Source organism: Novosphingobium decolorationis (assembly GCF_018417475.1).
Taxonomy (GTDB): domain Bacteria; phylum Pseudomonadota; class Alphaproteobacteria; order Sphingomonadales; family Sphingomonadaceae; genus Novosphingobium; species Novosphingobium decolorationis.
Genome location: NZ_CP054856.1, coordinates 680,675 through 903,970, shown reverse-complemented (window position 1 = coordinate 903,970; position 223,296 = coordinate 680,675). Strand labels below are relative to the sequence as shown.

At 65.3% G+C, this 223,296-nt stretch carries 215 protein-coding genes, 5 tRNA genes, 3 pseudogenes and 2 riboswitches (2 of these 225 only partly in view); of the genes and pseudogenes, 112 read left to right on the top strand and 111 right to left on the bottom strand.

What is annotated here, in order from left to right; translation table 11 throughout:
* Positions 1–831, top strand: the final stretch of a protein-coding gene (gene secA, locus HT578_RS04185) for a preprotein translocase subunit SecA (RefSeq protein WP_213502291.1). It extends 1,917 nt beyond the left edge of the window; only the last 831 of its 2,748 coding nucleotides appear in the window; its start codon lies beyond the left edge, outside the window; the stop codon is at positions 829–831.
* Between the two features lie 102 nt (positions 832–933).
* Here secA and HT578_RS04180 read toward each other — a convergent pair whose 3' ends face one another.
* The 3 genes from HT578_RS04180 to HT578_RS04170 form a co-directional block, all read right to left on the bottom strand.
* Positions 934–1,341: a hypothetical protein gene (locus tag HT578_RS04180; protein WP_213502290.1), complete on the bottom strand. Its 408-nt coding sequence runs from the start codon at positions 1,339–1,341 to the stop codon at positions 934–936.
* 95 nt (positions 1,342–1,436) lie between these two features.
* A complete protein-coding gene (locus HT578_RS04175) occupies positions 1,437–1,883 on the bottom strand; it encodes a GFA family protein (RefSeq protein ID WP_213502289.1) in 447 nt (148 codons plus the stop codon).
* Between the two features lie 85 nt (positions 1,884–1,968).
* Entirely contained in the window at positions 1,969–4,566 is a 2,598-nt protein-coding gene (locus HT578_RS04170) for a TonB-dependent receptor (protein ID WP_213502288.1), read from the bottom strand.
* 124 nt (positions 4,567–4,690) lie between these two features.
* Here HT578_RS04170 and HT578_RS04165 point away from each other — a divergent pair, with 124 nt between their 5' ends.
* Positions 4,691–5,227 (top strand): RNA polymerase sigma factor, encoded by a 537-nt coding sequence (locus tag HT578_RS04165; protein WP_213502287.1) that lies wholly within the window; start codon positions 4,691–4,693, stop codon positions 5,225–5,227.
* 6 nt (positions 5,228–5,233) lie between these two features.
* Positions 5,234–6,298 (top strand): FecR family protein, encoded by a 1,065-nt coding sequence (locus HT578_RS04160; protein ID WP_213502286.1) that lies wholly within the window; start codon positions 5,234–5,236, stop codon positions 6,296–6,298.
* A gap of 125 nt (positions 6,299–6,423) precedes the next feature.
* On the opposite strand, the gene HT578_RS04155 is transcribed toward HT578_RS04160, so the two are convergent.
* The 4 genes from HT578_RS04155 to HT578_RS04140 form a co-directional block, all read right to left on the bottom strand.
* Positions 6,424–7,917 (bottom strand): amidohydrolase, encoded by a 1,494-nt coding sequence (locus HT578_RS04155; protein ID WP_422394371.1) that lies wholly within the window; start codon positions 7,915–7,917, stop codon positions 6,424–6,426.
* 101 nt (positions 7,918–8,018) lie between these two features.
* Positions 8,019–11,015, bottom strand: a complete 2,997-nt coding sequence (locus tag HT578_RS04150) for a TonB-dependent receptor domain-containing protein (RefSeq protein ID WP_213502285.1) — start codon at positions 11,013–11,015, stop codon at positions 8,019–8,021.
* A gap of 149 nt (positions 11,016–11,164) precedes the next feature.
* A complete protein-coding gene (locus tag HT578_RS04145) occupies positions 11,165–13,945 on the bottom strand; it encodes a M14 family metallopeptidase (protein ID WP_213502284.1) in 2,781 nt (926 codons plus the stop codon).
* Between the two features lie 116 nt (positions 13,946–14,061).
* On the bottom strand, positions 14,062–15,513 hold the full coding sequence (locus tag HT578_RS04140) for a 2OG-Fe(II) oxygenase family protein (RefSeq protein ID WP_213502283.1): 1,452 nt from the start codon (positions 15,511–15,513) through the stop codon (positions 14,062–14,064).
* Between the two features lie 385 nt (positions 15,514–15,898).
* Here HT578_RS04140 and HT578_RS04135 point away from each other — a divergent pair, with 385 nt between their 5' ends.
* The gene (locus tag HT578_RS04135; RefSeq protein WP_213502282.1) at positions 15,899–17,389 is read left to right on the top strand and encodes a glycosyl hydrolase family 18 protein; all 1,491 of its coding nucleotides are present in this window, start codon (positions 15,899–15,901) and stop codon (positions 17,387–17,389) included.
* Between the two features lie 83 nt (positions 17,390–17,472).
* Here the strand turns inward: HT578_RS04135 and istB are convergent.
* Both istB and istA read right to left on the bottom strand, forming a co-directional pair.
* Positions 17,473–18,239: pseudogene (istB, locus tag HT578_RS04130) on the bottom strand (IS21-like element ISSsp5 family helper ATPase IstB).
* Positions 18,236–19,710: pseudogene (gene istA / locus HT578_RS04125) on the bottom strand (IS21 family transposase). Before istA ends, istB begins: the two co-directional pseudogenes overlap by 4 nt.
* A gap of 92 nt (positions 19,711–19,802) precedes the next feature.
* Between istA and HT578_RS04120 the strand changes: the two are divergent.
* The 3 genes from HT578_RS04120 to HT578_RS04110 are packed head-to-tail and all read left to right on the top strand — an operon-like array spanning position 19,803 to position 21,138.
* Positions 19,803–20,393 (top strand): hypothetical protein, encoded by a 591-nt coding sequence (locus tag HT578_RS04120; protein ID WP_213502281.1) that lies wholly within the window; start codon positions 19,803–19,805, stop codon positions 20,391–20,393.
* Positions 20,393–20,752, top strand: a complete 360-nt coding sequence (locus HT578_RS04115) for a hypothetical protein (RefSeq protein WP_213502280.1) — start codon at positions 20,393–20,395, stop codon at positions 20,750–20,752. The genes HT578_RS04120 and HT578_RS04115 overlap by 1 nt, the downstream gene beginning before the upstream one ends.
* Entirely contained in the window at positions 20,752–21,138 is a 387-nt protein-coding gene (locus tag HT578_RS04110; protein ID WP_213502279.1) for an HK97-gp10 family putative phage morphogenesis protein, read from the top strand. The genes HT578_RS04115 and HT578_RS04110 overlap by 1 nt, the downstream gene beginning before the upstream one ends.
* A 123-nt stretch (positions 21,139–21,261) precedes the next feature.
* Here the strand turns inward: HT578_RS04110 and HT578_RS04105 are convergent.
* Both HT578_RS04105 and HT578_RS04100 read right to left on the bottom strand, forming a co-directional pair.
* Positions 21,262–21,336 (bottom strand) — tRNA-Asn (locus HT578_RS04105).
* 121 nt (positions 21,337–21,457) lie between these two features.
* Positions 21,458–22,267, bottom strand: a complete 810-nt coding sequence (locus tag HT578_RS04100) for an NAD kinase (RefSeq protein WP_039392863.1) — start codon at positions 22,265–22,267, stop codon at positions 21,458–21,460.
* 110 nt (positions 22,268–22,377) lie between these two features.
* Between HT578_RS04100 and HT578_RS04095 the strand changes: the two genes are divergently transcribed.
* Positions 22,378–23,715 carry an EAL domain-containing protein gene (locus tag HT578_RS04095; RefSeq protein WP_213502278.1) on the top strand — a complete coding sequence of 446 codons (1,338 nt, stop codon included), beginning with the start codon at positions 22,378–22,380 and terminating at the stop codon, positions 23,713–23,715.
* 36 nt (positions 23,716–23,751) lie between these two features.
* Here the strand turns inward: HT578_RS04095 and HT578_RS04090 are convergent, their stop codons facing one another.
* The 4 genes from HT578_RS04090 to HT578_RS04075 form a co-directional block, all read right to left on the bottom strand.
* Entirely contained in the window at positions 23,752–25,308 is a 1,557-nt protein-coding gene (locus tag HT578_RS04090; RefSeq protein ID WP_213502277.1) for a S10 family peptidase, read from the bottom strand.
* Between the two features lie 110 nt (positions 25,309–25,418).
* Positions 25,419–28,892, bottom strand: a complete 3,474-nt coding sequence (gene mfd, locus HT578_RS04085; RefSeq protein ID WP_213502276.1) for a transcription-repair coupling factor — start codon at positions 28,890–28,892, stop codon at positions 25,419–25,421.
* Positions 28,893–28,959: 67 nt separating this feature from the next.
* Positions 28,960–29,229 (bottom strand): FAD assembly factor SdhE, encoded by a 270-nt coding sequence (locus tag HT578_RS04080; protein ID WP_213502275.1) that lies wholly within the window; start codon positions 29,227–29,229, stop codon positions 28,960–28,962.
* A gap of 65 nt (positions 29,230–29,294) precedes the next feature.
* Complete coding sequence (locus HT578_RS04075; RefSeq protein WP_213502274.1) at positions 29,295–29,714, bottom strand: baeRF12 domain-containing protein; 420 nt, start codon at positions 29,712–29,714, stop codon at positions 29,295–29,297.
* A gap of 107 nt (positions 29,715–29,821) precedes the next feature.
* On the opposite strand from HT578_RS04075, the gene recG reads away from it, so the two are divergent.
* On the top strand, positions 29,822–31,879 hold the full coding sequence (recG, locus tag HT578_RS04070; RefSeq protein WP_213502273.1) for an ATP-dependent DNA helicase RecG: 2,058 nt from the start codon (positions 29,822–29,824) through the stop codon (positions 31,877–31,879).
* Positions 31,880–31,890: 11 nt separating this feature from the next.
* Here recG and HT578_RS04065 read toward each other — a convergent pair whose 3' ends face one another.
* The 3 genes from HT578_RS04065 to HT578_RS04055 are packed head-to-tail and all read right to left on the bottom strand — an operon-like array spanning position 31,891 to position 33,499.
* On the bottom strand, positions 31,891–32,460 hold the full coding sequence (locus HT578_RS04065; protein ID WP_213502272.1) for a hypothetical protein: 570 nt from the start codon (positions 32,458–32,460) through the stop codon (positions 31,891–31,893).
* Positions 32,457–32,732: a hypothetical protein gene (locus HT578_RS04060; protein ID WP_039392870.1), complete on the bottom strand. Its 276-nt coding sequence runs from the start codon at positions 32,730–32,732 to the stop codon at positions 32,457–32,459. The genes HT578_RS04065 and HT578_RS04060 overlap by 4 nt, the downstream gene beginning before the upstream one ends.
* Complete coding sequence (locus tag HT578_RS04055; RefSeq protein ID WP_213502271.1) at positions 32,729–33,499, bottom strand: N-acetylmuramoyl-L-alanine amidase; 771 nt, start codon at positions 33,497–33,499, stop codon at positions 32,729–32,731. The genes HT578_RS04060 and HT578_RS04055 overlap by 4 nt, the downstream gene beginning before the upstream one ends.
* 334 nt (positions 33,500–33,833) lie before the next feature.
* Between HT578_RS04055 and HT578_RS04050 the strand changes: the two genes are divergently transcribed.
* Complete coding sequence (locus tag HT578_RS04050; RefSeq protein ID WP_213502270.1) at positions 33,834–35,372, top strand: tetratricopeptide repeat protein; 1,539 nt, start codon at positions 33,834–33,836, stop codon at positions 35,370–35,372.
* Positions 35,373–35,448: 76 nt separating this feature from the next.
* Here HT578_RS04050 and HT578_RS04045 read toward each other — a convergent pair whose 3' ends face one another.
* From HT578_RS04045 to HT578_RS04035, 3 genes are all read right to left on the bottom strand, one after another.
* On the bottom strand, positions 35,449–36,162 hold the full coding sequence (locus HT578_RS04045) for a cistern family PEP-CTERM protein (RefSeq protein ID WP_213502269.1): 714 nt from the start codon (positions 36,160–36,162) through the stop codon (positions 35,449–35,451).
* Positions 36,163–36,417: 255 nt separating this feature from the next.
* On the bottom strand, positions 36,418–37,884 hold the full coding sequence (locus HT578_RS04040; protein WP_213502268.1) for an alginate export family protein: 1,467 nt from the start codon (positions 37,882–37,884) through the stop codon (positions 36,418–36,420).
* A gap of 134 nt (positions 37,885–38,018) precedes the next feature.
* On the bottom strand, positions 38,019–39,362 hold the full coding sequence (locus tag HT578_RS04035) for a dicarboxylate/amino acid:cation symporter (protein ID WP_213502267.1): 1,344 nt from the start codon (positions 39,360–39,362) through the stop codon (positions 38,019–38,021).
* 232 nt (positions 39,363–39,594) lie between these two features.
* On the opposite strand from HT578_RS04035, the gene HT578_RS04030 reads away from it, so the two are divergent.
* Both HT578_RS04030 and HT578_RS04025 read left to right on the top strand, forming a co-directional pair.
* Positions 39,595–41,355, top strand: coding sequence for a sensor histidine kinase (locus HT578_RS04030; RefSeq protein WP_213502266.1), 1,761 nt, complete (start codon positions 39,595–39,597; stop codon positions 41,353–41,355).
* A complete protein-coding gene (locus HT578_RS04025) occupies positions 41,352–42,680 on the top strand; it encodes a sigma-54-dependent transcriptional regulator (protein ID WP_213502265.1) in 1,329 nt (442 codons plus the stop codon). Before HT578_RS04030 ends, HT578_RS04025 begins: the two co-directional genes overlap by 4 nt.
* A 112-nt stretch (positions 42,681–42,792) precedes the next feature.
* Here the strand turns inward: HT578_RS04025 and HT578_RS04020 are convergent.
* The 3 genes from HT578_RS04020 to HT578_RS04010 form a co-directional block, all read right to left on the bottom strand.
* Positions 42,793–42,869 (bottom strand) — tRNA-Pro (locus HT578_RS04020).
* A 98-nt stretch (positions 42,870–42,967) separates the two neighbouring features.
* On the bottom strand, positions 42,968–44,503 hold the full coding sequence (locus tag HT578_RS04015) for a methyl-accepting chemotaxis protein (RefSeq protein WP_213502264.1): 1,536 nt from the start codon (positions 44,501–44,503) through the stop codon (positions 42,968–42,970).
* Positions 44,500–44,844 (bottom strand): hypothetical protein, encoded by a 345-nt coding sequence (locus tag HT578_RS04010; RefSeq protein WP_213502263.1) that lies wholly within the window; start codon positions 44,842–44,844, stop codon positions 44,500–44,502. Before HT578_RS04010 ends, HT578_RS04015 begins: the two co-directional genes overlap by 4 nt.
* A 125-nt stretch (positions 44,845–44,969) precedes the next feature.
* Here HT578_RS04010 and thyA point away from each other — a divergent pair, with 125 nt between their 5' ends.
* The 7 genes from thyA (at position 44,970) to HT578_RS03975 (ending at position 51,813) form a co-directional block, all read left to right on the top strand.
* Positions 44,970–45,953 (top strand): thymidylate synthase, encoded by a 984-nt coding sequence (gene thyA / locus HT578_RS04005; protein ID WP_213502262.1) that lies wholly within the window; start codon positions 44,970–44,972, stop codon positions 45,951–45,953.
* Between the two features lie 135 nt (positions 45,954–46,088).
* Positions 46,089–47,417, top strand: a complete 1,329-nt coding sequence (locus HT578_RS04000) for a thiamine pyrophosphate-dependent enzyme (protein ID WP_213502261.1) — start codon at positions 46,089–46,091, stop codon at positions 47,415–47,417.
* 44 nt (positions 47,418–47,461) lie between these two features.
* Complete coding sequence (locus tag HT578_RS03995) at positions 47,462–48,466, top strand: alpha-ketoacid dehydrogenase subunit beta (protein ID WP_039395221.1); 1,005 nt, start codon at positions 47,462–47,464, stop codon at positions 48,464–48,466.
* Between the two features lie 4 nt (positions 48,467–48,470).
* The gene (locus tag HT578_RS03990) at positions 48,471–49,790 is read left to right on the top strand and encodes a dihydrolipoamide acetyltransferase family protein (protein WP_213502260.1); all 1,320 of its coding nucleotides are present in this window, start codon (positions 48,471–48,473) and stop codon (positions 49,788–49,790) included.
* 357 nt (positions 49,791–50,147) lie between these two features.
* A tRNA-Asp gene (locus HT578_RS03985) sits at positions 50,148–50,224 on the top strand.
* A 100-nt stretch (positions 50,225–50,324) separates the two neighbouring features.
* Positions 50,325–50,401 (top strand) — tRNA-Asp (locus tag HT578_RS03980).
* Positions 50,402–50,502: 101 nt separating this feature from the next.
* Positions 50,503–51,813, top strand: a complete 1,311-nt coding sequence (locus tag HT578_RS03975) for an Hsp70 family protein (RefSeq protein WP_213502259.1) — start codon at positions 50,503–50,505, stop codon at positions 51,811–51,813.
* 13 nt (positions 51,814–51,826) lie between these two features.
* On the opposite strand, the gene HT578_RS03970 is transcribed toward HT578_RS03975, so the two are convergent.
* The 3 genes from HT578_RS03970 to HT578_RS03960 all read right to left on the bottom strand — a co-directional run bounded on the left by HT578_RS03970 (position 51,827) and on the right by HT578_RS03960 (position 53,115).
* On the bottom strand, positions 51,827–52,042 hold the full coding sequence (locus HT578_RS03970; protein WP_039392953.1) for a DUF2842 domain-containing protein: 216 nt from the start codon (positions 52,040–52,042) through the stop codon (positions 51,827–51,829).
* 4 nt (positions 52,043–52,046) lie between these two features.
* A complete protein-coding gene (locus HT578_RS03965) occupies positions 52,047–52,643 on the bottom strand; it encodes a 5-formyltetrahydrofolate cyclo-ligase (RefSeq protein WP_213502258.1) in 597 nt (198 codons plus the stop codon).
* A 232-nt stretch (positions 52,644–52,875) separates the two neighbouring features.
* Positions 52,876–53,115 (bottom strand): hypothetical protein, encoded by a 240-nt coding sequence (locus HT578_RS03960; protein ID WP_213502257.1) that lies wholly within the window; start codon positions 53,113–53,115, stop codon positions 52,876–52,878.
* 607 nt (positions 53,116–53,722) lie between these two features.
* On the opposite strand from HT578_RS03960, the gene HT578_RS03955 reads away from it, so the two are divergent.
* The gene (locus HT578_RS03955) at positions 53,723–54,121 is read left to right on the top strand and encodes a hypothetical protein (protein WP_213502256.1); all 399 of its coding nucleotides are present in this window, start codon (positions 53,723–53,725) and stop codon (positions 54,119–54,121) included.
* Between the two features lie 22 nt (positions 54,122–54,143).
* On the opposite strand, the gene HT578_RS03950 is transcribed toward HT578_RS03955, so the two are convergent.
* The 4 genes from HT578_RS03950 to HT578_RS03935 form a co-directional block, all read right to left on the bottom strand.
* The gene (locus tag HT578_RS03950; RefSeq protein WP_213502255.1) at positions 54,144–55,430 is read right to left on the bottom strand and encodes a tyrosine-type recombinase/integrase; all 1,287 of its coding nucleotides are present in this window, start codon (positions 55,428–55,430) and stop codon (positions 54,144–54,146) included.
* 3 nt (positions 55,431–55,433) lie between these two features.
* Complete coding sequence (locus HT578_RS03945) at positions 55,434–55,745, bottom strand: hypothetical protein (protein WP_213502254.1); 312 nt, start codon at positions 55,743–55,745, stop codon at positions 55,434–55,436.
* 94 nt (positions 55,746–55,839) lie between these two features.
* Complete coding sequence (locus tag HT578_RS03940) at positions 55,840–56,055, bottom strand: hypothetical protein (protein WP_213502253.1); 216 nt, start codon at positions 56,053–56,055, stop codon at positions 55,840–55,842.
* A complete protein-coding gene (locus HT578_RS03935; protein WP_213502252.1) occupies positions 56,052–56,777 on the bottom strand; it encodes a BRO family protein in 726 nt (241 codons plus the stop codon). Before HT578_RS03935 ends, HT578_RS03940 begins: the two co-directional genes overlap by 4 nt.
* Positions 56,778–57,038: 261 nt before the next feature.
* On the opposite strand from HT578_RS03935, the gene HT578_RS03930 reads away from it, so the two are divergent.
* Complete coding sequence (locus tag HT578_RS03930) at positions 57,039–57,311, top strand: hypothetical protein (RefSeq protein WP_213502251.1); 273 nt, start codon at positions 57,039–57,041, stop codon at positions 57,309–57,311.
* A gap of 20 nt (positions 57,312–57,331) precedes the next feature.
* Here the strand turns inward: HT578_RS03930 and HT578_RS03925 are convergent, their stop codons facing one another.
* From HT578_RS03925 to HT578_RS03875, 11 genes are all read right to left on the bottom strand, one after another.
* On the bottom strand, positions 57,332–58,285 hold the full coding sequence (locus HT578_RS03925) for a hypothetical protein (protein WP_213502250.1): 954 nt from the start codon (positions 58,283–58,285) through the stop codon (positions 57,332–57,334).
* Positions 58,282–58,833 carry a hypothetical protein gene (locus HT578_RS03920; protein ID WP_213502249.1) on the bottom strand — a complete coding sequence of 184 codons (552 nt, stop codon included), beginning with the start codon at positions 58,831–58,833 and terminating at the stop codon, positions 58,282–58,284. The genes HT578_RS03925 and HT578_RS03920 overlap by 4 nt, the downstream gene beginning before the upstream one ends.
* Positions 58,833–59,039: a hypothetical protein gene (locus tag HT578_RS03915; RefSeq protein WP_213502248.1), complete on the bottom strand. Its 207-nt coding sequence runs from the start codon at positions 59,037–59,039 to the stop codon at positions 58,833–58,835. The genes HT578_RS03920 and HT578_RS03915 overlap by 1 nt, the downstream gene beginning before the upstream one ends.
* A complete protein-coding gene (locus tag HT578_RS03910; RefSeq protein WP_213502247.1) occupies positions 59,039–59,305 on the bottom strand; it encodes a DUF2312 domain-containing protein in 267 nt (88 codons plus the stop codon). Before HT578_RS03910 ends, HT578_RS03915 begins: the two co-directional genes overlap by 1 nt.
* Positions 59,305–59,661 (bottom strand): hypothetical protein, encoded by a 357-nt coding sequence (locus tag HT578_RS03905; protein ID WP_213502246.1) that lies wholly within the window; start codon positions 59,659–59,661, stop codon positions 59,305–59,307. Before HT578_RS03905 ends, HT578_RS03910 begins: the two co-directional genes overlap by 1 nt.
* Positions 59,662–59,673: 12 nt before the next feature.
* A complete protein-coding gene (locus tag HT578_RS03900) occupies positions 59,674–59,952 on the bottom strand; it encodes a hypothetical protein (protein ID WP_213502245.1) in 279 nt (92 codons plus the stop codon).
* Between the two features lie 365 nt (positions 59,953–60,317).
* Positions 60,318–60,506 (bottom strand): hypothetical protein, encoded by a 189-nt coding sequence (locus HT578_RS03895; RefSeq protein ID WP_213502244.1) that lies wholly within the window; start codon positions 60,504–60,506, stop codon positions 60,318–60,320.
* Positions 60,503–60,856 carry a hypothetical protein gene (locus HT578_RS03890; protein WP_213502243.1) on the bottom strand — a complete coding sequence of 118 codons (354 nt, stop codon included), beginning with the start codon at positions 60,854–60,856 and terminating at the stop codon, positions 60,503–60,505. The genes HT578_RS03895 and HT578_RS03890 overlap by 4 nt, the downstream gene beginning before the upstream one ends.
* Positions 60,853–61,203, bottom strand: a complete 351-nt coding sequence (locus tag HT578_RS03885; RefSeq protein WP_213502242.1) for a hypothetical protein — start codon at positions 61,201–61,203, stop codon at positions 60,853–60,855. The genes HT578_RS03890 and HT578_RS03885 overlap by 4 nt, the downstream gene beginning before the upstream one ends.
* Positions 61,204–61,299: 96 nt before the next feature.
* Entirely contained in the window at positions 61,300–61,572 is a 273-nt protein-coding gene (locus tag HT578_RS03880) for a hypothetical protein (protein WP_213502241.1), read from the bottom strand.
* Positions 61,569–61,922: a helix-turn-helix domain-containing protein gene (locus HT578_RS03875; protein WP_213502240.1), complete on the bottom strand. Its 354-nt coding sequence runs from the start codon at positions 61,920–61,922 to the stop codon at positions 61,569–61,571. The genes HT578_RS03880 and HT578_RS03875 overlap by 4 nt, the downstream gene beginning before the upstream one ends.
* Before the next feature lie 95 nt (positions 61,923–62,017).
* Here HT578_RS03875 and HT578_RS22540 point away from each other — a divergent pair, with 95 nt between their 5' ends.
* The 6 genes from HT578_RS22540 to HT578_RS03845 all read left to right on the top strand — a co-directional run bounded on the left by HT578_RS22540 (position 62,018) and on the right by HT578_RS03845 (position 66,509).
* Positions 62,018–62,242, top strand: coding sequence for a helix-turn-helix domain-containing protein (locus HT578_RS22540; protein ID WP_213502239.1), 225 nt, complete (start codon positions 62,018–62,020; stop codon positions 62,240–62,242).
* A gap of 128 nt (positions 62,243–62,370) precedes the next feature.
* Complete coding sequence (locus HT578_RS03865; protein WP_213502238.1) at positions 62,371–62,637, top strand: hypothetical protein; 267 nt, start codon at positions 62,371–62,373, stop codon at positions 62,635–62,637.
* Entirely contained in the window at positions 62,637–63,782 is a 1,146-nt protein-coding gene (locus tag HT578_RS03860; protein ID WP_213502237.1) for a DUF7146 domain-containing protein, read from the top strand. Before HT578_RS03865 ends, HT578_RS03860 begins: the two co-directional genes overlap by 1 nt.
* Complete coding sequence (locus tag HT578_RS03855) at positions 63,779–63,976, top strand: hypothetical protein (protein ID WP_213502236.1); 198 nt, start codon at positions 63,779–63,781, stop codon at positions 63,974–63,976. The genes HT578_RS03860 and HT578_RS03855 overlap by 4 nt, the downstream gene beginning before the upstream one ends.
* 344 nt (positions 63,977–64,320) lie before the next feature.
* Positions 64,321–64,524 (top strand): hypothetical protein, encoded by a 204-nt coding sequence (locus HT578_RS03850; protein WP_213502235.1) that lies wholly within the window; start codon positions 64,321–64,323, stop codon positions 64,522–64,524.
* On the top strand, positions 64,497–66,509 hold the full coding sequence (locus tag HT578_RS03845) for a hypothetical protein (RefSeq protein WP_213502234.1): 2,013 nt from the start codon (positions 64,497–64,499) through the stop codon (positions 66,507–66,509). Before HT578_RS03850 ends, HT578_RS03845 begins: the two co-directional genes overlap by 28 nt.
* 77 nt (positions 66,510–66,586) lie before the next feature.
* Here HT578_RS03845 and HT578_RS03840 read toward each other — a convergent pair whose 3' ends face one another.
* The gene (locus tag HT578_RS03840; protein WP_213502233.1) at positions 66,587–67,525 is read right to left on the bottom strand and encodes an ArdC family protein; all 939 of its coding nucleotides are present in this window, start codon (positions 67,523–67,525) and stop codon (positions 66,587–66,589) included.
* A 3-nt stretch (positions 67,526–67,528) separates the two neighbouring features.
* Positions 67,529–67,684 (bottom strand): hypothetical protein, encoded by a 156-nt coding sequence (locus tag HT578_RS03835; protein WP_213502232.1) that lies wholly within the window; start codon positions 67,682–67,684, stop codon positions 67,529–67,531.
* Positions 67,685–69,113: 1,429 nt separating this feature from the next.
* Between HT578_RS03835 and HT578_RS03830 the strand changes: the two genes are divergently transcribed.
* The 22 genes from HT578_RS03830 (at position 69,114) to HT578_RS03725 (ending at position 93,576) form a co-directional block, all read left to right on the top strand.
* Positions 69,114–69,686: a hypothetical protein gene (locus HT578_RS03830; protein WP_213502231.1), complete on the top strand. Its 573-nt coding sequence runs from the start codon at positions 69,114–69,116 to the stop codon at positions 69,684–69,686.
* 203 nt (positions 69,687–69,889) lie between these two features.
* Positions 69,890–71,224: a hypothetical protein gene (locus tag HT578_RS03825; protein WP_213502230.1), complete on the top strand. Its 1,335-nt coding sequence runs from the start codon at positions 69,890–69,892 to the stop codon at positions 71,222–71,224.
* Between the two features lie 15 nt (positions 71,225–71,239).
* Positions 71,240–71,938 (top strand): hypothetical protein, encoded by a 699-nt coding sequence (locus HT578_RS03820; protein ID WP_213502229.1) that lies wholly within the window; start codon positions 71,240–71,242, stop codon positions 71,936–71,938.
* A 14-nt stretch (positions 71,939–71,952) separates the two neighbouring features.
* Positions 71,953–72,705, top strand: a complete 753-nt coding sequence (locus HT578_RS03815; protein ID WP_213502228.1) for a hypothetical protein — start codon at positions 71,953–71,955, stop codon at positions 72,703–72,705.
* Positions 72,706–72,773: 68 nt separating this feature from the next.
* Positions 72,774–74,423, top strand: coding sequence for a portal protein (locus HT578_RS03810; protein WP_213502227.1), 1,650 nt, complete (start codon positions 72,774–72,776; stop codon positions 74,421–74,423).
* Positions 74,424–74,762, top strand: coding sequence for a Bbp19 family protein (locus HT578_RS03805; RefSeq protein WP_213502226.1), 339 nt, complete (start codon positions 74,424–74,426; stop codon positions 74,760–74,762).
* Positions 74,752–75,753: a hypothetical protein gene (locus tag HT578_RS03800; protein ID WP_213502225.1), complete on the top strand. Its 1,002-nt coding sequence runs from the start codon at positions 74,752–74,754 to the stop codon at positions 75,751–75,753. The genes HT578_RS03805 and HT578_RS03800 overlap by 11 nt, the downstream gene beginning before the upstream one ends.
* A gap of 251 nt (positions 75,754–76,004) precedes the next feature.
* On the top strand, positions 76,005–76,922 hold the full coding sequence (locus HT578_RS03795) for a phage capsid protein (RefSeq protein ID WP_213502224.1): 918 nt from the start codon (positions 76,005–76,007) through the stop codon (positions 76,920–76,922).
* Between the two features lie 67 nt (positions 76,923–76,989).
* Positions 76,990–77,430 (top strand): hypothetical protein, encoded by a 441-nt coding sequence (locus HT578_RS03790; RefSeq protein ID WP_213502223.1) that lies wholly within the window; start codon positions 76,990–76,992, stop codon positions 77,428–77,430.
* A 109-nt stretch (positions 77,431–77,539) separates the two neighbouring features.
* The gene (locus tag HT578_RS03785) at positions 77,540–77,743 is read left to right on the top strand and encodes a hypothetical protein (protein ID WP_213502222.1); all 204 of its coding nucleotides are present in this window, start codon (positions 77,540–77,542) and stop codon (positions 77,741–77,743) included.
* A gap of 19 nt (positions 77,744–77,762) precedes the next feature.
* Positions 77,763–78,380, top strand: a complete 618-nt coding sequence (locus HT578_RS03780; protein WP_213502221.1) for a phage connector family protein — start codon at positions 77,763–77,765, stop codon at positions 78,378–78,380.
* A complete protein-coding gene (locus HT578_RS03775) occupies positions 78,380–80,644 on the top strand; it encodes a phage tail protein (RefSeq protein WP_213502220.1) in 2,265 nt (754 codons plus the stop codon). Before HT578_RS03780 ends, HT578_RS03775 begins: the two co-directional genes overlap by 1 nt.
* Positions 80,637–81,191 (top strand): hypothetical protein, encoded by a 555-nt coding sequence (locus HT578_RS03770; RefSeq protein ID WP_213502219.1) that lies wholly within the window; start codon positions 80,637–80,639, stop codon positions 81,189–81,191. The genes HT578_RS03775 and HT578_RS03770 overlap by 8 nt, the downstream gene beginning before the upstream one ends.
* Positions 81,178–81,627 carry a hypothetical protein gene (locus HT578_RS03765; RefSeq protein ID WP_213502218.1) on the top strand — a complete coding sequence of 150 codons (450 nt, stop codon included), beginning with the start codon at positions 81,178–81,180 and terminating at the stop codon, positions 81,625–81,627. The genes HT578_RS03770 and HT578_RS03765 overlap by 14 nt, the downstream gene beginning before the upstream one ends.
* Positions 81,627–83,582: a hypothetical protein gene (locus HT578_RS03760; RefSeq protein ID WP_213502217.1), complete on the top strand. Its 1,956-nt coding sequence runs from the start codon at positions 81,627–81,629 to the stop codon at positions 83,580–83,582. Before HT578_RS03765 ends, HT578_RS03760 begins: the two co-directional genes overlap by 1 nt.
* A complete protein-coding gene (locus tag HT578_RS03755) occupies positions 83,579–86,425 on the top strand; it encodes a lysozyme family protein (RefSeq protein ID WP_213502216.1) in 2,847 nt (948 codons plus the stop codon). The genes HT578_RS03760 and HT578_RS03755 overlap by 4 nt, the downstream gene beginning before the upstream one ends.
* Positions 86,422–88,869: a hypothetical protein gene (locus HT578_RS03750; RefSeq protein WP_213502215.1), complete on the top strand. Its 2,448-nt coding sequence runs from the start codon at positions 86,422–86,424 to the stop codon at positions 88,867–88,869. The genes HT578_RS03755 and HT578_RS03750 overlap by 4 nt, the downstream gene beginning before the upstream one ends.
* Entirely contained in the window at positions 88,866–91,748 is a 2,883-nt protein-coding gene (locus HT578_RS03745; protein WP_213502214.1) for a hypothetical protein, read from the top strand. Before HT578_RS03750 ends, HT578_RS03745 begins: the two co-directional genes overlap by 4 nt.
* Complete coding sequence (locus tag HT578_RS03740; RefSeq protein WP_213502213.1) at positions 91,726–92,172, top strand: hypothetical protein; 447 nt, start codon at positions 91,726–91,728, stop codon at positions 92,170–92,172. The genes HT578_RS03745 and HT578_RS03740 overlap by 23 nt, the downstream gene beginning before the upstream one ends.
* A complete protein-coding gene (locus HT578_RS03735; protein ID WP_213502212.1) occupies positions 92,169–92,948 on the top strand; it encodes an N-acetylmuramoyl-L-alanine amidase in 780 nt (259 codons plus the stop codon). Before HT578_RS03740 ends, HT578_RS03735 begins: the two co-directional genes overlap by 4 nt.
* Positions 92,945–93,172: a hypothetical protein gene (locus HT578_RS03730; RefSeq protein ID WP_213502211.1), complete on the top strand. Its 228-nt coding sequence runs from the start codon at positions 92,945–92,947 to the stop codon at positions 93,170–93,172. Before HT578_RS03735 ends, HT578_RS03730 begins: the two co-directional genes overlap by 4 nt.
* Positions 93,169–93,576, top strand: coding sequence for a hypothetical protein (locus HT578_RS03725; protein WP_239026473.1), 408 nt, complete (start codon positions 93,169–93,171; stop codon positions 93,574–93,576). Before HT578_RS03730 ends, HT578_RS03725 begins: the two co-directional genes overlap by 4 nt.
* Positions 93,577–93,917: 341 nt before the next feature.
* On the opposite strand, the gene HT578_RS03720 is transcribed toward HT578_RS03725, so the two are convergent.
* Positions 93,918–94,268, bottom strand: coding sequence for a cell division protein ZapA (locus HT578_RS03720; RefSeq protein ID WP_213502210.1), 351 nt, complete (start codon positions 94,266–94,268; stop codon positions 93,918–93,920).
* Complete coding sequence (locus tag HT578_RS03715) at positions 94,265–94,492, bottom strand: hypothetical protein (protein ID WP_039392964.1); 228 nt, start codon at positions 94,490–94,492, stop codon at positions 94,265–94,267. The genes HT578_RS03720 and HT578_RS03715 overlap by 4 nt, the downstream gene beginning before the upstream one ends.
* A gap of 213 nt (positions 94,493–94,705) precedes the next feature.
* On the opposite strand from HT578_RS03715, the gene tkt reads away from it, so the two are divergent.
* The 6 genes from tkt to thiE all read left to right on the top strand — a co-directional run bounded on the left by tkt (position 94,706) and on the right by thiE (position 101,366).
* Complete coding sequence (tkt, locus tag HT578_RS03710) at positions 94,706–96,694, top strand: transketolase (RefSeq protein ID WP_213502209.1); 1,989 nt, start codon at positions 94,706–94,708, stop codon at positions 96,692–96,694.
* A 15-nt stretch (positions 96,695–96,709) separates the two neighbouring features.
* Positions 96,710–97,717 (top strand): type I glyceraldehyde-3-phosphate dehydrogenase, encoded by a 1,008-nt coding sequence (gene gap / locus HT578_RS03705; protein ID WP_039392967.1) that lies wholly within the window; start codon positions 96,710–96,712, stop codon positions 97,715–97,717.
* Positions 97,718–97,722: 5 nt separating this feature from the next.
* A complete protein-coding gene (locus HT578_RS03700) occupies positions 97,723–98,199 on the top strand; it encodes an MOSC domain-containing protein (RefSeq protein WP_239026472.1) in 477 nt (158 codons plus the stop codon).
* Complete coding sequence (locus HT578_RS03695; protein ID WP_213502208.1) at positions 98,196–99,395, top strand: phosphoglycerate kinase; 1,200 nt, start codon at positions 98,196–98,198, stop codon at positions 99,393–99,395. Before HT578_RS03700 ends, HT578_RS03695 begins: the two co-directional genes overlap by 4 nt.
* Positions 99,396–99,661: 266 nt before the next feature.
* Positions 99,662–100,573 carry a fructose bisphosphate aldolase gene (locus HT578_RS03690; RefSeq protein ID WP_213502207.1) on the top strand — a complete coding sequence of 304 codons (912 nt, stop codon included), beginning with the start codon at positions 99,662–99,664 and terminating at the stop codon, positions 100,571–100,573.
* Between the two features lie 139 nt (positions 100,574–100,712).
* Positions 100,713–101,366: a thiamine phosphate synthase gene (gene thiE / locus HT578_RS03685; RefSeq protein ID WP_213502206.1), complete on the top strand. Its 654-nt coding sequence runs from the start codon at positions 100,713–100,715 to the stop codon at positions 101,364–101,366.
* A 26-nt stretch (positions 101,367–101,392) separates the two neighbouring features.
* Here the strand turns inward: thiE and HT578_RS03680 are convergent, their stop codons facing one another.
* A complete protein-coding gene (locus HT578_RS03680; RefSeq protein ID WP_213502205.1) occupies positions 101,393–102,499 on the bottom strand; it encodes a helix-turn-helix transcriptional regulator in 1,107 nt (368 codons plus the stop codon).
* A 10-nt stretch (positions 102,500–102,509) separates the two neighbouring features.
* On the opposite strand from HT578_RS03680, the gene cysD reads away from it, so the two are divergent.
* The 3 genes from cysD to HT578_RS03665 are packed head-to-tail and all read left to right on the top strand — an operon-like array spanning position 102,510 to position 106,194.
* The gene (cysD, locus tag HT578_RS03675) at positions 102,510–103,520 is read left to right on the top strand and encodes a sulfate adenylyltransferase subunit CysD (RefSeq protein ID WP_213502204.1); all 1,011 of its coding nucleotides are present in this window, start codon (positions 102,510–102,512) and stop codon (positions 103,518–103,520) included.
* The gene (gene cysN / locus HT578_RS03670) at positions 103,520–105,457 is read left to right on the top strand and encodes a sulfate adenylyltransferase subunit CysN (protein WP_213502203.1); all 1,938 of its coding nucleotides are present in this window, start codon (positions 103,520–103,522) and stop codon (positions 105,455–105,457) included. Before cysD ends, cysN begins: the two co-directional genes overlap by 1 nt.
* Before the next feature lie 5 nt (positions 105,458–105,462).
* Entirely contained in the window at positions 105,463–106,194 is a 732-nt protein-coding gene (locus HT578_RS03665; protein WP_039395224.1) for a 3'(2'),5'-bisphosphate nucleotidase CysQ, read from the top strand.
* Between the two features lie 101 nt (positions 106,195–106,295).
* Here HT578_RS03665 and HT578_RS03660 read toward each other — a convergent pair whose 3' ends face one another.
* The 9 genes from HT578_RS03660 to infA all read right to left on the bottom strand — a co-directional run bounded on the left by HT578_RS03660 (position 106,296) and on the right by infA (position 115,556).
* Positions 106,296–106,784, bottom strand: a complete 489-nt coding sequence (locus tag HT578_RS03660; RefSeq protein ID WP_338422162.1) for a MarR family winged helix-turn-helix transcriptional regulator — start codon at positions 106,782–106,784, stop codon at positions 106,296–106,298.
* Between the two features lie 152 nt (positions 106,785–106,936).
* Positions 106,937–108,379: an efflux transporter outer membrane subunit gene (locus HT578_RS03655; RefSeq protein WP_213502202.1), complete on the bottom strand. Its 1,443-nt coding sequence runs from the start codon at positions 108,377–108,379 to the stop codon at positions 106,937–106,939.
* Positions 108,376–111,588: a multidrug efflux RND transporter permease subunit gene (locus tag HT578_RS03650; RefSeq protein ID WP_213502201.1), complete on the bottom strand. Its 3,213-nt coding sequence runs from the start codon at positions 111,586–111,588 to the stop codon at positions 108,376–108,378. Before HT578_RS03650 ends, HT578_RS03655 begins: the two co-directional genes overlap by 4 nt.
* A 6-nt stretch (positions 111,589–111,594) precedes the next feature.
* Positions 111,595–112,677 (bottom strand): efflux RND transporter periplasmic adaptor subunit, encoded by a 1,083-nt coding sequence (locus HT578_RS03645; RefSeq protein WP_239026471.1) that lies wholly within the window; start codon positions 112,675–112,677, stop codon positions 111,595–111,597.
* Between the two features lie 668 nt (positions 112,678–113,345).
* Positions 113,346–113,421 (bottom strand) — tRNA-Phe (locus HT578_RS03640).
* Between the two features lie 98 nt (positions 113,422–113,519).
* On the bottom strand, positions 113,520–113,711 hold the full coding sequence (gene yacG / locus HT578_RS03635) for a DNA gyrase inhibitor YacG (protein WP_084592214.1): 192 nt from the start codon (positions 113,709–113,711) through the stop codon (positions 113,520–113,522).
* Complete coding sequence (locus HT578_RS03630) at positions 113,708–114,682, bottom strand: ribonuclease (protein WP_213502199.1); 975 nt, start codon at positions 114,680–114,682, stop codon at positions 113,708–113,710. The genes yacG and HT578_RS03630 overlap by 4 nt, the downstream gene beginning before the upstream one ends.
* Positions 114,683–114,689: 7 nt before the next feature.
* Positions 114,690–115,286 (bottom strand): Maf family protein, encoded by a 597-nt coding sequence (locus HT578_RS03625; RefSeq protein WP_213502198.1) that lies wholly within the window; start codon positions 115,284–115,286, stop codon positions 114,690–114,692.
* 18 nt (positions 115,287–115,304) lie between these two features.
* Complete coding sequence (gene infA, locus HT578_RS03620; protein ID WP_039392992.1) at positions 115,305–115,556, bottom strand: translation initiation factor IF-1; 252 nt, start codon at positions 115,554–115,556, stop codon at positions 115,305–115,307.
* 228 nt (positions 115,557–115,784) lie between these two features.
* Between infA and HT578_RS03615 the strand changes: the two genes are divergently transcribed.
* A complete protein-coding gene (locus HT578_RS03615) occupies positions 115,785–118,511 on the top strand; it encodes a TonB-dependent receptor (protein ID WP_239026470.1) in 2,727 nt (908 codons plus the stop codon).
* A 76-nt stretch (positions 118,512–118,587) separates the two neighbouring features.
* Entirely contained in the window at positions 118,588–120,531 is a 1,944-nt protein-coding gene (uvrC, locus tag HT578_RS03610) for an excinuclease ABC subunit UvrC (protein WP_213502197.1), read from the top strand.
* A 16-nt stretch (positions 120,532–120,547) separates the two neighbouring features.
* Here uvrC and HT578_RS03605 read toward each other — a convergent pair whose 3' ends face one another.
* From HT578_RS03605 to HT578_RS03580, 6 genes are all read right to left on the bottom strand, one after another.
* Positions 120,548–122,650, bottom strand: coding sequence for a sodium-translocating pyrophosphatase (locus HT578_RS03605; protein ID WP_213502196.1), 2,103 nt, complete (start codon positions 122,648–122,650; stop codon positions 120,548–120,550).
* Positions 122,651–122,766: 116 nt separating this feature from the next.
* Entirely contained in the window at positions 122,767–123,726 is a 960-nt protein-coding gene (thiL, locus tag HT578_RS03600) for a thiamine-phosphate kinase (RefSeq protein WP_213502195.1), read from the bottom strand.
* Positions 123,727–123,778: 52 nt separating this feature from the next.
* On the bottom strand, positions 123,779–124,222 hold the full coding sequence (gene nusB, locus HT578_RS03595; RefSeq protein WP_213502194.1) for a transcription antitermination factor NusB: 444 nt from the start codon (positions 124,220–124,222) through the stop codon (positions 123,779–123,781).
* A complete protein-coding gene (gene hisD / locus HT578_RS03590; RefSeq protein WP_213502193.1) occupies positions 124,222–125,511 on the bottom strand; it encodes a histidinol dehydrogenase in 1,290 nt (429 codons plus the stop codon). Before hisD ends, nusB begins: the two co-directional genes overlap by 1 nt.
* Entirely contained in the window at positions 125,511–126,167 is a 657-nt protein-coding gene (gene hisG / locus HT578_RS03585; protein ID WP_039393002.1) for an ATP phosphoribosyltransferase, read from the bottom strand. The genes hisD and hisG overlap by 1 nt, the downstream gene beginning before the upstream one ends.
* Before the next feature lie 107 nt (positions 126,168–126,274).
* Positions 126,275–126,547 (bottom strand): BolA family protein, encoded by a 273-nt coding sequence (locus tag HT578_RS03580; RefSeq protein ID WP_039393004.1) that lies wholly within the window; start codon positions 126,545–126,547, stop codon positions 126,275–126,277.
* A gap of 193 nt (positions 126,548–126,740) precedes the next feature.
* Here HT578_RS03580 and HT578_RS03575 point away from each other — a divergent pair, with 193 nt between their 5' ends.
* Complete coding sequence (locus HT578_RS03575; protein WP_338422161.1) at positions 126,741–127,187, top strand: J domain-containing protein; 447 nt, start codon at positions 126,741–126,743, stop codon at positions 127,185–127,187.
* A 179-nt stretch (positions 127,188–127,366) separates the two neighbouring features.
* On the opposite strand, the gene HT578_RS03570 is transcribed toward HT578_RS03575, so the two are convergent.
* Positions 127,367–127,849, bottom strand: a complete 483-nt coding sequence (locus HT578_RS03570) for a GFA family protein (RefSeq protein ID WP_239026469.1) — start codon at positions 127,847–127,849, stop codon at positions 127,367–127,369.
* 30 nt (positions 127,850–127,879) lie between these two features.
* Positions 127,880–128,512 (bottom strand): glutathione S-transferase family protein, encoded by a 633-nt coding sequence (locus HT578_RS03565; protein WP_039393025.1) that lies wholly within the window; start codon positions 128,510–128,512, stop codon positions 127,880–127,882.
* Between the two features lie 241 nt (positions 128,513–128,753).
* Here HT578_RS03565 and HT578_RS03560 point away from each other — a divergent pair, with 241 nt between their 5' ends.
* The 3 genes from HT578_RS03560 (at position 128,754) to HT578_RS03550 (ending at position 132,539) form a co-directional block, all read left to right on the top strand.
* Positions 128,754–129,455 (top strand): winged helix-turn-helix transcriptional regulator, encoded by a 702-nt coding sequence (locus HT578_RS03560; RefSeq protein ID WP_213502192.1) that lies wholly within the window; start codon positions 128,754–128,756, stop codon positions 129,453–129,455.
* Between the two features lie 120 nt (positions 129,456–129,575).
* On the top strand, positions 129,576–130,553 hold the full coding sequence (cobS, locus tag HT578_RS03555; RefSeq protein WP_413465125.1) for a cobaltochelatase subunit CobS: 978 nt from the start codon (positions 129,576–129,578) through the stop codon (positions 130,551–130,553).
* Between the two features lie 366 nt (positions 130,554–130,919).
* Complete coding sequence (locus HT578_RS03550) at positions 130,920–132,539, top strand: FAD-dependent oxidoreductase (protein ID WP_213502191.1); 1,620 nt, start codon at positions 130,920–130,922, stop codon at positions 132,537–132,539.
* Between the two features lie 64 nt (positions 132,540–132,603).
* Here HT578_RS03550 and HT578_RS03545 read toward each other — a convergent pair whose 3' ends face one another.
* From HT578_RS03545 to fmt, 3 genes are all read right to left on the bottom strand, one after another.
* Positions 132,604–133,419, bottom strand: coding sequence for an acyl-CoA thioesterase (locus tag HT578_RS03545; protein ID WP_213502190.1), 816 nt, complete (start codon positions 133,417–133,419; stop codon positions 132,604–132,606).
* Between the two features lie 276 nt (positions 133,420–133,695).
* A complete protein-coding gene (gene truA / locus HT578_RS03540; protein ID WP_213502189.1) occupies positions 133,696–134,442 on the bottom strand; it encodes a tRNA pseudouridine(38-40) synthase TruA in 747 nt (248 codons plus the stop codon).
* The gene (gene fmt, locus HT578_RS03535) at positions 134,439–135,347 is read right to left on the bottom strand and encodes a methionyl-tRNA formyltransferase (RefSeq protein WP_213502188.1); all 909 of its coding nucleotides are present in this window, start codon (positions 135,345–135,347) and stop codon (positions 134,439–134,441) included. The genes truA and fmt overlap by 4 nt, the downstream gene beginning before the upstream one ends.
* 73 nt (positions 135,348–135,420) lie before the next feature.
* Between fmt and recR the strand changes: the two genes are divergently transcribed.
* From recR to HT578_RS03520, 3 genes are all read left to right on the top strand, one after another.
* Positions 135,421–136,017 (top strand): recombination mediator RecR, encoded by a 597-nt coding sequence (recR, locus tag HT578_RS03530; protein WP_039395244.1) that lies wholly within the window; start codon positions 135,421–135,423, stop codon positions 136,015–136,017.
* A gap of 79 nt (positions 136,018–136,096) precedes the next feature.
* Positions 136,097–136,663, top strand: coding sequence for a peptide deformylase (def, locus tag HT578_RS03525; RefSeq protein WP_039393087.1), 567 nt, complete (start codon positions 136,097–136,099; stop codon positions 136,661–136,663).
* A 71-nt stretch (positions 136,664–136,734) separates the two neighbouring features.
* Positions 136,735–138,306, top strand: a complete 1,572-nt coding sequence (locus HT578_RS03520; RefSeq protein ID WP_213502187.1) for a DNA recombination protein RmuC — start codon at positions 136,735–136,737, stop codon at positions 138,304–138,306.
* Between the two features lie 7 nt (positions 138,307–138,313).
* Here HT578_RS03520 and HT578_RS03515 read toward each other — a convergent pair whose 3' ends face one another.
* The 8 genes from HT578_RS03515 to HT578_RS03480 form a co-directional block, all read right to left on the bottom strand.
* On the bottom strand, positions 138,314–138,727 hold the full coding sequence (locus HT578_RS03515) for an META domain-containing protein (protein WP_213502186.1): 414 nt from the start codon (positions 138,725–138,727) through the stop codon (positions 138,314–138,316).
* 91 nt (positions 138,728–138,818) lie between these two features.
* Positions 138,819–139,625, bottom strand: a complete 807-nt coding sequence (locus HT578_RS03510; RefSeq protein ID WP_213502185.1) for a TrmH family RNA methyltransferase — start codon at positions 139,623–139,625, stop codon at positions 138,819–138,821.
* 16 nt (positions 139,626–139,641) lie between these two features.
* Positions 139,642–139,926, bottom strand: coding sequence for an HPr family phosphocarrier protein (locus tag HT578_RS03505; protein ID WP_039393091.1), 285 nt, complete (start codon positions 139,924–139,926; stop codon positions 139,642–139,644).
* Positions 139,923–140,327 carry a PTS sugar transporter subunit IIA gene (locus tag HT578_RS03500; RefSeq protein WP_213502184.1) on the bottom strand — a complete coding sequence of 135 codons (405 nt, stop codon included), beginning with the start codon at positions 140,325–140,327 and terminating at the stop codon, positions 139,923–139,925. Before HT578_RS03500 ends, HT578_RS03505 begins: the two co-directional genes overlap by 4 nt.
* A 42-nt stretch (positions 140,328–140,369) precedes the next feature.
* Positions 140,370–141,362, bottom strand: a complete 993-nt coding sequence (rapZ, locus tag HT578_RS03495) for an RNase adapter RapZ (RefSeq protein ID WP_213502183.1) — start codon at positions 141,360–141,362, stop codon at positions 140,370–140,372.
* An 89-nt stretch (positions 141,363–141,451) separates the two neighbouring features.
* Positions 141,452–141,901: an HPr kinase/phosphorylase gene (locus HT578_RS03490; RefSeq protein ID WP_213502182.1), complete on the bottom strand. Its 450-nt coding sequence runs from the start codon at positions 141,899–141,901 to the stop codon at positions 141,452–141,454.
* Positions 141,898–143,484: a sensor histidine kinase gene (locus HT578_RS03485; RefSeq protein WP_213502181.1), complete on the bottom strand. Its 1,587-nt coding sequence runs from the start codon at positions 143,482–143,484 to the stop codon at positions 141,898–141,900. The genes HT578_RS03490 and HT578_RS03485 overlap by 4 nt, the downstream gene beginning before the upstream one ends.
* A 27-nt stretch (positions 143,485–143,511) precedes the next feature.
* Positions 143,512–144,303 carry a response regulator transcription factor gene (locus tag HT578_RS03480; protein WP_084592218.1) on the bottom strand — a complete coding sequence of 264 codons (792 nt, stop codon included), beginning with the start codon at positions 144,301–144,303 and terminating at the stop codon, positions 143,512–143,514.
* Positions 144,304–144,572: 269 nt separating this feature from the next.
* Here HT578_RS03480 and HT578_RS03475 point away from each other — a divergent pair, with 269 nt between their 5' ends.
* Complete coding sequence (locus HT578_RS03475) at positions 144,573–146,180, top strand: phosphoenolpyruvate carboxykinase (RefSeq protein WP_039393097.1); 1,608 nt, start codon at positions 144,573–144,575, stop codon at positions 146,178–146,180.
* A gap of 112 nt (positions 146,181–146,292) precedes the next feature.
* Positions 146,293–146,643 carry a hypothetical protein gene (locus tag HT578_RS03470; protein ID WP_039393099.1) on the top strand — a complete coding sequence of 117 codons (351 nt, stop codon included), beginning with the start codon at positions 146,293–146,295 and terminating at the stop codon, positions 146,641–146,643.
* 76 nt (positions 146,644–146,719) lie between these two features.
* Here HT578_RS03470 and HT578_RS03465 read toward each other — a convergent pair whose 3' ends face one another.
* Complete coding sequence (locus tag HT578_RS03465) at positions 146,720–148,582, bottom strand: DUF885 domain-containing protein (protein ID WP_213502180.1); 1,863 nt, start codon at positions 148,580–148,582, stop codon at positions 146,720–146,722.
* Between the two features lie 117 nt (positions 148,583–148,699).
* Here HT578_RS03465 and HT578_RS03460 point away from each other — a divergent pair, with 117 nt between their 5' ends.
* Positions 148,700–148,912: a hypothetical protein gene (locus HT578_RS03460; RefSeq protein ID WP_039393103.1), complete on the top strand. Its 213-nt coding sequence runs from the start codon at positions 148,700–148,702 to the stop codon at positions 148,910–148,912.
* A gap of 43 nt (positions 148,913–148,955) precedes the next feature.
* Here the strand turns inward: HT578_RS03460 and HT578_RS03455 are convergent, their stop codons facing one another.
* Positions 148,956–149,612 (bottom strand): alpha/beta hydrolase, encoded by a 657-nt coding sequence (locus HT578_RS03455; protein ID WP_039393106.1) that lies wholly within the window; start codon positions 149,610–149,612, stop codon positions 148,956–148,958.
* A 187-nt stretch (positions 149,613–149,799) separates the two neighbouring features.
* Here HT578_RS03455 and HT578_RS03450 point away from each other — a divergent pair, with 187 nt between their 5' ends.
* Genes HT578_RS03450 through HT578_RS03440 form a run of 3 tightly spaced genes read left to right on the top strand, consistent with a single transcriptional unit; the run spans position 149,800 to position 152,221 of the window.
* Positions 149,800–150,810 carry a cysteine desulfurase family protein gene (locus HT578_RS03450; RefSeq protein WP_239026468.1) on the top strand — a complete coding sequence of 337 codons (1,011 nt, stop codon included), beginning with the start codon at positions 149,800–149,802 and terminating at the stop codon, positions 150,808–150,810.
* A complete protein-coding gene (locus HT578_RS03445; protein WP_213502178.1) occupies positions 150,807–151,886 on the top strand; it encodes a cysteine desulfurase family protein in 1,080 nt (359 codons plus the stop codon). Before HT578_RS03450 ends, HT578_RS03445 begins: the two co-directional genes overlap by 4 nt.
* Positions 151,887–151,888: 2 nt before the next feature.
* Positions 151,889–152,221 carry a 2Fe-2S iron-sulfur cluster-binding protein gene (locus HT578_RS03440; RefSeq protein ID WP_039393110.1) on the top strand — a complete coding sequence of 111 codons (333 nt, stop codon included), beginning with the start codon at positions 151,889–151,891 and terminating at the stop codon, positions 152,219–152,221.
* Positions 152,222–152,300: 79 nt separating this feature from the next.
* Here HT578_RS03440 and HT578_RS03435 read toward each other — a convergent pair whose 3' ends face one another.
* Together HT578_RS03435 and HT578_RS03430 are read right to left on the bottom strand one after the other, a co-directional pair.
* Positions 152,301–152,840: a type 1 glutamine amidotransferase domain-containing protein gene (locus HT578_RS03435; protein WP_213502177.1), complete on the bottom strand. Its 540-nt coding sequence runs from the start codon at positions 152,838–152,840 to the stop codon at positions 152,301–152,303.
* A gap of 122 nt (positions 152,841–152,962) precedes the next feature.
* Positions 152,963–153,832, bottom strand: coding sequence for a DUF4349 domain-containing protein (locus HT578_RS03430; RefSeq protein ID WP_213502176.1), 870 nt, complete (start codon positions 153,830–153,832; stop codon positions 152,963–152,965).
* A 108-nt stretch (positions 153,833–153,940) separates the two neighbouring features.
* On the opposite strand from HT578_RS03430, the gene parC reads away from it, so the two are divergent.
* Positions 153,941–156,229, top strand: a complete 2,289-nt coding sequence (parC, locus tag HT578_RS03425; protein WP_213502175.1) for a DNA topoisomerase IV subunit A — start codon at positions 153,941–153,943, stop codon at positions 156,227–156,229.
* A gap of 145 nt (positions 156,230–156,374) precedes the next feature.
* On the opposite strand, the pseudogene HT578_RS03420 reads toward parC, so the two are convergent.
* From HT578_RS03420 to HT578_RS03385, 8 genes and pseudogenes are all read right to left on the bottom strand, one after another.
* Positions 156,375–157,120: pseudogene (locus tag HT578_RS03420) on the bottom strand (IS5 family transposase).
* Between the two features lie 104 nt (positions 157,121–157,224).
* Positions 157,225–157,890 carry a retropepsin-like aspartic protease family protein gene (locus HT578_RS03415; RefSeq protein ID WP_213502174.1) on the bottom strand — a complete coding sequence of 222 codons (666 nt, stop codon included), beginning with the start codon at positions 157,888–157,890 and terminating at the stop codon, positions 157,225–157,227.
* Between the two features lie 55 nt (positions 157,891–157,945).
* The gene (locus HT578_RS03410) at positions 157,946–158,569 is read right to left on the bottom strand and encodes a retropepsin-like aspartic protease family protein (RefSeq protein ID WP_239026467.1); all 624 of its coding nucleotides are present in this window, start codon (positions 158,567–158,569) and stop codon (positions 157,946–157,948) included.
* Complete coding sequence (locus HT578_RS03405; RefSeq protein WP_213502173.1) at positions 158,566–159,741, bottom strand: CCA tRNA nucleotidyltransferase; 1,176 nt, start codon at positions 159,739–159,741, stop codon at positions 158,566–158,568. Before HT578_RS03405 ends, HT578_RS03410 begins: the two co-directional genes overlap by 4 nt.
* Entirely contained in the window at positions 159,734–160,327 is a 594-nt protein-coding gene (locus HT578_RS03400) for a CoA pyrophosphatase (RefSeq protein ID WP_213502172.1), read from the bottom strand. Before HT578_RS03400 ends, HT578_RS03405 begins: the two co-directional genes overlap by 8 nt.
* Positions 160,324–160,869, bottom strand: coding sequence for a DUF1285 domain-containing protein (locus tag HT578_RS03395; protein ID WP_213502171.1), 546 nt, complete (start codon positions 160,867–160,869; stop codon positions 160,324–160,326). Before HT578_RS03395 ends, HT578_RS03400 begins: the two co-directional genes overlap by 4 nt.
* Before the next feature lie 103 nt (positions 160,870–160,972).
* Complete coding sequence (locus HT578_RS03390) at positions 160,973–161,500, bottom strand: GNAT family N-acetyltransferase (protein ID WP_039393130.1); 528 nt, start codon at positions 161,498–161,500, stop codon at positions 160,973–160,975.
* 38 nt (positions 161,501–161,538) lie between these two features.
* Positions 161,539–162,726 (bottom strand): PQQ-dependent sugar dehydrogenase, encoded by a 1,188-nt coding sequence (locus tag HT578_RS03385; protein WP_239026466.1) that lies wholly within the window; start codon positions 162,724–162,726, stop codon positions 161,539–161,541.
* A 16-nt stretch (positions 162,727–162,742) separates the two neighbouring features.
* Here HT578_RS03385 and HT578_RS03380 point away from each other — a divergent pair, with 16 nt between their 5' ends.
* The 5 genes from HT578_RS03380 to HT578_RS03360 all read left to right on the top strand — a co-directional run bounded on the left by HT578_RS03380 (position 162,743) and on the right by HT578_RS03360 (position 167,848).
* Complete coding sequence (locus HT578_RS03380) at positions 162,743–163,381, top strand: ribonuclease HII (RefSeq protein ID WP_213502169.1); 639 nt, start codon at positions 162,743–162,745, stop codon at positions 163,379–163,381.
* Positions 163,382–163,644: 263 nt separating this feature from the next.
* Entirely contained in the window at positions 163,645–164,778 is a 1,134-nt protein-coding gene (locus HT578_RS03375) for a site-specific DNA-methyltransferase (protein ID WP_039393134.1), read from the top strand.
* Between the two features lie 58 nt (positions 164,779–164,836).
* Positions 164,837–165,949, top strand: coding sequence for a dihydropteroate synthase (gene folP, locus HT578_RS03370; protein ID WP_213502168.1), 1,113 nt, complete (start codon positions 164,837–164,839; stop codon positions 165,947–165,949).
* Between the two features lie 236 nt (positions 165,950–166,185).
* Positions 166,186–166,560 carry a hypothetical protein gene (locus HT578_RS03365; protein ID WP_039393139.1) on the top strand — a complete coding sequence of 125 codons (375 nt, stop codon included), beginning with the start codon at positions 166,186–166,188 and terminating at the stop codon, positions 166,558–166,560.
* A gap of 130 nt (positions 166,561–166,690) precedes the next feature.
* Complete coding sequence (locus HT578_RS03360; RefSeq protein WP_213502167.1) at positions 166,691–167,848, top strand: alkaline phosphatase D family protein; 1,158 nt, start codon at positions 166,691–166,693, stop codon at positions 167,846–167,848.
* Between the two features lie 87 nt (positions 167,849–167,935).
* Here HT578_RS03360 and HT578_RS03355 read toward each other — a convergent pair whose 3' ends face one another.
* On the bottom strand, positions 167,936–169,192 hold the full coding sequence (locus HT578_RS03355; RefSeq protein WP_213499689.1) for an IS701 family transposase: 1,257 nt from the start codon (positions 169,190–169,192) through the stop codon (positions 167,936–167,938).
* Between the two features lie 87 nt (positions 169,193–169,279).
* On the bottom strand, positions 169,280–170,704 hold the full coding sequence (locus HT578_RS03350; protein ID WP_039393142.1) for a sigma-54-dependent transcriptional regulator: 1,425 nt from the start codon (positions 170,702–170,704) through the stop codon (positions 169,280–169,282).
* A 284-nt stretch (positions 170,705–170,988) separates the two neighbouring features.
* Between HT578_RS03350 and HT578_RS03345 the strand changes: the two genes are divergently transcribed.
* From HT578_RS03345 to gcvPB, 11 genes are all read left to right on the top strand, one after another.
* Positions 170,989–171,114, top strand: a complete 126-nt coding sequence (locus HT578_RS03345; RefSeq protein WP_084592220.1) for an aa3-type cytochrome c oxidase subunit IV — start codon at positions 170,989–170,991, stop codon at positions 171,112–171,114.
* A gap of 44 nt (positions 171,115–171,158) precedes the next feature.
* Positions 171,159–172,292 (top strand): NAD(P) transhydrogenase subunit alpha, encoded by a 1,134-nt coding sequence (locus tag HT578_RS03340; RefSeq protein WP_213502166.1) that lies wholly within the window; start codon positions 171,159–171,161, stop codon positions 172,290–172,292.
* Positions 172,293–172,312: 20 nt separating this feature from the next.
* On the top strand, positions 172,313–172,597 hold the full coding sequence (locus tag HT578_RS03335) for an NAD(P) transhydrogenase subunit alpha part 2 (protein WP_039393145.1): 285 nt from the start codon (positions 172,313–172,315) through the stop codon (positions 172,595–172,597).
* Between the two features lie 32 nt (positions 172,598–172,629).
* Positions 172,630–174,096: an NAD(P)(+) transhydrogenase (Re/Si-specific) subunit beta gene (locus HT578_RS03330; protein WP_213504015.1), complete on the top strand. Its 1,467-nt coding sequence runs from the start codon at positions 172,630–172,632 to the stop codon at positions 174,094–174,096.
* Between the two features lie 39 nt (positions 174,097–174,135).
* Positions 174,136–174,453, top strand: a complete 318-nt coding sequence (locus tag HT578_RS03325; RefSeq protein WP_213502165.1) for a hypothetical protein — start codon at positions 174,136–174,138, stop codon at positions 174,451–174,453.
* 48 nt (positions 174,454–174,501) lie between these two features.
* Positions 174,502–175,662, top strand: a complete 1,161-nt coding sequence (locus HT578_RS03320) for a deoxyguanosinetriphosphate triphosphohydrolase (RefSeq protein ID WP_213504013.1) — start codon at positions 174,502–174,504, stop codon at positions 175,660–175,662.
* Positions 175,655–176,356 carry an NAD(P)H-binding protein gene (locus HT578_RS03315; protein WP_213502164.1) on the top strand — a complete coding sequence of 234 codons (702 nt, stop codon included), beginning with the start codon at positions 175,655–175,657 and terminating at the stop codon, positions 176,354–176,356. Before HT578_RS03320 ends, HT578_RS03315 begins: the two co-directional genes overlap by 8 nt.
* Before the next feature lie 62 nt (positions 176,357–176,418).
* Positions 176,419–176,539: riboswitch (glycine riboswitch) on the top strand.
* Positions 176,540–176,667: riboswitch (glycine riboswitch) on the top strand. It begins immediately after the preceding riboswitch.
* A gap of 35 nt (positions 176,668–176,702) precedes the next feature.
* A complete protein-coding gene (gene gcvT, locus HT578_RS03310) occupies positions 176,703–177,860 on the top strand; it encodes a glycine cleavage system aminomethyltransferase GcvT (protein ID WP_422394368.1) in 1,158 nt (385 codons plus the stop codon).
* 13 nt (positions 177,861–177,873) lie between these two features.
* Positions 177,874–178,245, top strand: a complete 372-nt coding sequence (gcvH, locus tag HT578_RS03305) for a glycine cleavage system protein GcvH (RefSeq protein ID WP_039393152.1) — start codon at positions 177,874–177,876, stop codon at positions 178,243–178,245.
* A 133-nt stretch (positions 178,246–178,378) separates the two neighbouring features.
* Complete coding sequence (gene gcvPA, locus HT578_RS03300; RefSeq protein ID WP_213502163.1) at positions 178,379–179,749, top strand: aminomethyl-transferring glycine dehydrogenase subunit GcvPA; 1,371 nt, start codon at positions 178,379–178,381, stop codon at positions 179,747–179,749.
* Positions 179,746–181,314 carry an aminomethyl-transferring glycine dehydrogenase subunit GcvPB gene (gene gcvPB, locus HT578_RS03295; protein WP_213502162.1) on the top strand — a complete coding sequence of 523 codons (1,569 nt, stop codon included), beginning with the start codon at positions 179,746–179,748 and terminating at the stop codon, positions 181,312–181,314. The genes gcvPA and gcvPB overlap by 4 nt, the downstream gene beginning before the upstream one ends.
* A 107-nt stretch (positions 181,315–181,421) precedes the next feature.
* Here gcvPB and HT578_RS03290 read toward each other — a convergent pair whose 3' ends face one another.
* The 3 genes from HT578_RS03290 to HT578_RS03280 all read right to left on the bottom strand — a co-directional run bounded on the left by HT578_RS03290 (position 181,422) and on the right by HT578_RS03280 (position 182,930).
* The gene (locus HT578_RS03290; protein ID WP_084592221.1) at positions 181,422–181,553 is read right to left on the bottom strand and encodes an entericidin A/B family lipoprotein; all 132 of its coding nucleotides are present in this window, start codon (positions 181,551–181,553) and stop codon (positions 181,422–181,424) included.
* Between the two features lie 164 nt (positions 181,554–181,717).
* Entirely contained in the window at positions 181,718–181,849 is a 132-nt protein-coding gene (locus HT578_RS03285) for an entericidin A/B family lipoprotein (RefSeq protein ID WP_039393160.1), read from the bottom strand.
* Between the two features lie 70 nt (positions 181,850–181,919).
* On the bottom strand, positions 181,920–182,930 hold the full coding sequence (locus HT578_RS03280; RefSeq protein ID WP_239026465.1) for a DMT family transporter: 1,011 nt from the start codon (positions 182,928–182,930) through the stop codon (positions 181,920–181,922).
* Between the two features lie 44 nt (positions 182,931–182,974).
* On the opposite strand from HT578_RS03280, the gene HT578_RS03275 reads away from it, so the two are divergent.
* Both HT578_RS03275 and HT578_RS03270 read left to right on the top strand, forming a co-directional pair.
* Positions 182,975–183,181 carry a hypothetical protein gene (locus tag HT578_RS03275; RefSeq protein WP_213502161.1) on the top strand — a complete coding sequence of 69 codons (207 nt, stop codon included), beginning with the start codon at positions 182,975–182,977 and terminating at the stop codon, positions 183,179–183,181.
* A gap of 76 nt (positions 183,182–183,257) precedes the next feature.
* Positions 183,258–184,571 (top strand): phospholipase A, encoded by a 1,314-nt coding sequence (locus HT578_RS03270; protein WP_239026464.1) that lies wholly within the window; start codon positions 183,258–183,260, stop codon positions 184,569–184,571.
* 74 nt (positions 184,572–184,645) lie between these two features.
* On the opposite strand, the gene HT578_RS03265 is transcribed toward HT578_RS03270, so the two are convergent.
* Positions 184,646–186,166: a TadA family conjugal transfer-associated ATPase gene (locus tag HT578_RS03265; protein ID WP_213504004.1), complete on the bottom strand. Its 1,521-nt coding sequence runs from the start codon at positions 186,164–186,166 to the stop codon at positions 184,646–184,648.
* Between the two features lie 154 nt (positions 186,167–186,320).
* Here HT578_RS03265 and HT578_RS03260 point away from each other — a divergent pair, with 154 nt between their 5' ends.
* Complete coding sequence (locus HT578_RS03260) at positions 186,321–186,599, top strand: HNH endonuclease (RefSeq protein WP_213502160.1); 279 nt, start codon at positions 186,321–186,323, stop codon at positions 186,597–186,599.
* Between the two features lie 241 nt (positions 186,600–186,840).
* On the opposite strand, the gene HT578_RS03255 is transcribed toward HT578_RS03260, so the two are convergent.
* The 6 genes from HT578_RS03255 to HT578_RS03230 all read right to left on the bottom strand — a co-directional run bounded on the left by HT578_RS03255 (position 186,841) and on the right by HT578_RS03230 (position 194,510).
* A complete protein-coding gene (locus HT578_RS03255) occupies positions 186,841–187,098 on the bottom strand; it encodes an ATP synthase F1 subunit epsilon (RefSeq protein WP_039393165.1) in 258 nt (85 codons plus the stop codon).
* A 127-nt stretch (positions 187,099–187,225) separates the two neighbouring features.
* On the bottom strand, positions 187,226–188,683 hold the full coding sequence (gene atpD, locus HT578_RS03250) for a F0F1 ATP synthase subunit beta (protein WP_039393167.1): 1,458 nt from the start codon (positions 188,681–188,683) through the stop codon (positions 187,226–187,228).
* Positions 188,684–188,708: 25 nt separating this feature from the next.
* The gene (locus HT578_RS03245; protein WP_039393169.1) at positions 188,709–189,590 is read right to left on the bottom strand and encodes a F0F1 ATP synthase subunit gamma; all 882 of its coding nucleotides are present in this window, start codon (positions 189,588–189,590) and stop codon (positions 188,709–188,711) included.
* A 103-nt stretch (positions 189,591–189,693) separates the two neighbouring features.
* Positions 189,694–191,223, bottom strand: a complete 1,530-nt coding sequence (gene atpA, locus HT578_RS03240; RefSeq protein WP_213502159.1) for a F0F1 ATP synthase subunit alpha — start codon at positions 191,221–191,223, stop codon at positions 189,694–189,696.
* 14 nt (positions 191,224–191,237) lie between these two features.
* Positions 191,238–191,792, bottom strand: coding sequence for a F0F1 ATP synthase subunit delta (locus HT578_RS03235; protein WP_039393171.1), 555 nt, complete (start codon positions 191,790–191,792; stop codon positions 191,238–191,240).
* Between the two features lie 540 nt (positions 191,793–192,332).
* Entirely contained in the window at positions 192,333–194,510 is a 2,178-nt protein-coding gene (locus tag HT578_RS03230) for a primosomal protein N' (protein ID WP_213502158.1), read from the bottom strand.
* 48 nt (positions 194,511–194,558) lie between these two features.
* On the opposite strand from HT578_RS03230, the gene HT578_RS03225 reads away from it, so the two are divergent.
* Together HT578_RS03225 and fsa are read left to right on the top strand one after the other, a co-directional pair.
* Entirely contained in the window at positions 194,559–195,287 is a 729-nt protein-coding gene (locus HT578_RS03225; RefSeq protein ID WP_213502157.1) for a DUF4197 family protein, read from the top strand.
* A 182-nt stretch (positions 195,288–195,469) separates the two neighbouring features.
* On the top strand, positions 195,470–196,120 hold the full coding sequence (gene fsa / locus HT578_RS03220) for a fructose-6-phosphate aldolase (RefSeq protein WP_039393175.1): 651 nt from the start codon (positions 195,470–195,472) through the stop codon (positions 196,118–196,120).
* 16 nt (positions 196,121–196,136) lie between these two features.
* Here the strand turns inward: fsa and HT578_RS03215 are convergent, their stop codons facing one another.
* The gene (locus tag HT578_RS03215; protein WP_213502156.1) at positions 196,137–196,331 is read right to left on the bottom strand and encodes a hypothetical protein; all 195 of its coding nucleotides are present in this window, start codon (positions 196,329–196,331) and stop codon (positions 196,137–196,139) included.
* Between the two features lie 135 nt (positions 196,332–196,466).
* On the opposite strand from HT578_RS03215, the gene HT578_RS03210 reads away from it, so the two are divergent.
* The 9 genes from HT578_RS03210 to HT578_RS03170 all read left to right on the top strand — a co-directional run bounded on the left by HT578_RS03210 (position 196,467) and on the right by HT578_RS03170 (position 206,271).
* Positions 196,467–196,736 carry a hypothetical protein gene (locus tag HT578_RS03210; RefSeq protein WP_039393177.1) on the top strand — a complete coding sequence of 90 codons (270 nt, stop codon included), beginning with the start codon at positions 196,467–196,469 and terminating at the stop codon, positions 196,734–196,736.
* 231 nt (positions 196,737–196,967) lie between these two features.
* Positions 196,968–198,791 (top strand): cobaltochelatase subunit CobT, encoded by a 1,824-nt coding sequence (cobT, locus tag HT578_RS03205; protein WP_213502155.1) that lies wholly within the window; start codon positions 196,968–196,970, stop codon positions 198,789–198,791.
* Positions 198,788–199,450, top strand: a complete 663-nt coding sequence (locus HT578_RS03200; protein ID WP_213502154.1) for a nitroreductase — start codon at positions 198,788–198,790, stop codon at positions 199,448–199,450. The genes cobT and HT578_RS03200 overlap by 4 nt, the downstream gene beginning before the upstream one ends.
* A gap of 25 nt (positions 199,451–199,475) precedes the next feature.
* Positions 199,476–200,381, top strand: coding sequence for an EamA family transporter (locus HT578_RS03195; RefSeq protein ID WP_213502153.1), 906 nt, complete (start codon positions 199,476–199,478; stop codon positions 200,379–200,381).
* A gap of 217 nt (positions 200,382–200,598) precedes the next feature.
* Positions 200,599–201,141: a hypothetical protein gene (locus HT578_RS03190; RefSeq protein WP_213502152.1), complete on the top strand. Its 543-nt coding sequence runs from the start codon at positions 200,599–200,601 to the stop codon at positions 201,139–201,141.
* Positions 201,142–201,147: 6 nt separating this feature from the next.
* A complete protein-coding gene (locus tag HT578_RS03185; protein WP_213502151.1) occupies positions 201,148–201,720 on the top strand; it encodes a DUF2846 domain-containing protein in 573 nt (190 codons plus the stop codon).
* A 93-nt stretch (positions 201,721–201,813) separates the two neighbouring features.
* The gene (gene cysS / locus HT578_RS03180; protein WP_213502150.1) at positions 201,814–203,265 is read left to right on the top strand and encodes a cysteine--tRNA ligase; all 1,452 of its coding nucleotides are present in this window, start codon (positions 201,814–201,816) and stop codon (positions 203,263–203,265) included.
* 263 nt (positions 203,266–203,528) lie between these two features.
* Positions 203,529–204,479, top strand: coding sequence for a D-2-hydroxyacid dehydrogenase (locus HT578_RS03175; RefSeq protein ID WP_213502149.1), 951 nt, complete (start codon positions 203,529–203,531; stop codon positions 204,477–204,479).
* Positions 204,480–204,597: 118 nt separating this feature from the next.
* Positions 204,598–206,271 carry an acetolactate synthase large subunit gene (locus HT578_RS03170; RefSeq protein WP_213502148.1) on the top strand — a complete coding sequence of 558 codons (1,674 nt, stop codon included), beginning with the start codon at positions 204,598–204,600 and terminating at the stop codon, positions 206,269–206,271.
* Positions 206,272–206,283: 12 nt separating this feature from the next.
* Here the strand turns inward: HT578_RS03170 and HT578_RS03165 are convergent, their stop codons facing one another.
* Positions 206,284–206,667, bottom strand: a complete 384-nt coding sequence (locus HT578_RS03165; protein WP_239026463.1) for a hypothetical protein — start codon at positions 206,665–206,667, stop codon at positions 206,284–206,286.
* Positions 206,657–206,857 (bottom strand): hypothetical protein, encoded by a 201-nt coding sequence (locus HT578_RS03160; RefSeq protein WP_039393190.1) that lies wholly within the window; start codon positions 206,855–206,857, stop codon positions 206,657–206,659. The genes HT578_RS03165 and HT578_RS03160 overlap by 11 nt, the downstream gene beginning before the upstream one ends.
* 103 nt (positions 206,858–206,960) lie before the next feature.
* Between HT578_RS03160 and HT578_RS03155 the strand changes: the two genes are divergently transcribed.
* Together HT578_RS03155 and HT578_RS03150 are read left to right on the top strand one after the other, a co-directional pair.
* A complete protein-coding gene (locus HT578_RS03155) occupies positions 206,961–207,605 on the top strand; it encodes a S24 family peptidase (RefSeq protein WP_213502147.1) in 645 nt (214 codons plus the stop codon).
* Positions 207,606–207,673: 68 nt separating this feature from the next.
* Complete coding sequence (locus HT578_RS03150) at positions 207,674–208,354, top strand: MBL fold metallo-hydrolase (protein WP_277884190.1); 681 nt, start codon at positions 207,674–207,676, stop codon at positions 208,352–208,354.
* Positions 208,355–208,380: 26 nt separating this feature from the next.
* Here the strand turns inward: HT578_RS03150 and HT578_RS03145 are convergent, their stop codons facing one another.
* Complete coding sequence (locus HT578_RS03145; RefSeq protein ID WP_213502146.1) at positions 208,381–208,773, bottom strand: MAPEG family protein; 393 nt, start codon at positions 208,771–208,773, stop codon at positions 208,381–208,383.
* A gap of 163 nt (positions 208,774–208,936) precedes the next feature.
* On the opposite strand from HT578_RS03145, the gene rpmF reads away from it, so the two are divergent.
* From rpmF to HT578_RS03120, 5 genes are all read left to right on the top strand, one after another.
* On the top strand, positions 208,937–209,116 hold the full coding sequence (gene rpmF / locus HT578_RS03140) for a 50S ribosomal protein L32 (RefSeq protein WP_013833797.1): 180 nt from the start codon (positions 208,937–208,939) through the stop codon (positions 209,114–209,116).
* Between the two features lie 28 nt (positions 209,117–209,144).
* Positions 209,145–210,206 carry a phosphate acyltransferase PlsX gene (gene plsX / locus HT578_RS03135; protein ID WP_039393202.1) on the top strand — a complete coding sequence of 354 codons (1,062 nt, stop codon included), beginning with the start codon at positions 209,145–209,147 and terminating at the stop codon, positions 210,204–210,206.
* Entirely contained in the window at positions 210,203–211,177 is a 975-nt protein-coding gene (locus tag HT578_RS03130) for a beta-ketoacyl-ACP synthase III (protein ID WP_277884197.1), read from the top strand. The genes plsX and HT578_RS03130 overlap by 4 nt, the downstream gene beginning before the upstream one ends.
* Positions 211,178–211,287: 110 nt before the next feature.
* Positions 211,288–211,584: an integration host factor subunit alpha gene (locus HT578_RS03125; RefSeq protein ID WP_039393205.1), complete on the top strand. Its 297-nt coding sequence runs from the start codon at positions 211,288–211,290 to the stop codon at positions 211,582–211,584.
* 17 nt (positions 211,585–211,601) lie between these two features.
* Positions 211,602–212,018: a MerR family transcriptional regulator gene (locus HT578_RS03120; protein ID WP_422394387.1), complete on the top strand. Its 417-nt coding sequence runs from the start codon at positions 211,602–211,604 to the stop codon at positions 212,016–212,018.
* A gap of 981 nt (positions 212,019–212,999) precedes the next feature.
* Here HT578_RS03120 and HT578_RS03115 read toward each other — a convergent pair.
* The 4 genes from HT578_RS03115 to HT578_RS03100 all read right to left on the bottom strand — a co-directional run bounded on the left by HT578_RS03115 (position 213,000) and on the right by HT578_RS03100 (position 217,735).
* Entirely contained in the window at positions 213,000–213,545 is a 546-nt protein-coding gene (locus HT578_RS03115) for a SixA phosphatase family protein (RefSeq protein ID WP_213502144.1), read from the bottom strand.
* Positions 213,546–213,604: 59 nt separating this feature from the next.
* Positions 213,605–216,325: an ATP-dependent DNA helicase gene (locus HT578_RS03110; RefSeq protein WP_213502143.1), complete on the bottom strand. Its 2,721-nt coding sequence runs from the start codon at positions 216,323–216,325 to the stop codon at positions 213,605–213,607.
* Between the two features lie 90 nt (positions 216,326–216,415).
* Positions 216,416–216,769, bottom strand: a complete 354-nt coding sequence (locus HT578_RS03105) for a hypothetical protein (RefSeq protein WP_213502142.1) — start codon at positions 216,767–216,769, stop codon at positions 216,416–216,418.
* 90 nt (positions 216,770–216,859) lie between these two features.
* A complete protein-coding gene (locus HT578_RS03100) occupies positions 216,860–217,735 on the bottom strand; it encodes a mechanosensitive ion channel family protein (RefSeq protein ID WP_213502141.1) in 876 nt (291 codons plus the stop codon).
* A gap of 135 nt (positions 217,736–217,870) precedes the next feature.
* Here HT578_RS03100 and HT578_RS03095 point away from each other — a divergent pair, with 135 nt between their 5' ends.
* Positions 217,871–219,490: a lysine--tRNA ligase gene (locus HT578_RS03095; protein ID WP_039395312.1), complete on the top strand. Its 1,620-nt coding sequence runs from the start codon at positions 217,871–217,873 to the stop codon at positions 219,488–219,490.
* Positions 219,491–219,507: 17 nt separating this feature from the next.
* On the opposite strand, the gene HT578_RS03090 is transcribed toward HT578_RS03095, so the two are convergent.
* The 4 genes from HT578_RS03090 to ettA all read right to left on the bottom strand — a co-directional run.
* Complete coding sequence (locus tag HT578_RS03090; RefSeq protein ID WP_213502140.1) at positions 219,508–221,271, bottom strand: DUF885 domain-containing protein; 1,764 nt, start codon at positions 221,269–221,271, stop codon at positions 219,508–219,510.
* 140 nt (positions 221,272–221,411) lie between these two features.
* A complete protein-coding gene (locus tag HT578_RS03085) occupies positions 221,412–222,077 on the bottom strand; it encodes a 2OG-Fe(II) oxygenase (RefSeq protein WP_213502139.1) in 666 nt (221 codons plus the stop codon).
* Positions 222,078–222,190: 113 nt separating this feature from the next.
* Positions 222,191–223,027 carry an RcnB family protein gene (locus HT578_RS03080; RefSeq protein WP_213502138.1) on the bottom strand — a complete coding sequence of 279 codons (837 nt, stop codon included), beginning with the start codon at positions 223,025–223,027 and terminating at the stop codon, positions 222,191–222,193.
* Positions 223,028–223,279: 252 nt separating this feature from the next.
* Positions 223,280–223,296, bottom strand: the final stretch of a protein-coding gene (gene ettA, locus HT578_RS03075; RefSeq protein ID WP_039393215.1) for an energy-dependent translational throttle protein EttA. The gene runs 1,663 nt beyond the window's last position; 17 of the gene's 1,680 nt are visible here — the last part of the coding sequence; its start codon lies off the right edge, out of view; it ends in the stop codon at positions 223,280–223,282.

Genomic DNA, 223,296 nt, shown 5'->3' with positions numbered 1-223,296 from the left:
GAATACGACGACGTGATGAACGACCAGCGCAAGGTCATCTACGAGCAGCGCTCGGACATCATGGACGCCGAGGCGCTCGACGACGTCGTGCTCGACATGCGCCACGACACGGTCAACACGCTGGTGGCCGAGGCCTGCCCGCAAGGCTCCTACCCCGAGCACTGGAACATCGAGGGGCTCAAGGAACGCGCGAAGGAAATCCTGGGCGTCGAAGCCCCCATCGATGCGTGGGTCGAGGAAGATGGCATCGATCCTGAAGGCATCGAGGAGCGCCTTGCCGAACTCGCCGACGCGCACATGACCGCCAAGATGGAGAAGGACGATCCGGCGATCTGGCGCCAGGTCGAAAAGTCGATCCTGCTCGATCGTCTGGACCACCACTGGAAGGACCACCTCGCCACGCTCGACGCGCTGCGCCAGGTCGTGTTCCTGCGTGCCTACGCGCAGAAGACCCCGATCAACGAGTACAAGCAGGAAGCCTTTGGCCTGTTCGACTCGATGCTCTCGGCGATCCGCGAGGATGTGACCCGCATCCTGGCGATCAGCGAACTGCGCATGCCCGAACCGATCCAGGAGCCGAGCCTCCCTGAACTGCCCGACTTCCTGACCGGGCATATCGATCCGCTGACGGGCCTCGACAATTCGAACGACGGCGACGGTTCGGCGCTCAATCCGGCGCTGTTTGGCTCGCTTGCGGGCAGCCCGCAGGCGACCGCAAGCCCGGGCGGCACGGCCGAGAACCCTTACGCGCACATGGAGCTCAGCCGTAACGCGCTGTGTCCGTGCGGTTCGGGCAACAAGTACAAGCACTGCCACGGCGCGCTCGTCTAAAGGTCCGACCGACCGGCCGGATAGAACGAAGGCCCGGCTCCCGCAGATCGCGGGAGCCGGGCCTTCGTGCATTCGGTGGTACCCGTGTGTCCGGCCCGCGGGTCAGACCGGCATGTCGATGAAGGTCCCGTGCGCGATGGTGTGGAGGTAGCTGTCCGCGTCCTCCTGCCCATAGGCGCTGGCCACCAGGGGAATGGCGCGCGCGCTGCCGATGTCGTCGGGCGTGTCCTCCGGCGGGGCCTGTGATGGCGTGAAGGTGCGCACAAGAGCCTGCCGGATCGCGCGGGCGTCCTCGGCGCTCAGCTTTCCGGTCGCCACGTCGCTGTCGATGCGCCGTGCGAGCGCGGTGCGGAAGGCGTCGGCATCGAGCGTGCGCGTGGCGATGGCGGCCGCTTCCTGGGTGAGGTCGCGTATCTCGCTTTCGACATAAGCTACCCTTTGCGCGGCAAGTCCGCTTCCACGCAGCAGGTTGGTCACTTCGGCCCCGGATACGACAGCACTGATGCTCATGTCCCTCACCTCGCGTTTCCCGTCGTTCGCATGATGGCACCGCAAAAAGATTGCAAAGCTGCAAGCAGGGTAGTCCGCAGAGTTCCGGGTGACGCTCAGGTGGGCTCGCGGGTGACCGGGTCGAACGGGGGATAGAGTTCATAGATTTCGAGGGCCGGATCGAAATGGTCCCAGGGCAGGGCGTCCTTGCCGCAGATCACGTTCTCGGGGGTCACTTCGCCGGGCTCGTCGAGCGATCCGGCCTGGACCATCACGTTCTCACCGGGTAGCGCGCCCGAGGTGAAGATACGCCCACCGCAGGTGCCGCAAAAGTGGCGGGAAACCGCGCCGCCGCTCTCTCCGGCGCTGGTGTATATCGACGGCTCACCGTCGATGTGAAGCTGGTCGCGCGCGATCCCGACGATGGTCGTGTGCCCGGTTCCGGTCGCCTTCTGGCAGTCCCGGCAACAGCACTGCGTCTCGAACAGGCTGGGGCCCGTCACGCGGTACCGGATCGCACCGCACAGGCATCCCCCGCCGTATTCACGGTTCGCTTTCAGCATCCTCTTTCCTCTTCCATTTCGGTTCTTGTCGTTGGGGGCAAGGCTACCAGCGAGGCCCCGGCCTGCCTACCGGCAAGAAAGGCCCTCAGAATGTCACACCCAGTTCCAGGGCAAGAGTGCGCGGGCGCGGGGCGAAGACCTGACGCGCGCCCAGCGAGGTGGCGAGCACCTGCTCGGGACGGTGCGTGTCGAGCGCGTTGCGCAGGCTGAGCGACAGGTCCCAGCCGCCCCGTTCCACACCCGCCGCCAGATCGAGGCTCGCCCGCGCAAGGGTTCGGGCATAGCTCGATTGCAGGGTATTGAACTGCGAGGCAAAGCCGCTCGAGGCCACGGCGTCGAGGCGTCCCCACAGCGTCGTGCCCGAGGCAAGGCGGCGCTCGTAGGCAAGGCCGAGCGAGGCGGCGAGGCGCGGTATCATCGGCACCCGGTCGCCTGCGAAAAGCTGGCCCAGCGTGCCGGCCCGTTCCTGGTCGCGGGCGACACGGGCGTCGGTCCAGCTGGCGGAAAGCGCGAGCGCGAGTTCGTCGCTGGCCTGCCAGTGCGCGTTCACTTCCGCGCCGTCGATCGCGATTGAGCCGATGTTGGTGTTGTAGACAAAGGCGCTGTTGGGGCTCGAGGCGTTGTAGATCATGTCCGACCAGCCGATGTGGTAGAGCGCGCCTTGCAGCTCGATCCCGGCGCGGGGGAGGCCAAGGCGCAGACCCACTTCGTAGCTGCGCAGCGCATCGGCGGCGTAGCTGCGGTTCTCCTCGCTCAGCGACGGGGTGATATTGACCCCGCCCGGGCGGAAGCCATCGGCCATCTGCAGGTAGGCAACGAGATCGGGGGAGGGGCGCCAGGTCGCCTGAAGCTTGAGGTTCGAGCCGCTCTCACGCGTGCTGAAGCGGCCCGGGGCAATGTCCGCGGTGCCGGTGATGAGGTTGGGCGTGAAGATGTCGCCCCTTGCGGTCTTGCCATAGTGGAACAGGCGCAGACCCGCGGTCAGGCGAACGCGCGGGGAAAGGTCGTAGGAGGCTTCACCAAACAGCGCGGTCTGGTTGAGGGCGGTCCAGATGGCCCGTGCCCCGGTCACGTCGAGCGGGCGTACCAGCAGGCCCGAGGCCGCATCGGCGCGTGCGGTGATGCTGTCGACACGGTCGCGCCGGGTCTCGGCAAAAAGTCCCAGGGTCAGGGACGTGCGCGCAAGGGCCTCGGTGTGGAAACGGACTTCTCCGTTCGCACTGGTAACCCACATCGGCTGATAGAGGATTGCGGGAAGGCGCGTGGCCACGAAGGCGCGATAGGCCTCCCATTGCGTCTGCGTGCAGCTGGCGCCCTGGCCAAGCCCGGCATGGCGCAGGCAGCTGGCCGGGTTGTCGACAAGCCCTGCTATGACGTCGCTGAAGTCGCTCTGGCGTAGGACCTTCCAGCGGTAGAAGGTCGCAAGTGCGGTCAGCGTCCCCCAGTCGCTGCGCCAGTCGAGAGCGGCGTTGGCGAGGTTGAGCGTGTTTGCATTGGGGGTGCGAACGGCAAGGTCATTGGTTCGCGCGCCGCCACGGTCATCAAAGAACTGCGCACCATCGCTGCGCGTCTCCTGGTGGAAGAACGAGACCTTGAGGTCGAGATCGGGCCCGGGTGTCCAGGCGAGAGCGATGCGGCCGCCCTGGCGCTCGGCCCCGCCCTGGTCGGCGAGGGCGAAGCGCGGGTGGTCGATATAGCCACCCGTCGTGCGGTCATAGGCCACCGCGCGCAGCGCAAGCGTGTCGGAGGCAAGCGGAAGGTTGATCATGGCCGAGACGTGATGGCCGGGGCTCCCATGCCGGGTAATCGAGGCCCCGCCGCGAATCTCGCCGGAAGCTTCCGTCGCGTCGGGCGTGTTGAAAAGGAAGCGCAGGGTGCCCCCCATCGAGCTGGCCCCGTACAGCGTGCCTTGCGGGCCGCGCAGGACCTCTATGCGGGCAAGATCGACCAGTTCGAGGTCAAGCGCGATACCGCCCGGATCGAAAGTCGTGCCCGAGGGGCCGCTGACGGGAGAATCGCCGTAGTAGACGCCGACGGTTGGCTCGCCGCGCCCGTAGACCCCGCGCAGGGTGAGGCGGCTGGCCGCGCTGTTGTTCTGCGCGATGTTGAGCGAGGGCGTGGCCTGCGCGAGCGTGGCAAGACCGTCGATGCCGCGCTGGCGCTGGAGTTGGGCGCCGATCACTGTGAGATCGGCGGCGCTCTGGGCCAGCAGGGTCGGGTACTTGAAGGCGGTGACGAGGATGTCCGGGCGCGGGCTTTCAAGGCCTTGCGGAGGCGCGCCTTCCGGCCCCCGGTCGTGGGAGGACACCAGCGGGGGCGCGGCGGGCGAGGCAGGAACGATGAGGATGGCGCCGGAGTCCAGCTTGCGGGCGGAGAGGCCGCTTCCGGCAAGAAGCCGGGTCAGGGCCTCGTCGATGGTGTGGCGGCCCGTCAGGGGCGGGGCCTGCTTGCCGGCAACCAGCTCGGGGGCAAAAAGGATCTGTACGCCGCTCTGCCGGGCAAAGAGGACGAGGGCCAGCCGCAAGGGGCCGGCTGCGATCGTGTAGGCCGCGGCCGGAGTGCGCGCTGCGAGGGTCTGCGGCAGCGCAAAGAGCAGGCCGATCTGCAGCGCCAGGGCACAGCGCAGCAGCACGCGGCGCGCGCGTGTCCGGTCAGCGAAACCGGTCCTGGTCCTGTCCCTCATGTGCTGCGTGCCCTGTCGCGAGAGAGCCCGATTCCCCCCTGGTCGTGAATACTATCTTCTCTGCTTGACCCACCAATTTCAATATGTTGTTCTTCAATGCGAGAAGAGTATTCATTGGGGGAAGATGTCTGCCGGACAGGGGGTGGACATGGGGCTTCGTTTGAGTGTCATTCGCCCTCGTGAGGCGGAACACAGGGATACAGTCGTGGGTGCCGTGCGCGATTTTCTCGCGCGGCGCGTCGGTCTTCAGGAGGCTGAGGACATGGCTCAGGAGGTCGCCCTGCGCCTGCACCAGCGGCGTGGCGACAACCGCATCGAATCGCTGGAAAGCTATGCGTTTCAGGTGGCGCGCTCAGTGCTGACCGACCGTTGGCGGCGTGAAGCGGTTCGCCAGCGCGAGGCGCATATCTCGCTTGAGGATTACCACCATCCGGTCGAGGAAATCTCGCCTGCGCGCGTGCTCGAAGGCAAGCAGCGGCTCGCCAAGGTGATGGTCTCGCTGCGCGATCTGCCGGATCGGACACGGCAGGTCTTCGTCCTTCACCGCTTCGAAGAAATGAGTTATGCGGCCATCGCATCGCACTTCGGTATTTCGGTCAGCGCAGTTGAAAAGCATATCATGAAGGCTATTCGCCACCTCAGCGCCTGCGTGGGAGAGTAATTCCCCATGACAGGTACGTGCGTTAACGACGCAGCCGCCTCCTGGTATACGCGCCTCTCCAGCGACCACGTGGAGCCGTCCGAACGCGCGGCGTTCGAGGCGTGGTACGCGGCTGTTTCCGCGCACCGCATGGCCTGGGACCGGGTTGAGCGTGCCGCGCAGTTGGCGGACGAAGCGGCGCTGTCCGAGGAGGCCCGGCTTCTCGTTGCGGAGGCTCTGGCTGCTCCGGCGCGTGGGGAAGGGCAGGACGATGGCGAGGACGAAGCTGCGGACTGGATCGAAGCGGCTCGGACCTATGGCGAAGAGCCTCAGGCGCCGCCGGAACGGGGCGCGCGCCGGCTGGTTCTCGCCTCCTTGCTGGCGGCCGTGCTGGGAATCGGCACGCTGACGTTTCTTGCTTACCAGGGGGGCATCGGCGGCAGCGCAGGCGCACCCGAGGCGCGTATTCTTGCGACGAGCCGGGGCGAGGCTCCGCGGGCCTTCACACTCGAGGACGGGAGCGAAGTCACGCTCGATGCCGCCTCGAAGGTGCGTGTCCTGCCCGGAACTGCCGGCCGCACGCTGGAGCTGACGCAAGGGCAGGCGTATTTTCGGGTGGCCAAGGATGCGGAGCATCCCTTCACGGTGACTTCGGGCGGGTACCGGGTGACCGCGCTTGGCACCGAGTTCGACGTGGACCTGCGCGGGGATGGCCTTGATGTCGGCCTTGTCGAGGGGCGCGTGAAGGTGGATGCGCTCGGGCAGCGGGAACACAGCTGGACGCTGGAGCCGGGAATGGTGCTGTCGATCCGTGGCGAGGACGTGCAACTGATCGAGGGGCAGGCATCCGAAACACGCAGCTGGATGGACGGGCGCATCAGCTTCGACAACGCGCCGCTCGGCGATGTCGTCGCCCGGCTCAACCGTCATCTTGCGCATCACCTGGTGCTGGACCCGGCGCTGGAGGACCGGGTTTTCAGCGGCGTGGTGCGCACGGACGATCCGGCGGCGCTGATCGAGGCGCTGGAAGCCTACCAGATCGCGCGGCCTGACGTGGATGCTGACGGTGAGACGCGGCTCGTCCCGTATTGATTTTAGAAAAATGGTTCCGAGGGCCATCGCCCTCGGGCTCCCAAAACGGTCTAGCTCACCTCTGCAAAGCCGCCCAGGCTGAGAGTGGTGAGGTCGACCGTTTTGGGGTCAAGGGGCGATGGCCCCTATTCCGAAGCGGTCTTGCGATAGTCGAGCGGCGGCGGGCGGTCGCCGATCATGGCTTCGTACTTGAAATCGGCACCGCGGCGTTTCTCGAACTCGGTCGTGGCCTCGGCGATCTCGGCGGGGCTCACCAGCAGTTCGGCGGCGGTGAGGGCGAGGGTCTTGGCCGCCACCATCGCGCCCTTGAGGCCGATGGTGGAGCCTGCCGCAGCGGTGTTCTGCCAGCTGTGCCCGGCCGATCCCGGCACGAACGTCGCGGTCGAGAGGCCGACGGTCGGCTTGACCCAGCTGACATCGGCGACATCGGTGGAGCCCGACAGGGCCTTTTCCTCGATCACGGCGGGCTGGATCTGCCCCACGCTTTCAAGCGGCGCGGCGCGGTCCTTGAAGCTTTCCTGGAGCTTGCGGGCAAAGGCGGTTTCCTCGGCCGTCCAGGTGATCGCGCCGGCCTTGTGCAGCGAGCGGTCCATGACCTTCATCAGGGTTTCGTTGGGCAGCAGCGAATAGACGCCGCCGGTCTGTTCGAAGTCGACGCTGGTCTGGGTCCCCATGGCCGCGCCTTGCGAGGCTTCGCGCACCCAGCCCATGACATCGCGCACGACCTGCGGATCGACGTGGCGCACGTAGTAGTACACCTCGGCCTCGTCGGGTACGACGTTGGGGGCCTTGCCGCCATCGGTGATGACGTAGTGGATGCGCGTGCCGTCAGGAATGTGCTCGCGCATCATGTTGACCATGGCGTCCATCGCTTCCACGCCATCGAGTGCGGAGCGGCCTGCAGCAGGGGCCCCGGCGGCGTGCGACGAGCGGCCGTGGAAGCGGAACTTGCCCGAGATGTTGGCAAGGCTGGGGCCTTGCGCGGCCGAATTGGTGTTGCCCGGGTGCCAGTGGAGCGCGATGTCGATATCGTCGAACACCCCGTCGCGCACCATGTAGGCCTTGCCCGAGCCGCCTTCCTCGGCCGGGGTCCCGTAGACGCGCACCTCGCCCTTGATGCCGTTCGCCTCCATCCATTCCTTCACCGCGATCCCCGCGTAGGTCGAGGCGGTGCCGAAGAGGTTGTGGCCACATCCATGACCGCCTTCGGTTTCCAGCGGCTGGCGCATGGGAGAGGCGGCCTGCGAAAGGCCGGGCAGGGCGTCGTACTCGGCCAGGAGCGCGATCACCGGGCCCTCGCCGGTGCGGTAGCTGGCGACAAAGGCGGTGGGTTCGCCCGCGATGCCCGCTTTCACGGTGAAACCGGCCTCGGCCAGGCGCGACTGGAGGAGGCTGGAGCTTTGTGTCTCGAGGTAGCCCAGTTCGGCGTAGTCCCAGATCTTGAGTGCGGTTTCATCGAAGAGCGCCTTGTCGCTTTCCAGCGCGGCGAGGATCTGGTCCTGCTGCGCTTCGGGAATGGGGGCGGCCAGCGCGGGCGTGGTGAGGGCGGTGCTTGCCGCCAGCAGTGCGGCACGGGCCATGCGGCGCAGGCCGCGAAGGGGGATGGGAAGGAAGGTCATGTGCTGTCCTTGGTCTCAACTAAGATCGCAAAAGGACCTTCGGGGCCGAGGCCGCGTCCCGTGTGAGGGCGCAACGCCGGTCCCGAAGGCCAGGGCGGGTATCAGAAGCGCTTGGTGATCGAGGCGTTGAAGTAGCGCCCGATGACGTCGTAGTTCTGGGCGTCGTAGTTGCCCTCGCTGTCGCCCACCTGCGGGGGATGGCGGTTGAAAAGGTTGGTGATGCCGATGCGCAGTTCGGTCTCGGCGGGCAGCTGCGCACGCGCGTTGAGATCGAAGACGTCGTAGGCGCTCACCCCGCGCGTGGTGCTGGTGGGCGAGACGACGCGGTTGGAGGCGATCATCGAGGAAATGTGCCTCCAGCGCAGGCCCAGGCTGTAGCCGTCCTTGGACCAGGTGAACGCGCTCACCGACTTCCAGCGCGGGTGCGCGGTGCCCGCGCCCGATTCGATGCCGGTGCCGATGCTGCCCGCATAGTCGTAGGTCGGAGCGCCGGGCAGGGCCTGGATCGAGAAGGTGTCGAGGTAGCTGCCCGCGACGTTGATCGCGATCTCGCCCGGATCGCCGCCGAAGATGGTGTCGAGCCCGAAGTTCCAGTCGAACTGCACGTCGATGCCCTTCACGTTGAAGGTGCCCAGGTTCAGGAGCGGCTGGACCGGGTTGACCGGCACGCCGCTGTCCGAGCTGCGCTCGATCAGCGAGCAGTAGTAGTTCTGCGGATCGAAGTTCGGGTTGTTGCCGCCCGAGTTGAAGCAGAACTGGATGCCCTGTGCGATCGAGAGCGGGCCGATCGCCTCCTTCATCTTGATCTGGTACCAGTCGAACGAGAGCGACATGTTGGACAGCATCGGCGAGACGAAGGGCGAGGTCAGCACCGCGCCGAAGGACAGCGTGTCGGCCTTTTCTTCCTGCAGGTCCGGGTTGCCGCCGGTAAGGGCAAAGACCTGTGCGGTGCCGAGCTGGTAGCTGTCGATGATGCTCGCCGGGACACCTTGTGCGAGGCACAGGTCGCGCACGTCATCGCCCGCCGCGCCCTGCCGGTAGGAGGAGCGCACGTCGCACGGATCGCCGTTGGTGTTGCTGGGCGAGGGCGTGCCGATGCCCACGCTGCCGGTCGAGACGGGGGCGTAGAGCTCGCCCACGCTGGGCGCACGGATAGCGCGGTTGTACCCGCCGCGCAGGCGCACGTTGTCGATCACGCGCCAGTCGAAGTCGGCCTTGTAGGTGTGCACCCCGCCAACCGAACTGTAGTCCGAATAGCGGTAGCCAAGGTCGAGGTTGAATTCCTGGATCGCGGGCAGGTCACGCAGGATCGGCACGAACAGTTCGGCGAAGAATTCCTTGGTCGAGACCGAACCGGAGGCGGAACGCAGCACGCTGTAGCCCAGGATGTCGCTGGTGCCATCGGCCTGGCTGAGCTGGTTGTCGGGCTCGAACGTATAGGCGTTGTAGCGGTAGTCCGCGCCCACGGCGAAGCGCACCTGGCCTGCGGGCATCTCGAACAGGCCGCCCTGCATCGAGCCTTCGACCGTGCGCTGCTTGAGCGTATTGGTGTTGAGCGTGCGGCGCGAGATGAAGTCGATGCAGTCCTGCGAGGGCGTCAGGTTGCCGAAGGGGTTGAAGCCGCCTTCGCACAGGTCGCTGCCGCCACTCGGGCTGTAGAGCAGGTCGCGCAGGGCCGAGGCGCTGGCGCCGCCGGTCTGCTCGTTCTCGAACTTGGCCTTGCTCAGCGCGCCGTAGACTTCCCAGGTCCAGTCCTTGACGCCCACGTCACCCGCAAGGCCCGCCGTGCCCTGCCAGACGTTGTAGTGATAGCGCTGGTAGCGCGGGCCCAGGATGTTGAACGCCTTGTAGAAGGTGAAGTCGGCCTCGGGATCGGGGCGCGAGGCGAGGATCGAGGCGAATTCGCTGGAGATGAAGGGGTTGGAGACCGGGACGCTGAGACCATAGACATTGGAGGCCAGCGTCGGGTTGGCCCGGCCGACCGAGGTGTAGTCGGTCATCGAGAAGTCGGCGAAGGCGCGGATGCTATCGGTGAGCTCGTAATTGAGCTTGCCATAGAAGCTGTAGCGATCAAGGTCAGACTGGATCGAGCCGCCGGTATAGCCGAAGTTCAACTGCTGGTTGGTGGGCGAGGTGGTGACGAGGTACGCCTCGTCGGAATCGCCGTCCCGGAAGTTGTAGACCGGCACGCCGACATTGGTGAAGAGGCTCTGGTCGGTGTTGAAGCCCATCCAGCCGGTGTACTGCCCGGCGGCGTTTCCGGTCAGTGCGGGGGTGCCGTAGGTGCCCTGGAAGACGTCGTTGACGGCATCGATGCTGGGCAGGTTCGAGCCGAACAGGGCCGTGCCCTGGGGGATCGTGGCGAGCCCGGCGACCGTGGAACGGTAGCGGTAGTAGTCGCGGTTATACTGATAGGCGCGCGAGCGCTTGGTGTAGTCGAAGGACATGACCGCCGAACCGCGACCGTCCGCGAACTCCGAGCCTGCGACTGCGCCGATGCGGTAGCTCTCACCGTCCTTGTAGTCGCTCGTGCCGATCTGGCCGTGCATCTCGATGCCGTCGAAGCTGCGCTTGAGGCGGAAGTTGACGACGCCCGCGGTCGCGTCCGAGCCGTAGGTCGTCGAGGCGCCGCCGGTGATGACCTCGACGCTTTCGATAAGCGCTTCGGGGATGGTGTTGAGGTCGACCGAGCCGTCCGGGTTGGAGGGCTGGAGACGGCGCCCGTCGACCAGCAGCAGGGTTCGCTTGGCGCCAAGACCACGAAGGCTGGCGTAAGCCTGGCCGCCGTTGAGGCCGGTGCTGGTGGAGCCGCCATTCGATTCACCGAACGCGCCGGTGAACTGGGGCATCTGGGAGAGCGCCTTCTCGACCGTCAAACGTCCGCTGTCTTCCAGCGCTTCGTTGCCGATGGAGACGATCGGACTGTTCGCTTCGTAGTCGGGGCGGGCGATGCGCGAGCCGGTAACGACGATGCTGCCCACGTTCTCGGGCTCGGGAGGGGCTTCGGGCAGGCTCTGGGCAAGTGCGCCGGTGGCAAGCAGGGCGCAAGGTGCGCACGTACCGGTCAGGAACAGGCGAATGGGCGTTCTGGACTTCATCGTTACCCCTCATTTGGTGAAGTGATGTCACGTTCACCAACAAGAGACGCAGCGCGTTCAATGCCCCTCACTTCGGATACGAAATAATTTATAAAAAATGCCGGACGTGGATATTCCACGCCCGGCACGCTGTGTGTCTGAGTGTTTGGTTACTTCTTGCTGGAGGGGCCGTAGAGGATGCCATTGAACAGGAACTTGAAGGTCGGGTAGGGCTGAGCGCGCTGCGTGACTTCGGGGCCCATCACGAAGAGCTTGCCCTTGCCCAGGTCCACATCGGCAATCGCGGTCGTGCCCTGGAGCTTCTCCTGGCCCATCGCCCAGCCGCTCTTGAGCGGGGTCGGGCTTTCGTACCAGGAGACCTTGCGGGCCTTCGTGCCCCTTCCCGTGAAGGTGAAGGACTGGCTGCGGTCGAAGAACATGTCGACCGTTGGCGTGATGCCGTAGGCGAGCGGCTGCGAGGGATCGACGCGCGCTTCGACAAGGGCACCGGGGATGAAGAACTCGCTGGTGGTCAGGCCCTTGAGTTCGCCGTCTTCCTCCTTGGCAAGGGCGGGGACGAGCGGGGCCTTGAGCATCGTGGCCAGACGGGCGGCGTTGCCGATGGCGATGATCGTGCCGCCGTCCTGGGCGAACTCGGCCAGCGCGGGCGCGGTCTTCTCTTCGCTGACGAGCCCCAGCTGCGAGCGGTATTCGGCCGGGATCGTCTCGGGATCCGGCATCGAGGAGGGGCGTCCGCTCCAGGGACCGTCCTTCACCGGCGGCACGGTGCCGTTGGCAAAGACGAGGACGTCGAACTTGTCGGCAAGGTTGCCCTGGTCGAGCTCGCTGGGGAAGACGACCTCGAAGGGAAACTCGTACTGCTCGAAGAGCCAGCGCGTCCAGCCCGAGGGCATGACGCCGCCGTACTGGTCGACGAGCCCGACGCGCACGGGGGCGATGGCCATGGCCTCCTGCGAAGGCGCGGCGCCTTGCGCATAGGCGTTGATGCCCAGGTCCTTGACCGAGGCCTCGACGATGCGCCGGGCCTCACCCGAAGACGGGATCCAGACGGCACCGGGGGCAAATTCCACGTTTCCGGCGCGCGTCGCGCTCTTGATCCAGGAGACCGGCAGGCCTGCCTTCAGCAGACGGTTGGTGAGGATGAAGCTGTTGTTGGTCTCGTGGCGCACCAGCCAGCCCGCATCGCCCGATCCCACGACCTGGCCGGCGGGCACGTCGAGAAGGCCGGTGATGGGCGACGCTGCCGGATCGATGGTCTCGAACACGCGGTCATAGCCCACGCCCATCTGGTCGGAGAGCGTATAGCCGGTGATGTCGTAGGGCATCTTGGGCGGACCGCCGGGGTATTCGACGTCGTGCGGGTGATCCTGCGGCTCGAACATGTCGAGGACGTGGGGGCGATAGGCCTGCGAGGTCTTCACGATCCACGAGCCCGCCGGATAGCTGGTGCCCGCAGCCGAGAACGGGGCATCGGCTTCCAGCACTTCAACGCCGTTCTTGAGAAGTGCGTTGAGGAAGGCGACCGTGGTCGGCAGGTCACGCTGGCTGCGCGAGATGACATAGGCGCGCGGGTCGCGCTTCTCGTTTGCCTGGAGGACTTCGCCGTAGAGCGCCGGGTCGACGCGGTTGGCACGGAAGTAGCTGTTTTCGTCCTTGGGGGCCGGGCGGTCCTTGCCCGCTTCCTGAAGCTCCTCGATATCGGTGGGCGTCGTCGTCCAGCTGTCGGTCAGGCCCTCCTCGATGGAATTCTTGCCCATGCGGTAGTAGTTGAACAGCAGCCGGTCGCGGTTGCGCGAGGCATAGTCCAGCACCGCGCGGTCAAGGCTCCACTGGTATTCCAGGCTGTCGGCCAGATGCCATTCGCGCGGGGCGATGGGCATGGGCTTGTCGTTGTCGGGCAGCTGCACTTCGGGGACGAGCGGGATATTCATGGGCGTCGGCCCGCCGATGATCTCGGTGAGAAGCCCGATCGAGTTGTGGAAGTAGGAGACCGAGCGCTCCATGCCGTTGTGCCAGGTGGAGTACGATGCGGAACTGCGCATGCCCGAGCCCGGCTTGTTCTCCGCAATGAGGCGGCTGTGCATGGTCGAGCCCACTTCCTGCAGCTCGGTCATCAGCAGGGGATCGTAGTTGTAGTTGAAGGGATCGCGGAAGGGCGGCACGAACACCACCATGCCCTCGGGCCCGGTCTGGTGCTGGTTGAAGATGATCTGGGGGAACCACTCGCGGAACAGCACGCGGTTGACGTTCTCGGTCTCGGGCATCTGCGCCATGAAGCTGTCGCGGTTGTTATCGTGCCCGACGTACTTCTGGTAGAGGCGCGGGATCGTGCGGAATTCGCGCTTCTCCGGGTCCTCGTTGCGCATGTACCAGTCGGCGACAAGCTGGAGGCCGTCCGGGTTGTCATGGCCAAAGAGGATGATGACATCGTCGAGAATGCGCTTCGTCTCGGCGTCGTTCTTCGTCAGCATGCGGTAGAGGACGTGGATTTGCGACTGGGTGGTCACGGTCTCGGTCGCGTGCATGCCGGCATCGATCCAGACCACGGCCTTGCCTTCCTCGGCCAGCGCCTGTGCCTGTGCATCGTCGAGGCCCTTGGCCCTTGCGAGGCGGGCGTTGATGTCCTTGTAGTGATCGAGCTTGGCAAGGTTCTCGGGCGAGGAGACGATCGCCACCCACATCGTGCGGCCTTCCGCACTCTTGCCGATGTCGACCAGCTTCATGCGGTCCGACTGGCTGGCCAGCGTCTTGAGGTAAGCCTCGTACTGGTCGTAGTTGGCGAGGAAGTAGTCGCTGCCCGGTTCCTGCGGGAAGCTTTCGGCCGGCGTCGCGATGCCCATCGTGTTGGGCTGTGAGATCTGGGCCAGGCCCGGTGAGGTCAGCAGGAGCGCCATCGCCGTGAAGCTCGCCGCCCTAAGCCCAATTCGCATATCCGTATCTCCTCTTCGCGCATCGTGTGCCTTGCGTCGTAGGGTAGGACGCAGGTCCGGCGCGAACCCTCAGGCAAAAAACCGAAAAAGGGGAAACTTTTTTCGCAAGCGCGAATTCAGGCGCGGTTTTCCGGCACGATATCGAAGGCAACGGTGAGACGGTCGGCCTCGCCGTCGAAGGGCTCGGTGCCGTGCCACAGGTAGCTGGGGAAGAGCACGAGGTGCCCGGGTTTCGGGCGTATGTGCGCGAGCGGTGCCAAGGCTGGCGAGGTCGCGCAGCCCGGCCGCCCGAAGGCGAGCCAGCCCTGCTGGCCGGTGTCGGTCGCGGGTGGCGTCTCCACATGAAAGGCGCTTGAGAGCCAGCCCTCGGGATGGACGTGATCGACGTGGTGCCCCTCGCCCGCGCGCAGCAGGACCGACCAGGCTCCCGTCAGGCGCCAGCCCGGACGATCGGCGTTGGCAGGTTCGGGAATGCGCGCGCGGGTCGGGTCGGAGCCCGGGCCAAGCTCGGCAATGTAGCGGGCGATTGTCTCGCGCACGCTGGCAAAGAAGCCTGCGAGGACCGGATCGGGGCTGCGGGCGAGGTCTTCCTGGGTCTGACTGCCCCCACGCAGCGATTGGCCGGGCGGGTGCATGCTCCAGCCGTGCCGCGCGCGCAATGCGTCGCCAAGTGCGCTCAGCCAGGCGTCGCGCGAAGGCCAGCCCGGTGGGGTGGGCACCTCCATCTGTCGCACCAGTCCATTATCGCAATAGGGCGCACTGCCTTGCGAATCCCCGAGCAGGCGCTGGGCGGTGAGAAGCAGGGCGCGTACGCCCTGATCCTGGGGATGGTGGGCCAGGATGCGCGCGGCAAGGTCGCGCCCCTCTTCGGCGCGGCCAAGGCCCAGCAGCGCTTCGACGGCGGACTTGGCGGCCATCTGCGAGGACGGCGCCAGGCGCAGGGCCTGGACGGCATGGGCCAGATGCGCCTCGCAGGCATCGGCGGCCGCTGCGGCTTGCGCGGCGGCAAGGTGCAGGGCCGGGTCCTTGGCGTGGGACGAGAGGCGCCGCTCCAGCCGTGCCAGCGCGGCTTGCGCTTCGCCCGCGGCAATGTCGAGCCGGGCGCGCAGGATCGTCAGCGCGGACGTTGCCGGGGCCTGACGGGCAAGGGCGGCGTCGAGGTGCGCGGCGGCATGACCAAGATCGCCGGTGCGCATCCAGCGCAGCTGGGCGAGGTCCTGGTGGGCGTCGAGATAGTCGGGGCGCAGTTCCAGCGCGCGGCGAAAGGCATCCTCGGCCTCGTCGAGCTGGAGGAGGCCCTGGAGAGCGCGGGCCAGCACGAGCTGCGTTTCCGGTGCGGTGGAGCCTTTCGTCAACGCTCGGCGGGCCGCGTCGGCAGATTCGGCAAAGCGGGACAGGTCGCCCAGCGTCGAGGCCAGATTGTGTTCGGCAATGGCGCTGGAGGGGCGGGCCGCCACATCGCGCAGGTGTGCATCCAGAGCCTCGTCGAGACGCCCCTGCGCTTTCAAGTCGCGCGCCTCGCGCGCCGGATCGGATTCTGCTGCGGCGCGGGTCGGGACGGTGCTCATGAGGCCAGAGGTAACGGCCGCACCGGAGGCTTGTCCAGTGCGGCCGAAAGGGAGAGATCATCGCGTGGAAGGACAAGAGAACAAGGTGTTTGCGGTAAGCCCGCCTTGGGCGAAACTGCGAAGCGCCGTGCAAAAGGAAATGGCTGCCGGAATAGATTTCGAGGTCGCTCCGCGCTCTGGGCCTCGAAGGCTCGCTCCCTTGAGCTCCTGTCAGCCCATCATGCTTAATCGAACCTTCCGCCCGCACGACGTCTTTTGCCAAGACCCGGCCTAAGCTGGTCGCAGGCTCTCTGCCCTTAAGAGCGCGCCTCGATCCGGCAATGGGCAGGGCAGGCGTATGCATCGACAAGTGTTTCACGATCCTTCCGGCAAGCGTGGCCGCCGCATGCGCTGGCTCGTCGCCGGAGTGGGGCTGGTCTTGCTGTCCGGTCTGGCGATGCTTGCATGGGCTGTCGTGTCCATTGAAGCGCGTTCGGCCCCGCAATTGCGGTCTGCAGGCGGGGAGGGCGCGGTCAAGGCCGTCGCCATGCCGTTGGAGGAGCGTGCGCCTTCGCAGGAGGACTGGCTGCCCGCAGCTATGGGGGCCGCGGACCCGCTCGTTCACGCCGAAACACTTGGTTTCTACATGCCCTGGGACGAGGCAAGCCGCCAGTCGCTCAAGGCGAATCTGGACCAGCTCACCTGGGTCGCAGCGGGCATGGTTTCGGTGCGTGGGGTTCAGCACGACTGGATCGAGGCCGAGGACGCGGCTCTGGCCGCCACACTCGCGCGTAATCCCCGAAGCCAGCTCCTGATCATGATCCAGAACGACAGCGAAGAGGGCTGGGATGGTGCGAACATGGCGCGCCTCCTCGCCCATCCGGAGAAGCGCGCGGCCCTGCTCGACAGGATTGGCAAGGTGATCGCCCGGCACAATGCCGAGGGCGTGTTCTTCGACCTGGAGAACCTGCCGGTCTCCGCACATGCCGATTACCTGCAATTGCTGAAGGAAGCACGCGCCCGTCTCGCTCCGGCGCGAGGCGCGCGCGCGGCAACGGTCATGGTGGCGGCCCCGGTGGCCGACGACGCCTGGGATCTTGGTGCCTATGGCGCTGCGGCGGACCGCGTCGTGCTGATGGCCTATGACGAGCACTGGCAGTCCGGCTCGCCCGGAGCGATCGCCTCGCAGGCCTGGTTCGCAGGGGTGGTGGAGAGCGCGGTGGCGCGCACGGGCGCGGATCGGGCCATCGTGGCCATCGGCAGCTATGCGTACGACTGGGCGGAAGGGCAGCCTCTTGCCGATTCGATTACGGTCACGCAGGCTTGGAGCCGGGCGGATGCGGCCGGCACGCGTCCGCAATTCGATCCGGCAAGTGGCAATTCGGGATTTGCCTATGTCCGATCCGGCGTGCGCCATGAGGTGTGGATGCTGGATGCCGTGAGCGCGTGGAACCAGCTGCGTGCCGTTGAAGAGGTGCGTCCTGCTGGCGTCGCCTTGTGGCGTCTTGGCAGTGAGGATCCGGGCTTCTGGAGCGCCTTGAAAGCCGCGCGAACCGGAGTGCGTCCTCCCGAGGACGCCTTGAGCACGCTGCCGTTCGGGCAGGGCATCGAACTGCGCGGCAGCGGCGAAATACTGCGGATCGAGACACGTGCCGCAGACGGTCGGCGCACGCTCGATATCAAGAAGGATGGTCTCATCCATGGTGCGCGTTACGAGGCGCTGCCCCACGGCGATGTCGTGCAGCGTCGGGGCAACGCGGCAAAGCAGGTCGCCTTGACGTTCGATGATGGGCCGGACCCGCTGTGGACACCGCGCGTGCTTGACGTTCTGGCGTCCCATGGCGTGCCGGCAACGTTTGTCAACGGCGGAGCAAAAGTCGGCCATGGGGCGGCGTAAAACCAGGCCATCGTGTTACACGCCGGGGGGAGTGGCGTGAGGGCGTAGCCCGAGGGCCACTCCCCCCGGCATTGGCTTGCTTTTCAGGGTCTGATTTTGGCCTTGCGGGCCCGGCTGTGAGCGAGGCGATAGCTTTCGCCGTTCATCTCGAGGATGCTGACGTGATGGGTCAGGCGATCGAGGAGCGCGCCTGTGAGACGCTCGGATCCGAAGGTTTCGGTCCATTCGTCGAAGGGCAGGTTGCTGGTGATCAAGGTGGAGCCGCGTTCGTAACGCTGGGAGATCAGCTCGAACAGCAGTTCGGCGCCGGTCTTGGAGAGCGGTACGAAGCCCAGTTCGTCGATGATGAGCAGTTTGTATCCGACCATCTGCTTCTGGAAGCGCAGGAGACGCCGCTCGTCGCGCGCCTCCATCATTTCGCTGACCAGCGCCGCCGCAGTGGTGAAGCCCACCGACAGCCCTTTCTGGCATGCTGCCAGTCCGAGCCCCAACGCTACGTGCGTCTTTCCGGTGCCCGATGGCCCCAGAGCGATGGCGTTCTCACGCCGCTCGATCCACTCGCAGCGCGCCATCTCGAGCACCTGCATCTTGTTGAGCCTGGGGATGACGGTGAAGTCGAAGCTGTCGAGGCTTTTGACGGCGGGGAAGCGCGCGGCCTTGATGCGCCGCTCGACCATACGACGCTCCCTGTCGATCATCTCCATCTCGACAAGGCGGGCGAGGAAGCGGATATGATCGACGCCTTCAGCGGCACATTGCCGGGCGAGCTTGTGGTGCTCTCGCAGGCACGTAGGCAGCTTGAGTGCCTTGAGATTGTGAGCGAGAAGAAGCTCCGGGTCTGATCGCTCATGCGGCCTCCTGCTGGTCGGAGAGCAGGCTCAGATAGGCTCTGGCAAAGGTCTTCTCGACCGTTGTGCGTGGCGGATAGACGTCCGTGTCCAGCCCGGGCGGTACGCGTTCGACCCGGCACAGGGCGAGGTGCTTGACGGCATCGAAGCCGATGGCGCCAAGATCAATGGCCTGTTCCACCGCCGCCCGAGATCGGCGAGGGTGAACGTTTCCAACAGGCGCAGCACCTGTACATATTCACGCCTGCCATGCTTGTGCATGCGGCCTTCCATCAACCGCTGCAGTGTCGTGAACGCTTGGCAAATCCCAGCCCTGCAAAGGCGCGGCTCGTCGAATGCGTTGATCTTCTGCTCGATCAGCGGGAGATAGTGGAGCGGGTCGAAGATAACCTCCTCGGGCATAACAACGAGGATGACGGGCGATGACTTCGCTGCGGCAGCCGACCACCACCTCATCGACATAGGCCCTGATCCAGACCTCCTGATGGCCCCGTGCCACCGGAACCGAATAATCGTTGGTCCTAGCGCACCGGGATTGCGAGGAGACCCGCCCGCTCGTCTGATCGCAGGCCTCGAAGGGTGTAGCGGGCAGAGGCTGCATGGCTGCCAGATCGCGTTGCAAGCGCTCACCGATCGTCTCGCTCTGTCCGCGCACCTTGTCCCGCTGGCGCTTGCGGCATTGCTCCTCCAGCCATAGGTTGAAGGCCTCCCGTGTCGGGAACTTCGGGATCGGCACCATGAAATTGCGGCGGCAGTAACCAACCAGCCCTTCCACATTGCCTTCTCGTTCCCCTTGCCCGGGCGGGCATAGCGGTCGCGGATCACGTAATGCGACAGGAAAGCGCTGAACAGCGTGGCACGCTTACGCGTGCCGTCTGGCAGGATCTTCGCCACAAGGCAGCGATCGTTGTCATAGACGATCGAGCGCGGCACCGCGCCGAAGAACGCGAAGGCATGAACGTGTCCGTCCACCCGTGCCTCCGCCACCGCCGCCGGATAGGCCCGCACATAGCAGGCATCACTGTGCGGCAGATCGAGTGCGAAGAAGTAGGCCTTCTGCACCCCGCCGATCTCCACCAGCGCTTCCCCGAAATCGGCCTGCGCATCCCCCGCCGGGTGGGCCAGCGGCACGAACATCTCCCGGCTGCGTTGCTCACGCTCGCGGATGTAATCCTTGATGATCGTATAGCCGCCGGTGAAACCATGCTCGGCGCGCAAGCGGTCGAATACCCGCTTCGCCGTATGGCGCTGTTTGCGCGGGACGCAGCGGTCCCCTTCAAGCCATCCATCAATGATCGCCACAAACCCGTCCAGCTTCGGACGCTGCGGGACAGATTGACGCCGGTAACCCGGTGGCGATGAAAACGACAGCATCTTGCGCACCGTGTCGCGCGACACATTGAAACGCTTCGCCGCCGCCCGCTGGCTCATGCCATCCGCGCAAGCCAAACGGACCTGAAGATAAAGTTCCACGCTGTAGATCCCCACACCTCCCTGACTTGGCAGAAAGGCTTCAAGGTGGACGACTTTTACGCCGCCCGCAGCAGGACTATCCCGCCGCTAGCGTGGTCGAATATTGCTCCGCCGTTCTCACCCTGTCCGAGATTTACGAGAATGCCCCGCTGGGCAGTCAAGTGGTGCCGTTCCCGGAAAGCCCCGACGTGGACCTGGACAAGCTGGGCCATAGCTTCCGTGGCAGGCGTGGCCGGGTGATGCTCCGCGAATCGGTTAACGTCACGGCAGCGGGTGGACCAGCCCCGGCGCAGGACTGGCGCGCCCAAGGCGTCACGCCCGATATTCAGCCGTCGCAGGCCGTGCAGTCGCTTTCCGAGGCGCGCAGCTCGATCTTCGCGGCATTCGGCGTTCTGCCTGCCATGTTCGCGAGCAACGCGCAGGGACCGCTTGTGCGAGAGGCGCAGCGCCACCTTGCGCAGTGGATTTTGCAGCCGATCGCCAACGTGATGGCCGAGGAGGCCAGCGCCAAGCTCGCCAGCACGGTCCTAATCGACGTGGTGCGTCCCGCTCAGGCATTCGATGCCGGTGGCCGTGCTCGCGCATTCGGCGCTATGGTGCAGGCCCTCACGCAGGCCAAGGAATCGGGCCTCGACCCTCAAGCGGTGGAAGATGCGCTCTCGTTCATCGATTGGGCTGATTGATGGGATTGCTCGGCGGCGACCTTGCATTGGTTCTTCACACTGCGTTCTCCGGCTTGTTCCTCGACGGCACCCTTCATGGTGGAACGGGCGATCCGATCTATGGACCTGGGGGAACGATAATCGGGTATGAAGGCGGCGATACGCCTGTGAAGGTCCAGACAGACAGCGCCAGCGACCAGATGCGCGCTGGGGCCGGATTCTCCGAGGGCGACGTGAGGCTACTGGTTCTCGCCAAGGGCGTCCCTTCCATCACGTCGGATCATCAAATTACCGATGGAAATGGCGATCTTTACAGTATTCAGAGCGCGGAGCAGGATGCAGCCCGATCCCATTACGTTATTCGAGGGAGGTTACTTTAATGGCGAAATTTAAAGGGGCAGATGCGCACCTCAAACGGCTGAAACAGATGCGGGAGCAGGCGCGTAAGCAGGCGGGCGAAATGGTTGAAGATCTTGCGAAGCAGCACGCGGAGGAGGCGAAGGCATCTATCGTGAAACGCGAAACGCCATCGCGGCCCGGCAAGCCCCCGCGCGAAGTCACCGGCGAACTCAAAGATTCGATTCGCGCGGAGAAAACTGGACCCACCAGCGCCCGTTCGATAGCCGACGCTCCTCATGCCCTCTCTCTCGAATTTGGCACCGAGGAAATGAAAGGGCGCCCGTTCATGCGACCCGCTGCGAACACGGTCCGCAAGGATATTCGAGAGAAGGGGAAAGCCGCTGTGAAGCGCACGCAGACAGACTGATAGGCGCAAGGCATCAATCTCAAAGCGTAACAATCAACATCATTATGGATGGTGGGTGTTTTAGTAGTTTCATTCCGCAAGCGACCAAAAACGGCAATGTTTTCAGTGGCTTGCGGAAGGAAATGGCTCCCCGAGTAGGATTCGAACCTACGACAACTCGATTAACAGTCGAGGGCTCTACCGCTGAGCTATCGGGGAGCAGCCAGTCAGTGTTTCCACCGCCGCGGCAGGACTGGCCCTATACGCAGGGTGTTTTGGGTTGGCAACCCTGATCTTGGCAAAAATTTGATTTTTTTTGAGGGGCTCGCAGAAAACCGCCTCAGACTTGGAATTGTTCGGCGAAGATGCGTTCCTCGAGGGTGAACCCGGGATCGAAGAGCAGGGTCATTTCCCTTTCGGTCGAGGTGCTTATCCGAACGGTGCGGACGTCGCGCACTTCCTTCTGGTCGGCGACGGCCGCGACCGGGCGCTTGCCTGGCTCGCGGATGCGGAACTCCACTTCGGCGCTCTCGGGCAGGATCGCGCCCTTCCAGCGGCGCGGGCGGAAGGGGCTGATCGGGGTGAGGGCGAGCATGCGGCATCCCAGCGGCAGGATCGGCCCGTTGGCGGAGAGGTTGTAGGCGGTCGAACCGACCGGCGTCGCCACGAGAATGCCATCGCCCGCCATCTCGCCCATCCGCACGCGTCCGTTGATACGGATCTCCAACTTGGCGGTCTGGCGCGTCTCGCGCAGGAGCGAGACCTCGTTGATCGCGTAGTAGCTGAATTCCTCGCCCGACTGGGTGGTGGCGTGCATGCGCAGCGGGCTGACCGGAATGCGCCGCGCAGCGTGGATCCGTTCGAGGACGGTCGCATCGCCATGGAGGCTGTTCATGAGGAAGCCCACGGTTCCCAGGTTGATGCCGTAGCAGGGCTTGGAAATTCCCTTGTCGAGCATCTCGTGCAGCACATGCAGCATGAAGCCATCGCCGCCTACGACCACCAGGATTTCGGCCTCCTCGGGCTCCACCCAAGGATGGGCCTCGCGCAGCTCCTCCGCGCGGGTCTGAGCCTGTGCGCTGTCAGAGAGGATGAGGGCGAGCCGCAAGGGCGGGCTAACCGCTTCATCCGAAGGGGAAATCTGACTCATGGAAACTCCGCAGCAATGTGTTCCCGAACGGGACAGCTGTTCCCGGCCCGGGCCATGGGGCTGGTAAATTTTGAACGGTTTGGCAAGGCCTTTGCCATAAAGGAGAAAAGATGACGTCGTCGCACCCTGGCCAGGCCGAACGCCTTGCGCTGAGACTGGAAGATCGCCTGAGCGGCCTTCCCGGCGTGGAGCTCGTCCATGAACGCATGGCCGCATGGCAGGCCGAGGCGCAGGAAAACCTGGCCCCGGTGCACGTCCACGCGATGCTCATCAGCCTGCGCCGCCTTGATGCGATTAACATGGCCTATGGTGCGGCTGCCGGCGACGGCGCGCTCGAGGAAATTGCCGCCCGGGTCAGCCATTACGCTTCGGAAGAGCTCGACGCGCCCTGGGTGCTGACCCGTGCAGGCGGCGGCAATTTCCTGCTGGTCGCCAACATCTCGTGCAGTCGTGAGCGCTGGCAGCTCCTGGCCGACCAGCTTTCGCACCTGCTTTCGCGCCCCATCGCCGTACCATCGGGGGTGATCCGCCTCTCGCCGCGGTTCGCCCTGATCCGGACGCTGGCCGAGGAAGTGGTCGAATCGATGCTCGAGCGGCTCGGCGTTGCGCTCCAGGCGGTCAACGAGCAGCAGGGCGCGCGTCTGGTCTGGGCCGATGGCGAGGCAATCCCGCCCGGCATCTCGACCGCGCAGCTCGAAGCCGACCTTCTGGGCGCGATTGACCGTGATGAGATCGAGGTCCTCTTCCAGCCGCAGTTCAGCCTGGAGGACGACCACTTGACCGGAGCCGAGGCGCTGGCGCGCTGGGACCATCCCGAATTGGGGCGGATCGGGGCAGGGGCGCTGTTCAATCTGGCTGAGCGGACAGATCATGTCGGCCCGCTGTCGCAGCATATTGCGCGCAAGGCGCTGTGGGCCGCGCGCAACTGGCCCGAGAACCTGCGGCTTTCGATCAATGTGACGCCCGAGGACCTCGCCTTCGAGAGCTATACCTCCCAGATGCTCGATCTCGTGGGAGAGAGCGGCTTTCCGCTGCGCCAGCTGACGCTCGAGATTACCGAGCAGTCGCTGATCGCCGATGTGACGGCGGCCGCGCAGATCATGGCGGAATTCTCGGCGCAGGGTATCCGCATCGCGCTCGACGACTTCGGCGCGGGCTTCTGCAATTTCCGGTACCTGAAGGTGCTGCCGATCCACTACATCAAGCTCGACCGGGCGATGATCGAGGGAATTACCACCGACCCGCGCGACGTCGCGATCCTGCGCGCGATCGTGGCGATGGCCACGGCGCTCGATCTGGAGGTGATTGCCGAGGGGATCGAGCGGGCCGACCAGCGAGACGCCGTCGCGCGCGAGCATTGCGGATACTATCAGGGTTTCCTGCGCGCCCAGCCGATGAGCGTGGCCCTGTTCGAGAAGCTGGCGCGGACCGAGATGGAGAGGGCCTGAGCCTGATCCCGGTCCGCGCGCGCCTGTGGCCTGCGCTTACCTGCCTTGTGCGTAGAAGGCCTCGAGATCGAGGCGCATCTGGTGCAGCGCTTCGGGGTTCAGATAGATCATGTGTCCGGCCTCATAGTACTTGAACTGGAGGTTCCCGCGCAGCTTGGGTTCCAGCATCATGTGCTTGAGGTCCCGCTCGGTCGAGTGGAACGGCGTTGCCATGTCGTAGTAGCCGTTCAGCGATAGCACGCGCATGTACGGGTTGGTACGCATGGCGCGGCTGAGGTCCTGCGTCACGTCGACCTGGTTCTGGAAGCTCGAATAGCCGTAGCCCGGCGCCTTGTGGGACCAGTCCCAGTCAAAGTTGCCGGCTTCGCGCGCGCTGCGCCGGTACGTGAGGTCGGTGTCATACCCGAAGGTCGTGTGCAGCTGGTCCATGAAGCTGGAGATATAGAGCCCGGTGATCCCCGTGCTGGAGGGATCGTACTCGGGCCCTTCGCCCGCCGCATCCGCATCCGTGCCGGTGTAGCGCGAATCGAAGCGGCCCAGCGTCTCGCGCTCGGTGCGCAGCAGTTCCTTGCGGAAGCGGCTGAGATCGACGCGCAGGTTTGCGTCCTTCAGAAAGTCGACCGAGAGGCCGGTGTAGCGGCTCATCTGGCGCGCGACGGCATCTTCCTCCTCGGGCGTGATGTCCGAGCCCTTGCCCAGCGCGGTGGCGTAGGGGCCATTGGCGAACTGTCGGGCTTCCTCGACGAACTGGGCGAGCGAGGCGGGGCGGTCGGCGACGCGGTTGTGGTACCAGGCGGTCGCTGCGTAGCTCGGCAGATAGCCGATGTGGATGTTGTCGAAGCCCGACTGGCGCACGCCGTAGTTCATGATCGAGGAAAGCAGGACCACGCCGTTGAGCGCCATACCGCGCCCTTCCATTTCCTCGGCCAGCGCGCCCGAGCGGGTCGTGCCGTAACTTTCGCCGAAGATGTACTTGGGATCGCCCCAGCGCCCGTTCTTGGAGATGTAGCGCTGGATCGCGTCGGCAAAGGCGCCCACGTCCTGGTCCACGCCGTAGAACGAGGCCGGGTCGGTATCGCCCAGCGCGCGCGAGTAGCCCGAGCCCGGAGCATCGAGGAAGACCATGTCGGTCGAGCCGATCAGGCTGTCGGGATTGGGGCCGACATCATAGGGGGCAGGGGCCACCGCTATGGGGTCGCTCGTGCGCACGTGGGTCGGCGCGAAGCTGCCCATGCGCAGCCACAGGCTCGCCGAGCCGGGGCCACCGTTGTAGAAGAAGGTGACCGGGCGGTTCTTCCCCGGCGCGGTGTAGGCGGTGTAGAAGATGCTCTGGGTCGGCTTGCCCTTGGCATCGCGGATGGTGAGCGTGCCCGCCGTCGCGGTGTAGGCGATGGAGCGGCCATCGACGTTGACCGAGCCCTTGGCGGTCTTGCTGATTTCTTCCACCGGAGCGCTGGCCCAGCCAGCCGCCACTTCCTCGGCCACGGCCTTGTCGTGTTCGCGCGCGGCATCCGGTCCTTCGCCCTTCTGCGCCAGCGCGGGATGCGCGAGCACGAGGAGGGAGGCGGCGGCGAGCGACGTAAATCGTTTCATGGGTGTCCCTGTCTGTCTTTCGAGTGTGACCTCGCGGCCCAGACTGGTCGCCCGCCGGTTTCAAGGCAAGGATATATTGTATATCGTTTCTGAAACTTTCTGTCGCAGCCTCACTTGGCCTTGCGCGCCACCCCGGCCAGGCCCTTGGTCAGCTGGAACAGGCCGTTGAGGCGCGACTTGGGATCGCTCCAGGCGCGCTGGAGCACCAGCTTGTGGTCCGGGCGAAGCTTGATCGCGCCCTTGAGCCGCTCGGCATAGGCGATGAGGCCGGTGGGGTTGGGGAAGCTGTCGTTGTGGAAGCTGACCAGCGTACCGCGCGGGCCCACGTCGATCTTGGCGATGTGGGCGGCAATCGCCTGGCGCTTGATCTGGATGAGCTGGATGAGGTTGGCGGTCGGATCGGGAAGGGGCCCGAAGCGGTCGATCATCTCGGCCGAGAGCGATTCCACCTCCTCCTGGTTTTCCGCATCGTTGAGGCGTCGATAGAGCGCCATGCGCACGGCCAGATCGGGGACGTAATCGTCCGGGATCATGATCGGGGCATCGACGGTGATCTGGGGGGAGAGGCCCGTGGTGTCCTTCTCCAGCCCCACGCCACCCGCGCGTGCGGCCATGATCGCGTCCTCCAGCATCGACTGGTAGAGCTCGAAGCCGACCTCGCGGATGTGGCCGGACTGTTCATCGCCCAGGAGGTTGCCCGCGCCGCGAATGTCGAGGTCGTGGCTGGCGAGCTGGAAGCCTGCGCCCAGGCTGTCGAGATCGCCCAGCACCTTGAGGCGCTTTTCCGAGACTTCGGTGAGCGCCTGGTTGGCGGGCGTCGTCAGGTACGCATAGGCGCGCAGCTTGGAGCGGCCCACACGTCCGCGCAGCTGGTAAAGCTGGGCAAGGCCGAAGCGGTCGGCGCGGTGGATGATGATGGTGTTGGCGCGGGGAATGTCGATGCCGCTTTCAACGATGGTGGTCGAAAGCAGGACTTCGTACTTGCCGTCGTAGAAGGCGCTCATGCGCTCTTCCACTTCGCTGGCCGACATCTGGCCGTGGGCGGCGATGACCTTGACCTCGGGCACGTACTTGGCCAGCCACTGCTCGACCTCGGGCATGTCCGAGATGCGCGGCACGACGATGAAGCTCTGGCCGCCGCGGTGGTGTTCGCGCAGCAGCGCCTCGCGCATCACCATGTCGTCCCATTCCATCACGTAGGTGCGCACCGCAAGGCGGTCGACCGGCGGGGTCTGGATGGTGGAAAGCTCGCGCAGGCCCGACATCGCCATCTGCAGCGTGCGCGGGATCGGCGTGGCGGTGAGGGTCAGGACGTGGACGTCGGCGCGCAGCTGCTTGAGCTTCTCCTTGTGGGTCACACCGAAGCGCTGTTCCTCGTCGACGATGACAAGGCCCAGGTTCTTGAACTCGACGGTCTTGGAGAGGATCGCGTGGGTGCCGCACACGACATCGACATTGCCGCTCGCCAGCCCCTCGCGGGTGGTGCGCGCTTCCTTCTCGGGGACGAGACGCGAGAGGCGCCCCACGTTGAGGGGGAAGCCGTTGAAGCGCTCGGCAAAGCCGGAATAGTGCTGGCGCGCAAGGAGGGTCGTGGGTGCGACCACCGCGACCTGCTGGCCGGCCATGGCCGCAACGAAGGCGGCGCGAAGGGCCACTTCGGTCTTGCCGAAGCCGACATCGCCGCAGACGAGGCGGTCCATCGGCTTGCCGCTGCCCAGGTCCTCGAGGACGTCGGCGATGGCGTGCTCCTGGTCGTCGGTTTCCTGCCAGGGAAAGCGGTCGACGAACTGGTTGAAGCTCGATTCGTCGGGGAGCAGCGCGGGGGCCTTGCGCAGCGCACGCTCGGCGGCGGTCTTCATCAGCTCGCCCGCGATCTCGCGGATGCGCTCCTTGAGGCGGGCGCGGCGCTTTTGCCAGGCCTCGCCGCCCAACTTGTCGAGCTGGACGCCCTCGGATTCGCTGCCGTAGCGCGAGAGGACGTCGAGGTTCTCGACCGGGATATAGAGCTTGTCGCCGCCATGGTAGGTCAGCATCACGCAGTCGTGCGGGCTCTGGCCGACCGGGATCGACTGGAGCCCCTCGTAGCGGCCGATGCCGTGGTCCATGTGGACGATGAGATCGCCGGGCGTCAGCGCGGCGAGCTCGGCCATGAAGGCGTCGGCGTCCTTCTTGCGCTTCTTGCGCCGGACGAGGCGGTCACCCAGGATATCCTGCTCGGTGACGACTTCGAGCGCCTCGTTGGCAAAGCCGGTCTCGAGCGGGAGAACCAGCGCCGCGGCGCGGCCCTGGACCGCCATGCCCAGCGCCTCCTGCCAGGTTTCGGCAAGGCGCGGCTCAGTGCCTGAAGCCTCGCCCAGGATCGAGACGAGGCGCGCGCGGCTGCCCGTCGAATAGGCGGCGAGGATGGGTTTGCGGCCCTGCTTGCCGAGCGCGGCAAAGTGTTTGGCGGCGGCCTCGTAGGCGTTGTCGCCGCGCGCGCGTTCGGGCGCGAAATCGCGGGCGTTGGAGAAGCCGAAGTCGAGGACCCTGGCGCTCTCGGGCTGCGCGAAGGGATCGGCCTTGTGCGCGGGCTGGGCCTCTGTCAGTCCCGCCAGTTCTTCGGGCGCCAGATAGAGCGCATCGGTGGCCAGCGGACGGTAGGATCCCGCTTTCTGTCCAGAGGTTTCCTTGCGGTTCCTGAAGTAGTCCGCAATGTCGCCAAAGCGCTCTTCGGCCGCGCCTGCGACGGTGCTGTCGAGGACCATCACGTCCTCGGGCGCGAGGTGGTCGAAGAGGGTGACGAGGCGATCCTCGAAAAGCGGGAGCCAGTGCTCCATGCCCGCCAGGCGGCGCCCGTCGCTGACCGCCTGGTAGAGCGGGTCGGCGGTGGCATTCGCGCCGAACAGCTCGCGATAGCGGGTGCGGAAGCGCTTGACGCTGGCCTCGTCGATCAGCGCCTCGCTCGCGGGCACGAGGAGGTGCTCCTTGACCGTGCCGGTCGAGCGCTGGGTGTTGGTGTCGAAGAGGCGCAGTGTTTCCAGCTCATCGCCGAAGAAGTCGAGACGAAGCCCGGCATCGAGGCCCGAGGGCACGATGTCGAAGATCGAGCCGCGCACCGCGAATTCGCCCGCGTCGATGGCGGTGTCGGTGCGCTGGTAGCCCTGGCGGCGCAGGAGCGCGATCAGGCTTTCGTGGCCGATCTCGAGGCCCGGCTTCAGAAGCTTTACCGATTCGCGGATGCGGAACGGGGTAAGCACGCGCTGGGTCAGCGCGTTGGTCGTGGTGACAAGAAGCTGCGGCCCGGTGCGCTTGGCCTGGAGCTGGTGCAGTGCGGCGAGGCGCCGGGCGCTGACCGATAGCGCGGGGCTCGCACGGTCGTAGGGCAGGCAGTCCCACGAGGGAAACTCGATCACCTGCAATTCGGGCGCAAAGAAGCGCGCGGCCTCGGCCAGCGCGCTCATGCTCGCCTCGTTGTCGGCGACGAAGACCGCGCGGCCCTTGGCGGCGCGCGCGAGGTCGGCCATCACCAGCGGCTGGCTGCCGCGCGTGACGGAAGCCAGCGTGAGAGGCGAAGTGGCGGAAAGAATGCGGGAAAAGTCGGTCATGGCTTCTGCGTGTGGCGAACGGCCGTCGCCACGCTCAGGCCAGGAATACGGGTGGGAGCGGGAAAACTCAGTACGGAATTTCGACGTAGTCGAGCTTCATCATGCGGTCCATCAGCGGGCCCTGGAACTTTTCGGGGACCGGCTCGGTCTTGAGCGCCCAGGCCATGATCTCGACGTCCTCTTCCTCGATCAGGGTCTCGAACCAGTCCATGTCGGCCTCGGACCAGGTTTCGTGGAAACGGTCGAAGAAGCAGCCGATCATGTAGTCGGCCTCGCGCGTGCCACGGTGCCAGGCACGAAAGCGAAGTCGGGCGAGACGGGACGAGGTATCAGTCATGACCCGCGCCGTTACAATGCGGCGCGGGCCGGGGCAAGGTTTTCAGTGGTGCGAATGGTGCACCTTCAGGCCCGCAGTGCGGCGACGATCTCGGGGCCGGAACGTCCCGTGAGGGTCTTGGGCACTTCCTCCAGGATCGTGGCTTCCAGCGTCTTGTGGTAGTGGCGGCGCATCTCGCCCAGCGATTTCGGGTCCGCGATGACTACCAGCTTGTCCATGTGGTTTTCCATGGCCTGCTTGTTGAGCCAGTGCGTCACCGCCGCGACATGGGCGGCCTCATCAAGACGCGAGGTGCGGTCCTTGGGGTTGGCGGGATAGCGCGAGCCCGCGTCGTGGTCCTTCATCCCGGCGCTGTAGTTGGTGGGCGCAAGATCGGGCACGTCGACCGCGGTCAGCTCGGGCGAGGCTTCCTTCCCTGCGTTGCGGTAGAGTTCGAAGTTCTCCCCGTCGACCAGCGCAAACATCGTTCCATGGGGCAAGAGCATGCTCTCTCTCCTTTTTTCGTTGCCGTTTGCTCCCATCAACGGGGAAAGTTGTCGGTATGTTCCACGGGCTCTGGTGAAATGCCCGAGAGGCGCGCTAAGAGGCGGCCATGCGGCCCGAAGCGCTCAACTGCCTGTTTGTCGATTCCGAGTCCCTCGACGGGGTCGGCCCCCGAATCCGCCGTCCGCTGGAAAAGCTGGGCCTGACGCGGATCAAGGATCTTGCCTACCATCTGCCCGATCGTTTCGTGGAGCGGCGCATGGTGACCCGCCTCGATGAGGCGGGGATCGGTGAGAACGTGATCGTGCGCCTGACCGTGCGCGAACATCGCGCCTCCACGGGACGCGGGCCCTACCGCATCGTCACCGAGGACGATGCAGGTGATATCTGCACGATCGCCTACTTCGGGCGCGCGTCCTACACCGGCAAGAAGCAGCTCCCGGTGGGCGAGACTCGCTGGGTGGCAGGGCGCATCGACGAGTACGGCCAGACCCGTCAGATGGTGCACCCCGAACACGTCTCGGAAAGCGATACCGCGCCCATCGGCCAGCAGCGCGAGGCCGTCTACGGTCTCTCCGAAGGCATGACACAGGGGCGCATGGGCTCGCTTGTGAAACAGGCGTTGGAGCACCTTCCCGAACTGCCCGAATGGATCGAGAGCAGCCAGATGGCCAAGAGCGACTGGCCCGCCTGGCACGAGGCCCTGCGCGAGGCGCATCGTGGCCCCAACGAGCCCGCGCGCGATCGCCTCGCCTACGATGAACTCTTCGCCAACGCGCTGGCGCTCATGCTGGTGCGCGCAAGCAACCGTTCACAGCGCGGCACGCCGCTGCAGGGCGACGGGCGCCTGCGGGCAAAACTCAGCCTGCCCTTCGCGTTGACTGGGGCGCAGGCCCGTTCGATCCGCGAGATCGAGGGGGATCTGGCCCAGACCGCGCCGATGCTGCGTCTGCTGCAGGGCGATGTCGGCGCGGGCAAGACGGTGGTTGCGCTCTCGGCGCTGCTGATCGCGGTGGAGGCCGGAGCGCAAGGCGCGATGCTCGCCCCGACCGAGATCCTCGCGCGCCAGCACTACACTACGCTGCGCAAGATGCTGGAAGGAACAGGCGTCGAGATTGCGCTCCTGACCGGGCGCGACAAGGGCAAGGCGCGTGAGGCGATCCTGATGGGCCTGCTCGACGGGTCGATCCAGATCGTGGTGGGCACCCACGCGATCTTCCAGGACGCGGTCGCCTACCACAATCTGGCCCTCGTCGTGATCGACGAGCAGCACCGCTTCGGCGTCGGCCAGCGCCTGATGCTGGCGCGCAAGGGGCGGCGCACGCCGCACACGCTGGCGATGACGGCGACCCCGATCCCGCGCACGCTGACACTGGCGCAGTACGGCGAAATGGAAGTCTCGCGGCTCGACGAACTGCCGCCCGGACGCCAGGCCATCGACACGCGCGTCGTCTCGACCGATCGGATGGACGACGTGGTCGGCGCGCTTTCGCGTCACATCCAGTCCGGCCAGCAGGCCTACTGGGTCTGCCCGATGGTGACCGAGAGCGAGACCGACGACATTGCCGCTGCCGAGGCGCGCTACGAAGCGCTCAAGGAACGCTTCGGCAACCGCGTCGTCATGGTGCACGGCCAGCTCAAGGGCGAGGAAAAGGATGCCGGGATGGAGCGCTTTTCCTCGGGCGAGGCGAGCCTTCTGGTTGCAACGACCGTGATCGAGGTCGGCGTCGATGTGCCCAACGCCACGCTCATGGTGATCGAACAGGCCGAGCGTTTCGGCCTGGCCCAGCTGCACCAGCTGCGCGGGCGTGTCGGACGTGGCTCGGAGAAATCGACCTGTCTTCTGCTGCGCGGAAAGGCGCTCAGCCAGACCGGCCGCCAGCGCCTCGCGCTGATGCGCGAGACGCAGGACGGCTTTCGTCTGGCCGAGGAAGACCTGCAGCTGCGCGGGGGCGGCGAGCTTCTCGGCACGCGCCAGTCGGGCGACACGCCCTTTCGCCTTGCCAGCCTCGAGCAGATCACCAAGCTGCTTCCGCTTGCCCACGATGATGCGCGCCTGTTGATGGAGCGCGATGGTGGCCTGGAAGGCGCGCGGGGCGAGGCGGCGCGCATTCTTCTCTATCTTTTCGAGCGCGACTACGGCGTGCAACTCCTGCGTGGGGGCTGAGCGCCCTGGGTTCAGGGTGTTTCAGGGGGGAAGGCGAGCCCTTCCTCGACAAGCCGCTGGCCCCAGGCGTGGACGCGCAGAAGCCGCTCGGTGTTCGCGCTCAGGGTGTCGAAGTCGGCGCGGGAGAGAGTGACGGCAGGGCTACCGGGTCCGTCAGCGCGCGGGGCAGGGTGATCCGAGCCGGGGGCAGCGGCGTGGCCGGCCGGACGGCCAGCGGGGCCTGAACATGCGACGCGCATGCCGCCGTCATCGGCAAAACGGCCAGCGCGAGCGCGCCACAGATCGGCTTCGTGAAGGGCATCATCGGCTTCCTTTGCAAGACGGGAATGGGTGCGCTCGGTGGCAAGACGTTCTTCCTGCGCCCGCCTGGCAGCCTCTTTCTGCGCGGTCTGGTAGTTCGCCTTGGTCGCGGCGTGGCTGGTAGCTTCACTGCGGGCGCGTTCGCGCCAATGGCGCGCGCGGCCGTGCTGCAGCCAGGCGAAGGCGGCAAGGGCGAGCGCCAGCGCCGGCCACGGGTATGTGCGAAGCAGGCGCCAGGGCCAAGCGAAGGCGCGGAGCAGGCCGAGGGGGAGCGGGATCATCGCGCGGTCTCCTTCTCGATGGCGCGCGAGCGGGCGACCTGGCGGTCTTTCAGGGCCGCGACGCCGCCTGCGGTGCCGATCAGAAGGACAAGGCCGCCGGGAAAGGCCGTGCAGTAGGTGGCAAGGTCGAAGGGGCGGCCGCGTCCGATCGTTTCGAACAGCAGAAGGCCGTGGGCCCCCAGAGCATAGAGGAGCACGCCGAAGGTGCCGAGCACGCGGGTCGTCTCGAACTCGCCGCTCGCTGCGCGCAGGATCGCCGAGAGGCCGCTCATGCCACGTGCTCCGCAAAGACCCATTGGCCCGGCGCAATGGCGATCCAGTCGCGGTGGCGCTCGGTGACCTCGACGGGCGTGCCCCGCGGCAGCGCCCGCAGGACCGGGTGGTCAAGGCCGGGCCCGCTGCGCACCCTGAGCGAGGAGGCCGTGACCCGAGCGCGCAGGGATGCGCCCAGCACCTGCGTACGGAACGCGGGCATGTCGAACGCGGGGCCGGGGTCGAGCTTGCGGCCCGGCGCGATGTCGTCATGCCCGACGATCTCGTGGATCGGGTAGGTTTCGGCGAGGGCCCGGGTAACGGCGATGGCGGCCGTGATCTGGGCTTCGGGATAGACCTCCCATCCGCGGACCGGACCGCCATGGCGGTGGGCGGCCTCGACGGCGGGAATGGTCGTGCCACTCGCATCGCACCACCCCTGAGGCGACCAGATGAGGGGGCCGCGGTTGGCAAGCTCGATGCCGATGGCGTGGCTGTTGAGGTCGGACAGACCCTGCCAGGCCGAGCGCCCGGCATGCCAGGCGCGCCTTTCCAGGTTGACGCACTGGATGATCGCCCCGTCACGGCCGATCACGAGGTGGGCCGAGGCGCCTGCAGCCGGGTTGGCAAGCCAGCTTGCCGAGGACGCCGCACTGCCACCGGCTGTGTAGTGCATCACGATGAGGCGCGGGGGGCTGCGGAATGCGCCCGAATGGTTGGGGCTGGGAACCTGCGTGACGGCGGCGTCCTGGGAGTGGAGCACGCCCTTGCGGATCGAGAATGGCATGAGCCTCCTGTGCGCCCTGCGGGCGCGTGCGGGATGGGAGGGTGCGGACAGCATCGGCATGGCGCGGTGGCGCGAGGTGCGCCGCAGGCCAGACGTGTGTCCGGGATCATCGCTTTGGGGAGATGGCGCGCTGCCTTGGCAGGGGCACCGTTACGCAGGATTACATCGTGCGTGTGGGTGTAGGAAAGTTGTTTTTGCGAAGGCTGCGGCGCGGCGCGGAGTGTCAGCGTGGGACATGAGGCCCGTTTTGCTTGCTCAAATCCGTAAAAATCCGGAAGAACACACCATGAGAGCGGAGCGCCGTCGGGCGAGTCTGCGCCTGTGGAGGGGCTCAATGAAACGCGTATTGCCGTTGGCGCTGGTACCGGCTCTTGCCTTGGCTCTGGCCCTGAATCTGGCAGGGTGCGGTCTCGATCCCGCCGAGCAGATGGAGCGCGCGCGCGCCTCCTATGCCGCGCACGACTTCACCCGCGCCCGGCTCGATCTGGTCAGTCTGCTCCAGGAGGAGCCGCAGAACGAGGCGGCCCGCAAGCTTCTCGCCCGCACGCTTCTGGCCATGGGGGATGGGGAGGGCGCGCGTCAGGCGCTCGAACGGATCGCGCCCGGCCAGCGCAGCGCCGATCACGCCGTGCTGCTTGGCGAGGCGGCTCTCCTGCGCGCACGGCCCGATGAGGCGCTGGCCCTGGTGGACGGGGCCCGCGGCAGTGGGGCGCAGTGGGTGCGGGGCATGGCCCATCTGCTCAAGGGCGATCCCGCAAGGGCGCGCAGTGCCTTTGCCCTGGGGCTGGAGGAGGGGCCTGAGAATGCGCGCCTCCTTGCCGATTTTGCGCGGCTCGAATTGAAGGAAGGGCACGTTCGTAAAGCGCGTGGCCTTGTCGACCGGGCGCTCAAGGTCGATCCTTCCGCCCGCGAGGCGTTGCTTGCCGATGGCCAGGTGGCCACGGCACAGGGGGATCTGCTGCGCGCGCTCGAGGCCTATTCCGCCGCGCTCGAAGCCTATCCCGGAAACCTGGCCGCGCTGACCGGAAAGGCTGCGATCCTGGGCGATCTTGGCCGGACCAAGGAGATGGAAACCGTGCTGGCAGCGGTCCCGGAAGGTACAGGCGCGAGCCCGGAGCTTGTCTATCTGCGCGCCCGGCTGGCTGGAGCACAAGGCGATTGGGCGAAGGTGCGCGGGATCTTGCAGTCCAGTTCCGAACTCGTGCGCTCGCGCGACGAGGCGGCAATTCTCTATGCCCGCGCACTGGTGGAGCTCGGACAGGACGAGCAGGCGCGCGCAGCCTTGCAGCCCGTGCTGACCCGGGCGCCATCCAACGTCGCGGCGCGGCGCGAACTTGCCCGCATCCAGATCGCGCAGAAGGACTTTACCGCCGCGCTGGCAACCTTGGAGCCGCTGGTGGCCAAATCGACGGCATCGGGCAGCGACCGGCGCCTGTATGCTGCGGCGGCGAAAGGGGCCGGGCGGAGCGATGCGGCGCAGGCCGCGCAGAGGGCGCGCGCACCCTCGCCGCAGGCTCTTGCAGCCCAGCTGGCCGAGGCCGACACCGCGATGAAGGCGGGCAACTGGGCCAACGCGAGCGCGCTCTACAAGGGCCTGCTCGCCGTCACCGATGGTACCAATCCGCTTGTTCTCAACAATCTGGCGCTGGCGGAAAGCCGTCTTGGGCGTGAGCAGGAGGGGCTCGCCTTTGCGCTGCGTGCACTGGAGTCTGCACCGGAAAATGCCTCGGTGATGGATACGGCGGGGTGGCTTCTGGTGGAGACCGACACCGATCACGCGCGCGGTTTGCGCTTGCTCGAAGCGGCCGCGAAGAAGGCCCCCGGCAACACCACGATTGCGGGACATCTGGCGGCCGCCCGCAAGGGAACCTGATTACGCGACATGTGCCGGATACGAAAAGAGGGCCCGTCTTGCGACGAGCCCTCCTTGTCTGGTCCGGATCTGACCTTCAGGCCATGGCGTAGGCCGGACGCAGGCTGCCGCGGGCGACGACCGCACGTCGGCGGTTGATGGCGAGGCCGATGAGGGCAACGCCAAAGAGCGCCAGCATGCCCGGTTCGGGAACGTCCGAGCCGCCGCTCGTCGAGGAGACGGTGCCCGCGCCGCTCGCCGAGGTGACGCCCGATACGCCGGTGATCGACTGGTAGCGAACGTAGAAGTCGCTGAGCGAGAGTGTATCGGTGGGGCTCGCGAACGAGAGGGTCAGCGTTCCGTCACCGCTGCCGCCGAGTTCGATGCCGCCGCCGCCGCCGCCCGCGCAGCTGCCCGTCGAGGCATCCTTGAAGCAGACGTCGACCGTGCCGATGCCGTTCGGGTAGGTCGAATTCAGCGTTGTGTAGCTGAAGGCGCCCGTGCTCGAGGCTGCGGAGATCGTGGGGTCGGTGTTGAAGGCAAAACCGGAGATGCGCGATCCGGTGACTGGCGCCGAGGTGGTGTTCGAAACATTATAGGCGAACATGTAGTCGTTGCCCGAAATGCCCGTCAGCGTCAGTCGGATCCTAGCGGTTAGGCCATCGATTGTCGAGCCATCGGAAAACCCGTCGTACATGAGCGTGTATTCCGAGCCGACATCGGCATCCGAGAGGGTTATCTCGTCGGCAAGGGCAGGTTGCACCGCCAATCCCGTTACGAGCGCGGCAAGGCCGCATATGCTCTTCTTCATGACTTTCCCCTTTCTCCCGTTCTTCCGCAGAAGAACCGAAAGAGAAGAGGCAAAGATCGTGCCATCTACGGATTTGTTGCGTTAATTAGTTAACGCTCGTTCTATGTTGTAAACATTCCCGACATCATTCCGTCCAGAATCCAAGAGGACGTGTCCTGCAAAGGGCTCTGATGAATACGGGGCGAGGAAAACGTCCCGTATGCGCGTCTGCCAGAATAGTTGACGCGCATACGGAGCGAGTCCGCGAACTGGGGATCAGAAGCGCAGGCTGATCCAGGTTCCGAAGAAGTCGGAATCGCCGTAGCCGGCTTCGCGCAGGGCGGGTCCTGCAAAGACGTGTTCGTAGCGCGCCGTGATGCCCACGCGCGGCGAGATGTTCCACTGCACCTGCAGGCGCGGCATCTCGGCGGTCTTGTGGGACGTCGAGAGCTGCGTGCCTGCGAGCGGACGCGTGTTGGCGCGGTAGATCGCATCGTTGGTCGTTGCGCGCCAGGCGAAGCTGTAATCGGCGAGGATCTTGACCGATTTGACTGGGCTCAGCGACAGGGTCGGGGCGAGCTCGACCAGGTTGCTGGCGGTCAGGAACAGGTGGTGACTGAAGGGCGTATTGGCGCCGTGCGGCGAGATCGCGTTGCGCATCTTGCCTGCACCGGGGCCATCCTCGTTGCCGCCGCCGCCGCTGGCGTAATCGAAGTTGAAGCCGATGCGCGGCGCGCCCTTTTGCGCGCCCAGGGCTACCGTCTGGCTCGTAAAGACCTGCCAGGCGTCAATCGCGCGATCCTCGAAGCTGCCGGACTGGTGGTTGACGGTCCAGTCGATGTTGACCGGGCCGACATCACCCCAGGCATGGGCGCCGACATAGACACGCTCTTCGCGTCCGACGGTTCCGACCCACGCGGCCTCGCGGCGGCGCAGGCGCCATACGAAGGGATCGAACGAGAGCTTCGATCCGCCAAGCAGATCGCGCGGAAGCTGGGTGCCCACGGTCACGCCGCTGAAGCGGATCTCGTCGTTGATCCGGTCATCGCCGGTGCCCTGGCGGCCATAGGCGGTGGGCTTGAAGTCGAACAGGTCGACCCGAACGTCCCGGCCACGTGCCCACAGGCGCAGGCCGTTCTGGGTGTAGTGGATGGCGTTGTTGTCGCGCTGGCTGACAAGCATCTTCGAGCCATCGTAGAACATCTGACGTCCGTAACGTGCGCCGAGATCAAGGCCGCCGAGCGTGCCGGTAACTTCGACGAAGCTCTGCTCCACGACGAGATCGTTCTCCTGGTAGACCGAGGGCGTGCCGATGTTGTGGCCGCTGCTGTCGGCGTGCGAGAGCTCGCCGTAGAGGCGCACGTGTTCGCCCAGGTGGAGGTCGGCGCCGCCGGTCACGCGCAGGATGTCGTGGCGCTGGTGCTCGCCCTTCACAAGGCCCGGGTTGCTGGTGAAGTTGGTGCGCAGGCGCATTTCACCGGCCAACGTCAGGTAGATGTCGTCGTCGCTGTCGAGGCGGATGTGCTTGAGGCGGTCGAGCGGATCGTCGATTTTGCGAGCTTCGCCCGGCGCGCTCCAGTTCTCCGACCAGCGCGCGGTGGCGTAGGCGTTGGTGACGCGACCCTCGCCATTGGCCGCAGGCGGGTAGGCCGTGTGCTCGGTGGTGCTCTGGGCAAGGGCCGGGCTCGCGCACAGCGCGCAGCCGAGGGCAACGGCCATAAGCGGCCGGTTGTCGATGGTCATGGATTTCAGCTCTTGTGTGGTGCGACCCGAAGGGCTGTTGAGGGGAAGGGAGGGGCGCTTCGTGCGACGGCTTTGCCGTTCGCCTTGTGGCCCTCCAGCTATGTCAGGTTTGGAATGCGGTCATGTTCGTGGTCTCATTCCGCCGCAGTGAGGGCGGCCGCGGCGGCGTCCGGATCGGCCGGGGCGCGGCCGTTCTTGGCGATGGCGGCGCGGAAGGCTGCGGGATCAAGCGACTTTTCCCAGCGCGAGACGACGACGGTGGCCACCGCGTTGCCTACGAAGTTGGTGAGACTGCGGCACTCGGACATGAAGCGGTCGATACCCAGGATCAGCGCCATGCCGGCAACCGGCACGGAAGGCACGATCGAAAGCGTTGCGGCCAGCGTGATGAACCCGGCGCCGGTGACGCCCGCCGCGCCCTTGGAGGACAGCATGGCAACCGCAAGCAGCAGGATCTGCTGGCCAAGGGTCAGGTCCACGCCGCAAGCCTGAGCGATGAACAGCGCCGCCAGCGTCATGTAGATGTTGGTGCCATCGAGATTGAACGAGTAGCCGGTGGGAACGACAAGGCCGACGATGGTCTTGGGGCAGCCGGCCGCTTCCATCTTCGCGATCAGCGAGGGCAGCGCGCTTTCCGAGGAGGAGGTGCCCAGGACCAGCAGCAGCTCTTCCTTGAGGTAGCGGATGAGCGCGAAGATCGAGAAACCGGCAAAGCGGGCCACCGTGCCCAGCACGACGATCACGAACAGCAGCGACGTGATATAGAACAGCGCGACCAGTTCGGCGAGGTTGGCAAGGCTGCCCACGCCGTACTTGCCGATGGTGAAGGCCATCGCGCCGAACGCACCGATGGGCGCGGTCTTCATCACGATCGAGACAAGGCGGAAGAACACGCCCGACACGTCTTCGAGGATCGCGAGCAGCTTGTCGCCGCGCTCGCCCATGCCCGCCAGCGAAACGCCGAACAGGATGGCGATGACAAGAACCTGCAGGATGTTGCCCTGGGTCATCGAGGACAGGAACGTGTCCGGGATCATCGAGGTAAGGAAGCCGACGAGCGAGGTTTCGTGCGCCTTCTCGGAATAGGAGGCGACGGCAGCTGCGTCGAGCGAGGACGGGTCGATGTTGAGCCCGTCACCCGGACGCATCACGTTGGCAATGATCATGCCGATGATGAGCGCGAGCGTCGAAAAGGTCAGGAAGTAGGCGAAGGCCTTGGCCGCGACCCGGCCCACCGCGCGCAAGTCGCGCATCGAGGCGATGCCGGTCACGATGGTCAGGAAGATGACCGGGGCGATGACCATCTTCACCAGCTTGATGAAGGCATCGCCAAGCGGCTTGAAGGCTTCGCCGGTCTGGGGAGCGAAGTGGCCAAGAGCCACGCCCGCGGCGATGGCCACGATCACCTGGACATAGAGATGCGTGTACCAGCGGCGGCGCGACCCGGCCTGTGGCGTGGTGGGGGAGGGGCTATGCATGGTGTACCTTTTCGTCCTCTCGCAAGCGGGAGACTTCGCCTCCTCGCAACTTGGTGCAAGGAACTGCCCGCTGGGGGGATGCGGGGCCAGCGCAATCGTGCTTGCGTTAAACGGACGCATTTACAGGGGTTTGAGGACGTTTCCAGAATGTTTCTGTGGCGAAAATTGCATGCAATGCCTGCAAATGTGTCGGAAATTGCACATGACGCACGCGCCGCGTATTGAGGCAGGGATGATTCGGACCAACTCCCTCCTGCCCGTTCTGGGCTGCCTTGTGCTCGCGCTGCTGGTGGGGCTGGGGGCTGGCTATCTTGCCCGCGAGCGCGCTCTCGATGCCCTTCTGGTTTCCGGGGAGGCGGACGCCCGGATACGTCAGGCCCTGATCGAAAGCGAAGTGGCGCGCTATCGGCTGCTGCCGCTCGCGCTTGCCGATGACCGCGACGTGATCGCGGCCGAGCGGGGGGAGAGCGACGCGGCCGTGGCGGTTCTCAATGGCAAGCTGAAGGATCTTGCCCAGACCACCGGTGCCTCGGCCATCTATGTGGTGAACCGGGCCGGACGCGCGATCGCGGCCAGCAACTGGGACAAGCCCTATAGCTTCGTGGGCTCGAACTACAGCTTCCGCCGGTATATTCGCGAGGCGCAGAATTCGGGGGCAGGGCGGCAGTTCGCGCTGGGCACGGTCAGTCGCAAGCCGGGGCTCTACCTTGCCCAGCGCACGCGCGGGGGCGGTGCGGTCGTGGTCAAGCTCGAGTTCGATTGGATCGAGGATCAGTGGCGTCAGGCCGGAGGGATCACCTTCGTGACCAATCCCATGGGGGTCATCTTCGTGACCAGCCGTCCGGCCTGGCGTTTCGCGGCGACGCGCGAACTCAATGCGCAGGAGCGGGCACAGACCCAGCGCGACAGCGGCGCGAAGGCGATCCATCCGCGGCCTTGGGACCAGCGCCGCGATGGCCTGCTCGAGGTGCCGGGGCGGGAGGGGCCTTTCGTCCGCATCGATACGCCCGGAGGAAACGAGGGCTGGCAACTGTTCCTGCTGCTGCCTGCAAAGGGCGCGGTCGCCGGGCAGGCCCGCTTGGTGGGCGTGACCGCAGGGGGCGGGGCTCTGGTGGTGAGCCTGTTCGTACTCTGGCTTCTGCTGCGCAGCCGGCGCCGGCGCGCCCGCACGCTCGAACTGGAAAGCGCGGTTGTCGCGCGCACGGCCCAGTTGCGCGAGGAGATGGAGCAGCGCACCCAGGTCGAGAGCCGGGCCGCCCAGCTGCGCGAGGAACTCCGGCTCGCCAATCGGCTGGCCACGCTCGGCCAGGTCAGCGCCAGCGTCGCGCACGAGACCGCGCAGCCGGTTTCGGCGATCCGCAATTACGCCGCGAACGCGAAGGTCTTTCTGGAGCGCGGGGACAGCGAGCAGGTGGCCGAGAACCTGGGGGCGATTGACCGATTGGCCGAGCGTATCGGCGTCGTGACCGCGCAGCTGCGCGGATTTGCCCGCAAGAAGACTGTCGGAGGCACGCAGTGTGCTCTTGGTGAAGTGCTGGAGGGGGTCGAACTGCTCCTGCGTGACCGGCTTGTCGGCGTCGATGCGGTGATCCCCGATCTGTCCGCAGACCTGCTGGTGGTGGGGGACAAGGTTCGGGTCGAGCAGATTCTCGTGAACCTCCTGCAAAACGCGCTCGATGCTCTTGGCGGTCATTCGGCTCCGAGGGCCGATCCGAGGATCGTCATCGAGGTCGCGGTGGATCGTCCGCGCGGGCAGGTTGCTGTGGTTGTCCGTGACAACGGGCCGGGGATTTCGGACGAGGTGGCCGAGAAGCTCTTTACGCCGTTCGCGACGAGCCGCGAGGAGGGGCTGGGGCTCGGACTTGTCATCGCGCAGGACATCGCCGCCGAATTCGGTGGCTCGCTGCGCTGCCTGATGGCGCGCGGCGCCTTGCCCTCGGCGCAAGGGCAGGGCGGCGCGGCCTTTGAATTGATCTTGAGGATTGCCCGATGAGCGAAGCTGCCCCCATCAATCGCATCGCCCTGGTTGAGGACGATGAGGACCTCGCCCGTTCGACAGCTCAACTCCTGAAGCTTGCCGGCTTCGAGGTGACGCTGTTCGACCGCGCGCAATCCGCACTCGACGTGCTCGATGCCGATTGGCCGGGCGTGGTCGTGACCGATGTGCGCATGCCCGGAATATCCGGGATCGACCTGTTTCGCACCGTTCGCGAACGCGATGCCGAGCTTCCGGTCGTGCTCATCACCGGACACGGGGATGTCGACATGGCGGTCGATATGCTCAAGTCCGGGGCTTGGGATTTCCTCACCAAGCCTTTCGATCCCGATGGGCTGGTGACGGTCTGCGCGCGCGCGATACGGGCGCGCGAACTGGCACTGGAGAATCGGCAGCTGCGCGCGCTTGCCGGCGACGAGGCGGCCCCGGTCTTGCTGGGGCAGAGCCCCTCCATCCGGCGTCTGCGCGAAATGATACCGATGCTCGCCAATGCGGACATCGACATTCTCATCGAAGGGGAGACTGGCACGGGCAAGGATCTGCTTGCGCGGCTCATTCACCGCTCGGGCAAGCGTGCGCGGCGGCGGTTCCTGCCGCTGCCCTGTGCCGGAATGGACGAGGCGCTGGTGACGCGAACCTTCGGTCCGGCCAGTGATCCGGCGATTCTCGCGGTGGACCGGGGCACGCTCTATCTCGACGATGTCGACCGTGCGCCGTCGCGGCTCCAGGATCGCCTGATCTCCTTCGTCGAGAAGCGCAGTGTGGAATCGGGGCCCAACGAGGTTCCGCTCGACTTCCGGATCATCGCGACAAGCCTTCCGCTCGAGGAGGGCGAGGTGATGCCGGTGCAGCCGGCCCTGTTCTATCGCTTGGCCGCGATGCGACTGGTGCTGCCACCGCTGCGCGAGCGGCGTGAGGATGTCTCGCTCCTGTTCGCGCGCTTTGCCGCGGCTTGCGCGCAGCGTCTCGGGCGCAACGTGCCGCCCTTGTCCGACGCCGTGCGCACGCGCCTCGCCACGCACGACTGGCCCGGTAACGTGCGCGAACTGCGCAATTTTGCCGAGCTTTTCGTCATGGACCTCGTCGGAGACCCGTCGGGAGAAGATGCCGGGGGCGATGGTCGTGCGCCGGGCGGTGAACAGGCAAGCCTTGCTGAACGGGTCGATGCCTTCGAGCGGGGCGAGATCGTCCAGGCGGTGCGCGCCACAGGCGGCGAGATCGGGGCTGCCATCCGCGCACTCGGCCTGCCGCGCAAGACTTTCTATTACAAGGTCGCCAAGCACGGCATCGATCTGCCAAGCCTCAAGAAAGGGGGAGGCTGAAGGAGAGGGGAGCGCTCTGCGTCCTGTAGGTGCGCTTGTGATCGGACCCAAAGGGCGCCTGCGCGTATGCCAGACACTAAAAAAGCCCAACGTTTCCGCTGGGCTTTTTTAGTGGTCGGGGAGAGAGGATTCGAACCTCCGGCCCCTGCCTCCCGAAGACAGTGCTCTACCAGGCTGAGCTACTCCCCGACCGATGTCTGGAGCGCCGAAGCGCCCCGGGCAGGTGGGCGCCTATATAGGGGGTGTTTGGGGCTGGCAAGGGAAAAATTCAATTTTCGTTCCGCTTTTTACGCGGCTTGGCGCATTCCGCCCAGATTTCCGCCATGTCCTTCTGCGGAAACCTGAAAATGCTGAACCAGTCGCGCCATGGCTTCGGCTTCGCTGGAGAGGTGGCGGGCCGCGGCCGTACCTTCCTCGACCATGGCGGCATTCTGCTGTGTGGCGGAGTCGAGGCGGCCGACACGCTCGTTGATGCGGCCGATTTCGCCTGCCTGGTCCTGCGAGACCGACGCGATACGTTCAATGGCCTCGTTGATCTCGGCGATCCCGGAGACGATCGTCATCAGCGATTCGCCCGACTGGCCAACGAGCTTGACCCCGCGCGCGACCTGTTCGCCCGAGGTGTCGATCAGCGCCTTGATGTCGTTGGCCGCATCGGCCGAGCGCTGGGCAAGCGCGCGAACTTCCGTGGCGACGACCGCGAATCCCTTGCCCGCCTCGCCCGCGCGGGCGGCCTCGACGCCTGCGTTGAGCGCGAGGAGGTTGGTCTGGAAGGCGATGCCGTCGATGAGCGCGATGATCTTGCCGATCTCGTCGGCTGAGCGCTCGATCTCGCTCATGGCGAAGACCGCATTTTCAACCACTTCGCTGCCCCTCAGTGCGTCGTCGCGAGCCTTGCTGACATTTGCCTGGAGATTGTGCGCAGAGGTGGCGTTCTCCGAGACGGTGGTGTTGAGCTGGCGCAGCGTGTTGGCGATGTCCTCCAGCGTCGAGGCCTGCTGTTCGGTGCGCAGGGCCAGATCGTCGGTTGCCGAACGAATCTCGAGCGAGCCGGTCTCGATCTGTCCGGCCGAGCGGGTGACGTCGCGCACGATGCGGTCGAGATCGCTCGCCGCCCCATTGAAGTCGTTGCGCAGGGCCTCGTAACTCTTGGGAAAGGCGTTGGCGATCCGGCGCGACAGGTCGCCGCCGGCAAAGGCGCGCAGGCCCTCGCCGATCTCGTCAATCACCTGTTGCTGCTCGCGGGCGGCGCGGGCGCGTTCCTCTTCGGCGATTTCCTCGGCGCGGATGCGCGCGCTTTCAGCCGAGGCCTGCTCGACGACCAAGCGTTCAAAGTCGCGGGCGATGATCACGAGAACCGCCGTTTCCGCGACGACGATGACGGCGTGAAGCAGGACGCGCGCGAAATCCGGGCCGTCTGGGAAGACGAGCGAGGGGGCCAGGAAGTTGGCAAGCAGGTGGTGGGCCGCTGCAACGCCCGCGCCGAGCAGGACGGGGCGCCAGTCGGCAATCAGCATGAGCGTTGCGAGCGAGGCGAAGATCGTCATGTGCAGGTCGATCATCCAGTGGCTGCCGGTCCACTGCCACAGCAGGATCGCGGGATAGATCGGCGAGGTGAAGCCCAGGATCATGCGCATCTGCTGCCCTTCGGGGTGTTGCAGGGCGAGCATGGTGGGAACGATGGAAACCACAATGGCAAGCACCGGGGGAAGGAAGCCGGTCTCCGCAAAAAAGGCGCACCCGATCGTGATCAGGACGTAGACCCAGCCCAAGGCGACCAGGGACAGCGCGCCCTTGCGGCGCAGTTCGTTGAGTTCATTCATGGTTCTAGAGCCAGTTTGGTTTGGGCAGGGCTGCCGCAGAGAAATTCCGGGACGGCGAAGAGCAGCGCGCCGCTTTGCAGAGCCTCACCCGTGAGGTTGTCTGCAGGCACCCGGACGAAGAAGGAACCGCGATAGGGTCCGGGCGCAACGAGCGCGGCGCCGTGCGTGCGCGACCAGGCAACGGTGCGCGCCGGGCTCGTGGCGGTCAGGGGTAGGTAGAGCGCTGTCCCACGCGAGGCCGGGGACAGCGCGATGAGCAGGACGCCCAGTGCAAGAAGAGCCTGCACGGCCATGGGGCTGGGCAGGGCTTTGTGCGGGGAAACGGGCAGGCGGACGTGCATGTGCGTTTCATGCACCCAGGCGCTTTTCGGTCGCGCAAAGGCTTGCTTACGTAGAGATGCGGAAGGTTTAAGCAGGTCACTTTCGGCAATTGGCGGGGCTGGAATGTTGCTATAGAGCCAAGCGGATGACCGAGACTCTGTCCCCTGCCAAGCCGACCGCTCCCGCCTCCCTTCAGGGCGAGGCCCGTCCGCGCCACTGGGAGTGGCAGTATCTCGATCTCATGCGCCACATCTGGGAGCATGGGGATGAACGCGTAGACCGCACAGGCGTGGGCACGCGTTCGGTCTTCGGGGCGACGATCCGCTTCGACCTGGCGGGGGGCGCAATGCCGCTCCTCACCACCAAGCGGGTCTATTGGAAGACCGCCACGCGCGAACTGCTCTGGTTCCTGACCGGCGACACCAATATTCGCAAGCTGTGCGCCCAGAACGTGCAGATCTGGACCGACTGGCCGCTTGAGCGCTACCGCCGCGAGACCGGTGATGCCATTACCCGCGAAGCGTTCTCGCAGCGCATCGTCGAGGATGCGACATTCGCGTGGCTGTGGGGCGATCTCGGCCCGGTCTATGGCAAGCAGTGGGTTGACTGGCCCACCTACGAGCCGGTGGGTGAGGGCCTGTTCCGGAAAGGGGTAGGCATCAACCAGGTCGCGCAGGTCGTCGAAAGCCTGAAAAGCAATCCTGGCAGCCGCCGTCACATCATCGAGGGGTGGAACGTCGCCGAACTCGATTCGATGGCGCTGCCCCCGTGCCACAAGACCTACCAGTTCCATGTTGCGGACGGGAAGCTCTCGTGCCTGCTCTACCAGCGCAGCTGCGATCTGGGCCTGGGTTTTGCCTTCAACATGTGGTCGCTCGCCGCGCTGACGCGAATGATGGCCCAGCAATGCAACCTCGAGCCGGGTCATGCCGTTTGGACAGGAGGTGATGTCCATCTCTACCTCAACCACGGGGCGCTGGTGGAAGAGCAGCTTGCGCGTGAACCTGCCGGGGATGCAACGCTGACCTTCGCACGGCGCCCGGCTTCGATCTTCGACTATGCGATCGAGGATTTCGAGGTGACCGGCTACGCGCCCCAGGCCCATATCGCCGCGCCCGTCGCGGTCTAGATCGGGTTTCCGGAGCGATTGATTGACATTGCCACGGTTTGAAATATTCTGACTTAACCGTGGAATTTTGATGCACTGCAAAAGATAACCGCAGGCGCCTGTTCTCACGGTCCGTAAACGACGGGAGAGAACGTGATGGTCGACCAGACGGGACGAATCGGCATGCCGCGGGGCAACCTGCCGCCGCTTGAGCTGCATGTGCCCGAGCCGCGCTTTCGGCCGGGCGATCCGGTCGACTATTCCTGGCTCGATATTCCTGGTGCCGGGGAGCTTCCCCGCTTCGACGAGGCCTGCGAGGCGCGCGAGACGATGCCTGCGACGCTGGGCATGGTGCGGGTGCTCGACGGCAAGCACCGCGCGGTCGGCCCCTGGGACCCGCGCCTCGATCCCGAGACGCTGCGCCGCATCCTGCGCACCATGGCGCTGACCCGCGCTTTCGATGACCGGATGTACCGCGGGCAGCGGCAGGGCAAGACCAGCTTCTACATGAAGTGCACCGGCGAGGAGGCGGTCTCGGTCGCCCATGCCTATGCCCTGGCGGGCGATGACATGGTCTTTCCCAGCTACCGCCAGCAGGGCATTCTGATCGCGCGCGATTATCCCCTCGTCGAGATGGTGAACCAGATCTACTCGAACCGGGCCGACCGGCTGAAGGGGCGTCAGCTCCCCATCATGTATTCGGCGCGCGATTACGGCTTCTTCACCATCTCGGGCAACCTGGCGACGCAGTTCCCGCAAGCCGTCGGCTGGGCCATGGCAAGCGCGATCAAGGGGGACACGCGCATTGCGACCAGCTTCGTGGGCGAAGGTTCGAGCGCGGAAGGCGACTTTCACGCCGCGATGACCTTCGCGGCGGTCTACAACGCGCCGGTGATCCTGAACGTGGTCAACAACCAGTGGGCGATTTCCAGCTTCTCCGGCTTCGCCGGGGCGGAGCGTTCGACCTTCGCGGCGCGCGCGGTAGGCTATGGCATTGCAGGGCTTCGGGTGGACGGCAACGACGCGCTCGCTGTCTACGCGGCGACGCAGTGGGCGGCCAACCGCGCGCGGGCCAACAAGGGGCCGACGCTAATTGAGCACTTCACCTACCGCGCCGAAGGCCATTCCACCTCGGACGATCCCAGCGCCTATCGCTCTGCGCACGAGCGCGAGGAATGGCCGCTGGGCGATCCGGTCATGCGTCTTGCGCGCCATCTCATTGCCCTTGGCGAATGGGATGACGAGCGCCACGCAGCCATGGACCGGGAGGTGGCCGAAGAGGTGAAGGCGGCGGCCAAGGCGGCCGAGAAGAACGGCGTGCTGGGCCACGGCTTCCACCATCCGTTCCATACGATGTTCGAGGACGTCTTTGAGGACCTGCCGTGGAACCTGCGCGAGCAGGCCGAGCAGGCGATCCGCGAGCGCGAGGCCAAGTGGCCCGATGCCAGGAGTCCGGGCACGGGCGAGGAAGGAGAGGGCGCATGATCGAGGAAACCGCCGTCAGCCTGCAGGAGGGTGAGGCGCGGCCGATGAACATGATCGAGGCCATCAACGATGCGCTGCACGTCATGATGGGCCACGATCCCGACGTCGTCGTCTTCGGCGAGGATGTGGGCTATTTCGGCGGGGTGTTCCGCGCAACGGCGGGACTCCAGGCCAAGTTCGGCAAGATGCGCGTTTTCGACACCCCCATCAACGAATGTGGCATCATCGGCGCGGCGGTCGGCATGGCGGCCTATGGTCTGCGCCCCGTGCCCGAGATCCAGTTTGCCGACTACATATACCCCGGCCTCGACCAGCTGATCTCCGAGGCGGCGCGGCTGCGCTATCGCTCGGCCGGAGAGTTCACCGCGCCGATCACCGTGCGCTCGCCCTTTGGCGGGGGTATCTTTGGCGGGCAGACGCACAGCCAGAGCCCGGAAGCGCTCTTCACCCACGTCTCGGGCCTGAAGACGGTGATCCCGTCCACCCCGCACGATGCCAAGGGGCTTCTGATCGCGGCGATCGAGGACAACGATCCCGTCATCTTCTTCGAGCCCAAGCGCATCTACAACGGCCCGTTCGACGGCTACTATGACCACCCGAGCAAGACCTGGAAGAACTACCCGGGCGGGCAGGTGCCTGAAGGCTACTATTCCATTCCGCTGGGCAAGGCGCGCACCGTGCGCGAGGGCTCGGCGATGACCGTGCTGGTCTATGGCACCATGGTCCACGTTGCCGAAGCCGTGCTGGCCGAGAAGGGCGTCGATGCCGAGATCCTCGATCTGCGCACGCTCTGGCCGCTCGACATAGAGGCTGTGGAAAAGTCTGTTCAGAAGACGGGGAAATGTCTCGTCATCCATGAGGCCACGCGCACCTCGGGCTTTGGCGCCGAGCTCGTCAGCCTCGTCCAGGAGCGCTGCTTCTACCATCTCGAAGTCCCGATCGAGCGCGTGACCGGCTTCGACACCCCGTACCCGCACAGCCTGGAGTGGGCCTATTTCCCCGGCCCGGTCCGCATCGGCGATGCGGTCGACCGCCTGATGAAGGAGTGATCCCATGGGTCGTTACACGTTCCGTCTTCCCGACATCGGGGAAGGGATTGCCGAAGCCGAGATCGTCACCTGGCACGTCGCCGTGGGCGATCATGTCGAGGAGGACGCGCGGCTTGCCGACATGATGACCGACAAGGCCACGGTCGAGATGGAGAGCCCGGTCACGGGCACCGTCGTCGAGATCGCGGGCGAGGCGGGGGAGATGGTGGCCATCGGATCGCCGCTCGTCGTGCTGGAGGTTGAAGGCGCGGGCAACGCGCGCGAGGAGGCTCCGGCGAAATCCGAGAAGGTGCAGGCGCCAGTCGAAGAGCCGGAGCAGGATACGGTGTCAGAGCCTGCACCTGCGCCCTCTCCAGAGCCGGAGCAGACGGCTGCCGCTCCGAAGCCCGCTGCAAGCCCGCCAGCCACCTCGGCACCCGCCAAACCCAAAGCGGCCGTGCAGGGTGATGGCGCGCGCATCCTGGCAAGTCCGGCGGTGCGCAAGCGTGCCACCGATCTTGGCATCGATCTGGGCGAGGTCCGCCCGGCCGAGGATGGGCGCGTGCGCCATGGCGATCTCGATGCCTTTCTCTCCTACAATGCGAGCGGAGGCTTCCAGCCCGCCGGGCGCACGGGCGAGGATGAGCAGGTGCGCGTCATTGGCCTGCGCCGCCGCATCGCCGAGAACATGGCCGCCTCCAAGCGCCACATCCCCCACTTTGCCTATGTCGAGGAATACGACGTCACGGCGCTGGAGGAGACGCGCGCGCAATTGAACGCAGGGCGCGGCGAGCGCCCCAAGCTGACCATGCTGCCGTTCCTTGTCGCGGCGATCTGCAAGCTGATCCCCAGGTACCCGATGCTGAACGCGCACTATGACGACGAGGCGGGCGTGGTGACGCGCTATGGGGCGGTACACCTGGGCATGGCGGCACAGACCGCCTCCGGCCTGATGGTGCCGGTCATCCGTGATGCGCAAGGCCGCAACCTGTGGCAACTGGCCGCCGAGATATCGCGGCTGGCGGAGGCCGCGCGCGAGGGCAAGGCAACTTCGGGCGAACTGACCGGCTCGACGATCACCATTACCTCACTTGGCCCCAAGGGCGGCGTCGCGACGACGCCGGTCATCAACCGCCCCGAAGTCTGCATCATCGGGCCCAACCGCATTGTCGAGCGTCCGATGTTCGTGACCGATGCCAGCGGGACGGAGCGCATCGAAAAGCGCAAGACGATGAACATTTCGATGTCCTGCGACCACCGTGTCGTCGATGGTTGGGATGCAGCCAGCTTTGCGCAGGACCTCAAAACCCTGATCGAGGCTCCCGCACTCATCCTCGCCGGGTGAGGGCGCGAACACGAATCACGCGGAGTATGTGATTCGTGTTCGTGAAAAATTTTGCAGCGCCATGAAGGTCACGGAAATCTGCGGTTTATCGCGTCATTTGGGTTTGAAAACAGAAGTTTGGATGAATTTCCCAAGGCGTCCTCCATCCTCTTCGATGCGGGATGGAGGGCGCGATGAAACCGGCTTCGTCATTTTTTCGCGCAGCCTTTTACGTCCCCAACCACGCATTTCTGCGGGCCTCGCGGAGGGTGGCCGGGACAGGGCACAAAAAAATGCACCGGCTGGTGTAATTCCGTTGACAGGGGCGCCTCCCCGTCATAGATGCGCGGCTCCCAAGCGGACGCACCGCCCAAGTATGCGGGTGTAGCTCAGTTGGTTAGAGTGTCGGCCTGTCACGCCGAAGGTCGCGGGTTCGAGTCCCGTCACTCGCGCCACTTGGGAGTTGCTTCGTTCCAGCCTCGGCTGGACGGGGTCTTTCCGGGAAACCGGAGGAAAACATAGGAATGTACGGGTAACCGTTTGTTCCATCGCTGCGCGGGTGTAGCTCAGTTGGTTAGAGTGTCGGCCTGTCACGCCGAAGGTCGCGGGTTCGAGTCCCGTCACTCGCGCCACTTTCCTTACCGAAAGTGGCCATACAGCGCGCAAGAGGCCGGGGTAACACCCGGCCTTTTTCCTTTTCGGCATACTCTTTCGGCACAGGACCTTCCTCGCGATGGTGGACACCGCGCGCCCGACCTTGGGCATCGACTTCGGGACGACCAATTCGGTCATGGCGCTGGCTAGCAGCGAGACCGACGGGGAGATGATCCGCTTTGCCGCGCCGTCGGGCGCAAGCTCGGTCTTCCGCTCGGCGCTGTGCTTTTGGCAGGAAGAGGGTGTGCGCGGTGGCCTCGCCCATGAGGCAGGCCCCTGGGCGATCGAAGAATTCCTCGAGTTTCCGCAAGGTTCGCGCTTCATCCAGTCTTTCAAGTCGGTCGCGGCCAACCCTGCGTTCGAGACTGCGGGCATCTTCGAGAAGCGCTACCGCTTCGAGGACATGGGCAAGGTCTTTCTCGATCACCTCCTGGCGCACGCGGGCGATGCTCTGCGGGATCTGCCCGAGCGCGTCGTGGTCGGGCGTCCGGTGCGCTATGTCGGCGCGCGCGCCGATGCGCAGCTGGCCCGCACGCGTTATGACGCGATGTTCGCAAGCATCGGGCGCGAGGTGCACTATGTCTACGAGCCCGTGGGGGCGGCCTTCAGCTTTGCCTCGCGCCTGAGCGAACCTGCAACGCTCATGGTGGCCGACTTCGGCGGCGGTACGAGCGACTTTTCCATCGTGCGGGTCGAGGCGCCAGGGGCGGCGCAGCGTTGCACGCCGCTTGCTGCGGCGGGTATCGGCCTGGCCGGGGACCGCTTCGACTATCGCATCATGGACAACCTTGTCCTGCCGCAGCTGGGCAAGGGCGGGACGTACCGCTCCTTCGACAAGGTTCTGGAGATCCCGCCGGGGCACTTCACCGACTTTGCCGACTGGTCGCGTCTGGCGATGATGCGCAACAAGCGTACGCTCGAGCAGCTGGGCAAGCTGCAGCAGAGCGCCACCGATCCGGCCTCGATTGCCCGTATGATCGCGGTGATCGAGAACGAACTTGGCTTCGGCCTCTACGAAGCGGTGGGCGCTCTGAAGCGCGCCCTGTCCGGAGAAGAGCACGCCGCGCTCGACTTCGAGAGCGACGACCTGCGTATCCACGCCGAAGTGACGCGCGCCGAATTCGAGAGCTGGATCGCGCCCGACCTTGCCCGTATTGGCGAGACGGTCGACGAGGCACTGGTCCGCGCCGACCTGGCGCCCGAGCAGATTGACCATGTCTTCCTGACAGGCGGGTCCTCGTTGATCCCGGCTGTGCGCCGCCTGTTCGCGCAGCGCTTCGGCGAGGCGCGGCTGGCAAGCGGGGACGAGTTGACCTCGATTGCGCATGGCCTCGCGATGATTGGGCAGTCGGGCGACCTTGCGCAGTGGGCGGCGCGCGACGAGGTCTGAGCGCGCGGGCGTTTCAGCCCCAGCGGCCGGTCTCCATCCAGGCGAGGTAGCGCTTCAGCGGAAAGATCCAGACAATGCCGAGCGCGATATAGACCGGCAGCTGGAGCAGCGCGTGCCAATCCGCGATCACCGGGTGCACGTAGCGCGCGATCAGGATCGCATAGACAAGGAGGGCGGCGCACAGCGCCAGTACGCCCACGGGAATGCGCCAGGTCGGGGTCTCGCGCATGTTCTCAGCCCACCCCGTGGTAGATGCGCGTCGGGGTAACCACGGCGCTGAGCGGCTGGTCGTGCGCTTCAACCGGCAGCTCGTCAGCCAGCTGGCAGTCCCAGGCAAGGCCAATGGCTTTTGTCCCGGGATTGGCGGCGAGCCAGCGGTCGTAGTGTCCGCCCCCCTGGCCCAGGCGGTGTCCGTCCTGGGTGAAGGCGATCAGCGGCACGACGACAATGTCCGGGGCGGCAAAAGCAGCCGTGCCGGTCGGCTGGTGCATGCGGTAGGGCCCTTCTTCCAGTGCGTCGTCGTCGAAGGGGTTGGCCCATTCGCGAAATTCCATGGCGGCGCTGCGCGCGGCAAAGCGGGGAAGTGCGACCCGGCGATCATTCTCGGCAAACCAGCGCGCCCACCCCAGCGAAGGCGCTTCGGGGCCAAGTGGGTAATAGAGGCCGACGCTCGCCCCTTCCGGGATCATGTCGCTGACCGGAGCCGGGGGGCGATTGAGAATCAGTGCGCGCAGGTTCTCGGGCAGGCTGGCCACGTGTTCGGCGCGCGCTGCTCGGAATTTCCTGCGCAGGAGGGCCTTCGCATCGGTCAGGCTGGGAGGGGGTACCATCAAACGTCTTCCTGCGCGCCGCTCGCGGGAGGCGAGGGTGTCCAGGGGGACTAGCGCAGGCTGGGCCTTGCAACAATGGTGGTGTGTCAGGGCAGGGTGCTCGTGCGTGCACGATGCTCCTGGCGAGCGTGCGGTCCGCGCCCGGCGGTCTTGTGCGACCGTCTCCAGGGTGCCTTCCAGGCTTTCCTCTCACTCAGAACTCATCCGGATTTCCGGATTGGATTAGTGTGACTTAGCAGCCGTTGGATCCATTGTCGTGAATGTGGCCCTTGCCGCGACCATTGCCATGGCCCTTGCCTTTGCCCTTCGTGTGGCCCTTGCCCTTGCCATTTCCTGGGCCGCCCTGTGCCTGGTTGGCGGCCCAATCCAGGGCCGCGCTCTTCATTGACGAAGGCGTGAACTTGGCGTCACCGGCGTGGGTGCCGGCCAGGGCGGGGGTTGCGACACCGATTGAACATGCTGCGACAAGCATGGCCGTAGTGGCTCTTTTCATCAAGTAGTCTCCGGTTTTAGGTTTAGCGACGAACCCAACTGATTTTATGTCTCGATATGCGTTGGGGTAATCGATTGCACCTCATGTTCCGGGCTCCGTCAATCGAAGTAACCTAATATTAACTAGGGGTATTATGTCCCTGTGAAGGACTTTCTAAGGTGCTTAACTAAACTTCGAGGTGCATTGCTCGAAAAGTTTACGACCTGTTAGGGTTTGTAGAGGCTGTGGGTGCTGCCATCGCGTGAAATTTCCCACCGATGTGCTCAGTTGGCCTTGTGTCCAGGAGGGCGCGGAGATTTTTTTCCGTTAATCACTTTTTATTCCGTCCCGGGCTGCGGATAGACAGCGCAGCGCAACCCAACGCCGAGGCGGCGAGGGAGGGTGTGCCTTCGGTTCCTGGGATGTTGCCGCGCACGGTCGCGGCCGTGCCCTCAGGCGAAGGACCAGATTGGGTCGGGGGAAAACGGTGACGGGTCCACCATGGGTCGTTTTCCTAGAACTACCGCATGGCAACGATTTTCTGCGGGTTTGCGATGTCACATCATTCCAACAAGTGCTGTTTTTTCCCCCCTTGTTGGAAAGAACTGTGAACAATCTGGAGGAGCGGTCGTGCTCTAAGTTTGATTTTCCCAACGCTCGCCTATTCTTCTCTGAATTGATTCAGGCAGAGAAAGGTTCTCAGATGCACCCGATTTCCCTCGAAGAGCTCAGTAGAACTGTCGATCGGCTAGTTGGCGATCTTGCAGGGACAAAGCAGCGAATTGATATATCCAATCAGCTTATCCAAGCTTTGTTTGAGCGGAGCCTTGTCGCTGAAGCCCTGCTTGGGGTGTTAGTTTCGTCTCAAGAAATTGATCTGGATGCTGTCGAAAAGCTGATGCTTGAGGAGCGTGGAGGCACTGAAAAGAAATCAAAGCAAATCTCGGAGCTCATCGATGGCCTGCGCAAAAGGTCAAAAGCTCCATGGGAGCCGCTGAAAGATTGAAGTATTAGGCGGCTCGCCGTGATCATGCCCGCTTTTCACTGAGTTCTTTGGTAGGTGAGCCTTGCAGAGGCTCGTCCAGGCTGCTGGCGATTGCGGCGGCGGTGATGGTGGGGTCGATCGGGCCGTAGACTTTCAGCATCATGTTGATGCTGGCGAGGCTGTGGCCGGTGATCGCGGCGATCATTTCCTTCGGCATGCCGCGGCGGCGCAGGCGGACGACGCGGGTGCGGCGCAGGTCATGCCAGTGCAGATCGAGCATCTGGGGGCGGCCTGTCATTTCGGACGCCTTCTTGAGGATGCGCTTCCAGGTGCGGATGAAGCGACGTTCGGCGAAAGGTAGGCCGTCTTCATCACTGACCAGGACGTGCACATGCCCCATGCGACCTGCGGCGCGATCGCGGGCGCGGTTGGTTCGGATCACGTCCTGGACGCGCGCGAGGAGGGTGGGCTCTAGCGGGATCTCCATCATCACGTCGAAATCCGTGGTGCTGGTTTTGCGCTGGCTGAACACCCAGCCCCAGACCTTGTCCTGCGCATCGGCGAGACGCTGACGCAGGACGAGCTCGTGGATCTCCATTTCCACCAGTTGCCCTTCGGTGAAGCGGATCAGGTCGCCCGCGCGCTGGGCGGTGTAGAGCGCGAGTTCGCGCGCCAGGGCCATCGAGGGGAGGCCAAGTTCGTAGGCGGCCATGTCGAAAGCCTTGTCATCCTCAGTTGACCAGACCGCCTTGCGTGACGGCGGCGCGCCCAGATCAAACGCGGTGGCCGGGTTGGAGCCGCGGGGAATGATATCGCAGCGTTCCGCGAAGCCCATGACGATCCGCAAGGTCTTTAGCAGGGCGTGGGCTGGCGCGTGGCCCAGGCCGCCTTTTGCCACGGGGCGGGCCACGGCATCCTTGAGCGCCTTCACGCGTGCCGGGGTGATGAAGGCAACGGGATGCTTGCCTGCCCATTCCTCGAGCCGTGTGAGGGCCGAGTTGTAGCTCTTGACCGTGGCGGGCGCGAGGCGGGGGCTGCCGTCAGGGTTCGTGCCTTCCAGAACTTCGCGCCGGTAGCGCTGGATCAGCGCCCCGAAGGTGCCGGCCGGGTCCTTGCGGCGGATGCCCGAGGGGCGCTTACCTCCCAGTTTCCATTCCTGGACTTCGGCGTTGCGCTGCTGTGCGCCGATCATGGCGCGCTGCAGGTCCTGGCCGAAGGCGATGGGGCGCCAGCCTGCGTCCTTCAGGGTCTTGCTGGGTTGCCAATACCAGCTGGTGAAGCCGCCCTTGTTGGTTTTGCCGACCAGGCCGGGGATCTTGATCTGGGCCATGGATCAATCCTCCCCCTCGGGCGCGTAGTCGCGGCGCCAGTTGTGGTCTTTGCCCCTGGCCTGCTGGGCGGTGAGGTTTCCGGAGAAGTCGGGGGAGAGTTTGCGTTCCATCGCGCGGCAGGCGCTGGCGTGCTGGAGGAGGGCGGCCGAGATGTCCTTCAGCCAGCCATCGTGGATCTGGCGTTCGCCCGAGCAGAGGGCGCGGATGGTGCGTTCGCTGCATTCCAAGAGGCGCGCCGTGGGGCGCTGGCCGCCGAGCAGCTGCACGGCCTGGTTCCAGAAATCGAGTTGGGTGGAGGGATCTTGGGCGGGCATGGCCTGCGGTCCTTTCGTGTGACCTGCCGCGCGGCCGGATGCCGACGCGGGTATGTGGGGCGGAAGGTTGCTCCCGCCCCCGCGGATTGTCAATTCAGGTGGCATCGTTGGCGGGTTCGCCAAGGTAGCCGCGGCAGACGGAGAGCTGCGCGTGGCGGACCATGTTCGCGGCAATGCCTTCCATGACGTCCACCGGCAGGCCCTTGGCCCAGGCGATGCGTTTGGCGGCGAGGATGAGCTGATCGCGACTGGGGCGCATATCGTCCCACATGTTGCCGGGGCCGCCGCCGGTGCGCTTGGTGGTCTTCATGCCAGGCCCTCCCGGCTTTCCGGGCGACGGAAGACGCGGGCGGTGCGGTGCTTTGCCACCTTTTCGTTCTTCGCGCTCCAGCCCCAGAGGTGAAGCAGGCGTCCGATGCGGTGGCGGGTTGTCCAGTCCAGATCGCGGATGCCCATGGCGTCTGCCGCTTCGGCGATGGTGATCTGCATCTTCCCCTGCAGGGCGGCCTGCAGGGGAGCGGCCAAAGGGTCGGTATCGAAGACCGCTTCGCTGTCCGCGATCACGGGCGGCAGGCCGACCTGCGCCCAGAGCGAGCGGGCGGCGGCAGGGCCATAGAGGCGGCGCGCCTCGCGCACCACGGACACACCCGCGAGCATGCGCGGGGGATCGAGGTCTGTCGCCTGGGGCGGTGCGGGCTCGAGCTCGGTGAGCTGATAGCGGCCGGTGCGGCGCAGGGCGGGTAGGACCTCGGCCGTCACCCATTTGCGGAAGCGGCGGGCCTCGTCGCGTCGGGACTTGAGAACAGCGGCATACATGCCGCTTTCGGAAACGATGAGCATTTGCTGTTCGCCACCAAGGGTACACACATTGTGTGTACCCTTTTCATCTTCATCGAGATTGCGTGCCATCGTTGGGGCATCGCGATAGCCCAGTGCTTGGGCAATATCGCTGGCGACGAACCAAGGTTCACCGTCGCGCACAATGATGCGGACGGGCTCTTCGTCGAACTGATAGGCGAGAAGTGCAGACATAGACGATCATCCTTTAGATATCGTCCGGGTCAGAGTTCCAATTCTGGTGGCCGGACGCGCTGCGATTGGAACTACCGCCTAAAGGCAAACGGCCAGCCCGAAGGCTGTCGCAACGCGCCCGACCATAAAAAGCCGCGCCAAAAGACGAGGCTTAGGCGCGGGCTGCGCCTCTAGTTGGAGGGGTTCCAATCCCTTGTGCGGGACATACCGCACGGGCTTGGTTATACATGGGCGTGACTCGATTGCAAATGGGGGTGTGATTTGGCTCTGTTGGTGCTGATGCTGTGGCTTGGTTCCGCCGTTGCGGGGTGGTTTCTTTTCTGGCCCTGGTTATCTGTTCCGGTAGTCGTCATCGGTATTCACATCATGCGGGTGATGGCGCGGATGAAGGCGGTGGCCCGGCGCAACGGCATGTCGTCTTCGGCCCTTGCGGGGAGTATGACGAGCGCCAATACTCGGCTGCTAGTGGGAACGCTGATACAGCATGCAGTGATATTCGGTGTCGTTGCTTTCGTTCACTACCTAGTCGGCTGAAGCGGCACGGATAAAAATGGTCATCGGAAAACGCGCTCTGCTTCCATCCTCTTGAGGGCTGCCTTTGGGCTTTCGTCAGGCCGGATATCGAAGCTGCATCCAACGCAGCCGCCTTTCCAGCTACCCGCACGCTCGCCGACTTCGTCGCTGAACTGAATATCGATATTGTCGAACATCTCCTTCGGCAGGGCATTGCGAATGGCGATCTGCATCCGAAGGGGGCCGATCCAGCGCTTGCCATAGAAGGCCCGGCGGCGGGTGATCGTTGCGTCGACGATCTGCACTTGTCCGTTCCTGAGGAGGTAGCGGTAGGGATGCGTTTCGCTCCACGGCGCGGGCCCGACCGGGCCGGTGTATCGATGGGCGGGGTTGGGATGGTTGCGCGCCCAGATTTTTTCCGGATGGGCGCGATCATCATGCCATTCGAAATCAGTTCCGAGATATTCGGTGCGAATATGTTCTCGTCCCCAGGGCCACCACATCAGGGTCGAACGCCTTCCCCAATATAGGTGCAGGCCTTCTTCGGACGAGGAGAATCCGAACTGGGGCTTGTCGAGTGAGCACAGCTCCGAAGGCCCATGCCGGAAGAACCAACGAGTCCACTTGGGGAGCGGCGCAAACCAGGTGAAGAGCCATACGCCGATCATCAAGGAGGGTCGATCGCTGTCGGTCATGTCTCCGTAAAAGACAGCTTTCAGCGCGATGACATGGTTCCGGGTGCTGATCTCGCCAATCTTGGTGTGCGTAGTACCATCGCCATGCCAGTATCGCGCGCCAAGGAGCTTAGCCCAGACGGGCATCTTGGGTGGAAGGCCGTGGGTCCTGAAGTCTTTGCTCATATCCATCTCAGTTTCGAATTGCCGGAAGGCGTCCGGTGCGCAGCGAGGGCATGGATCCATCGCCAGGTGGGAGTGGTCGGCCGTGCCGGTGCCCTGGCAGATCCCGCAATCGGGATCCGGTGTGGGCAAGGTCATGACGGCCGAGGCCCTGCGAGGGGGGTGCCGTCGCGGGCATCGATATCTTCCAGGATCGCCAGCCATTCGCGCCAGGTGCCGCCCGGGGCGCGGTCGTCAGGGAAGCTGGGGGCGTAATCGTACCCGTATTCGTAGAGGCCGCGCATCGCGGTGAGGCGGCGGGTGTAGAGATCGGCCTGGTCCTGCGTGAGGCGGCCCTTGCGGACCATTTCGGGGAAGAGGCGTTGGCGGTAGGCGAGCTCACGCGTGAGCGCGGCGCGGCGCTGGTGCCAGGTGTAGTCGTTCTGGCTGGAGCCCGGGGTGCGTTCGATCGTGCGCGGGTTGTGCATGGGCTTGCCCTGGTCGACCGGGGCAAGTGCCTTGCGGAAGCGTTCGGCGTCCTCGAGGATCGCGGCGATCACGTCTTGTTCGTAGGCCGCTTCTTCGCGCGTGATGCGGCCCTTGGCGACAAGGGCGGGCAGCGTGGTCTTGCGGTTGGCGCTTTCGCGGAGCAGCTCTGTGCGCAGGTCCGACCAGCTGACGTCGGGAAAGGCGTGGTGCGGGGACATCAGAACGGTACCTCGCTTTCTTCGATCGGCATGAGGCGGGTTTCGCGGCGGATGCGGACCGGGATATCCGTGTCTTCGGGGAAGCCGCAGGCGCTGCAGGTGTCCGGTTCGGGAAGATCCCGTTCGAGGGCATCGGCGCTGGCGATCAGTTCACCGCATCCCGGGCACCACAGCCCCCAGTTGGTGGCGTGCCAGGGGGCAGCCATCAATCGAGCCCCAGGGCGCTGCGGTAGGTTTCCAGGACCATGTCGCGTTCGCGGCGATCGTCGGGCTTCATTTTGCGAAGGCGCACGATCTCGCGCATCATCCTGACATCGTAGCCGACCGCCTTTGCTTCGTTGTAGACGTCGCGGATATCGTCGGCGATGCCCTTCTTTTCCTCCTCGAGCCGCTCAATGCGTTCGATGAGGAGGCGCAGGCGATCGTCGGCATTGCCGTTGCCGGCGCCGCTGTTATGGCCCGCGCCGCCCATCAGCCGGCGGCCCGCAGTTCAGGCACGGCGCTGACCGTGGCGCGGGCGGCGCACTGCGCGACCAGCCATTCGGCGGCTTCGGCCTGGTCGAACCCTGCGGCGAAATAGACCTGGACCGAATAGGCCGCGCTGGGCGCGCGTGCCGTGCGGTCCAGCGCGCGCTCGTGGCTGATCTGGGGGAAGTTCTGTTCGAGCCAGGTGGTGTTCCCGGCGAACAGAGCGATGATGCGCAGCTTGTGGAAGCCGTTGGTGGGGATGGAGACCAGGCGGCCGTCGGCCAAACGGAAATTGCAGTGCCCCAGATCGTGGGTGACGCCAAGCGGCGTGACGGGGCAGGTGGCGAGGGGATCGTACATCGAGGTTTCCTTTCAGGATTGGTCGCGCTCATCCTCGGCCAGTTCGGCATCGATCCGATCTATCGCGGCGAGGATGAGGGCGGCGGTTTTCACGAGTTTGCGGCGCACGACTTCCAGCTGGCCGCGCCCGAAGGCGGCGTGGTCGGTCGCGCCGCGCAGGTGGTGGGCGATCAGCCAGAGGAAGGAGCGTTCGCCGTCCGGCGTGAAGGGGCGTTCGCACCACAGTGGGGTGGCGCGGTCAGCCTCGGCCGTGTGGCCGAAGCGAAGGACCTGGTCGGCCCGGGCGGCCATGACATCTTCCATGGCGCGTACCGGGATCCCGGCGAAAGTGCGTGGCGCGTCCTGCAACCCGTCCCGGGGATTGGGAGGAGTGGACGGGGAGGACGCGCCAGCCTCGGCACTGCTCTTTGGCAGTGTGCGACCCGAGGGGGGATCGATGGGGGGCGACCCGCACGGCGCTGCGGCGCCGCCGTGGGGATCTGCCGCGCCCTGCCTCTCACGTGGCTCTTCCGATGAGCGATGTGCCGCAGATGCAGGGGGCGTGTGCGAATTCATGTGTCAGCCCTTCGCCTGGAGCGAGAGCTGGACCAGGGCGACGATGGCGCCCAGGGCCGCGCTGCCATAGAGGGCAAGGAAGAAGGCGAACAGGGCCCGCGTCATTGCCAGCCTGCGCCCAGGTGCGCGAAGAGCGTGGCAATCGCCGGTGCAATGATCATGGCAAGGGCCGCGCCGACTGCGGCGCCGGCGAGCCCGCCCGAAAGCGCATCGAGACGGCCGGCCTGCGCGCGGGCGCGGCGGTCACCGGCCTCGAGCCGGGCCAGCCACAGGATGCGGGGGCGGTTCACTGCGCGCCGCCGGACTTGAAGGCCTTGTTGATCGCGGCGTTGGCTTTGCTAGCGATCTTGCCTTCCACGGCTTCCGCGGCGCGGATCAAGCCTGCGGCCAGTATGCGAGCTTCGTCCGGATTGATCGGATGATGCAGGCCCATTGGGCCAAGGTCGAGCATGAGTGTGATGTAGGTCAGCTCGAGACCGTCCTCCCGTACGCTGGTGGTATCGGCGATCGAGCAGGAGCCGGTAGGCAGGTAGGTGATGCCGCGTTCCTTGAAGGCAGGGGCATTCGCCACCACGCCCGCATCGTCGGGGCTTCGCGTGACGCATCCGGGCGCCAATTTGAACTGCGACACCGGGATCATGGGCGGCCTCCGACGACGAGGCGCAGGCCCGCTGCGGCCTGGTCCATTTCGGCGGCGGCGGCGGTCTTTGCGGCCTGGTCGCAGGCCAGGGCGTTGTCGGGCGGCAGGAAATTGTCGAGCCAGGCGTCGACAGCGTCGCGCTGCCACTGGCTTTTCATGGTCACGCCATGTTCCAGGTGCTGGCCGACGAGGCAGGGAAGCGGCGGCGGAAAGCCGGCTTCGTGCACCAGCGCAGTCATGTACCGGACAAGGCGGCGGGACTTGTAATCGCCCCGGCCGAGGCGCTGGGCGATCGGGATGATGCCGATCGTGGCGGCATCGGAGAATATGGGGGAAAGGTAGGACAAAGCGGCCTCCGTTCGTGGGAACGGGGACCTTATGTTCGCTAATCGCTTACTTTGTCAATCGAAAATGTAAGCGCATCGCTTACATGGCGATATTGGCTACTCGTCCATGCAAAGTGCGTAGTCCTTCGCGTTGCGGCAAGAAAAGCTCTCAATGGCGTGGATCGCGGGGAAAAAGATGGCGCCGAGCGCCATGAAGCAAATTGCAGAAAAAATTGCCATGGCAATGCAGCCGCGCTCTTCCGAGTGCTTATGTCCTGGAAGTGCGATTTCGGATAGCTTCCAGCCAATCCAAGTGCTTGCTGCGAAGATTGCGAAATATGCAGCTGCAATAAGGATCTGCGCGCCGAACGTGGCGAGCGATTCCATCATGCGCGCTTGCGCTCTTCGGGAGACTTGGCTTCGTTGGGCGCGATAACGTCTGCGACACGTAAAAGTTGGTCGCGTTGTTCAGGCGTGGCAGAGCGTAGCCTTTCGATGAAACTCCGCTCGTCTACAGAAAGACCGCCTGGATTATCCGCTTGGTTCAGCAGATCGGCCGGAAGTACTCCCAGTGCTCGGGCAATGCGACGCATGTAGTCGACGGTTAGCATCATGTTCCCGCGTTCAAGGTCGCTGATGGTGACCTTGCTTACGCCGATGAGGTTTCCGAGTGCTTCTTGGGAAAGCTTGGGGGCTGCCTGCATGCGAAGTTCGCGGATACGGTTGGGTGCCTCGTCCATGGGCACGAAATGTAAGATTTGCGCTGACACGGCTAGATCGTCATTCCCTAACAAGCTCTTGTCAAGAGGTTAGCGTATCGCTTACTGGTTTCGGGATGACACAGTCTCCGAAACTCCATCCTCTGAGGAAGTGGCGGAAAGCCAAGGGCTGGACCCTTGAGCAGTGCGCGAACGCGGTCGGCACTTCCCGCCATGTCTGGTCAGACTGGGAGCGTGGGCGGCGTCGGCCGAACAACAATTTCATGCCCAAGGTGCGTGAACTGACGGGTGGGGAAGTCTCTGCTGACGATTTTTTCCCCAGCTTTGGGGCGGCCGCCTGAATGCCTGTGTCCGTTCATAAATGCCTTTGTCTCCCGGGCATCGCTATCGGGGGGATCGATGCCGCCAAGGCATTGGTGCGGCACAAAATTTTCGCCAAGGTTAAGAACTCCGGTGAAGGAATTTACCGATGAGTGGAACAGGTGGGCCCCACTTCGACCAGCGGCCGGGCGTATTCGAAGCCACACGGCGCGGCGGTGGGCGTTCTTCGCTGCCGCTTCTTGCGTTCGGGCGCCACGGTACTTCCGGGTGGGGCGTTTCGCTGTTCCAGGGTGGTGAGCTGGTGGCCGAGCTTTCGGCCGAGGACGCCATGGCGCTGGCGATCGACATTGCCCAGGCGGTGGGCGCGATCACGCTGGCGGAAAGCTATGCCCCGGATTGCGGGGAGGCCGGTTGATGGCGGTCTATTCCGTTGGCGAGATCGCCGAGAAGATCAACGCGCAGGCGCGGGAGATCGCGCCGGACCTGCTGCCCAACGGCCGCTTTTCGCCGTGCCGCACCAAATGGATGTTCTCCGGGATCCCGGACACTGGCAAGAGCGAAAGCGCCTGGGTGCATCTGAGCGGCGCCAAGATCGGCAAGTGGTTCGACATGGGCAACGCGGCGCCCGGCGAGGACAAGGGCGATATCCTGGACCTGCTGCAGCTGAAGCTGGGGCTGGCGGACAAGCGCGCGGCGATCGAGGAAGCGAAACAGCGCCTGGGCCTGGTGGACGACTGGAAGCCGGGCAAGCCGGCGAAGCTGCCACCCGAAGAGCTGCAGCGCCGGGCCGACGAGGCCCGCGCCCGCGCCGAGGCGCGCGAAGCCGAAGCGGAGAAGGAACGCGCGGCGAAGGCGCGGGGGGCCAAGGCCCTGTACCTTCGCGGCGACCCGATCGTCGGGAGCTGGGCCGAGCGGTACCTGATGGGGCGCGGCATCGAGGCCGGGGCGAAGTGGCCGGGCGTGCTGCGGTTTCATTCCGAAGTCTATCTGCGTGAGGAGGGCTGCAAGGTGCCGGCAATGCTGGCGGCGGTCTATCGCGCGGATGGGGTGCAGATCGGCACGCACCGCACGTTTCTGGCGAACGAGGGCGGGCGCATCGTGAAGGCGCGGGTGGACCGGCCCAAGCGTGTGCTGGGCAGCGTTTGGGGCGGCTTCATCCCGATTTCCAAGGGATCGAGCGGCAAGTCCATGCGCGACATGCCCGAGGGTGAGCCCGTCTACGTGACCGAAGGGATCGAGGACGCGCTGGTGGTGCGCATGATGATGCCGGGGGCGCGGATCGTGGCGGCCTATTCGCTGGGCAACGTGGGCGCGATCGTCCTGCCGGCGGCCGCGCGGCGCCTGGTGATCGTGTGCGACCGCGACAGCAACGCAAAGGCACAGGAGCAGCTGGAACGTTCCATCGCGCAGCAGCAGGCGCGCGGGTTGGACGTGCAGCTGGTGATGCCGCCCGACGAATGGGGCGGCGTGCCGATCAAGGACATCAACGACTGGTGGCTGGCGCTGAAGGCCCAGGGCGAACGCGCCCGCCAGTCCGGGGACACGAGGGGGGTGGCATGAAGCCCAGTGAGCATTTCGGTATGGCGGGGCCGCGCGAATATCGCGAACTCGTGCGCAATCGCCGCTTGTTCGAGCTGGCTCGTCACAACGGTTACGGCACTGAAACGGGCACGTGGCCGGAAGGTGTGTGGTGGGTTGTTCCCCACGAAATGGTGCCCATCGTCGGCGCTATGAAAGTGAGGCTCGAGCTATGAGCCGTCTGACACGATGGGGATTTGACCAGAAGGCCCGCGCATTCGTGCGCCCGGTGCCGCTGGTGCGACGTATTCTGCAGGTTGCGGCTGCCGCCGAGGACCTGACAGCCGCAAGCGCGCGGGGCGAGAGCCTCGGCTGCGAAGTTCGGGATCCGGAAGGATCGAGCGGGGGGGCGGTAGCCGTCGCTCAGGAGAGGGCAACTCCTGGGCGGATCATGAATGCCCCTGCGAAATCCCGATCAGCGCGCGCACAAGTTTGTGAGATCACGGGCGCAAATCCCCCCGCCCCCGTGACAGCACCGCAGCGGGTGGAGCCTGTCCCCCCGATCCCCCGGCCCGCTGCGGTGCGCACCCTTGACCTGGCGTCGGCGCCGAGCGCCATGGATGCGCGCTGGGCGCAGAATGCCGAGACGGTGGCCGCGCAAGCCCTGCGCGAGCGCGGCGATGGCATGGTGGCCTGCAAGTGCCATCCCGAGGGTTTTGTGCCTTCGTGGTTCGGCGGCGACTGCATAGAGGCGGCATGTCCGCTGCGCGGGGTGGCGGCGTGAGCTCCAACCCCATCGAGGAAGCGCTGGCCAATCCGCAGCCCGCGCCCGACTTTGCCCAGCCCGGCGACATCGGGCCGGAAACCGGGCGTAGTGGCGAGGACGATTACGATCGCTTTCCGCCGGGATGCCCGATCACGCCGCTGGGCAACATGCAGGATCTGACCGGTAAGCAGACCTGTTTCTATCTGAACTACAACGGGCAGCTCGTCGGCCTGGAGGCGGGAAACCGGCATGGCAAGAACGGGCTGATCGCGCTGTTCGGCCCGAAGCTGGGGTGGCTGGAGGCGAACTTTGGCCAGTATTCCAAGCCGGTGCGCGAGCAGATTGCCGGGAAGGGCTGGGTGGAAGTGGAGCCTTCGCGCCTGATCGGGTTCGACCAGGCGAAGTCCGCCCAGGCGCTGATCGTGGAGTGCGTGCGCAAGGGGGTGTTCGATCCGGCCGGGCGCCTGCGTGGGCGCGGGGCGCATCGGCCCGAAAAGGGCGCGGGCGGCCTGGTGCTGCATTGCGGGGACAAGATCCTGGCGAGCGTGCCCAGGGTGGACGGCACGCTGAAGGGCTGGCGCTGGGCCGACACGGGCCTGCACGAACGCTACGTCTATCAGTCGGCCGAACCGATCCCGCGCCCCTGGCACGAGGAAATCGACGCGCGGCCGGCCGAAAAGTTGCTGGCCCTGCTGCAGACCTGGAACTGGAAGCGCCCGTTGCTCGACCCGATCCTGTGCCTGGGCGCGATCGGCGCGGGGATGATCGGCGGCGCGCTGCCCTGGCGCCCGCACGTGTGGATCACGGGCGGTGCTGGCACCGGCAAATCGACGCTGAACGGCAAAGATGGGCTGGTGCACCGCTTGTTCGGCAACGGCGTGTTCCGGACCAGCGACACGACAGCAGCCGGGATCCGATCGAGCCTGAAGAATTCCACCGTCCCGGTGATGATCGACGAGCTCGAGGCGGCCAAGGACAGCCGGCACACCGATGCCATCGTGGGCCTGGCGCGCATCGCCTCGAGCGGGGATACGGCTTCACGCGGGAGCAGCGATCACGGCGCGGTGGAATTCACGCTGCAAAGTTCGTTCTGGTTCTCCTCCATCATTATCCCGCCGATGGAGCCTCAGGACCGATCGCGCCTGGCCATCCTGGAGCTGGGCCCGATCCCACAGGGGGCGAAGGAGCCGGAGGCGCTGCGAACAACGGATTTCGGCGTGATGGGGCGGCAGCTGCTGCGCCGCATGATCGATGGCTGGCCGCGCCTGGTGGCGACCAAGGCGAAGTTTCACGCGCAGCTGGCCGAGCTGGGGCACGTGAGCCGCGCCTGCGACCAGTTCGGGACGCTGCTGGCCTGTGCCGACGTGCTGATAAGCGACGACGTGCACGCGGTGCCGAGCGACGAGGATATTGCCCATTGGGTGGCCGAGTGCCGGCCACAGCGCATGGCCGAGATTGCCGAAAGCGATCCGGACCACGTCGCCTGCATCAAGTACATGCTGACCAGCCTGCAGCAGGCGCGCGGAGGCGATGAGCGCGAGCAGATCGGCACGTGGATCTGGCGCGCGGTGGAGCATTCGTGCGAGACGCTGATGCCCGGGGAAACCGAAAACGACCAGGCGCGGCGGGCGAACGAGCGGCTTTCGCAGATCGGCCTCAAGATCGTGCGTGCTGAGCGCAAGCCCCCGGCGGGTAAATCCCCGGCCCGTTGGGGCGTGGGCCCGTTCGATCAAAGTGTGCCCGGGTGGCTGGCGGTGGCGAATTCGCATCGCGGCCTGGACAAGGTTTTCGAGGACAGCAACTGGCGCAGTGCGGGCTGGAAACAGTCCCTGGCGCGCGTGCCGGGGGCCGAGACGGGCGTGGACATGAAGTTTGGCCACGTGAAGTCCCGCGCGGTCCTGGTGCCCCTGTGCGAGGTGTTCGACGAGGCGGACCTGCCGAAGGCCTGCGCGGCCGAGGCGGTGACCTCCTGGGTGGCCGAGCAGAAGCGCGAGGTGGGGTGATGAGCGCGCGCGCTCCCGACATACGGAAGGGCCGGAGCATCGCTGCCCCGGCCCTTCGTGGTGCGTGGTGTGCGCGTTCAGGCGAAGAGGACCAGCTGCTCCGGCTGTTCGATCGTTTCGGGTTCCTCCTCGAGCTCGAATGCCTCGAGCTCGCCCGCGTTGGCCAGGACCATATCAGCCGCGGCCTGGGCCATGGTGGCCGCCTTGAAGATCATGCGCTTGTCGTTGCGAAGGGCCTTGAGCCAGCTTTCCACGTAGGCGGCGTGGTTGTCGATGTGTTCGCCAAAGATGCCCAGGCGCGCGCCGACCATGGCCGCGCCGATTTCGGCGACCAGTTCCTCGAACGCGTAGTCCTTCGAGCCGAACTCATTGAGCTGGGCGCGATCGAGGCGGTTTGTGTGGCCCGTCCAGTGGCAAAGCTCATGTGCCAGGGTGGCGAGGAAGCCGCTGGTCGAGGTGAACAGTTCGAAGCGGGGCATGTTCACGAAATCGGCGCCAGGGGCGTAATAGGCCTGGGCGTGGTCGGTTTCGCGAATGTCGGCGCCGGAGCTGCGCAGGGCGGCCTCACACGCCTCGTCTCGGTCCTTGCCGCCAACGATCTGGACAGGGGCAGTGCGGAACTGATCGGGCAGGTTCTCGATCTGGTCGGCGTTGAAGACGGTATAGGTCTTGAGCATGGGGACCAAGCGCGAGACGTCCTCGCCGGCATCGTTCTGTTCCTTGATGTCGAGCTTCTTGAAGAAGACGATCTGCGTGCCCTTTTCGCCCTTGCGGACGTTGGCGCCAAGGTCGAGCGCCTGCTTGAATGTAAACCAGCTGCGGCCGGAAAAGCCGCGTTCGGCTGCGCTCATCCAGAGCAGGAGGACGTTGATCCCGCGATAGCGTTCGCCGTTGGAGCGGCGCGGATCCATGATGGCGCCGCCGTTGACCCACTGCTTTTGCCAGGGGCGCGTGCCCTCCTCGAGGGCGGCAACGATCCGGTCGGTGACCTGCTGGTATGTGTCGATCTTGGCCATGGTTCAGATCTCCTCGGCGTTGTCGATGAGCCAACCGTTGACGAGGATCGTCTCGCCGGTGTGCAGGTCCTTGGCGCGGAAACGTTCGTCCAGGTCGACGTCGTCGGCGACTTCAACTTCGAGGCTGTGACAGCCCATATCGAGGAGCATGTGCTTCATGGTGACAGGTCCTTTCTGACCATCGACGCGGCCCTGTGCCGCCGTCGTTGCTGTACCTATAAAGCGGCACAGAAATTTGTGTCAATAGAGAATTTCATCTTCGCGCGCGCGCTTAGGTTTGCGTCCGCGCCTCGCGGACATTCGGCGGGGCGTGAACTGGCGGTTTTGCGTGGGTTTGAATGCTGGATAACCGCTTTCGAGATTGCGCCGACGTACGGCCGCAGCGGCGCCGAAGGCGACGCGGTGCGCGGCCGTTCTCTCTTTGCGTTCCCCCGGCCCGCAGGGGCTCTGGAAATGGACTGCCTGGCGCTGCGCTCTTGCCTCGTCCTCTCGTCTCACTTGACCCCGGCCCGCTGGCAGTCCAAGACATTGGTTGTCCAGTCGCGGGGCCCAAACGGGGCAGGGGAGGTGGTTCCAATCGGAACCAAGCCGGAACCGCGCTGGAACTATCAACACATTGCAATCATTGCGTTTTCTGTCCGGTTCCGCTGGTTCCGGTCAACTCTCACGCGTGATGCGCGCGTGCGCGTATGCGCGAGCACGCGCGCGCACATACGCGAGGGGATTACTGGAACTTTGGAACCAGCCTTCATTATCAATGTAAATCAGATGTTTAGAGGTTCCATGTCGGTTCCAAGTTGGTTCCAGTCTGGAACCACCCTTGTCAGCATGGATGGAAACGGCGGATTTCTGCGGGAAACGAATAAACTAGGGGGCGGATATTCGGCCGCCTCGGCTCCTGGTGATCGCCTGGCCCCTGTCAGCACCGTAATTCGGGGGAGGGTGGCGAAAACTTTCGGGGCTGGAACGCGGGCTGGCGATCTGGGTGCGCCTGGTGAGGCTCGGCCGGTGGCGATGGTGCTTTGCCGGGGCGGGCTCGAGGCGGTCCAGGCGTGCGGATCCGGGCTTTCGACCTGGTCCAACCGGAATGGCGGAAATCTGCCGTTTTCGGGCGATGTGATCGGGCATGTTGGAAAGGTGATGTTGGAAGGGGTGGCAGAAAGGCGCAGGAATGCGTGTATTTCGGGCCATCGTCGTTGGCCTGTCAGGCTTACGCGCGGGGTGGCTGGGCACCTCGATCGGCGCGCCCTGGGCAGCGCCTGGGGGGGCTCCTCGGCCTCCGGCCGGCCCCCCCTTGCCCCCTTCGCGGCGGTGCCGCGTCCGAGCACCCAGGCGCACGAGCGTGGCCGGATTTCGATCGGAAATGAAAATCCCTGTCCCGGATCGACTGGGCGACCTGTGGAGGGGCACGAAACGGGTGGTCTGACGAACGGGTCGGGGTTGGGGTGCCGAGCTCAAACCCGGGCGCGCGAGGCGGGGCGGGGAGCTGGTGAGATGGTGGTTCGGGAGAACCGCATCGACGAGGCGCAGGTTAGACGGGGAGGTGCTTGTGTCAACTGAGCCCGGTGGAAAACTGGAAGCCGAGGGCATGGTGGCCGAGGCCAAGGCCTTGTTCGACCAAGCGCAGGCGGAGGAAGAGCAGTTGGAGCTGCTGGATCCCCTGACGCCCGAGGAGATGGCCGAGGCGCGTGAGAAGCTGGGGCCGAGTGCAGGGCGGCTTGCCGTGTTGCGCGCTGCACGCGAGGAACGCGGCCGAGGGCGGCCCAAGGGGGCCAAGAACAGGCGGACGGATGATTTTGCGCGCTACATCAGCCAGTTCGGGCAGGATCCGGCGATCACGCTGATGCAGATCCAGTCTACGGATCCCGAGGTGCTGATCCAGGCATCGGAACAGTCCAAGGTACACAGCTTCCGCAAGGACGGGACGCCGAATATCGTCACTGAACGAATGACCTACGCCGAGGCCCAGGCGCTGCGTGTGCGGTGTGCCGAGGGGCTCATGTCGTTCATCCATTCCAAGAAACCGGTGGCGGTGGATGCGACGATCCGCGGAGTGGTGGTGCACGAGGAAATCGGTGAAATCCGGCGTTCGACAGGTGCCGTAATCGATGGCGAGGTTCTTGGCGTGATCCCCAAGGATCCGACGGGAGGCGATGAATGAGCGCGGCCAACCTTGAGGTCCGGCGCCTCAATTCGCCCGGGCCGATTTCGGACGATTTCCTGCTTTCGCGGGCGTTTCTGAAAATCATCATCGGGCCTGTAGGGTCGGCCAAGACGATGACGGCGCTTCGGGCGTTGCGGCGGGTCGGAACGCGGCAGGGCGGGCGGTACGATGCGAATGGGGTGCTGCGGCGCAAAGCGCGCGTGGGCGTGATCCGCGAAACCTACCCGAATATCGAGAAGAATACGCTGCCATCGTGGTTCCGGATCCATCCCGAAACCGATGGGCATTTCACCTGGAAGGCACCGTTCACGCACAAGCTGACGTTGATCCTGGCGCAGGATGAACATGGTCGCGCGATCGACGTGTGCGATTTCGAGATCGAATTTCGCGCGATCGGTGACCGGTCGGTCGAGGAAGCGTGCCGTGGCTGGGAAGTTGTGGCGGTGATGATCGATGAGGCGGACCTTCAGTCGCCCGATCTGCTGGCGTTCCTGTCCGGCCGTGTCGGCCGTGCGTCCGATCTTGATCCGGCGCTGGTGGTCGACCAGCAGATCATCCTGTCGCTCAACGCCCCTTACATGGATAACTGGATCTACGGCCTGGCTATCGAGAAGAACCTGGGCGAGTTCATGGATCCGGCGCTGGTCGAGGCGCTGGGTGATCGCCCGCTGATGGAGGTGTTCATCCAACCCGGCGGCCGATCGCCTGGCGCCGAAAACCTGCACAACCTTCCCAAGGGTTATTATGCAATTCAGGCCGCGCTGAACAAGCATCGGCCCGACTACGTTGCGCGCATGATCGACAACAAGTTCGTGCCAATGCAGCACGGTCAGCCGGTCAATCCCCAGTTCGATTATGCACGCCATGTGCGCCCGATTACATTCGATCCGAACCGCATGCTGGTGGTGGGGTTCGACCAGGGGCTTTTCGCTTCGGCAGTAGCGACCCAGCGGACAATCGAGGGGCACTTCCGGTCCTTGCGTGAGGCGGTGAGCTTCCTCGAGCAGGGCAAGACCCTGCGCAAGATCGGGCCGACCGCCTTTGGGCAGATGGTTCGCGCGATGATGGCTGAGCATTTTCCCGATGTGGATCCCGATCGGGTGCGCTTCGTGGGTGATCCGGCGGCTTGGCGCGCCAAGGACAACGAGGATGATGAGCGCGACTGGATCCGGGCGTTCGAGAAGGCGCTGGGGCACCGTGCGCACAAGGCGAAGACGAACCGACAGGCGCTGCGCCATGAGGCGATCTGGAGCGTTCAGGCGCAGCACGATGGGTACGCGGTCGATCCCAGCTGCAAGCACCTCATTCGCGGGCATCTGGGCGGATACCGATACCGGGAGGCCGATATGGGGGCTGGTGAGACGCGCGGGCACCTTGAGGTTGCCGATACCATTTTCACGCACGTTTGCGACGGCGAGCAGTACGCAGCCGTCGAGGGTGAGCATGTGATTTCCGACATTCGCGGGAGGCCGAGGATCAACCCTGCGATGATGATCCAGAATGATGGTGATTTCGATGAATTTGCGGGCGTTTGAGAGGAGTTCCTTGAGATGAGTGGATTGAAGAAATTTGCGCTGCCAGCGCTGGGTATCGGGCTGGGCGTGCTGGCGGCCGGGCCGTTGGGACTGGCTGCCAGTGGTGCCATGGCTGGGAGTGGCGGTGCGGCAGCTGGCGCTGCCGGCGCGGCGGGGGCTGCCGGTGCTGGGGCGGCAGGTGCCGCGGGCGCAGCGGCGGCCGGTACGGCAGCGGCAGGAACTGCAGCTGCAGGGACCGCTGCTGCTGGTACGGCGGCCGCTGCAGGTGGTGCCGCCGCGGGGACGGCTGCGGCAGCTGGTGCTCCGATCGTGGTGACCGGAACGGCAGGCGCTGGCGCTGGTGCTGCGACAGGCGCTGCCGCGGGCGGAGCGGCCGGAGCGGCCGGGGCGGCCGGTGCAGAATTGGCTGCGGGTGGAGGGTCGGCGCCGGGGCCGTCCGCCGGTGGGAATGCTGCCCCCGGAAAGACTTCGATGCTGAAGACTGCCGGAACGGCGGCCGCGACCACGGCGGCAACCACGGGTGCGAGCATGCTCCTGGCGAACAACGATGGTTACGCAAGCCCCGGGCTCGCGACACGCGACGAGGCTGAGATCGCAGCCCGCCGCGCGCGCGAGCTGCGCGGCCGAAGGGGATCTGCCGCCGATATCGTGACAGGCGTTCGCGGGGCCGAGGCGGCCGCGTCCAGCCTTGGCAAGTTCGTCCTCGGGAACTGAAGGAGGTAGGAGATATGTCCGGTAATTCGGCACAGGCCGAACAGGCCAAAGAGGTAGATGCCGCGCAAACGCTGGAGTTGATCACGCTCCTGCTGGCGGAAACGCCTTTCAAGCTGGGCGAAGGCGACGACGTCCTGGGCAAGGTCAATGCAGCGCTTTCGAACTGCGAAGATATGGCGAAGGTAGCCGTCAAGCTCGAGGAGCTGGGATATGCGGTGCCCGAAGGCGCGGCGATCGGGGACGCTGCGTGCGTGGTGCTTGATCAGCTGGTGACGGTTTCGGCGCAGGTTGAGGAGCAACTGGCCGGCGTGAAGCGCCAGCTGGCGGCGCAGAAGGGCCAGGTGACCAGGGCGCGCAACGAGGCGGCGGAAACGCAGGAGGCGCTGGCCGCTGCGATCGCGCGTGATCCCGAGGCAAAGCTGCGCAAGCTTCCTAGCGATCCGCCTGTCTTCGACAGGAAAAGGCAGGATGAGCTGCGCAAGGTGATCGGGGATGCCGAGGACCTCGAACTGGTGGCCTTCCTGGGCGACGTGGAAGCGGGCGACGTTCCGGCGCTGGCACTGCGTAAGGGCATGTCCGGTTTCAAGGTGATCGGTTCGGGGCTGCTGCTGGCGATCGACAGCTGGCTGGTCACCGGGCTGGCGCGCCTGGATGGCTGGGCGCTTTACGCCGACGACGAGCTGGTCCTCTACCGCAAGCGATCGGCCGGGCAGCTGCAGATCGGGGCGGGCCAATCGTTCAACCTGGCGCATGACGTGCTGCTCTGACGCGCATCATCCCCGGCGCCGGGCGTGGTGCCGGGGAACACCTTTCCCCTGGGCGGAGTGAAAAGACGATGGACGATCGAATTCAGGACGAGGACCTGGTCAAGGCGGACCTGCGCGACCATGAGCGCCTCAAATCCCTGCGCGCGCCCTGGGAGAGCGTCTGGCGCGAGGTGGATGATCGCTTTCCGAGCGGGGCTGCGGGTGGGTTTTCCCATGGTTCGCCCGGATCGCTGCGCAATGAGCGCAATTACGATCCGACGCATATTACGGCGAACAAGCGTTTTGCCGCTGCCGGCGTTGCGATCACGACGCCCGAGGAGAAGGATTATATCCGGATTCGCTTCGTGGATGATGACCTGATGGCGCAGCGGGGCGTGAAGGTCTGGTGCGAACGTGCGAGCCGGCGCATGTACGGGATGCGCCATGCCGCGAGGACCGGCTTTGGCACTTCGGCAAACGAGGACTGGAAGCAGCTGGGCCGTTACGGGACCTCTCCCGTGTTCGTGGATGGAAAGCCTGGGCGTGGTTTCAGTTATCGCACGCTGCACCTGGCGCAGGTCTATATCGACGTCGACTATGCCGGGATCGTGAACCGGGTGCATCGCTGCTACAAGCGGACCGTTGCCCAGATCGCCGAGGAATTCGGGCGCGATGCCCTGACGCCCAAGATGCGCAAGGCGCTGGAGACGCCCGGTAACGAACATACCGAATTCGAGATCCTGCACATCGTTGCGCCCAATACCGAATGGGACACCGAGAAACTCGACTGGCGGCGCATGCCGATCGCATCTCGCTACCTGGTGGCGGACGAGAAGATCTACCTCAGGCGCAGCGGTTTTCATTCCATGCCGATCGCGGTTTCACGCCATCTGACCGAGGCCGAGGATATCTACGGCACTTCGCCCGCGATTGACGTCATGCCCACGATCAAGGGCGTGAACGCGATGAAGCGCACGACGTTGCGCGCGGGGCACAAGGCGGTGGATCCCGCGCTGCTGTTCAACAACGACAACGGCATCAACCGTCTGATTTCCAGAGCTGGGGGCATGAATCCGGGCATGGTCGACGACATGGGGCGCGCGATGGTGCAGCGCGTGCCGGGTGGCGAGAACGGCATCCCTTACGCCATGGAATTGATCGAGCAAGAGAGGGAGGTGATCCGAACCGAGTTCCTGGAGGAATTCTACAAGATCCTGACCGATCCCAATTCGCGCATGACCACGACCGAAGTGCTGGAGGTGATGAGCAAGCAGGGGATCCTGGTGCGTCCATTCGCCAGCCAGTACCAGACCGAAAAACAGTTTCCCGTTTCGCAGCGCGAGCTGGATCTGGCGATCCGGCACGGCCAGCTGGAGCCGTTCCCGCCCGAGGTGCTGGAGGCAGGTGCCTGGCCGATCGTGGAATACGAGAACATGCTGGCGAAGATGGCGCGTGCGGAAAGCACGGCTTCGACGCTGCGCTACGTCCAGGCCTTGCCGGTACTGGCCGAATTCGATCCGCGTGTGCGGCACCGCGTGGATGCGGACGCGATCGCGGTGGGCATGGCCGATGAGATGGGCGTGAAACCCAGCTATCTGCGCAGCGATGAGGACGTGGCGAAGCTGCTGGCGGCCGAGCAGGAACAGCAGGCAGGTGCGATGCAGCTGCAGCAGCTGAGCGAGGCGTCCGGCGCCACGCTGAACCTGGCGAAGGCCAACCAGATTACCGAGGCCGCGTAAATGCGCAGTCAGGTCAACCTTTTGCGGGCGCGCGCGGTCGCGCTTTCGCGGGTCTACAAGGACCTGTTCAAGGCCAGACTGGCGGCAGCGCTGCCGCTTGCATGGCTGTATCGCTGGCTGTTCGTGGAACGCGAAGGCGGAGTGAACGGTGTGGGCGAGCTGGTGCTCGCCGATCTGCGGGACTTTTGCCACGCGAACGAGCCCACGATTTTCGATACTGATCCGCTGATCATGGCGCGCCGCGAAGGCCGGCGCGAAGTGTTCGTGCGGATCCAGAATTTTCTCAACCTGGACGAACACAAGGTCCAGCAGCTGATGGAGCTAGACGATGGCGAATGAAGGCGGTGAGGGTGCAGGCGCTGAGGGCGGTGAAGGCGCAGGCGGGTTCGGCAGTTCGGCCGATCTGCTGGGCGGCGCCGGGGCTGGCGCGGCGGCGGCTGCTGGACAAGGTGAGGGCGGCGGGGCCGAGGCTGGTGCAGGTCTTGGCGAAGGCGGCGGTGCAGATCCGGAATGGTGGGGCGGTCTGTCTGACCAGGCTGAGGGCGAGAGCGCAGCGAACCGCGACTATGTGAAATCCAAGGGTTGGAGGACGCCCGACGACGCGATCAAGAGTTATCGCGAGGCCGAGCGTGCGCTTCGCGATGGAGGGCGCATCAAGGTGCCCGGAGAAGGTGCGACGGCCGAGGAAGTGGCCAGCTATCGTACAGCGATCGGTGTCCCTGAGACGGTGGAAGGTTACACGCTGCCCCAGTTGCAGGATGCGGACGGCAACGCGGTGCCACTGGACGATACGCTGCTGGGCAAGATGCTTCCCCGCGCGCTGGAGCATGGTGTGCCGGCCGAGGCGATGAACGGGCTGATCAACGACTTCGTGCAGGCCCAGCTGGATGACCAGGCCGCGTTCGACAAGGGCACGACGGATGCTGCGGCGGCCTGGGTGGCCAAGCAGGGGGCCGACGGCCATGCAAAGCTGGCCGCGATCGACAGCGCGGCGCGTGCGCTGGGCCTGTCTTCGCAGGAGTTGATCGCGATGCGCAACGCGATGGCGCAGGTGAGCGGGGCTGAGACGGGCGTTGCCAAGATGCTGGATACGTTCACGCGGCTTGGCCAGGGCATGGCCGAGGATACGTTGATCACCGGCGGTCAGGGGCGCTTTGGCGTGACCGGGCGCGAGGCGCAGGGCGAGCTGGACAAGATGAAGGCGAAGGCGAAGTCCGATCCGGCGTTCGGCAATGCAGTGCGCACTGAGGGCACCCCGGAGAACGCGCGTTGGAACCGGCTGCAGGACCAGGCCGCCAAGTGGCAGGAGCGGCAGGAGCAGGCGGCCTGATCATCCACAATCACGCCTGAATTTGGCTTGACACCGCGAGTCGCGTGGATCATTTTTCAGGCTCGCAAGGCCCCGGGGGGATTTCCTCCCGGGGCTTCGCTCCAAGACCTGGCCAAGCCTCGATACGCCCCGGGCCCTGTGTGGATGCACCGCCGATCCCGTGGCGTTAAACGGCAGAGAGGCCGGGCGTTTCGCCCCCAAGCCCTTCGCAGCAACTCCGATGGTTTTGTTTCGAACGAAGGGCATGGCGTATGTCTGTCGAAAATACACAGCAGCTGAAGTACCAGAACAACCTCGAGATGGAGCTGCAGCTGCAGACCTCTCCGCTCGAAGCGGCCGTCACGGTCCAGAGCGATGCAAGTGCCAGCAAGATCAAGATCAAGGATCTGGTCGGCAATGGCGAACCGCAGGAAGACGACGAGCGTGAAGGCACGACCAAGTGGCAGCGCACGACGTTCGACGGCGTCTGGATCCCCAAGCCGAACGAGCTTTACTACGCCGAGATCATCGAGAACGCCGATCAGCTGCAGACCGCGATCGGCCTGCAGGGCGCGGCGACGAAGAACGGCAGCGGTGTCGTCAACCGCGCCAAGACCCGCCGCATCCTGGAAGGTTTCTACGGGAACCGGATCAGCGGCAAGGAAGGCACCACGGTCAATGCCTTTCCGGCGGGCAGCTACATCGACGTGGACACCGGCGCGGCCGCAGCTGCGAAGATGAACACGGCCAAGCTGCGCGGCGCAAACAAGTTCCTGACGCAGAACTACGTGCCCGACGAGGCCGAGCGCTACATGGTACTGACGGCCGACGACAACGACGCACTGCTGACCGAGGTGCCCGCGACGAGCGCCGACTTCACGGCGGCGTACCAGGGCGTGTTCAACAAGGGCAAGATCATGTCCATGCTGGGCTGGAATTTCATCCACCTCGAGCTCGACAATCCGCTGCTCAAGACGGTCCCGGATCTGGCAACCGATGGCAATGGCTACCGCCTCAACCCGTTCTGGGTGAAGCCCGGGCTGGTGCTGAACTTCTGGCAGGCACTGCGTGCCGAGGTCGGCAAGCTGCCCGAACGCCGCTTCATGCCCGGTGTCCTTGCCGGCACGACCTGCGCGGCTTCGCGCACGCAGGAAGGCATGACGGGCATCATCCGCAACGTGAAGGGCTGATTTCAGCGCGGCGGGGTTAGCCCTGCCGCCTGATCTTCGGTGTTCGAATTTTCGGGAGTAACAACACATGGCAGACCATTATGTGGCACAGCAGGTTGGCGTGGCCGATGGTACCGAATTTCCCGCCCAGCGCGCCGATGCGCGCCAGGTGGGGGCCCACAGGCGCACTATCCTGGCGAGCAAGGTCCCCGGCACCGCCTGGGCTTCGGGCGATCGGGTGTATCTGGGCAAGAAGCGCGTGGGTGAGACGATCGTGGGGATCCGGCTGTGCACCGGGACCTCGCTGGGCACCTCCACCGTCGATGTGGGCAATGGCACCACGGCCGACAAGTACGTGGATGGCGCGACCCTTGCCGCGACCGACGTGCCGACCGCGATCGGCCCCAAGGCGTCCACCCTCGACGATGGCGGCGCGGCCGCCGATGAGGAAATCTGGGCGACGATCGGTGTGGCGGCGATTGCCGCGGCCACCGTTCTGACCTTCGAGATCGAGCTTTGCGGGGCCTGAGCGCTTCGTGACGATCTTGCGGCCGGGCGCGCAAGCCGGCCGCCCGGGGGCGCTGCCGCATCGACACCGATAGCGCCCCCGATCTTCCTTCTTCCAGGAGTACCAGGCGATGGCCTTTACCGCATCTTTCGAGATCAAGCTGGGCGCCGGCGACAAGGGCGATGTGACAATCGGCGCCGGCGCGGCCGAGGCGGCGACCGACCAGATGACGCTGAACATCGATGCGACCAAGATGAGCAAGGGCGAGGCGCTGCTGCTGGTCGAAAAGCTGGGCCACGCGATCAGTGCGGCCGACTGGCCGGTGAACGCCTGATAGACGGGAGCCTGGTCCCGTGTCGATCGAGACGGTCATTGCCAACAACGCACTGGTGCACATCGGATCGGAAAGCCGCATCCTGAGCTTGCAGGACGACGCGCACGTGGCGCGTGTTCTGCGCGAGGTGTGGCAGCTGCAGCGCCGTTCGACCATCCGGGACGGCGATTGGAATTTCGCTTCGCGCCGCATCGGGCTGCCTGCCGAAGCAAACGTGGATCCGGGCGAGATCTATCCCTGGGCCTATCGCTATCCCCTGCCGGGCGCATCGCTGCGGCTGATCGAGGTGCTGAGCCCTGGGGTGGGCAGTACCTATCAGGTGGAAGGCAAGTCGGTCCTCGCCAACCAGGCGGGGCCGCTTTTCGTGCGGTATGCGATCGATGTGACCGAGGCGGCTGATTGGGATGAAAGCTTCGGCGATGCCTTCTCCTGGCGGCTTGCCTGGATCTGTGGACGGCGGATTGCCGGGTCCGCGTTCAGCGAGGAAAGCGCCTTTCAGAATTACAGGGACGCGCTGAGCAAGGCCAAGCGCCACGACGTGCGCGAGAACCCGCCGATCGAGCAGGAAGAGAGCAGCTGGATCGAGGCGCGGTTCGGGTGTGAAGGTTCCATGCGGCCCGGTTGGGAAATGAGCTGATGACGGGGTATCGCATCGTCCAGCTGGCGTTCCTGGCCGGCGAGCTCGACCCGCTGCTGGGGGCGCGTGTCGACACCGAAAGCTATCGCTATGGCCTGGAGACTTGCGAGAATTTCGTGCCGGTCAACGAGGGGCCGCTGATCAAGCGTCCAGGCTTCGAGTACATCGGGGATGCCGATGAAACGACGACCTGGCTGGGGGCCTTCCGGTTTTCGATCACACAGGAATACGTGATCGAGTGGGGTGAGGAGAAGGCGCGCTTCTACACCAACGGGGCGCAGATCATCGAAGAAGGAACCGGCGATCCCTACGAGATCGTGACGCCTTATCCGGCTGAGGTGGCATCGAGCCTGTGGACGCAGCAAAGCTATGACCGGCTGTACATCGATCATCCCGACTACGAGCCTGGATCGCTGGTGCGCAGTGACGCCACCACGTTCGCGCACGAGACGAGCATCCTGAGGAACGGTCCGTTCCTGGATGAGAATACGAACGAGGACATCACTGTCACGGTGGCCGGGACGCTGACCGTGGGCGGTGTCGTGACGATCAATGCGAGCGAGGATATCTTTGAAGCCGGAGACGTCGGCGGCTTGTTCCGGATCGAGGCGAAGGATTTCAGCGACATCAAATCGTGGGAAACCAACGTCAGCGATATCGAGGTGGGGGAAATCCTGCGGTCGGACGGAAAAGCCTATACGGCCCAGAGCACCGGGACGACAGGCACGGTCACGCCGACGCACGATGTCGGGAGTGAATGGGACGGAAGCCGTCATGCAAAAGCGGCGGATGGATCCAGCGCGGTGTTCGGTGTACGTTGGGCATATCGCTACGACAGGTACGGCATCGTTGAAATCACGGGCTTTACCAACGCCGGGCAAGTGACCGGCACGGTAAAGCGGCGCTTGCCTGATAGCCTGACCAGCGTGCCAAGCGATTATTGGGCTTTTGGCGCATTTTCGCCCCGACGCGGATATCCTTCGATTGTGCTGCATTGGAACAGCCGCCAGATCCACCTCAAGGATTTCGATATCTATTCGAGTGTCGCGGGCGACTTCGGTGAGGGACGGGTCAACTTCCAGACGTTGGATAGCAGTGGCATCCCCCAGGCGGACCTGGGCTTTCGGCGCACCCTGGCGACCGAAGATCCCGTGCTGTGGGCGACGGCTGACCGCAAGCTGTTGATCGGAACGGCAAGCCGCGAGCTGATGGTGGGTCAGCTCAACACGCAGGAAGCGATCACCGGCGAGAATATCCAGAGCGAAGTCCAGAGCTTCTATGGTTCGGAACAGGTTACGCCGTTGCAGATCGGGATCAGCACGATCTTCGTGGAACGCGGCGGACGCCGGCTGCGTGCGGCCGGATACGATCTGGCGACCGATCGTTATGTCCCGGGTGACCTGACCGCAGCATCGCGCAGCGTGACCAAGGGCGGGATCCTTCAGATGGCCTACCAGCGCATCCCGCATGGCCTGGCCTATGCCCTGCGGGGCGATGGTCAGCTGGTGACGCATCCTGACACGCGCGGCGAAGTGAAAGGCTTTTCGCGAACGGTGTTGGGCGGTGGCGGGCAGGCCAAATCGATCGTTTCTGTTTTGGGCGAAGACGGAAAGACCGACGAGCTGTGGGCGCTGGTCGAGCGCACGGGTGGCGATGGATCGACGCGCAAGGAAATCTGGCGCCAGATGCCCTGGCGCGAGCTGGGGGACGACGCGGCCGAGGGGTTCTATGTCGACTGCGGTACCCGCGCTGAGGCGACTGCCGGGCAGACCGAGTTTACCGGCGCCGTGCACCTGGCCGGTCAGACGATCGTTGCGCTGGCGAACGGCGCTGTGATCCGGAACATTCTGGTCGCGGATGATGGCAGCTTCACGCTGCCGGAAAGTGCAGTTCCGAGCACGCCGTATACGCTGGTGATTGGGCTGCCCTATACCGCGACGGCGACGATGCTGCGGCCGAACGTAACATCGGATGCCGGGCCAAGCCTGGGCCTGAAATATCAGATCAAGAAGGTCATGGCGCGTGTGCTTGAGGCGTTCGGCCTGAAGGGGGGGGAGCTTGGCCGGCCGCTGGAGACGCTGATCCGCAGACCCGGAGATACGCCGATGGGATCGGCCGCTGCGCTGCAATCGGGTGACTTTGGGGAAAATGTGGAAGGTGCCTTCGGGCGGGACGGCCGCCTGACGTTGATTTCGGCAGACCCCCTGCCAGCGATTGTGAGTGCGACCGTGATGCGCGTGGAAATGGACAGCCGCGATGCGTGAGGCGGTGACCCTTTCCCGGCTTGTTCCGCAGGATCTCCTTCAGTTGGAGCGCCAGCCTTCGCAGCGGCTGTTCCTGGGTACGGATGGAACGATTTCGGCCGCGGAGGCGGAAGGGCTGGCAGCGATGCCGCAGGCCTGGTGTGTGCATCGTGGATCGGTGCCCATCGCGTGTTTCGGTGTGAGCGAGCTGTTCCCCGGGCAGCACGGGGTGGCGTGGGCGATGCTGGGCAGCGGGCTTGGCGCGGATCATCTGCGCCTGACCCGCTTCGTGCGCGCGAAACTGGCGGCCTGCCAGCTCAACCGGATTGAGACCTTCGTGCGCTGTGTGGACGTGGAGCACCTGCTGGCGCGATCGCCGCAGCTGGACAGCGGGCACCTGGTGGCGTTGGCGATGCTGAGCCCGACGGCGGAATGTCGCTGGGCCGCCATGCTGGGGTTCCGGCCAGCGCACGTGCTGCGCCGTTATGGCGCGGGCGATGAAACCTACATGATGATGGAGCGGATCCTTCCGCCGCTTCCCTGGGAGGTCGGCGATGCAGTCTCCTGAAATGGCAATTTCCGGCCGGTTGATCCAGGGCATCGGTGGGCTTCGTGCCGGCAATGCGGCAAAGCGTCAGGCGGATGCCCAGGCGCGCGAGGTGGAAAGTGCGGCAGCGGCGCAGGAACTGCGCGTGCGGCGCGAAGCGCGAAAGGCAATGGGCAGGCAGATTGCCGCCAATTTCGGCAACGGTCTGCAGGGCGGTTCGGGATCGGCGCTGGATGCGCTGATGGAGAGTCAGATCAACGCCGAGCTCGACGCGATGACGCTGCGGCGTGAAGCTTCGAGCAAGGCGCTGGCGCTGCGTGCGCAGGGTGGACAGACGCAGACGCAGGGCCAGTGGTCGCTTCTTGAGGGGATGTTCGGCGCGGGCAGTGCGGTTGCGGGCATGCGCGATGACTGGGCGGCGGTGCGGCGGGGCACCACGGCCACAGGGGGGTACTGATGGCGGGATATGAAAGCCGCATCATGCCGCAGGCTGCGACGGTTGCGCCGGCGCCCGACGCGCAGAGCTTTGGTGCGGGGTTTGGCGCGCAACTGGGACAAGCGGGCGACGAAGCGCATCGGCGCGAGGTGCGGCGCTACCAGCTGGAACGCCAGCAGACGGCCGATCAGGAGGCGAGCAGCTTTGCGCATGCCTATGCCCTGCATCGCCAGAACATGGATGGGTTCGTGCAGCAGCTGCGCACGAACCCCACGCGGGCGGACTATGGCGAGCATGTGGCGCAGGTGGAGGAGGCCGACCAGGCCGCGCGCGCGGCAATGCTGGATGGCATCACCGAAACCAGCGTGCGCATGCGGGCCGAACAGCAGCTGGATGATTACCGCGTGCGCCTGGTGGGGCAGGAAGGCGAGTTCGCGGCCGGGCAGCGCGCGGCCAAGACGAGGCTGGATGCGCAGGCGGTCATGGATCTGGGCGCGAACCGGGTTCGGCACGCCGATAATTTCAGTACCTGGACGGGCGAGATCGAGGACTGGCACGGTTACGTTGAGGGGCTCCAGGGCATAACTCCTGCGCAAAAGCAGGCCTTTATCCGGGAGGGCGAGCAGGCTTACACCGTCTCGTTCGTCAACCATCTCAACGATACCGATCCGGCCAGCGCCTTGGCGCAGCTGGATAAGGGGGTGTTTGACAGTTTCCTCTCGGCTGCGCAGATCGATCAGCTGCGCAGCGGTTCACAAGTGGAAATGCGGCGCCTTGAGGCCGCCGCGGCACATGAGGCGAACCTGCAGAAGGCGGCTGCGCGCGAGAGCATCGCGACGCTCAAGGAAAAGGCCAGTCAGGGGATCGATGTTTCGGCCGACCTGCCTGGCGCGATCGCGGCGGCACAGGCGATGGACGATACCTCAACCGTTGCCGAGCTGCAGGGCCTGGCGCGCGACAATGTGTTCGCCCGGACTTGGGGTAGCGCTTCGCCGTTGACGCGTGAGCAGCGGTTGCTGGCGCTGAAGGGCAAGCCGGCGGGTGAGCGGAGCGAAGACGAGCAGGCCGAGCTCAAATGGCTGACCGATAAGAAGAGCTCGCTGGACAGCCAGTTCGATGCCGATCCCGTGGGCTTCGCGGCCGCGACAGCGCCCGATGGTTATGCGCCCCCCGCGATCGTGGACTGGACACCGGCCGAGTTGCAGGCGCGCGAAGCGTGGATGCGTAAGGCATCCGGGGCTTACGGTAGTATGCGCCCGCTGAGCAGGGCTGAAGTTAGCGCATTGCAAGAACGGGCAACCGCGAACGATCAGGGCTACCGAAAGGTCCTGGCGAGTCTTGGCGAGGGGTTTTCGGGTCGGACCGCCATGCGGGCGGTGCGGCAGGTATTGCCTGGGGACAATTTCGCGTCGACGGCCGTGGCGCTTCATCCAGCACTACAGCGTCAGGCGCTGGACGGGCGCGATCTGCGCAAGGCCAATCCCGGGATCCTGAAGCCGCTGGACGACAAGGAAGGCGAGGCGATCGCGGGCCTGAAAGCTGGCTTCCATCAGATGATGCGCACGCTGCCGGCCGGGCAGCGCGAGGGGATCATCGACGTGGCCGAAGCAATTTCAGCCGATGCCTTGGCCAAGCATGGCCTGTTGAGCGACCAGATGACGCGCGCGATGATGCTGCGCACTCTGGACAGTGCATTGGGATCCCGCGGAGAGGGTGCCGCTAAAACGGGCGGGATCGGCTTCTGGGGTGGCCATATGTATCTTGTGCCCGATGGGGTGACCAAGAGTGGTTTCGAGCGCGCGGTGACCAAGGCGCTTTCGGGTGGGGCCACGCCGGTCAATCCCGATGGATCGCCCGCGACCTTGCGCAATGCCGCGCCGGTGGCGATCGGGGGCGGCAAGTACCAGTTCTATGTCGGGCAGCGTCTGGTCATGGCCAGCGGCAACAAGCCTTTCGTGCTGACGGTGAAGCCGTGAGCGTTGCTGATACCCTTGAATTTGATCCCGATCGGGCGAACCCGCAGGGTGCGGCCGATACGCGGCCGCCGCCCGCCTGGTACGATTTCAACTGGGAGGGGACCAAGGCCTCGGCCGAGCAGGCCTATTGGGATGTGCCCGGGCGCAACCGTGAAACGCGCAGCGCCGAGATCATGGCGGCGGCATCGGCGCTGGCGCAGCTGAACGGGCGATCGAGCAACCGGTACATGGTAATCCCCTATGGCGCGCCGGGGGAAATGCCGATCGCCAATGAGGCGGCCTTCTGGTCCGACCTGGCCGAACTGCGCAAGACGCAGCCCGACGCCCTGAGCGACTTCGCGCGCGATCGAGCCGATTACGATGCCAGGCGCAAAATGGCGTTCGCCGAAGGGGACGCCGATCGGGCCGAGCGCATGAAGCACAACGGGTTCCTGGGTAATCTGGCCGGAGGGATGGCTGGCGCCTTCACCGATCCGATCAACCTGGCGACGCTGCCCTTGGGCGGCTTCGGCAAGTCGGCCGCGCAGCGGATCATCACCGAGGGGCTGGTGCAGGCGGGAATCCAAACGGCTGAATTGCCCTTGCTGGCCCTTGAGCGGGACAGTCAGGGGCGAGAGCTGACCGGGCGAGAGGCTGCGTGGTTCGTGGGGATGGGCGGCCTTGGCGGCATGGCTTTTCGAGGGGCTGGCGAGGGCGGCGCCGTTGCCGCGCGCAAGGCCTGGGCGAAGGTGCCTTGGGATGCGAAGGCTGCGCTGGCCTTGCGTTTTTCCGGAACCGGGCGGCAGCTGACCCCGGACCAGATGGCGGCGATCCACGTGACGCTGCGCGATGCGGAGGTGGACGCGACGAGCCCGTTCGTGCGCAGGCACGACGCGCTTGAGGCGCATGGGCGGAAAATCGACGAGACGATTGCCGAACTGGGCCGCGTGCCCGAACCGGCGCGCGCGGGCGCGCCGGGGCAAATGGGAAGCGGGGGCGCGCCTGCGATCGAAACCTACATGCGCAAGGTGCGCGGCCCGGAGAGCGGGGGCGATGACGCGGCGGTAAACCCGTTCAACGGCAAGGCGGTGGGGCGCTACCAGTTCATGCCGGACACCTGGGTAAGCTATTACAAGCGGGCGATCGGTGGGCGGGGCCTGTCGCGCGAGCAGATCCTGGCGCTGCGCACGAACGGCGAGGTGCAGGACCGGGTGATGCGCTTCAAGGTCGCGGACGATGCCGCGTATCTGCGTGGCCATGGTTTCCCGGTGACCCAGGCCAATCTGTACCTGGTGCATTTCGCCGGGCAGGCGGGTGCCCGCAAAGTTCTGACCAATCCGGGAGTGCGCGTTGCGACGCTGCTGGGCCAGGCGGTCGAGGACCAGAACCCGTTCCTGAAGGGCAAGACCGCCCAGGCGATGATTGACTACACCGAGCGGCATATGGGCGGCGCCGCCGGCGAGGTGCGGGCAGGCGATGCCGGGGGCATGATGGATCCGGATGGCGTGATCGCCCGGCCCGAGGCGCTGGATGCGCAGCGCCCGCTGGTCGAGATGCCCGAACTTGATCGAGGGCTGTTTGCCAGTGAGGCGGAGTGGCGCAGGGCCCAGGATGAACTGGATGCGCAGGCACTGGGCATCGACGCTGGGGAACTGCGGCAGGCGCGCTGGATAGAGGCGCGCGACCGGCTGTTGGATGCCCAGGAAGGCGAAGTGCAGGGCGTGCTTTGGCATCCCGAGGTTGGTTCGATCGACCTGAAGTGGGGCAATGCCGACACCGGACTGGCCAAGATCGCGGCCAGACACGGGGAAGTGCTCGAGGATCTCCCTCGGCTGCTGGAAAGCATGGGGCTGAAGAGCCGTTCGGAAAATCGCGTGATCCTGCAGAGCCTGGACCACCGGGCGGTCATCCGCCTCGATTACGATGGAGAGGCGCAGAACTGGTTGCTTTCTGCCTATCAGGTTAGAGGAAAGGCCCCGCCGCAAGCGGACTACCGAGGTGCCAGCGGTGGCGCGCAGGACCGCTCCCCTGCGCTCGGGGCGGATCGCAATATAGATCCGGTCGACCAGATGGACAAGGCCGTTACCCGGCAGATCCTGGATGAGAACACCAGCCCGGTGCGCGTGGGGGACCTGGCCAAGGATGCCTCGCGCGTGCAGCGTGGCTTCCTGATCGATCCGCAAGGGCGGATATTCCAGCTGAATGAAGGTTTCGAGCACGTTGATTTCGGGCGTGCGGCCAGCGCGGAGGAAGCGGCCGGGTTTGCTGCCCTGACGACATATGGCAAGGAAATCGCCTTGCGGCGGGCGGCGCAGCCGACGCCAGCGCAGACCCGGGCTATCGAAAAGCTGACGAAGGCAGCAACGCGCGAAGGGCGCGAGGTGACCGAAGGTGGCCTTCTGGGTGATATCGATACCGCCTATCCGGCTGTGCCTTCGCGGACGGACATCGACAGTCCTGCCATGCGCGATGAGCTTGAGGCCGAAGGCCTGGCCGGGCCGGTTGTTACCGATCGCGAGGCGGGCGCGGCGTTTGACGATCCGCGTGGCGAGGGCGTTGCCCGTGCAGCGGACACGGCCTGGCACGATATACAGGCCGCGCAGGATATGGCGCGCGAGAGTGGAGCGGCGATCGATGAGGCCGAGGCGGCGCTGGCGGCTGTCGATCCGGAGCTGGTCGACCAGATCAATCGCGAGATCGGCGAGGCGCTGGGGGGCGAAGCCTACCAGATGAGCTTCGACCTGGGCGACGGAAAGGGTGAGCGCACGCTGGCCGACATCGAGGCGGAGTTGCGGGCGGACGAGGAAGCCATTGCAACAATCGAGAGCTGCCTGACGCCAGGGCCGATGGGAGGCGGGGCATGAGTATTTCGGTATGCGTGGCGGGGTTGATCGCGGAAGGCAGGATCCCGCAAGGGCAGGCGGCCGAGGCCGACCGGCTTTATGCGCGGCATCTGGCGGGCCTGAGCCGGGACATGCCGATGATGGCGGCCGCTTCGCTGGCGAGCGATCGTACGATTGCGGGGCTGAAGGCGCAGCTCAGCCGCAAGAAGTATCTGGCCGGCCTGGCCGTGCAATCGCGTGCGCGCATCCTGGCCGACATGGCCGGGTTCGACGGAGGCAGGGCGGAAGGCCCGATCGATCCGAGGGCAGGGCCAGCCTTTCTGGCGGCGAGCGACCGTGCGAGTTATTCGAATGTCGATGGGCGGATGCGGGCGGTGCGTGCCCGGGCGCACGGGATGATGAACGAGATCCTGGCGCGGCATTCGACCAATTTGCTGGGCAAGGTGCGCAAGCCGGCCGAGTTGGCCGAGATCGTGCGCGAGCTGTTCCAGGCGGGATCTTCGGGCAGCCTTTCGGCCCGCGAGTTGGCCGACGCCTGGCGTCAGACGGCCGAGATGCTGCGCCAGCGCTTCAACGCCGCCGGTGGGGATATCGGCAAGCTGGAAGACTGGGGGCTGCCCCAGTACCACGATCCGCGCCTGGTGCGGCAGGCAGGATACGACGCTTGGCGCGCGGCCATCAAGGACCGGCTTGACCGATCGCGGATCCTGGACGTGGAGACCGGACGGCCGCTGGATGATGCCGAATTCGAGGATGCGCTGCGCGAGACGTTCGAGCGGATCCGGTCAGACGGGTGGAGCAATCGCGATCCGGGCGTGCAAGGGCAATCCATCCTGGCGAACCGGCGCGGGGAAAGCCGCTTTCTTGTGTTCAAGGGGGCGGATGACTGGATGGAATACCAGTCGCAATTTGGCGCTGCGACCGCGTTTGACGCGATGATGGGACACATCGACGGCATGGCGCGCGATATCGCGATGCTGGAGATCCTGGGCCCCAATCCCAACGCCACACTTGGCTGGCTGAAGGACGTGATCAAGAAGTCCGCGCAGACCGATGCGGCGCCCGACAGCAAGGCGGTGAATCGCGCCGAGGCTGCGCACAAGCAGATGGATCGGCTGATCAATGAGATTACCGGTGCCAGCCAGCGGCCGGAAAACCGGGAGCTGGCTCTCTGGTTCTCCTCATATCGATCTATACAAACCTCGGCCAAGCTTGGCAGCGCAATGCTCTCGGCCGTCACCGACCTCGCGTTCGGGGCGACGACACGGGCCATAAATGGATTGCCGGTAAGCCACATGCTGGGTGACTACCTGAAGCTGTTTAAGCCCGGTTCGATCGAGGACCAGAAGCTGGCTGTACGCCTTGGCCTCATCGCGGACGAGTGGAGCAGCCGCACGGCGGCGCAGGGGCGTTACCTGGGTGAGGAGCTGACGGGCGAGACCTCGCGCCGTCTTGCCGAGGGGGTGATGCGCGTCTCTGGCCTTGCCAGATGGACGCAGGCGGGGCGCTGGGCGCACGGGATGCAGTTGATGGGGGCAATCACCGATGCCCGCACCAAACGCTTCAGTGACCTCGACAAGGGATTTGCGGGCATGTTGGAGCGGTACGGTATCGATGGCGATGCCTGGGATGCGATCCGCAAGACGCCCGTGGAGATTGATCGCGGAGTGGAGTGGATCTTCCCGAAGAACGTGGCGGACCAGGCGCTGGGTGATCGGCTGATGGAAATGGCGGCGCGTGAGGCGGACTTTGCCGTGCCGACACCGGATGTGGCGACGCGTGCGAAGATCAATTCGGTGGCGCCGCGCGGGACCTTGCATGGCGAAATCATCAAGAGCGCAGCGCTTTTCAAGATGTTCGGTATCTCCGTGATTGTCCAGCATGCTCACCGAGCGATGGTTCGCGCTGGCAGTCAGCGCCTCAAGTATGCCGGAGGATTACTGATCGGTTCTACGGTGATGGGGGCGGTCTCGATTTGGCTCGGTGATATTGCCAAGGGCCGAGACCCTCGCAACGCATATGATATTCCCTTCCTGAACGACCGAACGGGTGAACTTGAGCGAAATCCGGGTTTCTGGGGGCAGGCGCTCCTTCAAGGGGGCGGATTTGGCATCTTCGGTGATTTTCTGAAGTCGGCCGATGGCCGTGCAGGGAGTTTGCCGGAAACTATCTCAGGGCCGGTGATCGGCGATTTTTCGAAGTTGATCAATATTCGTAGTGAGCGAGATGCGCTCAAGTTCGTACGCGGACAGATCCCGGGCGGAACACTCTGGTACCTGCGCACTGCGTTCGATCGGGCGGTGGCGGATCAGATCCAGGAAGAGATCGATCCCAACTATCGCCAGGCCTGGCGGCGAATGGACCAGTGGGCCGATGAGCAGGGCACCGATTACTGGTGGGCCCCGGGCGATGCGCTGCCCGAGCGCGCGCCTGAATTTTCCAACATCGCAGGAGATGGCCGATGACGGCGGCAGTCAAGGTTCCCGAGGCGCAGTACATTGAAGATGGCGTGACGCTGAGCTTTCCCAGCCAGTTCCGTTATCTGGATCCTGTCGATCTGGAAGTGGCGCGGATCGAGGACGGTGTGAAAACCGTTCTGAACTTCGAGACACAGTGGACGGCAAGTGATGGTAACAGCGCTGATGGTGGAACGATCACGCTGGCCTCGAGCGTGGCGGGGCAGACACTTCGCATCCGGCGCGCCACTCCGATCAGGCAGCAGACGGATTATGTAGACGGCGGCCGCTTTGAGGCTGAGAGCCATGAACTGGCTCTCGATCGACTTACGCTCATCGCGCAAGATACGCGGATGTTGGTTGACGACATCTTCTTTCGCGGCATCCTGGCCGGAGAAGGGGAGCCCGGCGTTCCCCTCCCCAACGCGCAGGATCGCGCAGGAAAAGGGTGGTTCTTCGACGAGAACGGCGACAACAGCTTCATCAGTCCCGACGATTTTGCTGCACCTGCGGCGGCCGCCGCTGCCGCCGCAGCGGATGCGGCGCTGGAGGCCCAGGGCAGTGCCGCATCGGCTGCGGCAGTCGGAAAATTCTATGACACGATTGCGGAAGGTCTGGCGGCTCAGCCCAACGATGGGGACACCTGGACAACCATTGACCCCGCGGTGAAGTTGCGCAGTTCTGTGGGTGTGTTGACTGGAGAGTTGAACACGCAGCGTTATCTGCGGGCCATCATCACCGACAGTACGGCCGTGCCCGATGGATACCGCCACCTTGGCCCCGTGGCCGATCCGGTGATCCGTCAGGAGGTGGAACTTCGATCGACCCTGGAGCAGTTGGAAATCGTTCGACGCCAGCGCCCGATCTTGAGCGGGTTCAAGTCCCTGCTGGATGGAGTGGTGCCAGCGAATTCGTTGCCGCCTGAGATCACGTTCCACAAGCTGCGTGATGACTACGACGAATGGGCCGCGACCAATGCGATGACCCCCGATGGGCTGCAGCGTAGCCGCTGGTACTTCAACCGGCGCAATGTGGGTGGAACCACGACTGGTGCGCCGGGGCTGTTGTGGATGAGCCGCGTGGATCTCCTGGATGAAAAGGTCGATGTGGTCGCGGCATCCAATTGGGGGGCGGAGCCCATTTCGGAGGGGCAGGCGCCGATTGCTACGAAGGCGACCGGCGACGCGGATAGCCATGCCGGGACCTGGACAGCTTCCTCGACCGTGAATGGCATGGTCGATGTCCGATATTCCAGCGTGTCCGGGGACAAGGCGACCTACACAGTTTCGGGGGCAGAGCGCATTGTCTGGAGGGCATATCATCAAGGGTCCAATTCCGGAGTGTCCCGGGTCACCGTGAAGGAAGCAGGAGTCGAGATTGCGGAGGCTCTCTATGACCTCCCGAGCGATCATCTGGTCCGCAACTACATCTTCAATACCGGCCCGATCTATGTGCCCGTGGCATCCGGCCTGAACAGCACCAGCACCTATACGGTTGAGATCGAGGTCGATGCGTCGAACCCGGCAGGTGGTCGGACCTACGACGGGGGCTTGCGGCTCTATGACGATATCGCTTTCGATGCGGTGGGGCGCCATGGCATTTCCACCGATCAGATACTGGGTGGTGTAACCAGCCAGAAGATGACCTTCGCCGGCGTTGCGGTTGTTTATGCCTTTTCGGACGTCACGGAGATCATCTGGAACTTCGTACAAGATCCGTCCGCCGGGGTCGCCCTCTTCAAGGTGTACGATTCTGCCGGCATCGAGATTTCCGACTATGCGAGTTCGAGCCGGGATTGCTCGGGTCCTGCAGCCCTGGGAAGTGCGATCGTCGCTAGCGGCCTTGCGCGCGGCGACTACTATCTGCGTGTAAAGGTCGGCAAGACCACGAATGGCAACGACCACCGTATCTATGATTTCGGGGCTTCCGGGTATGACGCACAGACGCCGGGAGATGTGGATGTCGATGGCTTCTATTATCGCGGGATGTCGACGACCTATTCCGGGTACGCGTCTGCCGGAAACTCGATCCTGTTTGGAGGTGGCGGCAATATCGAATTCGCCAAGCAGGTGCGCGCAGCCAGCGTGTCCGAGGCTGAATTCGCACTTCAGCCCGATCACTACTACGTCACCGGGGCGCATGAGTACGATAGCAATCCGGTAGACCTGGTGGTGAAGGTCGACGGGGATGAGGTCGACTATGCGGGGGCGACTGCGCCATTCCAGTGGACGGCGCAGGAGCGCGTGGAAGTGGCGTTCAGTATCTTCTATGCCGCCGTTCTGCCCGGCGTTGATCTGCCCGCCGACGCGGCCGAACGGGACGCATACATCAAGGCGAACCCTGTCGGCCGCCTGGATTGGAGCATGATCTTCACGGCGGCCGGCTATTACTGTGGGGTGGTTGATACCGTGCTCGCGGCAGAGGGTATCTTCGACTACCGAAACAACGCCATGATGATGATGGGCCCCACTTCGGACCCGGGTACGGCATTTGGTGACTATGAATTGTCGCGCGACGTCGGCGGTGCATTTCAGACCATGCTGGTGGATGGTTACGGCAAAATCGCAAGCGGGGTTCCTGATGGTGTAGGAATCCCTATCGCCCCGTCCAGTCCCACGAGTGTTTTCTGCAACGACGAGTACGCTGTTGTTGGTCACTGGCTCAATCGGGATGAGGTTCTCTCGAGCCTGGCGGCGTTGGATCCGGCTGCGCAACTGGGCGAATATGGCTTGTACGTCCGCCGTGCTGATGGCCTGCGAAAGCTCTACTCCCTCACGGGCATGGCCGGGAACGGGTATTTTCGCCCGCAGGGACATGCGCTGGAGACGCGTAAGATTTATCGCGCGTACCACGGACAGGCGGCACTTGCCGCAATCGGTGCCGCGTGAACGCGCCATGCAGGAGAAGCGGTTCATGATCTTTGGTGTTGAACCTACCAATCTCGCTCAATGGGGGGTCGCCGGATTGAGCACGGGCGGCGGGATCGGCGCCGCGGTTTGGGGTATGCGGTGGCTGATCGAATTTGCCGGCGGGAGAATGGATAAGCGTGCGGATAGGTTGGACGCCGACATGCGGTTCGTGGTCGAGCAGCTGAAGTCGCAAATCGACCAGCTTACCGAACGGTCGAACGGGATTTCAAACCGCCTGGGCAAAGTTGAGCAGGACTTGGCAGATTGCCAAAAGAAGCACGCAAGCAGTGAAGCCGAAGTCCTGAAGCTCCAGGCAATCCTGCAGGGGCAGGCCGCCTCACGCGAACATGCGCAGCTTATCGTTTCCGCCGAAAGGATGGAGCACATGAAGGAGTCAAAATGACTTATTCGATCAGCAAGGGGATGCTTTACAAGGAAGGCGCGTTGGGGCGTCAGGTGCCGAGCCCGAACCATTCGGGCGCCTACCGCGTCAATCCGACCAAGTTGGTGATGCACTACACCGCGGGCGGCTCGGGATACGGCTCTGCGGCATGGTTGGCCAATCCGAACGCAGGGGCCTCGGCGCACTTCGTGATATGCCGGGAAGGAACGGTGATCCAGTGCGTGAGCGTTGACCGGCGCGCATGGCATGCGGGGAAGTCGCAGTGGGGTGAGCTCACCAATCTCAACAGCTACTCAATCGGGATTGAGCTGGCGAACTGGGGGCCGCTGCGTGACGACGGCACCACGGCTGCGGGCAAGGCGGTCGACTACATCGAAGCTGCGCACAAGAACGGCGGCCGGGTACGCAAGTGGGAGGTCTATCCGCCAGCGCAGATCGTCGCGGCCGAGGCGGTGGCCCGCGCCATCGCGGCCTATCATCCCATCGACGAGATCGTGGGGCACGACGATATCGCCCCGGCGCGCAAGCTTGACCCTGGCCCGGCTTTCGACATGACTGCCTTTCGGAAGGCCGTTCTGGGCCAGGTTCGCGGCAATGCAGCGCCGGAGCGTGGCACGGTAACAGCCTCGAGCCTCAACGTGCGCAGTGGACCAGGCACGACATATCCGGTCGTCTCCGGGCTCTCGCGCGGGCAGAGTGTACCGATCTTGGAGCGCCGGCGCGAGTGGATCTCGATCGCGCCGGGGCAGTGGGTCTTTGGCGAGTACGTGCGGTGAAGCTGCTCAAGGACCTGCTGTACACCAGGGACAACGCATCACTCGACATATCGCGGCTTTCGTCACTGCTGTCGGTGGTAGCCTTCTGGGGAGGCGTCTTCTGGCTGCTGGCCACCAAGGGCGAATTCGATCCTGTCCAGACCGGTACGGGTTGCGCGGCTATCTTCGCCGGTGCCGCGGGCTGGATCCACTTTCGCCAGAAACATGAAGGGCCCAGGCCGTGAGCATTCTGATCCCGACCTGGGTGAGGCTTGTCATGGCTGGAACTATCACGGTTGTAACATTCGGTGCTGGGTGGACCGTTCGCGATTGGAAGCGCGATGCGGAAGTTCTGGCGAGCATCGAGGATGCGGCAGCGCAAGTCAAAAAGCAGACCGACCGAATCGATGTGGCCGCTGCAACCTATGAAAAGGAGCGAGCCGATGCAGATGTTCGATCAACGGTGCGAGAAAGTACGATCCGTGAAATCTACAAGGATCGTCCGGTTTCTGTGGACTGTGCCGTTCCTGATGTTGCTCGAAGCGTGCTCGGGGACGCCGTCCGTGAGGCGAACGCCCGGGCTGCAGGCCAATCTGCGGCAACCGTGCCAAGCCCTGCAGCCGCCACCAGCGCCGTTGATAGACCCTGAGCGGGGCGTGTGGGAAAATGGTTTGATTGCGGCCTATGGCGACTGCGCGGCACGCCATCGTGCAACGGTCCAAGCGTGGCCGAAGTAGCAATGAGATTGTCGGTGTGGAACTGAATGTTGGAATTCCAACATTCGAAATGTTGGAATGATCTGCCTAAATCGTTGAAAACGGTGACGGGTCCACCATGGGTCGTTTTCCTAGAACTCCTCTGACGCCTCAACGTCAGGTGGGGGCCATGTACGTCGGACCACGGTCCGGGCAGGGACAGCCCCCTAGGATTGCTTATAGCCTCAGGGATGTTCGAACGGCTCGTGCCGGGCAGATCCCGTCGCGCGCCTAATTAGAGATCCTTTGCCGCATCCTCAAGTGGCGTCTCGAGCAGGTCGGCAAGTTTTTCCATCTTTTCGGCAATCCGCGTGAGGCGCGCTGTCTCTTCCGGATCCGGGGCAGGGGGCTCGGTGTCCGCGGGAGCGGGTGTCGCGGTGCCTGCGCTGCGCTTCAATTCGTCGTTCTCGTCTGCGAGAAGGAGGGCGGCGAACAGAAGCATCCGCGCTTCCGATAGCCCGCGCGCATTGGCGGCATCGACCTTGTCGGCGATGACCTTGCCGAGCGCGCGGACATGCTCTTCCTCCCCCGGGCCACAGCCGACGAGGAAGTCGCGTCCGCCGATGACCAGTTCGACGTTGTTCATGGTGCGCTTCCTTCGATCAGCGTATCGAGCTCACCCAGCGTCTCCTCGACGCGGGCGCGAAGCGCGCCGTGGCGCTGGAGGAGAGCGTCCTCCGCGCGCAGGCGGTGCGCACAGGCGCTCTCGATGCGGGCAAGGGCGGCTTCGATCCGGGCAAGGGGGGAGGCGTCGGGGGCCTCGCCCGTCTCGGCGGACGGCGCGGGCAGGACAGTTTCTGTCTCTTCCATGGTGTCTCGCTATCGCACTTGTCGCAGAACGCAATCGTCTCGGCGCGTTTGTTCACAAGCCAGCCTGTATCGCAGGGCAATTGTGCGCATGTCCAGGATTGGGCTGGACGGCGCATTTCCGGGGTGCTGAACTTGACGACGGTGCGGCCTGCCCTAAAGGGGGTCGGCAAGTCCGAATCATAGTGTAATAATCCGTTTTCCGGAGCCAGTCTGATGACCCTTGCCCCCGCCCGCCTCGCGCCGATGGCCAATGCCATTCGCGCGCTTTCCATGGACGCGGTCCAGGCGGCGAACTCTGGCCACCCCGGCATGCCGATGGGCATGGCCGACGTTGCCACCGTTCTCTACGCCAAGCACCTCAAGTTCGATCCGAAGAACCCGCAGTGGGCCGATCGCGACCGCTTCGTGCTGTCGGCGGGCCACGGCTCGATGCTGATGTATTCGTTGCTGTACCTCACCGGGTACGAGAGCCCGACGATCGAGGACATCCGCAACTTCCGCCAGATGGGCAGCCCTTGCGCGGGCCACCCCGAGAACTTCCTGCTCGAAGGCGTGGAGTGCACGACCGGTCCGCTCGGCCAGGGCCTGGCGATGGCGGTCGGCATGGCGATGGCCGAGCGTCAGCTTAACGCAACCTTCGGCGATGACCTCGTTGACCACAACACCTGGGTCATCGCGGGCGACGGCTGCCTCATGGAAGGCATCAACCACGAGGCGATCGGCCTCGCCGGCACGCTGGGCCTGGGCAAGCTCAAGGTCCTGTGGGACGACAACGACATCACCATCGACGGCAAGACCGGCCTGTCGACCTCGGAAGACATCCCCGCGCGCTACCGCGCTTCGGGTTGGGACGTCTTCGCGTGCGACGGCCACGACTTCGCCGACATCGAGCGTGCGCTGGCCGAGGCCGCGGCTTCGGACAAGCCTTCGCTGGTCGCCTGCAAGACCGTCATCGGCAAGGGCGCGCCCAACAAGCAGGGCGGCTCGGGCGTCCACGGCTCGCCGCTCGGGGCGGACGAGATCGCGGCAGCGCGCGAAGTCCTGGGCTGGAGCGCGGAACCCTTCGTGATCCCCGAGGACATCCTTGCCGACTGGCGTTCGCTCGGTGCCAAGGGTGCCGAGGCGCGCGAAGCCTGGGAAGCGCGCAAGGTCGCGAACCCCGAGGCGGCCGAGTTCAGCCGCCGCATGGCCGGCGAACTACCGGACACCGAGGAAGTCGCCAGGACCTTCGCGGGCTGGCTGGAGGGCGATGCCAATGTCGCCACCCGCAAGGCTTCGGAAAACTGCCTCAACGTGCTCGCTCCGGCGCTGCCCGAGATGATCGGCGGTTCGGCCGACCTTACCGGCTCGAACAACACCAAGGCCAAGTGCCAGGAGCCGTTCACGGCCGAGAACTACGCCGGTCGCTACGTCTATTACGGCATCCGCGAATTCGGCATGGCCGCGGCGATGAACGGCATGGCGCTGCACGGCGGCGTGATCCCCTACGGCGGCACGTTCCTGATCTTCTCGGACTACTGCCGCAACGCGATCCGCCTTTCGGCGCTGCAGCAGGTCCGCGCGATCTATGTGCTGACCCATGACAGCATCGGTCTTGGCGAAGATGGTCCCACCCACCAGCCGGTGGAACAGGTCATGTCGCTGCGCCTGATCCCGAACCTCAACGTCTTCCGCCCGGCCGACGTGATCGAGACGGCGGAGTGCTGGAACATCGCGCTGCAGACCCAGGAAACGCCCTCGGTCCTCGCGCTGACCCGCCAGAACCTGCCGCAGCTGCGCACGTCGGGCGAGATGCTCTCGGCGCGCGGCGCCTACACGCTGCGCGCGGCGGAAGGGGACCGCAAGGTCATCCTCATCGCCAGCGGTTCGGAAGTCGAGCTGGCCTGCACCGTGCGTGACGAACTCCAGGCCCAGGGCATCGGCGCGGACGTCGTCTCGATGCCGTGCATGGAACTCTTCGACGCGCAGGAAGAGGCCTACAAGCACGAAGTGCTGCCCCACGATCCCTCGATCCTCAAGGTCTCCATCGAGGCCGGCACGACGATGGGTTGGGAGCGCTACACCGCGACAAGCCGCAATGGCGGCCTCAATATCGGTCTGGACCGTTTCGGCGCGTCGGCCCCGGCCCAGGACCTGTTCGCTCGCTTCGGCTTCTCGGCCGCTTCGATCGTTCCCAAGGTCCTCGAAAAGCTTAGCGTCTAAGGAGGAGATTTGAATATGGCGACCAAGGTTGCGATCAACGGTTTCGGACGTATCGGGCGTCTTGTGGCCCGCGCTATTCTCGAACGTCCCGACTGCGGTCTGGAACTGGTCTCGATCAACGACCTGGCCGACACCAAGTCGAACGCTCTCCTCTTTGGCTTTGATACCACGCACGGGCGCTTCCCGGGTACGGTCGAGGCCGGTGAAGGCAAGATCATCGTCAACGGCAAGGAAATCGCCGTGACCGCCGAGCGCAACCCGGGTGACCTGCCGCACGCCGCGCAGGGCATCGACATCGTGCTCGAGTGCACCGGTATCTTCCAGTCGAAGGAGGCCTCGCAGCCCCACCTCGACGCCGGTGCCAAGCGCGTTCTGATCTCGGCTCCGGCCACGGGCGTCGACAACACCGTCGTCTTCGGTGTGAACCACGAGACGCTGACGGCCGACCACATCGTCGTGTCGAACGCCTCGTGCACCACCAACTGCCTGGCGCCCGTTGCCAAGGTGCTGAACGACACCGTCGGTATCGAGCGTGGCTTCATGACCACGATCCACTCGTACACCAACGACCAGCGCATGCTCGACCAGATGCACAAGGATCTGCGTCGCGCCCGTGCAGGGGCCGCCAACATGATCCCGACCACCACCGGCGCTGCCCGTGCGGTCGGTCTCGTGCTGCCGGAACTCAAGGGCAAGCTCGACGGTTCGTCGGTGCGTGTCCCGACCCCCAATGTTAGCCTCGTCGACCTGTGCTTCGTGCCCCAGAAGGACACGACGGTCGAAGAGATCAACGCGGCGCTCAAGGCGGCTGCCGAAGGTCCGATGAAGGGCGTTCTCGCCTACACCGACCAGCCGCTGGTCTCCTCGGACTTCAACCACTACCCGGCCTCGTCGACCGTCGACAGCCTGGAAACGGCGGTCATGGAAGGCAAGTTCGTGCGCGTCGTGTCGTGGTACGACAACGAGTGGGGCTTCTCGAACCGCATGCTCGACACCGCAGGAGCGATGGCGAAGTTCCTCTGAACGAGATGTCGGCTCACGGCACGCTCCAGGGCATTGCGCGGCGAACGCGTTCGCGTGCGCCCATGGAGACCGTGCCGCAGGCCGAAGTGACAATCGCCGCGGGAATCCAGGGGGATTCCCGCGGCGTTGCACGTGAGGGCAAGGTTCCGCGCCGCCAGGTGGCGCTGATCGAGGCCGAAAGTTGGCAGGCGGCGATGGACGAACTCGGGCTCATGCCGGGCATGGAACTGCCCTGGTACGCGCGCCGGGCGAACCTGTGCGTGGCGGGCCTGCGTCTCCCGCGCGAAGCGGGCCGCGTGCTCGCGATCGGGCCGACCTGCCGGATCGAGACAACCCTGGAATGCGATCCATGCAGCCGCATGGACGAGATAGCGCCCGGGCTCATGGCCGCGCTGACGCCGGACTGGCGTGGCGGCGTGCTGGGCCGGGTCATACGCGACGGACCCGTCTCCGTCGGTGACGAGGTGAGGATACTTAGATGAGCGCTTTCAAGACTCTGGATGACCTTGGCGATGTGGCTGGCAAGGTTGCGCTGGTGCGCGTGGACCTGAACCTGCCGATGCAGGACGGGCTCGTGACCGACGCGACCCGCATCCGCGCCGCGGTGCCCACCATCAACGACCTTTGCGCCAAGGGCGCGAAGGTCCTGTTGCTCGCACACTTCGGCCGCCCCAAGGGCGAGCGCCACTCGCAGATGTCGCTCTCGATGGTCGTGGGCGCGGTCGAGAAGGTGCTGGGCAAGGAAGTGATGTTCGTGCCCGAGATCGCCGGTGATGTCGTCGCGCAGACGGTGGGTATCCTCAAGGGCGGCGATGTCGCCATTCTCGAGAACACCCGCTTCTGGAAGGGCGAGGAAAAGAACGATCCCGAACTGGCCAAGGCAATTGCGGCCAACGCCGATTTCTACGTGAACGACGCCTTCTCGGCCGCGCACCGTGCGCACGCCACCACCGAAGGTCTCGCCCACGTGCTTCCCGCATATGCGGGCCGTTCGATGCAGGCCGAACTCGAAGCGCTCGACAAGGCGCTGGGCGCGCCGGAGAAGCCGGTGGCGGCGGTCGTGGGCGGCGCGAAGGTCTCGTCCAAGCTCGACGTGCTCAAGCACCTTGTCACACAGGTCGATCACCTGATGATCGGTGGCGGCATGGCCAACACCTTCCTTGCCGCGAAGGGCGTGGACGTGGGCAAGTCGCTGTGTGAGCACGATCTACTGGACACCGCCACGGACATCCTCGCCAACGCCGAGGCGAGCGGGTGCACCGTGCATCTGCCCTACGAGGTGGTGGTCTCCAAGGAATTCGCGGCCAACCCGGAATCGCTGCGCACCTGCAACGTGCACGAAGTCGCCTCTGACGAGATGATCCTCGATGCCGGGCCGCTCGCGGTCGAGGCTCTGGCCGACGCGCTCAAGACCTGCCGCACGCTGGTCTGGAACGGCCCGCTTGGCGCCTTCGAGATGGAGCCCTTCGATGCCGCGACCGTCTCGCTGGCCCGCACGGCCGCTGCGCTCACCATCGAGGGCACGCTGACGTCGGTCGCGGGCGGCGGAGACACGGTCTCGGCTCTGAACCACGCTGGAGTGGCTGAGGACTTCTCGTACATCTCGACCGCGGGCGGTGCTTTCCTGGAATGGATGGAAGGCAAGGAACTGCCTGGCGTCGCGGCGCTCTCGGCCTGACAGGTCCGGGCCGCGAGGAACATCGCGGCCCATCATTCTGCGCTGCAGCGAGGGTGGAGGGCAAGGAAGCCGGATCCACGAGGAGGCGTGATCCGGTCGCTCGGCTCTCGGCATATTGGCTATTCGCCGTAACCTGGCCCCCACCCACCCCGGTGCGGAGGTATTGTATCCTCGCGATACATGGTTGCACCTTTGCCGCAGTTGCGAATTTCTCAGGCGGGCTCTAGCCTGCCATCCACACGACGCATGACTTGAGGAGGAGTTTTATGCAGGTTTCGGAAATGACGGCCAAAATGGCCGACGGTGACGGTTTTATCGCCGCGCTGGACCAGAGCGGCGGGTCGACCCCCAAGGCGCTCAAGGGCTATGGCATCGAGGACGATGCCTGGGCCTCGGAAGAAGAGATGTTCGGCCTCATCCACGAGATGCGCAGCCGCATCATCTCCTCGCCGGTCTTCACGGGCGAGAAGGTCATCGGTGCGATCCTGTTCGAGCGCACGATGGACGGCACCGTGGGCGGCGTGCCGACTCCGGCCGCGCTGATCGCCAAGGGCATCGTGCCCTTCATCAAGATCGACAAGGGTCTTGAGGACGAGGCCAACGGCGTGCAGCTGATGAAGCCAATGCCCACGCTCGATGCGCTGCTCGAGCGTTCCAGCGCGCTCGGCGTCTTCGGCACCAAGGAGCGTTCGGTGATCCACTCGGCCAACGCCGAAGGTATCGCCGCCGTGGTCAAGCAGCAGTTCGAAATCGGCGCGCAGGTCATCTCGCACGGCATGATGCCCATCATCGAGCCCGAGGTGAACATCAAGAGCGAGACGCGCGCGGATTGCGATACGATCCTCTGCACGGAAATTCTCAAGAACCTCGACGCGCTGCCCGAGGGGCAGAAGGTCATGCTCAAGCTCTCGCTGCCGGTCGTGCCGGGCACGTTCGACGCGCTCGTCGATCACCCCAAGGTTCTGCGCGTGGTGGCGCTTTCGGGCGGTTTCTCGCGCGACGAGGCCTGTGTTGAACTGGCCAGGAACAAGGGCATCATCGCCAGTTTCAGCCGCGCGCTTCTGTCCGAACTGCGCGCGCAGATGAGCGACGACGAATTCGACGCCGCGCTCGGCGAGGCGATCGATGCGATCTACAAGGGCTCGACCCAGAAGGTCGCGGCGGCTGCCGCAGCCTGATCTCCGCCGCGGCGTGCTGGCCGCGCCATGACGGAATAGGCGGGGCGCTTTCCTCTGGGAAGGCGCCCCGTTTCGTTTCGGTTTGGCCCATGTCGCGAGGCGCTTCCCTTGGAGAGCGGATTTTCCTAAGGGACAGGTCATGACCGACGACACCGATATCGAACGCGAACCTACGCAGCTTTACCTGATTTCGCCGCTGGAGGTGGGAGGCGACTTCCCCCAGCGCCTGGAGCGTGCGCTCGACGCTGGAGAGGTCGCGGCTTTCCAGTTTCGCGTGAAGGATATCGACCAGCATGAGGCGGTGCGTCTGGCTGAGCCTTTGCAGGCGATCTGTGCCGCGCGGGGCGTGGCTTTTATCGTCAACGATTCGATCAGCCTCGCCAAGCGCCTCAAGGCCGATGGCGTGCATCTGGGGCAGGACGACGACACCGTCGAGGAAGCGCGCAAGGCCCTGGGCACGGATGCGCAGATCGGGGTGACCTGCCACGACAGCCGTCACCTCGCCATGGAAGCGGGCGATGCAGGCGCGGATTACGTTGCCTTCGGAGCTTATTTCCCGACGACCACGAAGGAAACCAAGCACGTCGCGGGCACGGACCTGCTCGAATGGTGGCAAGTCATCTTCGAGATTCCGTGCGTCGCCATCGGCGGCATCACGCCGGAAAACTGCGTGGATCTGGTCCGCAAGGGCGCCGACTTCATCGCGGTTTCGGGCGCAGTCTGGAACGGGGATGAGGCTGAGGCTGTGGCCGCGTTCACCAAGGCCATTGCCGAGGGCATGGCCCCGGCCTGATCGGCTATCCCGGCGTGCAAGGCCGATCAGGTCATGTGCGCTGTGCCCTCCAGGATCCGCCGCACCAGTTCGGCTTTTCCGCGCACGCCCAGCTTGGCGTAGATGCGCTTGGAGTAGTTGCGCGCCGTCTCGACGGTCAGGCCCATGGCCTGTGCGGCTTCGGCAATGCTGAGCCCTTCCGATAGTTTCAGCGCCAGTTCGGCCTCGCGCGGGGGCAGGGCGTGCAGGGCGGTGAGGCGGGCCTGGGCGTCGTCTGACGGCGCGTGGGGGAGGGCGAAGACGGCGAGAAAGCGCGCCGTGGTCGCTGGGGGCGGGTCATCGTCCAGCGCGATGCGTTGCACGAGGGCTTCGACCCGCGGGGAATCGCTCAGGAGCACAGGCCGCGGCGCGGCTGCCTTATCCCGCGCGAGCTCGTCGATTGCGCTGAGCAGTCCGCGTTCGGCTGGACGCGCTAGGCCAAGGAGGCGCTCCCCTCTGCGTGGAGGCTGGCCGTAAGCCGCGCTCCACCATGTCTGTGTTTGCGCACTGAGGTCGACGAGGCGGCCGTCGGCATCGAAGGTCATCCAGCCATTTCCCGAGCGCGCCATGCCGGCCGCGTTGATCCGGGCACTGTCACGCGCGGCGTCGAGATCCCGTCCCGAGCGCAGCGCTTCGGCAACGTAGGGCGCAAGATTTGACAGCAGGGCGCTGTCGCTCGCGCTGCAGGGGCTCGTGCGGGCAAGCACCAGCCAGGCATCGAGACCGGGATCGGCGAGGATACGCACGATCCGCTCGTCGGCCAGGCCAAGGTCGCGCAGTTCGCGCCAGCGCTGAGCCCTGAGCACCGGGTCGTGATCGACCAGTTCGCCCAGGGCGTAGACGCGGCCGGGACGCAGGCTGTCGTAGTGGGCGCGGTCGAGGTCGAACAGCGCCGAACTGCCTGTGACTGGGCTTCCGGTCGGAAGAGGATCTCCCGCGTGAAACTCGGTGATCGGAGCTTTGCCGAGGTCGCCCTGGCGCGTGAGAAGGGCAATATAGCGCGCGCCGGTGCGCCGCCGCAGGCGCTCCAGGAACGTGGAAAAGCGCGGCGTTTCGCGCATGGCCCCCAGCAGCGGGAGCAGCAGATCTGTCTCGTCGGAGCTTGTCAGGGCCATACCCTCCCATATGGGAGGTTCGCGCCGCTGTCATCCCTGTAGGTTCAGGCTATTCCCGTCCCCAGGCGCTGTCGCCCGGGGGACGCGCACGGCTCGAAGAGGGAGTTCGATGAAGAAACTGACGCATCTTGAAAGGCTGGAAGCGGAAAGCATCCAGATCATCCGCGAGGTCGCCGCCGAGGCCGACAAGCCGGTCATGCTCTATTCGGTGGGCAAGGACAGCGCGGTGATGCTCCACCTTGCGCGCAAGGCCTTCTATCCCTCGCCGCCGCCGTTCCCGCTACTCCACGTCGACACGACCTGGAAGTTCAAGGCCATGTACGACCTGCGCGACAAGATGGCCGAGATGTCGGGCATGGAACTGCTCGTCTACAACAACCCCGAAGCCAAGGAAAAGGGCATCAACCCCTTCGACCATGGCTCGCTTCACACCGACATGTGGAAGACCGAAGGGCTGAAGCAGGCGCTCGACAAGTACGGTTTCGATGCCGCTTTCGGCGGGGCCCGCCGCGACGAGGAAAAGAGCCGCGCCAAGGAGCGCATCTTCTCGTTCCGCACGTCCTCGCACGGCTGGGACCCGAAGAACCAGCGCCCCGAGCTGTGGAACCTCTACAACGCGAAGAAGGCGCGCGGCGAATCGATCCGTGTCTTCCCGATCTCGAACTGGACCGAGCTCGACGTGTGGCAGTACATCCGCCTCGAGAACATCCCCATCGTGCCGCTCTACTTCGCTGAGAAGCGCCCGACCTTCGAGTGGGAAGGTGGCCTGTTCATGGCCGATGATCCCGAGCGCCTGGAAAAGGTCCTGGGCTACATGCCCGAGATCACCGAGAAGTCGATCCGCTTCCGCACGCTCGGCTGCTTCCCGCTGACCGGCGCGGTCGAGAGCGAAGCCTCGACGCTGACCGAGGTCATCCAGGAGACGCTCCTGACCACCACCAGTGAGCGGCAGGGCCGCGTGATCGACAAGGATGCCGGCGGTGCCGGTATGGAAGTCAAGAAGCAGCAGGGGTACTTCTGATGGCCGATATCGAGACCAAAGAGTCCGCATACGTCGTCGACAAGCTGATCGCCGAGGACATCGACAGCTATCTCGACCAGCACGAACACAAGACCATGCTGCGCTTCATTACCTGCGGCAGCGTGGACGACGGCAAGTCGACCCTGATCGGGCGCCTGCTCTACGATTCGAAGATGATCTTCGAGGACCAGCTCGACGCGCTCGCCAACGACTCCAAGAAGGTCGGCACGCAGGGGCAGGAGATCGACTTCGCGCTCCTCGTCGACGGCCTCGCCGCCGAACGTGAGCAGGGCATCACCATCGACGTCGCCTACCGCTTCTTCAACACCGAGAAGCGCAAGTTCATCGTCGCCGACTGCCCGGGCCACGAGCAGTACACGCGCAACATGGTGACCGGCGCCTCGACCTCGGACCTCGCCGTCATCCTGATTGACGCGCGCAAGGGCGTGCTCGTCCAGACGCGCCGTCATAGCTACCTCTGCAAGCTTCTGGGCGTGAAGAACATCGTCCTGGCCGTCAACAAGATGGACCTCGTCGACTACAGCCAGGAGGTCTTCGACAAGATCCTCGCCGACTACCGCGAGTTCGCCGAATCGATCGGCATCGAGAACTTCACGGCGATGCCGATCTCGGGCTACAAGGGTGACAACATCACCACGCTTTCCGAGAACACGCCCTGGTACAAGGCCCCGGAATACGCCGGTGTTCCGCTTATCGAGCACTTGGAGACCGTCGAAGTCCTGACCTCGGACGATGCGGACAAGCCGTTCCGCATGCCGGTGCAGTGGGTGAACCGTCCCAACCTCGACTTCCGCGGCTTCTCGGGTCAGATTGCGACCGGCGTGGTCAAGCCCAAGGACAAGATCCGCGTCCTGCCTTCGGGCAAGACCAGCACCGTCTCCAAGATCGTCACCTTCGATGGCGAACTGGAAGAGGCCGGGGCCGGTCAGTCGGTGACGATCTGCTTCGAGGACGAGATCGACTGCTCGCGCGGTTCGGTGATCTCGGTCGCCGATGCGCCGCCGCAGACCGCCGACCAGTTCGAATCGACCTTCGTGTGGATGGCGGACGAGGCGATGGTGCCGGGCCGTGCCTACTGGATGAAGATCGGCACGCAGATGGTGTCGGCCTCGGTTGCCGAACCCAAGTACGAGATCAACGTCAACACGATGGAAGAGCTGGCGGCCAAGACGCTTGAGCTTAACTCCATCGGCGTGGCCGAGATGACGACCGACAAGCAGATCGTCTTCGAGCCCTACACCGAGAACCGCCAGCTTGGCGGCTTCATCCTGATCGACAAGATGACCAACGCGACGGTCGCGGCGGGCATGATCAACTTCAGCTTGCGCCGTTCGCAGAACGTCCACTGGCAGGCGGTCGACATCAGCCGCACGCAGCACGCCGCGCTCAAGAACCAGAAGCCGGCCGTGCTGTGGTTCACGGGGCTCTCGGGTTCGGGCAAGTCGACGATTGCCAACATGGTCGAGAAGAAGCTGCACCGGATGAACCGGCACACCTTCCTGCTCGATGGCGACAACGTGCGCCACGGTCTCAACAAGGACCTGGGCTTCACCGAGAGCGACCGCATCGAGAACATCCGCCGCGTGGGCGAGGTCTCCAAGCTGATGACCGATGCCGGCCTGATCGTGATCACCGCGTTCATCTCGCCGTTCCAGGCCGACCGTGAGCTGGTGCGCGCGATGCTGCCCGAGGGCGAGTTCCTCGAGGTCTTCATCGACACGCCGCTCAAGGTTGCCGAAGCGCGCGACGTGAAGGGCCTCTACAAGAAGGCGCGTGCCGGTGAGCTCAAGAACTTCACGGGCATCGACAGCCCCTATGAAGCTCCGCGCAATCCTGAAATCCGCATCGACACGACCAAGCTTTCGCCTGAAGAGGCGGCGGACCTGATCGTCGACACGCTGCTGGGAGACGTCTGATGACGATGACCGACGGCGACCTTGCGGCGCATCTCGCCAACGTTGCGGGCAAGATCCTCATCGAGGTGCGCGAATCCGGCATGTTCGAGGGCAAGTCCCTCGGCAAGGCCGGCGACCAGACGGCCAACCAGTTCCTCGTTCACGCGCTGCGCGAGCAGCGCGCCGAGGACGGCCTTCTCTCCGAAGAAGAGAAGGACAATGCCGAGCGTCTCGCCAAGGAGCGCGTGTGGATCGTCGACCCGGTCGACGGGACACGCGAATATGGCGAAGCGCGCGCCGACTGGGCGGTCCATGTCGGCATGGCGGTGAACGGCGTGCCGACCCTGGGCGCGGTCGCGCTGCCAGGGGCCGACATGGTGCTGCGTTCGGATCAGCCGGGTGAAATCCCGGCTGCGCCCGAGAAGCTGCGCATGGTGGTCAGCCGCACGCGTCCAGCCAAGGAAGCGACCGGCGTGTGCGAGGCCATCGGCGGCGAGCTCGTCCCGATGGGCTCGGCGGGCGCCAAGGCCATGGCGATCCTGCGCGGCGAAGCAGACATCTACCTGCACTCGGGCGGCCAGTACGAGTGGGATAGCTGCGCGCCCGCAGCGGTCGCACTGGGCTGGGGCCTTCATGCCTCGCGCATCGATGGCAGCCCGCTCGTCTACAACCAGGAAGACGTCTACATGCCCGACCTGCTGATCTGCCGGAAGGAGCATGCCGAGATGGTGCTGGAGAAGGTCAAGGCCTTCCTCTGACACCCATGTCCACGAAAACGTGAAAGGCCCGTCCCGGGATGCCGGGGCGGGCCTTTCACGATTCGGATGGGGCGCGGCTCTGCGGCTCTGTCCTGCCGGGATCAGCTCTCGCTGGCGTTGGCGTGGATGCGGTCCATGAATGCGCACATCTGTTCCAGTTCGCCGTCGCTGAAACCCTTGAAGAGCTGGGCCTCGTTCTCGGTCGCGGCCTCGCCCAGAGCGGCGAGTACCGGGGCGGCTGCCTCGGTCACGTAGACGACACGCGCGCGCCGATCGTCCTCCTTGGCGCGGCGCTCCAGCAGGCCTTCCTGGCACAGCTTGTCGATCAGCCGTCCGGCGGAGGCTTCGGACATGTCGAGATATTCGGAGATGCAGCGTTGGGTCGAGCCGGGGTAGCGTGCGACAATCGCGATCATCGTCCATTGCGAGCGGGTGGCCTGGAGTGAAGCGGCCTTCCGGTCGAAGGAATTGCGCAGCAACCGGGCGAGGACGGAAAGGCGGATGCCGACCTGCCGCTGCAGCGAATCTGTCTCTGTAAACAGCGATTTCATGGTCTTGCCGGTGCTGGCATCCGGCGCATTCGTGCTCACGTCTCGTTCCTCGTAGTCGCGCATCGCCCGCGCAGGTCACAGGGGACGTGCCCCGTGGTGAAAGGCGGCACGCATGGTGCATCGCCGCCCATCGCGTGTCGCGCACGCGGGGTCAAGTGGACGCGCGCTGCGCCGATTGCATGGGCGGGTGCCTAGTTTGCGGCCTCGTCGGGGCGAGGCTGGCTCACCCACTCGCCGCCGAGTACGCGGTAGAGCGTGATGCGGTTGACCGCGCGGGCAAGTCGCATGCCCACTTCGGCCTGCCGCGCGGCATAGAGGCTGCGCTGGGCATCGAGGTTCTCCAGCGAACTGGCCATGCCCTGCCGGTAGGTCGCCTCGACGAGGCGCGCGTTGTCGGCGGAGACTTCGGTGAAGTTGGTGGCCGCATCCAGCCGCTCGGCGATGGTCCCCTGGTCGGCGAGCGCGTCGGCGGTCTCGCGAAAGGCGGTCTGGATCGCACCTTCGTAGGTCGCCAGCGCGGCGTCGCGCTGGGCCTTGGCAACGCCGACATTGGCGCTGCGGCCGCCCGCGTTGAAGATCGACCATTCGCCGTTGCCGCCATAGCTGGTGGAGCGCGACGCCTCGTCGAAGAGACCGGAGAGCGACTGCGCGGCAAAGCCGGTCAGAGCCGAGAGCGAGATGGTGGGGAAGAGCTGCGCGCGTGCCACACCGATGTTGGCGTTGGCCGCACGCAACGAATATTCGGCCTCCAGCACGTCGGGGCGGCTGAGCAGGATGGTGGTATCTGCGCTGGCCGGGACTTCGGCAAGCGCGGCGTTGACGCGGGTGATGCTGCTCGGAAGCGTGCTTTCGTCAAAGTCCGCGCCGACGAGCAGGCGAAGTGCGTTGACGTCCTGGGCGAGCGCGGTCTTCTGGGCAGCGAGGTCGCTGCGCGCGGTTTCGAGCACCTGCTGCGCCTGGCGCAGTTCGCTGCGGGCCGCGATCCCGCCTTCAAGCCGTGCCTGGGTCAGGCGTACGCTTTCCCCAGCGATCCGTGCCGTGTCCTCGGCAATGCGCAGCAGTTCGCGGTCCGCGGCGTAGGTGGCCCAGCCTTGCGCGATGTCGGCAACGAGGCCCAGCTGTACGGTGCGCGCGGCCGCTTCGGTCGAAAGCGCGGTGTTGACCTGCGCGGCGGTGGCGTTCTTGAGCCGGCCGAACAGGTCGAGTTCGAAATTCGAGACGCCGCCGCGAAGGGCGTAGGACCAGCCGTTGAGGCCGAAGCCGCCGCCGGTCTCCTGGTGGGTGGCGGATGCGGTGGTGGCAAGCGCCGGGAACTGGTTGGCCCGCGTTACCTTCACTTGGGCTCGGGCCGCTGCGATATTGGCCGCCGCGACCCTGAGGTTGCGGTTGTTCTCGAGCGCCTGTGCGATCAACTCCTGCAGCGCGGGGTCCTCGAAGACCTCGGCATAGGTGAGCGGGCGGGGCTCGGCGCTCACCGTGTCACGGTAGGCTTCGCCGTCGGGCCATGTCTGAGGCACCGGGCTGTCGGGCTGGACGTACTTGGGGGCCATCGAACAGGCGCCCAGCAGGGCGGCGCTAAGAAGGGCGCTCGTGCGCCTCAGATGCGTGCGGACGATGCGCGTCGATGGCCTCATGCCGCGTCTCCTGCGTTGGAGGCCTTTTTCTCGCGACGCGTTTCGAGGCGGGCGCGGGCGGCGGCGAGGCCGTCGCGTACGCTGCGGCGCACGATCACGAAGAATAGCGGGATGAAGAAGATCGCAAGAATCGTCGCGGTCAACATGCCGCCTACGACCGAGGTGCCGATGGCGATGCGGCTGTTGGCGCCCGCACCCGAGGCGGTCGCGAGTGGAATCACGCCGAAGATGAAGGCGAAGCTCGTCATCAGGATCGGGCGCAGGCGGATGCGCGCGGCCTCGACCGCGGCCTCGATCACGCGCATGCCCTGACGCTCGGCGTGTTCGGCAAATTCGATCATCAGGATGGCGTTCTTCGCGGCGAGGCCCATCGTGGTGAGCAGGCCGATCTGCAGGTAGACGTCGTTCTCGAGCCCGCGCAGCGTAACCGCAAGGATCGCGCCCAGAAGGCCCAGCGGAATGATCAGGATCACCGCAATCGGGATCGACCAGCTTTCATAGAGCGCGGCAAGGCACAGGAACACGACCAGCAGCGAGAGCGCATAGAGCAGCGGCGCTTGCCCCGAGGAGAGGCGCTCCTGATAGGAGGAGCCCGCCCAGGCGACCGAAATGCCCTGGAACTGGTGCGAGAGCTCCTCCATCACGTCCATCGCCGTACCCGAGCTGACCCCGTCGGCGGGCGTGCCCGAGAATTCGTAGGCCATCAGGCCGTTGAAGCGTGAGGTGGAACTGGGCGCGGTCGACCAGCTGGTTTTCGCAAAGGCGGAGAAGGGCACCATCTGGTTGTCCGAGCCACGCACGAACCACTTGTAGAGGTCTTCCGGGCGCGAGCGCGAATCCGCCTCGCCCTGCACGTAGACGCGCTTCACGCGACCCTTGTCGATGAAGTCGTTGACGTAAGTACCACCCCAGGCGGTCTGCAGCGTCGAGTTCACGTTGGCGGGCGTCAGGCCATAGGCCGTGAGCGCGGCAATGTTGTTGTCGACCTTGAGCGTGGACACCTCGGGAAGGTCGGAGAGGCGCACGCTGGAGAGACGCTCGTCGGCCTGGGCGGCAGCGAGCAGCTGGTCGCGGACTTCCTGGAACTTCTCGCGAGTCAGGCCCGACTGGTTCTGCAGCTCCATGGTGAAGCCCGAGGACTGACCGAGGCCGCGGATCGCACCCGGCACGAGGACGAAGACCTGGGCATTGCGCAACTTGGCAAAGGCCTGGTTGGCGCGCGCGACAATCGCGGTCGCGGCCTGGTCGGGGCGCGTGCGCTCGGACCAGTCGCGCAGGCGGATGAAGCTGGAGCCGGCGTTCTGGCCCGATCCGCCCGGACCGCCGCCCGAGATGGCGAACAGGCCGGTGATGTTTTCGGCTTCTTCCTTGAGGAAGTACTGCTCGACGATATGCTGGATGTCCTGGGTTTCCGAGAGCGGCGTGCCCGAGGGCAGGCGCCACTGGACCATGATGTCGCCCTGGTCCTCGTTCGGGAGGAAGCCGGTAGGCAGGCGCTGGAACAGGAAGAAGGTGCCTGCACAGATGAGGGCGAAAAGTGTGAGCCAGCGCCACTTGTGGGCGACCACGGTCTCGACCTGACGCGCGTAGGCATCGCTCATCCTGTCAAACGAGCGGTTGAACCAGGTGTGGAACTTCTCCCAGGCGCGCGCGAGCCAGGGCAGATGACGTTCGGTCCAGGTCTTCTTGCGGTCAGGGGCCCGGTTCTTGCCCTTGAGAAGCTGCGCGCACAGCGCCGGGCTGAGCACGAGGGCAACAAGCACCGAGAGGACCATGGCCGCTACGATGGTGAGCGAGAACTGGCGGTAGATGACGCCGGTGGAGCCCCCGAAGAAGGCCATCGGCAAGAACACGGCCGAAAGCACGAGGCCAATCGCGATCAGTGCGACCTGGATTTCCTTCATGGATTCCAAGGTCGCATCGCGCGCGCTCATGCCCGGATTTTCCTCGAGCAGACGCTCGACGTTCTCGACCACGACGATGGCGTCATCGACGAGGAGGCCGATGGCCAGGACAAGGCCGAACAGCGTCAATGTGTTGAGCGAGAAGCCCATGAGGTAGAAGATGGCAAAGGTGCCCAGCAGCACGACCGGAACGGCAATCGCCGGGATCAGCGTCGCGCGCCAGCTCTGCAGGAACACGAACATGACGATCACGACGAGGATGATCGCCTCGAACAGGGCCTTTTCGACCTCGTCGACCGAAAGCTGGATGAACTTGGTGCTGTCGCGGCCGTATTCGAACTCGATGCCCTCGGGCATGTTCTGCGCGAGTTCCTCGACCTTGGCCTTGACCCGTTGCGCGGTGGCAAGGGCGTCGGCGCCCGGCGAGAGTGAGACGGACAGGCCTGCGCCCGGGAAACCGTTGTAGTTGGTGACGACCGAGTAGCTTTCCGCGCCCATCTCGACACGGCCAAGATCCCCCACCGTGACGGTCGAACCGTCGGGGTTGCTCTTCACCACGATGGCCCGGAACTGTTCGGCGGTCTGCAGGCGCGAGCCGGCGGTGACCGTGGCGGTGAGGGCCTGATCGTCCGGTGCGGGCAGATCGCCCACGCTGCCTGCGGCCACTTCGGTGTTCTGGGCCTGAATCGCCGAGACGACGTCGGCCGGGATCAGCGAGACGGCCGAAAGCTTGCGCGGATCGAGCCAGATGCGCATCGCGTGGGGCGCGCCAAAGACGTTGACCTCGCCCACACCCTCGACGCGTGAGAGCGGGTCCTGGATGTTGGAGGTGAGGTAGTCGGAGACGTCCTGGTTGGAGCGGTTGCCGGTCGAATCGTAGACCGAGACGACCATCAGCTGGTCCGGGTTCGACTTGGTAACGCGCACGCCCTGCGCCTGTACGGCCTGGGGCAGGCGCGAGAGCGCGGACTGGACCTTGTTCTGGACCTGGACCTGCGCGATGTCGGGATCGGTGCCCTTGGCGAAGATCGCGCTGATCGAGGCGCGGCCTCGGTTGCTCGACTGCGAGCTGAAATAGAGAAGTCCGTCGATGCCGGTCAGGTTCTGCTCGATGACCTGGGTGACGCTGTTCTCGATCGTTTCGGCCGAGGCGCCGGTGTAGGTCGCGCTGATGTTGACCTGGGTCGGCGCGATGTCAGGGTACTGTTCGTTGGGCAGGAACATGAGCGCGCCGAGCCCGGCGAGCATGACCACGATGGCAAGCACCCATGCGAAGATGGGGCGGTCGATGAAGATCCGTGACATGGGGGCTTAGCGCCCCTGCCCGGCAGGCTTGGGGCGTTCGACCGGCTGCGGCTGCGAAGCGGCCACGGCCTTGACCGGCATGCCCTGCCTGAGGCCGTTGAGGCCCTGCACGATGATCCTGTCGCCCTTCTTCAGGCCCTTGGTGACGACGAAGAACTCCTTGTAGGTGCGCCCGGCATCGAGGTTGCGGCGCACCGCCTTGCCGTCCGGCCCCGCCAGCATGACGTATCCAGTCCCGTCGAAGTCGCGCTGGACGGCGCCCTGGGGAACGAGGAAGGCACCCGGGTTGCGGGCCTGGTCGAAGATGGCGGTTGCGAACATGCCGGGCAGCAGCAGTCCTTCGGGATTGGGGAACTGCGCGCGCAAGGTGACCGTGCCGGTGTCCTGGTTGACGGTCACTTCGGAGAACTGGACCCGGCCGGGCAACCCGTAGTCGGTGCCGTCGTCGAGCTGGAGGCGCACTTCGGTGCTGCCGGGCTCCGCGCCGCCCTGGCTCAGCTGACGGCGTAGCGCGATAAGCTCGGAGGCCGACTGCTGCATGTCGACGTACATCGGGTCGGTGCGCTGGATCACCGCCATGGGATCGGCCTGGCTGTCGCTGACGAGTGCGCCGACGGTGACGAGGTTGCGTCCGATGGTGCCCGAGATCGGGGCAGGGACGGTGGAGAAGCGCAAGTTGACGCGCGCGGTCTCCAGCGCGGCGCTGGCCTGCGCGATGGCGGCCTGTGCCACGCCTGCATCGGCCTTGGCGTCGGTGTAGTCCTGCCGGGCGACAGCTTCCATCTCGGCAAGCGGCTTGAGGCGCGCGGCGCGGGCCTTGGCGGATTCGGCGGTGGCCTTCGCGCTGGCGAGGTTGGCTTCCGCTTCATGGACGGCCGCGCGGTAGAGGCTGGGGTCGATCTGGTAGAGAGGTTGCCCGGCCCGGACGGTGGAGCCTTGCGTGAAGTAGATCTTCTTGATGACGCCGGTTACCTGCGGGCGCACTTCGGAGGTCTCGTAGGCGACCGTGCGTGCGTTCAGCGATACCGGCATCGGTACCGTGCTCGGCTTGGCCTCGATGACCCCCACTTCGACTTCGCGCCCGCCCATTCCGGGCCCTGCCTCTTGCTGCGAACAGCCGGAAACCGCGACACTTGCGAGCATGAGGGCCGCAAGTGCCGGTTTGCAATGGTGGAAGGCATGCGAAAATGGGGAGTAGTACAAGCCGGTAACCTCAGTCGCGGGGAATGCGCCGTATCGAAAGAATTGTAGCGCAGTGCAAGCACTTGTGGACGCTGTGCGACAATTTGTGACGACTGAATTCGGCGTCCGAACAGAATATTCCCGCGTATCAGCCGTTTGCGGCGAAATGCCCGCTCTGGCGCGGTGAGAACTTGCGGCAGTTACCGTGTGTCGGAGAAGCCGTGCGGTGCGGAAATGCCCCGCATTCGGGAGCTTTCGGGCGGGGCTGGCCGAGCCTGGGGCCTGTGTTCTTGCGTGCCCGTGCCGAAACAGCGGAGGTCTGGAGGAGGAGGAGCCGCCTCGGGCACGGGCACGCGCGCCGCGTGCTCCCGGGAAGGGGGGCGCGACGGATTGCAGTCTCGAAGGGGCGAGGCTGCAAGCCAAGTGAAAAGCGCTTCACATGGGCGCGTTGTTCCAGCTTGCAGGAGTGTCGGTCGACATCAAGGTTGCTGAAAAGCTGAGCCTGAAATTTTGGTTGAGGAGCCGACTTACCTGCACTTGTCAGGTTTTTAGCGTTGCACCAGCTTCATGGGAAGTGGTGCCCGAGGGCGGATTCGAACCACCGACACTGCGATTTTCAGTCGCATGCTCTACCAACTGAGCTACTCGGGCATCTTCATGATCGGGGTTTTCGTTTACCGCCGATCAGCTGGTTGCGGGCCTATGAAGAAGGGATTGATTCGTTGCAAGCCCTAAATTGGCAAGTTTTTTCAATCTTCGTCCTGATCCCCGGAAAACGGGGCCAAATCGCTTGAAGAAAGATCGGGAGGGCCCGGCAGGGCATAGCCGCCATCGAGCCATTGCAGCAGGTCGCGGTCCCGGCAGCGCTTTGAACAAAAGGGAGAATGTTCCTCGGACCGGGCCTTGCGGCAGATGGGGCAGGTGCGTTTGGGAGTCGTCATGATGCGACGGCCTGCGCGAAACCACCGCCAAGGGCAAGGCCATCGTCCACGCTCCAGCGCAGTGTGCGGCCGGTGCGGCGGGCAAGTTCCTCTTCCCATTCGGGGCGTATCGCGGCGCGCACCGTGCGCGAGGCACCAAGAAGGAGGATGCCCGGCTCGCTGACCGCTTCGGCCCGGCGCAGCAGCAGACGTGCCCCGGCGCCGGCAGGATCGTTGTGCACGCGGTGCAGCAGGGAGGGGCCCTCGCAGCGGGCGACAAGTTGGACGAAGCCAAACCCGTTCATGGCCGTGGACTGGTGGGGCCAGTGGTCCAGCGCTTCGGCCAGGGCCGTATCGACGGCGCGGCGCTCGTCCTTGCGCTCGAGGGAGGGGAAGTCGATGCCGATCGCCCCGTTGAGATCGAGTTGCCCGATGCACGCGGCGATTGTCGGGACGGCGGCCATGGCCAGCGTGGCTGGGGGAAGGGCGCCGTCGATGTCGATCAGCGTCATCGCCGGAGTCGGGCTGACAAGGAGCATGCCGCCGGGAAAGGGGATCTGTCCGTCGAGCGCCTGAAGCACGAGCTCGGGCCAGGGATCGTCCGGGAAGCGGCGCACCTGCTCGAGGGCAAAGCCATCGCGTTCCAGTTCCTCGCGCGGCGTGGGCGGCGGGCAGGGCGCCTTGTCGGTCGGGCGCACCTGCATGCGCTTGACGCGGCTGCCTTCACGGATGGCGCTGCGTGTCACGACAACACGTAAGGGGGCACCCTCGCTGGCGCTTTTCTCAAGCCCGTCGATCAGAGCTTCTTCGCCCGAGGGCAGGCGCACGGTGCCGCGCCGGGAACCGGATTGGCGCGCGACGAGCCTGGCCTCGAGGATGGCGCCCGCGCGCGTCTCGCCGGGGAGGAACAGGCGCGCGGCCAGGACCTCGCCATCCTCGACAAGGACGGCGCGTGTTTCGCCGATGCCGTCCTCGATCAGCCAGCGCGGCATCGAAATGTCAGGTGAGGGGGAAGCCGGCGGCCTTCAGCAGGGCGCGGGCTTCGAACAGGGGCAGGCCGACGACAGCCGAATGGCTGCCCTGGATCCAGGCGATCAGGCCCTCGGCACGGCCCTGGATGGCGTAGCCACCGGCCTTGCCGTCCCAATCGCCGCTGGCGATGTAACCGTCGATTTCCTCGGCGGTCAGGGGTTTGAAGCGGACCACGGTCTCGCTCAGGCGCTCGTGCAGCGTGCCATCGGGATGGCGCAGGGCAATCGCGCTGAGAACGCGGTGGCGTCGGCCCGAGAGCAGCTTGAGGCAAGCGCGTGCGGTCGCCTCGTCCTCAGCCTTGGGCAGGATGCGCCGTCCGCAGGAGACCACGGTGTCGCCCGCGAGGATGTGCGCGTCGCTGTCCGGGATCGCCAGCGCCTTTTCACGCGCCATGCGGCGGGCATATACACGCGGAAGTTCGGCCTTTGCGGGCGTCTCATCGATGTCGGCGGCGCAGATCTCTGCGGGTGTCACCCCGAGCCGCGCGAGCAATTCGCGACGGCGCGGGCTGGCAGAGGCCAGGACCAGGCGCGGCGCGGGCGCCGCGTCAGCAGTCTCGGTCATGGCAGATCAACTGGGTGATCAGGACGAGTAGCCGCCGGGGCCGCCGCGTCCGGGCATGAAGCGGTAGGTGATACGGCCCTTGGTCAGGTCGTAGGGGGTCAGTTCGACCAGCACCTCGTCGCCCACCAGCACGCGGATGCGGTTCTTGCGCATCTTGCCTGCCGTGTGGCCGAGGATCTCATGGCCGTTTTCCAGTTCGACGCGGAACATGGCGTTGGGCAGCAGCTCAACGATGCGGCCGCGCATTTCGAGAAGTTCTTCTTTCGCCATTGGCGATCAATATCCAATCGTTTTGTAGGGTGTTTGCGGCGCGACATAGCCATCAACCGGCCAAAATGGAAGCCTTCACGCAACAAGAAGGCCAATCGGGACTTATTGGCCTGTCGCAGGACCCACAATTTGCGACAAAGTGATACCGCGCGAAGGCTTGTCGAAACACATCCGAAACGGCAGCAGGACGTCACAGGGAGAGGCCGAATTTCTTTACGGAGACAGTGTTTGCGACTGACCTACCTTCTGGCCCTGGCCACCAGTGTTTCGATGCCGGCACTTGCCGCCGCCCAGGACATGTCGGTCCCTCCGGGCAGCGCGGCCACGAATACGGACGACGAGGAAGAACTCGGCGGGGCGCTCGGTTCCGATGCCGTTATCGGCAACGAGATCATCGTGACGGGCCGCAGCGTGCTGCCCGGCGCTGTCGATACGCCTTACGAGCCGATCCAGACCTTCGAGGAAAGCGACATCGCGGCTTATGGCGCGTCCTCCATCGCCGAGCTGCTCGACGCGATCTCGCCCCAGACGGGAAGCGGGCGTGGGCGCGGCGGCGGGCGTCCGGTGATGCTGGTCAATGGCCTGCGCATCACCAGCTGGCGCGAGATGCGCAACATTCCGCCCGAAGCCATCCGGCAGATGCAGGTACTGCCCGAGGAAGTGGCGCTGCAATTCGGCTATTCGGCGGACCAGCGGGTGGTCAACCTGATCCTCAAGGACAATTTCGCGGCGGGAACCGGCGCGGGCGAATACAACCGCCCGACGCGCGGCGGCTATGACAATTATGAGCTGGAAACCGGCATCTTCAGCGTGTCGGGCCCGCGCCGCTATAACCTGTCGGCCAAGCTCACCGAAACCTCGATGCTGACCGAGGACGAGCGGGGCATCGCGCGCGAGCCGGGCGAGATGCCGACCGTGGCGGGCGATCCCGATCCCCGCCGCTTCCGCAGCCTTGCGGGCGACGAATCCGAACTGGAGATCAACGGCACCGTCACGCAGGGCCTCGGCGAAGGGGGCATGAACGGCCAGATCACCGGGAACCTTGCCTATACGCGCACGGTCACCAATTCGCTCTCGGGCCTCGACACGTTCACGCTGAGCGACGGCGCGGGCAATTCCGAGATCCGCACCTATGACGATCCGCTTGCGCAGCGGGTCTCGACCGATCTGTTCGAAGGCGGTCTGGGCTACAACCGGCAGATTGACGGCTGGCAGCTCAGCATCACCGGCGACGGCGCCTACACCGACACCGCGACCCAGGTGGACCGCCGCCGCGACACGAGCGGGATCGAGGCCGATGCGCTTGCCGGTGAGCTCGACATCGCGGGTGCCTTGCCCCAGCTTCCCGGTCCGGGCGTCGACTTCGCGCGCAACCGCACGCTGGCGCTGACCTCGCTGGCCACCTTGTCGGGCCGTCCGGTCAGCCTCCCGGCGGGGGATGCGAGCCTGACGCTCAAGGCCGGGTACAATTATTCGCGCACGCTGAGCGATGACACCCGCAGCGAGTTCGACACCGTGCGCCTGACGCGCGGCGATGTCTCGGCGGGCGTCAACCTGGCACTGCCGCTGACGAGCCGGAACAACTACTTCCTCGATGCCATCGGCGATCTCTCGCTGAACCTGGGCGCCGGGATCAACCACCTCTCCGACTTCGGTACGCTGACCAACTGGACTGCGGGCCTCTCCTGGTCACCGACCGAGACGCTGACGCTCCAGGCGACGTACCTGGGCGAAGAGGCCGCGCCCACGCTCTCGCAGCTGGGGGCGCCGCAGATCGTGAACTACAACGTCTCGGTCTATGATTTCACCAATTCGACAACGGCGCTGGTGACCGCGACAAGCGGGGGCAATCCGGATCTCCTCAAGGAGAAGCGGCGGGACATCAAGCTCTCGGCCAACTGGCAGCTGCCGTTCCTCGACCGTTCAAACCTGGTCCTGGAGTATTTCCGCAACCGCTCGGATAACGTCTCGCAATCGTTCCCACTGCTGACGCCCGCCATCGAGGCCGCCTTTCCGGATCGGGTGACACGCGACGAGAACGGGTCGCTCATTGCGATTGATCAGCGCCCGGTGACTTTCGACAAGGTGTCGAGTTCGAACGTGCGCTGGGGCTTCAATATCAGCGGTAGCCTGGGCGCCACCGAGCCTCCTTCGGGAGGTCCCTCGGCGCGCTCTCCCAATGCCGATGCCCCCCGCGGGCCGGGCGGTCCGGGAGGTCCCGGCGGCGGGCGCAACTTCGATCCGGCCCGCTTCGAGGCGATCAAGGCGGCGCTGTGTACAGAAGGGCAGGAGCCCGACCTTTCCGCGCTGCCCGAACCGATGCTGGCGCGTTTGCGCAAGGAAGACGGCTCGATCGACAAGGAACGCCTCGCCGCGATGCGTGAGCGGATCTGCAATTCGGACGGTCCGCCGTCGCGCACCGGAGCGGCGGCTGTGCCCGCGTCCCCCCCGCCCGCGCGCCGGGGACCTCCGGGAGGGCGTTGGAACCTCTCGCTCTACCACACCTGGCGTCTGTCCGAGGACGTGCGGATCGGTCCGAACAGCCCCGTGCTCGACCAGCTGTCGGGCGAATCGCTGGCCGCTGGCGGCACGCCGCGCCATTCGATCGAGGCCGAGGGCGGGTTCTTCCTCAATGGCAACGGCGCGCGCCTGAAGGGCGAATGGAGCGCACCCGCACACGTCAACGGGACCGGCGCGCCGGGCAGCTCGGACCTGCGCTTTGGCAGTACGTTCGAACTCGACCTGCGCATCTTCATGGACCTGGGGGGCAAGGAAAGCCTGGTTCAGAAGATGCCCTTCCTCAAGGGTTCGCGCCTCTCTTTCACGGTCGATAACATCCTTGATTCGCGCCAGAAGGTGACCAATGCCGGAGGCGAGATCCCGATTGCCTACCAGCGCGGCTACCGCGATCCGCAAGGGCGCGTCATCGGTATCGACTTCCGCAAGCTGTTCTGAGGGCAGGCTCCGCTTAACTGCGGATAGGACGCGGACGGGGCTGGAGAAGCGCCGTCCGTGCCCCTATCTGGAGGACATGTCGCGAACACCGGCCGGAACTCCGGAAACTCCCCAAGGCACCGAACGCTTCAACGAGGATCGGGCCACCTCCACCGTGCGCGGGTCGGACAAGCCTGACCTCGAAGCCGGTGTCGAGGTGATCCGCGATACCGTGCGCACGCTGCCCACGCGTCCGGGCGTCTACCGCATGCAGGATTCGCGCGGCGAGGTTCTCTACGTCGGCAAGGCCCGCGTCCTACGCAACCGCGTTGCCAACTACACGCAGTGGGAACGCCTGCCCTCGCGCCTCCAGCGCATGGTCAGCCAGACCCGCTCGATGACCATCGTCACGACCAATTCCGAGGCCGAGGCGCTGCTCCTGGAAGCGCAGCTCATCAAGCGCTTTCGGCCCGCCTACAATGTGCTGCTGCGCGACGACAAGTCGTTCCCCTTCATCCTTTTGCGTGCCGATCACGACTATCCGCGGATCATGAAGCACCGGGGCGCGCGCAAGGCCAAGGGCAATTACTATGGCCCTTTCGCCAGCGCGGGATCGGTCAACACCACGATTAATGCGCTTCAGAAGCTCTTCCTTCTAAGGAGCTGTACGGACAGCTTTTTTGCGCGCCGTGACCGCCCCTGCCTGCTCTACCAGATCAAGCGCTGCTCGGCGCCATGCGTGGGCCGCATCGACGAGGCGGGGTATGCGGAACTGGTGCGCGAAGCGAAGGACTTCCTGGGGGGCAAGTCCAACGCGGTGCAGCGCAAGATCGAGGCGCAGATGGCCGAGGCGGCCGCAGCGCTCGACTTCGAGCGCGCGGCCATGCTGCGCGACCGCCTGCGCGCGGCGACCTTCATCCAGGGCAGCCAGGCGATCAACGCCGAAGGGCTCGACAGCGCCGACATCTTCGCGATGGCGGTGAACAATGGGCAGGTCGGGATCCAGGCCTTCTTCATCCGTGGCGGGCAGAACTGGGGGCACCGCGCCTTCTTCCCGACGCACACCGAGGGCCTTTCCGACGAGCAGGTGCTGCAGAGCTTCCTCACCCAGTTCTACGAGGAAGTGCCGCCGGCCAAGGTCATCCTCGTCGACCGCGAAATTCCCGAGAACGACCTCCTCTCCGAAGCCTTCCGCGAACTGGCCGGGCACAAGGTGGAAATCTCGGTGCCCCAGCGTGGATCGCGCCGCCGCCTTGTCGAGCAGGCGACGCGCAACGCCGTGGAGGCCTTGGAGAGACGCCTGGCCGAACGCGGCACGCAGGCCAAGGTCATGCGCGAGATGGCCGAGTTCCTGGAACTTTCTGAAATCCCGCAGCGCATCGAGGTCTACGACAACTCGCACATCCAGGGCACCAAGGCGCTGGGCGCGATGGTCGTGGCGGGGCCCGAGGGCTACATCAAGAACCAGTATCGCAAGTTCAACATCCGCGAAGCCCAGTCGAACGACGACTATGCGATGATGCGCGAGGTCATGACCCGCCGTTTCGGCCGCGCAATGGAAGAGGACCCGGACCGCGAAAGCGGCACCTGGCCCGACCTCGTCCTGATCGACGGGGGCAAGGGGCAGATGAGCGCGGTCAAGGAGGCTCTGGAGGAGCTGGGCGTCGAGGACGTGACGCTGATCGCCATTGCCAAGGGCCCGCACCACGGGCGCGAGGGGCGCGAGGTGTTCCACTTTCCCGACGGGCGCGAGAAGATGCTGCCGGTCAATTCCCCGGTGCTGTTCTACCTTCAGCGTCTGCGCGACGAGGTCCACCGCTACGTCATCGGGGCGCACCGCGCCAAGCGCAGCCGCGCCATCACCGCGAGCCCGCTCGACGAAATCCCGGGCATCGGCCCGGCGCGCAAGCGCGCGCTGCTGCTGCATTTCGGGACAGCAGGCAAGGTGCGCGCGGCGAGCCTGGAAGACCTGCAACGCGCGCCCGGTGTCAGCGCGGCCGTGGCGCGCACGATCTACGATTTCTACCACCCGGGAGGGTGATCGGCAGGTCGCTCCGTTAACCTGAGGCCAGCGCGGCAAGAAGCAGGAGCGCGACGATGTTGGTGATCTTGATCATCGGGTTCACGGCCGGTCCAGCGGTGTCCTTGTAAGGGTCGCCCACGGTGTCACCGGTGACGGCGGCCTTGTGGGCTTCGGAACCCTTGCCGCCGAAGTTGCCGTCCTCGATGTACTTCTTGGCGTTGTCCCAGGCGCCGCCGCCCGAGGTCATCGACAGCGCCAGGAAGAGGCCGCCGACGATCACGCCCAGCAATAGCGCGCCAAGCGCGGCAAAGCCGTTCTCCCGCCCCGCCACCAGCGTGATCGCGAAATAGACCACGATAGGGGCCAGCACCGGAAGCAATGAGGGCACGATCATCTCCTTGATCGCGGCCTTGGTGACGAGATCGACCGTGCGCGCATAGTCGGGGCGGGTCTGGTGGGTCATGATGCCCGGGTTCGCCTTGAACTGCGCGCGCACGTCGCGCACGACATCGCCCGCCGCGCGTCCGACGGCGGTCATGCCCATCGCGCCGAAGAGATAGGGCAGGAGGGCGCCGAGCAGCAGTCCGACAATGACGTACGGGTTCTCCAGACTGAAATCGACGGTGAGCTCGGGAAAGAACTCGCGCAGGTCCGTGGTGTAGGCGGCGAAAAGCACCAGCGCGGCAAGCCCTGCCGAACCGATGGCGTAGCCCTTGGTGACGGCCTTGGTCGTGTTGCCCACCGCATCGAGCGCGTCGGTCTTGGCGCGCACGCTGTCATCGAGCCCGGCCATCTCGGCAATCCCGCCTGCGTTGTCGGTGACAGGCCCATAGGCGTCGAGCGCCACGACCATGCCCGCCAGCGCCAGCATGGCGGTCGCCGCATAGGCGATCCCCAGTAACCCTGCGATCTGGTGGGCAACGATGATCCCGGCCACGATCAGCAGGGTGGGGAGGGCCGTCGCCTCCAGGCTGATGGCAAGGCCCTGGATGACATTGGTGCCGTGCCCCGTGACCGAGGCCTTGGCGATGGACTTGACGGGGCGAAAGCTGGTGCCCGTGTAGTACTCGGTGATCCAGATGATGAGCCCTGTGATGGCAAGGCCGACCATCGCGCTGTGGAACAGGTCGAAGCCATGGACTTCGCGTGCGCCGACCTGGAACTCGCTTGCCATGCCGCCCAGGGCGTAGGAGATCGCGAGCCAGATCGCTGGGATCGAGAGCACGGCGGAGACCAGGAAGCCCTTGTACATGGCGCCCATGATGTTGGCCTTCCGGCCCAGCTTGACGAAGAAGGTGCCCACGATCGAGGTGACGATGCAGGCCCCTCCGATAAGCAGCGGAAGCGCCATGAGCGAGGGGAGCTGCGGGCCGACATCGCCCAGCAACAGTGCGGTCAGGATCATCGTCGCGCCCACGGTCACGACGTAGGTCTCGAACAGGTCGGCGGCCATTCCGGCGCAGTCGCCCACGTTGTCGCCCACGTTGTCGGCAATGACGGCAGGGTTGCGCGGGTCATCCTCGGGAATGCCGGCCTCGACCTTGCCGACAAGGTCTGCGCCAACGTCCGCCGCCTTGGTGAAGATCCCTCCGCCCAACCGCGCGAAGATCGAGATGAGCGAGGCCCCGAAGGCCAGGCCCGTCAGGCCATTGACAACGCTGCGGTCTTCGCCGCTCCAGCCATGTCCGGCAGGTCCGGTGAGGTACCAGGAGAAGACGGCAATCGCGAGAAGCGCCAGGCCCGCCACAAGCAGCCCGGTGATCGCGCCTGCCCGGAAGGCGAGGGTGAGGCCCTCCTGCAAACCGTCCTGCGCGGCCGAGGCGGTGCGCACGTTGGCGCGCACCGAGATGGTCATGCCGATGAAGCCCGCGGTCCCGGACAGCACCGCGCCGATCACGAAGCCGGTCGCCGAAATCGCGCCCAGTGTCAGGAAGAGGATCACGGCCACGACCACGCCGACGATGGCAATGGTGGTGTACTGGCGTTTGAGGTAGGCCTGTGCGCCTTCCTGGATAGCGGCGGCGATTTCCTGCATGCGGGTGTTGCCCGCATCGGCGCCGAGCACGAACCGGCTGGTGACGAAGCCGTAGATCAGCGCCATCCCACCCAGGGCGATTGCAATCGTGAGTGCATTCACGCGATTGTCCCCTTCCCACTGTTATTATCGTTCTTGCGGCGGGTTTCTCCCGCTCAGGAGCTCTCAGAGCTACGCCTGTGCCGGGAAACTGGCAAGTTGCTTGTCAGGGGAGGTGGTCAGTGCTCGTAGCCAAGGTGGGTCGGAAGGGGGATTTCCGCACCCTCGCAGGTCAGGTGCAGACCCGCATCTGCGCCAATCGTGCCGAGCGCACGAACCGCGCCGCCCATGGCCTTGGCGATGGCTTCGATGTGGACGGTGTTTTGCGCTGGTGCGGTGAAGAGCAGGACGTAGTCATCGCCTGCACAGGCCGCTTTCATGCGGGCCTCGCGCGTGGTTCCGGCAAGGGCCGAGTACGCCGGAGACAGCGGCATGGCGCCAAGATCGATCCGGGCGCCGACGGCGCTGGCCGCAGCCAGGCGAGAGAGGTCGACGAGGAGGCCGTCTGAAACATCCATCATCGCATGAACGTAGGGCGCAAGCGCCGGGCCCAGCGGGGTGAGGGGCATAGGGCGGCGGTAGCGCGCCTTCAGCCAGTCCGCCTCGGGGCCTGTCGCAGCGCGTGTTCCCAGCAGGATGCCGAGGCCGAGACCGGAATCGCCGATGGTGCCGCTGACCCACACGATATCGCCGGGGCGGGCCATCGTGCGTGCGGGCGGCTCGGTGCCTTCGGGGCCTTGGCCGAGTGCGGTCAGTGAGAAGCTGCGCGGCGCGCCTTCGGGCATGCGTACGGTGTCACCGCCCAGCAGCGGCAGCGTAAAATGGCGGCAGGCCTCGGCCAGCCCCTCCAGGAAGGCGGTGTCCCAGGCGTCCTCGCCCAGCGCGTGCGAATAGAGGCAGCCGAGCGGGGAAGCCCCCTTGGCCGAAAGGTCCGAGGCGTTGACCGCAACCAGCTTCCAGGCAACGTCCTGCGCCGGATCGTCGGGGAGGAAATGCACGCTCTCGACCACGGTGTCCATGGTCAGGACGAGGTCCGCGCCGCCCACGTTCAGGACGGCGGCATCGTCCATCAGCCCGCGCGCAGCGGTGCTGGACGCAAGATTGCGCAGCGCCGAGATGAAGGCGGTTTCGGAGCTCATGGAAAAGAGGATAGACCGGAACGCGATGCTCCGGTCAATCCGGGTATCGGGCTTAGCGGACCGACTTCGCGACCGCGTCGAGGACGCCGTTCACGAACTTGGCTTCGCGCTCGTCGAAAAAGGCGTGGGCGACATCGACGTATTCGGTGATGGCCGCGCCGGTCGGCACGTCGGCGCGGGCCATGAGCTCGTAGGCACCGGCGCGCAGGATCTGCAGCATGGTCTTGTCGAGGCGGGTAAGGGCCCAGCCTTCGGCCAGCTTGGCCGAGAGCGCTTCGTCGATTTCGTCGCGGCGGGCGATCACGCCCTTCACCACGTCGTCGAAGAAGGGAATGTCCGCATCGGCGAACTTCTCGTCGTCGATTTCCATGCCGAGGCGATGGCGGCGGAATTCGTCGAGGAGGCTGGCCTGGGGCGTGCCTTCCATGTCGAACTGGTAGAGCGCCTGGACGGCGGCGAGACGGGCAGCAGCCCGCGATTTCTTGGAACCGGACATTACTTTTCAAGCCTTACGGAAACGGAGCGGGCGTGCGCGGGAAGACCCTCGGCCTCGGCCAGCGCCACGGCGGCGGGGCCGACGGCGCCAAGGGCGGCCTCGTTCAGCTGGATGAAGCTGGTACGCTTCATGAAGTCCAGCACGGAAAGCCCCGAGGAGAAGCGCGCGCGGCGCCCGGTGGGAAGAACGTGGTTGGGGCCGGCGACATAGTCCCCGACCGCTTCGGGGGTCATGCGCCCGAGGAACACCGAACCTGCGTGGCGGATCCTGGCAAAGATCGCTTCGGGATCGTCGGTGGCGATCTCGACGTGTTCGGCGGCGAGGCGATTGGCGAGCGCAGGCGCCTCGTCGAAATTCTCGACCACGACGATGACGCCGTTGTCGTTCCACGAGGTGCGCGCGGTACCTTCGGTCGAAAGCTTGGAGAGCTCACTCTCGACGGCCTCGGCGACGGCCTCGGCGAAGGCGGCATCGTCGGTGATGAGGATCGACTGCGAGGTGGGGTCGTGCTCGGCCTGGCTGAGAAGGTCGGCGGCCGTGTGAACCGGATCGTTCTTGCCATCCGCGATCACGAGGATCTCGCTCGGCCCTGCAACCATGTCGATGCCGACCACGCCGTAAAGCTGGCGCTTGGCTTCGGCGACCCAGGCGTTGCCCGGGCCAGTGATGACGTCGACCGGCGCGATGCGCGCGGTGCCGTAGGCCAGCGCGCCCACCGCATGGGCTCCGCCCACCCGCCAGACTTCGTCCACACCGGCGAGGTGTGCGGCGGCGAGCACCAGGGCATTCGCCTCGCCCTTGGGAGTCGGGGTGACGACAACGAGACGCTCCACGCCCGCAACCTTGGCGGGAATGGCGTTCATCAGCATCGAGGAGGGGTAGGCGGCGCGGCCACCCGGCACGTAAAGCCCGGCGGCATCGACCCCGCGCCAGACCGCGCCCAGGCGCACGCCTGCCGCATCGGTGTAGTCGCGGTTCTCGGGCAGCTGGGCCTCGTGGTAGGCCCGGATGCGCTCTGCGGCGAGTTCAAGCGCGGTGCGAAGGTCGGGGTCGAGCGCGTCGAAGGCGGCCTTGCAGTCCTGCGCCGAGACCTGCCAGCCCGTGGCGTCGAGATCGTGGCCGTCGAACTTCGCGGTCAGTTCAGCCAGCGCGGCATCACCGCGCGTGCGCACGTCCTTGAGGATCGCCGCGACATCCGCGGCAACGTCGGTCGCGCTTTCGCGCCGGTCATCGACGACGCGTGCGAACGCCTCCTCGAAGCCGGGATCGCGGGTGGAAAGGCGCTGCATCAGGCGGCTTCCTTCTCGCGCGCGACGGCGGCGCGGAAAGCGTCGACGAGGGCCGCCACGCGCTCGTCGGTCTTGAGCGCAGCGCGGTTGACGATGAGGCGGGCGGAGATCTCGAGGATCTTGCTCGTCTCGATAAGGCCGTTTTCCTTCAGGGTCCGCCCGGTCGAGACAAGGTCCACGATGCGGCTGGAAAGGCCCAGCGTCGGGGCCAGTTCCATCGCGCCATTGAGCTTCACGACCTCGGCCTGCACGCCCAGCTTTTCAAAGTGGCGGCGGGTGAGGTTGGGGTACTTGCTGGCAACGCGCAGGTGCGAGGGCAGCGTGTCGGTCTGCTCGCCCTTGATCTCGGCGACCGAGAGGTGGCAGTGCCCGATGTCGAGATCGACCGGCGCGTAGAGATCGGGGTAATTGAACTCCTCGACCACGTCCGAGCCGACGATGCCGACCTGCGCCGCGCCATGTGCGACGAATGTCGCAACGTCGAACGCGCGCACGCGGATGAGGCGCATGTCGCTGTTCTCGCACGCAAAGGAAAGCGCGCGCGACTTCTTGTCATGAAACTCGGCGTCGGGAACAACGCCTGCGCGCGCCATCAGCGGCAGAGCTTCATCGAGAATACGCCCCTTGGGCACGGCAAAGGTCAAAGGTGTCGGCATGGTGCGCGCATTTAGGCGCACGCAGGCCAAAGGGCAACCTGCAGAAGCCCGCGATTTTGGCGATGGCGCTCATCGCCAAAATCGAGGGACAAATTTGCAGGAGGTGATCACTCGCCGGGCGCGCGCGCCTTGATGGCAAGGGCATGGACCCGCTCGCCGGGAATGTCGCCCAGTGCAGCGTTCACCATGCGCTGGCGCTGGAGGCGCGAAACGCCTTCAAATTGCGCACTTTCGATATGGATCGTGAAGTGCGATTCGCCCGTGCCGTCATCGCCCATGTGGCCCGCGTGATGGGCCGAGTCGTTGACGATCTCGAGCTGGGTGGGAGCAAGGGCAGCGGTCAGGCGCTGGGCGATTTCCTGGGCGATAGGTCCGGTCATGGGGTTTCATTTAGCGACTGTTTCGCCCATCTTGAAGCGGGTGAGACAGCATAGATTTCATGGAAGATACGATTCCGACGGGCGCGAATGCAGCTGGCCGGGATGTGAAGAGGCAGGCGAATTTCGTGCGCCGGGTTCGCGCTCGCCCAGTTTCGACGGGCCAGGCGACTATCGGTGGTTCTGCCTGGAGCACGTGCGCGAGTTCAACGCCGGTTACGACTATTTCGAGGGCATGGAAGCCGAGGAAATCTTCCGCGCGCAGTCTCCGCTGCACGGTTGGGAGCACACCGCGCGCGCCTTCCGTCCCGACGAGACGGTCGATGGCGCGCCGCACTGGGCGCATTTCTCCGATCCGCTGGAGGCGATCCAGGCCCGCGCACGCCAGCACGTCAAGCGCCGCCGTGGCGAGGTGCAGGACGAGATGCGCGCCAACGCCCGTTTCACACCCGCGGAACGCGGCGCGCTGAAGGTGCTCGGCCTCGAACTCGATGTCGACCGCAAGACGATGCGCATGCGCTACACCCGCCTCCTGCGCCAGTACCATCCCGATCAGAATGGCGGCGATCATGGCCACGCCGAGAAGCTGCAGAAGGTTGTCGAGGCCTACAACCTGCTCAAGAAGGCGGCGGCTTTCGCCTGAGGGCAACTTCAGGATAGTGTGAAGGGATGATTCCGAGGGCTATCGCCCTCGGGCTCCCAAAACTGTCTGGCTCACCTCTCACCAGCTGCGTGGGCCGAGAGAGCTAAGGTCGCCCATTTTGGGGGCAAGGGGCGATGGCCCCTTGAAAAAGCATACTTCCTTTGCCTTCGCGCTGACTGTCAGCGCTCCAGCACGGCCTTCCAGCGTGCGGCATTGGTTTCGCCGAAGACGCGCGGGACGTCCTTGCCGCGGTAGAAGGCCTCGAAGGCTTCGGCGCCTTCGGGGATGACGACCCAGTCCTGCTTGGCCTTGGTGAAGATATGCAGGTCGGGAACCACGGCGTGCGTGTTGTCGAGGGTGCCAGCGCGCACGAAACGGGCCTTGTCTCCGGCCTGGTGGAAGGTGGACCACAGCGAGATGCGGCAGTGGGGGCAGCGGAAGTTTGCCTGTCCATGACCGCTTTGAGTGGGCATCTCCACCGCTTCGGGGGCTTCGCCCAGCAGGGTGATGTGCACGGTCTCGATTACCAGATTGAGGGCAAACGCGCTGCCGGTCTGGCGCTGGCAGGCGTGGCAGTGGCAGCACTTGGTGACGATGGGTTCGGCCTCGAGCCGGTAGCGCACCTTGCCACAGTCGCAGCCGCCTTCCTCTCCGCTCAGCATCGCATCACACTCCCTTGATGGACGGGTGGCTCACGCCTTGTCGGACTTGGCGATCAGCGCGCCGTCGATGGCCTTGGCTTCCTTGTAGGCGCTGCGGGCCTGGCAACGCTCGGTATAGGCGACGAAGGATTCGTTGGGCGGCAGCAGGCCGAAGTTGAGCCCCCAATCGATCGAACTTCCGACATAGACATCGGCCATCGTGAAGCGTTCGCCGCACACCCACATGCGGTCTTCGAGAAGGTGGTCGAGCGTGGCGATCAGGCGCTCGAAATTGCCGAAGCTGACGAGCCCTTCCTGCCGCGCGTCGGAGGGGCCGAAGCCCAGCGCCTTGGCGGTGAGGGCCTGGTCGACGGGGCCTGCGCAGAAGAAGGTCCAGCGGTAGTAATCCGCCATCTGCGTGTCGTCGGGCAGCAGTTCGGCCTCGGGGTGCATCTCGGCAAGATAGAGGCAGACGGCGGCGGCCTCGCTCACCACGCGCGGGCCTTCGTTGGCGTGATGGATAAGGGTGGGCACCTTGCCCATCGGGTTTGCCGCAAGGAAATCGGCGCTCTTGGCGCTCCAGTCGACCAGTTCCTGATCGTAGTCTGCTTCGACTTCGTGCAGGGCCCAGCGCGCAATCTGCCCGCGCGACATGGGATTGGTGTAGAACGTGTAGTCAGCCAAGAACCGTTCTCCTTGCCCGGCGAACCCCTGCCGCAGAGCCTTGTCCCGGGAAGCTGCGGCAAGGCGCGCCTGCCGTCAATCGCTTCGCGGCGGACCGAAGGTGTGGACATGCCAGGAGATCGCGGGGGCAATGAGGCCCTTTTCGCTCCGATATGGAGGCAGTCCTGTTTTGTGCAGGTCTGGTGGAGGGTTACCAATTGCAACCATGGGACTTCAGCAGATCTCGCGTCAAACGGATGGCATGTCGGCTGCGGCACTGGCGCAGGCTCCGGCCCACAAGGCCCGGCGCTGGTACCAGGACGGCTGCGGGGCCGCGCAGGCGCTCGAGCTCATGGGGGAACGGTGGTCGCTGCTGATCGCCCGCGAACTCCTGCTGGGGGCGCGGCGCTTCAACGAGATTCGCGCGGCCTTGCCGGGCCTCTCGGCCAAGATCCTGAGCGAGCGGCTGGAGACGCTGGAAGCCAGCGGCGTGGTCCAGCCTTGCCTGCTGCCGCCTCCGGTCTCCGCGCGTGCCTATGGGCTCACGCAATGGGGACAGGGCCTTGAGGACGTGCTGTGCGCGCTCGTGCGCTGGGCGTATCGCGAGGGGGACGTGCAGGGCGAAGAGCTCCCGCTAACTCCGGTGGCCTTGATGCTCGCCTTGCGGTCCTGGCTCGTTCCCGAACGCATTGGAAAGCTCGATCTGTGGGTCGCTTTCGACATTGCCGAACAGCGTTTTGCCGCGCGCGTTCGGGCCTCCGGCATGACCATTCATCCCGGAGGCGCGGCCCTGCGCGCACCGGAGCTGCGCTTCACGGCGCGAACTGCCCGCGATCTGCACGAGGTGCTCTTTTCAGGCGCAGAGCGTGACGTGCCGGAGAAGGGCCTGCGCAGTGAGGGGGATCCGGCTCTTGCCGACCGCTTTGCCGGACTTTTTGCGCAAGCGGGTCCCAAAGCACTCTGATCGTTGGTGTCGCGGCGGGTGCCCGACACCAGCGGACCGGGAAAAAGCCTTTGCGGTGCAAAGCATGTTGCGGTGCGGTGCTCTGTCCTTTAGTCGGGTAGCGCGATGACAGAGACAGCGATGACCCAAGCCGAGAACCGCGAAGCCACCGTGCTCGCCGCACCCGATATCGAACTTGATGTTCGCGAAACCTTCGGGATCGACATCGACATGAAGGTGCCTGCCTTCTCCGAAGCGGACGAGCGCGTTCCCGATCTTGACGAGACCTACGTGTTCGATCCGGACACCACGCTCGCGATCCTGGCCGGCTTTGCCTACAACCGCCGCGTGATGGTCCAGGGCTATCACGGGACCGGCAAGTCGACCCATATCGAACAGGTCGCAGCCCGCCTCAACTGGCCGTGCATCCGCATCAACCTTGATGCCCACATCAGCCGTATCGACCTCATCGGGCGTGACGCGATCGTGCTGCGCAACGGCATGCAGGTGACCGAGTTCCGCGAAGGCCTGCTTCCCTGGGCGCTGCAGCACCCGGTCGCGCTGGTCTTCGACGAATACGACGCGGGCCGCCCTGACGTGATGTTCGTGATCCAGCGCATTCTCGAGACCGAGGGCAAGCTGACCCTGCTCGACCAGAACCGCGTGATCCGCCCGGACAAGCACTTCCGTCTGTTCGCGACGGCCAACACAGTGGGCCTTGGCGATACTTCGGGCCTCTATCATGGCACGCAGCAGATCAACCAGGGCCAGATGGACCGCTGGAACTTGGTCGTCGGCCTCAACTACCTCCCGTCGGAAACCGAAGTCGACATCGTGAGCAAGAAGGTCACGCAGGTCGCCCCCGAGGTCATCGCGCAGATGGTCAAGGTCGCTGATTTCTCGCGCCAGGGCTTCATGAACGGGGACATCTCCACCGTGATGAGCCCGCGTACCGTCATTACCTGGGCGCAGAACACCGCGATCTTCAACGACGTGGGATTCGCGTTCCGACTCTCGTTCCTCAACAAGTGCGACGAGACCGAGCGCATGCTGGTGGCCGAATACTACCAGCGTGTCTTTGGCAACGACCTTCCCGAAAGCGTCGTCGGCAAGGCCTGATCTTTCGCTGCACCTGGGTGCTGCGAAGGCTCTGAAAGACAAAGATACATCGCAATTGCGCCCCGGAGCGGGAGGGAAGCCTCTCGGTCCGGGGCGCAATTGCGTTGGCCGCATGTTGAAAAATACTCACGCGGTGCTGAGAAATGGGTTACAATGCGTATCTGGCAATCGCGCTTTGTTTAACTACATAGCATAGCAACAGGGGCTGACACCAAGCTGACACAATCCCGCAATCTGGTTTCGTGTTGGCCATGGCCGTCGATGGTCTGAAACGCACTGCAAAACCCCCGAAGAGGGCCGTTTCGGCGACTGGATGTAGCCTCCCTGTGTGAAGCTGTGTCCCATCCCGGAAACGAAGACCCTGTCATGATTATCGATTTCAAGTCCACCGAATTGTCCACCTTCGATGCCGACGTGTGCGTCGTGGGATCCGGAGTTGCGGGTATTACCGTCGCGCGCCGCCTGCTGGCGGCCGGCCGAAGCGTCACGATCCTGGAATCGGGCGGCTTCGACTACGAGGAGGACACGAGCGATCTCAACGCGGGCGAAACGGTCGGCGCGCCCTACTACCGACTCGATCACGCCCGGATGCGCTTCTTTGGCGGGACCACCGCGATCTGGGGCGGGCGTATCGCCGAGCTCGACCCCATCGATTTCGAGCGCCGCGACTGGGTGCCGCACTCGGGCTGGCCGGTCTCCTATGCGCAGATGCAGGAATATTATGACGAATCGCGCGGCTATTTCGGCCTGCCCGAGCGTCGGCTCGAAGCCAAGGATCTGGCGCGCGTCGGCGTCTGGTTTCCCGAATTCGACGACACGATGACCGTGAAGCTGTGGAATTTCGACCCGGAATTCAGCCGCTTCAACATCAAGAATTGCCGTGACCTCGTCAGCCATCCGCGCTGTACGATCCTGACTCACGCCACCGCGACCCAGATCCGGACCGACCACAGCGGGGCCCATGTGACCGGTCTCGACATCGCGAACCTGGCGGGCCGCCGCGCGCGCATCAATGCCCGCGAGGTCGTTCTCGCCTCGGGCGGGATCGAGAATCCGCGTCTGCTGCTCGCGTCCAACCAGGTCCATGCCAAGGGCCTGGGCAACGGGCACGATCTGGTCGGCCGCTTCTTCATGGAGCATCCCCACGCGCGCGGCGGGCATGTCACGACCAGGCTCGTCTGGGACATGTTCAAGGCCTATGGCCGCCGCCACACCCTGAACGGCCAGACGGTGGCCGCGTTGCTGGCCGCCGCCGAGAGCACCCAGCGCCGCGAGGGCATGCTCAACACCTCGATGACGATCGCTCCGCGCCAGCCGTCGGACAGCCGCCAGTTCATGGGCATGCGCGCCTACAACAAGATCAAGCACGATCTCTCGCCCACGCGCCACGCGCGCCTCATGTGGCTGGTCACCAAGCGGGCGGCGACGATGGCGCAGAAGGTGGCCGACCCCGCGCGTTCGTGGCTGCTGTACAAGCTCAACCGCGTGGAAGCCGCGCTTCTTGTGCGCGCGGAACAGGCGCCCAATCCCGACAGCCGGGTGCGCCTTTCGGGCGAGCGCGATGCGCTGGGCATGCCGCGCGTGGAACTGGACTGGCGCCTCACCGACCTTGACGTGCACTCGGTCGACCGGCTGGTCTCCACCTTCGGGGCCGAGATCGAGCGGATGGGGCTGGGCAAGGTGGACAAGGAGCCCTGGCTTTCGGGCGCGCGCCGCGAGTGGACCTTCGATCCGCTGGTCAGCGCGCATCCGATCGGCGGCTACCACCACATGGGCACGACGCGCATGTCCAACTCACCGTCCGAGGGCGTGGTCGACGCGCAGTGCCGCGTCCACGGGGTCAACAACCTCTACATCGCGGGCAGCTCGGTCTTCCCGACCTCGGGCTGGGCGAACCCGACCTTCACCATTGTCGCGCTGGCGCTGCGCCTCGCCGATCAGATCGCGGGTCAGCCTGCGCAGCCAGTGCTGAAGAAGATCGCCTGATCGCCTCCTGGGCCTATGTGAAAAGGGCCTGCCGTTCCGTGGGGAGCGGCAGGCCCTTTTCGTGTCAGGAGCCGGTGCGGGTGAAGCTTTGGGGCCGGCCGTCCTTGTCGACGGCGACCATGGTGTAGCGTGCGGTCGCGGCGTGGCTGCGCAGGCCGCTCAGCAGTTCCTCGGCCCACAGTTCGACCTCGACCAGCATCGAGCTGCGCCCCGTCATGCGGATGCGCGAGACGAGTTCGATCATCGAACCTTCACCGATCGGCGAGGTGAAGTCGATGCGGTCGGAGGAGGCCATCACCACGATCTCGCGGCAATGGCGGGTGGCCGCGATGAACGCGGCCTTGCCCATCATCTTCATGGCATCGCCGCCGAACAGGTTGCCGTGGTGGTTGGTGGAGGTGGGAAAGACCATCTCCACCATGCGCAGCGGCTCGTCCTCGGCTGGTTCGGGGGCCGGGGCAGGCATCGGCGGGAGGGGCAGGCGCGTATCGGGGCCCTTGCGTGCGACCATGGTGAAGAGCCCGCGCGTCAGGTTGCGCCGCTCGCCGCTCACCAGTTCCTCGGCAATGACATTGACTTCGACATCGAGCGAGCTGTTGCCCACGCGCGTCAGCGTGCCATGCACTTCGACCATCTCGCCCGAGAACCCGGGTGCGGTGAAGTCGATGCGTTCCGAGCGCGCGGTGACGAAGGGCGCGCGGCCGTGCCGCGTGGCGGTCAGGAAGGCCACCTTGTCCATATGGGCCAGAGCCACACCGCCGAACAGCGTGCCATGGTGGTTGGTGTCGCCCGGAAAGATCATGTCGATGAGGCGCACCGAGCTGTCGGCAAAGGTCTGGGTATCTTCGGGGGTAGGGGTAATCAGGTAATCAGAGGACATTCGGGTTCCCGCGTGGACGTGGTGGCAACAGGGACGGCGCAGGCATACCCCAGCTTCGGCGTAATGCCGGGAAGGGGGACCTTTGCTCTCCTGTGGGGTTCGGGCGCGGCGCGTGCGGGGCGCTGATGCGCCCGCAGCTATGGTGCGCCCCGGTTGCAGCGCCGCCGTTCCGGGGCTGCAACACGTGCGTTGCGTATCCCTGTGAGCGTTACCGTCTCAGGTCAAGGGCTTGGCGCGAAGGCTTATTGCTGTGCGGATAGCGCGCGCTCGAAGCGCTCAGGCCTCGGGATAGATGGCGCGCACGAAGTAGAGCCCGTCGGGCGGCGCGTTCAGGCCAAGCGCCTGCCGGTCCTTGGCGGCCAATGCCTTGCCGACTTCGCTCTCGTCCCAGCGGCCCATGCCGACCAGTGCGAGGCAGCCCACCATCGAGCGCACCTGGTGGTGCAGGAAGCTGCGGGCCTCGGCCTCGATCAGCACCATATCGCCTTCGCGCCGCACGTCGAGCCGGTCGAGCGTCTTCAACGGGCTTTGCGCCTGGCAGTGGACCGAGCGGAAGGTGGTGAAGTCGTGGCGCCCGACCAGCGCCTGCGCGGCGCGGTGCATGGCTCCCTCGTCGAGTGGGCGCGAGACCTGCCAGGCCTTGCCGAGTTCCAGCGTCAGCGGGGCGCGGCGGTTGGCGATGCGGTAGATGTAGGAGCGCCCGATGCACGAAAAACGCGCGTGCCAGTCGTCGGGGACCACTTCGCAGGCGGTGACCGCGACGGGATCGGGCCGCATCCTGGCGTTGAGCGCTTCCATCAGGCGAAAGGCGTCGAAGGGCTTGGCGATCTCGATATGCGCGCGCATGCCCAGCGCATGGACGCCCGAATCGGTGCGTCCGGCCGCGTGCATGATCACATCCTCCCCGGTGATGGCGTGGGCCGCATCCTCGACCGACTGCTGCACCGAGGGGCCGTGTGACTGGCGCTGCAGGCCCATGAAGGGCGCGCCGTCGAATTCGAGGGTGAGGGCAAAGCGGGTCACGCGATCTGGGTCCCCACAGGGATCGCGCGGCCGCGCAAGAGGTCCTGGGTCGCCATGGCTGGTTTTCCGGCGCGCTGGATGCGCGTCACGCGCAGCGCCCCCGTGCCGCAGGCGATGGTGAGCGCATCGTCGAGCGTCGTGCCTGGCGCTCCAGTGCCGTCGACGACCTCGGCCGCGTGGACCTTGTATCGCTCGCCCTCGAACTCGAAAAAGGCGCCAGGCGCGGGCATGAAGGCGCGCACCTTGCGTTCGATGGCCTGGGCGTCCTGCGTGAAGTCGATGCGGGCCTCGCCCTTTTCGATCTTCCTGGCGTAGGTGACGCCGTCTTCGGGCTGGGTGACGGGGCGATGGTTGGTCAACTCGCGCAGCGTGCCGACCATGAGCTGTGCGCCCTTGTCGGCCAGTTCCGTGGTCAGCTCGCCGGTGGTCTTGGCATCGATGGTGGTGCGCAAGGTGGCGAGCATGGGGCCGGTGTCGAGGCCCTTTTCCATCTGCATGATGGTGACACCGGTGGTCGGGTCGCCCGCCTCGATCGCGCGGTGGATGGGCGCCGCGCCGCGCCAGCGCGGCAGGATCGAGGCGTGGATGTTGAGGCAGCCGTGGCGCGGCGCATCGAGGATCGCCTGGGGCAGCAGCAGGCCATAGGCCGCGACCACCGCGACATCGGCCTCGAGCGCGGCGAAGGCGGCCTTTTCCTCTTCGCCCTTGAGCGAGACCGGCGTGCGCACCTCGAACCCGCGCATTTCGGCCACCTTGTGGACGGGCGTCGGGGTCAGTTCGCGGCCGCGGCGGCCACCGGGACGGGGCGGCTGCGAATAGACGCAGACGATCTCGTGGCCCGCATCGGCCAGGGCTTCCAGCGCCGGGACCGCGAAATCGGGGGTTCCCATGAAGATGATACGCATATTGTGGGCAACTTCCTCGCTCGTCGTGGTGCCGGGCTTCCGCTCGGACCGGGGAGGCCCTATCTCTCTCCTCATGGCATCGCAAGAGATCGAGACGCTGACCGCCGCGCTGGCCCGCTTGCCGGGCCTTGGCCCCCGTTCGGCCCGGCGCGCGGTGCTCTGGCTCATCAAGCGGCGTGAAAGTTCGCTCGTTCAACTGCTCGAGGCGCTCGATGCGGTGCGCGAGACGCTGGTCGAATGCAGCGTATGCGGCAATGTCGACACGCGCGACCCTTGCGGCATCTGCGCCGATCCCCGCCGCGACCAGCGTTCGCTCTGCGTGGTCGAGGAAGTGGCCGATCTGTGGGCGCTTGACCGTGCGCATCTCTTTACCGGTCGCTACCATGTTCTGGGCGGACGACTCTCCGCGCTTGATGGCGTACGGCCCGAAGACCTTGCCATCGACAGCCTGCTTGCCCGGATCGAGGAGGGCGGCATCGATGAGATCCTCCTTGCGATGAATGCCACGCTCGAGGGGCAGACAACCGCGCACTACATCGCGGAAAAGTTGGAGAACCGGCCTGTGCGCATCACCCAGCTGGCGCATGGTTTGCCGGTAGGGGGTGAACTCGACTACCTGGACGAGGGCACGCTGGCGCAGGCGATCCGCGCGCGCCGCCCCGTCACCTGAGCGAGGGGACTGGCGGCACGATTTCTGTGATCGCCATCGCAATCTTGCGAAACGCGCAGGCTGCGCTTATTTGCAAGGCATGGCTATCCGCGAAATCCTTGAAGTTCCCGATCCTGTCCTGAAGCAGGTCTCCAAGCCCGTCGAAACTTTCGACGACGAGCTCAAGACCCTTGTCGAGGACATGTTCGAGACCATGTACGATGCCCCCGGCATCGGTCTTGCCGCCATTCAGGTCGGCGTTCCCCTGCGTGTCCTCGTGATCGATCTCCAGCCCGACGATCCCGATGCAGAGCCCGAAGTGTGCAACCACGGCGGGCACCAGCACACGCACCAGCCCACGCTCAAGGAGCCGCGGGTCTTCATCAACCCGGTCATCCTCGACCCGTCCGAAGAGCACAGCGTCTATCAGGAAGGCTGCCTCTCGGTTCCCGAGATCTATGCCGACGTGGAGCGTCCCGCGACCTGCCGCGTGCAGTACCAGGACCTGGACGGCAACCACCATGAGGAAGCCATCGAGGGCATGCTGGCAACCTGCCTGCAGCACGAGATGGACCACCTCGAGGGTATCCTGTTCATCGACCACCTTTCGCGTCTCAAGCGCCAGATGGCGCTGCGCAAGCTGGAAAAGCTGCGCCGCGCGGCCTGATCCGTCCAGAATTGCGGACAACGGACCGGGAAGGTCTGGCGTTCTTGAATTGTTCCAACTAGAATGGCGGCATGGACATCATCCTTGCCGCCATTCTTGCACTCGTCGTCGGCCTTGGTGCCGGCTGGTTCTTCGGCTCGCGCCCCACAGCGCAGGCCAACGCGCGCCTCGCTAGGAGCGAACGCGCCCTCCAGGAACTGGAAGAGCGCTTCCGCGCCGCGATCCGCGATCTGGCGGGAGCCGAGGCGCGTGCGGGGCGTGCGGACGAATATTCCGCCGCCCTGACCCGCGAGCGCAGTGCCTATGCCAATCAGTTGGAGCGTGTGCGCGGGGAGGCTACGGCCACTCTGGAGCGCGAACGCGCCGAGGCCACCGCACGCTACGACGCGGTACGCACCGCGTTTGACGCCGAGATGGGGCGTCTGCGTGAGGCCTATCGCGAGGCCAGTGACGAACTTTCCACCCTGCGCGAAAAGACCGCCAACTTCGATGAGCAGAAGCGCCTTCTGGTCGAGGCGCAAGACGCGCTGCGCAAGGAGTTCGAGAACGCGGGCGCCAAGGTTCTCGAAGGCGCGCAGGAAGCCTTCCTGCGCCGCGCGGGTGCGCGTTTCGAGGAAAGCGAGAAGGCCAACGCCGAACGCATCCGCGCGCTGCTGGAACCGGTCGGCGCGCGTCTCCAGAGCTACGAGGCGCAGGTCTCCGAGCTGGAAGCCAAGCGCGTCGATTCCTTCGGCCAGCTGACGGGCCTCATCCAGTCGATGCGCGAAGGGCAGGAGCGGGTGCGCGAGGAAGCGCAGCGCCTTGGCAACAGCTTGCGCAACGCCCCCAAGGCGCGCGGGCGCTGGGGGGAGCAGCAGCTGCGCAACCTCCTGGAGCAGTGCGGCCTGTCCGAACACACCGACTTCGTGACCGAGCATTCGATCGACACCGAGGAGGGGCGCCTGCGTCCCGATGCCATCGTCAACATTCCGGGGCAGAAGAAGCTGGTGATCGATGCCAAGGTGTCGCTCAACGCTTACCAGGAAGCTTTCGAGGCCGAGGACGATGCCGCGCGCGAACTGGCGCTCAAGGCTCATGTCGCCTCGATGCGAAATCATGTGCAGACATTGGGCGCAAAGAGCTACCAGAGCCAGTTCGAGGACGCCCCGGACTACGTGGTGATGTTCGTGCCGGGTGAGCATTTCGTGGCAGCAGCCCTCGAATACGATCCGGAACTGTGGGACTTCGCTTTCCGCAACCGCGTTCTCCTGGCCACGCCCACCAACCTTGTCGCCATCGCGCGCACGGTCGCGCAGGTATGGCGCCAGGATGGTCTGGCCCGTGAAGCGCGCGAGATCGGCCGGATGGGCGGTGAACTGTACGACCGCATCGCGGTGGCGGCCGAGCACATGAAGCGCGTGGGCGCGGGGCTGGAAACGGCGGTCAATAATTACAACAAGTTCGTCGGCAGCTTTGAGCGCAACGTGCTCTCATCGGGACGGCGCCTGCGCGAAAAGCACATCGAGATCGGCAAGCGTGAGATCGAGGAGGCTCCCCGAGTCGAGGCCGCGCCGCGCTACGGCGCTGCCGATATCGAGGTCGCGCTCCCGGAATATCCCGAAGCTGAAGCGCGTGCTGCGCTGGCTTCGGCTGACGAGGAGTAAGGCGCGCTCAGTCCTCGACGCGGATAAGCTCGGCGGTGTGGCCGCTCGATTGCAGGATCATGCGCTCCTCGTTCACGCGGATGCGCGGCGTGGACGCGAGGAGTGAGCCGACGGCCTTTTCCTGGTCCCAGGCTGGGGCAGGGCAGGCCATCTCGGTCTGGACCAGGGGGCCGGCGACCAGACGGTCGGCGGAAATCCGCCAGGGTCCGCTCATGCGGTTGCAGCCGACGAGAACGCGGACCTCGCCCTTCTCGAAGCGCATGTCGGCCGCATCGGACATCGGCGACTGGCCGTCGATCAGCGCAAAGCTCCAACGGCTGGCGCTGAGGTGCTGGCCTTCGGTGTCCGGGGCGCAGGCGATGAGGGCCAGCGCGGGAAGGGCGCCTGCCAAGGCGCGGCCGAAGGAACAAACTCGAATCATGCCTGCATGGTGCCATGCAGCATGTGAGAGCGCGATGAACGGGCCTATCCGCAAAAGGCAGGCGCAGTCGCGCCTGGGCTACCCGCTCCGCTCAGGGATCGAGGTGGGCGAGGGCCTCGTATGCGAGGACCGCGCCCGCAACCGCAGCGTTGAGGCTGTCCGCGCGCCCGCGCATCGGGATCGTGACCCGCAGGTCGCAGGCGTCTTCGTATTCGGCCGGGAGCCCTTGCGATTCGTTGCCGACCATGAGGAAGCAGGGCGCCGCATAAGGCGCCTTGCGGTAGTCGGTCGGGTCGCGCAGCGAGGCGGCGACCAATTGGCCCTCACCTTCGCGCAGCCAGGACTGGAATTCATCCCAGCGCGCCATCGCCAGCTTCTGCGTGAAGATGGCGCCCATGCTGGCGCGCACGGCTTCGACCGAAAAGGGGTCAGCGCAGTCGTCGATGAGGATGAGGCCGCCAGCCCCGACCGCATCGCCGGTGCGCAGCATCGTCCCCAGGTTCCCCGGATCGCGCAGCGCCTGCGCGACGAGCCAGATGGGAGCGGCCTGCCGGTCAATCCCGGCAAGGCGCGTGTCGAACTCGGCGAAAACCCCGGCAACGGCTTGCGGGTTGTCCTTGCCGGTCACCTTGGCGAGGATGTCCTGGTCCATCTCCACGACTTCGCCGCCCGCCGCGGTTACGGCCTCTTCGAGCTGGTCGAGCAGGGGATGGGCGGCGCGGCCGGTCGCCATGACGAGCATCTCGGGGAGAATGCCCGATTCGCGCGCGTCGGTCAGCAGGCGCAGGCCTTCAGCCAGGAAGCGCTGCTCACGCCGGCGGTGCTTCTTGTCGCGCAGCGAGCGCAGGAACTTGACGAGCGGATTGGAAAATCCGGTGATGGTGCGGCGGTACGTCACGTCGGAATGCGCCTTCTCAGCCCTGGTCTTCGCCAAAGCCGTCACGCACCAGCGCAACAAGCCGGTCGAGCGCGGACTGCGCGTCGTCGCCGGTGCACGCGATCTCGATGCTGTCGCCCTTGGCGGCGCCCAGCATCATCAGGCCCAGGATCGAATTGCCCACCGCGCTTGCGCCATCCTTGCTGACCGAAACCGACACGCTTGCGGGCAATTCGGTGACGTAATTCACGAACTTGGCACTGGCCCTGGCATGAAGTCCGCGCTTGTTAACGATGGTTACCGTCTCACGGCAGTCGTTCATGCATCCTGTCCCAGGTATTCGCTTGCGATGGTGATGTAGTTGCGCCCCGCTTCACGCGCGGCCACGGCGGCGTCGCGCACCGACATGCAGGCGCGGGCCTTGGCGAGGCGGATCAGCATGGGCAGGTTGATCCCGGCGATGACTTCGACCGTTCCGGCTTCCATCAGCGAGATCGCGAGGTTCGAGGGTGTTCCGCCGAACAGGTCGGTGAGGATGATCACGCCTTCGCCGTTGTTCACCTTGACGATGGCCTCGGCAATCTCGGCACGGCGCCGCTCCATGTCGTCGTTGGGACCAATGCACACGGTCTCAACCGCCGTCTGATCGCCGACGACATGTTCCATTGCGTGAACGAACTCTTCGGCAAGATTGCCGTGAGTGACCAGAATCATGCCGATCATGTTGAGGAAACGCTCCGAATACCCTGCAGTTGCACCCGGATCTTAGTGCTTGTCATCACGCCGCGGCTCTCCTTCAAGAAGATCGGCTGCTCGTGAGCCCAGGTTGCGGTGCAGCAATGTGGGGGAAAATCCCGAGTGGCGCAAGGCCGATGCCATCTGTTCCGCAGTAAAAACCGAACGGTGTTTCCCGCCGGTACACCCGAAGGCGATATGGACATAGCTTTTGCCTTGCGCCTTGTAGCGCGGCAGCAAGAGCAGGAGCAGGTCGCGTATCCGGCTGAATGCCTCGGAAAAGGCCGGATCCTTGCGGATGAAATCGCCAACGGCCGCGTCCTGCCCGGTCTGTGGGCGAAGGTCCGGGTCCCAATGGGGATTGTCGAGGAAGCGCATATCGAAGACCAGGTCGGCGAGCGGGGGCATCCCGCGCGCGAACCCGAAACTTGAAATGGTGAGGGTGGTACCCTCGGTCGCGCTTTCGGCGAATCTCTCGCGAATCACGCGCTGGAGATCGTTGCTGGTGAATTCGCTGGTGTCGATCAGCACTTCGGCCCAGCGCCGCAGCGGCGTGAGCAGGTCGCGCTCGGCCTGGATACCGGTCGCGACAGGGGCGTCCGCGGCGAGCGCATGGCGGCGGCGGGTTTCGTTGTAGCGGCGCTCGAGCTCGGCGCTCTGGCAATCGAGGAAGAGCGTCGTCAGCGCGATGTCTGGCCGCTCACTAAGGGTTTTTACCTGGGCGATCACACGCTCGGGATCGAAGCCGCGGGTGCGCGAATCGAAGCCGATGGCAAGGGGCGTGGGAAGATCGCTCTGCGCCTCGCCCGGAACATCGAGCAGACCTTCGAGCAGGCGGATCGGGAAGTTGTCGATGATTTCCCAGCCAAGGTCCTCCAAGACCCTGAGAACCGTGGTTTTTCCGGCACCAAGCATGCCGGTGACAAGCAGGACCGATTGACGCTGGGGCAGCGCCGGGTCAGTCCCCGTGTCGTGGGCGCCGTGTGCGCTGGCCTCGGGGGTGGGCTCAGGTGTTGCGGTCATCGGGGCTGTTTGCGCTCCTCAGCCCGGAAAGGGAAGGGAGAGTTTGGTCTTATCCGACCGATTTTGCCCGGTCCTGCTTACGCGTGTTTTCAGCGAGTTGCGGGCCCTAGGCCATGGACGGCGAGCGCGCGTTCGGCCTTGATGGCCATCGGGCCGCTCTCGGGCGAAAGGCGCAGGGAAGGAATGACCAGCCCCGCAAGCTCGATGCCCTGGGCTTTCTCGATGAAACGCGGAGCGCTGCTATCGAGGAGGATGTGGAGGCAGACCCGAGCCTCGGCGCAGAACGGTTCGTCGAGGATGCCAAGGTTGCGGACTTCGATCAGACCGGCTGTGCGGGGGTGGGGCCTGGCGACGAGATGCCCGGCGCGCGGTTCGAGGACTACGCCATCATCGCCCACAAGCACCGCGCCCCGGTCTATCAACTCGAGCGCGAGCGAGGTCTTGCCCGCGCCCGACGGGCCTTCAATGAGAATGGCGCGCCCCGCGCACGCGACGCAGGTTGCCTGTCGGACCAACGAAGGCGAGGCACCGGTGGTCATGCCTCGGGCTCGCTGGGCCATTGGGGAAGGGTGAGGACGAAGCAGCCACCCGGCAATCCGTCGTCGCGATCGGTTGCAAAGAGCGAGCCGGAGTGGGCATCGACAATGGTGCGGGCAATCGAGAGCCCCAAGCCCGAATGGCGCCCGAATTCCTCCGACGAGGGGCGCAGCGAGTGGAAGCGTTCGAAGATCCGTTCGCGTGCGGCCTTGGGAATGCCCGGGCCGTGGTCGCTGATCGTGATGCGCACCTTGCTCTTCACGCTCTCCAGGGTGACGTCGATGGGCGCGCCCTCGGGGGAGAAGGATACGGCGTTGTCGAGCAGGTTCTGGAGCACGCGTTCAAGGCGCGGGGCGTCACCCGGTGCGACCAGCGGGCCCGCCCCCGTCTGCGCGATCACGACCTCGCTCGCGCCGTTCACGCCGCGCTGGGCGCGCTCGGCGACAAGGGCGCGCAGGAGGCTGTTCATGTCGACCGGCTCGAAGGTGGTACGGCTGAGCTGCGCGTCGATACGGCTGGCATCGGCGATCTCGGTCACTAGGAAGTCGATCCGCCGTACATCGTCGTTAGCCACCGTCACGAGCTGGCGCCGTAGGTCGGGATCGTCCACCCGCTCCAGGTTCTCAAGGGCGCTGCGCAGCGACGTGAGCGGGTTCTTGAGTTCGTGCGCGACATCGGCCGCGAAGCGCTCGACCGCGTCGATGCGCAGGCGGAGCGCGCCGGTCATGTCGGAGACGGCGCGGGCGAGGAGGCCGATCTCATCGCGCCGGTCGGGCAGGCGGGGGACGACCACGCTGCGCTCGCGTCCGAGGCGCACGCGCACCGTCGCGCGTACGAGCTTGCGCAAGGGATCGACGATCGTGCGGGCGAGGAACAGCGACAGCAGGATCGAGACCCCGAGCGCAGCGCCCACGATGATTGCGAGCGTCTGGCGGGCCATGCGCACGTTTTCGGTGATGTCGCGTGCGTTGCGGGTCATCAGCAGGATCTCACCCCTGTCGCCGAGCGGGGTGGCGGCAAGGATGACCGGGGTCTGGTCGGGCGCGGCCTTCTGGTCGATGCGCGTTTCGCCTGTCGCGAGCGCCTCGCGAGCGACAGGCCAGTCCTGGATCGCCTGTTCGGGTGGGTTGCGGTAGGCCGGGATGCGCCGGGCACCCAGGAGAAAGTCCATGCCCTGATCGAGCAGGCGCGCCGCGTCCTGTAGCCAGGGTTCGCTGTCGGGGTCGATGAAGCGGTAGGATGGCGGGGCCAGCTTGAAGCTGTCCGCGACAAGATCGCCATCGGCATCGTAGAGGCGCAGGCGCAGCTTCTGCGTGGTTCCGATGCGCGCGATCAGGTTGCGTTGCCTGTCGAGGCTTTCCCCGGAGAGGGCCTGGGCGGTGATCTCGGCTTCACTGCGGGCAAGGCGAAAGCGTTCGTCGAGAAGTTCGCGGCGGTAGCTGTCGATGTAGAAGAGGCTGCCCGCCATGAGGGCGAGCGCGATGATGTTGACCGCGAGGATGCGCGCCGTCAGCGAGACGCGCCAGGACAGCCCCAGGCGGACGGGCAGCGAGGCCGCGATGCGGGCATGCGAGCGCTCGGCCATGCGCTCAGACGGTCCGTCGGGGCACGATCACCCCTCGCCACTCGCGGCGTGCTCGTCCGAAAACGAGTAGCCCGCGCCGTAAAGGGTATCGATGGCATTGAAGGACGGGTCGACCGCGCGGAACTTGCGGCGCAGCCGCTTGATGTGGCTGTCGATGGTCCGGTCGTCGACATAGATGTCGTCGTTGTAGGCCGCGTCCATGAGCTGGTTGCGGCTTTTGACGACGCCCGGGCGCAGCGCCATGGCTTCCAGGATCAGGAACTCGGTGACGGTGAGCGAGACCGCCTGTCCGTCCCACTCCACTTGGTGGCGAGCCGGGTCGAGCGCGAGGCGTCCGCGCACGACGGGTTCGGGCAGGTTCTCCTGGATGGGCTGCTCTGGCCCTGTGCGCACCAGTTCGCTGCGCCGCAGGATGGCGCGGATGCGGGCGGCAAGAAGACGCTGGCTGAAGGGCTTGGTGATGTAGTCATCCGCGCCCATCGCAAGGCCAAGCGCCTCGTCGGGTTCCTCGTCCTTGGAGGTGAGGAAGATCACCGGCAGGCTGGAGCGCTCGCGCAGATGGCGCAGCAATTCCAGGCCATCCATGCGCGGCATCTTCACATCGAAGATGGCCAGGTCAGGCGGATTTTCGAGGATCGCCTTCAGGGCGGTTTCGCCGTCGGTATAGACCCTTGTGGAAAAACCTTCGGCCTGCAGCCCGATCGAGACCGTGGTCAGGATGTTGCGGTCATCGTCGACCAGCGCGATCGTGTGGCGCCGCGTCTCGCCCTGGGCGCTGCGGGGCTCGGAAGCGGAGGACGGGGATGCTGGCACGGACATCGCAGGTGCCCTGGTCCTTTCTCAAAACGCGAAGAGGCTGCCTAGCCGCTGGACGCCTGACTGGCAATGTGGCGAACCCTGGGAACGGGGTGGGGCGCAAGGGGCGCCTGGGGCATCTGGCCTGTTTCTTTCGCGTTTCGGCCCTTTGCGGTTCCATTTGTTGTCAATTTGACGGAAAAGAATGCGTCGATTATCCGCGGTCCCGATTCCTGAGGAGGAATTGATGATGCCATCGCCGGATAGTCTGGCGAGGTGTCACGTTGGAGGAGATGACATTGACCGCTTCCCTAAGCTACCCGCTCGATAAACAAGGGATCGCCACCAAGGCGGAGATTTTTGCGAACCTGGGCACCGCGCCCCTGGTTGAGCATGCCATCCGGAACGAGGAAGGCACCCTGTCCGCAGATGGGCCTTTCGTTGTTGCGACGGGCAAGCACACGGGCCGTTCGGCCAAGGACAAGTTCATCGTCAAGGACGCCGAGACGGAAGACACGATCTGGTGGGGCAACACCAATGTGCCTATGACGCCGGAGCATTTTGCGGCGCTTAAGGAAGATTTCCTCGCGGCCGTTGGCGGCAAGGACAAGCTCTACATTGCGGACCTGTTCGGCGGTTCGCAGCCCGAGCACCGCGTCAAGGTGCGCGTCATCAACGAGTTCGCCTGGCACAACCTGTTCATCCGCACCCTGCTGGTGCGTCCGGGCGCCGAGGAACTCGCCAGCTTCGTCCCCGAGTACACCATCATCGACCTGCCCAGCTTCAAGGCCGATCCGGCCCGCCACGGCAGCCGCAGCGAGACCGTGATCGCGGTCAACTTCACCGAGAAGCTGATCCTGATCGGCGGCACGGCCTATGCCGGCGAGATGAAGAAGTCGGTCTTCGGCATCCTCAACTACCTGCTCCCGACCAAGGGCGTGATGCCGATGCACTGCTCGGCCAACATCGGCCCCGATGGTGACACGGCCGTGTTCTTCGGCCTTTCGGGCACCGGCAAGACCACGCTGTCGGCCGACGCCTCGCGCACCCTCATCGGCGATGACGAGCACGGCTGGTCGGATACCGCGGTCTTCAACTTCGAAGGCGGCTGCTATGCCAAGATGATCCGTCTCTCGGCAGAAGCCGAGCCGGAAATCTTCGCCACGACCAAGCGTTTCGGCACCGTTCTCGAGAACGTCGTGATCGACCCGGAAACCCGCAAGATCGACCTCGACGACAACTCGCTCGCCGAGAACAGCCGCGGATCCTATCCGATCGACTTCATTCCGAATGCCTCCGAGGACAACCTCGGGCCGGTGCCGAAGAACGTGATCTTCCTCACCGCCGACGCGTATGGCGTGCTGCCTCCGATCGCGCGTCTGACGCCCGACCAGGCGATGTACCACTTCCTGTCGGGCTACACCGCGCGCGTCGCGGGCACCGAAATCGGCGTGACCGAGCCGGAGGCGACCTTCTCGACCTGCTTCGGCGCACCGTTCATGCCGCGTCACCCCTCGATCTACGGCAACCTCCTCAAGGAGCGCATCGCCAAGGGCGGTGTGAAGTGCTGGCTGGTCAACACCGGCTGGTCGGGCGGCAAGGCGACTATGGAAGGCATCAAGCGCATGCCGATCAAGGCGACCCGCGCGCTGCTCAACGCCGCGCTCGACGGCAGCCTCAACACCGCCGAGTTCAAGGAAGATCCCAACTTCGGCTTTGAAGTGCCCGTGGAAGTGCCCGGTGTTGACACCGCGCTGCTCGATCCGCGCGGTGCCTGGGCCGATGGTGCCGAGTACGACAAGACCGCGCAGGTTCTGGTCAAGAAGTTCATCGACAACTTCGCCCAGTTCGAAGCGCACGTTGACGAGGGCGTCCGCCAGGCCGCGCCCGTCACCGCCTGACAGGCGCGCGAGTAACTTGTGATATGAAGAAGGCCCCGGACGCTTCGGCATCCGGGGCCTTCTTTCCTTGCGGGACGCACGCGGTGCCTCCCGGCAGAACCAGGAGAGAGGCATGGGACTATTGGACGGCGTACTGGGGCAGATGGGCGGCAACGCCGATGTGGCCAATCTTGCCGGGCAACTCGGCATACGACCGGAAATGGCCGAGAAGGCCGTGGCCGCGCTCGGCCAGGCGCATCAGCAACCGGGCGACACGGCTGAACTTGCAGCCGGGCGCACGGGGCTCGATGTTGCCACGATCCAGCAGATCATCACCGCCATTGGCGGCGAGAGCGCGCTGGCGCGCTTTGCCGGTGAAATCGTGTCCAACCCGCAGGTCATGGCGTTGCTCGACCGCGACGGGGACGGCGATGCGATGGACGATATCGCAGGGTTCGCTTCGGGGCTGTTCGGACGAAAGTAGAGCTTCCCGGATGAAAAAGGCCCCCGGATGCGGACATGCACCCGGGGGCCTTTTCGCTTTTTCGTGACTTGACCGCCTAACCCTTCACGCCCGCGATGTAGCGCGTGATGTTGTCGCCTAGAACGTCGAGGGGGACGTTGCCCCCATCGACCACGGCCTGGTCGAAATCGCGCAGGTCGTAGGCGTCGCCCAGCTCGGAAATGGCGCGCAGGCGCTGGCGGTTGATCTCGTTGTGGCCCATCTTGTAGCCACAGGCCTGGCCGGCCCAGGAGCAGTAGCGGTCGACCTCGTTGACCACTTCCTCACGCTTGTTGCCGTTCTTCTCCATGAAGAAGCGGATGCCTTCCTCGCGGCTCCACCCTTGTGAGTGCAGGCCGGTGTCGACGACCATGCGGCAGGCCCGGAAAGCGATCGACTGGAGGTAGCCGAGGCGCCCGACCGGATCATCGTCATAGGCGCCCAGTTCGTCGCCCAGCTGCTCGCCGTAGAGCGCCCAGCCTTCGGAATAGGCGTTGAAGGCCAGGATCGAGCGGATCAGTGGCAGGCGGTTGGCGTATTCGCCCTGCCAGACGTGGCCGGGGATCGTCTCGTGGTGGACGAGGGTGGGCAAGTCGTACTTGCGGTGGAGGTCCGTGGTGCGCAGGTTGATCCACATCTTGCCCGGCACCGTGCCGTCCTTGGAGCCCGCGCCGCCATAGGCGGTAGGAGCGCCCGGTTCCTCGGCAAGGGGCAGGCGGCGGACTTCGACGTTGCCCGGCACCAGTTCGCGGAACGCGCGCGGCATCTGCGAGGTGATCCAGTCGATACGCTGACGGATGAAAGCCATGATCTGGTCGCGGCCCTCATCGCCCTTGGCGAACATGAAGCGCGGGTCCTTGCCCAGCGCGGTCATGCGCGCGCCGACGGTGCCTTGGGTGTAGCCAAGGTCCTTGAGGATCGGGTCCATCCGGCCATGCAGTTCGGCAAGCTGTTCGTGGCCGAGCTTGTGGATCTCCTCGGCGGGCATGGCGGTGGTGGTGCTGGCCTTGAGCGCCCAGGCGTAGAACTGCGCGCCGCCGGGGCGTTCGCGCAGGCCCGGTGCGCTGGAGGCGAGGCCGCGCTGGCGCTTGAGTTCGGCGAGCTGGCGCTGGAGTGCGGGCAGCACGTCGCCCGCGACAAGGCTTTTCGCCTGCTTCTCCCAATCGCCCTGGAACGTCCCGGTGCGGTTCGCGACCGAGGCAACGAGCCCGCCGCCGTCCTTGCCCGCGTCCGCCACCGTGCTCTCCATCTGCGCGATGGCGCGGTCGAGCAGGAAGTCGGGGGGCACGAGGCCCTTGTCGGTCGCGGCCTTCATGCGCACCAGTTCGCCGTCGAGCTGGTCGTCCATCTGGGCAAGGCGTGCGATATAGGCGTCCGCATCCTCGGGCGTCTTGATCGGATGGTCCGCATCAAGAAAGCGCGGCGTGTCGAGATAGGCGCCCACGTTCTGGATGACGACGTAGGGCGTGTTGCGCCAGCTGCCCACGGCAACGTCGCCATAGGGCTGCGCGAAGCCTTCGAGCGACGTCGTATAGGCACTCTTGATGACTTCCAGGCTGGTGCGGGTCGCGGGATCGAGGCCAGTCTCATCGACGGCGGAGACCGCCGCGAGATCGCGCCGCAGCAGGGCGGCCATGCGCGCCACGCCATCGGGGGAGCGGTCCTCCATGCGACTGCGCAAGGCGGCGTGCGCCCCCGTATCGACGCCCAGACTGGTCGCCGTGCCGGGACTGAGATCGAGGAAATTCCAGGCGAGCGTGTCGAGAAGGCCGCTCGCCTCGGCTGAGGCGGGCGAGCCTGAAGCGCTCTGGGCAAGTGCGCGGGAGCTCCCCGGAAGGGCCACGGCGGCGACGCCGCAGGACAGGATCTGGAGAGCGTTGCGACGGGAAAGCGGCGCTGCGGCCGATGCAGGGTGTGTCATGGCGCGAAACTGGCTCCGACAGGCGGACAAGTCAAACGCGGATGGGGATGAAAGGAGGGGGAAAGCGGGGCCGGATCGGGGCTCGCATGGCGTCCGGGGATCGGCTATCGCCTTGCCATGGCTATTGCGCTTTCCCTCATGGTCCTCGCCAGCATCGCGCTGGTGCTGGGCAGCATCGCCCTGTGGCGCCGCCCCGGCCATCGCAAGCGGGCCGTGCTGATGCTCGTCCTTGCAGGGATCATGGCGATCAACGTCGCGATCCTCACCGTGCCCACGCCCGATGGCCGCTCGCTTGCCGGTATCGCCGAAACGCAAGAGGCGCCGCAGTAGCCCTGCGACGCCTCTTTCTGCGTGTCCGTGCGGCGTTACGGGATTACTTGATCGGGCAGTCCGGCGCGAGGCGCATGTCGAGGTAGTTGTTGACCGACTTCATCAGGTCATCGGTCTCGTTCTCGAAGAAGTGGTTGGCCTTGCGCACTTCGTCGTGGTGAATGGTGATGTGCTTCTGCGTGCGCAGCTTGTCGACCAGCTTCTGCACCGCGTTGGGCGTCACCACCGTATCGGCTTCACCCTGGATGATGATGCCCGAGGCCGGGCAGGGCGCAAGGAAGCTGAAGTCGTACATGTTGGCGGGCGGCGCGATCGAGATGAAGCCGCGGATCTCCGGGCGGCGCATCAGCAGCTGCATGCCGATCAGCGCGCCGAACGAGTAGCCCGCGATCCAGGTGGTCGAGCTTTCGGGGTGGATCTGCTGCACCCAGTCGAGCGCGGCGGCCGCGTCCGAGAGTTCGCCGATGCCGTTGTCGAAGCTGCCCTGGCTGCGGCCCACGCCGCGGAAGTTGAAGCGCAGGGTGGCAAAGCCGCGCGCCACGAAGGTCTTGTAGAGATGCTGCGTGATGCGGTCGTTCATCGTGCCGCCCGCCTGCGGGTGCGGGTGGAGGATCATGGCGACCGGCGCGCGCGGACGCGGCGCGGGCTGGAAGCGGCCTTCGAGACGGCCTTCGGGTCCGGGAAAGATCACTGCGGGCATGGAATAACGAACCTGACTTGTTGAGCCTCCGGCAAGAATGGCCGCGCAAGGAAGGGGCCGTGATTGCAGGAGTGGAAATGGGAGAGCAGCTTATATAGAAACATTCGTACCAAAAACAATCACGACAAAACAAGCGGAGCCGCCAATTTCTTCCCCTGTCTACCTGGACCATGCCGCAACCACCCCCTTGCGGCCCGAGGCGCGCGCCGCCTGGCTTGAAGGTGCCGAAATCTGGGCCAATCCCTCCAGCCCGCACAAGCAGGGGCGCGCCGCGCGCGCCGCGCTCGAGGATGCGCGTGAGCGGGTGAAGCGGGCGCTGGGCTGGAGCGGTGAACTTCTTTTCACCTCGGGCGCGAGCGAGGCGCTGGCTCTCGGGCTGGGCCGCGCGAAGGTGCAGCGTCGGCTTGTTTCGGCGGTCGAACATGACGCGGTTTTTCGCGCCGCACCCGATGCCGTCGAAGTGCCGATGGCAGGGGGCGAGTTGGACGCAGAGGCGCTGGCCGAACACCTTGGCGAGGAGGGGCGCTGCGTGCTCGCGCTCCAGTCGATCAACTCCGAGACCGGGACCGTGCTCCTGCCTTCGGGGCCGAGCGAGGCGTTGGAGGCCATGCGGGCGGCCGGAGGGCTGCTGCTTGCCGACTGCTCGCAATCGGCCGGCAAGGCGCCGCTGCCCGAAGCCGACCTTATCGTGGCCTCGGCCCACAAGCTGGGTGGCCCCGTCGGGATCGGGGCGCTGCTGGTGCGCGACTTTGCGCTCCTGGAGCCGACCGGCGGGCAGGAGCGTGGCTACCGCGCGGGGACGGAAAACCTGCCCGCCGCGATGGCCTTCGCCGCCGCACTGGACGCAGGCGGCGTCGAAAGCTGGGCGACAAGCGAGGGAGAACGCTTTGCCTTCCGAGACCGTCTCTCCGAATTTGGTGAGGTGATCCAGCCCAGCACGGCCTGCTCGCACATCTTCGCGGTTGCGGCGCCCAGGCTTGCGGCAACCGCCATGCTGATCCGGCTCGATGCCATGGGCTTTGCGATTTCGGCGGGAAGCGCGTGCTCGTCCGGCACGCTCAAGCAGAGCCGGGTGCTCAAGGGCTTCGGCATCGACGAAGACACCGCACGGCGCACCGTGCGCGTCAGCATCGGCTGGAACACGACACCCCAGGACCTCGATACCTTCGCGGACGCCTGGGCGCAGGTGAACGGATGATCTATCTCGACTATCAGGCAACGACCCCATTGGCGCCCGAGGCGCGCGAGGCCATGCTGCCCTGGCTGGGTGGGCCTGAGACCAGCGGCTTTGCGAACCCGCACAGCCCGCATCGTCCCGGACGCATGGCGGCCGCGGCCGTGGAAGTCGCGCGCGACCAGGTAGCCGCGCTTCTGCCACCGGGAGGCCGCGTGATCTTTACCTCGGGCGCGACCGAGGCGATCAATCTGGCAATGGTTGGAAGCGGGTCTAAGCGGCTGGCCGTGTCGGCCATCGAGCATTCGGCCGTGCTCGACACCGCGCGTTGGATCGATCCTGGCTCGCAGGAAATCCCGGTCGGAGAGGACGGCTGTGTGGCTGCGGACGCGCCGCTGCGCGAGGGCACCGACCTCGTCGCGGTCATGCAGGTCAACAACGAGATCGGCACGGTCCAGCCCGTGGACGAACTGGCGCAGCGCGCCCATGCGGCAGGCGCGCTGTTCCTGTGCGATGCGGTGCAGGGCGCTGGCAAGATTGTACCGCCGCAAGGCGCGGACATGATCGCGATCAGCGCGCACAAGATGTACGGTCCCAAGGGGATCGGTGCGCTCTGGGTGCGTGATGGGCTCGATCTCGAACCGCTGATCCGCGGCGGCGGGCAGGAGCAGGGCCTGCGTTCGGGTACCTTGAGCCCGGCGCTGTGCGCGGGGTTTGGCGCTGCAGCCGCGCTGGCGCTCAGGAGCCGCGATGAGGACGCGGCGCATATTGCCCGGCTTTGGGACAGCGCGCGTGCGGCTTTGCCGGACTGGGACCTCAATGGCTCGGCCGAACGGCGCTGGAAGGGAAATTTAAACTTGCATCGCAAGGGTTTGGATGTAGCCCGTCTGATGTCTGATCTTCGCGCCGTGGCGTTTTCGGCTGGCTCGGCTTGCGCCAGCGGCTCGGGAAGGCCCAGTCATGTGCTGCGCGCGCTCGGACTTGCCGACAGTGCGGCCAAAGCCTCTATCCGTTTGGGATTCGGGCGATATAGTACGCAACGGGACATAGAGGATGCCTGCGCTCAAATAGAAGCCGCTGCGGCGGCGCAGGGAGTCTGAAATTGGTAAACGTGCAATTCGTCACGACCGAAGGGAACAAGGTTTCGGCACAGGCCGAGCCGGGAACGCGCCTGCTCGAAGTGGCCCAGGCCGCGGGCATGCCGCTCGAAGGGACGTGCGAGGGGCAGATGGCCTGTTCCACCTGCCATGTCTATTTGTCGGATGAGTGGTTCGCCAAGGTCGAGCCCGCCTCGATGGACGAGGAGGACATGCTCGATCTGGCGGCGGGTGTCGCGCGCACCAGCCGCCTTTCCTGCCAGATCGAACTGACCGAGGATCTCGACGGGATCGAGGTGCGTATTCCCGGCGTTTCGCGCGACATGCAGATCGGCTGAACCGCAAAGAAAAGCGACGGCCGCACCCGTTCGGGGATGCGGCCGCGCGGTTTTCGGGGCATTATCGGAGCGGCTCTCGTCAGGCGGCCTGCGCGGGAACCCGGATGGCCTCGATCAGGGCGTTCGAGAAAGCCGGAATGTCATCGGGCTTGCGGCTCGTGATGATGTTGCCATCGACGGCCACTTCGCGGTCGACAACGTTGGCCCCCGCATTGGCAAGGTCGGTGCGGATCGAGGGCCAGCCCGTCACGGTCTTGCCGCGAACCGCGTCCGCTTCCACCAGCAGCCAGGGCGCGTGGCAGATGGCACCAACGGGCTTGCCCGAATGGACGAAGGCCTGAACCAGCTCCACGGCCGTGGAATTGAGGCGCAGGGTGTCCGGATTGATCTGACCGCCGGGCAGGACGAGAGCATCGAACTCGCTTGCCTTCACATCGTCGAGCGCGAGATCCACCTTGACCGGATCGCCCCAGTCGGTGTGGTTCCAGCCCCTGATTTCGCCGGTCTCGGGGCTCGCGATCTGAACGTCCATTCCGGCATCACGAAGGGCATCGCGCGGACCGGTGAGCTCGGAGGGCTCGAAACCGTCGGTGGCGAGGATGAGGATGCGCTGGGTCATGTCGTGACCTCCTTTCTTGTTGGCATTTCCTCCTTCAACACCGCCGCGAGGCGTGCCGTTCCCGGTTCCGGCTCCTTCTGCCGCGCCTCGGCCACGGACTGGAGAATGCCGCGTCGATCCGCTCAGCTACCTCGGCGACGGCGCAGGTGGCTCACCAGCCAGACGATCCCCCAGATCACGAGGCCGAGCGGAATGCCGATGGCCCCCAGGATGATGAGCGCGCCGATCACGGTGCCCAGGATCGTGTCGAGATTGCGCACTGCCTCGCGTATGGGACCAAGGAAGCCGCCGCTCGACGGCGTGCGCGCGGCGTAGGAGAGGTTCATCTCGCTGAAGTCGACCCGGCCCTGCATTTGCGCCAGCCAGCTCTCGGCCTGGTCGATCTCCTCATTGACCTTGGCCACGCCGCGCTCGGCCTCGACCAGTTCGGCGACCGAGCCCTTGCGGGTGGCGAGGACTTCCATCAGACGGTCGCGCAGCAGGCGGCGGGCCTTGAGGCGCGCGGCGGTATCGACGATTTGCTTGGAAAGATCCTCGCCCTCGATCGCGCTGCCGATCTGGTCGCCGCCCTGGCCGCTGACCAGTTCGGCCAGCTCCTGCCCGAAGGCACGGGCGCGCGGCGCGGCGACGGCCAGTGTCAGCGAGCCGCTGGCGTAGTCGTTCTCGCCAAGGTCGCTCTGCATGGAGAGGACGCGGCAGACCTGTGGCCCCTGCTTCTCGCACAGGCTGGCCTGCCGGGCCTGGACCTGCGCGATGTGTTCGGCGGGCAGGCGGTACTGGTAGCGGTAGGTGTAGGCGATGCGCGGAACCGAGACGGGGATCTCACCGCTCTCCGGCGTTTCCTTTGGCGGTTCTTCGCCAATGTCTACTGTCGTGAGCTTTTCCACCCCGCTCGGAGCGGCTTCGTAATTGCCGCCTTCGCCGCAAGCGACCAGCAGAAACGAAGCGAGAACAGGCGCAAGCGGCCACACGGGCCTTGTCGGATGGGGCATTCTCTCTCCACTCTGATTCGTAGAATAGCGTAGCGCGCCGCAAGCCTGCGGAAAACGGCGAATTGTCGCTTTGGAGAGTGGCCCCGCGCTGCTACGCTCCTGCCCATCATGGTGACTTCTCTCGACGACAGTTCCGATCCGTTCGACGCCATTGTCGATGCGCCGTTCGATGCCGCGCTTTCCGAGCGCTACCTCGTCTACGCGCTCTCGACGATCACCGCGCGTTCGCTGCCCGACCTTCGCGACGGCCTGAAGCCGGTCCACCGGCGCCTGCTCTGGGCGATGCGGCAGCTGAAGCTCGATCCGGCGAGCGCCTACAAGAAGTCCGCGCGCGTCGTGGGCGACGTCATCGGCAAGTACCACCCGCATGGCGATGCGTCGGTCTACGATGCGATGGTCCGCCTCGCGCAGGACTTCTCGCTGCGCTACCCGCTGGTGCAGGGGCAGGGCAACTTCGGCAACATCGACGGCGATAACGCGGCAGCCTACCGCTACACCGAGGCGCGCCTTACCAAGACCGCGATCCAGCTCATGGCCGGGCTCGACGAAGGGACTGTCGACTTCATCCCGACCTACAACGGGGAAGAGAGCGAACCGGACATTTTCCCGGGGCTCTTCCCCAATCTGCTTGCCAACGGGGCGACGGGCATCGCGGTGGGCATGGCGACCTCGATCCCCAGCCACAACGCGGCCGAGATCATCGATGCGACGATGCTCCTGATCGAGAACCCGCAGGTGGAGCATGAGCAGCTCATGGAAGTCTTCCATGGGCCCGACTTTGCAACCGGCGGCCTGGTCGTCGACAGCGCGGCGGCGATCTCCCACGCCTACGAGACGGGCAAGGGCGCCTTCCGCATGCGCGGACGCTTCTCCAATGGCCGTGACGAGGCGGGCAACTGGGAGGAAACCGGCATCGAGAAACTGGGCGGCGGCCAATGGCAGCTCGTCGTTTCCGAAATTCCCTACATGCTCGCCAAGGGCAAGCTGATCGAGCAGATCGCCCAGCTGATCGCGGACAAGAAGCTGCCGATCCTGGAAGACGTGCGCGATGAAAGCGATGAGCAGATCCGCATCGTCCTCGTGCCCAAGAGCCGCAACGTGGACCCGGAACTCCTGAAGGAAAGTCTCTACCGGCTGACCGACCTGGAGTGCCGCTTCTCGCTCAACCTGAACGTCTTGGACGCGCAGCGCACGCCCGGCGTCGTCGGGCTGAAGGACCTGCTGCGCCAGTGGGTCGTCAACCAGATCGACATTCTCCAGCGCCGCACGCAGCACCGGCTGGACAAGATCGCCGCGCGCCTCGAACTCGTCGAAGGCTACATCATCGCCTACCTCAACCTGGATCGGATCATCGAGATCATCCGGACCGAGGATGAGCCCAAGCCGGTGATGATGGCGGAGTTCAATCTCACCGACCGGCAGGCCGAGGCGATTCTCAACATGCGTCTGCGCTCCTTGCGCAAACTGGAGGAAATGGAACTCCGCCAGGAGCACGAGGAACTGCTCAAGGAGCAGGACGAGCTTACCAAGCTGCTCGAAAGCCCGGCGCGCCAGCGTACGCGCCTCAAGCGCGACCTGATGGCGCTGCGCAAGGACTACGCCGAGGATACCGAGCTTGGCCGCCGCCGCACCACGATTGCCGAGGCGCGGCCTACGGTTGAATTCTCGATGGACGCGATGATCGAGAAGGAGCCCATCACGGTGGTCCTTTCGCAGCGCGGCTGGATCCGCGCGGCCAAGGGGCACGTCGCGCTGGACAGCGAGTTCAAGTACAAGGAAGGCGACGGCCCGGCCTATGCCTTCCACGCGCAGACGACCGACAAGCTGCTGATCGCGCTGGACAATGGTCGCTTCTATACGCTGGGCGGGGACAAGCTGCCGGGTGCGCGCGGATTTGGCGAACCGATCCGCACGATGGTCGACATCGACGCCGAGGCGCAGATCGTCGCGGCGCTCGCGCACAAGCCCAAGGGGCAGCTCCTGCTCGCCTCCAATGTGGGTCGCGGCTTTGCCGTGGTGACCGACGAGATCCTGGCGGAAACCCGCAAGGGCAAGGCGGTGATGAGCACCAAGCCGGGCGTGAAGCTGGCCGTGGTGCGCGAGATCCCGGCCGAGCACGACCACGTCGCCGTGGTCGGAGACAACCGCAAGCTGGTCGTCTTCAACCTCGACGAACTGCCGATCATGGCCAAGGGGCAGGGCGTTACGCTGCAGCGCTACCGCGACGGGGGCATGGCGGACGTGACCACGCTCAAGCTGGAAGAGGGGCTCTCCTGGACGATGGGCGGTGACACCGGACGCACGCGCACCGAAAAGGACATCGCCATGTGGAAGGTCGCACGCGGTGCGGCCGGACGCCTTCCGCCCAACGGCTTCCCGCGCGACAACAAGTTCTGAAGAACGAAGGAAGTGATTCCGAGGGCCATCGCCCTCGGGCTCCCCAAACTGTCGACCTCGCGTCTGGCGCGCCGCGCTGGCTGAAAGAGGTGAGGACGCCCATTTCGGGGGCAAGGGGCGATGGCCCCTTGAATAAATCCTTCGACTAGGTTTCGTGGACAAAGGGTATCCAGAGTTTGACTGAGGCGAGCGCGACGAAGCCAAGGTAGGATTCCTTGGTTTTGTCGTATCGGGTCGCAACGCGCCGCCAGTTCTTGAGTTTGTTGAACAGGCGCTCGATCAGGTTGCGCCATTTGTATTTGGCGCGGTCGTGCGGGACGGGGTCGCGCCGGTTGACCTTGGCCGGGATCACCGCCTCGGCGCCTGCGGCCTCGATTTCCTCGCGGATCGCATCGGCATCGTATCCCCGATCAGCCAGGAAGGCCTCGATCCGATCGGTTATCATGCGGAACAGCGGAGCGAAGCCCTGCACATCGTGCGCCTGTCCCGGTGTCAGCACGAAGCCGAGCGGGAGACCTCTGGCATCGCACCTGGCGTGGAGCTTGGTGGTGAAGCCGCCGCGCGATCGACCAAGCGCCTCGGTTTGTTGAGTCCCCTTTTTATGCCGACGGCACAATGATGTGCCCGGACCACAGTGCTATCGATCATGTCGGCGGCGGTATCGCGCCCTGCCAGCTCGGCCAGCGTCTCGAGCATGGCATCGAACACGCCCGTCGTGACCCATCGTCGATAGCGCCGGAAGACGCTGTTCCACTTGCCATACTCGTCCGGCAGGTGTCGCCACTGCGCGCCGGTTCGCGCGATCCACATCATGCCTTCAAAATAGGGACGGTTATCCTGTGCCGGGCGGCAGCCTCGCCCCCGTTCAGGCGGCAGCAGCGCCCCGATCACTTCCCACTCTTCGTCCGTAACGCCGATCCGTTCGCCCAAGGCCGCCTCCAAAAGCCAGCCTTGAATCAAGGTCCGAGTCCCCAGTCAAGCTTTGTCCACGAAACCTAGACTTCTTCCACCGGCTGGGGATGGTTCGGCACGAGGATCAGTGTGCGTCCTTCAACACGCCAGCTGGCAAGGCGCGAGAGCAGGTTCATCCCGATCACGTTCTGCTCTCCCAGGCCCGGTGCAACGACCGCGTCGAGATCGCGCGCGACGATGTTCCCGAAGCGCAGTTCGTCTACCGTGACCAGTTCGGCGGGCACCGTGCCATTGGCCGTGCGCATTGCGATCCGGCGCGGGACGGGCGAGGGCTCGATCTGCGCAGCCTCGGCCGTCACGGGAGCAAGGGCGGTCAGGGTCGCGCCGGTGTCGACGAGGAAGTCCCGCTCGACACCGTTGATGCTGGCGCGGATCCAGAAGTGCCCGTCCGGGGCCATGGCGACCCGTGTCTCGCTGCCCTCGACGCTCTGGCGTTCGATCCCGACCTGGGGCAGGGCAAAGTCGAAACCGGTGTTGAGGCGGGCAAATTGCGCGATGGTGAGAAGCAGGGCCGCGACGAGGCCGAGGTTGCCTACGCCCTTCACGAAGCCACCCAGAAACGGCAGCGGGCCGCGCAGCAGGCCTCCGATCATCGTGACCAGCAGCGCCCCCAGCGCGAGCGCAAGGAGCGGCTGGCCCGCGAGATAGGTCGCAAGCTCATCGAGCTGGTCGGGAATTTCGAGGTTCATGGTCCCTATACTACCCGCAGATAGCTTGCCGGTTCCTGACCGGGACGGGCCGTGCTCACGGTGTCAGGATCAGCCGCTCGCCTTCCACGCGCCAGCTCTTCATCTGTGAGAGCAGGTTCATGCCGATGACGGCGGTGTCGTTCTGCGTGTCGGGCAGGACGGCGAGCGGCAGGTCGCTCGCCTCGATGGTGCCCAGGCGCAGCGAGCGGGCCAGGCCCATGCGCGCGACAACGGTGCCGTTGGCGGTGTCGAGCAGTCGCCCTTCACCGTCTTCGCTCGCGGCAAGGCCGGTGCGCTGCGCGACGCTTTGGGGGACCGTGGTATAGGTCGCGCCGGTGTCGATCATGAAGTCGACGGGTTCGCCGTTCAGTTGCGCCTTGACCCAGAAGTGCCCGTCCGCGCGCATCGCGATGACGGTCTCATCGCCTTCGATCCGGGCCTCGCGGGTGTGATCGAGCCAGAGCGCGGCGTCCGAAGTCCGGTTACTGCCTGCGAACTGCACCACCGTGAGCAGGCCTGCCACAAGCAGTCCGAGGTAGGCGACATTGCGCATCCCTGTGCCAAGGCTCGGACGCTGCGCGCTCACCATCTGGGCGGCCACGGCGAGCACGATCGCGGCCACCGTCAAGGCGAGGAGCGGCTGGCCTTCCAGCGTGGCACCAAGGTCACCTGCGCTCACGCGGGGCCTTGCTGTGCGATCACATCGTCGAGCAGCTGCTCTACGCGCGGGCTATCCGGGAATCCTTCCGCGATCCACAGGGCTTCGACGGTGCGCAGGACACGTGCGACCTCGGGACCTGCGCCGACACCGCGCGCGACGATCTGGCCGCCTTTGAGCGGGAAGGCGGGGATGGTCCAGTCCTTGAGGGGGGTGACATCGGCCCCTGCGATGAGCAGGCGGTCGAGCGCCTGGTCCATGCCCAGTCGGAACGCGAGGGCCCGCGGCGCACCGGGAATATCCTCGCGCGCCGCGGCAAGCGCGAGGCGCTTCTTCTGCGCGCCCGAAAGCCGGAAGCGCGAGGCGATCTGTTCGGCAAGAGCAACATCGGCCGGGAGCAGGGCGGCAAGGCGGCGAACCGCATCGGGCGCGATGTCCTGGCGTTGCTCGCAGGCGATAAGGGCGGTGAGCGCTTCGGGGCGGGCTTCGGGCAGGATCACGTCGAGAACGCCCAGCGCCTTCATGCGCGCGATGGTCGGGGCGGGGTCGGGGAGGCCGAGGAGGTTCATCGTCTCCATGCCCACCCGCTCACGCGAAAGACCTTTGAGTGTCGCGGCGAGTTCGCGGCAGGCGCTCTCGGCGTCTTCGTCGGCGGGCTGGCTGCCGAACCGGGCCTGGAAGCGGAAGTAGCGCAAGATGCGCAAGTGATCCTCGCGGATGCGCTGACGGGCATCGCCGATAAAGCGCACAGTGCGCGTGGCGAGGTCCGTCTGGCCCTCGAAATAGTCGTAGATCGTGCCGTCAGCGGGATCGGCGTAGAGGGCGTTGATGGTGAAATCGCGGCGCGCGGCGTCCTCGTGCCAATCCTGCGCGAAGGCGACCGTGGCGCGGCGCCCATCGGTCGATACGTCGTGGCGCAGCGTGGTGATCTCGACCGGGCCGCCGGGCAGGACCGCCGTGACGGTGCCGTGTTCGATGCCGGTGGGTACGCGCCGGATCCCGGCATCCTCAAGGCGCTGCATGACCTCTTCGGGGCGCAGCGTGGTGGCCATGTCGATGTCCTTGACGGCAAGGCCCAGCAACGTATCGCGCACCGCGCCGCCGACGTAGCGCGCGCAGCCCTTGCCCAGTGCCGCGACCAGATCGGCGAGATCCGCGCGGCCCATCCACTCGGCGCAAAGCCGTTCAGTCATGCCAGTTCAGCCTATGCGTCAGGTTGGTAATGATGGCGCCGGTGACGCCCCAGATGCGGTGCCCCTCCCACATGATCTCGACATATTCGCGCGTTGCGCCTTCCCATTCCAGGCTTCTGGCCTTCTGGTTGGCGGGATCGAGCACGAAGTCGACCGGGGCCTCGAACCACTTGGCGACCTCGGCGGGGTTGGGGCGGATCTCGATGTCGGGGGGCACGATGCCAAGGACGGGCGTGATCTCGTAGCCGCTGCCGGTGCGGTAGAGATCCCCCGTGCCCACGACCCGCACGCACGCGGGATCAATGCCCAGTTCCTCGTTCGCTTCGCGCAAGGCAGCCTCGACAGGCGCTTCGCCCGGATCGATCCGGCCACCGGGAAAGGCGACCTGCCCCGGATGCGCGCGCATCGAGGAGGGGCGGTGGAGGAGGAGCATGCCCGGCCGTTCGCGTTCGGTCAGGGCGATGAGGACGGCGGCGGGGATGAAGCTCTCGATCTGCGCGGTGCGCGGATCGGTGAAGCGGCGGGGCTGGGCATGCCCTTCGCGCGCCTCGAAACGGCGCTTCACGGCTTCGAACAGGGCGCTCATGCCGGGCTCAGCGGGAAATGGGCGGTGCCGCTGGTGACCGAGAGGTCATCGCTTGCAAGCGCGATCTCGGCGAGCTGGGCGTACGTGCTGCGGTTGAGCCGGGCACGGCAGCCGTGGCGCACGCCCAGATAGATGGCGGGGCTGTCGGGATCGCCCTCGGCCGTGATCGGGTGCGCGGGGCCCGCGATCACGAGGTCATCGGTGTTGAGGCGAAAGACGAGATTGCCGTCCTCTTCCTTGAGGTCGACAGCGAGGAACGCGGCATCCTCCACCGCGATCGACAGTTTCTGGGTGGGGGTGACGAGCCAGTGCTGGCCGCCCGCATCGCACAGTAGAAGCGAGGCGAAGGCGCGCACCATCGCGGGGCGCGTGATCAGGCCGCCTTCGTGGTACCAGCGGCCATTGGCCGCGATCCGCATGTGGCTGTCGCCGACATGCGCGGGCTCCCAGGTTTCGACAGGCGGCAGCCGCCGCGCTTCGAGGAGCGCGGCCACGTCGGCGAGGGAAAGGCCGGCAAGGTCGGGTGGGGCTTCGTAAGGCATGGCGTGTGCGATGCCAGATAGGCACGCACGCGCCAAGCGCCAAGCCTTTCCAGCTTCATTCCCAAGCCAGGCGCCGCGATATGCGGCCGGGACCTGGTCCGGTTCAGCGCGTCCAGGGACCGAGCGTGCCCTTTGCGGGCAGCACGGCCGGGTTGTCGCAGCGCACCAGCAGACGGCTCGCCTCGAACGGACCGGGCAGCTCCCAGCCTTGCGTCTGGGCGTTGCTGAAGCCCCAGAAGCGGCCGTAGTATTCGGGATCGCCGATGAGGACCTGCGGGAGCGGCGCGCGCTCGTCGATGCCCGACATGGCCGCCGACATCAGTACCTGGCCGTAGCCGCGGTTCTGTTCCTCGGGCAGGACGGCAACGGGTCCGACCATGATCATCGGGTGTGCGCGGCCATCGTCGTCGGTCAGCGCGACCGGCCAGCACTGGATCGAGCCGACCATCATGTCCTTGTCGTCCATGACCGCAAAGCTGAGCGCAGGGAGCCATTCCATGCCTTCGCGCACCTTGTAGGCGGTGCGTTGGCGTCGCTCGGGTTCGAACGCGCGGTCGAGCAGATCCTCGACGAGGGCAGGGTCGACGTTGTCGAGCGGAATGACGGTTGCGGTGTCGGACGAGTTGGACATGGCGCGCGCCGATACGGCGGGGCGCGCGCTTTGTCGATTCAATTCGCGCTTTGGCCCTTGGCAGGCGGCACCAGTTTGAGGAGGTGTCCGCTGTCCGGAGCCGGACCGTCTTCCAGCAGCCAGATCTCGCCCGAGGGCGTCTCACGCACCTCGCGGATGCGGTGATCAAGCTCATAGCGCGCTTCTTCAACACCTTGCGTGCCGTTGAGCGCGACCAGAACGAGGCCGGGGACGGAGAACGAGGCAATGACCGCCTTGTCGTGGAACCCGGGGTAGCGGTCTCCCTTGTAGAGGATGAAATCGCCCGGAGCGATCACCGGGTTCCAGCTGATGGCGGGCGCGGCAAGGTCGGGGCGGGTGGAGTGGCGCGGAATCGGATCGCCGTTGTAGTGATCGCCGTCCGAGACCAGCGGCCAGCCGTAGTTGAGGCCCGCCTCGATGCGGTTGATCTCGTCGCCGCCCGCAGGCCCGTGTTCAAGGTCCCACAGGTCCCCGTTCGCATCGAAGGCAAGGCCAAGGACGTTGCGGTGGCCGTAGGACCAGATCTCGTCGGAAGGCGAGCCCTTGTCGGCGAAGGGGTTCCCGGGCGCCGGGGAGCCATCGGGGAGCAGGCGCACGATGGTGCCCAGCGTGTTCGAGGTGTCCTGCGCGGGCTCGCCCTTCTGCCGTTCGCCCGAGCTGACGAAAAGGTAGCTTTCATCCGGCGAGAAGGCGAGGCGGTGCGAATAGTGTCCGGCGCCCGTGACCTTCGGGGTCTGGCGCCAGATGACCTCAAGGCCTTCAAGCGCGCAGCTGGCGGGCGCCGAGCAGGCCAGGGTGCCAAGGCCGACGGCTGCGCCGCGCGTGTCGCCGTCGCCCGGCTCGGCCCACGAGAGATAGACCCGGCGCCCGTCGAGCGAGCCGTTCTCGGGCGGTGTCCAGTCGGCCTGCGGGGCGAGGAGAACATCGCCAAGGCCGCCCTGGCCCTGGTAGGCGACCTCAGGCGCGCCGCTGACGGTTCCCGTGCTCCCATCGGGCAGATAGAGGCGGATCGTCCCGGCTTTCTCGGTGATGATCGCAGTGTTGGTGGCCGCATCGATGTCCATCGCCCAGGGTTCCTCGAAGCTTGCCAGCGTTTCCACCGTAAAGGGCGGTGGCGCGGCTTCGGGAGTCGGGCGCGTGTCGGAGGCCGAAGATCCGCAGCTTGCCAGCGCCAGCCCGAGCGCCGATAGGGACGGCAGAAACATGGATTTTCCGGAGATCATGACGCTTCCTTCTATCGGCCCCTACGGGGGCATCGCGCTGGTTCGCCCGCATGTCATGGGCATCGATGAGGCCGGTCGTGGGCCGCTGGCCGGGCCTGTTGTGGCGGGCGCCGTGCTGCTTGGCAAGAACGCCCCGGCCGGGCTCGACGATTCCAAGAAACTCTCGGCCAGCCGCCGGTTGCAGCTGGAAACAGAAATACACAAAACCTGTCTCTGGGCTGTGGGCGTGGTCGATGTCGAGACGATCGACCGCATCAACATCTTCGCCGCGACCATGCTGGCGATGACCCGCGCGGCCAGTTCGCTGTGCTCCAAGGCCGGGCTCGAACCGGATGAGGTTCTCGTCGATGGCAACAAGACGCCGGAGGGGCGCAGCGAGGGCTGGCGCTGGTCCAACGTGCGCGCAATCGTAGGCGGCGATGGCAGCGAGGCGGCGATTTCGGCGGCCTCGATCATTGCCAAGCAGCACCGAGACCGGATCATGCGTGTCCTGGCGCAGGCCTTTCCGATGTATGGCTGGGAGCGCAATGCCGGTTACGGCACGGCGGGGCACCTTGCCGCCCTGCGCGAACACGGGCCGAGCCCGCATCACCGCCGCAGTTTTTCGCCCATCGCCCAGCTCGAGATGGCTTTCTGATCGCGCGCCGCTGATCCCAGGCGCGACATCGGATTCCGGGCTGGCGTAAAAAAATTTCGCGAAGGTCCTCGGGGTGCTCGGCACAAGATGTTGAGTCGGTCGCGAATCGCCAGACTCCATATGCTGTGTCGGATTCGTTTTGTTCCGTTTTATGATACCTTGAATCATCAGGATTCCCGGCGAGTCGCAGCTTGACGGCGACTCGCCGATGAATCATTAGGGTCGTCTTTCCACAGTTAATTACGGTTTTAGACGGGGTCATAATGGGTCAGGTACTGGTCAAAGAACGGATTCGTGCGAAGGCACCTGCACCGACCCCGAAGGAACTGCTGCCGCTTGGCCAGATCATTCCGGGCGACTGCATCGAGGCGATGCGCCAGATCCCCGACGCGAGCGTCGACATGGTCTTCGCTGACCCGCCGTACAACCTGCAGCTGGGCGGCGATCTCGATCGTCCCGATGGCAGCCGCGTCGATGCGGTCAACGATGAATGGGACAAGTTCGCCAGCTTCGCGACCTATGACCAGTTCACCCGCGACTGGCTGACCGAGGCGCGCCGTGTTCTCAAGCCCGATGGCTCGCTGTGGGTGATCGGCTCGTACCACAACGTGTTCCGCCTCGGCGCGATCATGCAGGACATGGGCTTCTGGATCTTGAACGACATCGTGTGGCGCAAGGCAAACCCGATGCCCAACTTCAAGGGCACGCGCTTCACCAATGCGCACGAGACGCTGATCTGGGCGAGCATGGGCGAGAAGGCGAAGTACACCTTCAACTACCGCGCGATGAAGACGCTCAACGATGAACTGCAGATGCGTTCGGACTGGCACCTGCCGATCTGCAACGGCGCGGAGCGCCTGAAGAAGGACGGTCGCAAGGTCCACCCGACGCAGAAGCCCGAAGCGCTGCTCTATCGTGTGCTGCTCGCCACCACCAACAAGGGCGATGTCGTCCTCGATCCCTTCTTCGGCACCGGCACGACCGGCGCGGTCGCCAAGCGCCTGGGCCGCGAATGGATCGGCTGCGAACGTGAAGGCGATTATCGCGAAGCGGCGATGGAGCGCATCGAGATGGCGCTCGAACTCGACGAAAGCGCGCTCAAGACCATGCAGTCCAAGCGTGCGGCGCCCAAGGTTGCTTTCGGCACCCTGGTCGAGACCGGCTGGATCGCGCCGGGCACCGAGCTGACCGCCAAGAAGGGCAAGTTCACCGCGACCGTGCGCGCCGACGGCTCGCTCGCTTCGGGGCCTGTGACGGGATCGATCCACGGCGTGGGCAAGGAGCTGCAGGGCGCGCCGTCGTGCAACGGCTGGACTTTCTGGAGCATCCAGCACGAAGGCAAGCTCAAGCCGCTCGACGACATCCGCCAGCTCTACCTGCTCGCCACCGAACCGTGAGAAGAGGGCCGTTTTCACCCTCTCTCGACACCGTCCGGTAAAAGGCTAAAGAGCCGCCATGCCTCGCAAGATCTATATCCGCCCGATCGCTCTGGTCGACAGTCCCCAGAGCGAAGCGGGCAACGCTGTCCGCCTTGGCGGTTCGCTGGCCTGGGCCAGCCGCTTTGCCCTTATGGAGCGCAAGGGGCGCAAGGTCGTCGCGCGCACGCTGGTCGATGCGGCGGCCATGCCCGAGGCGATTGCGGCGCTCGATGCGCCTCTGAAGGCGCAGGCCGAGGCGCAGTGGGCGGCGCTTGCAAAGGTTCACGCACCGATCACCTGCGGTGAGCGCACGATCCGGCTCGACCAGCCGCAGGTCATGGGCATTCTCAACATGACGCCCGACAGCTTTTCGGATGGCGGGCGCTTCCTTGATCACCCCGATGTTGCCATCGACCATGCCGTGGGCATGCTGGAAGAGGGCGCCGCGATCATCGACGTAGGCGGCGAATCCACGCGGCCCGGCGCAGCCGCGGTCTGGGAAGGCGACGAGATCAAGCGCGTGGTTCCCATGGTCGAGCGGCTCGCCATGATGGGCGCCGCGATCAGCCTCGACACCCGCCGTGCAGCGGTTATGGAGGCGGCGCTGGCGGCCGGCGCGCACATCATCAATGACGTCTCGGCGCTGCGCTACGATCCTCGCAGCCTGGAACTGGCGGCCGCTTCGAACGCGCCGGTGGTGCTGATGCATGCGCCGGGCAAGGGCGATGACCTGCATTCGGGCGGGCAGTACGCCGATGTCGTGCTCGACGTCTATGACTGGCTGGAACAGGCCCGCGACGACGCCGTGGCTGCCGGTATCGATCCGGCGCGCATCCTGCTCGATCCGGGCATCGGCTTTGGCAAGACCCTGGCCGAAAACCTCGCGCTGATGAACGCCATCGCGCTCTACCACGCCCTGGGGCATCCGTTGCTCGTTGGCGCAAGCCGCAAGCGCATGATCGGGGCGCTCTCGAACGAGGCGGCGGCGCACGAGCGTCTGGGCGGTTCGATCACGCTGGCGCTCAAAGCCATCGAGGCGGGCGCGCAAATCGTGCGGGTCCATGACGTGGCCGAAACGGTGCAGGCCGTGCGCGTGTGGCGCGGAATGCGCGATGCCGCGCTGACCGACTTCTCGCAGCTGGTGGATTGATCGGGCACCTCAGGTACGATCGTCTCTCAAAATCTTGATCGCGGATGAACCGCAGATTTCTGCGGGATGAACCAGCAAGCTGCGGTGCGTGCAGTGGTGCACGCACCGCCGGTTTCGTCGCGCCAAGGGGCCGTTTCGTCTCTTCGCCGGGAGGGATTTTCCCGGTCGACCCGTTTCCCTCTCGAACGCAAGGCAATCGAGCCAAGCGCTGATTTCGAAGAAGGGAGATACGTCCCATGATCAAGACCAAGACCTTTCGCACCGCCGTTCTCGCCGCTGCCGTGGCCATCCCCGCAGGCGCAGCTGTTGCCGCCATGCCGATGAGCGACATGCCCATGACCGCCGAGCAGCAATGGGCGCAGACCGAGGAAGGCCGCATCATGACTTCGCCCATCGCGGGTATCGAGAACTCCCAGTGGTTCGACTACCAGGGCAATGTGCTGGAGACGAAGAAGGAGCTTTCGAGCGACCTCAAGCGCGCGACCGACCTGGAAGACGCCCGCGATGCCTACGGTGAATACGCGCACGAGTTGAAGGACAACCGCCTCGATTACGCTGAATACATGGCGAAGAAGGGCCACACGGTGCCCCGCGTCTACCTCGAGAACTGATCCGACCTCTTTCCCCTCAAGAGATCTGGACAAAAGCGTCGTTGGCCTTGGGCCAGCGGCGCTTTCGCGTTGGGGGCAAGCGGCTTCCGGGATGTCTTGAAAAGGTCATGGCGCTTTGGGAGAAGGTGCCATGCTGACCTCCTCGCGCCGCCGTTTCCTGTTCCTGTCCACGAGCGGCCTTGTCGCGGGTGGGGCTGCCCATGCGCAGTCCTCCACGCCAGCCGCGCTGTTGGAGCCCTACTACCGCGAACTGGAAGGCGAGGTCGCGCTGCCCCGCGCGCCGGAGGGGCCGCAACTTGCCTCGGAGACCGAGATTACTCGCTTTGCGGTCGGCAGCTGCAACAACCAGGAAGGCGACCAGTCCTTCTGGCAGGGCATCGCCAGCCGTGCGCCCCAACTCTTCCTCTACATCGGCGACAACGTCTACGGCGATCCGGGCTGGGATGGAGGCGCGGATCTGGGCTCGCTGCGCCGGGCGTACGAACGGCTCAATAGCCACGCCGAGTTCCAGCAATTCCGAAAGGCCGTCCCCATGCACACGGTGTGGGACGATCATGACTACGGCTTCAACGATGGCGGCGCCGTGTTCCCGTTCAAGCGCTGGTCCGAGCACATCTACGAGACGTTCTGGAATTCGCCCGAGGACGTGCGCGGGCGCGAGGGCGTCTACCATGCGCGTACCTACGGGCCGCAAGGGCGCCGCGTGCAGATCATCCTGCTCGACACCCGTTTCCAGCGCTCGCCGCTCGTGCCGCCTTCGCCGGGCCAGACGCTGCCGCTTAACGGGCGCTATGTGCCCGATACCAGCGCGGACGCGCAGATGCTGGGGGAGGCGCAGTGGGCCTGGCTCGCCGAGGAACTGGCAAAGCCTGCGGACCTGCGCGTGGTGGTCTCCTCGATCCAGGTGCTCTCCGATGCGCACTTGTGGGAGGGCTGGGAGCTGATGCCGCGTGAGCGCGAGCGTCTTTACGCGGCGTTGACTGCGCGCAAGGGCGGCGGGCTTGTCCTCCTGTCGGGCGACCGGCACGTTGGCGGGATCTACCGCAAGGACGTACCGGGGGCCGCGCAGGGCCTCTGGGAGATGACCGCCTCCTCGCTCAACCGGCCCAACGCCAGCAACGCAGAGGCAACCGCGCGCGAACCCGATGCCGACCGACAGGGAATGTGCGTGGGCGATGCGAACTTCGGCGAAGTCGCCGTGGACTGGGCCGCGCGCGAAGTGACGCTGACGGTCTGCCGCACGGACGGGCAGCCGCTCGTTACGCGCAGCTTCGGGTTCGCGACCTAACACTACTTTGGCAGAAGTTTACTGGGACGTCTGATGAGGCAACATCCGCAGTGAGGGCAATGCCCCGGCGGTGAGCGAGACAGGCGGTCAAGGATGGCCTGCCGCACTGCTGGCAAGGTGGGTTGGGGAGGCGGACCGAGGTTTCTTTTTTTTTCGCCCCGCCTGAGCGAGCCTTTGAGATTGCAGGAAGGCGTAGGCCATCATCGACATCAAGGCGTGGCGGTGAAGCCCGGTCCAGGATCGTCCTTCGAAGTGATCGAGGCCGAGTTCCTCCTTGAGTTGCTGATGCGCTTGTTCGCAAACCCAGCGCGCCTTGATCGCACCGGCGAGAGCCTTGATCGGGGTGTCGCCGGGCAGATTGGAGAGATAGTATTTGCGCTCGCCATTCGAGCGATGCTCACCAACCAGCCAGGCTTCCTCGCCCGGCATGTGCTGGGCCCCGGCAGAGCCGATCCGTTGAGGCGCACCATCGGCAATGCGCACGCGCATGGCGGCAAAGCGGGCCGTCAGCCGTCCCTTTGTTCCTTTGCGCCAACTGACCTGTCGCCACTTCGCGCCTTCGAGCATTGCGTGCGCGGCCATGGATTTGACGTCGGGCACATGTCGCACCCGTGGGCGACCGCGTCCTGCGACTGGGAAGATCAGTTGCACATCGGCCGGATAGACCTTCTGATGCCGGGGGATGCCAACCGCCCAGCAAAGGCTACGCGCACTCAGTGCCTGCCGGAACGGAGCCGACAGCCCGTAACCCGCATCGGCCAGCACGCAGCCAAAGCGCACCCCGGCAGCGATAATGCGATCGATCTCCTCAATCGCGATCTCTGGCTTGGTGCGGTATTCCTGCAAGGGCGTAGGCACGCCAACCTTGTCCATGCGCGCAGCATCGCTCGTCCAGCTTTCCGGCAGGAACAGCCGCAAGCTTAACATGAGGGGAACTTCGCCCGAGGCCAGTGTCACCGATACCATCGTCTGGCAGTTGGCATTCTTGCCCAGCGCCGTGGCGTATTGGGGCGCGACGCCAACCGAAGCCTTGCCCTTCTTGGGCAGGGCGGTGTCGTCGATGATCAACCAGGCTCCCTCACCGCCAACCAATTCATCCGCCTGGTTCCACAAGGTCGCTTCCAGTGGGGCGCTGTCCCATAAGCCAGCCCCGATGAAATGATGTAGCCGGTCGTAGGGTATCGCATCCGAACGGGCTGCCATGGGTTGGATGCTCTTGCGATCGCCGGGCCCGATCAGACCGGCGATATAGGCCGGGCACATTCTACGGCGAGTCTTGTTCCCCAAGGCTTCCAGATATGGCGCAAGCCACCGTTCAAGATCCGCCTGCCACGCCTCTTCCATCGCCAGCCTCCATCAAAGCTGGCTCCCCATGAATCACGCATTCAGCGACATGGGAATCCCGAAAATCAAACTTCTGCCAAAGTAGTGCTAAGCCGCGTTGTCGATGCCCAGATCAGCCAGCTTGCGGTAGAGGGTCGAGCGCCCAATGCCGAGGCGCCGGGCCACTTCAGTCATTCGGCCCCGATAAAGCCCGATGGCAAGGCGGATGACGTCGGCCTCGATGTCCTCCAGCCGGCGCAGGTTGCCGTCGGGGGTGTACAGCATCACGCCCGCACTCTCCTGCAGCGGATTGCCCGCGACGTTGGAGGGGCCGGGGCCGAGGATGGCGAGGAGCTGGGGGAAGTCCTCGGAGGTAAGTGCATCGCCGTCACAGAAGACCGAGGCCCGGAACAGCGCGGCCTGAAGCTGGCGCACGTTCTCGGGCCAGTCGTAGGCGGCCAGGAGCGAAAGCGCGCCATCGGTGATGCCCAGTTCGCGCAGGCCCGGCTGTTCGCCGATCCGCGCGAGGAAATAGCGGGTGAGGGCCGGGATATCGCCCGAACGCTCACGCAAGGGCGGCAGCATGACCTTGGTATGACCCAGCGCTTCGGCAAGCTCGGGAAGGAAGTTCCCGGTCGCGGCAAGGTCGGCCAGTGGCAGGTTGCTCGACGAGATCAGGCGCACGTCGATGCGGAAGGAATGGCGCGCGCCGATGGGGCGCACGTCCCCCTTGCGGATCGATTCCAGCAGGCGTTCCTGCACGGACATCGGCAGGCAATCGACTTCGTCGAGGGCAAGGGTCGCGCCGTCGGCGTGCTGGAGCGCGCCGACCTGGCGTTCGAATGCGCCGGGAAAGGCGCCTTTCTCGTGTCCGAACAGGACAGACTCGATGGAGTTGGCCGGAATGCCGCTGATGTTGATAAGGCGCAGCGGTAACTTCGCGCGCGAAGAAGCCGCGTGCATGGCGCGCACCAGCATCTCCTTGCCGGTGCCGCTCTCCCCCTCGATCAGCACGGGATGGTGGCCGCGCGCGGCCTTGGCAGCGACGGCAAGCGCCTTGCGGAAATTGGGGGCGGCCCCGATCATCGATTCGAAGTCGGGACGCGAGGGCATCTTCTCGGTGAGCGGGGCGAGCTCGTCACGCGCGGCCTCGCGCGTCGTGGCCGAGCGCAGCGCGTGCATCAGCCGTTCGGGTGCGACGGGCTTTACCAGGTAATCGCTGGCGCCCGCCCGCATCGCCTCGACCGCGAGCAGCGGCGAGGTGCTCGCCGTGATCATCAGGATGGGCAAGGCCGGGCGGCGCGACTTGAGTTCGCTGATGAGCGCGCAGGCATCATCGCCAGGCACCCACTGGTCGAGAATGATCGCGGAGAGCTGCATGCCCTGCCGGGTTCCGAGCATGGCAATGGCGGTTTCCGCGTCCTGCGCGATGACCGTGCGCCATCCCTCGCGCGCCGCCAGCGCCGAAATGAGGCGGCTCTGGGCCGGCTCGTCGTCGATCAGCATCAGCAGGCGTTGCTCGTATTCGGCCATGGTGCGCGTCAGGGTCCTCACATGTACCGGTTTGATACAGCACCTTATGTGCGGGAGGTAAAGACGGGATTAAGCTTGTTCCTTGCGACACGTAGCGTTGCGTTCGTCTTTAGGCTAATAGACCCGGCGTGCGCTGGACCCGATAACACTCGGGCGCCGTGCAATGCGATGATTTCGACTGCCCCCGCGATATTGCGCCTGGCGCCGGGCGGGGAAGGTTGAGGGAACTGGACCGGAGCCCTAGGCTGGCCACGGTCCGAATGAACAGGGGAAGGACGCAAGACATGGCTTCGGGGCACGACATCAAGACTTCGCAGGCAACCTACAACGGCTTCATCAAGGCCGCGACCTGGGGCACGGGCTTCTGCATCCTGGTGACCGCGTTCGTGGTGGGGCTCATCGCCTCCTGACCTGACACCAGGTCCACACCATTCGATAGAACAGGGGCTCGAACATGGTTACGGGCAGGAAGATCGCCGTTCTTCGCGAACGTGCGAGCGGGGAGACGCGCGTCTCGGCAACGCCCGAGACGGTGAAGAAACTGATTGCGCTGGGCGCGGCGCTCCATGTCGAGAGCGGGGCGGGCCTGTCGGCCTCGATCCCGGACGAGGCATACCGCGAAGCGGGGGCTGAGGTGGGCGAAGCGGCGGCAGTCGTGGCCGGGGCGGACATCGTCCTGGGCGTACAGGGCCCCGATCTCGCGCTCCTGTCCGGTGTGGAGCCGGGCGCGTGGGTGGTCGCCGGGCTTGATCCCTTCGGACAGCGCGCCCGAGTAGACGCCTATGCGCAGGCCGGTCTTGAGGCTCTGGCGATGGAATTCATGCCGCGCATCACGCGCGCGCAGTCGATGGATATTCTCTCCAGCCAGTCGAACCTTGCCGGGTACAAAGCGGTGATCCTGGCGGCCGACACCTATGGCCGGGCCTTTCCGATGATGATGACGGCGGCGGGCACGATCAGTGCGGCCAAGTGCTTCGTGATGGGCGTGGGCGTTGCCGGGCTCCAAGCGATTGCCACTGCGCGGCGGCTGGGCGCACAGGTCTCGGCGACCGACGTGCGCTCGGCGACGAAGGAGCAGATCCTCTCGCTCGGCGCAAAGCCGATCTTCGTGGAGAATGTCGCGGGGATCGAAGGCGAAGGCGCGGGCGGCTACGCCACCGAAATGAGCGAGGAGTACCAGAAGGCGCAAGGCGAACTGGTGTCGAGCCATATCGCCAGGCAGGACATCGTCATCACGACCGCGCTCATTCCCGGGCGCCCCGCGCCGCGCCTCATCAGCGATGCGCAGATTGCCTCGATGAAGCCGGGCAGCGTGATCTTCGATCTCGCCGCCCCGCAAGGCGGCAATGTGGAAGGAACCGTCGCGGACGAGGTGGTGGAAAAGCACGGGGTGAAGATCATCGGCCTGTCGAACACCCCCGCGCATCTGCCCGCCGACGCTTCGGCACTGTTCGCGCGCAACCTGTTCAATTTCCTCTCCGCCTTCTGGGACAAAGAGGCGGGTGGGCCCGTGCTCGATGCCGAGATCGGCGATGCCATTCGCCTGACGCAGGGTGGCAAGGTTGTTCACGAACGCCTGCTCGGCTGACAGGGAGGAGGAGAAGACCCATGGATTTCATCAGCATCCTCTCAATCTTCGTACTTGCCTGCTTCGTGGGCTACTACGTCGTCTGGTCGGTTACGCCCGCGCTGCACACGCCGCTGATGGCGGTGACCAACGCGATTTCCTCGGTCATCATCGTGGGCGCGCTGGTGGCGAGCGCGGCGGCGGGCGTGCCTGGCGCAAAGTGGCTTGGCCTTGCCGCGGTTGTCCTTGCCAGCGTCAACATCTTCGGCGGCTTTGCCGTCACCGAGCGTATGCTCGCGATGTACAAGAAGAAGGAGAAGAAGTGATGGGGCTTCCTCTCCTAGCCACGGTGGCACCCATGCCGGTCATCGAGACCGTGCAGGAGATCGAGATCATCGAGGGTCATGGGGTGAACCCCTGGGTGGCGCTCGCCTATCTCATCGCGGGTGTATGCTTCATCCTTGCGCTGCGCGGCCTCTCGCATCCCACCACCAGCCGCCGGGGTAACCGCTACGGCATGATCGGCATGGGGATCGCGGTCGTGACCACGCTGGTCACACACGAGATCGCCAGCCTGCCCGAGATCGCCGGGGCCATTGCTCTTGGCGGGGTGATCGGCTTCGTCATCGCGCGGCGCATTGCCATGACCGCGATGCCCCAGCTCGTCGCCGCATTCCACTCGCTCGTCGGACTTGCTGCCGTGCTGGTGGGACTGGCGGCCTGGCTTAATCCCGGTGCCTTCGAGATCCTCGATGCCATGGGGCAGATCATGGTCGCCAGCCGCATCGAGATGGGCCTTGGCATCGCCATCGGCGCGATCACCTTTTCGGGTTCGATCATCGCCTTCCTGAAGCTCAACGGGAACATGTCGGGATCGCCGATCCTGCTCCCTGGACGGCATATCCTCAACCTGGCCGTGCTCGTCGCGATCCTGGGCCTCGTGGCTGCCTACGCGATGAGCGGGGCAGGCGGGCCGGGCGAGGGGCTGCTGATCGTGTGGATCACGCTCCTGGCCTTCGTGATCGGCTTCCTGCTCATCGTCCCGATCGGCGGGGCGGACATGCCGGTCGTCGTCTCGATGCTCAACTCCTACTCGGGCTGGGCGGCCGCGGCGATGGGCTTTACGCTCCACAACACCGCGATGATCATCACCGGCGCGCTGGTGGGCTCTTCGGGCGCGATCCTGTCCTACATCATGTGCAAGGCGATGAACCGCTCGTTCGTCTCGGTCATCGCAGGCGGCTTTGGCGCAGATGCGGGCAGCGCGGCGGGCGAGGGTGGCGCGAAAGAACAGCGTCCCTGGAAGCGCGGTTCGGCCGAGGATGCGGCCTTCCTCATGAAGGAAGCCGAGAGCGTCATCATCATTCCGGGTTATGGCATGGCGGTCGCGCAGGCGCAGCACGCGCTGCGCGAGATGACCGATATCCTCAAGGAACACGGCGTCTCGGTGAAGTTCGCGATCCACCCCGTGGCGGGGCGCATGCCCGGGCACATGAACGTGCTCCTCGCCGAAGCCAACGTGCCCTACGACGACGTCTTCGAACTGGAGGACATCAATTCCGAGTTCGCGCAGGCCGACGTCGCCTTCATCATCGGCGCGAACGACGTCGTCAATCCGGCTGCCCGCACTGACAAGTCTTCGCCGATCTATGGCATGCCCGTGTTCGACGTGGAGAAGGCCAAGACGATCTTCTTCATCAAGCGCTCCATGGGCGGGCAGGGTTATGCAGGCGTCGACAACGAGGTGTTCTACATGGACCAGACCATGATGCTCCTGGCCGACGCCAAGAAAATGGTCGAGGAAATCGTCAAGGCCCTCGATTAACCCCTTGGAAAAATGGGTGGCGCCCCCGACCTTGCGGCAATGACCACACTAATCCGACTGGCCGTACTGGCCGCCGTCCTGTTTGCCGCCTGGACCTTCGGCGTCCCTGCCTATGCGCAGTGGCGTATCGACGGCGCCCTGCGCGAGGCCGGTGTGCGCGAAAAGGTCGCCACGTGCATCGCAAGCCGCATGGCCGGGGACCTCTCGCCCCTGCAGCTCTGGTCGCTGCGCAGCCTGGAGGGCGAGAAGGCGACCATGCGCGACTGGCTCGACGCGGTCGGCCGGATCGAGGATCCCCAGGTGCTGCGTGTCGCGGGGCAAAGCGCGGTCTTGTGTTCGAGCGGGCTCGCCCGCTAGGACGGGAGGACGGATCGCTCAACGCCCAATGCGGGAAAGAATTTCAGCCTGATGCTTGCACCTTACGCTTCCGATCCGGCCCGTTCGCGCGGCCGGGAATTCCCCATGGAAAACGGCCTCGCGCGCGGCGAGCGCAGCCCTTACCAGCGCGACCGCGATCGTATCATCCACTCGATCGCGTTTCGCCGTCTGCGCTACAAGACGCAGGTCTTCGTTGCGCCCGATGGCGATCATTACCGCGTGCGGCTGACGCACAGCCTGGAAGTCGCGCAGATCGCTCGCGTGATTGCGCGCATTCTGCGCCTTGACGAGGACCTCACCGAGGGGCTCGCGCTGGCGCACGATATCGGCCATCCGCCCTTCGGTCATGCCGGAGAAGAGGCGCTCGACGCGGCGCTCCACAAGGCGGGCGGCTTCGATCACAACGCCAACACGCTGCGTACGCTGATGCGCATCGACAGCCCCTATCCGCACCACGACGGGCTCAACCTGACCTGGGAGACGCTGGAGGGCCTGGCCAAGCACAACGGGCCCGTCGCCAATCCGACCTGGGCGCTGCGCGAGCTTAACGCGGCCTACGATCTGGAACTGGGCACCCACGCTTCGCTCGAGGCGCAGGTGGCCGCGCTTTCGGACGATATTGCCTACGATAACCACGACATCGACGATGGCCTGCGCGCGGGTTTCCTGGATCTCGACGAACTGCTTGCACACCCCTTCATTGCGGCCAATTGGGGCGAGGTGGAACGCCGCTATCCTGATATCTCGCGTGAGCGCCAGCTGGCCGAACTGCTGCGCAGCCAGATCGGCACGATGGTCAACGACCTTGTCGCCGAATCGCAAAAGCGCCTTGTCGGTGTCGAAAGCGTCGAGGACGTCCGCGCCGCAGGGCGCCCGCTCATCGCCTTCTCCGCCGCGATGGAAGAGGGCGAGCGCGCCTTCAAGCGCTTCATGTACGAGAAGCTCTATTACCATCCCGAACAGCTGGAGACGGCGAAGCGCGCCCGCGCGGTCCTGGCCGAACTCTACGCTGCCTATTCACAGGAACCCGTCCTCATGGACGAGAGCTGGATCGACACGCTCCCGCGCACGGAGCCCGAACGCAGCCGGCATATCGCGGACTACATCGCCGGCATGACCGACCGCTTCGCGATCACTTGCCATGAGAACATCTATGGCCGTACGCCCGCGGGCCTGAGCAATGTCTGATACGGGCGGGGCGGCGGGCCCGGTCCGCCGTATCTGCCTGGTCGGGGCAAGCGGCCTTGTCGGGCAGGCCGTGCTGGCGGAGGCGGTGGGACGCGAGGACGTACGGATCATCGCCGTGGCCCGCAGCGAGGTGTCCCTGCCCGAAGGGGCGCGCATGGACGTGCTGACCGGGCCGCTCGAAAGCTGGCCCGATCTCATTGCCGCCGCGCGCGCCGACGTGCTCGTCTGCGCGCTGGGAACGACCATCGCCAGGGCCGGTTCGCAGGACGCCTTCCGTGCGGTCGACCGCGATCTCGTGGTCGATTGTGCTGAGGCGGCGCGTAGTGCCGGAATCGACCACATGATTGTCGTCTCCTCGGTCGGCGCGGAACGTGGAAGCCGCAATTTTTACCTCTCGGTGAAGGGCGAGATGGAAGAGGCTCTGGGCAAGCTGGGCTTTCGCCGCCTCGATATCCTGCGCCCCGGGTTGCTGCGCGGACATCGGAGGGAGCAGCGGCGGCTGGAGGGTCTCGGGCAGGTCCTGGCGCCGTTGGCGGACGGCCTTGTGCTCCATGGACGCTGGCGGCGGTTCCGTTCGGTCCGTGCGCGCGATCTTGCGCAGGTGATCGTCAGTGTCGCGAAGGAAAAGGCGCAGGGGCGCTTTGTTGCCGAGCACGATAATTTTCGTAGGGTGTTACAAAAAATACCTGCTTAATTGTGCAATGCGGTGATGCCCGATTGACTTGGGCTCCCGCCTGAACCAATCGTGAGGCGATCGCTGGCAGCGCGGGAGAGACCTGCGTGATTCGCAATTGCTTATGGCCGTTGCGCATTACGAATAGGCGCCGAAGGAGCAACCGCCCCGGAAACTCTCAGGCAAAAGGACCGCGCCTGCTGATAGCGATACTCTGGAAAGTGTCGGGCCCGAAAGGGTCAGGCCGCCGACGGTGTAACCTCGACGATTGGTCCTTTTCGGGCCGCTTTGAAGGGGGAAAACTCTCAGGTTTCCGTGACAGAGGGGGCACCGAACTGGTGTGACCTGACTGTTGCGGAGCTATGCCTTGAGCGAAATTTCCGATTTTGAGAATGACCCCGACCTGGAGCCCATCGAGCCGGCCATCCTGCCGCTTGACGCCTGGCACCGGGGCAAGGGCGCGCGGATGGTCGAATTTGCCGGCTACCCCATGCCCATCCAGTACGAGGGCATTCTGGCCGAGCACCTGTGGACGCGCGAGAGCGCCGGGCTGTTCGATGTCAGCCACATGGGCCAGCTGTACATCGCGCCGGCCGAAGGGGCCGAGATCGATGTCGAGGCCGCGCTGGAAGCCGCACTTCCCATCGATCTGGCGACGCTGAAGACCGGCTCGGTCCGCTACTCGCTGCTGCTCGATGAAGAGGGCGGTATCCTTGATGACCTCATGGTGACGCGCTGGAACAGCGGGTTCTACCTTGTCGTCAATGGCGCGACCAAGTGGGACGATATCGGCACGCTGCGTGAGTACCTGCCCGACGAGGTGAACATCAATCACCTCGACGACAATGCCCTTCTGGCGCTGCAGGGCCCCAAGGCGGTCGACGCGCTGGCGCGCCACGCCAAGGGCGAGACCCCGCTCACCGAGCTGAAGTTCATGAAGGGCGCGGCCTACACGCTTGGCGGCGTCGAGGCCTGGATCAGCCGTTCGGGCTACACCGGCGAGGACGGCTTCGAGATCGCGATCCCGGGCGAAGATGCGGCCAAGGTCGCGGACCTTCTATGCGGTGAACCCGAGGTCAAGCCGATCGGTCTGGGCGCCCGCGATTCGCTGCGTCTGGAAGCGGGCCTGCCGCTCTATGGCCACGACATGACCCCCGAGCAGGGCGCGGTCGAGGCCGGGCTGATCTTCGGCGTCAACAAGCGTCGCCGCAGCGAAGGGGGATTCCCCGGCGCCGCGCGCGTCCAGAAGGATCTGGCCGAGGGCACGCAGCGCCTTCGTATCGGCCTGGCGCTCGAGGGCCGCATGGCCGCGCGCGAAGGCGCCAAGGTGATGTCGGGCGACAACGAAGTCGGGATTGTCACTTCGGGCGGGTTCGCCCCGACCCTCCAGCACCCCATTGCCATGGCCTATGTCGACACCGCCCTTACGGCGAACGGCACGGCCCTGCAGATCGAAATGCGTGGCAAGCGGCTCGACGCGCGTGTCGTCGCGATGCCGTTTGTCCCCAACCGTTACGTCCGCTGAGGAGCTTGCACCCATGTCTGTTTACTATTCCGAAGATCACGAGTGGATCGAAGTCGAGGGCGACCTCGGCACCGTTGGCATCACCGATTACGCACAGGGCCAGCTGGGCGACATCACCTTCGTCGACCTGCCTGAAGAGGGCGCGACGGTCGCCAAGGGCGATTCCATTGCCGTCGTCGATTCCGTGAAGGCGGCAAGCGACGTCTACACCCCGGTTTCGGGTGAGATCGCCGAGACCAACGATGCGCTGGCCGACGAGCCCGAACTCGTCAACTCCGACCCCGAGGTCGGCGGCTGGCTGTTCCGCGTCAAGCTGGCCGACGCCAGCGAGCTCGAAGAGCTCATGGACGAGGCGGCCTACAAGAAGTTCGTCGCGGGTCTCTGATGCCGGTGGCCTCCCGCTCGCATGAGGGGGAGGCCCTGGGACTGCAGCTTACGGACAGGGCTGCGGCCCCTTTCTGTGCGCCCCCGGAATGGCCCGGGCGTGCGCCTCCCTCTCATTCAGGAATGCAAGCCTGATGCGCTATCTCCCCCTTACGCCTGCCGACAGGTCCAGCATGCTGGAGACCGTCGGGGCCTCGTCGGTTGACGAGCTCTTTCGTGACGTGCCCGAAGCGGCGCGTCTTTCCGGACCCATCGCGGGCCTGCCCATGCACGCCAGCGAAATGGCCGTGGAACGCCACCTCGGCAAGCTCGCCGCGAAGAACCTCGACGCGGGCTCGGCCCCGTTCTTCCTGGGCGCGGGCGCCTATCGCCATCACGTGCCGGCCTCGGTCGACCACCTGATCCAGCGCGGCGAGTTCCTCACCGCCTACACCCCCTACCAGCCCGAAATCGCGCAAGGTACGCTGCAGGTCCTCTTCGAGTTCCAGACGCAGGTCGCGCGCATGTTCGGCACCGACATCGCCAACGCCTCGATGTACGACGGCTCGACCGCGTGCTGGGAAGCCATCCTGATGGCCGCGCGCGTGACCCGCAAGGGCAAGGCCGTGCTCTCGGGCGGCCTGCACCCGCACTACGGCGAAGTGGTGCGCACGATGGCCAAGTTCACCAGGGACGAGATCGTCAGCCTGACGCCGGAGCTGTCCGCGCAGACCGACGATGCCGCCGTGATCGCCGCCATCGATGAGACGACGTCCAGCGTGGTCGTCCAGTACCCGGACATCATGGGCCGCATTCCCGACCTCGAAGCCATCGCTGAGGCGGCTCACGCCGCCAAGGCGCTGCTGATCGTGGTCGTGACCGAGCCGGTCGCACTCGGCCTCCTCGAAGCGCCGGGCCACCTTGGCGCGGACGTCGTGGTGGGCGAGGGCCAGTCGCTGGGCGTTGGCCTCCAGTTCGGCGGGCCGTACCTGGGCCTCTTCGGCTGCCGTGAGAAGTTCGTGCGCCAGATGCCCGGACGTCTGTGCGGCGAGACCGTCGATGCCGAGGGCAAGCGCGGTTTCGTGCTCACGCTCTCGACCCGCGAGCAGCACATTCGCCGCGAGAAGGCGACGAGCAATATCTGCACGAATTCAGGTCTTTGCGCGCTGGCTTTCAGCATCCACATGAGCCTCTTGGGCGGGGAAGGCCTGGAGCAGCTGGCCGCGATCAACCACGATCGCACGCAGGCGCTGGTCGAACGCCTCACGCAGATCCCGGGCGTGTCGCTGCTGAGCGATGCCTACTTCAACGAAGTCACGCTGGTCCTGCCGCGCGACGCCCGCGAGGTCGTGCGCGAACTGGCCGACAAGGGCATCCTGGGCGGTGTCTCTCTCGGGCGCCTGTTCCCCGAGCAGGTTGACCTCCACAACGGCCTCCTCGTCACCGCGACCGAGACCGTCACCCTGGAAGATATCGAGGAATTTGCCGCCGGCCTTGCGGCGGTCCTGGAAGGAGAAGCGGCATGAGCGGTGTGAACACGGCAGGCTGGCGTCCCAGCATGAACGAAGTCGCCCCCGGCGACATGGTGCCGGCCACGCAGAGCGGCGACCGCGCGCTCATGCTGGAAGAGGCGCTGATCTTCGAGCTGGGCTGCGAAGGCCAGACCGGCGTCGACATCGAGCCGGCGAGCAAGGCCGTCTCGCCTGCGCTGGCGAAGTTCCGCCGCAAGGCCGCGCCCGCGCTGCCTGGCCTCTCCGAGCCCGAAGCGGTGCGCCACTACACGCGCCTCTCGCGCCAGAACTACGGCATCGACCTTGGCCCGTTCCCGCTCGGCTCGTGCACGATGAAACACAACCCGCGCCTGAACGAGAAGATGGCGCGTCTGCCCGGCTTTGCCGATGTCCACCCGCTCCAGCCGCAGAAGACGGTCGAGGGCGCACTTGAAGTCATCGAGCAGCTGGCCGACTGGCTGATGAAGCTGACTGGCATGGCGTCGGTCGCGATGAGCCCCAAGGCGGGCGCACATGGCGAACTGTGCGGCCTCCTGTGCATCCGCGCCGCGCTCGATGCGCGTGGGGAGAGCCGTGAGATCGTTCTGGTTCCCGAAAGCGCGCACGGCACCAACCCGGCAACGGCTGCGTTTGCGGGCTTCAAGGTCCAGGCCATTCCGGCAACGCCCGAGGGCCGCGTCGATCTGGAAGCGCTCAAGGAAAAGCTGGGCCCGGACGTTGCGGGCGTGATGATCACGAACCCCAATACCTGCGGCCTGTTCGAACCGGACCTCAAGGAAATCGCGGACGCGGTCCACGAAGTGGGTGGCTATGTCTATTGCGACGGCGCCAACTTCAACGCCATCGTCGGGCGCGTGCGTCCGGGGGACCTCGGCGTCGATGCGATGCACATCAACCTGCACAAGACCTTCTCCACGCCCCACGGCGGTGGTGGTCCGGGCGCGGGTCCGGTGGTGCTGTCGGAAGCGCTTGCGCCTTACGCGCCGCTGCCCTTCGTGACGCGGGGCGAAGACGGCGAGGTTCGCCTTGTCGAGGAAGAGAACCGCGGGGAAGGGCACGAACGCGCCTTTGGCCGCATGGTCGCCTTCCACGGCCAGATGGGCATGTTCACGCGCGCCCTGGCCTATATCCTCAGCCATGGTGCAGATGGCCTGAAGCAGGTGTCGGAAGATGCCGTGCTGAACGCGAACTACATCCTGCGCAGCCTTGAGGACGTGCTGGAGGCACCGTTCGGCAAGAGCGGCCCGTGCATGCACGAGGCGCTCTTCAGCGATGCGGGCCTGCCCGAGGGCATCTCCACGCTCGACATCGCCAAGGGCCTGATCGACGAGGGCTTCCACCCGATGACGGTCTACTTCCCGCTGGTGGTCAAGGGCGCCATGCTGATCGAGCCGACCGAGACCGAGAGCAAGCAGGGCCTCGACCGCTTCATTGCCTCGATGCGCAACCTTGCCCAGCGCGCCCGCGAGCAGGACGAGAGCCTGCATACTGCGCCCCACTTCGCGCCGCGCCGCCGTCTCGACGAGACCCGCGCTGCGCGCAAGCCGGTGCTGGTGTGGAAGGGCGACGAGGCCGCCTGAGCGCCTCGTCCCCATCGCACATTCCCCTTCGCACATGAATGCGGCCGCAGTCCCCATGGGATTGCGGCCGTTTTCGTAGTCGCCACTCGCGATTGCGTGGCGCGCGATCAGTTGATGGCGCGCTCGCCTGCCTGGCCCACCGATTCCACGTCGCGGCCGAGGCCCTTGACGGTGTTGCAGGCGCTGAGCCCAGTGAGCAAGCCAAAGGCGGCGAGGAGGGTAAGCGATTTGCCGATCATTGCGGTCGATCTTCTCGTGGTGGATGGAGCGACCTTCTTACGCGAAGCATCGCCATCCTGCCAAGATCGACCGTCCCCGTTCGGCTTGGGGACGGAACCGGACCGCGCAGGCGCTCCTGCTGGAGGAGAGGGGTGTCTGCACGGTCCGGCTCTGCCGGATTGGCTCAGTTGATGGCGTCGTCGCCCGCCTGGCCGACCGATTCGATGTCCGCGCCGGCACCCTTGACGGTGTTGCACGCGCTCGCACCCAGGACGAGGCCGCTGGCGAGGAGGGCGAAGGTGAACTTCTTGATCATGGCGTCTTTTCCTTTTCGTGCCGCGAGGCCGCAAGCGGCCGGGTCGCAGGGAAAAACACGCAAGCCATGATCAGGTTCCGGTGCGGGGGGCAGCTTCGTCCTCGGCGGCTTCTTCAAGAGCGCTGGAATCAATGGCGGAGGCCGGGGAAACCCGGCGCGACAGGTAATGCTCGCGCCAGGTGATGATGAGGCCCGCCGCGATGATCAGCGGCGCGCCAAACCAGGTCGTATGGGGCGGCCAGCTGTCAAAGATGACGAGGCCGTAGGTCGTCGCCCAGATGAGCGAGACATAGTCGATGACGACCACGGTCGCGACCGAGGCGTAGCGCAGCGAGGCGGCGATGAAGAATTGCCCCAATGTCCCGGCGAGTCCCAGGGCCAGCAGGATCAGGTAGACCTGCGGCTCATGCCAGCGCCCGTAGAAGGGCAGGAACAGGCTGGCCCCCAGCATCCCGAAAAGCGCGAACCAGAACACCATCGAGATCGGCGTGTCGGTGCGCGCCAGATCGCGGATCTGGAAGCTGACCGTGGCCACGATGATCCCGGCACCAAGGCCAGCCGCGACGCCCAGCACCGGGACATTGGCGATCTCGCCGGGCCCTGCGATGACGAGCACGCCCGCAAACCCGGCGATCACGGCAGTCCAGCGCCAGCGCCCGACATGCTCGCGCAGGATCAGCGCGGTAATGAGGACGGCGAAGAGCGGCGCGGTGAAGCCCAGTGTCGTGGCCACGGGCAGCGGCAGCAGCGTGGAGGCGGCAATATTGCAGAACAGGCCCGCCGTCCCCACCGCAGCGCGCCCTGCATGGGCGAACGGACGGCGCGTGCCCAGCTTCCCGAACTGTCCGCTGAAATAGAGCGCCCCTGCAATGAGCGGCACGCTGATCGCCTGCCGCCAGAACATCAGCTCGGGCATCGAGACCCCATAGGTCCCGGCAAGCTTGATCAGCATGAACATCGTTGCCAGTGCCAGCGTGGCGCCCAGACGCAGCGAAATCGCCAGCAGCGGATTGTGCGGGCGCTCGGCCGGAGCGGGGCGCGGCTTGGCGCTGGGGGCGGGCATGTCTGGGGAAGAGGTCACGAAGCCGCTTTAACTCCTGCGCGCTTCGGGGCAAGGGCAGGGACATGGAACCGACCGATCAGATCATGGTGACGTGCGGCGCGGTGCTTGCCGTGCTGGCGCTGGTGGCGACATTGGCCGAGCGGCGACGCCTGCGGCGCGTCGATCTCGACCGCGTGGGTTTCATGCCATGGAACGCGATCTTCCTTTTTGCGTTTCTGGGAGCTGTGCTGCTGATCGGTGTCGGCGGTCGTCATTGGCTGGGCGTCTGACCCGGCGACGATACGATACAGGTCAAGACAGGGAGGAAGCCCTTTCACAGGGGCGCTAACGGGTGACACGATCAAGATGACTATTGCACGCAGCCGGGCCGGATGGCTTCGGACAGGCGCCGTCCTGCCGTTGGGCGGTCTCGTCCTTGCTCTTTCGCATGCTCCGGCCTGGGCCCAGGATCAGAAATCGGATGCGCCGCGCCTGCTCGTTGCGCAGATGGAGCCGACCGTGGACGCGTCCATTGTCGAAATCGAGGTCGTCGCGCTTCCCGGCGCAGGTGCACCCGCAGCCGTCCCGGATAATCTCGATGCGATCCTGACGGTGGGGATGCAGCGGGTTCCTGCAACGATCACGTGCGCTGCAGCGGAAAGCGGCGAAGTGGCATTTGCCAATCCCGCCACGCGCCCGTGTCAGCTGCGCCTTCCCAACGCGGTCGTGGCGAGCGAGCAGGCAAGCGAAAGCGCTTCGATCTCGCTGAGCCTGGACAAGGGCGCGGCCTCGCCGCACTATCTCGTTCCCAGCCGCGCCCAGCGTCTGGCCGTGGCCGCCCCTGCGGTGGCACCGTCGGGTGAGGAAACGGCCATCGCAGTAGCCCCCGAGGCGAAGCAGGCCGAGACCGGCATCGTGCTCGCGCCCAGCGAAGTGCCCTCGGCCAAGGGCGAGCGAGGCAATGCCTTTCTCGACAACCTTTCCGCTTATGGTCCGATCTACGCCGCCTACGGTCCGGGCACGAACAGCGAAGGGCGCATCCAGATCAGCTTCAAATACCAGCTCTTCGGCGATCCGGGCGACGTCGGGCTGGGCGCACCGTTCGTGAACGGTCTCCACTTTGCCTACACCCAGCGCCTGTTCTGGGATCTGGGGGCGGATTCCTCGCCCTTCCGCAACATCGATTTCATGCCGGAGATCTTCTATCTTCAGCCCGCCGTCGAAGTGGGCGATGGGCTGTCGCTCGGAGGGCAGGTGGGCCTTCGCCACGAATCCAATGGCCGCGACGGGGACGCCTCGCGCAGCGCCAACACGGTCTACATCCAGCCGGTCGCCTCCGTGCAGGCGGGCGATTACACGGTGTCGTTCGGGCCGCGCCTGTTCTTCTACGTGGGTGATCTTTCGGACAACCCCGATATCCGCCACTACCGCGGTTCAACCGGCCTCTTTGCCGAGATCGGCAAGCCCGATGGCCTGCGTCTCACCACGACCAGTCGGCTCAACTTCGGCTCGGGCAAGGGCGCGGTCGAAGGGGAGCTGTCCTATCCCATGGACAACATCATCGACACCGGCCTCAACCTCTACCTCTTCGGGCAGGCGTTTGCGGGGTACGGTGAGAACCTGCTGGACTATGACCGCAAGGTCACGCGTCTGCGCTTCGGTGTCTCCATCGTTCGCTGATACGGCGCTGATACGACAGGGCCCCGCCGGCACGAGGCTGGCGGGGCCCTGACGATTGCCGTGTTGGCGCGGGTCTAGAGGCAGGCTTCCAGATAGGCCTGGTCAAAGCCGAATTGGCGCGCCTTTTCCAGCGTGTAGGGGCGCAGGCCCGAGGCGCGGAACTCACCGACGATCTTGCCGTCGTCGGTCTCGTCCAGATACTCGAACTTGAACAGTTCCTGGGTGACGATGACGTCGCCTTCCATGCCGATCACTTCGGTGATGTTGGTGGTGCGGCGCGAACCGTCGCGCAGGCGCTTGACCTGCACGATGATGTCGACGGATTCGGCGATCTGGCGGCTGATCGCTTCCTTGGGGATCTTGATGTCGCCCATCAGGATCATGTTTTCCATACGCCCCAGACACTCGCGCGGGGAGTTGGCGTGGAGGGTACACATCGAGCCATCGTGGCCGGTGTTCATGGCGGCGAGAAGGTCGAAACATTCCGCGCCGCGAATTTCGCCCAGGATGATGCGGTCCGGGCGCATACGCAGGGCGTTCTTGACGAGGTCGCCGATGGTGATGGCGCCCTGGCCCTCCAGGTTCGGAGGGCGCGTTTCAAGCGGCAGCCAGTGCGGCTGCTGCAGGCGCAATTCGGCCGCGTCCTCGATGGTCAGAACGCGCTCGCCCGGATCGATCATCTTCGAGAGCGCGCTGAGCATGGTCGTCTTGCCCGAGCCGGTACCGCCCGAGATGACCACGTTCATGCGGCACGCCCCCGCAATCTTGAGTGCGGTCGCCATCTTGTCCGACATCGAGCCGAAGTCGCGCAGCATGTCGATGGTGATCGGCTTCTCGGAGAACTTACGAATCGAGATCGCGGTGCCGCGCAAGCTGAGCGGCGGGACGATCACGTTGACGCGGCTGCCATCCTTGAGGCGGGCGTCGGCGAGCGGGGTCGTCTGGTCGACGCGGCGGCCGACCTGGTTCACGATGCGCTGGGCGATCTGGAAGAGGTGCTGTTCGTCGCGGAACTTGGTTCCGGCCAGCTGCAGCTTGCCCTTCTTCTCGATGTAGGTCTGGTTGGGGCCGTTGACCATGATGTCCGACACGTCAGGGTCGTTGAGAAGCTCCTCCAGCGGACCAAAGCCCAAGAGTTCGTCGATCAGCACCTTCTCGAGCGCGAACTGCTCGCGCCGGTTGAAGGTGATCTTCAGTTCGGCCAGCACTTCGACGATGATCGGACGGAATTCCTCGGAGAGTTCGTCCTTGGTCAGCGTCGCGGCCGCCTCGGGATCGACTCGTTCGAGGAGGCGGGGGAGGACCTGCTCCTTGATCTTGTGGATCGAGGCCTCGAAGCTGTCCTGCTCCTGGTTTTCGTGGACGGCATTGGCGCGGTCGGCGAGCCGCGACATCGCATCTTCGCGCGAATTGGGATTGCTCGGGGCCTTCTCGGCCGCAGGAGAGGACGGGGCATCGTTGCCCGGGACGGGCGCGGAACCGGGAGCCGGAGCTTGCTGGTCCTTGGCGCCTGCTCCACCCTTCAGGGGTTTGGCCACCCCGAAAGCTGGACGCGTACCCTGTCCGATCCCACTGCGCCGCCCGAATGCCGTCATCGTATCGTCAACCCTAGTATCCATGGCCCGGTCTGGCGCCGGGCGAATTTCCATGTTTCAGGTGGGAGATTAAGGTTGAAATTTTGATAACTCCCTAATGCGTCGGGAGAAGGGAGGGACTGGCAAGCCGCGCGGCGAACCCTAGATTGGGGGCATGGACAACGCGGATAAGACCTGCTGGCTGTGCCTGCGCGAACTGGGACGAAAGGTGGAATGGCACCACCCGGTCCCCAAGAGCCGGGGAGGGCGCGCGACGCGGCCCGTCCATCCGATCTGCCATCGCACGCTGCACGTGACGTTCAGCAACGCCGAACTCGCGCGGATCGGAGAGAACGTCGAGGCGCTGCGCGGCCAGGCCGAGATCGCACGCTTCCTGGCCTGGATATCGAACAAGCCTTCCGATTTTCACGCGCCCACGCGGCGGAAGAAGTGACATTGTGGGAGGTGTGTTACGGAAGGAGTAAGATAATAGGTCCGAGGGCCATCGCCCTCGGGCTCCCCAAACTGTCTGGGTCACCTTTCGCATGCGGTCCTGGCTGAGAACGGTGAGCTGGCTTAGTTCGGGGCAAGATGGCCCCTCGGAAAATTCAGGCATCTGCGCGGAATGCGAAAAGGGCGCCGCCGGACATCCGGGGCGCCCTTTTCGCGTAAGATGGCGAGATGATCGCGGAGGATCAGTTCTCGACGTGTTCGGCCAGGACGGTCAGGCCCTTGTCGCCGACTTCGGCAAAGCCGCCCGAGATCACGATCTCTTCGGGAATGCCGTTCTCGGTCTTGTAGACCTTGATCGCGCCATCGGCGACGGTCGACATGAAGGGGGCGTGACCGGCAAGAACACCGAACTCACCTTCGGTGCCGGGGACGACGACCATGTGGACGTCCTCCGAGCGAACGAGCTTCGCCGGCGTCACGAGTTCGAAATGCAGTGCCATGATGCGTTTCCTTGCGCTTGGAAGAGGGCCCGAGGGGCGGGAATGGCCCTGTCGGGCATGCCTTCAGGAAAAGGCTGGACCCGGCACCTGAACCTTGCGGGACGGTGCCGGGCTCCGAGCGAATTCCTTAGGCGTCTTCTGCCAGCTTCTTCGCCTTGGCAACCGCTTCCTCGATGCCGCCGACCATGTAGAAGGCCGCTTCGGGGAGGTGGTCGTATTCGCCTTCGACGACGGCCTTGAACGACTTCACGGTGTCTTCGAGCTGGACGAACTTGCCCGAGATGCCGGTGAAGACCTCGGCGACGTGGAACGGCTGCGAAAGGAAGCGCTGGATCTTACGGGCGCGGGCGACCGTCAGCTTGTCCTCTTCCGAGAGCTCGTCCATGCCGAGAATGGCGATGATGTCCTGCAGCGACTTGTACTTCTGCAGGATTTCCTGGACGGCGCGGGCGGTCTCGTAGTGCTCGGTGCCGACAACGCGCGGTTCGAGAACGCGGCTGGTCGAGTCGAGCGGGTCGACGGCCGGGTAGATGCCCAGCTCCGAGATCGCACGGTTCAGCGTGGTCGTCGCGTCAAGGTGGGCGAACGAGGTAGCCGGAGCCGGGTCGGTAAGGTCGTCCGCGGGGACGTAGATGGCCTGGACCGAGGTGATCGAGCCCTTGGTCGTCGAGGTGATGCGCTCCTGCAGCTGGCCCATGTCGGTCGACAGGGTCGGCTGGTAGCCCACGGCCGAAGGAATACGGCCAAGGAGAGCCGACACTTCGGCGCCAGCCTGGGTGAAGCGGAAGATGTTGTCGACGAAGAAGAGAACGTCCTGGCCTTCCTGGTCACGGAAGTACTCGGCCATGGTCAGGCCCGAGAGCGCGACGCGGGCACGGGCGCCCGGGGGCTCGTTCATCTGACCGAAGACGAGGGCGACCTTCGAGCCGTCGGAGATCGCGTTGCCTTCGGCGTCCTTGGCGATAACGCCAGCGTCGAGGAATTCGTGGTAGAGGTCGTTACCTTCACGGGTACGCTCACCCACACCGGCGAACACGGACACGCCGCCGTGGCCCTTCGCGATGTTGTTGATGAGCTCCTGGATGAGCACGGTCTTGCCCACGCCCGCGCCGCCGAACAGGCCGATCTTGCCGCCCTTGGCGTAGGGAGCGAGAAGGTCGATGACCTTGATGCCCGTCACGAGGATGGCCGCTTCGGTCGACTGCTCGATGAACGGGGGCGCTTCGGCGTGGATCGCCGCGTGCATGTCCGAACCGATCGGGCCACGTTCGTCGATGGGATCGCCCACGACGTTCATGATGCGGCCGAGCGTCTTGGGGCCAACCGGCACCGAGATCTGCTTGCCGGTCGAGGTCACGTTCTGGCCGCGGGTGAGGCCGTCGGTGCCGTCCATGGCGATGGTGCGCACGGTGTTCTCACCGAGGTGCTGCGCGACTTCGAGAACCAGCTTCTGGCCGTTGTTCTCGGTCTCGAGCGCGGTGAGGATGGGGGGCAGTTCGCCTTCGAAGATGACGTCGACGACGGCGCCGATGACCTGGCTGATCTTGCCAGCGGTAGTCTGGTTAAGCACGGGTGCAGTGGCCATTTGAGGTTTCCTTGCCTGCGATGTCTTAGAGCGCTTCCGCGCCCGCGATAATTTCAACGAGTTCGGTGGTGATCGCGGCCTGGCGGCTGCGGTTGTACTGGATGGTCAGCTTCTGGATCAGGTCGCCTGCGTTGCGCGTGGCGTTGTCCATGGCCGTCATCGACGCACCCTGTTCGGATGCGGCGTTCTCCAGCAGGGCACCGAAGAGCTGGGTCTTGAGGTAACGCGGCAGCAGCGCGGCGAGGATTTCTTCCTCTTCCGGCTCATACTCGGTCACCGCGTCCTGACCGGCCGTCGCAGCGGCAGCCTCAGGCGTGGGAACGGGGATGATCTGCTGACCGGTCGGCTCCTGGACCAGCGCCGAGCGGAACTTCGCGAAGAACAGATGCGCGACGTCGAACTTGCCCTTTTCGTAGAGGGCAACGAGTTCGTCCGCGATCTTCTCGGCTTCGTCGAAGCCGGGATTGCGCACGTCGGTCGTGTCGAACATGTGCTCGATCTGCTTGGGGAATTCGCGCTTGATCACCGCGCGGCCCTTGCGGCCCACGAGGTAGAACAGCACGGTCTTGCCCTCAGCTTCGAGTTTGCGCGCCTTCTGGACCGCGGCCTTCACGATGTTCGAGTTGAACGCGCCGCACAGACCCTTGTCCGAGTTGGCGACGACAAGGAGATGAACCTGGTCGCTGCCGGTCCCAGCAAGGAGCTTGGGGCTGTTCTCGCTGATCGTGACCTTGCTCGCGAGCGAGCCCATCACCTCGGCGAGGCGAGCGGCATAGGGGCGCGCCTGTTCGGCGGCTTCCTGTGCCTTGCGCAGCTTGGCCGCGGCGACCATCTGCTTGGCCTTCGTGATCTTCTGGGTCGACTTGACCGAGTTGATCCGGCCCTTGAGTTCCTTGAGCGATGCCACTCAATTTTCTCCATTCGTCATCCCGGACAGAGCCGGGATCGTGTGCGGCAGGACTTGCGTCGTGCCGGGTGCGGCCCCGGCTTTCACCGGGGCGACGCAGGGCTTACGCGAAGGTCTTGGCGAACTTGTCGAGCGCGGCGACGGTCTTGTCCTTCACCTCGCCCTCGAACTTCTTGCTCTCGCGGATCTCGGCCAGAACCTCGGCGTGCTCCGAACGCATGAAGCTGAGCATCTCGGCTTCGTAGCGCACGACGTCGCCGACAGCGACGCTGTCGAGGTAGCCGTTGGTGCCCGCGAAGATCGACACGGTCTGCTCTTCGAACGGGAGCGGCGAGAACTGGGGCTGCTTGAGCAGCTCGGTCAGGCGCGCACCGCGATTGAGGAGCTTCTGGGTCGAGGCGTCGAGGTCCGAGCCGAACTGCGCGAAGGCCGCCATTTCGCGGTACTGCGCGAGCTCGAGCTTGATCGAGCCGGCAACCTTCTTCATCGCCTTGGTCTGGGCCGAACCGCCGACGCGGCTGACCGACAGGCCGACGTTGATGGCCGGACGCACGCCCTGGTAGAACAGGCCGGTTTCAAGGAAGATCTGGCCGTCGGTGATCGAGATCACGTTGGTCGGAATGTAGGCCGAGACGTCGCCCGCCTGGGTTTCGATGATCGGCAGCGCGGTCAGCGAGCCGGCACCCATCTCGTCGCTCATCTTCGCAGCGCGCTCGAGGAGACGGCTGTGGAGATAGAACACGTCGCCGGGATAGGCTTCGCGGCCCGGGGGGCGGCGAAGGAGCAGCGACATCTGACGGTAGGCAACGGCCTGCTTGGAAAGGTCGTCGTACACGATCACGGCGTGCATGCCGTTGTCGCGGAAGAACTCACCCATCGCGGCACCGGTGTAGGGCGCGAGGTACTGCAGCGGAGCCGGCTCCGAAGCGGTCGCGGCGATGACGATGGAGTATTCCATCGCGCCGTTCTCTTCGAGCTGACGGACGATCTGCGCGACGGTCGAGCGCTTCTGGCCGACGGCGACGTAGATGCAGTAGAGCTTCTTGTTCTCGTCGTCGCTCTGGTTCGGACCCTTCTGGTTGATGAAGGTGTCGATGGCGACGGCGGTCTTGCCGGTCTGACGGTCACCGATGATCAGCTCACGCTGGCCACGGCCGACGGGAACGAGGGCGTCGATGGCCTTGAGGCCGGTCTGCACGGGCTCGTGCACCGACTTGCGCGGGATGATGCCCGGAGCCTTCGATTCCACGCGGCGGCGCTCGGTGTACATGATCGGGCCCTTGCCATCGATCGGGTTGCCAAGTGCGTCGACGACGCGGCCGAGCAGGCCCTTGCCGGTCGGCACGTCGACGATGGTGCCGGTGCGCTTGACGGTGTCGCCTTCCTTGATCTCGGCGTCCGAGCCGAAGATCACGACGCCGACGTTGTCGGCTTCGAGGTTGAGCGCCATGCCCTGCACGCCGTTGGCGAATTCGACCATTTCGCCAGCCTGGCACTGGTCGAGGCCATGAATGCGGGCAATACCGTCACCGACGGAGAGCACCTTGCCCACTTCCGAAACCTGAGCTTCGGTGCCGAAGTTGGCAATCTGGTCCTTGATGACCTTCGAGATTTCTGCTGCGCGGATATCCATTCTAATGCCTTTCTTCAGCCCTTCATGGCCTGGGCGAGCGAATTGAGACGGGTGCGGATCGAGCTGTCAATACGCTTCGAACCGATCGTGACGACAAGGCCGCCAAGAAGGTCCGGATCGACGCTCGTCTTGATTTTTACGTTGCGGCCTTCACGCGCTTCCAGCTTCTGGCGAAGCTGCTCGACCTGCAGGTCGTCGAGCGCATGGGCCGAAGTGACTTCGGCCGTTGCCTCGCCGCGCTGCGCAGCGGCAATCGCGCTGAAGGCCCGGATGATTTCGGGCAGGGCCGAGAGGCGACGGTTGTCCGCCAGCACGCCCAGGAAGTTCTTGCTTACCGGGGACAGGCCCAGGATGTCGGCCACGGCGTTCATCGCCTTGGCGGCATCCTTGCGGCTGACTTCGGGATTCCGAATCAGGCCGGCGAGGTCCTCGTTCTCGGCAATCGCCTGAGCGGTCTTGTCGAGGTCGCTTTCGACTGTCGTTACGGTGCCGTTTTCGCTGGCAAGTTCGAACAGCGCCGAAGCGTACCGTCCTTGCAAGCTGGCCTTGATTCCGCCGGAGTTCTCCACGCGTGTCCTATCCTTACATCGGGTGGGCTGAGGCACTGAACGGGGAACCTGTTGTGCACGTCCCCCCGGCCTGCAGACGGGGCGCGCATAGCGACGATAATGCGACTATGCAAGGCACCCCGGCACACGAGCCCACGTTGATGTGGGAACTTAGCCGCAGTCGCTGCCAAAGGGTAACGTTCACAGTAGTCGGTGCAGTCCTGCGTGAGGGCGATATCCAATTACCGCGGGGAGGGCGCTCAGTGATCTGGAAATTCTAGGGAATTACACGGTGGTGCGTGCCAATTCGTCGTCAGGCCTTCTGAATTTCGTTGCCGGTTTGGTGGGGCGGGCGTGCCGCAAGTTGCAAATTGCAGCGCGCGGCGCGCAACTTCGCAGCTGGCAACATTATCCTTTCGTCTGGGGTGCGGTCCGGGTTGCTCGGGGAATCGGGTGAATACGAGATGAACGTGGAGACCTGGAGCGCGTGGGGCGGTGGGGTGCGTTCATTCGGTCTGCAAATTCGTGACCTGTTCGTCCGTCGGAGAGTTGCCCTGCCGCTCAGACGAAGCTGTAGGGGTCGACGTCGACGTGGACGCGCACTCCCTTGGGAAAGTCGAGCGGTCCGAGCCAGGCGCGCACGATCTTCTGGAGCTGGGCCGAACGGCGCGCATTGATCAGAAGTCGAAAGCGATGCCGCCCGCGCAGGAGCGAGAGCGGCGCGGGGGCAGGGCCCAGTACGAGCATGTCGGGTAGGTCGGGCGCGGTGCCGCCGATGGCGCGGGCCGCATCGCGGGCTTCGGCCATGTCCTCCGAGGAGACGATGATCGCAGCCCAGCGGCCGAAGGGCGGCGCGCCCGCGTCGCGGCGGGCTTCGGTCTCGGCATCGTAGAAGGCGTCACGGTCACCGGCTGCAAGCGCGGCGATGACGGGTGCTTCGGGGTGGCGCGTCTGGATGAGCACTTCGCCCGGCTTCTCGCCGCGTCCGGCACGCCCCGCGACCTGGGCGACCTGCTGGTAGGTGCGCTCGGCCGCGCGCAGGTCGCCGCCTTCCAGGCCAAGGTCCGCATCGATCACGCCGACCAGTGTCAGGTCCGGGAAGTGGTAGCCTTTGGTCACCAGCTGGGTGCCCACGATCACGTCGATGGCCTTGTTCTCGGCCTTGGCCACGAATTCGGCGATGGCCTCGGGGCTGTTCATCGTGTCCGAGGTAATCAGGGCGACGCGCGCTTCGGGGAAGATCTCGGCGACCTCGTCGGCAATGCGTTCGACGCCGGGGCCGCAGGCGACGAGGCAATCCTTCGCGCTGCATTCCGGACACGCGTCGGGTACGGGTTCCTCGTGGCCGCAATGGTGGCAGGCGAGGCGCTGGCTGAAGCGGTGCTCGACCAGCCAGGCGGTACAGTGGCTGCACTGGAAGCGGTGGCCGCAGTTGCGGCACAAGGTGAGGGGGGCATAGCCGCGCCGGTTGAGGAACAGCAGCGATTGTTCGCCGCGCTCCAGCCGCGCCTGCATCTGCGCGACGAGGGGCTTGGCGATCCAGCGGCCCTTGTCGGGCACGTCCTTGCGCAAGTCGAGGATCTGGATGTCGGGCAGCTGCGCGCCGCCGAAGCGGGCCGGGAGTTCGATCTTGGTGTAGATGCCCGCTTCGGCCAGCTGCATCGATTCCAGGGCCGGGGTCGCGCTCGCAAGGATGATCGGTGCCTTTTCGTAGCGCGCGCGGATGACGGCGACATCGCGCGCGTTGTAGCGCACGCCCTCGTCCTGCTTGAAGGAGACCTCGTGGGCCTCATCGACGATGATGAGGCCAAGATGCGCATAAGGCAGGAACAGCGCCGAGCGGGCGCCCACGATGACCTGCGCGCCGCCATTGGCCGCGCCCTTGACGATGGCGCGCCAGGCGCGGCGGCGTTCGCTGGCCTTCAGGGAGGAGTGCCACTGGATCGGAGCAACGCCAAAGCGTTCCTCGAAGCGGCGCAGGAAGTTCTCGGTGAGCGCGATTTCGGGGAGAAGGACAAGGACCTGCTTGCCGTCCTCGATGGCCGCGGCGACCGCTTCGAAATAGGTCTCGGTCTTGCCCGAGCCGGTAACCCCGTCGAGGAGGAAGGGCGTGAACTGGTTGGCCTTCACGGCGTCCACGAACCTGTCCGCAGCCTTGCGCTGGTCCTCGCTGAGCGTCGGCGCGTTGTGCTGTGGGTTGGCGGGCGGGTAGGGCTTGTCGAGATCGACCGTGATTGCCTCGAGCAGGCCCGCGCCGACCATGCCGCGCAGGACCCCCTCGGACACCGAAGCGAGTTCCGCGAGTTCGCGGATCGAGGCCTGCTCGCCGTGCAGCGCATCCATTGCCGCGGCGCGCTGGGGGGTGAGGCGCTTGGGTTCCACGCCGGTCAGGCGGTACTCGGTGGTCGTACCGCCCCCGCGCAGCGCCGCCATCGAGCCCAGCGCCATGCGCGCGACCGCAGAGAGCGGCGCGCAGTAATAGTCGGCCGTCCACTCGATCAGGCGGCGCAGTTCGGCCTTGAGTGGAGGGACGGGCAGGACTTCGAGGATTGGGCGCAGCTTGGACTCGGGCACGTCCTGGGCTTCCAGCCGCTCGGGCTCCCAGGCAATGCCCAGGATCTGGCGCGGCCCCAGCGGCGCAATCACGATGGCGCCGAGTTCGACCTGCACCCCTTCGGGCACGCGGTAATCGAGAACGCCAAGCGCGGCATTGAAAACTAGGAGTCGAACACGGAGCATTGCCCGTGCATATAGGCACTTGAAGTGAGGCTCGGAAAGGAGTGGGTGATGCGTAGTTGGGGAATGCAGTCCAAGAGCGCGGCGGCATGCGGTGCGGCGAAAGGCCTGAACCGGCGCGATGTGCTGGCGGGCGGCGCTGCTCTGGTCGCGCTGTCTGTGCTGGGAGGTGGCCTGCTGGGAAGTCAAGGCGCGCGGGCGGCGGTCGTAGCTGCGGATCAGCGGGCCGATGTCGTGCGCCATCTGCTGGCCGCGGCGGCCAAGGAAGCTATAGAGATCCTGACGAAGTCGGAAGGCTTCTGGAACAGCTCTGTCGCTCGGGTTGGTCTGCCAGACCTCTTCAAGTCGCAGCCAAGCCTCAGCGAAACGCAGAAGAGCGCGCTCATGTACGAGCAGAACCGTCTCGCCGAGGAGGCTGTTCGCGAAGTGGCGCCGCGCGCACGCGCGCCGATCGCGAAGCTGGAGGTCCCCGACACGGATGAGATCCTCAACGGTTCGTTCACGGCCGCGACGTCCTACTTGCGCGCGCAGGTCGGGATGGGACTGATCGAGGCGATGACGCCCATTCTTGTCGAAATCCTGAAGAAACACGACGATTCGTACACGGTGAAGGTCGTGAAATCCCTGCCGGAGGTCACTCTCGCACAAGCGGCCGCGGCCATGGCCGTCGAGGCGGACAACGCGATCTGGTATGAAGTCGGCGTCCAGGAGGCGAGCCTGCGCCGCGATCCCGAGGCGAGTGGCGATCCCCTGCTGATAGCGGCCTTCGGCGACGCGTGACCCGGTCTCGCGTGGCGGAAGGCGCCCGCCAGGTGGCCGGGAAGGTCGCCGGCGGGCACCTTCCGCCGCCCGGTTCGGCAGAGTCTGGTCCGATGCGAAAGCTGCGCCTATAGGGGCGCCAGATTCGCATCCGGCCCGCACCGGGGTCGTCCCCCCAGCTTCAATCAGTTCAGGAACCCGCCATGAAGTTCTTCGTCGACACCGCCGAAATCGCCGACATCAAGGAAATGGCCGACACCGGCCTCCTCGATGGCGTTACCACCAACCCTTCGCTGATCGCCAAGTCGGGCCGCGACTTCATGGAAGTCACCAAGGAAATCTGCGAACTCGTCGATGGTCCGGTCAGCGCCGAAGTCGTCGCCCTCGACCACGCAGGCATGATGCGCGAGGCCGAAATCCTGCGCAAGATCGCCGACAACGTGTGCATCAAGGTGCCGCTCACCGTCGACGGTCTCAAGACCTGCAAGGCGCTCAGCAGCGAAGGCACGATGGTCAACGTCACGCTGTGCTTCTCGGCCAACCAGGCGCTGCTCGCCGCCAAGGCGGGCGCCTCGTTCATCTCGCCCTTCATCGGCCGTCATGATGACAACGGCTTCGACGGCATCCAGCTGATCGAAGACATCCGTCTCATCTATGACAACTATGCCTTCGAGACCGAGATCCTCGCCGCCTCGATCCGTCACCCGATCCACCTGCTGCAGTGCGCCAAGATCGGTGCGGACGTCGCGACCATGCCGCCGTCGGTCATCAAGAACCTGTTCAAGCACGTTCTGACCGAAAAGGGCATTGAAGGCTTCCTCGCCGATTGGGCGAAGACCGGCCAATCGATCTGATGTTTTGACTTGATGATTACTTCTCGCGAAGGCGATAGGTAATATGAATACGCCGCTGCACGCGTTTTAATACGGTGCGGCGGCGTTTTATTTTGGGGAATAGTTTTGTTCGTGTGTAGGTGTGTTGCTTTTGCAACAGGCGCGGGCGCTCCGAAATCGTTAAAATTCTGAATTCGGGCGCTTTTGGTTTTTCCCTGCCGAACTGCTCCATTCCTGAACGGGTTTCTCCTCAGTATCCCCGATTCCTGCGGCCTCAAGCTGTGGTATCCTGCCTGCACACCTTTGGTTGATTCGCATCGATCAAGGGGCGGGGCGGCGAGATGCGCCGTCAGGTGAGGAGAGTTCAATGGCGCGAACAATCGAGGCCTACGTTGATGACCGTGGGCATCTTCATACTTCTCCATCGACGGCTGTTGTCGCCGATATTGCCGCCATACTTGGTCGCGTGGGCGACGAGGGCGGGTTGACCAGCGGCGTGGCCGCCTTGATCCTGGAAAAGCGCGAGGCCATCGAAAAGGCTTTCGCCGATTTCGACAAGCTCACGGCCAATGGCGGCGAGGTGATCGACGCGAGCGATCGTCTGCGCTGGAAGGCATCGGGCGACAAGTCGCTCTGAGGCGAGCGCTTCGCCGCGCGGCCTGGATCTCCCGACATCCCGTTGGGAGGCCAGTGACCGCGGGCTGAGACGGGCCGGGACGCTCCTGCGCGTTCCCGGCTCTTGCATCCTTGTCCGATCGATTTCCGGCTTTGGATCATGGCTCTCGATCTCAGCCTGTTTCCTTGTCCAAGTCGTTGGCATGGCGAACCTGTTTGAGGCTCGGGGCCGTATGCGCTAGCTGTCATCGCCATGTCCGACGAATCTCCAGCCGACCGCTTCAAGACCGCCCTTGCCGTAGCCTCGCGCGCCATCGCGCAGGACAACGAGATCGAGGTGAACTGGACTGCCGATACCGCCAGTTCCTCGGGCAGCCTTTTCCGCATTCCGATGCCAGGTCGCCAAGTGCCGCGCGATGCCGCGATGAAGGCGCGCGGCGAGGCGGATCGCCTTTCGCTGCGCCTGCGCTACCACAACGCCAAGTCCCACATGCGCGAGGCGCCGAGCGAACCCATCGCGCGGGCCTGCTATGACGCGGTCGAGGCGGTGCGCTACGAAGCCATTGGCAGCAACGCTTATGAGGGCATGCGCGCCAACCTCGACAGCGCGCTTGAAGCGCGCATCGCGACCGATCCCATCGCCCGCGCCGAAGCGCCCGACGAAGTGCCGATTGCCTCGGCGCTCTCGCTGCTCCTGCGCGAGCGGCTGACCGGCCAGGACATTCCCGAGGTCGCACGTCCCGGTGTCGACATGGTGCGCACCTGGATCGAAAGCCGTGCCGCCTCCGATTTCGAGGCGCTTGCCAATTCGGTGGAGGACCAGCGGGCCTTCCAGTCACTCTCGCTCGACATGCTCCAGCATCTGGAGCTGACGCGCATGGAGCCGACCGACATGCCGCCCGAGGACAACGACGACCTCGACGGCGACGAGGAGACCGAGGAGCAGCAGGACGGCGAGGATGCCGGCCAGGAGCCCCAGCCTTCCGAAATGGCCGCCGAGCCCCAGATGGGCGAGAACGAGGGCGAGAGCGACGCCGAGGGCGATGCCTCCGACGACATGGAAGAAGGCCAGGAAGGCGACGAGGGCGAAGAGGGCATGATGCCCGTGCGTCCCAACCGCCAGTGGACCGACATTCCCGCCGATTTCGACTACGAGGTCTTCACCGAGGCCTTCGACGAGGTCGTGAGCGCGGCGGACCTGTGCGACGAGGATGAACTCACCCGCCTGCGCGCCTATCTCGATGCGCAGCTGAAGGGCCTCCAGGGCGTCGTCACCCGGCTTGCCAATCGCATGCAGCGCCGCCTGATGGCGCAGCAGAACCGTTCCTGGGACTTCGACCAGGAAGAGGGCATGCTCGACGCCGCGCGGCTTGCCCGCGTTGTTGTCTCGCCCGGCTCGTCGCTCTCCTACAAGGTCGAACGCGACGTCGAGTTCAAGGACACGGTCGTGACCCTGCTGCTCGACAATTCGGGCTCGATGCGCGGACGCCCGATCTCGATTGCCGCGATCAGCGCGGACGTCATGGCCCGCACGCTCGAGCGCTGCGGGGTCAAGGTCGAGATCCTGGGCTTCACCACGCGCGCCTGGAAGGGCGGCCAGAGCCGCGAGCACTGGCTGGCCAACGGAAAGCCCGCGCACCCCGGCCGTCTCAACGACCTTCGCCACATCGTCTACAAGAAGGCCGACGAGCCCTGGCGCCGAGCGCGCAAGAACCTGGGCCTGATGATGCGCGAGGGGCTGCTCAAGGAGAACATCGACGGCGAGGCGCTGCTCTGGGCGCACGAACGCCTGCTCGCCCGCCCCGAGGATCGCCGTATCCTGATGGTGATTTCCGATGGCGCGCCGGTCGACGATTCCACCCTTTCGGTCAATTCCGCCGGGTACCTGGAGGCGCACCTGCGCCGGGTGATCGAGTGGATCGAGGGCAAGTCGCCGGTGCAGCTGGTCGCCATCGGCATCGGGCACGACGTGACCCGCTACTACCGCCGCGCCGTCACGATCATGGACGCCGAACAGCTGGGCGGCACCATGATCGAGCAGTTGGCCGGCCTGTTCGAGGAAGAAAAGAAAGCATGAATGTTACCGAGGCTGTCGCCAGCCGCCGCTCGATCCGCGCCTACACGGACGAGAAGGTGCCGCTCGACGTCCTGACCCGGGTTCTCGACAAGGCGCGCATGGCGCCCTCGGGCTGCAACTTCCAGCCCTGGGAAGCCACCGTTCTGACCGGCGAGCCGCTCAAGGCCCTGCAGGCCAGGCTCCTGCCCGCCGAGCGCCAGGACCCGATCGAGTACAGCTACTCCGAACCGCAGAAGTCGGAGCGTTATCTGCCCCGCCTTCAGGAACTGGGCGCGCAGATGTACGGCGCGATGGGCATTGCGCGGGACGACAAGGAAAGCCGCAACCGCTTTGTGGAGGCCAACAAGGTCTCGTTCGGCGCGCCGGTCCTGATGCTCATCTACATGGAGCGTCTGCACGCTGCGCCGCAGTGGTCGGACGTGGGCATGTGGCTGCAGACGATCATGCTGCTGCTGCGCGAAGAGGGCCTCGATTCCTGCCCGCAGGAATGGATGAGCGACTTCGGCCGCCTCATCAAGGATCACATCGGGGTGAGCGATGAGACGCACATCCTCTTCTGCGGCCTTGCCATCGGGTACGGCGACCGTTCCGATCCGGTCAACCAGTTCGAGCGGACCCGCACGCCGCTTGAGGATCAGGTCCGCTTCGCGGGCTTCTGATCCCGGCCTGCGAGAGCCTGCGCGCATGACGTCTACCTTCCTGTGGGTGCCCTTCACCCTGGCGGCCGCGCTCGCGCAGGTCTTTCGCAACGCCTTCCAGTCCCGTCTGACGGGACGGATCGGTACGGCCGGAGGCACCCAGGTGCGCTTCGTCTTCGGCCTGCCGTTCGCAGTGCTGTTCCTGGCCGTGCTTGTCGGGATTACCGGCCAGGACCTGCCCCCCATACCGCCCGCCTCGTGGGGCTGGGCGGCGCTGGGCGGGGTCACACAGATTGCCGCGACCGCGCTGATGCTGGTCGTCATGTCCCGCCGGGACTTCGGCGTTGCCTATGCCTACATCAAGACCGAGCCCGCGACCGTGGCGGTCCTCGGCCTCGTCCTCATCGGGGATCGTCTGCCCGCGCTGGGCTGGCTGGCGGTGCTGGTGGTGACCATCGGCGTCGTCCTGGCCTCGCTCAAGCCCGGCGACGGCGCCGAGGATCTGGCGGACTGGAAGTCGCTTGTCGTCGGCGTGGTCAGCGGCGCGCTGTTTGGCCTCACCGCCATCTGCTTTCGCGCTTCGATCGAAGCGGTGGGGGAGGGCACCTTCCTCATGCGCAGCCTGCTCATGCTGGTAACGTCACTGGCGATTCAGAGCGGAGTGATGGCGCTTTGGTTCGTCTTTCGCGATGCCAAGGCCTTCACCCATTCCTTGCGCGAATGGCGCCTCAGTGTGCCTGCGGGCGCGCTGGGCGCACTGGCCTCTGCGGGCTGGTTCATCGCCTTCTCGCTGACGATGGCGGCCAACGTGCGCACGCTGGCGCTGATCGAGATGCCGATCGTGGCCCTGGTCTCGCGCTACATGTCGGGGCGCTGGCTCACCAGCCGCGAATGGACAGGCTTCGTGCTCATCACGCTGGGGGTCTGCGTGTTGATGATTGCCCACGCCTGAGCGGCGCGCGCGCGACCCGAAAGACAACCTGAACAGCGCCTGCGCGGGGCTGCATTTTGGACGTTGCAAACTCTGTAAATCGGCACATAAGCAAGGTTAAGCCGGATATCAGGTCCGGAGATTCTTGGGAGAGCGACACATGCGCCAGAGTGTGCTTGTGTGCCTTGGCGCGGGTGTGTTGGCGCCGTTTCCATGCGCGGCTCAGGAGGCACCCCCGGTGCCGTCTTCCACGAATGCCGCGCCGGCATGCCGGCACGCCATTCCGGCCTTGACGCCGATCGTGGTCGAAACCCTTGTCGATCTGGGTAGCGCGGTGAGCCGGTCGCTCGACACATTTCCGATCCGTCTTGCCGAACCTGTCGTCGTCGATGGGCACGAGGTGCTGCCTGCAGGAAGCACGGGCGAAGGCGAAGTTGTCCATGCGAAGAAGTCCGGGGGCAGCGGAACTCCGGGCGAACTGGTCCTGGCGGCGCGCTGGCTGGAGGCCTGCGGAACACGGCTGCGGCTGCGTTCGATGCATGTCGCGCTGGCCGGGCAGGGGGCTGTTGCAACCGTGAACGCGATCAACGCGGGGGCGGCATTGGCACCCGTCCCGATCGGGCTCGTCGGCTTCGCGATACGCGGACGCAATGTGCTCTATCCCGCAGGGACCCGCGCCACGGCGAAGATCGCGGTGCGCTTCGAACCGCCCGCGCCGATCCCGGAGGACCAAGACCTTTTGCCGACATCCAATCCGGATGCGGCCGTTTACGAAGGGTAGACACCAATGAAGAGTGAGGCAAAATGGTCGGTCCTGGCCGGGCTCGGGCTTGCGCTGTGCGCACAACCCGCACTGGCCGCCAGCGAAGCGGATCCTGTCGCAATCCCGGCGCCGCCTGCCGGTAAGGGGCAGATTGTCTTCTACCGCACCGGCACGATCATGGGGGCGGCCATGGGCTGCTCGGTCAACGAGAACGGCGAGAAGATCAGCTCGCTGGGGGCAGGGCGCTACTTCATCCTCGTGACCGAGCCGGGGCGTCACGAATACACCGTGAAAAGCGAGGCCAAGGACGTGCTCGCACTCGAGGTCGAGCCCGATGAAACCCAGTACGCGATGTGCCGGATCAAGATGGGCTTCATGGCGGGGCGTCCGGATCTGCGGCCCTCGACCCAGGCCGAGTTCGTGAAGTCCAGGACCGATCGCCTCGTCGATGCCGACGACATGGGACCAGGCCCCGGCGCCCTGCGTCCCGACGAGGTCGAATTTGCCCTTTCAGGCGCGGCGGGCGCAGCGATCGAAGATGGCGCGCCGATTGCGGACGAGCCCGCCGATGAGGAGGATGGTGCTCCGGCGGCCTGAACGAGTACGTGCGGACGGGAGGGGGCACGCTTCCTCCCGATCCTTCCTCCGAGGCGCCTTGACCTTTGGCGCGGCCTGCCTAATGCCGCGGGCATGACCGATCTTCCCGAGCTGACGCTGTTCAACAGCCTGACCCGCCAGATGGAACCCTTCCAGCCTGTCCACGAGGGCGAGGCGCGGGTCTACACTTGCGGGCCGACGGTCTACAACTACCCCCACATCGGCAACATGCGCGCCTATGTCTTTGCCGACATCCTGGGCCGGACGCTGAGCCACCGGGGCCTCAAGCTCACCCACGTCATCAATATCACCGACGTCGGCCATCTCACCGATGATGGCGACGATGGCGAGGACAAGATGGAGAAGATGGCCGCGCAAAAGGCGCAGTCGATCTGGGACATCGCGCGCCACTACACGCAGGCCTACTGGGACGACATCAAGGCGCTCAACATCCGCCAGCCCGCGCACTGGTCGATCGCCACCGACTACGTCGAGCAGATGATCGACTTCGCCAAGGAGATCGCCCCCAGGCACTGCTACGAGCTGGAAAGCGGTCTCTATTTCGACGTCTCCACCGTGGCCGATTACGGGCGGCTTGCCCGCGCGGTCACCGAAGAGGGCGAGGGCCGCATCGAGGCGGTCCAGGGCAAGCGCAACGCGGCCGACTTCGCGATCTGGCGCAAGACCCCGGCGGGCGAGAAGCGCCAGATGGAGTGGGATTCGCCGTGGGGGCCGGGCGCACCGGGCTGGCACCTGGAATGCTCGGTCATGTCGGGCAAGCTGCTGGGCTTTCCCTTCGACATCCACACCGGCGGCATCGACCACCGCGAGATCCACCACCCCAACGAGATTGCCCAGAACCAGGCGTTCTGCTGTGCAGGCGGCCTCGACGTGCCCGGAAACTCGGGCGCGAAGGTGTGGATGCACAACAACTTCCTCGTCGAGCGTTCGGGCAAGATGAGCAAGTCTTCGGGCGAATTCCTGCGCCTGCAGCTGCTCATCGACAAGGGCTACCACCCGCTTGGCTACCGCATGATGTGCCTTCAGGCGCACTACCGCTCGGAGCTGGAGTTCTCGTGGGATGGTCTCTCCGCCGCGCTCACCCGCCTGAAGCGCATGATCATGGCGGCAGAGCGCCTGAAGGACATCGAGGCGGGGACACCCGCACACCCCAAGCTCGCCCCGATGATCGCGACGTTCGAGAAGGCGCTGGCCGAGGACCTCAACACCCCCATCGCGCTGACCGCGCTGGAGGACGTCCTTGCAGCCAAGAAGGTCGATCCGGCCGCCAAACGCGCTGTCGTTGAAATGATGGACCAGGTCTTCGGTCTTGGTCTGTTCGAGACAGGCCGGGCGGACCTGCGCCTTCGTCCGCTGACCGCCGAAATCTCTGAAGAGGAGATCGAGGAGACGCTTGTGCAGCGCAAGGACGCCCGCGCGAACAAGGACTTCGCGACCTCCGATGCGCTGCGCGACGAACTGGCCGGCAAGGGCGTCGAGGTCATGGATGGTGACCCGCTCGGCTGGGAATGGAAGCTCGGCTGAATTCAGAGCGTCCGCTCAGGAAAGGGCGCTAGAAGAAAAGGATAGTTCCGAGGGGCACCGCCCTCGGGCTCCCCATACCTTGCGCGCGCCATCGGAGCGGGGTGGCTTGAGGTCGCTCATACTGGGGGCATCAGGACCTTCCTGTATCGGCGCCGTAGTCTCGGCGCATGGCGCGTGCAAAAAAGACGATTGAACCTGAACGCAATTGCGTCCGTTATCTCTTGAAACGCCGTTTGATTTCCGACGCTTTCGAGGAATAGCCTGTGACCCGCGCTCTTGTTCATGCCAACTTTCGCCCCTTTCTCGACGGACAGATGCCTGAGGGTGTCGAGCCGGTCTGGTACGAGAACGATGAGGAGTTCGCCGCAAAGCTGAGCGATGTGGAGGTGGTCTGGCCCGATTACCTCATCCGCGATTCGGCCGATGCCGTGCTGGCCAAGGCGCTGGAAGGTGCCAACGTCCTGCAATGGTGCAGCGTCATGTCCTCGGGCGTCGATTGGCTGCCGCTTGCCTCGTTTCGGGCGAACGGCATCGCGCTCACCAATGGCGCCGGGCTGCACGCGCACAGCGTGGCCGAGTTCGCGCTCCTGGGCATGCTCTCGTACAACAAGAAGTGGGGGCAGATACGCGACAGCCAGGCGCGCCACGAATGGCTGGATGAGGCACCGGGGACGGGTGAGCTTCTCGACGCTCGGGTGCTGGTGATCGGCGCGGGCGAGATCGGTCAGCGTATCCGCACGCTGCTGGAAGCCTTCGACGCGCAGGTCACGATGGCCCGGCGGACGCCGCAGGGCGGTGATCTGGGGCAGGACGAATGGCGCGCGCGGCTGGGCGAGTTCGACTGGGTCGTGCTGATCGTGCCTTCGACGCCGGAGACGGTCGGCATGTTCGGCAAGGACGAACTCGCGGCGATGAAGAAAGGCGCTGCGCTTGTGAATGTGGCACGCGGGGAAGTGCTGGATCAGGACGCCTTGCTCGAGGCGCTGCGTTCGGGGCACCTGGGCGGTGCCTACCTCGATGTGACCAACCCGGAGCCCCTGCCGGCCGATCATCCGCTCTGGGACTGTCCGAACGTGGAGATGTCGATGCACTGCTCGGGGCTTGCCCAGAGCAGTCTGCTGCGCCGGGCTTCCCTGCGTTTTCTGGAGAATCTGCGCCGGTTCCAGGCGGGCGAGGACCTCGTCCACCGGGTCGATTTCGACCGAGGCTACTGAGGCCGGAACGGAACTTTGTGCCGGGCCGTTGGTAGGACAAGGTGCCCGTTTGCAAGGTCGCGCCCATCCGGGCAACCTGCGGCGCATACCTAGGTGGATCGAGAAGGAGGACCCTTACATGGCGGAAACGGATACGACCAAGGCTTCGGACCTGTTCGTGCAGTGTCTGGAAAACGAAGGGGTCGAATACGTCTTCGGCGTGCCGGGTGAGGAAAACCTCGATTTTCTCGATTCGCTCTCGCGCTCGGGCTCGATCCGGCTGATCCTCACGCGCCATGAACAGGGCGCCGGCTTTATGGCGGCGACCTACGGGCGCCATACCGGCAAGGCGGGCGTGTGCCTTTCTACGCTGGGGCCGGGCGCCACGAACCTCGTGACCGCGGCGGCCTATGCGCAGCTGGGCGGCATGCCGATGGTGATGATCACCGGCCAGAAGCCGATCAAGAAGTCCAAGCAGGGGCGCTTCCAGATTCTCGATGTGGTCGCGCTCATGCACCCGATCACCAAGTACGCGCACCAGATGGCCTCGGCCGACAATATCCCGAGCCGCGTGCGCGAGGCGTTTCGACTCGCGGAAGAGGAAAAGCCGGGTGCCTGCCATATCGAACTGCCTGAAGATATCGCGGATGAGCGCACGCTCTCGCGCCCGGTCGCAGGTTCAGTGGTGCGCCGACCCTCGGCGGACGTGAAATCGATCCGTCAGGCCTGCGAGGCGTTGGAGACGGCGCGCAAGCCGCTTCTGGTCATCGGCGCGGGCGCCAACCGCAAGATGACCAGCAAGATGCTGAGCGAATTCGTCGAGAAGACCGGCATTCCCTTCCTGACGACGCAGCTGGGCAAGGGTGTGATAGACGAGCGCCACCCCAAGTTCCTGGGCTGCGCGGCGCTTTCGGCGGGCGACTTCGTCCACCGCGCGATCGAGGACGCGGACTGCATCGTCAATATCGGTCACGACGTGATCGAGAAGCCGCCGTTCTTCATGCACAACGATTCCGCCTGCCAGGAACGCAAAGTCATTCACGTCTCGACCCAGACCGCCGAAGTCGACCCTGTCTATTTCCCGCATATCGAGGTGATCGGCGATATCGCCAACGCCATGTGGCAGATCAAGGAGGCGATCCGGCCGTCCTCCAAGTGGGATTTCTCGGCGATGCTGCGCTACCGCGAGGCCGAAGTCGAGCATACTGCCGGGCTGGCGTCGGACGCGCGCTTCCCGGTCTTTCCGCCGCATCTTGTGCGCGAAGTGCGCGATGTCATGCCCGAGGACGGCATCGTGTGTCTCGACAACGGCATCTACAAGATCTGGTTTGCGCGCGGCTACACCGCCTACCAGCCCAACACGGTGCTGCTTGATAACGCGCTCGCCTCGATGGGGGCAGGGCTCCCCTCGGCCATGGCCAGCGCCATGGTCTACCCTGAGCGCAAGGTCATGGCCGTATGCGGCGATGGCGGGTTCATGATGAACAGCCAGGAACTCGAGACGGCGGTGCGTCTCAAGCTCAACCTGACCGTGCTGGTGCTGAACGACAATGCCTATGGCATGATTCGCTGGAAGCAGGCGAACATGGGCTTTGACGATTTCGGACTGACCTACGGCAATCCCGACTTCGTCCAGTACGCGCAGAGCTATGGGGCCAACGGATACCGGGCCGAGAGTGCGGGGCACTTGCGCGAATTGCTGGAGCATTGTCGGGACACGCCGGGCGTCCATCTGATCGACTGTCCGGTCGATTACTCGGAAAACGACCATATCCTCAATACCGAGATCAAGGACCTTTCCCGGGCGCTCTGAGGGCGCCGGGACCTAGATGTCGTCGAGGAGGAGGATTTCGATCTCCACCGAAAGGCGGGGCGGCGCGCCGTTGACGTGATCGGTTCCGCGCAGGGCTGCATCGGCGACGAGGTGTCCGGGGATCACGAATTCATGGTCGGCAAGGGCTTCGATGAACTGCTCCCCGTCCTCGATCGCCTCGCTCCCCTGAAAGGTCAGCGCAACCGTATGGCGTGCGCCGGCGAAGGTCGCGCTCGACCAGGGGCGCTCACAGTGGCGCAGGAATTCGGCGCGTGGCCCTGCCAGTTGCAGGATCTGGGTGACGATCTGCAGCCAGGGGCCGCGCTGCGGGCGGGGGCGCGGGGCGGCAGTATCGTGCGCCTTGGTCCCGGCGTGGAGGGCAAGATCAACGTGCATGGGCGGTCTCCCCGTTGGCGGCGCGATAGCCGGACATGAAGCCTTCGACCCGGTGGGTCATGGCTGCGCGCGGTTCGCGTCCGTTGCGCAGGTCTTCCACGAAGCGGGGGTCGCGGGCGACGAGCCTGCCAAAGCGGGTGCGGGACATCTTGGTAGCGCTCAGGAAGCGCTCGATCTCGCGAATCAACATGAGGCGGATTTTCCTTTCCTTCATTGGTTGAGCCAATGTTCATCTTATGTTCCAACTCAAATCCTACTTGTCTAGGAAATTTCCTTCGTGTACGGATTACATTATGGTAAGCGATCCTATCCGAAGTCGCCTGTTGGAGCTCGCCGATGCGCGCGGGGTGAGCTTGTCCGCGCTGTCGCGAATGCTGGGGAAGAACCCCAGCTATCTCCAGCAATTCGTACGTAAGGGCAGCCCCAAGAAGCTTGAGGAGACCGACCGCGGTGCCCTGGCCCGGTTCTTTCGGGTGGCCGAGGAAGAGCTCGGTAAGCCAGAGGATATTTCCTCCGGTTCTGGAGGGAGTTCGTCGGAGTGGGTGGAAATTCCCCGGCTCGTGCTGGACGCGTCGGCGGGGTCGGGGGCTCTCGATTCGCAGGATGCCGCGTTCGATTCGGTCCGTTTTTCCATGCGTTGGCTCCGGGCCATGGGGTTGCAGCCCGGAAACCTCGCGATGATCGCCGTCCTTGGCGATTCGATGGAGCCGACCTTGCGCGATGGCGACGAGATCCTGGTCGATCAGGGGCAGCGCGGCTTGCGCGATGGTATCCACGTCGTGCGCGTGGATGGAACTCTTCTGGTCAAGCGCGTCGAGACCGGTCGGCCGGGCGTTGTAGCCCTGCGCAGCGACAATCCGGCCTATGGCGTGATCGAGTGCCGTCCCGAAGATGTCGCGGTTGTCGGGCGCGTGGTCTGGAAGGGCGGGCGGATCTAGCGGCTGGTTCGCCGCTGCAGCAGATCGCGTGGTTGCATTCGCCGCGGGCCGGAGTCATGTCCCGGAGCATGACCGAACCAAGCCAGCCCATGCGTGTGGGCATCATCCCTGTCACTCCGCTCCAGCAGAACTGCTCGCTCCTTTGGTGCACCAAGACCATGCGTGGCGCGCTTGTCGATCCGGGTGGGGAATTGCCCAAGCTCAAGCAGGCGCTGGAGCAGACCGGCGTTACCCTGGAGAAGATCCTGATCACGCATGGTCATCTCGACCACTGTGGCCAGGCGGGTGTGCTCGCCAAGGAGATGGGCGTGCCTATCGAAGGGCCGCACGAGGAAGACCGTTTCTGGATTGCCCAGCTGGACGATGACGGGCTACGCTGGAACATGGAGGCGCACACCTTCGAGCCCGATCGCTGGCTGGAGCACGGCGATACGGTGACGGTCGGGGACCTGGAGCTCGATGTCGTCCATTGTCCTGGCCACACGCCCGGCCATGTCGTGTTCCACCACGCGCCGAGCCGTTTTGCGATGGTGGGCGACGTCCTTTTCCAGAACGGGATCGGGCGCTGGGACTTTCCGCGCGGCAATCTGGAGGACCTGGTCAACTCGATCACGCAGCGGCTCTGGCCGCTGGGCGATGACGTGACCTTCGTGCCAGGGCACGGGCCTGTCAGCACCTTCGGGGACGAGCGCCGGACCAATCCTTACGTCAGCGACAAGGCGCTCGAGCGCGGTCTTCCGATGAGTTGAGCCGATGCGCTGAGGGCGCAGCTCGCTCAGAACAGGCGTAGAGCGATCAGGACAGCGACAACGGCCAGGCCCAGCGTGACGAGGAGGCCGATCCCGAAGCCGCCGGCGCGCAAGGCGTTGATGTCGCTGCGGTCCATGCCTAGGCCATGGCACACGCGCGCGACCATGAAGAGCGCTCCGGCAAGGGGGAGCCAGATGCCGCCCTTGCCGGAAATCTCGATGGCACCGGCCAGGATCAGCAGGAAGGGGGCGTTCTCGATGAAGTTCGCCTGGGCGCGCATGCGCTGCATCAGGCGCGGATTGTCGCCGTCCCCGTGGAGGATCTTTTCCTGACCGCGCATCTTGCCGATCCGGGCGCCAAGCCAGAGGTTGATCAGTACTGCAGTCGCGGCAAGACACAGTGTTGTAGGCAGGATCATGGTGTTTTGCTCTCTCGTGAAGCCCGTTAGTTTGTGATGGGGTGAGGAACGGCTTGCAACTCTCCAGAAATCGGGTATAGGCCCGCCTTCGCAAGCCGCCGGTCCGAGTACGGGCCCTGGCGGCCTTTTTTACATTAACGCATTTCCAGGAACAGGTGCCGAGATGGCAGTCCCCAAAAGAAAAACCACCCCGTCCCGCCGGGGCATGCGTCGCAGCCATGACGCGCTCAAGGTCGAGGCCTTTCACGAGTGCCCGAACTGTGGTGAGCTGAAGCGCCCGCACAACCTCTGCAACGCTTGTGGTCACTACAACGGCCGTGAGATCGTCGCGGTCGAAATCTAAGACCTCGCACGAAGTTCGGAGATTGCCCATGAGTTTGCCGCGTATCGCCATCGATGCGATGGGCGGCGACGAGGGGGTGCGCGTCATGATCGAGGGCGCTGCACTTGCGCGCCGTCGTCATGACCAGTTCCAGTTTCTGCTCGTCGGCGACGAAGAGCGGATCAAGAATGCGCTTCAGGATCATCCGAACCTGCGCGCCTCGTCCGAGATCATCCATACCGATGGTGTGATCAGTGGCGAGGACAAGCCGAGTCAGGCTCTTCGCCGTTCCAAGGGGACGTCGATGGGGCGTGCCATCGAGGCGGTGAAGGCAGGTGATGCCGGCGCCGCCGTCAGTGGTGGCAACACCGGCGCGCTGATGGCCATTTCCAAGTTGACCCTGCGCACCATGCCGGGGATCGACCGGCCTGCACTCGCCGCACTCATGCCCACGCTCGGCGACAACGACCTGATCATGCTTGATCTGGGCGCCAACACCGAGTGTGACAGCCGCAACCTGGTCCAGTTCGCGATCATGGGCGCGGCCTATGCGCGCGTCGTGTCCGGCCGGGCCGAACCGCGCGTGCGTCTGCTCAACATCGGCACCGAAGAGATCAAGGGCACCGAGCTTCTGCGCGATGCCTCCGCGATCCTGCGCGAGGCGGCCAAGGAACTGTCGATCTCCTTCGACGGATTCACCGAGGCCGACAAGATGGCGCATGGCAATGTCGATGTCGTGGTGACCGATGGCTTCTCGGGCAATATCGCCCTCAAGGCCGTGGAAGGGACTGCGCGTTTCGTCGCGGACCTCCTGCGCCGCAGTTTTTCCAGTTCGCTGCGCTCGAAGATCGGTTTCCTGATCTCGCGCCCTGCCACCGAACTGCTCAAGCACCATCTTGACCCCAACAATCATAACGGTGCGGTCTTCCTGGGTCTGAACGGCATTGTCGTGAAGAGCCACGGGGGCGCCAGCGCCGCAGGTGTCGCAAATGCGGTCGCCGTGACCGCCCGCCTTCTGGAGGAACGAGTGACCGAGCGTATCAGCGCCGACCTGGCCCGCGTAGGCGATTCATCGCTGTGGATGCCGGGTGCCCAGGAAGAGCGCGCCTGATGCGCCGTTCGGTTCTGCTCGGTACCGGTTCGGCCCTCCCCGAAAAGGTTGTCTCCAACAGCGAACTCGCCCAGCGTGTCGACACCAGCGATGAATGGATCGTCGAACGTACCGGGATCACCCAGCGCTATATCGCGGGTCCTGACGAAACGACGTCGAGCCTTGCCACCAAGGCGGCGCTGAAGGCGATCGAGGCCGCGGGCATCGAAGCGGCCAGCATCGATCTCATCGTCCTGGCAACGGCCACGCCCGACCAGACGTTCCCGGCAACGGCGACCACGGTGCAGCACAATCTGGGCTGCGGCGGATGCATCGCCTTTGACGTGGCGGCCGTCTGTTCGGGCTTCCTCTATGCCGTGGGCGTGGCCGACTCGATGCTGCGTTCGGGCATGGCCCAGCGCGCGCTCGTGATCGGTGCCGAGACGTTCAGCCGCATCCTCGACTGGGAAGACCGCACGACCTGCGTCCTCTTCGGTGATGGTGCGGGGGCGATCGTGATCGAGGCACAGGAGCAGGCCGAGGGTGAAACGCCCCGCGGCATTCTTGCGACCAAGCTCCACGCCGATGGTGCCCACAACCAGCTGCTCTATGTCGATGGTGGTCCCTCGACCACCGGAACCGTTGGCAAGCTGCGCATGAAGGGCCGTGAAGTGTTCCGTCATGCCGTGGTGAACCTAGCCCAGGTGCTTCACGAAGTGCTCGAGGCGGAAGGTCTGACCACGGCGGATATCGACTGGCTGGTGCCGCACCAGGCCAATGCGCGTATCCTGGATGGTACCGCCAAGAAGCTTTCGCTCTCGCCCGAGAAGGTCGTCAAGACCGTGGGGGAGCATGCGAATACTTCAGCCGCTTCGGTTCCGCTGGCGCTTGACCAGGCCGTACGCGATGGCCGGATCACGCAGGGCGACCTTGTCGTGCTGGAAGCCATGGGTGGTGGTTTCACTTGGGGCGCGAGCCTTCTGCGGGTCTGAATTCGGTATAACGCATTTTGGATGCGTTCCTTATTCGACCCAGCATTGCAATTTTCGTTGATTTTCATATCATCCCCTCAGGATAAGCGTTTGAAGGGGATGCAGGCTTGATGCAGTCAGTGGATACATTGACGCGAGCAGAACTCGCGGACGCGATTCATCGTCAACTCGGACTGTCGAGGGCGGAGTCGCTCTCCATGGTGGAATCTATCCTCCAGCACATGGTGACAGCGCTCAGTGACGGCGAGAACGTGAAGATCTCCGGCTTCGGAACATTCCTCCTGCGCGACAAGGGTGAGCGCATGGGGCGTAATCCCAAGACCGGGGTGGAGGTGCCGATTACGCCGCGGCGTGTCCTCACCTTCCGGGCCAGCCAGATGCTGAAGGACCGCATTGCCGGGGCCTGAGGCCAGACGGAGTGCGGATTCTGAAGACTTCTTCCAGCAATTTGAAGGCAGCGCACGGAGCGCCGGGCTCGCACAAGCAGCCCGGCGCTCTGCGCACGATCGGCGAGGTCAGCGCCTTGCTGGGCCTGCGCCAGCATGTCCTGCGCTATTGGGAAACCCAGTTCCCGATGCTGCAGCCGGTCAAGCGCAGTGGTTCGCGGCGCTACTACCGTCCCGAGGACATCGCGCTGCTGCGACGGATCGACGATCTGGTCCATCGCGAAGGGTATACATTGCGCGGCGCGAGCCAGCTTCTGGAGCAGGATGCGTCTGGCGGGGAGGCCCAGCGGCTGTCGAACTCGTCCGAAGACTCGGGTCTGAATTCAGACGACTCAATGCGGAAAACCCTTAGTAAAATTCGTGAAAAGCTCCGGTCGGCACTTGAGGCTGGTTAATATTCTGTAAGGTGGATTGGTGAGCGGCGGCGAGGAATTATCCCGAGATCGTCAGGAGAATACCCCGGCGGTGCTGGCCCATAGGGATGCTGGCGCAGGCTGCTGGCGCTGACATTTGATGGCAGAGCGGCGCCGCTTCACTTCCGGTGCCGGGCCATCCTGCGCATCCACTTCGCCTTCGTTGCGCTTTCGCTGACGCGATATTCCGCTGCCAGAGCGAACTTGTCGCGCATATCGAATTGGCGGTCGCAGCGAGCGGCAGCGGGTTTGAACAACCTGCAGGCTCGCCACGATACAAGAACGGTCTAGGCACTACTGACAATGACCCATGTCCACGTTGACGCAGCAAGGCTCAGGTGCGTTTGGATCGCCCCGGCAAGCATGAGCGGCAGTAGTGTGAGAGCCGGCCTAACGGGACGAACTCTTGAGCCTAAATCGTGATCCATGAAGCGGCGTAAACGCAGATATGGTTTGTTCTGCCTATCATTCGAGCAGTCTGCCACATGGCGCGGCGTGCTGCTATCCAGCGGCCTCGCACGGGGTAACGTTGATGCCACCGCTGGCGTGACCTACATGGGTCAGGTCTGCTCGAGGCCCTTCGTGTGATCATGGCTGGCGGGCGCCAGGCGTGGATGATGGAGGCCATCACCGCCGCGTACGCGGAGCGTTGTGATGCTCAAGATCCCTTTTATGCAAGCCATCAAAGACCGCGGTGGTACAAAGCGAGGGTGCGAGTTCATTGCCTCGCTTGGCCCCCGAATGCACATACGCACAAGATGGCCGCAGTGTAGAAGGCGTTTCCTAATACGCTGACTTGGCGCTGGGTACGCGGTGAGGGGAGCCTGACCGAGTGCTGCTTCTCCAAAAGCAGAGAAACGCTCGCCGATGTGCCTGTCGTCAGAAAATGCTGTCTGATGACTTGATGTCAGGAGCCGACGGGATTCAGGGAAGTCGGTCCCTGCGCGCTTCTGGATCTGCTGCTTAGAAGTTGGCGTTCGGACCCAGGTCCGGATCAAGGTCGCGGGGGCGCTGCAGGTGCACGAGGCTGGCGCACCCCATGTCGACCTTGTCCCAGCTGTCGATGTCGAGCTGGAGCACTGCGAACGCGGCGGTCGGCAGCTTCTCCTCCACGATGTCGCGCAGCGGGCTGTTTCCATCGTCGGGCACAAGATCGAAGATGAGGTCTTCGAGGCCGGGATTGTGGCCCACCATCATGATCGAGGCGGGGTCGCCGTCCTGTTCCCGCAGTACGTCGATGAGCGTGGCGGAACTGGCGAGGTAGATGCGCCGGTCCCAGGTGATCGACGGGGCCGCGCCGGCGGCTTCGCTGGCAAGGTCGAGCGTCTGGGTGACGCGGACGGCAGGCGAGGCGAGAATGCGGCTCCAGTTCTGGGCATGGTCGCGGATGTGCAGGCCCATGATTGCCGCGCCCTTGCGGCCGCGCGCGTTCAGGGGGCGGTCGAAGTCGCGGAGGCGCGCATCGTTCCAGTCCGACTTGGCGTGGCGAAAAATTCCAAGGGTCTTCATGGGCTCTGCCGCTTCCTAAAACATCTGCCTGCGCGCCAGGCGGGCGTGGTGCCGGTTTTTCATCCGCGATCGGTCCGGTCGGCCGGGGTCGCGATCGGATTCCCTGAAACATGACCGGCGACGCGCTGTAAAGCCTCGTCGAGCGAAATTCGCGAGATGGGGGTGCCTTCGGGGAAGGCGTCGAGCAGGCGCGAGGGAAAGGCCGAGGACAGCACGATGAAGTGCCCGCGATCCTCCTTGCTGCGGATAAGGCGCCCGAATGCCTGCGCGAGGCGGGCCCGGATGATGCTGTCGTCGTACGCCGAGCCGCCGCCTGCCATACGCCGCGCGCGGTGCAGGATCGTGGGCCGGGGCCAGGGGACCTGCTCCATGATGACGGTGCGAAGTGAGTGGCCGGGAACGTCCACGCCGTCGCGCAGCGCGTCCGTGCCGAGCAGCGAGGCGCCCGGATCATCGCGAAAGATATCGACCAGCGTGCCCGTGTCGATGGGATCGACGTGCTGGGCGTAGACCGGAAGGCCACCCCGCGCGAGCCGGTCCGCGATACGTCCATGAACGGCACGAAGACGGCGGATCGCGGTGAACAGGCCAAGCACGCCCCCGCCCGAAGCCTCAATCAGGCGGCCGTAGGCGGCGGCGAGCGCGGCAATGTCGCCGCGCGGGACATCGCGCACGATCAGGACTTCGGCCTGCGCGGCATAGTCGAACGGGCTGGGGCTGAGCGAAAGGCGCGGGCTTACCTCGATATGCGGCGCGCCCGAGCGCGCGATGGCGCGATCCCAGCTGTCACCGTCGCGCAAGGTGGCAGACGTCATGATGACCCCGTGCGCAGGTTCGAGCACGACCTTGGCGAAAGGCTTCATCGGATCGAGCCAGTGGCGGTGGATGCCGATGTCGAATTCGCGCGCCTCGGAACGGGCAAGGGCGAGCCAGTCGACATATTCGGGGTCGGCCGGACCGCCGAGGCGCTCGAGTAGGTTCTCCCAGGCGACCAGCAGGTCGATGCGCCAGGTCAGCGAATGGCGTGCGCCCTCGATGCGCGCGCGGCCCTGGCCGTCAAGCCAGTCCGGCCCGTCCTCGAGCAGGGCCTCGAGACGAAGGCCGAGCTGGATCAGCGGACGGCGCAGCTCCGAAAGGGCAAGGCGTGCGGCCTGCGATGCCTCGACGAAGGGCCCTTCGAGCCCGGCGGCTTCGGTTTCGAGGCCATACCCGGCTTCCTGCCCGCCGCTCTCATCGCGCGCGTAGACGGTGGCGCGAACGGCTGCGAGCAGCTCTTCCAGGGGACCGGAGGGCTCGCCGTCGTTGATGCGCTGCAGCCAACCGTCGGACGGCAGGGCTTCGGCGGCGGAAAGGGCGGTCAGGATCGCCTTGTCGCCTTCGTCGTCGTAACTGGCGACATCGGCAAGGCGGGCCGCGAGGCCGCGGCGGCGTCCGCGCGATTTCTTCTCTGGGCCGATCACCCAGCGCCGCAGCTCGATCATCTCGGTGCCCGAAAGCTCGGCAGCGAAGGTCGAATCGGCCGCGTCGAAGACGTGATGGCCTTCGTCGAAGACGATGCGGGTCGGGCGCGAGGCGACATCGCGGCCACGCGCCGCATTGATCATCACCAGCGCGTGGTTTCCAATGACAAGGTCCGCGTTGACGCTGGCGCGTGTGGCGCGCTCGATGAAGCATTTGCGGTAGTGCGGGCAGCCTGCATAGACGCATTCGCCACGCTGGTCGGTCAATGCCGCGATGCCGCGTTTGTGGAACAGGGTGCCGAGCCAGCCGGGCAGATCCCCGCCGATCATGTCGCCGTCCTGCGTGTAGGCAGCCCAGCGCCCCACCAGGTGGGCGAGGATGGCGGCCCGTCCGGCGAAGCCGCCCTGGAGGGCATCTTCAAGGTTCAGGAGGCACAGGTAATTCTCGCGCCCCTTGCGCACGACGACCGGCTGCGAGCCATCGGGCCGCGTCTCGGGCCAGGCGCGGCGGCTTTCCTTGCGCAGCTGGCGCTGCAGCGCCTTGGTGTAGGTCGAGACCCAGACTGTGCCGCCGCTGGCCTCGCTCCAGACCGACGCAGGCGAGAGGTAACCCAGCGTCTTGCCGACGCCTGTACCCGCCTGGGCCAGAACGACATGGGGAAGGCCTGCGCGGGTGCGCGGCGCAAAGGCGTGGGCGGCCTCGACCGCGAAGTCCTTCTGGCCCGCGCGCTCCTCGGCGCCTTGCCCGGTGAGGTGGGCGAGGCGGTCGAGAACGGCGCCATCGGGGATGTTGAGCTGGCGCGGCTGGGGCGGCTCAGGCGATTCCTCCCACTCCGGAAGGCGCGTGAAGATCCAGCGCTCGGCCTTCTGCGGCTTGGCGAGGCGCGGGGCGAGAAGCTTGGCCCAGGGCCAGCGCATCTTCACCAGCGATTGCAGCGAGGTCCAGGCCCCCTCGCGCTCGGCCCAGTCGGGCTGTTCGCAGGTTTCCAGGAGGCGCATCGCGGCGCGCTGGAGAAGTTCGGGCACTTCGCTGTCAGCGTCGGGCCGCGGCAGGCCCAGCGCATCGGCGAGACCCTTGGGCGTGGGCACGACAAAGCGGGCTGGGTGAATGAAGGCGTAGAGTTCGAGCAGGTCGAGCCCGGCAAGATCGGGATAGCCAAGCCGCGTGGCGAGCAGCGGGGCATTGAGGATCAGGTGCGGAGCATCGGCGACTGCGGTGACGGCCTGCCCCTTGGAAAGGGCGCGCGCGCTTCCCTGTCCGTCGTGCAGCCAGCAGCCGCTGTGGCTGGCGTGAAGAGCAGGGTGTCGGGGCGCGGACATGGCTCAGGTCTTAAGCGCAGGTGAAATGGAAGGGAATGCGCGGCGCGCATCTATCCGCACCTCAGTGCCCGCGCGCAAGCTCAGGCATAATTACATTCCGAGCGTGGCAGGATCGAGCGGCGTGCCTTGCGCCTCCATTCCAGCCATGAGGTTGCGCAGGGCTCGCTCACGGTCGGCATGCGCGGTGCTTTCGAGGCGCGTGCCATCGATATCGCGCGCGCCGTCAGAAGGTAGGACCAAGCCGGAAGGCCCTGCGTAGACGATCGTATCGTCCGCGATGACCAGAGTGGCATAGCGTGTGCGCGGGGCCGCTTTTTGCCTGGGATCGAGGAGCGTGATCCCGGTGGCGAAAAGATGTTCGTCAGCGGCGTTGGCCGGAGCCGCAGCCAAGAGTGCCAGCGCCAGGGCGCCGGGCAAAAGGTGCAGAATGCGAAAGGCCGGCATGAATTCCCTCCATGCCGGCCAGTCTGCGGATTATCGCGCACGGTTCAGGTCGCCAGAGAAATCCGGCTTGAACGGCCGCAATTCGAACTGTCAGGATTCGTTAGCGGCCAGCGGCGCCTTTTCGACCGGAAGCGCTTCCTTGAAGGTGTGCGTGACGTAGGGGAAGGGGATCTCGATCTCGGCGTCGTCGAGCGCCTTCTTGATCGCCATGATCACGTGGCTCTTGGTCAGGCGCTTGTCCTGCTCGCCGGTGTTGCTCCACCACAGCACCAGGAAGTCGACCGAACTTGCGCCGAACTCCTGCGCGAAGACCAGGACGCCCTTGTTCTTGTCGACTTCGGCAATGCTTTCCACGGCCTTGCGGATGGTGGCCTCGGCGGTCTCGAGGTCGGTGTCGTAGGACACGCCGACGACGACCTGTTCGCGGCGCACGGCCTGGTCGTTGAAGATGTCGACCGGGTTCTTGAACAGCATCGAGTTGGGCACGACGGTCAGCTCGCCCGAGAACTGGCGCACGTAGGTCTCGCGAAGGGTGATGCGCTCGACCGAGCCCATGATGCCGTTGCACGCGATCGAATCGCCGATGTTCATCTTCTCGCGCAGCATGATGAGGACGCCAGCAAGGAAGTTCTCGAAGATGTCCTGGAAGGCAAAGCCGATGGCCAGAGCACCGACACCCAGACCTGCAACGGCGCCTGCCGGGGTGAAGCTGGGGATCGCGACGGTCAGCGCGATCAGGATGCCCAGGATCCAGACGGCCAGCTTGGTCAGTGTTTCGAAGAGCTGCTGGAGGTCGGTGCGCAGGTTGGCGCGCTGGGTGACCCGGCTGACGATGCGCACGAAAATGCCGACCATGATCCGGGTGAGTATGACGATGCCAAGGGCAATGGCGAACGAGGGCAAGAGCTGGAAGAAGCCCATGGCCATGCCTTCCAGCTCCTTGGTCAGGGTCTCGATATAATTCACGAAGATTTTTCCGTCCTTCTGGTGCGTTTGGCACCTAACTGACGAGGACCGCCGGGGGTTCCTCTTCCGGTTTGCGCGCACACGGAGTGCCGAAGGCGCTTGCGAAATCGCGCGCAATCGCAGATGAGCGCGCGCATGACTGAAAATGCCCTGATCGAAGCCGCCCGTGTGTCCAAGGCCTGGCCCTTCCAGGAGGCCCAGAAACTGCTCAAGCGCTATCCCAATGGCAAGAGCGCAGCAGACGGTTCTCCAGAGCCTATCCTGTTCGAGACGGGATATGGCCCTTCGGGGCTGCCGCATATCGGGACGTTCCAGGAAGTCCTGCGCACCACGCTGGTGCGCCGGGCCTACGAGGCGCTGGTCGGAGCGAAGCCCGAGGACGGCGTGACCCGGCTGGTTGCGTTCTCGGATGACATGGACGGCCTGCGCAAGGTGCCGGACAACATTCCCCAGGCTGAACTTCTGGCTGCGAACCTTGGCAAGCCGCTCAGCCGGATCCCCGATCCGTTCGGCAAGTTCGAGAGTTTTGCGCATCATAACAACGCGATGCTGCGTGAATTTCTCGATCGCTTCGGGTTCGACTACGAGTTCGTTTCGGCCAGCGATCGGTACAATTCGGGTCGCTTCGACAATGCCCTGAGCAGCATTCTGAGCAACTACGATGCCATCATGGGCGTGATGCTGCCCACGCTGCGCGAGGAGCGTCGCAAGACCTATTCGCCGGTGCTGCCGGTATCTCCGACGACGGGCGTGGTCCTGCAGGTTCCGGTCGAGGTCCTCGATCCGGCGACGGGCATGATCCGTTTCACCGACGAGGATGGCACGACTGTCGAGCAGAGCGTGTTCGGTGGTCAGGCCAAGCTGCAGTGGAAGGTCGACTGGGCCATGCGCTGGGTGGACCTGGGCGTCGATTACGAGATGTGCGGCAAGGACCTGACCGATTCGGTGACGCAGTCGGGCAAGATCGCCAAGATCCTCGGGGCTCGCCGTCCCGAAGGGCTGATCTACGAATTGTTCCTCGACGAGAACGGCGAGAAGATCTCCAAGTCCAAGGGCAATGGTCTCACCATCGAGCAGTGGCTGACCTACGGCACCGAGGAATCTCTCGGCTTCTACCTGTTCCGCGAGCCCAAGAGCGCCAAGCAGCTGCATATCGACGTGATCCCGAAGGCCGTCGACGAGTACTGGCAGTTCTATGGCAACCTGCCCAAGCAGGCGCTCGACAAGCAGCTGGGCAACCCGGTGTGGCATCTGCTGCGCGCCAACGGCCAGGACCAGAACGACGTTCCCGCACCGCCGGTGACCTTCGCGCTGCTCCTGAACCTTGTCGGTGTGCTGGGCGCCAACGCCACGCGTGAGCAGGTCTGGTCCTACCTCGCCAACTACGTGGAGAGCGCCGATCCGGCCGAGCATCCCGCGCTCGACGCGATGGTGAGCTGCGCGCTCGCCTACAACCGCGACTACATCGCGCCGACCCTCCAGCGCCGCAAGCCCGAGGGCGGGGAAGTGGCCGCGCTTGCCGAGCTCGATGCGCAGCTGGCCAAGGTCGAGGCCAACGCCTCGGCCGAGGAGCTGCAGAACATCGTCTACGAGATCGGCAAGGACGAGCAGTACGGCTTTGAAAGCCTGCGCGACTGGTTCAAGGCGCAGTACGAGACGCTGCTCGGCTCCAGCCAGGGGCCGCGCATGGGCAGCTTCATCGCGCTCTACGGTGTCCCCGAGACGCGCAAGCTGATTGCCGAAGCGCTGGCCTGAGGCCGCACAAACCCAAGCTAGCGGGCATGCCGCGCAAGGGGAGATCCCTCTTGCGCGGCAACCCAACCCTCGACCTTCTCCTGCAGGAGGCCGAGCGGCAACGCGCCCGAGCCGAGAACCGCCTCGTGGAAATCGCGAATATCGAAGCGCGAGCCGAGGCGCTGTTCGGCGTCCCGGCGCAGCTTCTGGATGGTGAGCGCGCCGATCTTGTAGGATAGCGCCTGCGCGGGCATCGCGATGTACCTGTCGACTTCGGCCTCGGCATCGCTGCGGCCCATCCCGGAATGAGTGAGCATGTAGTCGATCGCCTGCGCACGTGACCAATGACGTGCGTGTATGCCGGTGTCGACGACGAGACGCATCGCGCGCAGCATCTCATCGTCGAGCGTTCCCCAGTGCTGGAGCGGGTCGTCGTAAAGGCCCAGGTCGTAGCCCAGCGTCTCGGCGTAAAGCGCCCAGCCTTCCACGAATGCAGAGGTCTGCGAATTGCGCTGGAAGGCGGGTAGGGCGGAATTCTCGCGCGCGAGGCTGATCTGCAGGTGATGGCCGGGCACGGCCTCGTGCAGGTAGAGTGTCGTCACACCCGAGACGAAGCGATGTTCCAGGTCATAGGTGTTGTAGAAGAAGGTCGCCGGGAGGCTGCCCGCACCTTCCACGTAGGACCCTCCCGCTTCGTAGCGGGCGCGGTCGGGCGGGTAGGCCTGCACCAGGAGCGGGCTTTCGGGGCGCACGCGAAAGAACCGGGGGAGTGCCATGTCGACCCTGGCGGCCACCTTGCCAAAGCGCTGGGGCAGGTCTTCGGATGAGCGGGGATGAAAGCGCGGGTCGCTGCGGATATTCTCGAAGAATTCGGGCAGGGGGACGTGGCTACCCAGATCGCGGGCAACCCTGGTCATCTGCGCCTCGATCCGCGCGACCTCGCGGGTGCCAAGCGCGTGGATCTCGTCGGGGTCGAGTGAAAGCGTGGTCTCGCGCGCGATCAGCGCCCGGTACAGAGCTGCGCCGCCCGGCATGTCGGAAAGGCCGATTGAAGGGCGTGCGGCAGGAAAGTAGTCCTCGGCCAGGAAGGCGCGAAGGCGGCGGTAGGCGGGCACGATTTCCGTGTGCGCGGATGTCGTGAAGCTGCGCACGAGGTCGGCCTCCACGCCCTGTGGAAGCGAGGGCGGAAGATCCTCGATGGGGGAGAGGAAGCGTTCCTCGGGATCGGGCCTATCCAGCAGGGCATCGATCTGCGTGATCATGTGCTGCACCGTCAGACGGGGCAGGACCGTACCGTTCTGGGCGCCCTCGCGGAAGCGGGCGATGGCGGTGTCGATGATCGTGGGGAAGGCGGCGTAGAGGCGCAGGACCTCCCGGTAATCCCCTTCGTCCTCGTAGGAAAAGGCCCCTCCGGGCGCGATGAGTGAGGGAAAATCAAGCTGGAGCCCCGCAAAATGGTGGAACGGGAATGCCCCTTCGAGGTCACGCATTTCGGGCTGTAGAGCCGCGACTTGCTCGACCATCCGCTCCTGGAAGAGGGCGTGGGAAAGGCGCAGGTCGTCCGTCAGCGCGCATCGCTCTATAGCTTCGAGCAAGGCAAGGCTGTGCCGGGCGGATGCGAGCCGTTCGCGGCGCAGCGCATCGGTGTAGATACGCGCGAGATCGGCGCTGTCAGGGACTTCGCCGCGATAGAGCGCGGAAAGCGGATCGAGGGCCGCCTCGCGAGCCTCCTCGTCCGCGAAAAGCGTGCGCAGGGCACGTGCCGCCAGCGGGCCTTCAGCCTGCTCTGCCTCGGTTGTCACCGGACAAGGCGGCTGGGAGCTGCGCGCCGCTGCGCAGGGCACAGCGACCGTGGCGGCAATCACACCCAGGGCGGCAAGGCCGCCGAACATCGCAAGCAGCCCCCGCCGCTTTCGGAGTGTGGGAGGTGGGCCCGTGCGGTCTATTGCCAGGTGTGGGAGCGAAACCATTTCGTGACGATGTACTTGGTGCCCCGCACGACCGGCCGGGCGGCGTGGAGAGTATAGGGATTGGGGCGCCCGTCAGGCAAGGCGTTGTTCCAGAGGAGAAGGCCGCCCGGTTTCGGGCGAATGCGCAGGGAAAGGCGGGTGAACTCGGTGGCTCCCCCTTCATCGACGGCGTTGAGGTAGATCATCGCGGTCCAGCTGCGTTGGCCTCCGCAGTTCTTCTCGCGCTGCCAGTATTCGGCGCTGGTGTCGAACCAGTCGCAATGTTCGGCGAAGAACTGGCCGCTCTCATAGCGCTGTCCCTGCGCGGCCTCGCTGCGCTGGCCCGAAAGGCCCGTGAGGGCGCACAGGCGCGCGTCGAGGCGGCGTACGACCGAATCCTCGGGGTCTATGTCGCTGGAACAGCTCGTGCGGATCTGCGTGTTGTCGGAATCGTCGACAAGGGCGGAGGGCTGCGCTTCGGCATCGATCAGGTCGATCAGGTGGCGGCAGCAGTCCGCGTCGAGGAAATTGTCGAGCGTGTAGATTTCAGCGCGGTCGTCGGGGAGGCGGCGTACGGCGGGTGCGGCGTCGAGCCGGTTGCGCACCCGGGTGCCGATGCGGGCGAGGATCTCTCGATCCAGAAGTCGCTCTGCGTCCATCGGTCCATGCTCGCAGGTTCGCCGCGGCGGATCAATCTCGGGATTGTCCCGGATACGAAAAAGCCCCCTTGCCGGGGAGCAAGGGGGCTGATCGCGAATGATGAGCGAAGGTGCTACCAGAAGAAGTCGTAGATCACGTCGACAACTTCGCCCGTATAGGTGTTCACCAGAAGTACGTCGTCATAGTAACGGACCCAGCGATAGGGGCCGTAGACGTCGGGCAGACGGTAGGCCCAGGGGTCGTTGATCCAGTAACGGCTGCCGTAGAACATCGTGCCCAGCGAGAAACCGATGCTCAGGCGGCGGTAGGCATAGCCGCGGTAAGGGGCGTAGTAACGTCCCAGACGGTAGTGCGAGCGGTTCTGGGCCCGATAGCTGCGCCAGTTGTAGCGGTTGTTGCGGCGCCACTCGTTACGGTCCCAGCGCCGTTCGGCCCGGCGGTCGGAGCGATAGTCACGGCGGTCGTCGCGACGTTCGTAGCGATCTCCACGGCGGTCATCGCGCCGTTCATAGCGACCTTCGCGACGGTCGTTGCGACGGTCGTACCGGTTGTCCTGGCGCTGGTCCCGGCGGTCATAGCGGCGGTCGCGGCCGGTATCCGGCCGAGCCGTGGGTTCGGGGCGGCTGTTGGGGCCGCGATCAAGGCCTCGCAGACTGCCCGCCTCGCGGCGGCTGTAATTGCGCTCGCCACGCTCCTGGCGACGTTCGACGCGCGCTTCACCGCGGTTGTCGCGGGTCTGCGCCGGGCGGCTGGGCCGTGCCTGGCGTTGCGGGCTTGCCTCGCGTTGTGGACGCGCCTGGCGCTGGCCGCCGCGATCACCGCGATCGCCGCGGTTCGCGCGCTCGTGACGCCCGCGTTCCTGCGCCATGGCGATGTCGGGAAGGACCATTCCGGTCGTGGCAAGGAGCATGGCTCCCCAGGCTCCGGCCTTCAGAAGTGTTCTGGACATTGTGCGATACCTCTTCTGCTCTCGCAGCCAATCGTTCCGTGACCATTGCGCGGGGGTGGGGTGAGAGCCTTTTCCAATCGTTTTCAGTGTTGATCCGGTTCTACCCGGCGGTGACTTGCCCGAAGCTGAACTGGGTTACGGTTGTTTGTTCATGTATGGTGGTATTTTGATGAACATCTCGATTGAGGCTGTCAGATACGAAAACGGCCCGCCGTTTCGGGCGGGCCGTCTCGATCCTTCAGGAAGGACGCGTCAGCGCGTCAGCTTTT

What these genes read in the sequence shown, in the direction of transcription:
- HT578_RS04180 (WP_213502290.1), bottom strand. Translation starts at nt 1,341, where the DNA reads ATGAGCATCAGTGCTGTCGTATCCGGGGCCGAAGTGACCAACCTGCTG.
- HT578_RS04175 (WP_213502289.1), bottom strand. Translation starts at nt 1,883, where the DNA reads ATGCTGAAAGCGAACCGTGAATACGGCGGGGGATGCCTGTGCGGTGCG.
- HT578_RS04170 (WP_213502288.1), bottom strand. Translation starts at nt 4,566, where the DNA reads ATGAGGGACAGGACCAGGACCGGTTTCGCTGACCGGACACGCGCGCGC.
- HT578_RS04165 (WP_213502287.1), top strand. Translation starts at nt 4,691, where the DNA reads ATGTCTGCCGGACAGGGGGTGGACATGGGGCTTCGTTTGAGTGTCATT.
- HT578_RS04160 (WP_213502286.1), top strand. Translation starts at nt 5,234, where the DNA reads ATGACAGGTACGTGCGTTAACGACGCAGCCGCCTCCTGGTATACGCGC.
- HT578_RS04155 (WP_422394371.1), bottom strand. Translation starts at nt 7,917, where the DNA reads ATGACCTTCCTTCCCATCCCCCTTCGCGGCCTGCGCCGCATGGCCCGT.
- HT578_RS04150 (WP_213502285.1), bottom strand. Translation starts at nt 11,015, where the DNA reads ATGAAGTCCAGAACGCCCATTCGCCTGTTCCTGACCGGTACGTGCGCA.
- HT578_RS04145 (WP_213502284.1), bottom strand. Translation starts at nt 13,945, where the DNA reads ATGCGAATTGGGCTTAGGGCGGCGAGCTTCACGGCGATGGCGCTCCTG.
- HT578_RS04140 (WP_213502283.1), bottom strand. Translation starts at nt 15,513, where the DNA reads ATGAGCACCGTCCCGACCCGCGCCGCAGCAGAATCCGATCCGGCGCGC.
- HT578_RS04135 (WP_213502282.1), top strand. Translation starts at nt 15,899, where the DNA reads ATGCGCTGGCTCGTCGCCGGAGTGGGGCTGGTCTTGCTGTCCGGTCTG.
- HT578_RS04115 (WP_213502280.1), top strand. Translation starts at nt 20,393, where the DNA reads ATGGGATTGCTCGGCGGCGACCTTGCATTGGTTCTTCACACTGCGTTC.
- HT578_RS04110 (WP_213502279.1), top strand. Translation starts at nt 20,752, where the DNA reads ATGGCGAAATTTAAAGGGGCAGATGCGCACCTCAAACGGCTGAAACAG.
- HT578_RS04100 (WP_039392863.1), bottom strand. Translation starts at nt 22,267, where the DNA reads ATGAGTCAGATTTCCCCTTCGGATGAAGCGGTTAGCCCGCCCTTGCGG.
- HT578_RS04095 (WP_213502278.1), top strand. Translation starts at nt 22,378, where the DNA reads ATGACGTCGTCGCACCCTGGCCAGGCCGAACGCCTTGCGCTGAGACTG.
- HT578_RS04090 (WP_213502277.1), bottom strand. Translation starts at nt 25,308, where the DNA reads ATGAAACGATTTACGTCGCTCGCCGCCGCCTCCCTCCTCGTGCTCGCG.
- mfd (WP_213502276.1), bottom strand. Translation starts at nt 28,892, where the DNA reads ATGACCGACTTTTCCCGCATTCTTTCCGCCACTTCGCCTCTCACGCTG.
- HT578_RS04080 (WP_213502275.1), bottom strand. Translation starts at nt 29,229, where the DNA reads ATGACTGATACCTCGTCCCGTCTCGCCCGACTTCGCTTTCGTGCCTGG.
- HT578_RS04075 (WP_213502274.1), bottom strand. Translation starts at nt 29,714, where the DNA reads ATGCTCTTGCCCCATGGAACGATGTTTGCGCTGGTCGACGGGGAGAAC.
- recG (WP_213502273.1), top strand. Translation starts at nt 29,822, where the DNA reads ATGCGGCCCGAAGCGCTCAACTGCCTGTTTGTCGATTCCGAGTCCCTC.
- HT578_RS04065 (WP_213502272.1), bottom strand. Translation starts at nt 32,460, where the DNA reads ATGATCCCGCTCCCCCTCGGCCTGCTCCGCGCCTTCGCTTGGCCCTGG.
- HT578_RS04060 (WP_039392870.1), bottom strand. Translation starts at nt 32,732, where the DNA reads ATGAGCGGCCTCTCGGCGATCCTGCGCGCAGCGAGCGGCGAGTTCGAG.
- HT578_RS04055 (WP_213502271.1), bottom strand. Translation starts at nt 33,499, where the DNA reads ATGCCATTCTCGATCCGCAAGGGCGTGCTCCACTCCCAGGACGCCGCC.
- HT578_RS04050 (WP_213502270.1), top strand. Translation starts at nt 33,834, where the DNA reads ATGAAACGCGTATTGCCGTTGGCGCTGGTACCGGCTCTTGCCTTGGCT.
- HT578_RS04045 (WP_213502269.1), bottom strand. Translation starts at nt 36,162, where the DNA reads ATGAAGAAGAGCATATGCGGCCTTGCCGCGCTCGTAACGGGATTGGCG.
- HT578_RS04040 (WP_213502268.1), bottom strand. Translation starts at nt 37,884, where the DNA reads ATGACCATCGACAACCGGCCGCTTATGGCCGTTGCCCTCGGCTGCGCG.
- HT578_RS04035 (WP_213502267.1), bottom strand. Translation starts at nt 39,362, where the DNA reads ATGCATAGCCCCTCCCCCACCACGCCACAGGCCGGGTCGCGCCGCCGC.
- HT578_RS04030 (WP_213502266.1), top strand. Translation starts at nt 39,595, where the DNA reads ATGATTCGGACCAACTCCCTCCTGCCCGTTCTGGGCTGCCTTGTGCTC.
- HT578_RS04025 (WP_213502265.1), top strand. Translation starts at nt 41,352, where the DNA reads ATGAGCGAAGCTGCCCCCATCAATCGCATCGCCCTGGTTGAGGACGAT.
- HT578_RS04015 (WP_213502264.1), bottom strand. Translation starts at nt 44,503, where the DNA reads ATGAATGAACTCAACGAACTGCGCCGCAAGGGCGCGCTGTCCCTGGTC.
- HT578_RS04010 (WP_213502263.1), bottom strand. Translation starts at nt 44,844, where the DNA reads ATGCACGTCCGCCTGCCCGTTTCCCCGCACAAAGCCCTGCCCAGCCCC.
- thyA (WP_213502262.1), top strand. Translation starts at nt 44,970, where the DNA reads ATGACCGAGACTCTGTCCCCTGCCAAGCCGACCGCTCCCGCCTCCCTT.
- HT578_RS04000 (WP_213502261.1), top strand. Translation starts at nt 46,089, where the DNA reads ATGGTCGACCAGACGGGACGAATCGGCATGCCGCGGGGCAACCTGCCG.
- HT578_RS03995 (WP_039395221.1), top strand. Translation starts at nt 47,462, where the DNA reads ATGAACATGATCGAGGCCATCAACGATGCGCTGCACGTCATGATGGGC.
- HT578_RS03990 (WP_213502260.1), top strand. Translation starts at nt 48,471, where the DNA reads ATGGGTCGTTACACGTTCCGTCTTCCCGACATCGGGGAAGGGATTGCC.
- HT578_RS03975 (WP_213502259.1), top strand. Translation starts at nt 50,503, where the DNA reads ATGGTGGACACCGCGCGCCCGACCTTGGGCATCGACTTCGGGACGACC.
- HT578_RS03970 (WP_039392953.1), bottom strand. Translation starts at nt 52,042, where the DNA reads ATGCGCGAGACCCCGACCTGGCGCATTCCCGTGGGCGTACTGGCGCTG.
- HT578_RS03965 (WP_213502258.1), bottom strand. Translation starts at nt 52,643, where the DNA reads ATGGTACCCCCTCCCAGCCTGACCGATGCGAAGGCCCTCCTGCGCAGG.
- HT578_RS03960 (WP_213502257.1), bottom strand. Translation starts at nt 53,115, where the DNA reads ATGCTTGTCGCAGCATGTTCAATCGGTGTCGCAACCCCCGCCCTGGCC.
- HT578_RS03950 (WP_213502255.1), bottom strand. Translation starts at nt 55,430, where the DNA reads ATGGCCCAGATCAAGATCCCCGGCCTGGTCGGCAAAACCAACAAGGGC.
- HT578_RS03945 (WP_213502254.1), bottom strand. Translation starts at nt 55,745, where the DNA reads ATGCCCGCCCAAGATCCCTCCACCCAACTCGATTTCTGGAACCAGGCC.
- HT578_RS03940 (WP_213502253.1), bottom strand. Translation starts at nt 56,055, where the DNA reads ATGAAGACCACCAAGCGCACCGGCGGCGGCCCCGGCAACATGTGGGAC.
- HT578_RS03935 (WP_213502252.1), bottom strand. Translation starts at nt 56,777, where the DNA reads ATGTCTGCACTTCTCGCCTATCAGTTCGACGAAGAGCCCGTCCGCATC.
- HT578_RS03925 (WP_213502250.1), bottom strand. Translation starts at nt 58,285, where the DNA reads ATGACCTTGCCCACACCGGATCCCGATTGCGGGATCTGCCAGGGCACC.
- HT578_RS03920 (WP_213502249.1), bottom strand. Translation starts at nt 58,833, where the DNA reads ATGTCCCCGCACCACGCCTTTCCCGACGTCAGCTGGTCGGACCTGCGC.
- HT578_RS03915 (WP_213502248.1), bottom strand. Translation starts at nt 59,039, where the DNA reads ATGGCTGCCCCCTGGCACGCCACCAACTGGGGGCTGTGGTGCCCGGGA.
- HT578_RS03910 (WP_213502247.1), bottom strand. Translation starts at nt 59,305, where the DNA reads ATGGGCGGCGCGGGCCATAACAGCGGCGCCGGCAACGGCAATGCCGAC.
- HT578_RS03905 (WP_213502246.1), bottom strand. Translation starts at nt 59,661, where the DNA reads ATGTACGATCCCCTCGCCACCTGCCCCGTCACGCCGCTTGGCGTCACC.
- HT578_RS03900 (WP_213502245.1), bottom strand. Translation starts at nt 59,952, where the DNA reads ATGGCCGCCCGGGCCGACCAGGTCCTTCGCTTCGGCCACACGGCCGAG.
- HT578_RS03890 (WP_213502243.1), bottom strand. Translation starts at nt 60,856, where the DNA reads ATGATCCCGGTGTCGCAGTTCAAATTGGCGCCCGGATGCGTCACGCGA.
- HT578_RS03880 (WP_213502241.1), bottom strand. Translation starts at nt 61,572, where the DNA reads ATGATGGAATCGCTCGCCACGTTCGGCGCGCAGATCCTTATTGCAGCT.
- HT578_RS03875 (WP_213502240.1), bottom strand. Translation starts at nt 61,922, where the DNA reads ATGGACGAGGCACCCAACCGTATCCGCGAACTTCGCATGCAGGCAGCC.
- HT578_RS22540 (WP_213502239.1), top strand. Translation starts at nt 62,018, where the DNA reads ATGACACAGTCTCCGAAACTCCATCCTCTGAGGAAGTGGCGGAAAGCC.
- HT578_RS03865 (WP_213502238.1), top strand. Translation starts at nt 62,371, where the DNA reads ATGAGTGGAACAGGTGGGCCCCACTTCGACCAGCGGCCGGGCGTATTC.
- HT578_RS03860 (WP_213502237.1), top strand. Translation starts at nt 62,637, where the DNA reads ATGGCGGTCTATTCCGTTGGCGAGATCGCCGAGAAGATCAACGCGCAG.
- HT578_RS03855 (WP_213502236.1), top strand. Translation starts at nt 63,779, where the DNA reads ATGAAGCCCAGTGAGCATTTCGGTATGGCGGGGCCGCGCGAATATCGC.
- HT578_RS03845 (WP_213502234.1), top strand. Translation starts at nt 64,497, where the DNA reads ATGTCCGCTGCGCGGGGTGGCGGCGTGAGCTCCAACCCCATCGAGGAA.
- HT578_RS03840 (WP_213502233.1), bottom strand. Translation starts at nt 67,525, where the DNA reads ATGGCCAAGATCGACACATACCAGCAGGTCACCGACCGGATCGTTGCC.
- HT578_RS03835 (WP_213502232.1), bottom strand. Translation starts at nt 67,684, where the DNA reads ATGAAGCACATGCTCCTCGATATGGGCTGTCACAGCCTCGAAGTTGAA.
- HT578_RS03830 (WP_213502231.1), top strand. Translation starts at nt 69,114, where the DNA reads ATGGTGGCCGAGGCCAAGGCCTTGTTCGACCAAGCGCAGGCGGAGGAA.
- HT578_RS03820 (WP_213502229.1), top strand. Translation starts at nt 71,240, where the DNA reads ATGAGTGGATTGAAGAAATTTGCGCTGCCAGCGCTGGGTATCGGGCTG.
- HT578_RS03815 (WP_213502228.1), top strand. Translation starts at nt 71,953, where the DNA reads ATGTCCGGTAATTCGGCACAGGCCGAACAGGCCAAAGAGGTAGATGCC.
- HT578_RS03810 (WP_213502227.1), top strand. Translation starts at nt 72,774, where the DNA reads ATGGACGATCGAATTCAGGACGAGGACCTGGTCAAGGCGGACCTGCGC.
- HT578_RS03805 (WP_213502226.1), top strand. Translation starts at nt 74,424, where the DNA reads ATGCGCAGTCAGGTCAACCTTTTGCGGGCGCGCGCGGTCGCGCTTTCG.
- HT578_RS03800 (WP_213502225.1), top strand. Translation starts at nt 74,752, where the DNA reads ATGGCGAATGAAGGCGGTGAGGGTGCAGGCGCTGAGGGCGGTGAAGGC.
- HT578_RS03795 (WP_213502224.1), top strand. Translation starts at nt 76,005, where the DNA reads ATGTCTGTCGAAAATACACAGCAGCTGAAGTACCAGAACAACCTCGAG.
- HT578_RS03790 (WP_213502223.1), top strand. Translation starts at nt 76,990, where the DNA reads ATGGCAGACCATTATGTGGCACAGCAGGTTGGCGTGGCCGATGGTACC.
- HT578_RS03785 (WP_213502222.1), top strand. Translation starts at nt 77,540, where the DNA reads ATGGCCTTTACCGCATCTTTCGAGATCAAGCTGGGCGCCGGCGACAAG.
- HT578_RS03775 (WP_213502220.1), top strand. Translation starts at nt 78,380, where the DNA reads ATGACGGGGTATCGCATCGTCCAGCTGGCGTTCCTGGCCGGCGAGCTC.
- HT578_RS03770 (WP_213502219.1), top strand. Translation starts at nt 80,637, where the DNA reads ATGCGTGAGGCGGTGACCCTTTCCCGGCTTGTTCCGCAGGATCTCCTT.
- HT578_RS03765 (WP_213502218.1), top strand. Translation starts at nt 81,178, where the DNA reads ATGCAGTCTCCTGAAATGGCAATTTCCGGCCGGTTGATCCAGGGCATC.
- HT578_RS03760 (WP_213502217.1), top strand. Translation starts at nt 81,627, where the DNA reads ATGGCGGGATATGAAAGCCGCATCATGCCGCAGGCTGCGACGGTTGCG.
- HT578_RS03750 (WP_213502215.1), top strand. Translation starts at nt 86,422, where the DNA reads ATGAGTATTTCGGTATGCGTGGCGGGGTTGATCGCGGAAGGCAGGATC.
- HT578_RS03745 (WP_213502214.1), top strand. Translation starts at nt 88,866, where the DNA reads ATGACGGCGGCAGTCAAGGTTCCCGAGGCGCAGTACATTGAAGATGGC.
- HT578_RS03735 (WP_213502212.1), top strand. Translation starts at nt 92,169, where the DNA reads ATGACTTATTCGATCAGCAAGGGGATGCTTTACAAGGAAGGCGCGTTG.
- HT578_RS03720 (WP_213502210.1), bottom strand. Translation starts at nt 94,268, where the DNA reads ATGAACAACGTCGAACTGGTCATCGGCGGACGCGACTTCCTCGTCGGC.
- HT578_RS03715 (WP_039392964.1), bottom strand. Translation starts at nt 94,492, where the DNA reads ATGGAAGAGACAGAAACTGTCCTGCCCGCGCCGTCCGCCGAGACGGGC.
- tkt (WP_213502209.1), top strand. Translation starts at nt 94,706, where the DNA reads ATGACCCTTGCCCCCGCCCGCCTCGCGCCGATGGCCAATGCCATTCGC.
- gap (WP_039392967.1), top strand. Translation starts at nt 96,710, where the DNA reads ATGGCGACCAAGGTTGCGATCAACGGTTTCGGACGTATCGGGCGTCTT.
- HT578_RS03700 (WP_239026472.1), top strand. Translation starts at nt 97,723, where the DNA reads ATGTCGGCTCACGGCACGCTCCAGGGCATTGCGCGGCGAACGCGTTCG.
- HT578_RS03695 (WP_213502208.1), top strand. Translation starts at nt 98,196, where the DNA reads ATGAGCGCTTTCAAGACTCTGGATGACCTTGGCGATGTGGCTGGCAAG.
- HT578_RS03690 (WP_213502207.1), top strand. Translation starts at nt 99,662, where the DNA reads ATGCAGGTTTCGGAAATGACGGCCAAAATGGCCGACGGTGACGGTTTT.
- thiE (WP_213502206.1), top strand. Translation starts at nt 100,713, where the DNA reads ATGACCGACGACACCGATATCGAACGCGAACCTACGCAGCTTTACCTG.
- HT578_RS03680 (WP_213502205.1), bottom strand. Translation starts at nt 102,499, where the DNA reads ATGGCCCTGACAAGCTCCGACGAGACAGATCTGCTGCTCCCGCTGCTG.
- cysD (WP_213502204.1), top strand. Translation starts at nt 102,510, where the DNA reads ATGGGAGGTTCGCGCCGCTGTCATCCCTGTAGGTTCAGGCTATTCCCG.
- cysN (WP_213502203.1), top strand. Translation starts at nt 103,520, where the DNA reads ATGGCCGATATCGAGACCAAAGAGTCCGCATACGTCGTCGACAAGCTG.
- HT578_RS03665 (WP_039395224.1), top strand. Translation starts at nt 105,463, where the DNA reads ATGACCGACGGCGACCTTGCGGCGCATCTCGCCAACGTTGCGGGCAAG.
- HT578_RS03655 (WP_213502202.1), bottom strand. Translation starts at nt 108,379, where the DNA reads ATGAGGCCATCGACGCGCATCGTCCGCACGCATCTGAGGCGCACGAGC.
- HT578_RS03650 (WP_213502201.1), bottom strand. Translation starts at nt 111,588, where the DNA reads ATGTCACGGATCTTCATCGACCGCCCCATCTTCGCATGGGTGCTTGCC.
- HT578_RS03645 (WP_239026471.1), bottom strand. Translation starts at nt 112,677, where the DNA reads ATGGGCGGGCGCGAAGTCGAAGTGGGGGTCATCGAGGCCAAGCCGAGC.
- yacG (WP_084592214.1), bottom strand. Translation starts at nt 113,711, where the DNA reads ATGACGACTCCCAAACGCACCTGCCCCATCTGCCGCAAGGCCCGGTCC.
- HT578_RS03630 (WP_213502199.1), bottom strand. Translation starts at nt 114,682, where the DNA reads ATGCCGCGCTGGCTGATCGAGGACGGCATCGGCGAAACACGCGCCGTC.
- HT578_RS03625 (WP_213502198.1), bottom strand. Translation starts at nt 115,286, where the DNA reads ATGACCGAGACTGCTGACGCGGCGCCCGCGCCGCGCCTGGTCCTGGCC.
- infA (WP_039392992.1), bottom strand. Translation starts at nt 115,556, where the DNA reads ATGGCGAAAGAAGAACTTCTCGAAATGCGCGGCCGCATCGTTGAGCTG.
- uvrC (WP_213502197.1), top strand. Translation starts at nt 118,588, where the DNA reads ATGTCGCGAACACCGGCCGGAACTCCGGAAACTCCCCAAGGCACCGAA.
- thiL (WP_213502195.1), bottom strand. Translation starts at nt 123,726, where the DNA reads ATGAGCTCCGAAACCGCCTTCATCTCGGCGCTGCGCAATCTTGCGTCC.
- nusB (WP_213502194.1), bottom strand. Translation starts at nt 124,222, where the DNA reads ATGTCCGGTTCCAAGAAATCGCGGGCTGCTGCCCGTCTCGCCGCCGTC.
- hisD (WP_213502193.1), bottom strand. Translation starts at nt 125,511, where the DNA reads ATGCAGCGCCTTTCCACCCGCGATCCCGGCTTCGAGGAGGCGTTCGCA.
- hisG (WP_039393002.1), bottom strand. Translation starts at nt 126,167, where the DNA reads ATGCCGACACCTTTGACCTTTGCCGTGCCCAAGGGGCGTATTCTCGAT.
- HT578_RS03580 (WP_039393004.1), bottom strand. Translation starts at nt 126,547, where the DNA reads ATGACCGGACCTATCGCCCAGGAAATCGCCCAGCGCCTGACCGCTGCC.
- HT578_RS03570 (WP_239026469.1), bottom strand. Translation starts at nt 127,849, where the DNA reads ATGCTGAGCGGAGAGGAAGGCGGCTGCGACTGTGGCAAGGTGCGCTAC.
- HT578_RS03560 (WP_213502192.1), top strand. Translation starts at nt 128,754, where the DNA reads ATGTCGGCTGCGGCACTGGCGCAGGCTCCGGCCCACAAGGCCCGGCGC.
- cobS (WP_413465125.1), top strand. Translation starts at nt 129,576, where the DNA reads ATGACCCAAGCCGAGAACCGCGAAGCCACCGTGCTCGCCGCACCCGAT.
- HT578_RS03550 (WP_213502191.1), top strand. Translation starts at nt 130,920, where the DNA reads ATGATTATCGATTTCAAGTCCACCGAATTGTCCACCTTCGATGCCGAC.
- HT578_RS03545 (WP_213502190.1), bottom strand. Translation starts at nt 133,419, where the DNA reads ATGTCCTCTGATTACCTGATTACCCCTACCCCCGAAGATACCCAGACC.
- fmt (WP_213502188.1), bottom strand. Translation starts at nt 135,347, where the DNA reads ATGCGTATCATCTTCATGGGAACCCCCGATTTCGCGGTCCCGGCGCTG.
- recR (WP_039395244.1), top strand. Translation starts at nt 135,421, where the DNA reads ATGGCATCGCAAGAGATCGAGACGCTGACCGCCGCGCTGGCCCGCTTG.
- def (WP_039393087.1), top strand. Translation starts at nt 136,097, where the DNA reads ATGGCTATCCGCGAAATCCTTGAAGTTCCCGATCCTGTCCTGAAGCAG.
- HT578_RS03520 (WP_213502187.1), top strand. Translation starts at nt 136,735, where the DNA reads ATGGACATCATCCTTGCCGCCATTCTTGCACTCGTCGTCGGCCTTGGT.
- HT578_RS03515 (WP_213502186.1), bottom strand. Translation starts at nt 138,727, where the DNA reads ATGATTCGAGTTTGTTCCTTCGGCCGCGCCTTGGCAGGCGCCCTTCCC.
- HT578_RS03505 (WP_039393091.1), bottom strand. Translation starts at nt 139,926, where the DNA reads ATGAACGACTGCCGTGAGACGGTAACCATCGTTAACAAGCGCGGACTT.
- HT578_RS03500 (WP_213502184.1), bottom strand. Translation starts at nt 140,327, where the DNA reads ATGATCGGCATGATTCTGGTCACTCACGGCAATCTTGCCGAAGAGTTC.
- rapZ (WP_213502183.1), bottom strand. Translation starts at nt 141,362, where the DNA reads ATGACCGCAACACCTGAGCCCACCCCCGAGGCCAGCGCACACGGCGCC.
- HT578_RS03490 (WP_213502182.1), bottom strand. Translation starts at nt 141,901, where the DNA reads ATGACCACCGGTGCCTCGCCTTCGTTGGTCCGACAGGCAACCTGCGTC.
- HT578_RS03485 (WP_213502181.1), bottom strand. Translation starts at nt 143,484, where the DNA reads ATGGCCGAGCGCTCGCATGCCCGCATCGCGGCCTCGCTGCCCGTCCGC.
- HT578_RS03480 (WP_084592218.1), bottom strand. Translation starts at nt 144,303, where the DNA reads ATGTCCGTGCCAGCATCCCCGTCCTCCGCTTCCGAGCCCCGCAGCGCC.
- HT578_RS03475 (WP_039393097.1), top strand. Translation starts at nt 144,573, where the DNA reads ATGACATTGACCGCTTCCCTAAGCTACCCGCTCGATAAACAAGGGATC.
- HT578_RS03470 (WP_039393099.1), top strand. Translation starts at nt 146,293, where the DNA reads ATGGGACTATTGGACGGCGTACTGGGGCAGATGGGCGGCAACGCCGAT.
- HT578_RS03465 (WP_213502180.1), bottom strand. Translation starts at nt 148,582, where the DNA reads ATGACACACCCTGCATCGGCCGCAGCGCCGCTTTCCCGTCGCAACGCT.
- HT578_RS03460 (WP_039393103.1), top strand. Translation starts at nt 148,700, where the DNA reads ATGGCTATTGCGCTTTCCCTCATGGTCCTCGCCAGCATCGCGCTGGTG.
- HT578_RS03455 (WP_039393106.1), bottom strand. Translation starts at nt 149,612, where the DNA reads ATGCCCGCAGTGATCTTTCCCGGACCCGAAGGCCGTCTCGAAGGCCGC.
- HT578_RS03445 (WP_213502178.1), top strand. Translation starts at nt 150,807, where the DNA reads ATGATCTATCTCGACTATCAGGCAACGACCCCATTGGCGCCCGAGGCG.
- HT578_RS03435 (WP_213502177.1), bottom strand. Translation starts at nt 152,840, where the DNA reads ATGACCCAGCGCATCCTCATCCTCGCCACCGACGGTTTCGAGCCCTCC.
- HT578_RS03430 (WP_213502176.1), bottom strand. Translation starts at nt 153,832, where the DNA reads ATGCCCCATCCGACAAGGCCCGTGTGGCCGCTTGCGCCTGTTCTCGCT.
- parC (WP_213502175.1), top strand. Translation starts at nt 153,941, where the DNA reads ATGGTGACTTCTCTCGACGACAGTTCCGATCCGTTCGACGCCATTGTC.
- HT578_RS03415 (WP_213502174.1), bottom strand. Translation starts at nt 157,890, where the DNA reads ATGAACCTCGAAATTCCCGACCAGCTCGATGAGCTTGCGACCTATCTC.
- HT578_RS03405 (WP_213502173.1), bottom strand. Translation starts at nt 159,741, where the DNA reads ATGACTGAACGGCTTTGCGCCGAGTGGATGGGCCGCGCGGATCTCGCC.
- HT578_RS03400 (WP_213502172.1), bottom strand. Translation starts at nt 160,327, where the DNA reads ATGAGCGCCCTGTTCGAAGCCGTGAAGCGCCGTTTCGAGGCGCGCGAA.
- HT578_RS03395 (WP_213502171.1), bottom strand. Translation starts at nt 160,869, where the DNA reads ATGCCTTACGAAGCCCCACCCGACCTTGCCGGCCTTTCCCTCGCCGAC.
- HT578_RS03390 (WP_039393130.1), bottom strand. Translation starts at nt 161,500, where the DNA reads ATGTCCAACTCGTCCGACACCGCAACCGTCATTCCGCTCGACAACGTC.
- HT578_RS03385 (WP_239026466.1), bottom strand. Translation starts at nt 162,726, where the DNA reads ATGTTTCTGCCGTCCCTATCGGCGCTCGGGCTGGCGCTGGCAAGCTGC.
- HT578_RS03380 (WP_213502169.1), top strand. Translation starts at nt 162,743, where the DNA reads ATGACGCTTCCTTCTATCGGCCCCTACGGGGGCATCGCGCTGGTTCGC.
- HT578_RS03375 (WP_039393134.1), top strand. Translation starts at nt 163,645, where the DNA reads ATGGGTCAGGTACTGGTCAAAGAACGGATTCGTGCGAAGGCACCTGCA.
- folP (WP_213502168.1), top strand. Translation starts at nt 164,837, where the DNA reads ATGCCTCGCAAGATCTATATCCGCCCGATCGCTCTGGTCGACAGTCCC.
- HT578_RS03365 (WP_039393139.1), top strand. Translation starts at nt 166,186, where the DNA reads ATGATCAAGACCAAGACCTTTCGCACCGCCGTTCTCGCCGCTGCCGTG.
- HT578_RS03360 (WP_213502167.1), top strand. Translation starts at nt 166,691, where the DNA reads ATGCTGACCTCCTCGCGCCGCCGTTTCCTGTTCCTGTCCACGAGCGGC.
- HT578_RS03355 (WP_213499689.1), bottom strand. Translation starts at nt 169,192, where the DNA reads ATGGAAGAGGCGTGGCAGGCGGATCTTGAACGGTGGCTTGCGCCATAT.
- HT578_RS03350 (WP_039393142.1), bottom strand. Translation starts at nt 170,704, where the DNA reads ATGGCCGAATACGAGCAACGCCTGCTGATGCTGATCGACGACGAGCCG.
- HT578_RS03345 (WP_084592220.1), top strand. Translation starts at nt 170,989, where the DNA reads ATGGCTTCGGGGCACGACATCAAGACTTCGCAGGCAACCTACAACGGC.
- HT578_RS03340 (WP_213502166.1), top strand. Translation starts at nt 171,159, where the DNA reads ATGGTTACGGGCAGGAAGATCGCCGTTCTTCGCGAACGTGCGAGCGGG.
- HT578_RS03335 (WP_039393145.1), top strand. Translation starts at nt 172,313, where the DNA reads ATGGATTTCATCAGCATCCTCTCAATCTTCGTACTTGCCTGCTTCGTG.
- HT578_RS03330 (WP_213504015.1), top strand. Translation starts at nt 172,630, where the DNA reads ATGCCGGTCATCGAGACCGTGCAGGAGATCGAGATCATCGAGGGTCAT.
- HT578_RS03325 (WP_213502165.1), top strand. Translation starts at nt 174,136, where the DNA reads ATGACCACACTAATCCGACTGGCCGTACTGGCCGCCGTCCTGTTTGCC.
- HT578_RS03315 (WP_213502164.1), top strand. Translation starts at nt 175,655, where the DNA reads ATGTCTGATACGGGCGGGGCGGCGGGCCCGGTCCGCCGTATCTGCCTG.
- gcvH (WP_039393152.1), top strand. Translation starts at nt 177,874, where the DNA reads ATGTCTGTTTACTATTCCGAAGATCACGAGTGGATCGAAGTCGAGGGC.
- gcvPA (WP_213502163.1), top strand. Translation starts at nt 178,379, where the DNA reads ATGCGCTATCTCCCCCTTACGCCTGCCGACAGGTCCAGCATGCTGGAG.
- gcvPB (WP_213502162.1), top strand. Translation starts at nt 179,746, where the DNA reads ATGAGCGGTGTGAACACGGCAGGCTGGCGTCCCAGCATGAACGAAGTC.
- HT578_RS03290 (WP_084592221.1), bottom strand. Translation starts at nt 181,553, where the DNA reads ATGATCGGCAAATCGCTTACCCTCCTCGCCGCCTTTGGCTTGCTCACT.
- HT578_RS03285 (WP_039393160.1), bottom strand. Translation starts at nt 181,849, where the DNA reads ATGATCAAGAAGTTCACCTTCGCCCTCCTCGCCAGCGGCCTCGTCCTG.
- HT578_RS03275 (WP_213502161.1), top strand. Translation starts at nt 182,975, where the DNA reads ATGGAACCGACCGATCAGATCATGGTGACGTGCGGCGCGGTGCTTGCC.
- HT578_RS03270 (WP_239026464.1), top strand. Translation starts at nt 183,258, where the DNA reads ATGACTATTGCACGCAGCCGGGCCGGATGGCTTCGGACAGGCGCCGTC.
- HT578_RS03265 (WP_213504004.1), bottom strand. Translation starts at nt 186,166, where the DNA reads ATGACGGCATTCGGGCGGCGCAGTGGGATCGGACAGGGTACGCGTCCA.
- HT578_RS03260 (WP_213502160.1), top strand. Translation starts at nt 186,321, where the DNA reads ATGGACAACGCGGATAAGACCTGCTGGCTGTGCCTGCGCGAACTGGGA.
- HT578_RS03255 (WP_039393165.1), bottom strand. Translation starts at nt 187,098, where the DNA reads ATGGCACTGCATTTCGAACTCGTGACGCCGGCGAAGCTCGTTCGCTCG.
- atpD (WP_039393167.1), bottom strand. Translation starts at nt 188,683, where the DNA reads ATGGCCACTGCACCCGTGCTTAACCAGACTACCGCTGGCAAGATCAGC.
- atpA (WP_213502159.1), bottom strand. Translation starts at nt 191,223, where the DNA reads ATGGATATCCGCGCAGCAGAAATCTCGAAGGTCATCAAGGACCAGATT.
- HT578_RS03230 (WP_213502158.1), bottom strand. Translation starts at nt 194,510, where the DNA reads ATGCTCCGTGTTCGACTCCTAGTTTTCAATGCCGCGCTTGGCGTTCTC.
- HT578_RS03225 (WP_213502157.1), top strand. Translation starts at nt 194,559, where the DNA reads ATGCGTAGTTGGGGAATGCAGTCCAAGAGCGCGGCGGCATGCGGTGCG.
- fsa (WP_039393175.1), top strand. Translation starts at nt 195,470, where the DNA reads ATGAAGTTCTTCGTCGACACCGCCGAAATCGCCGACATCAAGGAAATG.
- HT578_RS03215 (WP_213502156.1), bottom strand. Translation starts at nt 196,331, where the DNA reads ATGGAGCAGTTCGGCAGGGAAAAACCAAAAGCGCCCGAATTCAGAATT.
- HT578_RS03210 (WP_039393177.1), top strand. Translation starts at nt 196,467, where the DNA reads ATGGCGCGAACAATCGAGGCCTACGTTGATGACCGTGGGCATCTTCAT.
- cobT (WP_213502155.1), top strand. Translation starts at nt 196,968, where the DNA reads ATGTCCGACGAATCTCCAGCCGACCGCTTCAAGACCGCCCTTGCCGTA.
- HT578_RS03200 (WP_213502154.1), top strand. Translation starts at nt 198,788, where the DNA reads ATGAATGTTACCGAGGCTGTCGCCAGCCGCCGCTCGATCCGCGCCTAC.
- HT578_RS03195 (WP_213502153.1), top strand. Translation starts at nt 199,476, where the DNA reads ATGACGTCTACCTTCCTGTGGGTGCCCTTCACCCTGGCGGCCGCGCTC.
- HT578_RS03185 (WP_213502151.1), top strand. Translation starts at nt 201,148, where the DNA reads ATGAAGAGTGAGGCAAAATGGTCGGTCCTGGCCGGGCTCGGGCTTGCG.
- cysS (WP_213502150.1), top strand. Translation starts at nt 201,814, where the DNA reads ATGACCGATCTTCCCGAGCTGACGCTGTTCAACAGCCTGACCCGCCAG.
- HT578_RS03170 (WP_213502148.1), top strand. Translation starts at nt 204,598, where the DNA reads ATGGCGGAAACGGATACGACCAAGGCTTCGGACCTGTTCGTGCAGTGT.
- HT578_RS03165 (WP_239026463.1), bottom strand. Translation starts at nt 206,667, where the DNA reads ATGCACGTTGATCTTGCCCTCCACGCCGGGACCAAGGCGCACGATACT.
- HT578_RS03160 (WP_039393190.1), bottom strand. Translation starts at nt 206,857, where the DNA reads ATGTTGATTCGCGAGATCGAGCGCTTCCTGAGCGCTACCAAGATGTCC.
- HT578_RS03155 (WP_213502147.1), top strand. Translation starts at nt 206,961, where the DNA reads ATGGTAAGCGATCCTATCCGAAGTCGCCTGTTGGAGCTCGCCGATGCG.
- HT578_RS03150 (WP_277884190.1), top strand. Translation starts at nt 207,674, where the DNA reads ATGACCGAACCAAGCCAGCCCATGCGTGTGGGCATCATCCCTGTCACT.
- HT578_RS03145 (WP_213502146.1), bottom strand. Translation starts at nt 208,773, where the DNA reads ATGATCCTGCCTACAACACTGTGTCTTGCCGCGACTGCAGTACTGATC.
- rpmF (WP_013833797.1), top strand. Translation starts at nt 208,937, where the DNA reads ATGGCAGTCCCCAAAAGAAAAACCACCCCGTCCCGCCGGGGCATGCGT.
- plsX (WP_039393202.1), top strand. Translation starts at nt 209,145, where the DNA reads ATGAGTTTGCCGCGTATCGCCATCGATGCGATGGGCGGCGACGAGGGG.
- HT578_RS03125 (WP_039393205.1), top strand. Translation starts at nt 211,288, where the DNA reads ATGCAGTCAGTGGATACATTGACGCGAGCAGAACTCGCGGACGCGATT.
- HT578_RS03115 (WP_213502144.1), bottom strand. Translation starts at nt 213,545, where the DNA reads ATGAAGACCCTTGGAATTTTTCGCCACGCCAAGTCGGACTGGAACGAT.
- HT578_RS03110 (WP_213502143.1), bottom strand. Translation starts at nt 216,325, where the DNA reads ATGTCCGCGCCCCGACACCCTGCTCTTCACGCCAGCCACAGCGGCTGC.
- HT578_RS03105 (WP_213502142.1), bottom strand. Translation starts at nt 216,769, where the DNA reads ATGCCGGCCTTTCGCATTCTGCACCTTTTGCCCGGCGCCCTGGCGCTG.
- HT578_RS03095 (WP_039395312.1), top strand. Translation starts at nt 217,871, where the DNA reads ATGACTGAAAATGCCCTGATCGAAGCCGCCCGTGTGTCCAAGGCCTGG.
- HT578_RS03085 (WP_213502139.1), bottom strand. Translation starts at nt 222,077, where the DNA reads ATGGACGCAGAGCGACTTCTGGATCGAGAGATCCTCGCCCGCATCGGC.
- HT578_RS03080 (WP_213502138.1), bottom strand. Translation starts at nt 223,027, where the DNA reads ATGTCCAGAACACTTCTGAAGGCCGGAGCCTGGGGAGCCATGCTCCTT.